226 protein-coding genes, 2 tRNA genes, 2 pseudogenes, 2 riboswitches and 1 other annotated feature (2 of these 233 cut by a window edge) are annotated in these 230,686 nt (G+C 48.1%); of the genes and pseudogenes, 188 read left to right on the forward strand and 42 right to left on the reverse strand.

Features of this window, described 5'->3' with window-relative positions:
* From kdpA to kdpC, 3 genes are all read left to right on the forward strand, one after another.
* Positions 1-292 carry the end of a potassium-transporting ATPase subunit KdpA gene (kdpA, locus tag MUG84_RS15485; RefSeq protein ID WP_280521348.1) on the forward strand. Its footprint begins 1,385 nt before the window's first position, so the window shows 292 of its 1,677 coding nt (coding positions 1,386-1,677); the start codon falls outside the window, past its left edge; it ends in the stop codon at positions 290-292.
* Between the two features lie 34 nt (positions 293-326).
* Complete coding sequence (gene kdpB / locus MUG84_RS15490) at positions 327-2,357, forward strand: potassium-transporting ATPase subunit KdpB (protein WP_244726202.1); 2,031 nt, start codon at positions 327-329, stop codon at positions 2,355-2,357.
* A gap of 66 nt (positions 2,358-2,423) precedes the next feature.
* A complete protein-coding gene (gene kdpC, locus MUG84_RS15495) occupies positions 2,424-3,032 on the forward strand; it encodes a potassium-transporting ATPase subunit KdpC (RefSeq protein ID WP_244726204.1) in 609 nt (202 codons plus the stop codon).
* Positions 3,033-3,104: 72 nt separating this feature from the next.
* Here kdpC and MUG84_RS15500 read toward each other — a convergent pair whose 3' ends face one another.
* Positions 3,105-4,454: an Nramp family divalent metal transporter gene (locus MUG84_RS15500; RefSeq protein WP_244726207.1), complete on the reverse strand. Its 1,350-nt coding sequence runs from the start codon at positions 4,452-4,454 to the stop codon at positions 3,105-3,107.
* 313 nt (positions 4,455-4,767) lie between these two features.
* Between MUG84_RS15500 and MUG84_RS15505 the strand changes: the two genes are divergently transcribed.
* The 12 genes from MUG84_RS15505 to MUG84_RS15560 all read left to right on the forward strand — a co-directional run bounded on the left by MUG84_RS15505 (position 4,768) and on the right by MUG84_RS15560 (position 16,585).
* A complete protein-coding gene (locus tag MUG84_RS15505; RefSeq protein WP_244726209.1) occupies positions 4,768-5,052 on the forward strand; it encodes a hypothetical protein in 285 nt (94 codons plus the stop codon).
* Between the two features lie 204 nt (positions 5,053-5,256).
* A complete protein-coding gene (locus MUG84_RS15510) occupies positions 5,257-5,670 on the forward strand; it encodes a thiol-disulfide oxidoreductase DCC family protein (protein ID WP_244726211.1) in 414 nt (137 codons plus the stop codon).
* A 166-nt stretch (positions 5,671-5,836) separates the two neighbouring features.
* Entirely contained in the window at positions 5,837-6,985 is a 1,149-nt protein-coding gene (locus tag MUG84_RS15515) for a P-loop NTPase family protein (RefSeq protein WP_244726213.1), read from the forward strand.
* A complete protein-coding gene (locus MUG84_RS15520; protein ID WP_244726215.1) occupies positions 6,978-8,225 on the forward strand; it encodes a TadA family conjugal transfer-associated ATPase in 1,248 nt (415 codons plus the stop codon). The genes MUG84_RS15515 and MUG84_RS15520 overlap by 8 nt, the downstream gene beginning before the upstream one ends.
* 125 nt (positions 8,226-8,350) lie before the next feature.
* Positions 8,351-9,097, forward strand: a complete 747-nt coding sequence (locus tag MUG84_RS15525; RefSeq protein ID WP_244726866.1) for a type II secretion system F family protein — start codon at positions 8,351-8,353, stop codon at positions 9,095-9,097.
* 13 nt (positions 9,098-9,110) lie between these two features.
* Positions 9,111-9,983 carry a type II secretion system F family protein gene (locus MUG84_RS15530; protein ID WP_244726217.1) on the forward strand — a complete coding sequence of 291 codons (873 nt, stop codon included), beginning with the start codon at positions 9,111-9,113 and terminating at the stop codon, positions 9,981-9,983.
* A 12-nt stretch (positions 9,984-9,995) separates the two neighbouring features.
* Positions 9,996-10,187 carry a Flp1 family type IVb pilin gene (locus MUG84_RS15535; RefSeq protein ID WP_244726219.1) on the forward strand — a complete coding sequence of 64 codons (192 nt, stop codon included), beginning with the start codon at positions 9,996-9,998 and terminating at the stop codon, positions 10,185-10,187.
* Positions 10,168-10,845: a TadE family protein gene (locus tag MUG84_RS15540; protein ID WP_244726868.1), complete on the forward strand. Its 678-nt coding sequence runs from the start codon at positions 10,168-10,170 to the stop codon at positions 10,843-10,845. The genes MUG84_RS15535 and MUG84_RS15540 overlap by 20 nt, the downstream gene beginning before the upstream one ends.
* 55 nt (positions 10,846-10,900) lie before the next feature.
* A complete protein-coding gene (locus tag MUG84_RS15545; protein WP_244726222.1) occupies positions 10,901-13,135 on the forward strand; it encodes a TadE/TadG family type IV pilus assembly protein in 2,235 nt (744 codons plus the stop codon).
* A 31-nt stretch (positions 13,136-13,166) separates the two neighbouring features.
* Positions 13,167-14,102, forward strand: coding sequence for a TadE/TadG family type IV pilus assembly protein (locus MUG84_RS15550; RefSeq protein WP_244726224.1), 936 nt, complete (start codon positions 13,167-13,169; stop codon positions 14,100-14,102).
* Positions 14,103-14,155: 53 nt separating this feature from the next.
* Positions 14,156-14,668 (forward strand): A24 family peptidase, encoded by a 513-nt coding sequence (locus MUG84_RS15555; protein ID WP_244726226.1) that lies wholly within the window; start codon positions 14,156-14,158, stop codon positions 14,666-14,668.
* Between the two features lie 12 nt (positions 14,669-14,680).
* Positions 14,681-16,585 carry a DUF6382 domain-containing protein gene (locus tag MUG84_RS15560; RefSeq protein ID WP_244726228.1) on the forward strand — a complete coding sequence of 635 codons (1,905 nt, stop codon included), beginning with the start codon at positions 14,681-14,683 and terminating at the stop codon, positions 16,583-16,585.
* Here MUG84_RS15560 and MUG84_RS15565 read toward each other — a convergent pair.
* Together MUG84_RS15565 and MUG84_RS15570 are read right to left on the reverse strand one after the other, a co-directional pair.
* Positions 16,564-17,475 (reverse strand): TIGR01777 family oxidoreductase, encoded by a 912-nt coding sequence (locus MUG84_RS15565; RefSeq protein WP_244726231.1) that lies wholly within the window; start codon positions 17,473-17,475, stop codon positions 16,564-16,566. The two genes, MUG84_RS15560 and MUG84_RS15565, sit on opposite strands and share 22 nt — an antisense overlap.
* Before the next feature lie 183 nt (positions 17,476-17,658).
* Positions 17,659-18,090: a DUF2621 family protein gene (locus MUG84_RS15570; protein ID WP_244726870.1), complete on the reverse strand. Its 432-nt coding sequence runs from the start codon at positions 18,088-18,090 to the stop codon at positions 17,659-17,661.
* A 160-nt stretch (positions 18,091-18,250) separates the two neighbouring features.
* On the opposite strand from MUG84_RS15570, the gene MUG84_RS15575 reads away from it, so the two are divergent.
* The 10 genes from MUG84_RS15575 to MUG84_RS15620 all read left to right on the forward strand — a co-directional run bounded on the left by MUG84_RS15575 (position 18,251) and on the right by MUG84_RS15620 (position 33,412).
* Complete coding sequence (locus MUG84_RS15575) at positions 18,251-19,372, forward strand: deoxyribonuclease IV (protein WP_244726233.1); 1,122 nt, start codon at positions 18,251-18,253, stop codon at positions 19,370-19,372.
* Between the two features lie 51 nt (positions 19,373-19,423).
* The gene (purU, locus tag MUG84_RS15580; protein ID WP_244726235.1) at positions 19,424-20,326 is read left to right on the forward strand and encodes a formyltetrahydrofolate deformylase; all 903 of its coding nucleotides are present in this window, start codon (positions 19,424-19,426) and stop codon (positions 20,324-20,326) included.
* A gap of 273 nt (positions 20,327-20,599) precedes the next feature.
* The gene (locus MUG84_RS15585; protein WP_244726237.1) at positions 20,600-22,999 is read left to right on the forward strand and encodes a DUF7408 domain-containing protein; all 2,400 of its coding nucleotides are present in this window, start codon (positions 20,600-20,602) and stop codon (positions 22,997-22,999) included.
* Positions 22,996-23,925 carry an ABC transporter ATP-binding protein gene (locus MUG84_RS15590; protein ID WP_244726239.1) on the forward strand — a complete coding sequence of 310 codons (930 nt, stop codon included), beginning with the start codon at positions 22,996-22,998 and terminating at the stop codon, positions 23,923-23,925. The genes MUG84_RS15585 and MUG84_RS15590 overlap by 4 nt, the downstream gene beginning before the upstream one ends.
* On the forward strand, positions 23,922-24,863 hold the full coding sequence (locus MUG84_RS15595) for an ABC transporter permease (RefSeq protein ID WP_244726242.1): 942 nt from the start codon (positions 23,922-23,924) through the stop codon (positions 24,861-24,863). The genes MUG84_RS15590 and MUG84_RS15595 overlap by 4 nt, the downstream gene beginning before the upstream one ends.
* 35 nt (positions 24,864-24,898) lie before the next feature.
* Entirely contained in the window at positions 24,899-26,551 is a 1,653-nt protein-coding gene (locus tag MUG84_RS15600; RefSeq protein ID WP_244726244.1) for a phage tail tape measure protein, read from the forward strand.
* Positions 26,552-26,575: 24 nt separating this feature from the next.
* Positions 26,576-27,565 (forward strand): AAA family ATPase, encoded by a 990-nt coding sequence (locus MUG84_RS15605; protein ID WP_244726246.1) that lies wholly within the window; start codon positions 26,576-26,578, stop codon positions 27,563-27,565.
* Positions 27,562-28,497 carry a DUF58 domain-containing protein gene (locus MUG84_RS15610; RefSeq protein ID WP_244726249.1) on the forward strand — a complete coding sequence of 312 codons (936 nt, stop codon included), beginning with the start codon at positions 27,562-27,564 and terminating at the stop codon, positions 28,495-28,497. Before MUG84_RS15605 ends, MUG84_RS15610 begins: the two co-directional genes overlap by 4 nt.
* A gap of 36 nt (positions 28,498-28,533) precedes the next feature.
* Positions 28,534-30,507, forward strand: coding sequence for a vWA domain-containing protein (locus MUG84_RS15615; protein ID WP_244726251.1), 1,974 nt, complete (start codon positions 28,534-28,536; stop codon positions 30,505-30,507).
* The gene (locus tag MUG84_RS15620) at positions 30,491-33,412 is read left to right on the forward strand and encodes a VWA domain-containing protein (protein WP_244726254.1); all 2,922 of its coding nucleotides are present in this window, start codon (positions 30,491-30,493) and stop codon (positions 33,410-33,412) included. Before MUG84_RS15615 ends, MUG84_RS15620 begins: the two co-directional genes overlap by 17 nt.
* 145 nt (positions 33,413-33,557) lie before the next feature.
* Here the strand turns inward: MUG84_RS15620 and MUG84_RS15625 are convergent, their stop codons facing one another.
* Positions 33,558-34,040 (reverse strand): hypothetical protein, encoded by a 483-nt coding sequence (locus MUG84_RS15625; protein ID WP_244726257.1) that lies wholly within the window; start codon positions 34,038-34,040, stop codon positions 33,558-33,560.
* A 375-nt stretch (positions 34,041-34,415) separates the two neighbouring features.
* Here MUG84_RS15625 and tkt point away from each other — a divergent pair, with 375 nt between their 5' ends.
* Complete coding sequence (tkt, locus tag MUG84_RS15630; RefSeq protein ID WP_244726259.1) at positions 34,416-36,434, forward strand: transketolase; 2,019 nt, start codon at positions 34,416-34,418, stop codon at positions 36,432-36,434.
* Between the two features lie 54 nt (positions 36,435-36,488).
* Positions 36,489-36,806 (forward strand): pyrimidine/purine nucleoside phosphorylase, encoded by a 318-nt coding sequence (gene ppnP, locus MUG84_RS15635; RefSeq protein WP_127606979.1) that lies wholly within the window; start codon positions 36,489-36,491, stop codon positions 36,804-36,806.
* An 87-nt stretch (positions 36,807-36,893) separates the two neighbouring features.
* On the opposite strand, the gene MUG84_RS15640 is transcribed toward ppnP, so the two are convergent.
* Positions 36,894-37,793: an NAD(P)-dependent oxidoreductase gene (locus MUG84_RS15640; protein WP_244726261.1), complete on the reverse strand. Its 900-nt coding sequence runs from the start codon at positions 37,791-37,793 to the stop codon at positions 36,894-36,896.
* 290 nt (positions 37,794-38,083) lie between these two features.
* On the opposite strand from MUG84_RS15640, the gene MUG84_RS15645 reads away from it, so the two are divergent.
* The 8 genes from MUG84_RS15645 to MUG84_RS15680 all read left to right on the forward strand — a co-directional run bounded on the left by MUG84_RS15645 (position 38,084) and on the right by MUG84_RS15680 (position 46,300).
* Positions 38,084-39,439 (forward strand): glucose-6-phosphate isomerase, encoded by a 1,356-nt coding sequence (locus tag MUG84_RS15645; RefSeq protein WP_244726263.1) that lies wholly within the window; start codon positions 38,084-38,086, stop codon positions 39,437-39,439.
* Positions 39,440-39,541: 102 nt separating this feature from the next.
* Positions 39,542-40,174 (forward strand): YigZ family protein, encoded by a 633-nt coding sequence (locus MUG84_RS15650; protein WP_244726265.1) that lies wholly within the window; start codon positions 39,542-39,544, stop codon positions 40,172-40,174.
* Between the two features lie 5 nt (positions 40,175-40,179).
* Entirely contained in the window at positions 40,180-40,764 is a 585-nt protein-coding gene (locus MUG84_RS15655; protein ID WP_244726268.1) for a TetR/AcrR family transcriptional regulator, read from the forward strand.
* 389 nt (positions 40,765-41,153) lie between these two features.
* Positions 41,154-41,969 carry a sulfate ABC transporter permease subunit CysT gene (cysT, locus tag MUG84_RS15660; protein WP_244726270.1) on the forward strand — a complete coding sequence of 272 codons (816 nt, stop codon included), beginning with the start codon at positions 41,154-41,156 and terminating at the stop codon, positions 41,967-41,969.
* Positions 41,966-42,763, forward strand: a complete 798-nt coding sequence (locus tag MUG84_RS15665) for a sulfate ABC transporter permease subunit (RefSeq protein ID WP_244726273.1) — start codon at positions 41,966-41,968, stop codon at positions 42,761-42,763. Before cysT ends, MUG84_RS15665 begins: the two co-directional genes overlap by 4 nt.
* Positions 42,764-42,765: 2 nt before the next feature.
* The gene (locus MUG84_RS15670) at positions 42,766-43,830 is read left to right on the forward strand and encodes a sulfate/molybdate ABC transporter ATP-binding protein (protein ID WP_244726275.1); all 1,065 of its coding nucleotides are present in this window, start codon (positions 42,766-42,768) and stop codon (positions 43,828-43,830) included.
* Between the two features lie 412 nt (positions 43,831-44,242).
* Positions 44,243-45,310 (forward strand): sulfate ABC transporter substrate-binding protein, encoded by a 1,068-nt coding sequence (locus MUG84_RS15675; protein ID WP_244726278.1) that lies wholly within the window; start codon positions 44,243-44,245, stop codon positions 45,308-45,310.
* Positions 45,311-45,526: 216 nt separating this feature from the next.
* On the forward strand, positions 45,527-46,300 hold the full coding sequence (locus MUG84_RS15680; protein ID WP_244726280.1) for an MBL fold metallo-hydrolase: 774 nt from the start codon (positions 45,527-45,529) through the stop codon (positions 46,298-46,300).
* 100 nt (positions 46,301-46,400) lie between these two features.
* On the opposite strand, the gene MUG84_RS15685 is transcribed toward MUG84_RS15680, so the two are convergent.
* Positions 46,401-47,195, reverse strand: a complete 795-nt coding sequence (locus MUG84_RS15685; protein ID WP_244726282.1) for a Cof-type HAD-IIB family hydrolase — start codon at positions 47,193-47,195, stop codon at positions 46,401-46,403.
* Positions 47,196-47,234: 39 nt separating this feature from the next.
* Positions 47,235-48,137: a DMT family transporter gene (locus tag MUG84_RS15690; protein WP_244726284.1), complete on the reverse strand. Its 903-nt coding sequence runs from the start codon at positions 48,135-48,137 to the stop codon at positions 47,235-47,237.
* Between the two features lie 163 nt (positions 48,138-48,300).
* Between MUG84_RS15690 and MUG84_RS15695 the strand changes: the two genes are divergently transcribed.
* Complete coding sequence (locus MUG84_RS15695; protein WP_244726287.1) at positions 48,301-48,561, forward strand: YqkE family protein; 261 nt, start codon at positions 48,301-48,303, stop codon at positions 48,559-48,561.
* Positions 48,562-48,758: 197 nt separating this feature from the next.
* On the opposite strand, the gene MUG84_RS15700 is transcribed toward MUG84_RS15695, so the two are convergent.
* The 3 genes from MUG84_RS15700 to lplA all read right to left on the reverse strand — a co-directional run bounded on the left by MUG84_RS15700 (position 48,759) and on the right by lplA (position 50,869).
* Positions 48,759-49,403, reverse strand: a complete 645-nt coding sequence (locus MUG84_RS15700) for a TolB-like translocation protein (RefSeq protein ID WP_244726289.1) — start codon at positions 49,401-49,403, stop codon at positions 48,759-48,761.
* Complete coding sequence (locus tag MUG84_RS15705; RefSeq protein WP_244726291.1) at positions 49,364-49,687, reverse strand: hypothetical protein; 324 nt, start codon at positions 49,685-49,687, stop codon at positions 49,364-49,366. Before MUG84_RS15705 ends, MUG84_RS15700 begins: the two co-directional genes overlap by 40 nt.
* A gap of 177 nt (positions 49,688-49,864) precedes the next feature.
* On the reverse strand, positions 49,865-50,869 hold the full coding sequence (gene lplA / locus MUG84_RS15710; protein ID WP_244726294.1) for a lipoate--protein ligase: 1,005 nt from the start codon (positions 50,867-50,869) through the stop codon (positions 49,865-49,867).
* 167 nt (positions 50,870-51,036) lie between these two features.
* Between lplA and MUG84_RS15715 the strand changes: the two genes are divergently transcribed.
* The 13 genes from MUG84_RS15715 to MUG84_RS15775 all read left to right on the forward strand — a co-directional run bounded on the left by MUG84_RS15715 (position 51,037) and on the right by MUG84_RS15775 (position 64,756).
* The gene (locus tag MUG84_RS15715) at positions 51,037-52,128 is read left to right on the forward strand and encodes a pyridoxal phosphate-dependent aminotransferase (protein WP_244726296.1); all 1,092 of its coding nucleotides are present in this window, start codon (positions 51,037-51,039) and stop codon (positions 52,126-52,128) included.
* A 70-nt stretch (positions 52,129-52,198) separates the two neighbouring features.
* Positions 52,199-52,921, forward strand: a complete 723-nt coding sequence (locus MUG84_RS15720; protein ID WP_244726298.1) for an adenosylcobinamide amidohydrolase — start codon at positions 52,199-52,201, stop codon at positions 52,919-52,921.
* On the forward strand, positions 52,918-53,883 hold the full coding sequence (cbiB, locus tag MUG84_RS15725; RefSeq protein ID WP_244726872.1) for an adenosylcobinamide-phosphate synthase CbiB: 966 nt from the start codon (positions 52,918-52,920) through the stop codon (positions 53,881-53,883). The genes MUG84_RS15720 and cbiB overlap by 4 nt, the downstream gene beginning before the upstream one ends.
* Positions 53,874-54,500 carry a histidine phosphatase family protein gene (locus MUG84_RS15730; protein ID WP_244726300.1) on the forward strand — a complete coding sequence of 209 codons (627 nt, stop codon included), beginning with the start codon at positions 53,874-53,876 and terminating at the stop codon, positions 54,498-54,500. Before cbiB ends, MUG84_RS15730 begins: the two co-directional genes overlap by 10 nt.
* Before the next feature lie 138 nt (positions 54,501-54,638).
* Positions 54,639-54,852: riboswitch (cobalamin riboswitch) on the forward strand.
* A gap of 303 nt (positions 54,853-55,155) precedes the next feature.
* Positions 55,156-56,163, forward strand: coding sequence for an ABC transporter substrate-binding protein (locus MUG84_RS15735; protein ID WP_244726302.1), 1,008 nt, complete (start codon positions 55,156-55,158; stop codon positions 56,161-56,163).
* A complete protein-coding gene (locus MUG84_RS15740) occupies positions 56,163-57,209 on the forward strand; it encodes a FecCD family ABC transporter permease (protein ID WP_244726304.1) in 1,047 nt (348 codons plus the stop codon). The genes MUG84_RS15735 and MUG84_RS15740 overlap by 1 nt, the downstream gene beginning before the upstream one ends.
* Positions 57,206-57,988, forward strand: coding sequence for an ABC transporter ATP-binding protein (locus MUG84_RS15745; RefSeq protein ID WP_244726306.1), 783 nt, complete (start codon positions 57,206-57,208; stop codon positions 57,986-57,988). The genes MUG84_RS15740 and MUG84_RS15745 overlap by 4 nt, the downstream gene beginning before the upstream one ends.
* A gap of 55 nt (positions 57,989-58,043) precedes the next feature.
* Positions 58,044-59,114, forward strand: a complete 1,071-nt coding sequence (gene cobT, locus MUG84_RS15750) for a nicotinate-nucleotide--dimethylbenzimidazole phosphoribosyltransferase (RefSeq protein WP_244726308.1) — start codon at positions 58,044-58,046, stop codon at positions 59,112-59,114.
* Positions 59,111-59,668 carry a bifunctional adenosylcobinamide kinase/adenosylcobinamide-phosphate guanylyltransferase gene (gene cobU / locus MUG84_RS15755; RefSeq protein WP_244726310.1) on the forward strand — a complete coding sequence of 186 codons (558 nt, stop codon included), beginning with the start codon at positions 59,111-59,113 and terminating at the stop codon, positions 59,666-59,668. Before cobT ends, cobU begins: the two co-directional genes overlap by 4 nt.
* The gene (gene cobS, locus MUG84_RS15760) at positions 59,665-60,471 is read left to right on the forward strand and encodes an adenosylcobinamide-GDP ribazoletransferase (RefSeq protein ID WP_244726313.1); all 807 of its coding nucleotides are present in this window, start codon (positions 59,665-59,667) and stop codon (positions 60,469-60,471) included. Before cobU ends, cobS begins: the two co-directional genes overlap by 4 nt.
* Positions 60,472-60,546: 75 nt before the next feature.
* Positions 60,547-62,136 carry a cobyric acid synthase gene (locus MUG84_RS15765; protein WP_244726315.1) on the forward strand — a complete coding sequence of 530 codons (1,590 nt, stop codon included), beginning with the start codon at positions 60,547-60,549 and terminating at the stop codon, positions 62,134-62,136.
* A gap of 290 nt (positions 62,137-62,426) precedes the next feature.
* Positions 62,427-63,821 carry an L-cystine transporter gene (locus MUG84_RS15770; RefSeq protein WP_244726318.1) on the forward strand — a complete coding sequence of 465 codons (1,395 nt, stop codon included), beginning with the start codon at positions 62,427-62,429 and terminating at the stop codon, positions 63,819-63,821.
* A gap of 239 nt (positions 63,822-64,060) precedes the next feature.
* Positions 64,061-64,756, forward strand: a complete 696-nt coding sequence (locus MUG84_RS15775) for a queuosine precursor transporter (protein ID WP_244726320.1) — start codon at positions 64,061-64,063, stop codon at positions 64,754-64,756.
* A 106-nt stretch (positions 64,757-64,862) separates the two neighbouring features.
* Here MUG84_RS15775 and MUG84_RS15780 read toward each other — a convergent pair whose 3' ends face one another.
* On the reverse strand, positions 64,863-65,954 hold the full coding sequence (locus MUG84_RS15780) for a M24 family metallopeptidase (RefSeq protein ID WP_244726323.1): 1,092 nt from the start codon (positions 65,952-65,954) through the stop codon (positions 64,863-64,865).
* Between the two features lie 197 nt (positions 65,955-66,151).
* Positions 66,152-66,583, reverse strand: coding sequence for a DUF2231 domain-containing protein (locus tag MUG84_RS15785; protein ID WP_244726325.1), 432 nt, complete (start codon positions 66,581-66,583; stop codon positions 66,152-66,154).
* A gap of 218 nt (positions 66,584-66,801) precedes the next feature.
* Between MUG84_RS15785 and MUG84_RS15790 the strand changes: the two genes are divergently transcribed.
* The 29 genes from MUG84_RS15790 to MUG84_RS15935 all read left to right on the forward strand — a co-directional run bounded on the left by MUG84_RS15790 (position 66,802) and on the right by MUG84_RS15935 (position 92,001).
* Positions 66,802-67,647: an SDR family oxidoreductase gene (locus MUG84_RS15790; protein WP_244726327.1), complete on the forward strand. Its 846-nt coding sequence runs from the start codon at positions 66,802-66,804 to the stop codon at positions 67,645-67,647.
* Between the two features lie 138 nt (positions 67,648-67,785).
* Positions 67,786-68,295, forward strand: a complete 510-nt coding sequence (locus MUG84_RS15795; protein WP_244726329.1) for a GNAT family N-acetyltransferase — start codon at positions 67,786-67,788, stop codon at positions 68,293-68,295.
* Between the two features lie 258 nt (positions 68,296-68,553).
* On the forward strand, positions 68,554-70,086 hold the full coding sequence (locus MUG84_RS15800) for a copper amine oxidase N-terminal domain-containing protein (protein ID WP_244726331.1): 1,533 nt from the start codon (positions 68,554-68,556) through the stop codon (positions 70,084-70,086).
* Positions 70,087-70,166: 80 nt separating this feature from the next.
* Positions 70,167-70,622, forward strand: coding sequence for a hypothetical protein (locus MUG84_RS15805; RefSeq protein ID WP_244726333.1), 456 nt, complete (start codon positions 70,167-70,169; stop codon positions 70,620-70,622).
* Positions 70,616-71,080 carry a tyrosine-type recombinase/integrase gene (locus MUG84_RS15810; RefSeq protein WP_342346123.1) on the forward strand — a complete coding sequence of 155 codons (465 nt, stop codon included), beginning with the start codon at positions 70,616-70,618 and terminating at the stop codon, positions 71,078-71,080. Before MUG84_RS15805 ends, MUG84_RS15810 begins: the two co-directional genes overlap by 7 nt.
* Positions 71,081-71,201: 121 nt before the next feature.
* Positions 71,202-71,513 (forward strand): hypothetical protein, encoded by a 312-nt coding sequence (locus tag MUG84_RS15815; protein ID WP_244726335.1) that lies wholly within the window; start codon positions 71,202-71,204, stop codon positions 71,511-71,513.
* Positions 71,514-71,524: 11 nt separating this feature from the next.
* Complete coding sequence (locus MUG84_RS15820; protein ID WP_244726338.1) at positions 71,525-71,788, forward strand: hypothetical protein; 264 nt, start codon at positions 71,525-71,527, stop codon at positions 71,786-71,788.
* A 218-nt stretch (positions 71,789-72,006) separates the two neighbouring features.
* Positions 72,007-72,531, forward strand: a complete 525-nt coding sequence (locus MUG84_RS15825; protein WP_244726340.1) for a hypothetical protein — start codon at positions 72,007-72,009, stop codon at positions 72,529-72,531.
* A gap of 877 nt (positions 72,532-73,408) precedes the next feature.
* Complete coding sequence (locus MUG84_RS15830; RefSeq protein WP_244726342.1) at positions 73,409-74,062, forward strand: lysozyme inhibitor LprI family protein; 654 nt, start codon at positions 73,409-73,411, stop codon at positions 74,060-74,062.
* Between the two features lie 461 nt (positions 74,063-74,523).
* Positions 74,524-74,670 (forward strand): hypothetical protein, encoded by a 147-nt coding sequence (locus MUG84_RS15835; protein WP_244726344.1) that lies wholly within the window; start codon positions 74,524-74,526, stop codon positions 74,668-74,670.
* A 265-nt stretch (positions 74,671-74,935) separates the two neighbouring features.
* Positions 74,936-75,418, forward strand: a complete 483-nt coding sequence (locus MUG84_RS15840) for a DinB family protein (protein ID WP_244726347.1) — start codon at positions 74,936-74,938, stop codon at positions 75,416-75,418.
* A 402-nt stretch (positions 75,419-75,820) separates the two neighbouring features.
* Positions 75,821-76,330, forward strand: a complete 510-nt coding sequence (locus tag MUG84_RS15845; RefSeq protein ID WP_244726349.1) for a DinB family protein — start codon at positions 75,821-75,823, stop codon at positions 76,328-76,330.
* 603 nt (positions 76,331-76,933) lie between these two features.
* The gene (locus MUG84_RS15850; RefSeq protein ID WP_244726351.1) at positions 76,934-77,542 is read left to right on the forward strand and encodes a chloramphenicol phosphotransferase CPT family protein; all 609 of its coding nucleotides are present in this window, start codon (positions 76,934-76,936) and stop codon (positions 77,540-77,542) included.
* Positions 77,543-77,776: 234 nt separating this feature from the next.
* A complete protein-coding gene (locus MUG84_RS15855; RefSeq protein ID WP_244726353.1) occupies positions 77,777-78,178 on the forward strand; it encodes an SRPBCC domain-containing protein in 402 nt (133 codons plus the stop codon).
* 322 nt (positions 78,179-78,500) lie between these two features.
* Positions 78,501-78,596: a competence inhibitor ComI gene (gene comI / locus MUG84_RS15860; protein ID WP_227011709.1), complete on the forward strand. Its 96-nt coding sequence runs from the start codon at positions 78,501-78,503 to the stop codon at positions 78,594-78,596.
* Positions 78,597-79,018: 422 nt separating this feature from the next.
* On the forward strand, positions 79,019-79,492 hold the full coding sequence (locus MUG84_RS15865) for a hypothetical protein (protein WP_244726356.1): 474 nt from the start codon (positions 79,019-79,021) through the stop codon (positions 79,490-79,492).
* Between the two features lie 707 nt (positions 79,493-80,199).
* The gene (locus MUG84_RS15870; protein WP_244726358.1) at positions 80,200-80,616 is read left to right on the forward strand and encodes a hypothetical protein; all 417 of its coding nucleotides are present in this window, start codon (positions 80,200-80,202) and stop codon (positions 80,614-80,616) included.
* A gap of 329 nt (positions 80,617-80,945) precedes the next feature.
* Complete coding sequence (locus tag MUG84_RS15875) at positions 80,946-81,602, forward strand: DUF4367 domain-containing protein (RefSeq protein WP_244726360.1); 657 nt, start codon at positions 80,946-80,948, stop codon at positions 81,600-81,602.
* A gap of 304 nt (positions 81,603-81,906) precedes the next feature.
* Positions 81,907-82,443: a P-loop nucleotide/nucleoside kinase family protein gene (locus MUG84_RS15880; RefSeq protein WP_244726362.1), complete on the forward strand. Its 537-nt coding sequence runs from the start codon at positions 81,907-81,909 to the stop codon at positions 82,441-82,443.
* Between the two features lie 231 nt (positions 82,444-82,674).
* Entirely contained in the window at positions 82,675-82,800 is a 126-nt protein-coding gene (locus MUG84_RS27665) for an Imm26 family immunity protein (protein ID WP_425313231.1), read from the forward strand.
* 386 nt (positions 82,801-83,186) lie between these two features.
* Positions 83,187-83,783, forward strand: a complete 597-nt coding sequence (locus MUG84_RS15885) for a methyltransferase domain-containing protein (RefSeq protein ID WP_244726364.1) — start codon at positions 83,187-83,189, stop codon at positions 83,781-83,783.
* A 229-nt stretch (positions 83,784-84,012) separates the two neighbouring features.
* Positions 84,013-84,570 (forward strand): AAA family ATPase, encoded by a 558-nt coding sequence (locus tag MUG84_RS15890; protein WP_244726366.1) that lies wholly within the window; start codon positions 84,013-84,015, stop codon positions 84,568-84,570.
* A gap of 1,336 nt (positions 84,571-85,906) precedes the next feature.
* Positions 85,907-86,563 carry a hypothetical protein gene (locus MUG84_RS15900; protein ID WP_244726368.1) on the forward strand — a complete coding sequence of 219 codons (657 nt, stop codon included), beginning with the start codon at positions 85,907-85,909 and terminating at the stop codon, positions 86,561-86,563.
* 164 nt (positions 86,564-86,727) lie between these two features.
* Positions 86,728-87,225, forward strand: coding sequence for a hypothetical protein (locus MUG84_RS15905; RefSeq protein ID WP_244726370.1), 498 nt, complete (start codon positions 86,728-86,730; stop codon positions 87,223-87,225).
* Between the two features lie 324 nt (positions 87,226-87,549).
* The gene (locus MUG84_RS15910; RefSeq protein ID WP_244726372.1) at positions 87,550-87,972 is read left to right on the forward strand and encodes a VOC family protein; all 423 of its coding nucleotides are present in this window, start codon (positions 87,550-87,552) and stop codon (positions 87,970-87,972) included.
* Positions 87,973-88,138: 166 nt separating this feature from the next.
* Positions 88,139-88,771 carry a pyridoxamine 5'-phosphate oxidase family protein gene (locus MUG84_RS15915; RefSeq protein ID WP_244726374.1) on the forward strand — a complete coding sequence of 211 codons (633 nt, stop codon included), beginning with the start codon at positions 88,139-88,141 and terminating at the stop codon, positions 88,769-88,771.
* Between the two features lie 607 nt (positions 88,772-89,378).
* Positions 89,379-90,368 carry a hypothetical protein gene (locus MUG84_RS15920; protein ID WP_244726376.1) on the forward strand — a complete coding sequence of 330 codons (990 nt, stop codon included), beginning with the start codon at positions 89,379-89,381 and terminating at the stop codon, positions 90,366-90,368.
* Positions 90,369-90,549: 181 nt separating this feature from the next.
* Positions 90,550-91,287, forward strand: a complete 738-nt coding sequence (locus MUG84_RS15925) for a hypothetical protein (RefSeq protein ID WP_244726378.1) — start codon at positions 90,550-90,552, stop codon at positions 91,285-91,287.
* A 339-nt stretch (positions 91,288-91,626) separates the two neighbouring features.
* Complete coding sequence (locus MUG84_RS15935; protein ID WP_244726380.1) at positions 91,627-92,001, forward strand: VOC family protein; 375 nt, start codon at positions 91,627-91,629, stop codon at positions 91,999-92,001.
* 638 nt (positions 92,002-92,639) lie between these two features.
* Here the strand turns inward: MUG84_RS15935 and MUG84_RS15940 are convergent.
* Positions 92,640-93,422, reverse strand: coding sequence for an alpha/beta hydrolase (locus tag MUG84_RS15940; RefSeq protein WP_244726382.1), 783 nt, complete (start codon positions 93,420-93,422; stop codon positions 92,640-92,642).
* Between the two features lie 147 nt (positions 93,423-93,569).
* On the opposite strand from MUG84_RS15940, the pseudogene MUG84_RS15945 reads away from it, so the two are divergent.
* The 3 genes and pseudogenes from MUG84_RS15945 to MUG84_RS15955 form a co-directional block, all read left to right on the forward strand.
* Positions 93,570-93,701, forward strand: a pseudogene (locus MUG84_RS15945) (DJ-1/PfpI family protein); the annotation flags it as partial.
* 27 nt (positions 93,702-93,728) lie between these two features.
* Complete coding sequence (locus MUG84_RS15950) at positions 93,729-94,469, forward strand: GNAT family N-acetyltransferase (protein ID WP_244726385.1); 741 nt, start codon at positions 93,729-93,731, stop codon at positions 94,467-94,469.
* Between the two features lie 972 nt (positions 94,470-95,441).
* Positions 95,442-95,918 carry a DUF3995 domain-containing protein gene (locus tag MUG84_RS15955; RefSeq protein WP_244726388.1) on the forward strand — a complete coding sequence of 159 codons (477 nt, stop codon included), beginning with the start codon at positions 95,442-95,444 and terminating at the stop codon, positions 95,916-95,918.
* Between the two features lie 129 nt (positions 95,919-96,047).
* Here MUG84_RS15955 and MUG84_RS15960 read toward each other — a convergent pair whose 3' ends face one another.
* Positions 96,048-98,228 (reverse strand): right-handed parallel beta-helix repeat-containing protein, encoded by a 2,181-nt coding sequence (locus MUG84_RS15960; protein ID WP_244726390.1) that lies wholly within the window; start codon positions 98,226-98,228, stop codon positions 96,048-96,050.
* 318 nt (positions 98,229-98,546) lie between these two features.
* On the opposite strand from MUG84_RS15960, the gene MUG84_RS15965 reads away from it, so the two are divergent.
* The 12 genes from MUG84_RS15965 to MUG84_RS16020 all read left to right on the forward strand — a co-directional run bounded on the left by MUG84_RS15965 (position 98,547) and on the right by MUG84_RS16020 (position 108,372).
* Positions 98,547-98,837 carry a hypothetical protein gene (locus MUG84_RS15965; protein ID WP_244726392.1) on the forward strand — a complete coding sequence of 97 codons (291 nt, stop codon included), beginning with the start codon at positions 98,547-98,549 and terminating at the stop codon, positions 98,835-98,837.
* A gap of 179 nt (positions 98,838-99,016) precedes the next feature.
* Positions 99,017-99,733 (forward strand): VIT1/CCC1 transporter family protein, encoded by a 717-nt coding sequence (locus MUG84_RS15970; protein WP_244726395.1) that lies wholly within the window; start codon positions 99,017-99,019, stop codon positions 99,731-99,733.
* A 146-nt stretch (positions 99,734-99,879) separates the two neighbouring features.
* Positions 99,880-100,002 (forward strand): YHYH domain-containing protein, encoded by a 123-nt coding sequence (locus MUG84_RS15975; RefSeq protein ID WP_244726879.1) that lies wholly within the window; start codon positions 99,880-99,882, stop codon positions 100,000-100,002.
* Positions 100,003-100,109: 107 nt separating this feature from the next.
* Positions 100,110-100,820 carry an FAD-dependent thymidylate synthase gene (gene thyX / locus MUG84_RS15980; RefSeq protein ID WP_244726397.1) on the forward strand — a complete coding sequence of 237 codons (711 nt, stop codon included), beginning with the start codon at positions 100,110-100,112 and terminating at the stop codon, positions 100,818-100,820.
* A gap of 61 nt (positions 100,821-100,881) precedes the next feature.
* A complete protein-coding gene (locus MUG84_RS15985; RefSeq protein WP_342346125.1) occupies positions 100,882-101,340 on the forward strand; it encodes a phosphoglycerate mutase family protein in 459 nt (152 codons plus the stop codon).
* 119 nt (positions 101,341-101,459) lie between these two features.
* Complete coding sequence (locus tag MUG84_RS15990; protein WP_244726401.1) at positions 101,460-102,233, forward strand: class I SAM-dependent methyltransferase; 774 nt, start codon at positions 101,460-101,462, stop codon at positions 102,231-102,233.
* Positions 102,234-102,482: 249 nt separating this feature from the next.
* Positions 102,483-103,127, forward strand: a complete 645-nt coding sequence (locus tag MUG84_RS15995) for a hypothetical protein (RefSeq protein WP_244726403.1) — start codon at positions 102,483-102,485, stop codon at positions 103,125-103,127.
* Between the two features lie 5 nt (positions 103,128-103,132).
* Positions 103,133-103,639 (forward strand): GNAT family N-acetyltransferase, encoded by a 507-nt coding sequence (locus tag MUG84_RS16000; RefSeq protein WP_244726406.1) that lies wholly within the window; start codon positions 103,133-103,135, stop codon positions 103,637-103,639.
* Positions 103,640-103,661: 22 nt separating this feature from the next.
* Complete coding sequence (locus MUG84_RS16005; RefSeq protein ID WP_244726408.1) at positions 103,662-104,468, forward strand: inositol monophosphatase family protein; 807 nt, start codon at positions 103,662-103,664, stop codon at positions 104,466-104,468.
* Positions 104,469-104,840: 372 nt separating this feature from the next.
* Positions 104,841-105,803: an ABC transporter permease gene (locus MUG84_RS16010; RefSeq protein ID WP_244726410.1), complete on the forward strand. Its 963-nt coding sequence runs from the start codon at positions 104,841-104,843 to the stop codon at positions 105,801-105,803.
* A gap of 15 nt (positions 105,804-105,818) precedes the next feature.
* A complete protein-coding gene (locus MUG84_RS16015; RefSeq protein ID WP_244726412.1) occupies positions 105,819-106,727 on the forward strand; it encodes a carbohydrate ABC transporter permease in 909 nt (302 codons plus the stop codon).
* Positions 106,728-106,761: 34 nt separating this feature from the next.
* Positions 106,762-108,372, forward strand: a complete 1,611-nt coding sequence (locus MUG84_RS16020; RefSeq protein WP_244726414.1) for a type 2 periplasmic-binding domain-containing protein — start codon at positions 106,762-106,764, stop codon at positions 108,370-108,372.
* Between the two features lie 254 nt (positions 108,373-108,626).
* On the opposite strand, the gene MUG84_RS16025 is transcribed toward MUG84_RS16020, so the two are convergent.
* Entirely contained in the window at positions 108,627-110,918 is a 2,292-nt protein-coding gene (locus MUG84_RS16025) for a helix-turn-helix domain-containing protein (RefSeq protein WP_244726416.1), read from the reverse strand.
* A gap of 157 nt (positions 110,919-111,075) precedes the next feature.
* On the opposite strand from MUG84_RS16025, the gene MUG84_RS16030 reads away from it, so the two are divergent.
* The 17 genes from MUG84_RS16030 to MUG84_RS16105 all read left to right on the forward strand — a co-directional run bounded on the left by MUG84_RS16030 (position 111,076) and on the right by MUG84_RS16105 (position 126,166).
* A complete protein-coding gene (locus MUG84_RS16030) occupies positions 111,076-112,461 on the forward strand; it encodes an alpha-L-fucosidase (protein ID WP_244726419.1) in 1,386 nt (461 codons plus the stop codon).
* 38 nt (positions 112,462-112,499) lie between these two features.
* The gene (locus tag MUG84_RS16035) at positions 112,500-113,786 is read left to right on the forward strand and encodes an alpha-L-fucosidase (RefSeq protein WP_244726421.1); all 1,287 of its coding nucleotides are present in this window, start codon (positions 112,500-112,502) and stop codon (positions 113,784-113,786) included.
* 40 nt (positions 113,787-113,826) lie between these two features.
* Positions 113,827-114,849 (forward strand): carbohydrate-binding family 9-like protein, encoded by a 1,023-nt coding sequence (locus MUG84_RS16040; RefSeq protein WP_244726423.1) that lies wholly within the window; start codon positions 113,827-113,829, stop codon positions 114,847-114,849.
* Positions 114,850-114,854: 5 nt separating this feature from the next.
* The gene (locus tag MUG84_RS16045) at positions 114,855-117,497 is read left to right on the forward strand and encodes a transglutaminase domain-containing protein (protein WP_244726425.1); all 2,643 of its coding nucleotides are present in this window, start codon (positions 114,855-114,857) and stop codon (positions 117,495-117,497) included.
* Positions 117,498-118,535 carry a glycoside hydrolase family 18 protein gene (locus MUG84_RS16050; protein WP_244726427.1) on the forward strand — a complete coding sequence of 346 codons (1,038 nt, stop codon included), beginning with the start codon at positions 117,498-117,500 and terminating at the stop codon, positions 118,533-118,535.
* 239 nt (positions 118,536-118,774) lie between these two features.
* Positions 118,775-119,437, forward strand: a complete 663-nt coding sequence (locus tag MUG84_RS16055; protein ID WP_244726429.1) for a GNAT family N-acetyltransferase — start codon at positions 118,775-118,777, stop codon at positions 119,435-119,437.
* A 343-nt stretch (positions 119,438-119,780) separates the two neighbouring features.
* A complete protein-coding gene (locus MUG84_RS16060; protein ID WP_244726431.1) occupies positions 119,781-120,248 on the forward strand; it encodes a DUF4362 domain-containing protein in 468 nt (155 codons plus the stop codon).
* 36 nt (positions 120,249-120,284) lie between these two features.
* Positions 120,285-120,800: a GNAT family N-acetyltransferase gene (locus MUG84_RS16065; protein WP_244726434.1), complete on the forward strand. Its 516-nt coding sequence runs from the start codon at positions 120,285-120,287 to the stop codon at positions 120,798-120,800.
* A 42-nt stretch (positions 120,801-120,842) separates the two neighbouring features.
* Positions 120,843-121,058, forward strand: a complete 216-nt coding sequence (locus MUG84_RS16070) for a helix-hairpin-helix domain-containing protein (RefSeq protein WP_244726436.1) — start codon at positions 120,843-120,845, stop codon at positions 121,056-121,058.
* Between the two features lie 58 nt (positions 121,059-121,116).
* A complete protein-coding gene (locus MUG84_RS16075; RefSeq protein ID WP_244726438.1) occupies positions 121,117-121,953 on the forward strand; it encodes an MBL fold metallo-hydrolase in 837 nt (278 codons plus the stop codon).
* Between the two features lie 2 nt (positions 121,954-121,955).
* Complete coding sequence (locus MUG84_RS16080; protein WP_244726440.1) at positions 121,956-122,462, forward strand: GNAT family N-acetyltransferase; 507 nt, start codon at positions 121,956-121,958, stop codon at positions 122,460-122,462.
* The gene (locus tag MUG84_RS16085) at positions 122,462-123,058 is read left to right on the forward strand and encodes an AAA family ATPase (RefSeq protein ID WP_244726881.1); all 597 of its coding nucleotides are present in this window, start codon (positions 122,462-122,464) and stop codon (positions 123,056-123,058) included. Before MUG84_RS16080 ends, MUG84_RS16085 begins: the two co-directional genes overlap by 1 nt.
* Positions 123,059-123,164: 106 nt before the next feature.
* A complete protein-coding gene (locus MUG84_RS16090) occupies positions 123,165-123,911 on the forward strand; it encodes a GNAT family N-acetyltransferase (protein ID WP_244726442.1) in 747 nt (248 codons plus the stop codon).
* Positions 123,912-123,944: 33 nt separating this feature from the next.
* On the forward strand, positions 123,945-124,469 hold the full coding sequence (locus MUG84_RS16095; RefSeq protein WP_244726445.1) for a sulfite exporter TauE/SafE family protein: 525 nt from the start codon (positions 123,945-123,947) through the stop codon (positions 124,467-124,469).
* A gap of 11 nt (positions 124,470-124,480) precedes the next feature.
* The gene (locus MUG84_RS27515; RefSeq protein WP_342346126.1) at positions 124,481-124,675 is read left to right on the forward strand and encodes a hypothetical protein; all 195 of its coding nucleotides are present in this window, start codon (positions 124,481-124,483) and stop codon (positions 124,673-124,675) included.
* Between the two features lie 16 nt (positions 124,676-124,691).
* Positions 124,692-125,252 (forward strand): DEAD/DEAH box helicase family protein, encoded by a 561-nt coding sequence (locus MUG84_RS16100; protein WP_244726447.1) that lies wholly within the window; start codon positions 124,692-124,694, stop codon positions 125,250-125,252.
* Between the two features lie 98 nt (positions 125,253-125,350).
* The gene (locus tag MUG84_RS16105) at positions 125,351-126,166 is read left to right on the forward strand and encodes a class I SAM-dependent methyltransferase (protein ID WP_244726449.1); all 816 of its coding nucleotides are present in this window, start codon (positions 125,351-125,353) and stop codon (positions 126,164-126,166) included.
* A 107-nt stretch (positions 126,167-126,273) separates the two neighbouring features.
* Here the strand turns inward: MUG84_RS16105 and MUG84_RS16110 are convergent, their stop codons facing one another.
* The gene (locus tag MUG84_RS16110; protein ID WP_244726451.1) at positions 126,274-126,576 is read right to left on the reverse strand and encodes a putative quinol monooxygenase; all 303 of its coding nucleotides are present in this window, start codon (positions 126,574-126,576) and stop codon (positions 126,274-126,276) included.
* An 83-nt stretch (positions 126,577-126,659) separates the two neighbouring features.
* Between MUG84_RS16110 and MUG84_RS16115 the strand changes: the two genes are divergently transcribed.
* From MUG84_RS16115 to MUG84_RS16140, 6 genes are all read left to right on the forward strand, one after another.
* Complete coding sequence (locus tag MUG84_RS16115; protein ID WP_244726453.1) at positions 126,660-127,229, forward strand: P-loop NTPase family protein; 570 nt, start codon at positions 126,660-126,662, stop codon at positions 127,227-127,229.
* A 38-nt stretch (positions 127,230-127,267) separates the two neighbouring features.
* Positions 127,268-127,891, forward strand: coding sequence for a hypothetical protein (locus MUG84_RS16120; RefSeq protein WP_244726455.1), 624 nt, complete (start codon positions 127,268-127,270; stop codon positions 127,889-127,891).
* Between the two features lie 76 nt (positions 127,892-127,967).
* Positions 127,968-128,324 carry a VOC family protein gene (locus MUG84_RS16125; RefSeq protein ID WP_244726457.1) on the forward strand — a complete coding sequence of 119 codons (357 nt, stop codon included), beginning with the start codon at positions 127,968-127,970 and terminating at the stop codon, positions 128,322-128,324.
* Positions 128,325-128,375: 51 nt separating this feature from the next.
* Positions 128,376-129,113 (forward strand): SDR family NAD(P)-dependent oxidoreductase, encoded by a 738-nt coding sequence (locus tag MUG84_RS16130; protein ID WP_244726460.1) that lies wholly within the window; start codon positions 128,376-128,378, stop codon positions 129,111-129,113.
* 28 nt (positions 129,114-129,141) lie between these two features.
* On the forward strand, positions 129,142-129,711 hold the full coding sequence (locus MUG84_RS16135; protein ID WP_244726462.1) for a GNAT family N-acetyltransferase: 570 nt from the start codon (positions 129,142-129,144) through the stop codon (positions 129,709-129,711).
* Between the two features lie 44 nt (positions 129,712-129,755).
* A complete protein-coding gene (locus MUG84_RS16140; RefSeq protein WP_244726465.1) occupies positions 129,756-130,664 on the forward strand; it encodes an aminoglycoside phosphotransferase family protein in 909 nt (302 codons plus the stop codon).
* Positions 130,665-130,735: 71 nt separating this feature from the next.
* Here MUG84_RS16140 and MUG84_RS16145 read toward each other — a convergent pair whose 3' ends face one another.
* Positions 130,736-131,605 (reverse strand): helix-turn-helix transcriptional regulator, encoded by an 870-nt coding sequence (locus MUG84_RS16145; protein ID WP_244726467.1) that lies wholly within the window; start codon positions 131,603-131,605, stop codon positions 130,736-130,738.
* 126 nt (positions 131,606-131,731) lie between these two features.
* Here MUG84_RS16145 and MUG84_RS16150 point away from each other — a divergent pair, with 126 nt between their 5' ends.
* The 13 genes from MUG84_RS16150 (at position 131,732) to MUG84_RS16210 (ending at position 141,757) form a co-directional block, all read left to right on the forward strand.
* Positions 131,732-133,240 carry a sulfatase family protein gene (locus MUG84_RS16150; RefSeq protein ID WP_244726469.1) on the forward strand — a complete coding sequence of 503 codons (1,509 nt, stop codon included), beginning with the start codon at positions 131,732-131,734 and terminating at the stop codon, positions 133,238-133,240.
* A gap of 314 nt (positions 133,241-133,554) precedes the next feature.
* Positions 133,555-133,968: a GNAT family N-acetyltransferase gene (locus MUG84_RS16155; protein ID WP_244726471.1), complete on the forward strand. Its 414-nt coding sequence runs from the start codon at positions 133,555-133,557 to the stop codon at positions 133,966-133,968.
* 64 nt (positions 133,969-134,032) lie between these two features.
* The gene (locus MUG84_RS16160; RefSeq protein WP_244726473.1) at positions 134,033-134,707 is read left to right on the forward strand and encodes an HD domain-containing protein; all 675 of its coding nucleotides are present in this window, start codon (positions 134,033-134,035) and stop codon (positions 134,705-134,707) included.
* 45 nt (positions 134,708-134,752) lie between these two features.
* Positions 134,753-135,190, forward strand: coding sequence for a VOC family protein (locus MUG84_RS16165; protein WP_244726475.1), 438 nt, complete (start codon positions 134,753-134,755; stop codon positions 135,188-135,190).
* A 54-nt stretch (positions 135,191-135,244) separates the two neighbouring features.
* Positions 135,245-135,682 (forward strand): hypothetical protein, encoded by a 438-nt coding sequence (locus tag MUG84_RS16170; RefSeq protein WP_244726478.1) that lies wholly within the window; start codon positions 135,245-135,247, stop codon positions 135,680-135,682.
* A gap of 36 nt (positions 135,683-135,718) precedes the next feature.
* Positions 135,719-136,606 (forward strand): TIGR01777 family oxidoreductase, encoded by an 888-nt coding sequence (locus tag MUG84_RS16175; protein ID WP_244726480.1) that lies wholly within the window; start codon positions 135,719-135,721, stop codon positions 136,604-136,606.
* Between the two features lie 100 nt (positions 136,607-136,706).
* Entirely contained in the window at positions 136,707-137,459 is a 753-nt protein-coding gene (locus MUG84_RS16180; RefSeq protein WP_244726482.1) for an enhanced serine sensitivity protein SseB C-terminal domain-containing protein, read from the forward strand.
* A 104-nt stretch (positions 137,460-137,563) separates the two neighbouring features.
* On the forward strand, positions 137,564-138,100 hold the full coding sequence (locus tag MUG84_RS16185) for a hypothetical protein (RefSeq protein ID WP_244726484.1): 537 nt from the start codon (positions 137,564-137,566) through the stop codon (positions 138,098-138,100).
* Between the two features lie 14 nt (positions 138,101-138,114).
* Positions 138,115-138,279 (forward strand): hypothetical protein, encoded by a 165-nt coding sequence (locus MUG84_RS16190; protein WP_244726486.1) that lies wholly within the window; start codon positions 138,115-138,117, stop codon positions 138,277-138,279.
* Positions 138,280-138,317: 38 nt separating this feature from the next.
* On the forward strand, positions 138,318-139,217 hold the full coding sequence (locus MUG84_RS16195; protein ID WP_244726488.1) for a sugar phosphate isomerase/epimerase: 900 nt from the start codon (positions 138,318-138,320) through the stop codon (positions 139,215-139,217).
* A gap of 163 nt (positions 139,218-139,380) precedes the next feature.
* Positions 139,381-140,082: a YjjG family noncanonical pyrimidine nucleotidase gene (locus MUG84_RS16200; RefSeq protein ID WP_244726491.1), complete on the forward strand. Its 702-nt coding sequence runs from the start codon at positions 139,381-139,383 to the stop codon at positions 140,080-140,082.
* 221 nt (positions 140,083-140,303) lie between these two features.
* Positions 140,304-140,828: a hypothetical protein gene (locus MUG84_RS16205; RefSeq protein ID WP_244726493.1), complete on the forward strand. Its 525-nt coding sequence runs from the start codon at positions 140,304-140,306 to the stop codon at positions 140,826-140,828.
* A 146-nt stretch (positions 140,829-140,974) separates the two neighbouring features.
* Entirely contained in the window at positions 140,975-141,757 is a 783-nt protein-coding gene (locus MUG84_RS16210) for a DUF817 domain-containing protein (RefSeq protein WP_244726883.1), read from the forward strand.
* 44 nt (positions 141,758-141,801) lie between these two features.
* Here MUG84_RS16210 and MUG84_RS16215 read toward each other — a convergent pair whose 3' ends face one another.
* The 3 genes and pseudogenes from MUG84_RS16215 to MUG84_RS16225 all read right to left on the reverse strand — a co-directional run bounded on the left by MUG84_RS16215 (position 141,802) and on the right by MUG84_RS16225 (position 144,118).
* Complete coding sequence (locus tag MUG84_RS16215) at positions 141,802-143,028, reverse strand: copper amine oxidase N-terminal domain-containing protein (RefSeq protein ID WP_244726495.1); 1,227 nt, start codon at positions 143,026-143,028, stop codon at positions 141,802-141,804.
* A gap of 246 nt (positions 143,029-143,274) precedes the next feature.
* Positions 143,275-143,394: pseudogene (locus tag MUG84_RS16220) on the reverse strand (cysteine synthase A); the annotation flags it as partial.
* Positions 143,390-144,118 (reverse strand): YwaF family protein, encoded by a 729-nt coding sequence (locus MUG84_RS16225; RefSeq protein ID WP_244726497.1) that lies wholly within the window; start codon positions 144,116-144,118, stop codon positions 143,390-143,392. The gene MUG84_RS16225 and the pseudogene MUG84_RS16220, both read right to left, overlap by 5 nt.
* Positions 144,119-144,304: 186 nt before the next feature.
* On the opposite strand from MUG84_RS16225, the gene MUG84_RS16230 reads away from it, so the two are divergent.
* The 5 genes from MUG84_RS16230 to MUG84_RS16250 all read left to right on the forward strand — a co-directional run bounded on the left by MUG84_RS16230 (position 144,305) and on the right by MUG84_RS16250 (position 151,019).
* Positions 144,305-145,204: a DUF72 domain-containing protein gene (locus MUG84_RS16230; RefSeq protein WP_244726885.1), complete on the forward strand. Its 900-nt coding sequence runs from the start codon at positions 144,305-144,307 to the stop codon at positions 145,202-145,204.
* A gap of 289 nt (positions 145,205-145,493) precedes the next feature.
* Complete coding sequence (locus tag MUG84_RS16235; protein ID WP_244726887.1) at positions 145,494-148,364, forward strand: 2-oxoglutarate dehydrogenase E1 component; 2,871 nt, start codon at positions 145,494-145,496, stop codon at positions 148,362-148,364.
* Between the two features lie 6 nt (positions 148,365-148,370).
* Positions 148,371-149,612, forward strand: a complete 1,242-nt coding sequence (gene odhB / locus MUG84_RS16240; RefSeq protein ID WP_244726499.1) for a 2-oxoglutarate dehydrogenase complex dihydrolipoyllysine-residue succinyltransferase — start codon at positions 148,371-148,373, stop codon at positions 149,610-149,612.
* 285 nt (positions 149,613-149,897) lie between these two features.
* The gene (locus tag MUG84_RS16245; protein WP_244726502.1) at positions 149,898-150,284 is read left to right on the forward strand and encodes a rhodanese-like domain-containing protein; all 387 of its coding nucleotides are present in this window, start codon (positions 149,898-149,900) and stop codon (positions 150,282-150,284) included.
* Between the two features lie 114 nt (positions 150,285-150,398).
* Positions 150,399-151,019, forward strand: a complete 621-nt coding sequence (locus tag MUG84_RS16250; protein ID WP_244726504.1) for an NUDIX hydrolase — start codon at positions 150,399-150,401, stop codon at positions 151,017-151,019.
* 199 nt (positions 151,020-151,218) lie between these two features.
* Here the strand turns inward: MUG84_RS16250 and MUG84_RS16255 are convergent, their stop codons facing one another.
* Together MUG84_RS16255 and MUG84_RS16260 are read right to left on the reverse strand one after the other, a co-directional pair.
* Positions 151,219-152,310 (reverse strand): FAD:protein FMN transferase, encoded by a 1,092-nt coding sequence (locus MUG84_RS16255; RefSeq protein WP_244726506.1) that lies wholly within the window; start codon positions 152,308-152,310, stop codon positions 151,219-151,221.
* Between the two features lie 240 nt (positions 152,311-152,550).
* Positions 152,551-152,814, reverse strand: a complete 264-nt coding sequence (locus MUG84_RS16260) for a PQ-loop domain-containing transporter (protein WP_244726508.1) — start codon at positions 152,812-152,814, stop codon at positions 152,551-152,553.
* Between the two features lie 137 nt (positions 152,815-152,951).
* On the opposite strand from MUG84_RS16260, the gene MUG84_RS16265 reads away from it, so the two are divergent.
* The 4 genes from MUG84_RS16265 (at position 152,952) to MUG84_RS16280 (ending at position 157,622) form a co-directional block, all read left to right on the forward strand.
* A complete protein-coding gene (locus MUG84_RS16265) occupies positions 152,952-153,248 on the forward strand; it encodes a DUF6509 family protein (protein ID WP_244726511.1) in 297 nt (98 codons plus the stop codon).
* Positions 153,245-153,781 (forward strand): hypothetical protein, encoded by a 537-nt coding sequence (locus MUG84_RS16270; RefSeq protein WP_244726513.1) that lies wholly within the window; start codon positions 153,245-153,247, stop codon positions 153,779-153,781. Before MUG84_RS16265 ends, MUG84_RS16270 begins: the two co-directional genes overlap by 4 nt.
* A 178-nt stretch (positions 153,782-153,959) precedes the next feature.
* A complete protein-coding gene (recQ, locus tag MUG84_RS16275; RefSeq protein WP_244726515.1) occupies positions 153,960-155,822 on the forward strand; it encodes a DNA helicase RecQ in 1,863 nt (620 codons plus the stop codon).
* An 18-nt stretch (positions 155,823-155,840) separates the two neighbouring features.
* Positions 155,841-157,622: a B12-binding domain-containing radical SAM protein gene (locus MUG84_RS16280; protein WP_244726518.1), complete on the forward strand. Its 1,782-nt coding sequence runs from the start codon at positions 155,841-155,843 to the stop codon at positions 157,620-157,622.
* Positions 157,623-157,737: 115 nt separating this feature from the next.
* Here the strand turns inward: MUG84_RS16280 and MUG84_RS16285 are convergent, their stop codons facing one another.
* The 4 genes from MUG84_RS16285 to mnmL all read right to left on the reverse strand — a co-directional run bounded on the left by MUG84_RS16285 (position 157,738) and on the right by mnmL (position 161,355).
* The gene (locus MUG84_RS16285) at positions 157,738-158,679 is read right to left on the reverse strand and encodes an alpha/beta hydrolase (protein WP_244726890.1); all 942 of its coding nucleotides are present in this window, start codon (positions 158,677-158,679) and stop codon (positions 157,738-157,740) included.
* 48 nt (positions 158,680-158,727) lie between these two features.
* The gene (locus MUG84_RS16290) at positions 158,728-159,699 is read right to left on the reverse strand and encodes a type I phosphomannose isomerase catalytic subunit (RefSeq protein ID WP_244726520.1); all 972 of its coding nucleotides are present in this window, start codon (positions 159,697-159,699) and stop codon (positions 158,728-158,730) included.
* A gap of 116 nt (positions 159,700-159,815) precedes the next feature.
* The gene (gene mnmM / locus MUG84_RS16295) at positions 159,816-160,400 is read right to left on the reverse strand and encodes a tRNA 5-(aminomethyl)-2-thiouridylate-methyltransferase MnmM (RefSeq protein ID WP_244726522.1); all 585 of its coding nucleotides are present in this window, start codon (positions 160,398-160,400) and stop codon (positions 159,816-159,818) included.
* A gap of 1 nt (position 160,401) precedes the next feature.
* The gene (gene mnmL, locus MUG84_RS16300) at positions 160,402-161,355 is read right to left on the reverse strand and encodes a tRNA modification radical SAM protein MnmL/YtqA (RefSeq protein WP_244726524.1); all 954 of its coding nucleotides are present in this window, start codon (positions 161,353-161,355) and stop codon (positions 160,402-160,404) included.
* Between the two features lie 271 nt (positions 161,356-161,626).
* On the opposite strand from mnmL, the gene MUG84_RS16305 reads away from it, so the two are divergent.
* Together MUG84_RS16305 and trmB are read left to right on the forward strand one after the other, a co-directional pair.
* The gene (locus MUG84_RS16305) at positions 161,627-161,815 is read left to right on the forward strand and encodes a hypothetical protein (RefSeq protein WP_244726892.1); all 189 of its coding nucleotides are present in this window, start codon (positions 161,627-161,629) and stop codon (positions 161,813-161,815) included.
* Between the two features lie 203 nt (positions 161,816-162,018).
* Positions 162,019-162,771, forward strand: a complete 753-nt coding sequence (gene trmB / locus MUG84_RS16310; RefSeq protein WP_244726527.1) for a tRNA (guanosine(46)-N7)-methyltransferase TrmB — start codon at positions 162,019-162,021, stop codon at positions 162,769-162,771.
* A 63-nt stretch (positions 162,772-162,834) separates the two neighbouring features.
* Here the strand turns inward: trmB and MUG84_RS16315 are convergent, their stop codons facing one another.
* Both MUG84_RS16315 and MUG84_RS16320 read right to left on the reverse strand, forming a co-directional pair.
* Positions 162,835-163,950, reverse strand: coding sequence for an MGDG synthase family glycosyltransferase (locus tag MUG84_RS16315; RefSeq protein WP_244726529.1), 1,116 nt, complete (start codon positions 163,948-163,950; stop codon positions 162,835-162,837).
* A 53-nt stretch (positions 163,951-164,003) separates the two neighbouring features.
* A complete protein-coding gene (locus tag MUG84_RS16320) occupies positions 164,004-164,531 on the reverse strand; it encodes a phosphatase PAP2 family protein (RefSeq protein ID WP_244726531.1) in 528 nt (175 codons plus the stop codon).
* 701 nt (positions 164,532-165,232) lie between these two features.
* Between MUG84_RS16320 and MUG84_RS16325 the strand changes: the two genes are divergently transcribed.
* The 9 genes from MUG84_RS16325 to MUG84_RS16365 all read left to right on the forward strand — a co-directional run bounded on the left by MUG84_RS16325 (position 165,233) and on the right by MUG84_RS16365 (position 173,654).
* Positions 165,233-166,471 (forward strand): glycosyltransferase family 2 protein, encoded by a 1,239-nt coding sequence (locus tag MUG84_RS16325; RefSeq protein WP_244726533.1) that lies wholly within the window; start codon positions 165,233-165,235, stop codon positions 166,469-166,471.
* A 270-nt stretch (positions 166,472-166,741) separates the two neighbouring features.
* Positions 166,742-167,239: a translation initiation factor IF-3 gene (infC, locus tag MUG84_RS16330; RefSeq protein ID WP_244726535.1), complete on the forward strand. Its 498-nt coding sequence runs from the start codon at positions 166,742-166,744 to the stop codon at positions 167,237-167,239.
* A gap of 18 nt (positions 167,240-167,257) precedes the next feature.
* Positions 167,258-167,458 (forward strand): 50S ribosomal protein L35, encoded by a 201-nt coding sequence (gene rpmI / locus MUG84_RS16335; RefSeq protein WP_076173245.1) that lies wholly within the window; start codon positions 167,258-167,260, stop codon positions 167,456-167,458.
* 31 nt (positions 167,459-167,489) lie between these two features.
* A complete protein-coding gene (rplT, locus tag MUG84_RS16340; RefSeq protein WP_244726537.1) occupies positions 167,490-167,849 on the forward strand; it encodes a 50S ribosomal protein L20 in 360 nt (119 codons plus the stop codon).
* A 425-nt stretch (positions 167,850-168,274) separates the two neighbouring features.
* On the forward strand, positions 168,275-169,309 hold the full coding sequence (locus MUG84_RS16345) for a BMP family ABC transporter substrate-binding protein (RefSeq protein ID WP_244726539.1): 1,035 nt from the start codon (positions 168,275-168,277) through the stop codon (positions 169,307-169,309).
* A 122-nt stretch (positions 169,310-169,431) separates the two neighbouring features.
* Positions 169,432-170,967 (forward strand): ABC transporter ATP-binding protein, encoded by a 1,536-nt coding sequence (locus MUG84_RS16350; protein WP_244726541.1) that lies wholly within the window; start codon positions 169,432-169,434, stop codon positions 170,965-170,967.
* On the forward strand, positions 170,967-172,046 hold the full coding sequence (locus tag MUG84_RS16355; RefSeq protein WP_244726544.1) for an ABC transporter permease: 1,080 nt from the start codon (positions 170,967-170,969) through the stop codon (positions 172,044-172,046). The genes MUG84_RS16350 and MUG84_RS16355 overlap by 1 nt, the downstream gene beginning before the upstream one ends.
* Entirely contained in the window at positions 172,047-173,009 is a 963-nt protein-coding gene (locus tag MUG84_RS16360) for an ABC transporter permease (RefSeq protein WP_244726546.1), read from the forward strand. It abuts the gene before it with no gap.
* 276 nt (positions 173,010-173,285) lie between these two features.
* A complete protein-coding gene (locus MUG84_RS16365; protein ID WP_244726548.1) occupies positions 173,286-173,654 on the forward strand; it encodes a hypothetical protein in 369 nt (122 codons plus the stop codon).
* Positions 173,655-173,714: 60 nt separating this feature from the next.
* On the opposite strand, the gene MUG84_RS16370 is transcribed toward MUG84_RS16365, so the two are convergent.
* Entirely contained in the window at positions 173,715-174,158 is a 444-nt protein-coding gene (locus tag MUG84_RS16370; RefSeq protein WP_244726550.1) for a GNAT family N-acetyltransferase, read from the reverse strand.
* Positions 174,159-174,728: 570 nt separating this feature from the next.
* Here MUG84_RS16370 and ilvB point away from each other — a divergent pair.
* The 4 genes from ilvB to MUG84_RS16390 all read left to right on the forward strand — a co-directional run bounded on the left by ilvB (position 174,729) and on the right by MUG84_RS16390 (position 179,852).
* Positions 174,729-176,474 (forward strand): biosynthetic-type acetolactate synthase large subunit, encoded by a 1,746-nt coding sequence (ilvB, locus tag MUG84_RS16375; RefSeq protein ID WP_244726552.1) that lies wholly within the window; start codon positions 174,729-174,731, stop codon positions 176,472-176,474.
* A gap of 2 nt (positions 176,475-176,476) precedes the next feature.
* Positions 176,477-176,962 (forward strand): acetolactate synthase small subunit, encoded by a 486-nt coding sequence (gene ilvN, locus MUG84_RS16380; RefSeq protein ID WP_244726554.1) that lies wholly within the window; start codon positions 176,477-176,479, stop codon positions 176,960-176,962.
* A 150-nt stretch (positions 176,963-177,112) separates the two neighbouring features.
* Entirely contained in the window at positions 177,113-178,105 is a 993-nt protein-coding gene (gene ilvC, locus MUG84_RS16385) for a ketol-acid reductoisomerase (RefSeq protein WP_244726556.1), read from the forward strand.
* Positions 178,106-178,310: 205 nt separating this feature from the next.
* Entirely contained in the window at positions 178,311-179,852 is a 1,542-nt protein-coding gene (locus MUG84_RS16390) for a 2-isopropylmalate synthase (RefSeq protein WP_244726558.1), read from the forward strand.
* Positions 179,853-179,976: 124 nt separating this feature from the next.
* Here MUG84_RS16390 and MUG84_RS16395 read toward each other — a convergent pair whose 3' ends face one another.
* A complete protein-coding gene (locus tag MUG84_RS16395) occupies positions 179,977-180,957 on the reverse strand; it encodes an aldo/keto reductase (protein ID WP_244726560.1) in 981 nt (326 codons plus the stop codon).
* Positions 180,958-181,199: 242 nt separating this feature from the next.
* Between MUG84_RS16395 and leuB the strand changes: the two genes are divergently transcribed.
* From leuB to MUG84_RS16420, 5 genes are all read left to right on the forward strand, one after another.
* Complete coding sequence (gene leuB / locus MUG84_RS16400) at positions 181,200-182,279, forward strand: 3-isopropylmalate dehydrogenase (RefSeq protein ID WP_244726562.1); 1,080 nt, start codon at positions 181,200-181,202, stop codon at positions 182,277-182,279.
* A gap of 355 nt (positions 182,280-182,634) precedes the next feature.
* Positions 182,635-183,180, forward strand: a complete 546-nt coding sequence (locus MUG84_RS16405; protein ID WP_244726564.1) for a peroxiredoxin — start codon at positions 182,635-182,637, stop codon at positions 183,178-183,180.
* A gap of 185 nt (positions 183,181-183,365) precedes the next feature.
* Positions 183,366-183,773, forward strand: coding sequence for a hypothetical protein (locus MUG84_RS16410; protein WP_244726566.1), 408 nt, complete (start codon positions 183,366-183,368; stop codon positions 183,771-183,773).
* 253 nt (positions 183,774-184,026) lie between these two features.
* Positions 184,027-185,139, forward strand: a complete 1,113-nt coding sequence (locus MUG84_RS16415) for an ATP-binding protein (protein ID WP_244726569.1) — start codon at positions 184,027-184,029, stop codon at positions 185,137-185,139.
* Positions 185,140-185,289: 150 nt separating this feature from the next.
* Positions 185,290-186,834, forward strand: coding sequence for a leucyl aminopeptidase (locus tag MUG84_RS16420; protein ID WP_244726571.1), 1,545 nt, complete (start codon positions 185,290-185,292; stop codon positions 186,832-186,834).
* A gap of 123 nt (positions 186,835-186,957) precedes the next feature.
* Here MUG84_RS16420 and MUG84_RS16425 read toward each other — a convergent pair whose 3' ends face one another.
* From MUG84_RS16425 to MUG84_RS16435, 3 genes are read right to left on the reverse strand one after another with little or no spacing between them, the layout of a single operon-like run.
* A complete protein-coding gene (locus tag MUG84_RS16425) occupies positions 186,958-187,152 on the reverse strand; it encodes a FeoB-associated Cys-rich membrane protein (RefSeq protein ID WP_280521353.1) in 195 nt (64 codons plus the stop codon).
* 39 nt (positions 187,153-187,191) lie between these two features.
* On the reverse strand, positions 187,192-189,201 hold the full coding sequence (gene feoB, locus MUG84_RS16430; protein WP_244726573.1) for a ferrous iron transport protein B: 2,010 nt from the start codon (positions 189,199-189,201) through the stop codon (positions 187,192-187,194).
* A complete protein-coding gene (locus tag MUG84_RS16435) occupies positions 189,198-189,437 on the reverse strand; it encodes a FeoA family protein (RefSeq protein WP_244726575.1) in 240 nt (79 codons plus the stop codon). The genes feoB and MUG84_RS16435 overlap by 4 nt, the downstream gene beginning before the upstream one ends.
* A gap of 211 nt (positions 189,438-189,648) precedes the next feature.
* On the opposite strand from MUG84_RS16435, the gene MUG84_RS16440 reads away from it, so the two are divergent.
* Positions 189,649-190,608, forward strand: a complete 960-nt coding sequence (locus tag MUG84_RS16440; protein WP_244726577.1) for an aldolase catalytic domain-containing protein — start codon at positions 189,649-189,651, stop codon at positions 190,606-190,608.
* Between the two features lie 95 nt (positions 190,609-190,703).
* Here MUG84_RS16440 and MUG84_RS16445 read toward each other — a convergent pair whose 3' ends face one another.
* Positions 190,704-190,955, reverse strand: a complete 252-nt coding sequence (locus tag MUG84_RS16445) for an HD family phosphohydrolase (protein ID WP_244726579.1) — start codon at positions 190,953-190,955, stop codon at positions 190,704-190,706.
* Positions 190,956-190,969: 14 nt separating this feature from the next.
* Entirely contained in the window at positions 190,970-191,293 is a 324-nt protein-coding gene (locus MUG84_RS16450) for a YbjQ family protein (protein ID WP_244726581.1), read from the reverse strand.
* Between the two features lie 206 nt (positions 191,294-191,499).
* Here MUG84_RS16450 and MUG84_RS16455 point away from each other — a divergent pair, with 206 nt between their 5' ends.
* The 4 genes from MUG84_RS16455 (at position 191,500) to MUG84_RS16470 (ending at position 194,925) form a co-directional block, all read left to right on the forward strand.
* On the forward strand, positions 191,500-193,602 hold the full coding sequence (locus MUG84_RS16455; RefSeq protein ID WP_244726583.1) for a putative bifunctional diguanylate cyclase/phosphodiesterase: 2,103 nt from the start codon (positions 191,500-191,502) through the stop codon (positions 193,600-193,602).
* Positions 193,603-193,714: 112 nt separating this feature from the next.
* A tRNA-Pro gene (locus MUG84_RS16460) sits at positions 193,715-193,788 on the forward strand.
* Positions 193,789-193,798: 10 nt separating this feature from the next.
* A tRNA-Gly gene (locus MUG84_RS16465) sits at positions 193,799-193,872 on the forward strand.
* Between the two features lie 591 nt (positions 193,873-194,463).
* Positions 194,464-194,925, forward strand: coding sequence for an exosporium protein C (locus MUG84_RS16470; RefSeq protein ID WP_244726585.1), 462 nt, complete (start codon positions 194,464-194,466; stop codon positions 194,923-194,925).
* Between the two features lie 183 nt (positions 194,926-195,108).
* On the opposite strand, the gene MUG84_RS16475 is transcribed toward MUG84_RS16470, so the two are convergent.
* Entirely contained in the window at positions 195,109-196,269 is a 1,161-nt protein-coding gene (locus tag MUG84_RS16475) for an ROK family transcriptional regulator (RefSeq protein WP_244726587.1), read from the reverse strand.
* A gap of 181 nt (positions 196,270-196,450) precedes the next feature.
* On the opposite strand from MUG84_RS16475, the gene xylA reads away from it, so the two are divergent.
* A complete protein-coding gene (gene xylA, locus MUG84_RS16480) occupies positions 196,451-197,767 on the forward strand; it encodes a xylose isomerase (protein ID WP_244726590.1) in 1,317 nt (438 codons plus the stop codon).
* A gap of 134 nt (positions 197,768-197,901) precedes the next feature.
* A complete protein-coding gene (xylB, locus tag MUG84_RS16485) occupies positions 197,902-199,398 on the forward strand; it encodes a xylulokinase (RefSeq protein WP_244726592.1) in 1,497 nt (498 codons plus the stop codon).
* Between the two features lie 19 nt (positions 199,399-199,417).
* Here the strand turns inward: xylB and MUG84_RS27330 are convergent, their stop codons facing one another.
* The gene (locus MUG84_RS27330; RefSeq protein ID WP_280521354.1) at positions 199,418-199,543 is read right to left on the reverse strand and encodes a hypothetical protein; all 126 of its coding nucleotides are present in this window, start codon (positions 199,541-199,543) and stop codon (positions 199,418-199,420) included.
* Between the two features lie 753 nt (positions 199,544-200,296).
* Here MUG84_RS27330 and abc-f point away from each other — a divergent pair.
* The 4 genes from abc-f (at position 200,297) to zapA (ending at position 208,832) form a co-directional block, all read left to right on the forward strand.
* A complete protein-coding gene (abc-f, locus tag MUG84_RS16490) occupies positions 200,297-202,138 on the forward strand; it encodes a ribosomal protection-like ABC-F family protein (RefSeq protein WP_244726595.1) in 1,842 nt (613 codons plus the stop codon).
* A gap of 114 nt (positions 202,139-202,252) precedes the next feature.
* Positions 202,253-202,519 (forward strand) — a binding site (T-box leader).
* 97 nt (positions 202,520-202,616) lie between these two features.
* Positions 202,617-203,651, forward strand: a complete 1,035-nt coding sequence (gene pheS, locus MUG84_RS16495) for a phenylalanine--tRNA ligase subunit alpha (RefSeq protein ID WP_244726597.1) — start codon at positions 202,617-202,619, stop codon at positions 203,649-203,651.
* Between the two features lie 48 nt (positions 203,652-203,699).
* Positions 203,700-206,150, forward strand: coding sequence for a phenylalanine--tRNA ligase subunit beta (gene pheT, locus MUG84_RS16500; RefSeq protein WP_244726599.1), 2,451 nt, complete (start codon positions 203,700-203,702; stop codon positions 206,148-206,150).
* Positions 206,151-206,261: 111 nt separating this feature from the next.
* Positions 206,262-208,832 carry a cell division protein ZapA gene (zapA, locus tag MUG84_RS16505; RefSeq protein ID WP_244726601.1) on the forward strand — a complete coding sequence of 857 codons (2,571 nt, stop codon included), beginning with the start codon at positions 206,262-206,264 and terminating at the stop codon, positions 208,830-208,832.
* Between the two features lie 115 nt (positions 208,833-208,947).
* Here the strand turns inward: zapA and MUG84_RS16510 are convergent, their stop codons facing one another.
* Positions 208,948-209,337, reverse strand: coding sequence for a cupredoxin domain-containing protein (locus MUG84_RS16510; RefSeq protein WP_244726603.1), 390 nt, complete (start codon positions 209,335-209,337; stop codon positions 208,948-208,950).
* Positions 209,338-209,677: 340 nt separating this feature from the next.
* Positions 209,678-210,037, reverse strand: coding sequence for a phage holin family protein (locus tag MUG84_RS16515; protein ID WP_244726605.1), 360 nt, complete (start codon positions 210,035-210,037; stop codon positions 209,678-209,680).
* A 224-nt stretch (positions 210,038-210,261) separates the two neighbouring features.
* Between MUG84_RS16515 and MUG84_RS16520 the strand changes: the two genes are divergently transcribed.
* The 4 genes from MUG84_RS16520 (at position 210,262) to MUG84_RS16535 (ending at position 215,091) form a co-directional block, all read left to right on the forward strand.
* Positions 210,262-212,628: an endonuclease MutS2 gene (locus MUG84_RS16520; protein ID WP_244726607.1), complete on the forward strand. Its 2,367-nt coding sequence runs from the start codon at positions 210,262-210,264 to the stop codon at positions 212,626-212,628.
* 41 nt (positions 212,629-212,669) lie between these two features.
* The gene (locus MUG84_RS16525) at positions 212,670-213,089 is read left to right on the forward strand and encodes a DUF350 domain-containing protein (protein WP_244726609.1); all 420 of its coding nucleotides are present in this window, start codon (positions 212,670-212,672) and stop codon (positions 213,087-213,089) included.
* A 125-nt stretch (positions 213,090-213,214) separates the two neighbouring features.
* Complete coding sequence (locus MUG84_RS16530; protein WP_244726611.1) at positions 213,215-213,769, forward strand: hypothetical protein; 555 nt, start codon at positions 213,215-213,217, stop codon at positions 213,767-213,769.
* Between the two features lie 101 nt (positions 213,770-213,870).
* The gene (locus MUG84_RS16535) at positions 213,871-215,091 is read left to right on the forward strand and encodes an MFS transporter (RefSeq protein ID WP_244726613.1); all 1,221 of its coding nucleotides are present in this window, start codon (positions 213,871-213,873) and stop codon (positions 215,089-215,091) included.
* Positions 215,092-215,159: 68 nt separating this feature from the next.
* Here the strand turns inward: MUG84_RS16535 and MUG84_RS16540 are convergent, their stop codons facing one another.
* Positions 215,160-216,203, reverse strand: coding sequence for an NAD(P)/FAD-dependent oxidoreductase (locus MUG84_RS16540; protein WP_244726615.1), 1,044 nt, complete (start codon positions 216,201-216,203; stop codon positions 215,160-215,162).
* A 157-nt stretch (positions 216,204-216,360) separates the two neighbouring features.
* Between MUG84_RS16540 and MUG84_RS16545 the strand changes: the two genes are divergently transcribed.
* The 11 genes from MUG84_RS16545 (at position 216,361) to MUG84_RS16595 (ending at position 224,129) form a co-directional block, all read left to right on the forward strand.
* Positions 216,361-216,597: a hypothetical protein gene (locus MUG84_RS16545; protein ID WP_244726617.1), complete on the forward strand. Its 237-nt coding sequence runs from the start codon at positions 216,361-216,363 to the stop codon at positions 216,595-216,597.
* A gap of 26 nt (positions 216,598-216,623) precedes the next feature.
* Complete coding sequence (locus MUG84_RS16550; RefSeq protein ID WP_244726619.1) at positions 216,624-217,058, forward strand: spore coat protein; 435 nt, start codon at positions 216,624-216,626, stop codon at positions 217,056-217,058.
* A gap of 163 nt (positions 217,059-217,221) precedes the next feature.
* On the forward strand, positions 217,222-217,722 hold the full coding sequence (locus tag MUG84_RS16555; RefSeq protein ID WP_244726621.1) for an Lrp/AsnC family transcriptional regulator: 501 nt from the start codon (positions 217,222-217,224) through the stop codon (positions 217,720-217,722).
* A gap of 13 nt (positions 217,723-217,735) precedes the next feature.
* Positions 217,736-218,947 (forward strand): aminotransferase class I/II-fold pyridoxal phosphate-dependent enzyme, encoded by a 1,212-nt coding sequence (locus MUG84_RS16560; RefSeq protein ID WP_280521356.1) that lies wholly within the window; start codon positions 217,736-217,738, stop codon positions 218,945-218,947.
* A 170-nt stretch (positions 218,948-219,117) separates the two neighbouring features.
* A complete protein-coding gene (locus MUG84_RS16565; protein ID WP_244726624.1) occupies positions 219,118-219,384 on the forward strand; it encodes an aspartyl-phosphate phosphatase Spo0E family protein in 267 nt (88 codons plus the stop codon).
* A gap of 110 nt (positions 219,385-219,494) precedes the next feature.
* Positions 219,495-220,034, forward strand: coding sequence for a hypothetical protein (locus tag MUG84_RS16570; RefSeq protein ID WP_244726626.1), 540 nt, complete (start codon positions 219,495-219,497; stop codon positions 220,032-220,034).
* Between the two features lie 34 nt (positions 220,035-220,068).
* The gene (locus MUG84_RS16575; RefSeq protein ID WP_244726628.1) at positions 220,069-220,638 is read left to right on the forward strand and encodes a cob(I)yrinic acid a,c-diamide adenosyltransferase; all 570 of its coding nucleotides are present in this window, start codon (positions 220,069-220,071) and stop codon (positions 220,636-220,638) included.
* On the forward strand, positions 220,635-221,669 hold the full coding sequence (locus tag MUG84_RS16580) for an RluA family pseudouridine synthase (protein WP_244726630.1): 1,035 nt from the start codon (positions 220,635-220,637) through the stop codon (positions 221,667-221,669). Before MUG84_RS16575 ends, MUG84_RS16580 begins: the two co-directional genes overlap by 4 nt.
* A gap of 5 nt (positions 221,670-221,674) precedes the next feature.
* Positions 221,675-222,034, forward strand: coding sequence for an arsenate reductase family protein (locus MUG84_RS16585; RefSeq protein WP_244726632.1), 360 nt, complete (start codon positions 221,675-221,677; stop codon positions 222,032-222,034).
* A gap of 129 nt (positions 222,035-222,163) precedes the next feature.
* Entirely contained in the window at positions 222,164-223,021 is an 858-nt protein-coding gene (locus MUG84_RS16590; protein WP_244726898.1) for a 5'-3' exonuclease, read from the forward strand.
* Positions 223,022-223,247: 226 nt separating this feature from the next.
* Positions 223,248-224,129, forward strand: a complete 882-nt coding sequence (locus MUG84_RS16595) for an ROK family protein (RefSeq protein ID WP_280521357.1) — start codon at positions 223,248-223,250, stop codon at positions 224,127-224,129.
* Between the two features lie 84 nt (positions 224,130-224,213).
* On the opposite strand, the gene MUG84_RS16600 is transcribed toward MUG84_RS16595, so the two are convergent.
* Positions 224,214-224,513: a DUF3055 domain-containing protein gene (locus tag MUG84_RS16600; protein WP_244726634.1), complete on the reverse strand. Its 300-nt coding sequence runs from the start codon at positions 224,511-224,513 to the stop codon at positions 224,214-224,216.
* Between the two features lie 196 nt (positions 224,514-224,709).
* On the opposite strand from MUG84_RS16600, the gene MUG84_RS16605 reads away from it, so the two are divergent.
* Positions 224,710-225,714, forward strand: a complete 1,005-nt coding sequence (locus MUG84_RS16605) for an HRDC domain-containing protein (protein WP_244726636.1) — start codon at positions 224,710-224,712, stop codon at positions 225,712-225,714.
* Positions 225,715-225,846: 132 nt separating this feature from the next.
* Here the strand turns inward: MUG84_RS16605 and corA are convergent, their stop codons facing one another.
* Positions 225,847-226,782 carry a magnesium/cobalt transporter CorA gene (gene corA, locus MUG84_RS16610; protein ID WP_244726638.1) on the reverse strand — a complete coding sequence of 312 codons (936 nt, stop codon included), beginning with the start codon at positions 226,780-226,782 and terminating at the stop codon, positions 225,847-225,849.
* Between the two features lie 461 nt (positions 226,783-227,243).
* Positions 227,244-227,366, forward strand: a riboswitch (SAM riboswitch).
* A gap of 138 nt (positions 227,367-227,504) precedes the next feature.
* Between corA and metA the strand changes: the two genes are divergently transcribed.
* The 3 genes in view from metA to MUG84_RS16625 are tightly spaced (at most 47 nt apart) and all read left to right on the forward strand, a layout consistent with a single transcriptional unit that may run on beyond the window.
* Positions 227,505-228,440 carry a homoserine O-acetyltransferase MetA gene (gene metA / locus MUG84_RS16615; RefSeq protein ID WP_244726640.1) on the forward strand — a complete coding sequence of 312 codons (936 nt, stop codon included), beginning with the start codon at positions 227,505-227,507 and terminating at the stop codon, positions 228,438-228,440.
* Positions 228,441-228,487: 47 nt separating this feature from the next.
* On the forward strand, positions 228,488-229,675 hold the full coding sequence (locus MUG84_RS16620; RefSeq protein ID WP_244726642.1) for a PLP-dependent transferase: 1,188 nt from the start codon (positions 228,488-228,490) through the stop codon (positions 229,673-229,675).
* Positions 229,668-230,686: the 5' portion of an aminotransferase class I/II-fold pyridoxal phosphate-dependent enzyme gene (locus MUG84_RS16625; RefSeq protein ID WP_244726644.1), read on the forward strand. It continues 157 nt past the right edge of the window; the window shows 1,019 of its 1,176 coding nt (coding positions 1-1,019); its start codon is at positions 229,668-229,670; its stop codon lies off the right edge, out of view. The genes MUG84_RS16620 and MUG84_RS16625 overlap by 8 nt, the downstream gene beginning before the upstream one ends.

Genomic DNA, 230,686 nt, shown 5'->3' on the forward strand with positions numbered 1-230,686 from the left:
TTCCGCAGCGAATAACGGTTCGGGCTTCGAGGGGCTTGGAGATAATACGGTATTCTGGAATGTCAGCACGGGGCTTGTCATGCTCCTCGGAAGATATGTTTCGATGATCGCTCTTCTGGGGGTAGCCGGTTCGCTGTCACGGAAAAGAACGGTTCCCGAAACGATCGGCACCTTCCATACGGATACCAAGCTATTTGCGGGAATTCTGGTCGGAACCGTACTTCTGATTGGGGCATTGACCTTCCTGCCGGTGCTTGTTTTGGGACCGATCGCGGAATTTCTTACGATGTAAGTCAGCTTAACTTAATAAATGAGGTGGAAAGATCATGGGCGGAAAACGCAAGAGCATGCTTACAGGCAGCATCATCAAGCATGCAATGAAAGACAGCATTCTCAAATTGAATCCGGTTGTAATGATGAAAAATCCGGTCATGTTCGTGGTGGAAATCGGCACGTTCGTCGTGTTGTTAATGGTTTTATTTCCAGCCTATTTCAATACAGGAGGGCGCCAGGGGTTTAATCTGACCGTATTTCTGATTCTCTTGTTCACGATCCTGTTCGCCAATTTCGCCGAGGCACTGGCCGAAGGCCGCGGCAAGGCACAGGCTGACTCCCTGAAAAAAACCAAAAAAGAGACAACGGCGAATAAAGTGGTCGGTCCAGATATCAAAGTCGTCAGTTCCACGGAACTGCGTAAGGGTGACATCGTGATCGTATCGCAGGGCGAGATGATTCCGGGAGACGGCGAAGTCATTGAAGGGCTTGCATCTGTGGATGAATCGGCCATTACCGGTGAGTCCGCTCCGGTCATTAAGGAAGCCGGGGGCGACTTCAGCTCCGTGACAGGGGGTACCCGGGTGGTCAGTGACCGGATCAAGGTGGCCATTACCAGCGATCCGGGTGAATCGTTTATCGATCGAATGATTTCGCTGGTTGAAGGCGCATCGCGCCAGAAGACACCGAATGAGATTGCGCTGAACACCCTGCTGACCACGCTGACGTTGATCTTTTTGATCGTCGTCGTCACGCTGGCTCCGATTGCCAAATATTTTGGTGTCCAGCTGGATATTCCGGTTCTGATCTCCTTGCTCGTATGTCTGATTCCGACGACCATCGGCGGTCTGCTGTCCGCGATCGGGATTGCCGGGATGGACCGCGTTACCCAGTTTAATGTGCTTGCGATGTCAGGGAAAGCGGTGGAAGCCTCCGGAGATATCAATACGATGATTTTGGATAAAACAGGGACGATCACGTACGGTAACCGGATGGCAAGCCAGTTTATTCCGACGGGGGATGCTTCTCTGCCTGAAACAGCCTATTGGGCGGCCGTGAGCTCGCTGAAGGACGAAACACCGGAAGGCCGTTCCGTGCTGGAGCTGATGAAGAAGCAGTCGCTAGACTATGACGAGACTATCGCGACAGGCGGCGAATTTATTGAGTTTAAAGCAGAGACCCGAATGAGCGGTATCGATTTGCAGGATGAGCGGCATGTCCGCAAAGGAGCCGTGGATGCAGTACGTCAGTGGGTGCTTTCCCAGGGCGGGAACGTACCGTCCGATCTTGCCGCAAAGTCGGATGCCATTGCGTCGGAAGGCGGAACGCCGCTTGCTGTAGCGGTTGACAGTAAAATTTACGGCCTGATTCATCTGAAGGATACGGTAAAGCCGGGCATGAAGGAACGTTTTGAACAGCTACGCCAGATGGGAATCAAGACGATCATGTGTACAGGGGATAACCCGCTGACAGCGGCTACGATTGCCCGTGAAGCCGGTGTTGATGAATATATTGCCGAGAGCAAGCCTGAGGATAAAATCGCGGTCATCCGCCGTGAACAAGCGGAAGGGAAGCTCGTAGCCATGACGGGCGACGGTACGAATGACGCACCTGCCCTGGCCCAGGCGGATGTCGGAATTGCGATGAACAGCGGTACGGTTGCCGCCAAGGAAGCGGCGAATATGGTCGATCTGGACTCCGATCCCTCCAAGATTATAGAAGTCGTAGCGATCGGCAAGCAGCTGCTGATGACCCGGGGGGCGCTAACCACGTTCAGTATCGCTAATGACGTCGCCAAATATTTTGCGATCATTCCGGCGATGTTCATGGCAGCCATTCCGCAGATGAAGGTGCTGAATATTATGGATCTCGGATCGCCGCTTTCGGCCATTTTGAGCGCATTGATATTTAACGCTGTCATCATTCCACTGCTGATTCCGCTGGCGATGAAAGGTGTTAAATATAAACCGATGAGCTCAGCACGGCTGCTTAGCAGGAACCTGATGATTTATGGACTGGGCGGGGTAATCGCACCGTTTGCGGGTATCAAGCTGATTGATATGTTCGTGCACTTGTGGATTTAGTGGCCTGGGCAATAGAGAGAAGGGGCTAGTATTCTCAAACAAGCTTAAGAAAAAGGATGATATACAATGAAGACGACGGCGAAGTTCGAAGAAGTGTCTCATGGTTCCATTTGGCTTATAGCACTGCGATCCAGCTTATTGTTTATCGTGATTTGCGGCATCGCTTATCCACTCGCAAGCACGGGGCTGGCCCAGCTGATTTTTCCGTATCAGGCGAACGGCAGCATGGTAAAGGACAGCACAGGACGGACGGTGGGCTCCGAGCTCATCGGACAGAGCTATACGGATCCTTCGTTTTTTCAAGGCCGGATTTCCAGCATCAACTACGATGCCGCCGGTTCGGGATCGAACAACTATGCTCCTTCGAATCCCGAGCTGCTGAAACGGGTCAAGGAGTCGATCACACAGTGGGAGAAAGAGAATCCGGAGGTGCCTGTCAGTGAGGTGCCCATCGATCTGATCACGAACTCCGGTTCTGGTCTGGATCCGCATATTACGCCAGCCGCTGCTGAGGTTCAGATTCCGCGGATCAGCGCCCTGCGCCATATTCAGGAGGATCAGCTGAAGCAGCTTGTAGAACAGAATACCGAGGGACGTGATCTGGGCGTATTCGGCGAGAAAAGAGTGAACGTGCTTAAGCTGAACCTTGCCCTTGAGGAGCTAAGTAGCAAGTAGGAAAGGAATAAACGAAAATGACCGCATGGCGTCTTCAGACGTTATGCGGTCATTTAGGTATAGGAGCTGATGTCAGCCCAGGATGGATTGATAAATAAGAAACAGATTCAGTACCACGATGAGGGCGGAAACGCTCCAAGCCAGAATTTTCACCCAGACCGGGTTGACGAATGTTCCCATTATTTTTTTGTCTCCCGTAAATTTGACCAAAGGAATGACAGCAAACGGGAGCTGAAGCGACAAAATAACCTGGCTGAGAATCAGCAGCTCTTCCGTTCCTTTTTCTCCGAAAATGATCGTTACGATGACGGCTGGGATGATGGCGATGAGCCTTGTAATCAATCTGCGGAGCCAAGGCGGAAGCTTGATGTTCAGGAAGCCTTCCATCACGATCTGCCCGGCCAGGGTGCCTGTCAGCGTAGAGTTTTGCCCGGAGGCCAGCAGCGCAACGGCAAACAATATACTTGCGAGCGTCGTACCCACCAGTGGGGCAAGTAAATAATACGCATCACTGATATCGGCGACTTCGGTCATTCCTGCTTTGTGGAATGTCGCTGCCGAGACGATCAGAATGGATGCATTAATGAACAGCGCAAGAGTCAGGGCTATCGTGGAATCCCAGGCGGAGAAGCGGATGGCTTGGCGTTTGCCTTTTTCTGAATTCTCGTATTGCCGTGTCTGAACAATGGACGAATGGAGATACAAGTTATGCGGCATCACCGTTGCACCCAAAATCGCGATCGCGAGATAGAGCTTTTGATGGTCGGTGATTAGGTCTGCTGTCGGAATGAATCCGGCAAAAATACTGCCCATATCCGGCTTGGACAGCCATAGATCGACACCAAAGCAAGCACCTATAGTTAAGACGAGTATGATTACCAGCGTTTCAATCGCCCGAAAACCTTTATGCTGCAAAAGCAAAATGAGCAGCACGTCTACTGCCGTAATCAGAACACCGTATAGCAACGGAATACCAAACAGAAGCTTAAGGGCAATAGCGGAGCCAATGACCTCGGCCAGATCGCAGGCGGCAATGGCGAGCTCGCACAGTATCCATAGTCCGATCGTGACTGGTTTGCTGTATTGGCTGCGGCAGGCTTGGGCCAGATCATGTCCGGTGACAATGCCCAACTTGCTCGCTAACGACTGAAGCAGTACGGCCATCAGGTTGGACAGCAGGATGACGGTAAGCAGCGAGTATCCGAACTGTGAGCCGCCGGCAATATCCGTTGCCCAGTTGCCCGGATCCATATATCCGACAGCGACAAGGTATCCGGGGCCAACGAACGCAAGAAATTTACGGAAGGTAGAACCCTTCGATGGGACCTTCATGGAATGATTCAGCTCTGACAGCGAGGATCGCTCCTTGGGCTCGGTCCAGTTTTTGGATTTCCTGGAGTCCGTATTTCCTGTGTCCTTCATCTATATCACACACCTTGCTTGCGGTATATTGTTTATTTTTAAATACGTTACTATTCATTGTACTCACTCAAATATGTTTGTATAGGGAAACTTTTATGTGGATATTCAATTCACAGGGCATATAGCATTTTCAATCATAGCTGGTACCGGATGGCATGAATCCATTTGGTTTTTTTGGTCTAAACTATAGAACGAAGGGCAATGCAATGTAACCTTTTATTGACATGAAGTTTAAAATTCTTTAATATGTCTAGGTACTTGATACTTGATTTTTTGTTTCAAGGCAAGAAACTTATATAGACGGGTGATGCATATGTCTTACAGACCAGTGATTGCGAACATGAAGGAAGCCAGCAGTAATGAACAAAGCGGATTGTACGAATTCATTGTCAATCTGGCTGACGGAACCGTGTGCCGAGTGTTCTATAGCCGTTTTCCGGAATGGAAAATGACAAACATCAGCCGGTTGCAAAAAACGCCTTGCCCGGTATGCCGCAAAGATTTTATTTGCAGATGCATCGAGAGCTACAAAGGCGAGCTGACACAGCAAATCGAAGAAAACCAATGGATCGATAAGGCTTTGGCTGCTGCCAAGTAATCTGTCGAACCAAAGATACAGGCGCGGGATATACCCGGGCTTTTTTCTTTTTGTCTGAATAAATTGAACTAAAGTTTAATGATCCATCTTCTTGATTCATGTTGTTAATCAAAAAGATAGGTACCTATTCTTTAGTTCAATTTATATAAATGGCTTGATTATTGGTACTGGGCATCGGATACTCAGTACAGGAGGTGCCTGCAGATGAAGGATCTACAAGGACCTGAAGGAATCGTGCTTGTGGACGGCGTATGCCATTTGTGCCAGGGACTGACGCGTTTTATTATTGAACGGGATCCGCATGCCAAGTTCCGATTCGCCTCCCTGCAATCCGATATTGGAGCTATACTTTTGGAAAAGGGCGAACTGCCTGCGGATAAGGTGGATACCTTGGTGCTGATTGAAAATGGGCAGTATTATGTCCGTTCGGCTGCTGTCCTGCGTATCGTTCGCCAATTGAAGATGCCGTGGCCACTACTTTATGTCTTTGCCTTGATTCCTCTGCCGCTCCGTGACAGGTTGTACCGTTATGTTGCCCGCAACCGTTACCGCTGGTTTGGGAAGGAAGAGCAGTGTATGCTTCCGACACCTGAGCTGCGAAAGCGGTTTTTGTCTTGAGGTTTTGTCGATAATTTACACAATTTGTATTGTTTTTCATTACAGGATATGATAAATTCCTAATTAAGTAAATCAAGCTGATAACGGAAGCACCGTTTCTTCAGCCGCATATGCGGCTTAGGAACGGTGCTTTTTTTCATGCTGTGAATGGGGGATGAATAGCCTCATGGTGACGTACAAAGTGGTGCTCGCCGTCAAAGAGCCGCAGTATTTGGAGGCGCTGCTTCATTACGTGCATACAAGTGAATTTGGCGGGAAATTACGATTTGTCGGATTTACACGCGCAGAATCATTTTTGGAGTACATGAACGGGAAGGAACGCCCGGATTTGGTTGTCGGAGACAGTGAGCTGCTGGAGCCTTGGCTGCGGGAAGAAAAAGCACCATGTCCGTGGAAGCGGCTTGGGACAGGAGCTGATCCGGATCAAGAGCTGGCAAAATATCAACCGCTTCCAGAACTGCTTGGAGCTATACTCCAAGTCTGTCAAAAGGGCGGTGGCCGTTCAAAAGCGGCTGTCCATGCGGGAACGGGTACGGTAACGATCGGCTTCATTTCCACGGTAGGAGGGAGCGGGAAAACAACGGCCGCAGTGAACATGGCCAAGCAGCTCGGCGGGATGGGGCTATCCGTGTTCTACCTGAATCTAGAGACGTTCAACAGCAGCGCCGTATTTCGAAGATCAAACCGTAAAGCCGAGGATGCCCACGGGCTTCCGAGACTGCTCTATGAAATGAAAGCACAGGTCGAAACGAAAAGTTCAGGGGCTATCCCTTTGGAATCCTTTGTAGTTAGTCATCCGGCGATGAAGTGCGAATGGTTTGAGCCGGTTCACAACCGGAATGAAATCATTCAAATGAGCAAATCGGATGTACGCTGTCTGCTTGACCTGATATCGCAGAGCGGTAGATATGATGTGGTCATCGCCGACACCGATTCCGGAATGAACCAGCGCACGGATGCGGTGATCGAAGGATGCGGGCATCTGATATGGATTCTGCTGGATGACCTGATCCATATGTTCAAGAACGCACAGCAGCTGTCCTATATGGAGAGGAGCGATTCGGAGAAGTTCTCTGAAATGGCCGCGAAGAGCCGGTTTATCGTTAACCGCTTTGTAGGTGAGTTTGCTAATCCGCTGCCTGAGGCGATTCCGGCAATCGACGGGGTTCTTCCTTACATCCCCTCTTGGAAGCAGAGCAGCAACGAGGAGCTACTGCTGAGCTCGCCTATTTATCAGCGCGATATTCTCAAGCTCTGCCGGGAACTGCTGAGCGAAGACTTGACTGAAGAAACCGGGGTGAGGGCGCATGGATGAGGAACTGTTCAGGCAGCTGCGCCAAGAAGTGAGATCCGGCCTGGATGTAACGTCCGCCCTCGACAATCATGAGCTGATGAAATATATCGAGCGTACCGTTTTCAGCAGGCGAGAGCTGCTGGAGCTGACGGCAACGGAGAAAAGAAAGCTTGTCCGGCGCATCTATGACTCATTCCGCGGGCTCGATATTTTGCAGCCGCTTGTGGACGATCCGTCCATAACAGAAATTATGATCAACGGCCACCGGGATATTTTTATCGAGCAAAACGGCGAAGTCTCAAGACTGACGCTGGAGTTTGAGTCCCGGACAAAGCTGGAGGACATTATCCAAACCATTGTGTCAGGCGTGAACCGAGTGGTGAATGAGTCATCGCCAATTGTAGATGCGCGGCTGAAGGATGGCTCCCGCGTCAATATTGTTCTTCCTCCGATTACACTCAAGGGGCCGACAATGACGATCCGAAAGTTCCCCGAGAAGCCGATGACTATGGAGGATTTGGTGCGCCGGGGAGCACTTGGCGAGGACGCCTCCTTGTTTTTGCAGAAGCTGGTGGCCGGCAAGTACAACATTTTTATCAGCGGCGGCACCGGTTCCGGTAAAACAACGTTTTTGAATGCTTTATCCCAATATATCCCGGCGGATGAGCGGGTGATTACGATTGAGGATTCCGCGGAACTGCAGATCGTAACGGTGCCGAACCTCGTATCCATGGAGACGCGCAATGCCAATACGGAGGGAAAGGGAGAGATAGCGATCCGGGATCTGATCCGCTCTTCGCTGCGGATGCGCCCGAACCGGATTGTGGTTGGCGAGGTGCGCGGCAGTGAAGCGCTCGACATGCTGCAGGCGATGAATACCGGCCATGATGGGAGCTTATCCACCGGGCACGCGAACAGCACCCGTGACATGATCAGCCGCTTGGAGACGATGGTGCTCAGCGGGGCGGATTTGCCGATCGCCGTTGTCCGGCAGCAAATCGCTTCGGCGATCGATATTTTCGTCCATTTAACAAGACTCAGGGATAGATCGAGGCGGGTGGTCGAGATCAGTGAAGTAGTCGGTATGGAGAATGGGGAGGTCATTTTGAATCCGCTCTACAAGTTTAAGGAAACAGGGGAAAAGGACGGCAGAATTGCCGGACAGCTGGAGCTGCAAGGACTGCTGCAGAAGCAGGAAAAGCTTAGGATGGCTGGCATCACGTATGATGCGCCTGGTCTGGCTAAGGAGGCGGTCGTATGAAAGTGGGACAATCCGCGCTGGAAAGGAAGGGGGCCGGCCCCGGTATTCAGGGGGCTGCGCTCCGTAGTCGCAGAACAACATCACCGAGAAGCCGTCCCGGAAAAAAGGCAAAGCCTGATGGGAACATGCAGCTGCCCGACTATAGTGTATACGTGCTGAGTCCATTCCAGCGGCTAATGTGCATTATTACCGGGGCGGTGCTCTTTTTCGGAATCGGCTATCTCTTTTATCATCAGTGGATTATAGCGCTTCTCTTATCCTTTGGAGGACTGCTTGTCCCCCGTTTCTGGAGAAAGCATATGCTGCAGCGGAGACGTACGGCGCTGAACCTCCATTTCAAGCAGGCGCTGTTCTCGTTATCATCCTCCTTGTCTGCCGGACGTTCCGTGGAGAACGGCTTCCGGGAAGCGATTCAGGATTTGCGCATGCTCGATCCGGATGCGGAGAACGATTTGATAACGGAGCTTTCCATTATTAGTGCACGGATGGAGTACGGTGAACCGATTGAAGACGCACTACATGATTTCAGCCGCCGGGCCTGCATGGAGGATATAACGAATTTCGCGGATGTATTTACCACCTGTAAGAGGACTGGCGGAGATTTGGTAGAGGTGATCCGGAGAACCTCATCCATTATCGGTGAGAAGCTCGACATCCAGCAGGAGATTGCCGTTCTCATTGCACAGAAGAAATTCGAATCGAAGGCGATTTTGGCGGCTCCGATTTTGATGCTGGTGTTCATGAACCTGACATCAGCTGATTATATGGAGCCGATGTTCAGCGGCATGGGCATGATTATTTCGACCTTTGCCTTACTAGGGCTGGCAGGCTGTATGTTCTGGATTATCAAAATCATGGACATCAAAATTTGAGCGGGGTGAGGATATGAAGCTGCTCTCTGTCGTGGTACTGGTTCTGCTGGTGGGAGGTTGGGTGGTGCTGAACCAGGTCGGCGGTGCAAAATACCGGAGCATTGCCAAGCTCCAAATGGAAGAGCTGAGGCTCAAGCCGTTGGTTCCTCCGATGCTGTATATTCTGGAGCATTTGAAGATCATGTCGAAGTTTCCGCTGTTCTTCTTTAAGATTCAGCGCTCGGTGCAGAAGCTTAACGGGCAGCGCCACAGCGCTGAAAAGACGCTGCTATATGTCGGCGAAATGATGTGCTACAGCTGGCTTCTGCTCGTGATGGGATGTCTGCTGACATTGGCCATGGGCGAGGCCACCGGGCTTGGAATTGGAATAGTTTTGGGGTTGCTGCTGCCCGCTGCGATGATCAAGGATCTACATAGCAAGGTGCAGAAGCGGGATCAGGATATTCTCATGGAACTGCCAGAGCTGCTGAACAAGATCGTTCTATTGGTTGGAGCGGGAGAAACGGTTCAGAAGGCGATTAGTCATTGCGTGGAACAAAAGAAACAGGAAAACAATCATCCATTGTACCGCGAGCTGATCAAGATGACGGATGATCTGGAAGGCGGATATTCCTTTCAGCAATCCTTTGAGAATTTCAGCAAGCGCTGTGCGGTACAGGAGGTATCAATCTTTACGACGACCGTGCTGCTGAATTTCAGACGGGGCGGCAACGACTTTGAGATGGCTTTAACGGATTTATCCCGCGTTCTGTGGGAGAAACGAAAGGCAGTGACGCGTATACGGGGAGAGCAGGCATCTTCCAAGCTGATCTTTCCGATGGTTGTCATCTTTGTCATTGTCATTGTGCTTGTAGGAACACCCGCTTTTATGATGATGAATATGTAGGAGGATGAAGATATGTTGACATTGGCATGGAGTAAGGCAAAGGCTTTTTGGAAGCAGGAAGACGGGCTGGGAATGTTGGAAATGATTTTGATTATTGCGGTTATTATTATCATTGCTTTGTTGTTCAGAAAAGAGCTTCTTCGAATCGTGCAAAGACTATTAAATAAAGTGGATCAAAAGAGTGATGAAGTTTTTACGGGTTAATAACTCACTAAAAAATACCGAGGGAAGCTTCACCGTTGAAGCTTCCCTCGTACTTCCCATCGTCCTGTTCGTCACGATGATTCTTATATTTTTTTGCTTATATGTCTACCAGATGAGCTTCCTCCATCAGACGGCTTCCGCTGTGGCGGAGCGTTCGGCATACAGTTGGGACAACAGCCATAAAGAGGCAGCTACCGGAGAGGTAGCGAAAGGCCAATATGATTCCTTATACTGGCGGTTGAGCGATGACGGGATACTCGGCACGTTGTTTGGCTGGAGCGGATTGGCAGATAAAAAGCAGACAGCGGCTCTTCCGGGAAATGAAGGCGGGGGCGGAGCGCTTCCTGTCCTTAAATTGAATAAATCCGGCGGTATGGTTCCTTCCTGGATGAAGGGCGAGATTAGCTATCAGAATTCGATTCTGCAGCGGAAGGTTGCAGTGGATCTAACGCGCATGCTTTCTTTTCCGCCGCTGGATATCATGCTGGAGGGCGGCTCGAATGTTAACACCTATGCTAATTCCGTCGTGGTAGAGCCTGTGGAATTTATCCGGACGGTGGATCTGATGAGATATTACGGCTCGAAGTTCAAGGGCTCAGATGAGAATGGTAAAACAGATCAGGGCAGCGCCAAGCAGGTATTGGATAAATTCAAGTAACTCAAGTCTTCAGACAAGTAGTGTAATGTAGCGGGAATCATAAGGGGGGACGAGGGTGTTCGCTAAAAGGCGATCGGAGAATGGATCGGTTTCCGTGTTTTTGATTATGATTTTAGCCTTCATATTTGCTTTTGTGGCCCTGTTTATCGACTATGGCCGCATCGCCGCTATGAAGGTTCAAAGCGAGCGGCTGGTGCATGCGGCGGTTCGTTCTGTGATGTCCTCCTACGATCCCGAGCTCCAGGAACGGTATGGATTATTCGCTTATGGGGAGCAAAGCGGCGACCAGATCATGGCGGGTGTTCTGAACAGCAGCATGGAAAAGGGAGTGCGAAGCGACAAGTTTGATATCCTGCCGATGGAGCTGGACAGCTCGGGCCTTAAAATGGACAGGATGCTGGGCGAATATGATATTTTTAACCGCGAAATCGGTGAAGAGATGAAATACAAGGCGCCCGTAGATTTTACATTGGAAATTCTGAGTAAGTTTAAGCCCTTATCTTCTTCGATGAAGGAGGCTTCCAACACGGTCGATGTGCTTAGGAAGCTGCAAAAGCTGTATGACAAACGGGAAGCGGCGCTCGATCAGATGCTGGCGAAGCAGAAGAAGGCCGCACAAGGCGCTAATGGCATCCCCGGTATTCTAATGGGGCTCTATTCAACCTCCATATCCAATGAATCTCTCGGCTCTTCGCGTGTAACCACTGCTGCAGGAGTCGCATCCCAGTACGATGATTACGTCAGCAAAGCTAATGAGGATGCAAACCGGGATGAGGATGAAGATCCACAATACAGCGAAGAGATCGAGGATTATTTGAAAGACTCGGCAGACGTTGTGTCCCGGCTCGGAAGCAAGCAGGGTTCGGCTGCGGCAAGCCATACCAAGCTGCTCCAGGAAGCTCAACAGGCTTGGAAGGAAGCCTTTGATCAAAATGAGCGTATGAAGGAAGTCATAGCTGCTTCTGAAAGCCGGACGGAAAGCGCAGGCTATGATGAGGTCTCCGGCGGCAGCATCCCAGGGACAACGCCGGGAACTAACGGGGATGATTCGGATACGATCCGCGGTCTGCGCGGACAAACGGAGAAACTGCTGCTGTCTGAAAGCCTGCTTAATGAATTAAAAAATGAAATTGACCGTCAGCGGGATGAATTCAGTACGGCAGATCGTAACATATCAGCGGCTATGTCCGCTCTTGGGGGTGCCTCGGGCCAAAGCGGCAGTTCCAGCCAGATGAAAAGTACGGTGATATCGGCACGAAGCGCTATAGATTCATATTTGCGTGCTTACGCCGAATCGGGCTCGTCCAACAAGCTGGATCAGGAAGCAGCCCGGCTTAATCAGCATCGCGCCTCCGACAAGGAGCGAAAGGAAAAAGAAAAGCAGGGCAAAGCCAAGCTGAGGGATGCGGCTAATATCCTGGAGCGGATCAACGAGCTTGATCAAAAGGCAAAGGGATATATGGAGGAATATAGAACACTGCAGACCTATTATGACGAAAGCATGGAGTTCAACAAGCAGCTTGCCGCTGGGGACTATCATGGGGCTGATTTGGACAATGATCCCTATGATGCGGGTAAATCCGCAATGAATGACATGGATGGTCTGTATGGGGCGATGGCAGGAATGATGTCGGGAGTGACGGATGAATTGCTTCAAAATGAGTATGCCGCACTTTATTTTAAGCATTTTGACATTAGCAGTCTGAAAGACGCGGCCAAAGACCCGCAAGCTAAATTGGGAGATGCCGTAGTTGACCAGTTAAGCGTCAAAAATCAGGAGCTTGAATACATACTGTACGGGTTCCATAATCCGGTAGGAAATATCTCTGCAGCTTATGCAGAGATATTCGCATCCAGACTTGCGATCCGTACGATGGAGGGCCTCGTCAAGAACAGCGGCCTCGGTCATCCGCTGCTAGTGCTGGCTGCCGCACTACTCTATGGCATCGAAATGGCCATTGCCGATATGATCACGCTTTGCGAGACAGGATCGGTGGAGCTGTCCAGCTATATTAGAGTCAAAGTAACTTATCGGGATTACCTGCGGCTCTTTCTGCTTATTCATAGCAATAATCAGAAAAAAATGTCCCGTATGCTGGCGCTAATCCGTTTCAACACGGGGATTAATCCGGCGCAGCGACCAACGTATGTTTCGGCAGAAGTTAAGGTTGGCATGAAGCTGTGGTTTTTGCCTGGGGTGATGAAAATGGTCGGATATGCCGGAGGAAGTCCAGACGAGGTGGAAGGAAACCGATATTATGCGGTCAAACAAGCGGATTACTCTTATTAGTGGGAGGCTGAAGGGATTCCCCAGAATAAGGATGTTTCGAAATGGCGACAGCCTGCAGGGAAGCATGGTGGTGGAAGCTTCGATCGTGATGCCGATGTTCATCTTTTTTGTTATTTTTCTTATTTATATGGTGCAAATGACTCTGATCTCTACTGCCTTGCAGAGCACAGTATCCGATACCGTCAAAATGGTGTCGACGCACATGTATCCGGTAGCATTGGCGATTGAACAGAAGGCACCTGAAAAGGATGAAAACGGCAAGGAGCCTGCGGGCAGCTGGAGCATTCCTAAGCTTTCGCTCAGCGATTGGGCCGCGCAATACACCGATACATTGCCTGCACCTTTGAATGAATGGATGGCTGGTGCAATAGCCAAGGCAGATGAGCCGCTTCAGGATTTGAAAAATCAGGTTGCCGAGGCTGCTCTTGATCCAGTAGTGAAGCCTATTTTGAAGCCGTACATGGAAAGCAGGCTGCTGGATTATGATCGTATCCATGTATCCAATATTCAAATCCCTAACCTCAAGACACGTACAGATCCATATTTCGGTATCGAGGTAAGCTATGAGCTGCCTATGAAGGTGCCATTTTTGAATAAAAAAATCGTGCTCCAGGCCAAGGCACAGGAACGTCTGTGGATCGGTGAGACGGAGCCAAAAAGCGCAGAAGAGACAGATCCGGGTGCTCAAAATGTGGAGGTATTAGAAAAGCCGGATCCGGCTTATGTCGGAAAAAAGGCAAAGGTTCGGGTGAAGATTTCGCCTGGGGAGACAGCCAATCTGTCCGTCTTTTATAAAAGCGGTCAAAGCACAGCCAAATACCTGGGTGAGAAGCAGGCGGATGCGGAGGGCTATATTGAATGGGAATGGTCTGTGGGGCCCAATACGACCCCGGGTACCTGGCCTTTTGTGGTGACCACAGGAAATGGTGAGAGAACCGAAGTCATGTTCACTGTCGTCAAAGGGTAACAGGGACACGGTATGGCAATTATGAAAAGAAATAAAGGGGGAGCTTCACGCATATGGAGGTTTCAATCTGGGGATGTGCACTCATCGTCATCGCAGCTTTTGTCACGGATATTCGAACCATGAAAGTTCCCAACTGGCTGACAGTGACGGCAATGATTAGTGGTTTTTGTTTTCATATGGTAACAGAGGGGCTGCATGGGCTGGCATTTTCCGCCAAAGGCTTTGCTGCAGGGTTTGGGCTGCTGCTTCTGATGCATATGATCGGTGCTGTTGGGGCCGGTGATGTCAAACTGTTTGGAGGGATTGGAGCCTGGCTCGGGACGCTGCTCACGGTTCAATGTCTGGTTTATTCCGTTTTTTGTGCCGGCTTCATAGGAGTCATTATTCTTTTGTGGCGAAGAGAAACGCTGAAAAGGCTTCGAATGGTCGTGAGCAGCTTGGCCGGCGTCTTTATTTTAAGGAGTCTTCAATCTCTAAATGTGGGAAAGGAGCAGCAGCTTCGTTTTCCGTTTATGCTGGCGGTGGTTCCCGGTTATATTTTCGCATGCATCTATACACTCAGCTAGGGGTGAATCCATTTGTTAGGTTTAACAAGAGATTTTGTACAGCAGGGCGGGACGTTTATGGTCCTTGCTGGCAGCAGCGGAATCCATTCCGATGAACTGAGCAAGGTAGAGGCAGCGATGATCACAGCGGCAAGAATCCCACGTTTTTTGCCCCTTCATGTTCAGGAAATAGATCTGCAGGTAACCTTAAGATATGACATTACCGAAAAGAAGATGCTGTCACACATGCTTAAGGGTGAGAAAATCAACATGACCGAATACTACAGTCTTCTGCTGCAGATCGCAGATACGCTGGAGGAAAGCGTCATGTACATGCTGCAGCCAGGAAAGTACATATTGGATGAAGACTATATTTTTGTGGATGGTTCACTTCAGGAAGGCACACTTTACCTGGCCTATATTCCTCTTGAACGAACGGAATGCTTAAGGCTCGTAAAGGACAGCCTAAAGGATCTTGTTACCCGGTTCATGGCCTCTGTAACGGAGCTGAGCGGCGGGGGCGTTCAGCAGCTGCTGCAGTACACCTCTTCCGAGGAATTTACTGTGAATGGATTTAAAAAGCGACTTCTTGACCTGCTGACCTGTGAAGATGAGCCGCGGAAATCAGCAACAACCGATTCTAAGCAGGTCCGATTCCCAGTTTCATATGATGAACAAGATCAAAAAGAGCGTTACAGCACGGGATTGCATGGTGGCGCGAATCATGCTGCTTCGGCAGCGTCGCGGGCGGAAGTGATTCCTTATCCTTCAAGAGGGAGAACGGAATTGCCTGCCTCAAGTGCTGGTAGAGAAATTCCAGCTGAGCCGTTTCTAAAACGAGATCGAAACTCAGCACCGGCCGGTGAGCTTCCAAAACTTGGGACAAACCGCGATGATCAGAAACCCGAACCGGAAGTGCCTGATTTTCTTAAAAGCTGGAGTGGTTATGGCTCAAGTTCGGAGGAAGAAGCGTCGCCTGCTGAAGCTGAAGAAGAACAGAAAGCTGCTTCATCCCGGAAAACTTTCATCGCTCTTGGCTGCTTGCTGGCTGCGGCCCTGGTATGGAGAATGATATACATGTCAGCTCCAAGCAGTGGAAAGTTGATCTTATGCGTCCTTCTGACCGTTATTCTCGCTGTAATTGCAATCATGGGCTGGAGCGGCAGGCTTTTCGCTTCAAAAAAGGAAGCAGCAGCTTCTGGTGCTTTTGAAGAGCTGCCTGATTTCGGTTCAGTTGAGCTTTCGGCCGAGTCCCGGCGAAGCAAAAGCCGTTCCCGTTTTGAGATCGAACAACTGACGGGCTTTTTTAGAGGCAGCGCGAAAAAGGACAAAGGGGACTGGGACTCTTCGGACAGGGACATGCCTGATCCGGAGCCGGATTGGAAATGGTCGTTCCCTGAATCACAGCCCGATCAGAGAAAGAGAACACCTATCCCGTCGCATAACCAGCGAATGTGGAATCATGCCGGCGTTGCGCTTGACGGAGATCACGTGGACAAGAGCGAAAGGGATTACTATAGTCAGCTGGTCCCAAAGACAGAAATATTGAATTCAGGTAAAGGCAGTGCAACTGTACTGCTGAGTGGAGTGGTTGCTGATGAAATGAAGACTGCGGCTTCAGAGCCAACATCGATGTGTTATTTGCTGAGAGAAGGAGACGGTGGGGAGAGGGCCGAACGCATCGACCTGAGGCAGCAGCATTTTGTCATTGGACGTTCCGAAGAGGTATCGCAGTATGTTGAAGTCTCCGTAGGAGCCTCGCGCGCGCATGTAGAGCTGAGCCGGACCGAAGATGGAGGATATCTAATCAAGGATCTCGGCTCCAAGAATGGTACCCGTCTAAAGGGGGAAACAATGGTGCCTTATAAGGAGTATCCGCTTCATGACGGGGACAAGTTTATTATCGCCAAGGGAGCTTACACATTCCGATCTGCCTGATGTTCTTTCAGATCTCGAAGAGCCTGCTCAAGTGTCGGATAGTCAAAATGGAAGCCATGCTTCAGCACCTTGTCTGGCATGATGCGCTGCCCTTCCAATATGATGAGAGAAAGCTCACCCAGAACCGTTTTCATCATAAAAGAGGGAACCGGAAACCAGTGCGGTCTATGATAGACGCGACCAACGGTCTGACCGAACTGATTGTTCGTTACAGGCTCTGGCGCGGATGCATTGACAGGTCCGCTGACATCGGATTGGGTAATACAGAATTCGATCAGCCGGACCATATCCTGCAGATGAATCCAGGACACCCACTGCTGGCCGCTGCCAATTCTCCCGCCGAAGCCGAGCAAGTACGGCAGCTTCATCAGCGGGAAAGCCCCTTCCTTTGTCCCGAGAACGACACTGGTCCGGAGCTTGATCAGGCGGACCTCTTGAATGAGATCAGCGGTATCCTCCCACTTCTTAACGACTGAAGAGGGAAAGTCGGCGACATGAGCCGGGCTGTCTTCACTAAAGGTATCGGTGAGTGACGTGCCATATATGGCTATGGCTGAAGCTTGAACGACGACCTCGGGCTTTTGATGAAGGGCCTGAACTAGTTTGGCTACGGCCTGCACGGTAGTCATCCGGGATTCGATGATGCTTTTTTTGGCTGTGGGTGTCCAGCGCTGGTTCAGAGAGGAGCCGGCCAGATTGATGAGCGCTTCCGTCCCTTCCAGAAGTTCAGGGTAGGCATCGATTTGCTCCCAAGTAAGGTACTTCACAACCGTTTGGTCAAGTTCAGGAATTTTGCGGGTAATGATGGTTACTTCATGTCCTTGCTGCAGAAGATGATCGGAGAGGGCCTTCCCAATAAAGCCGGTTCCACCGCAAATCGTGATTTTCATAAACGGATACACCACACCCCTCTAGTATTGTGTAAAACATTCATAATGAAGTTGATCCAGAATTGTTCAATACATAAAAGTTTGTATGCAAAAACCCCCAGGTACGGGATCAGACTGACGAAATGATACATTTCTTCAATTTGATGCTCCTGCCAGGGGGCTTGTCAGTTACAGGCTATAGGTCTACTTTTGCATCAGATGCTCATAAGGCTTGTAGTCGATCTGGTTTTTGTTAAGGAAAGCGATGAGGAACTTATTGTCCCTTTTTGGCGTAGCAGATATGTAACCTTTAATACAGTGATCTCGTGTGACCTCCGGCGCCTTGTCTTCTAGTGCGATTCTGCCGATTTCAGCCGCAATCGAATGCTTGGCGATATCACGGAACGGTCCGGGTACCGGCTTAACCAGTTTGTCTAAAAATACCTTGGATTCATCCGTCCACAGATGGCGGCTTGCTTCCACCCAGTGGTTTTGCCAGTCCAGCTTAGATCTGCCGTCTGTCTTTGGCAGTACCTTCAGGAATTTACGGATCATAAAATATCCGCCAATCGTCATACAGATCAGCAGGATCACCGCCCATACCATGACGGAATCCATAAAGATATTTGAGGGCATGGAAGAGGACAGGAGCTTCGTGCCCAATGAACTATGCATGTGGTTCACCTCTAGGATTATCTTCAATTCACTAAACCTTTTTCTGAATTATAACGCATTCCTAGATTTATTTCAGCATTCACGCTAAAATAAGGGATAATTCGATTGAGGAGGATGGATTATGCTAAAAATCGGTTCTCATGTGTCCTTTTCGGACAAGGGCCTGTTAAGTGCAACTACCGAAGCCAACAGCTATGGATCGAACACGTTTATGATATATACTGGCGCTCCGCAGAATACGCGCCGCAAGCCGATTGAATCAATGTATCTTGAAGAAGGCAAGCAATTAATGAAGGAAAGCAGCTTTGAGGAAATTGTCGTGCACGCGCCTTACATTATCAACCTGGGATCTTACAAGTCAAATACGTTCGAGCTTGCAGTCAGCTTTCTTCAGGAGGAAATTCGCCGCACGCATGCCATTGGCGTGAAAAATATTGTGCTTCATCCGGGGGCATATACCGACAAGGATCCTGAATACGGCATCGATCGGATTGCCGAGGGACTTAATGAAGTGCTAAACGGAACGGATGAAACCGAGGTTCATATCGCGCTGGAGACGATGGCAGGCAAAGGAACGGAAATGGGCCGTACCTTTGAGGAAATCGCTCGTATGATCGAAAAGGTGAAGCACAATGAACGCCTGACAATCTGTATGGATACATGTCATATTCATGACGCTGGCTACGACATTGTAAGCGATCTTGACGGAGTGCTTGAAGAGTTTGACCGCATTATCGGCCTCGACCGCATTGGCGTCGTTCATATCAATGACAGCAAAAATCCGCGTGGAGCCGGTAAAGACCGTCACACCCCGATCGGATCCGGCTGGATTGGCTTTGATACGATCAACAACGTCGTACATCATGAAAAACTTGCAGGCAGACCATTTATTCTGGAGACGCCTTGGATCGGCAAGGAAGCCAAAACGCAGCGGCCGATGTACGAGATCGAAATCGCGCTTCTGCGCGGCAGCGTATCAGAACGTTTTGGTGCGGACTTTATGAATCAAGTGGAAGACCTGCATACATTTTTTGCGAAGCAGGACATTGATCCCCGTCAATATGTGCTCGATGTCTGGACGCTGCTGAAAAATGACGCCAAAGCGAAGAAAGCAGATTCCCGCGAACCGCTGGAGCGTTTGTACGACTTGATCGCCGAAGCGAGTTTGTTCCCTGATCTGAGCGAGGAACAGGTCAACCAGCGGCTGATTGCCTGTCTGGCAGGCAAAGGAGCCTTGAAATAACGAAATCTTTAATTAGATATAGAGAGAGTATGAGGGAGGAGCAGGAGTCTCATGGAACTACATGTCAAAAATAATGCATCATCTGCTTCACAAGCACATCAAAACCGCGCACGCATGCTTATTTCTTGTCCGGATGGACCGGGAATCGTAGCGGCTGTATCGCATTTTCTGCACGAGCATGGGGCTAATATCGTTCAATCTGACCAATACACGATGGATCCGGAGGGCGGGATGTTCTTTATGCGGGTTGAGTTTGATCTGCCCGATTTGGAGCAGAGATTGCCCGCATTGAAGGAACAGTTTGCGGCAGCAGGATCGAGATTCAGTATGCAGTGGAAGATTTATAGCGTCAGCCGCAAGAAAAGACTGGCTATTTTCGTATCCAAAGAGGATCATTGTCTGGTCGAGCTGCTGTGGCAGTGGCAGGCGGGAGATCTGGACGCCGAAATTGCGATGGTGGTCAGCAACCACCCGGATATGAAGGAGTATGTGGAATCGTTTGGCATACCATATCATCATATTCCGGTGACAGCCGACACGAAAAAGGAAGCCGAGCAGCGCCAGCTTGAAGTGGTGAGCAGCGACATTGATGTCATTATTTTGGCACGGTACATGCAGATTATCTCTCCAACCTTTATCGAGCATTACCGGAACCGGATTATCAATATCCACCATTCGTTCCTTCCGGCCTTCGTCGGCGGCAAGCCTTATGCCCAAGCCTACGATCGCGGGGTGAAAATTATCGGAGCAACCGCCCACTATGTTACAGAAGTGCTGGACGGAGGCCCGATCATCGAGCAGGACGTGCAGCGCGTCAGCCACCGCGATGATGTCAGCGAACTGAAGCGGATCGGACGAACCATTGAGCGCGTCGTCCTGGCGAGAGCTGTCAAATGGCATATCGAGGACCGGATTCTGGTTCATGAAAATAAAACCGTTGTGTTTAACGGCTAATTTACTTTCTTTTCCGGTGAGCTGCATTATTTCAAGTGTTATTCATCTCACATAGTATCTGACCGACAAAAGCCTGCTTCGCGTGAAGCAGGCTTTTTTAGATCGTAACGGCAAAAAATGACTTACATATACAATGTTCTACCATTTGTAAAGATGTTTTAACAAAATTTTCTTTAGAAAAATTTCAAAAATATTGAAGTGAATTTAAGAAAAGAAACGTCTTTAATATCGTATGATGAAATCAAGCAACGATTAGAGTAGAGAGGGGTAGAAATGTTGTCTTTGATGATGAGGGATAAAAAGAGGACAGGGCTTCCGATATGGCTCTTGGCGCTATTCATAGTTTTCCAGCTTGGAATTGGAAACGGTATCGTCCATGCCGATGACAAGCCTTCCATTGCGATGAAAACCGAAGTAGGCTACAACGGGATGATGAAAGAAGGAGCCTGGAATCCGCTGAAGCTAACATTAACCAGCAATCAAGATCTATCGGGAGACATCGTTTTCCAGGTGATGGAGGATCGGCATGGGAACAGCCCAACCTCGTATGTTCAGCATGTGGAGCTGCCGAAGGATACGGCTAAGGAGGTTATCCTGACCATTCCGGGGCAGCAGTATTCTAAAAACAACAATGCTGTTTTTTTCTATGAAGGTTCTGTTGAAAAAGGCAAGCTGGTTCCGTTTTCGTCTGGCGACGGCTATATCAAAGGCTATACCATTAATTCCACGAATGTAGGCGTGCTAGCGGATGACCCCGACGCGATGAACTTTCTTTCGATGCTGCAAAGCGGCAGTTCGAAAATCAGCGTCATGCATATGAAGCAAAAGGACATTCCCGACGATCCGATGCTTCTCGATGGAATCGATATTCTCGTGTTCAACCGCTTTGCATCTGACACGCTGACTCCGGCACAAGTGCAATCTATTGAGCAGTGGGTCAAAACCGGAGGCCATCTAATCCTGGGTGGCGGCGCGGCTTATCCGAAAACGGCAGCTCCTTTCTCGGACATATCGCCGGTTAAGTATACAGGAACATTCAGTGTTTCATCCTTGCCAGAGCTGGAAAAGCTGGGCGGTACTAAAAGTGGCGCGGCAAAGCTGAACCTGGGCGGCGAAATCACGTTATCGGACGCCGAACCGGTAAAAGAAGCGAAGCTGCTCTATACGACAGGCGGCAAGCCGCTGTTTGCAAGCCGTCCGGTCGAGAAGGGTAGGGTGCTTTACGCCGCTTATGACGTTGCTCAGGAGCCGATTGCTTCCTGGCCCGGGCATCCTTCCGTCTGGTCTTCGCTGCTCGGCAGCGATTTGCAAAAGAGCAATTGGAATGCCATGAACGGCAATTACGACCCGATGATGAATCTAAGTTATATCCTTAACTTTTTTCCTGCGCTGAAAATGCCTTCATTCCAGGTGCTGGCCTGGCTGATTATTATTTATGCCATTGTTGTCGCACCGCTACTTTATTTTCTTTTGAAAAAGGTAGACAAACGCGAATGGGCTTGGTGGATGATTCCCATAATCGCCGTCATTGCCAGTGGTACGGTCTATTTTATCGGAGCATCAGACAAAACCAAGGAACTGGCCCATACACTGAATGTGATTGAGCTGGACGGAAGCGGACAAGGAAAAGTGAAAAGCGCAACGGCCTTTTTCTCGCCGGGAAGCGGAAACTATCATCTGGAGCTTCCTGCCAACTCTTACGTATCTATTCAGAGGGACGGCGGATCTTTTTCAGGTTCGAATAACAGCCAGAGTCTGGTCGAGGTCGGATCCAAAGAGACAGACGTAAGACTTCTGGACATGCCGCAGTGGTCCTTAGCGAAACTTTGGGTAGAGCAGCGCGCCAAAAATGAAGGACTGGGCCAATTTAACGTAAGCTTGTTCATTAACGACAAAGGAGCCATTGACGGGAAAGTGGTTAATGCGACATCCAAAAGCATGAATCATGCGGCTCTAATCGTAGGGGGGAAAGTGTATCCGCTAGGAGATCTGGAGAAGGGGGAATCCATCTCACTGGCATCGGTCCAAAACCCGCAATCTTTCGTTAATGGCAATTTATCTTATGTCATGTTCCAGGGGAATCCGGCGGGGGGAAAAGATCCCTATATCCGCGAGAGAGGCATGATCGACAATTACCTTCAACCGTCGGCCTGGTCTGCGAAGGACGCATACATATTGGCATTCAGCAGCGACCAGCTCTTCAGCTACCGTAATGACGGCCGGGACATCGAAAACGATCAGCTGAATTTATGGCTTCAGCCTGTAAACATCAGTTGGACTCAAAACGGTAAGCTGAACATTCCGTTCGGATTCGTCACACCGATCGTCAATCAAGTATTTTCTCCGAACTGGTATGAGCAGCCGAACGGCGTCAGTCATATCGAGCAGGGGGAAATCACCTTCGATTACGACGTCCCCGACATGAAAAAGATGACGGGAGGAACGCTGAAGCTTCAGAGCAAAACTCCGGGCATGAAAACGGAATATTATATTTTTAATTATCAAAAGCAGGATTGGGACCTCATCAAATGGGATGCATCCAAGCAGTGGAGTACAGCCAATCCGAATGATCAGTATGCATCGCAGGGACGTATCCGCGTCAAGCTGACAGCCAAAGAAGCAACGGAGCTGAGACTGCCCGAGCTTGCAGTAGAGGGGGTACTGAAGCCATGATAGACATTCAGCATTTAAGCAAAAGATATGGTAATTTCGATGCACTGAAGGATATTAATCTGTTTATTCCGGAAGGGACCGTGTTTGGATTTGTTGGGCCGAACGGTGCCGGCAAGTCCACGACCATGTCGATTCTAGCCACGCTGATGCTGCCGACATCGGGCGTTGCCAAGGTAGACGGCTTCGACGTGACGCAGCATCCGAAAGAGGTGCGCAAAAGAATCGGTTATATGCCGGATTTCTTCGGTGTATATGATCAGCTGAAAACGACGGAATATCTCCATTTCTACGGGGCGAGCTACAACATTCCACGCAGCGAACGGGAACAGCTGATTCCGCAGCTGCTAGAGCTGGTCAATCTGAGCGACAAAAGTGACGTATATGTGGATGGCCTCTCCCGGGGGATGAAGCAGCGCCTTTGCCTGGCACGGTGCCTGATTCACGATCCGAAGGTGCTCATTCTGGATGAACCGGCCTCGGGCCTTGATCCAAGGGCAAGAATCGAGATGCGCGAAATATTAAAAGAACTGAAGCAAATGGGCAAGACCATCATTATTTCCTCTCATATTTTGCCTGAGCTGGCGGAAATGGTAGATGAGATCGGCGTCATCGAGCATGGGGAAATGGTGGCGCAGGGCAGAGTCTCTGATATTCAGGCCCGGCTCCGTGTCAAGAAAGTGCTTCATATCCGCGTGATGGATCGTGAAGAAGAGCTGGCTGCACGCCTGCAGGATGAAGCGATGGTATCAGCTGTACTTTCCGATAATACGGGCATCCATGTTCATTTCAGCGGGGGAGATGTGGAGCAGGTGCAGCTCCTTCAGAACATCATTTCATGGGGATATGCCGTGATATCCTACCATGAAGCACAAACCAATCTGGAGGATGTATTCCTCGAAATCACCAAAGGAGGAGCTGCCGTATGAACTGGAGCCGCAAATGGATCAATCCGGTGCTGGACAAGGAATTTCGGCTTCGGATGAGAACACCACGCTCGGCCTTTTCACTGCTAGCCTACATTTTGGTGCTTGGACTGATTGCGCTGGGTTTCATCTATATTACGCTGTACCTGGGGAATCAGGGGAATCAACCTTTTAATTCCAGCGCAGGCCGTATGATGTTCTACGTGCTCAGCTTTGCGCAGCTGATTCTGATTGCGTTTATGGCCCCGGCTTTGACAGCCGGCGTCATCAGCGGGGAACGGGAAAAGCAGACGTTAAGCATGCTGCTGACGACGCAGCAAAGCTCGGCGACGATCATTTTAAGCAAACTGTTCTCTTCTTTAAGCTTTATGACGCTCATTATTGTGGCGACCTTGCCAATCTACAGCATCGTTTTCCTCTATGGGGGGATTTCCCTTAAACAGATGATTTTTATCTTTTTATTTTATCTGTTTGTCATGCTGCTGCTGGGAGCGCTCGGTGTACTGTTCTCGACACTTTTTAAACGGACGATGATTTCGGTCATAGTGACCTATGGTGTGGGCCTGTGCATTTTCCTGCTGACCGGAATTCTGTATTTATTCGCCATGAGCATTGTACAGCGGAGTTATTACTCCGGACCGCCAACAACAGGCACCACCTATTCGTGGGTTGGCTATATTCTCGGATTGAACCCGGCGGGAGCGCTGATCAGTCTGTTTGAACCGAGCTTTTCTAAGCAGGCGTTTCTGCTGCAGAACGGCAACCTGAGCTCGGATGCGCCGATTCAGCTCTGGCAGGAGTTTGTGCTGGTATACAGTGTGGTGATTATTGCGGCCTTATGGATCAGCATCCGCCGTATTCGTCCGGTAGCAAGACGCAAACACAGCCACCCTGAAAACGGGCTTCCGGGAGTGAAAACAAGTACAGGAGCGCATTCGTAAACGTACGATCATAGAAGACTAAAGGAGGACAGCTCATGGACGGCATTCGGAAAGCGGTTCTGAAAGCGAGGTTACGGCTGCAGCAGTTTCGGTTGACCCGCTTTTCCCTATACGGAGCTGCTGCCGGACTTGGCGGAGCCATTCTGCTGCTGCTCGCGGCTCGTCTGTGGCCCATTCCAGCCTACCGTTATCTGGCCCTGGCAGTGGCATTGACCGGTTTATTAGCCGGTGCCCTCTGGGGTGCATTGTATCGCGTGAAGGAGCACGAGGCTGCGCAAGCCATGGATGCGGCAACAGGCGGAGCCGAGCGAAGCGACATGATGGTGACGGCGCTCTCTTTTGCCGGGCAGGACAGCCCTGCTGCCCAGTGGCAGCGGAAGCAGGCGGAGATGTATGGAAGCAGCTTCACAGCGCAATTAAAGCGTAGGCTTCCATTTCCAAGTTACAAAAAGATAGCGCTTGCTAGCTCTATTCTTCTTGCGGTAGCGGGCGTGCTTTCAATATTGCCCAATAAGATGGATACGAAGATCGCTGAGGCTGCACGTCAGAAAGAGTGGGTGCAGGATCAGAAGAAGCAGACGGAGCAGCTGGTCCGGCAGCTGCAGACGCAAAAGCTGGATCCGGCCGTCAAGAAACCACTGGAGGATTCACTTAAATCGCTCCAAAAAAGGCTGGCAGCCGAGAAGGATCCGGAAATAGCGCTTGCTGAGCTAGAGAAAACAATGAAAGAAATGGAGAAAACGGCAGCGAAGCAGCAATCGGCAGTTCAGAACTTGACCGAATTGGGGAAGAAAATGCAGAATGCTCCAAGCATGTCATCCCTGGGAAAAAGCCTGGCTGAGGGAAAGCCGGAAGACCTGAAAAAGTCGATGGAAAAGTTCAAGCAGCAGGTGAAGCAGCTGTCTCCGGAGCAAAAGCAGCAGCTGCGTGAAGCTTTGAATAAGCTTGCGGATGAGGCAGCCAAAAACCCGGAGACTCAGGCGTTGAAGGATGCCTTGAAAAAGACCGAGAAAGCGTTGGCGGAAGGAGCAACCGATAAAGAAAAAGACGAGGCTCTGAGTGATCTGGAAGCAGCGCTTGCCAAAGCGCTTGCTGCGCGTGCAGCCGCCTCAAGCCAATCCGCAGCAGCTTCCAGTATGAGCTCCAAGCTGGCCTCGCAGGGACTTGGTCTGGCTTCGCAGATGACCGCATCCAGCATGCAGGTGTCGGATGCCTGGAGCAGCGGAGGCAGCGCAGAAGAGATGGCCTGGGCTGAAGAGACCAGCGGGACGGAGCCGGAAGACGGTGATTCTACTTCGCCGGGACAGGGCAGCAGAGCGGGTCAAAGCGGCTCCGGTAACGGCAGTGGTAGCGGTTCGGGCAGCGGAAGCGGCTCCGGCAGCGGCCAAGGAGCCGGCCAGGGGCCGGGAGCTGGCGTGGGTGCCGGCAGCAGAGACATGGTGATGACCCCACGCAAATTTGAAGGCAGCGGCAATAAGCAGAATGATAAAGGGCCGCTGAAGGGGCAGGGAGGCACGATCCAGAAAGGCGGAGTATCTCCGGCCGTGGATGGCGCTAGCCGCCCGTATGAGGAAGTGTACAAAGAGTACGAGGCCGAGGCCAAAAAATCGCTGGGACGGCAGGAGCTGCCACAGCAGATGCAGAGCCTGGTCGAAAGCTATTTTACAGAGATTAACCCTAATCCGTAATGGGAACCAGGAGGACCGTATAAGATGCAGGAAACCCAAATCCAGCCTGAGGCCTGGAAAGAAACGATATCGCGCGTGCGCAGTCAGATCGGCGAAATCATCGTCGGCCAGCAGGAGGTTGTCGAGCAAATGCTGTGGTGCATTTTTGCCGGAGGACATGCGCTGCTGGAAGGCATTCCGGGACTCGGGAAGACGATGCTCGTCCGCACGATTGCAGACACGCTTGACCTGTCTTTTTCACGTATTCAGTTTACACCTGACCTGATGCCGAGCGACATCACGGGGACACAGATTTTGTCGTTCGGAAGACAGGGCGAGACGGGAATGACGTTTCAAAGCGGACCTCTGTTCAGCAGCATCGTGCTGGCAGATGAGATCAACCGCGCTACACCGAAGACCCAGAGTGCGCTGCTTGAGGCCATGCAGGAGAAGACCGTGACGGTTGGGAATGAGACGCACCGTTTGCCTAGCCCATTTTTCGTATTGGCGACGCAGAACCCGCTCGAAAACGAGGGAACCTATCCGCTGCCTGAAGCACAGCTGGACCGTTTCCTCCTTAAAATTCTTGTGCCGTATCCGAATAGCGATGAGCTCAAAGAAATCGTGAAGAGAACGACATCCAATCATGTGCCTACCATTGTGAAGCAGGCGGGGCCGGAAGAACTTTTGGAAATCCAGCATGGAGCAAGAGAAGTTCTGGTTGCCGATGAGGTATTGGATTATGCGGCAACGCTGCTGATGATGTCCCATCCAGAAGAGGCATCAGCTCCGGAAGGCGTGAAAAAATACGTTCGTTTCGGGTCTGGACCGCGTGGCATTCAGTCGATCATCCAGGCGGGCAAGGTACGCGCGGTGTGCCAAGGGAGAATGCATCTGGCGCAAAGTGACATTAACGCCGTAGCCATTCCGGCATTGCGCCACCGGATCTTTTTGAATTTTGAAGGACAGGCCATGGGCGTGACCACCGATCAAGTCATTAAAGAAATGCTGCAGGCGCTTGGAGGACGGTCATGAATCCAGTCCATCTCCTGCCGCCGGACTGGATGGCACGGCTGGAAAGGCTTGCGCTCGGTTCAGGCAGAAGGGTTGCAGGCACGCTTCAAGGCAAGCGGCGTTCCAGCAGACTTGGATCCTCTCTTGAGTTCGCCGATTACCGTTCTTATGCACCGGGAGATGATATCCGCCGTTTTGACTGGGGGGTGTATTCCCGGACAGGAAAGCCCTTTGTCCGCCAGTTTATGGACGAGCAGGAGCTGATGGTAAGTCTATATGTAGACTGCTCAGCCTCCATGGACTTTGGCGGGTCGCCGTTATCCGAGGGGAAGCCGAAAGGTAAGAGCGGGGAAAACAAGCTGCTTTTCGCCAAAAGGCTTGCTGCGAGCATTGGTTATATTGCTCTATGTTCCTATGAACGGTTGGGAGCTTATTGCTACAGCAATCGGCTGGACGGTCGTTTACCGGTACTTCGGGGCCGGGGGTCCGCGATGAGATTATTTCAATTCTTGCAGGATATGCCTCCTGGAGCGGAAGGAAGCTTGTCATTTGCTCTTGGAGAGCCTGGGGCTGTGCCCCGCCTGTCCGGAATAACTTGGATCTTTTCTGATTTCTGGCTGGATGAAGGCGAGTCATCGATCGGAAGCGTTCTATCCCGTCTGGCGGGTGCTGGTCAGGAGGTTGTCCTTGTGCAGGTTTTGTCGCCGGAAGAAATTCATCCGGAACTGAGTGGTGACCTGCGCCTTGTAGACAGCGAGCTGAACACCGGCAAAGAGGTAGCCATCACGGGACGGGTGCTGCAGCGCTACCGCAAGGAATTGGAGCATTACCAGAACGAACTCCGGAAAATAGCATCGGAGCGCGGCATATCGTATGTCACTCTTTCAAGCGATATGTCACTGCAGGAGGCCGTGTTTGGCGTATTTGCGGGGGCGGGTCTTGTACGTGTCTGACCGATTCGAGTACGTAGGGAGGAAGGAGGGATCTGAGTGGGAATCGGTTCATGGCTCGGGCTTTGGTTCGGACTGAGTATACCGGTGATTTTGGCTATGTATCTGCTGAAACGTAAATTTCTTGACACCAAAGTGCCGAGCCATCTGCTATGGCAGAGGGTACTGAAGAATCAGGAGGCCAACCGTCCGTGGCAGAAGCTGCAAAACAGGCTCCTCCTGTGGCTTCAGCTGCTTGCCGCTGCTCTTCTTGTGTTTGCATTGATGCAACCCTTCTTGTGGACTTCCGGCGGCGGAAAGGAGCATGTCGTTCTGGTGGCGGATACATCCGGAAGCATGAGTGCAGTCACAAATGCGGCATCTGGACAGGCCTCCAAGGAGAGGCTCGAGCAGATGAAGCAGGAGATGAAAGACTATATCAAACGGGAAGCGAAAAACAGCGAAATCACACTGCTCAGCATGAATGTGGAACCGAATGTGATCATTTCCCGGGAGAAGGACCACAGCCGTGCTGCCGAGGCAATAGATTCGCTTCAAGCTTATTTTGGCAAGGCTTCTTATGATGAAACGCTATCGCTGGCTTCGGCTTTAACCCGTGAAGAAACGGATGCGGAGGTTGTTGTATTTACCGATGGCCAATGGAAAGGGAATCCTTCATCTATTCCGTTTCAGGCTCCAGTGAGAGTCATGAAGGTGGATTCCGAAAAGGGCTTTAATCTCACCTTGCAGCAATTTGGCGTGAAGGACGAGCTGGGCGGAGCCACAGCCGTTGCGGTTGTGAAAAATAACAGCGAGGCCGCTAAGTCTACGGAGTTAAACATATATGGGGACGGTAAGCTGCTGAAAACGGCATCTACTGAGATCAAGCCGGGGGCATCTGCGACGTTAACGTTTCAGGCTTTACCAGGAGCAGAGGTGTATAAGGCAGAACTGGAGGGCAATGACGATTATGCAGCGGATAATGAGGCCTACGCATTTTCGCAATCCACCAATACTCCCCGGATCCTTCTGATCACCCCAGGCAATCTGTTTCTGGAAAAGGGACTTCAGCTGACAGGCGCCGAGGTGGTTAAAATGACCCTGCCTGAGGTAGGCGAAAATAAGTCTCCTGACCAGTCCGGCGAGACAGCCGTACCGGAGAAGAAGCCGGATTTAGTCGTTATCGATGGAGCAGCTCCGTCCTTTATGTCCCAAGGAGAATGGAAAAAGCTTCTCGACCGTACGCCGGTGTGGACGCTTGGAGGCGGAGGAAGCGAAATTGCCGTAAACGGCGCTCAGCCCAAGCTCGTCAGCCATCCGGTAAACCGTTATGTGAGCTATAGCGGCGTATATATCGGCAGTGTACTGGAGCAGAAGCTTCCGGATTGGGCCGTGCCGATTGTCAACATTGACAATCACCCGGCGATCATTGCGGGTACCGAAAACGGTGAGCCGCGGTTATCCTTCCTGTTTAACTTGCAGGAAACGGATTTTCCACTGTCATCGGAATTTCCGATTGTGGTTCATGAAGCGGTATCCTGGCTGACGGAAAGCGGCGGGAAAAGCCTCGGACGGTTTACGGCGGGATCGCGAATCGAAATTCCGGTCGCTGCGGATACCGTTTCGGCTCGCTGGGTTGCTAAAGACGGCATGGCCAAAGCGATGAAGGTACAAAATCTGGAGGCGGAAACCGGGGAGAAGGGAATTAGCGCTTTGCAGCAGGTTCCGACAATTCCGGGCCTGTATGCTTTTGAACAGGTGAACAGTGAGGGGAAAAGAATGGAGTATCTCACCGAATCCGCAGCCGATCCGTATGAAGCGCAGTGGGACAAAGTAAACACGAATCTGGATGCCATAGGAAAAAATGCAGGCGATGGAGAAACGACTGTAGCTTCAGCTTCCGAAACGGCTTCAGTCAAAAGCAACCCCGGCGGAGATCAAAGCAAGATACCGCTGACGCTGCTGCTTGCCGGGTTAGTGCTGCTCATTATTTTAGTGGAGTGGGGGGTGTATCAGCGTGGGCGTTCAATTTAGTCACCCCTGGCTGCTGCTTCTGCTCATTCCGCTGGCAGCGCTTATGTTTTACGCGTACAGGTCCGATTTTCGGCTATCCGGGGCGCGGAAAACCGTAGCAATCATCCTCCGCTCTGCCATAATGCTGCTGTTGGTACTCGCCATTTCAGGTTTAGAGTCTTATACCGTTCTTGAGCAGAAAAAGGTTGTCTATGTGGTAGACAGGTCCGCAAGCATGCCGGAGAAGGAGCATTCAGAGGAATGGATACTTCAATCCGCAGCCGCAAAAAAAGAGAAGGACTCCGTTGGGATCGTATCCTCTTCGCTGCAGGCTTCCTACGAACAGAAGCTGCTGGACCATTTGCCGCAAAGCTTGCATCTGAATGCGGCGCAGAACCCTGATTTCAGTAACCTGGAATCTGGACTCATGTTGGCGGGTAATCTTCTTGACGGACGATCCGATTCCCGGATTGTGCTGATCAGCGACGGCAAGGAAAATGTCGGCAGCATGCTGGCAGCCGGCCGGATGCTGAAGGATCAGGGGATCCCTGTCGATGTGCTGCAGTCGCCTTCGAAGCAGCTGCAGGATGTGTCGGTAGATGAAGTGAGCGTGCCCCAGAAGCTCTATCAGGCAGAATCCTTTTCCATCGAAGTGCTCGTGCAGAGTACTTATAAAGGGCGGGGAGAACTGAGGCTTTATGAGGACAGCCGTGAAATCGGCAGACAAACGGTGGATATTGCGGCAGGCGAGAACCGCTACGCCGTTAAGGCATTGGCTAAAGCCACGGGGCTGCACCGATACCGTGCCGAAATTTTCATGGAAGGCGATCAGCAGTCAGCTAACAATGCCGGCTATGCGTTTACTCGGGTTGACGGCCCACCGAAAGTGCTGATCGTCGAAGGCAAGAAAGGGACGTCTGCGAATATTACCTCCGCCCTTTCGTCCGGACTGGTGCAGTATGAAGTGATGCCGAGCCCGGAGCTGCTGCCGAATGAAATGGCTAAATATGCCGCATATGACTCGATTATTTTCAACAACGTATCAGGCGATCAGGTTGGCGAGCGCCGCATGGAAATGATTGAACAGGCCGTGAAAAGCTACGGCATCGGCTTTATGATGGTCGGCGGCGAGGACAGCTACGGCATGGGCGGATATTTTAAGACGCCGATCGAGAGAGCTTTGCCGGTCTCCATAGAGCTGGAGGGAAAAAGACAAATTCCTTCGCTGGGGCTGATTCTTGTGATCGACCGTTCCGGCAGTATGTCCGGAGACAAGATGGAGATGGCCAAGGAAGCCGCCATCCGTACCGTAGAAATGCTGCGCCCCAAGGATACCGTGGGGGTTCTTGCTTTCGATTCTACCAACTGGTGGGTTGTGCCGCCGTTGAAGCTCGATAATAAAAAGCAAGAGGTCATTGAACAGATCCGATCCATCCAAAGTGATGGCGGGACGGATATCTATCCGGCGGCAGCTGCGGCGGTCGAGGAGATGCTCAAGGTTCAGGCTCAGCGCAAGCATATTATCCTGATGACAGACGGCCAGTCTGCCGGAAATAATGGATACGGGGATTTGCTTACGCAGATGGTGGACGAAAAAATCACGATGTCCACCGTGGCCGTGGGCACAGATGCGGACGTGAATCTGCTGCAGAGCCTTGCCGAGGGAGCCAAAGGCCGGTTTTATATGGCCCAGGATGAGTCGACGATTCCTGCTATTTTCAGCCGCGAAGCCGCCATGATCTCGAAATCCTATATTGTCGATAAGCCGTTTACTCCGGCCCTGCAGGATGCAGGCGACTGGGGAAAACTATTCGATAACGGTGTGCCGCAAATCTACGGCTACGTCGCTACAACGGCAAAACCGGGTGCCCAGACGGTGCTTTCGAGTCCAGAGCCGGACCCGCTGCTGGCCCGCTGGCAGTACGGATCTGGCCGGACGGTGGCCTGGACGAGCGATATGATGGGAAAATGGTCCAAGGATTGGGTGTCTTGGCCTGCCTTTTCGAACGTGCTGACGCAGATGGTGAAATGGACCTTTCCGCAGTTTACCGCTTCGCCTTATGAAGTGAAAACGCAGGTGGAAGGCAATAAGGTCCGGTTTGAAGTGAGTGCGGCCGCAGGAAACGGACCGGAGCAGCTGCAGGCCGTAGTGACCGGAGATCAGCTGCAGCCAACCACCGTGGATTTGGTGCAGGAATCGCCGGGAAGCTACAGCGGCGAGATCACGGTGGACCAGCCAGGCTCCTTCCTGATGTCGCTTCAGGACAGCACGGGCAAAAGCGTAGCCATGCCAAGCGGGCTGATCGTCCCTTATTCTCCGGAATATCGGATTGAATCGGGGGACGCGAAGCAGGAGCTGGAACGTCTCGCTGCGATGACTGGCGGACGCGTCCTATCTTGGGATAAGCCGGAGCAACTGTTCGCTGCGCCTCCGCGCCCTACCCGCGAGCAGCATGATCTCAGCTACGCGCTGCTAGCGGCGGCCCTGATTCTCTGGGTCGCCGATATCGCGGTGCGCCGACTGGCCCTCCCATGGGGCCAGATCGGCACACGCCTGGCCGCCCTGCTTCGCAGGCGGCCGCAGTCGGCCGGCGGGGCGCTGGCCCCGGACGCCGGCCTCGGCAGGCTTGCCGCGCGCAAGGAACGCGCGGCGGCCTTCTACGGCGGCGGCTCCGCAGCGCCGCCGGCATCATCGGCGCAGCCGCAGGCACGCGCCGATACCAGGGAGGAAGCCGGAGCGAAGCGTCCGGCTTCGAGCCGCCCGGCGGCGCCAAGCGCAAGCGCGCCGCGCGGGACGCAGGCAGCCCGGCCGTCGGTGGCGGAGCCGGGCAAGAAAGCGGCGGCTGTGCCTAAGCCGCCGCAGGAAGAGCAGCGGTCCGCAGCGATGGACCGCCTGCTGGCCGCCCGCAAGCGCAACTCGCGCTAGCCGGGTGAAGCTTCAATGCTCACAGCACTTATACTTCAACAATATAGAAAGGCGCGCGATGCTATAATGATCGCGCGCCTTTCTGTATCTACGGTCCTTTTTACACAACCCGTCTGTCTCTATCATTGCGGTTAAGGAATAAGGACTATGCTCTTTTGGATTGGGCCATTCTATATAGCGGATTCAGCATTTGGTCCACACCGAATAACGTGAATCCGAACAGCAAGTGTCCAGTGAGCCACCAGGCAAAAGCCGTCATATCACTAGGCGAAGGCACACGGTCAGATAAGTCTGCCAGCGGAAAATACAGCAGCGAGGATAGCAGACCGAGAATCAGGCCACTCAGCAGCGGGCGCGGCTTGATGCTGGACATCACCCAGCTGGAATACAGCAGACCAATAATCAGAGACACAACCATATGCAGGGCAAACTCAATCCATTCAGGCATATGCGGCGGCAGAAAGCTTATAAAGTCTACATTCAGCAGCAGCCGGTATACCTGATGTCCGGTATTTTGCTCAACCAGCCTCAGAAAAAGACCGAGGATGAAACCACCGGCCAAACCGCAGATCAGTCCTCTAAGCCAAAAGCCAGGAAATGAGGCGAGGCGTTTGATGCGTTTACCCAAGAGACACCTCCCATGTAATATTCGGTGCGTCACAAAAAAATTTGACAAATGATGTGGGGAACCCACGGGAAATTGCTCGGAATGTGACCGCTTTACACAGCGGCTGATTACGTTTTTTTGTTCTGCTGGACCCTGTCAATCCATGCCGAATAATGACGTTCGCGGCAGGGAATGGTGATAAAGGATATGGAAAAGAAGAGAGCCAAGTGTTACAATAAGTCAAAATGAAACATTCAAGCGGAGCTTCTTCATAATCCGCAAGCGGGAGAAGGCTTTAGGGCGTTCTTTTGGTTTCATTGTAGTTGATTTCATCAGGAAGATGAAGCAGCATCGCTGCCGCATTTTAAATTCCCAGAATGACTGAGGAGGATAAACATGACTGACAAAAATCAGACAATCGATAATCTATCGATTGCAACCATCCGTACGTTGGCGATCGACGCCATCGAAAAGGCGAAATCCGGACATCCCGGCATGCCAATGGGCTCTGCGCCAATGGGATACCAATTGTTCGCCAAAACGATGAACCACAATCCGGAAAATCCGACTTGGATCAACCGTGATCGGTTCGTATTGTCCGCAGGACACGGCTCCATGCTTCTGTACAGCTTGCTGCACTTGAGCGGCTATGATCTGCCAATGGAAGAGTTGAAACAGTTCCGTCAATGGGGCAGCTTGACTCCAGGTCACCCTGAATTCGGACATACTGCCGGCGTTGACGCAACAACCGGACCTCTCGGTCAAGGCATCGCTATGGCTGTAGGTATGGCGATGGCTGAAACTCAGCTGGCTGGAACTTACAACAAAGATCAATTTAAAGTTGTTGATCACTACACATACGCTATTTGCGGCGACGGTGACCTGATGGAAGGCATTTCTTCCGAAGCAGCTTCCCTGGCTGGTCATCTGAAGCTCGGCAAATTGATTGCTCTTTATGATTCTAACGACATTTCCCTGGATGGCGAGCTGAACCTCTCTTTCTCCGAAAATGTTCAAAAACGATTTGAAGCTTACGGCTGGCAAGTGCTGCGCGTAGAAGACGGAAACGATCTTCCGGCTATCGAAAAAGCGATCGCTGAGGCGCAAGCGGAAACCGAAAAACCAACCCTGATCGAAGTCAAAACCATCATCGGTTACGGCAGTCCGAACAAACAGGGTAAAGGCGGCCATGGCGGTACACACGGATCTCCGCTGGGTGCTGAAGAAGCCAAACTGACCAAAGCATTCTACAACTGGGTGTACGAAGAAGACTTCTACGTTCCGGATGAAGTGCGTGCGCATTTCGCGAAAGTCAAAGAGCATGGCATTAAAGTGAACAAGGAATGGAACGAGCAGTACGCAGCTTATCAAAAAGCTTATCCTGAACTTGCAGCACAATTTGATAAAGCCGTTGCCGGAGATCTTGCTGAAGGCTGGGACGCTGACCTTCCAAAATATGCTGTAGAAGACAAAGCCGTATCCACACGCGTAGCATCCGGTAACGCTCTGAACGGACTTGTAAACAATGTGCCACAGCTGATGGGCGGATCTGCCGACCTTGAAAGCTCCACTATGACTCACCTGAACGGCGTTAGCAACTTTACACCGCAAAGCCGTGAAGGCCGCAACATCTACTTCGGCGTTCGCGAATTCGGTATGGCTGCAGCCATGAACGGTATGATGCTGCATGGCGGCGTGAAAGTATTCGGCGGCACATTCTTCGTGTTTACCGACTATCTGCGTCCAGCGGTACGTCTGGCTTCCATCATGAAACTGCCTGTTACTTATGTGCTGACACATGACAGTATCGCAGTAGGTGAAGACGGACCAACCCATGAACCAATCGAACAGCTTGCTTCCCTGCGTATCATTCCAGGTCTGACTGTGATTCGTCCGGCTGACGGCAATGAAACTTCTGCAGCATGGGCTTATGCCGTAGAGAACAAGGAAAACCCTGTAGCTTTGGTACTCACTCGTCAAAACCTGCCGATCTTGGCTGGAACGGTTGACGGTGCAAGAGAAGGCATCAAACGCGGTGCATACGTGGTAGCCGATGCGAAAAACGGCAAGCCAGTTGCCCAAATCATCGCAACAGGCTCCGAGGTGCAGCTGGCTGTCAAAGCTCAGGAAGCACTCGCCAATGAAGGCATCGAGGTGCGCGTCATCAGTATGCCAAGCTGGGATCTGTTCGAGAAGCAGGATCAAGCCTACAAGGATTCCGTTCTTCTCCCTGACGTGAAAGCCCGTCTGGCTATCGAAATGGCACAAACCTTTGGTTGGGAACGTTACGTCGGCGACAAAGGCGACATTCTCGGCATTACAACATTCGGTGCATCCGCTCCTGGCGACACTGTTATTAAAGAATTCGGATTTACGGTGGAAAACGTTGTTAGCCGCGTCAAAGCGCTGCTCTAAGACGTTAATTCCTGCATAGATCAAGTTCCAGAAGATGAGGAGCCGTGAGAATTCATGTCGCAATTGAAGAATGCAACCATTGTCAAAGCAGCGAATATTTATTATGACGGTCAGGTTACCAGCCGGACCGTCATCCAGGAAGATGGAAGCAAGGTCACGCTTGGCATTATGCTTCCCGGCACTTATGAATTCGGTACGGACGGTCCGGAAATCATGGAGATACTTTCCGGTCAGCTTAAAGTGCTCCTGCCAGGTGAGGACACCTGGCAGGAAATTAACGGATCGGCGACTTTTCATGTGCCTGCCCGTTCCAAGTTCGCTCTGGAAGTGTTCAGCGTAACAGATTATTGTTGCTCCTATCCGGCGGAATAAAGGAATTCTCAAAAAATGTATACATGAAAAAGGGTAAGACTGCCGCTTCGGCAATCTTACCCTTCTTATCATCCATAATGGTCACACTTATTGCAGCGGCTTGCCGCCGATGGTTTGTCCGATCCAGGCTTCATAGCATTTGACTACGGCCGACAGATCCTCATCGCCATAACCTTGGGTTTGACCTGCCTGGAACAGGCTTTTGGCCAGATTCAGCATCGGAGAAGGGATGCTGGCTCCGTCGGTCAAGGAGGAGGCAAGCTTCAGGTCCTTCAGCATCAGCGCCAGCGAAAACTGGTTGCTGAAATCCGCTTCAATGATTTTGCGGCCTTTTAGATCAGCAGCCTTGCTTCCTGCAGATCCGAGCTGCACCAGCTCGAGGAAGTTGTCTGCCGGAATGCCGGATTTAGCGGCAATGGCGAAGCCTTCTGCCAAAGCCAGGTTGTTGATGCCTACCATGGTATTATGAGCTAGCTTGGCTACGGAACCGCTGCCGTTTTGACCCATATGGATGACCTTTTTACCAAGGGTATCAAAAATATCGGACACGCTTTCCAGTATGGAAGCTTCGCCTCCGACCATAAATACGAGCGTCCCGTCTATAGCCGCAGGCTTGCTGCCGGTGACCGGTGCGTCAAGGAAATCGGCGCCCTTCTTCTGAATGGAGACGGCAAGCTCTTTGACGAGCCCAGGTGAAATGGTACTGGAATCAATGACAATCATGCCTTTTTCGAGGGAATTCAAGATGCCGTCTGCTCCGTAGTACACTTCGCGAATGGAGTCGTCATTGCTGACCATCGTGATGACAACATCGCGGCCTGCGGCAGCTTCACGCGGAGTTGCAGCCGGTGTTGCGCCTTCGGCAACGAGCGGTTCGCATTTGGAGGCCGTGCGGTTGTATACGGTGACTTCGTAGCCCTTTTGAAGCAGTAAGGACGCCATAGGAGCTCCCATGGTTCCCAGTCCGATAAAACCTATCTTTTTCATGTGATCACCTTTCTGTAAATAGTGAGGATCACGCACAGCTTCAAAAAAGAGTATGTGTGGATCCAATAGATCAGATGTTTCGTCTATTTTAAAGATATCAGAAAGTGTAACCTCTTGGAAATGCATCCTGATATCTCAAGAAAAAATCGGCTATACGGGGCCTACTCCGTTGAATGAACGCCGATAGACTTTTTTCCAACGTGCTTGCTACCAGCAAAAAATTACAGTATCCTATTCTAAAGCTATTTTTTGGAGTGTAGAGTAGAGATGAAACCAGGAGGTACAGACAAATGTCAAACCCATTGAAATTTGATTACAGCAAAGCCCTCGAATTCATCAACCAGCATGAAGTGGACTATTTTGCGGAACCGATCAAGCTGGCTCACGAGCAGCTACATAACAAAACCGGCGCAGGTTCCGACTATCTCGGATGGATCGACCTGCCGACTGCATATGATAAAGAAGAGTTCGCACGGATTCAAAAAGCTGCGGCTAAAATTCAAAGCGACTCTGATGTTCTGATCGTCATCGGAATCGGCGGTTCCTACCTTGGCGCACGCGCAGCCATCGAAGCACTGTCGCATTCCTTCTATAACTACCTGCCGAAGGACAAGCGTAAAACGCCTGAAATTTATTTTGCCGGCAACAACATCAGCTCGACATATGTTACTCATTTGCTTGATCTGGTGGAAGGCAAGGACTTCTCCGTTAACGTTATTTCCAAATCCGGCACAACTACAGAGCCAGCGATTGCATTCCGTATTTTCCGCGCAGCTTTGGAGAAGAAATACGGTAAAGAAGAAGCGAAAAAACGCATTTACGCAACGACTGACCAAGCAAAAGGCGCACTCAAAAAGCTTGCAACGGAAGAAGGCTACGAGTCCTTTGTTATCCCTGATGACGTGGGCGGACGTTATTCCGTACTGACTGCAGTTGGTCTTCTGCCAATTGCAACAGCAGGCATTAACATCGAAGACATGATGAAAGGCGCGGCTGATGCGGCCCAGGAATTCAGTAGCCCGAACGTTGCCGAAAACCAGGCGTATCAATATGCTGCTGTTCGTAATGCGCTGTACCGCAAAGGCAAAGCCATTGAAATCCTCGTCAACTATGAGCCTTCCCTGCACTATGTATCGGAATGGTGGAAACAGCTTTTCGGCGAAAGCGAAGGCAAAGACTACAAAGGTATCTATCCGGCTTCCGTTGATTTCTCTACGGATCTGCACTCCATGGGACAATTCATCCAGGAAGGCAGCCGGAACATTTTCGAAACCGTCATTCAGGTGGACAAGGTTCCTCATGAAATTACGATCGAAAGCGATCCGGACGATCTGGACGGTCTGAATTTCCTGGCTGGCCAAACGATGGACTTTGTCAACAAAAAAGCATTCCAAGGAACGATGCTGGCACATACCGATGGACAGGTTCCGAACCTGATCGTAACCGTGCCTGATCTGACACCTTATTCTTTCGGATATCTGGTTTATTTCTTTGAAAAAGCTTGCGGCATCAGCGGTTATCTGTCGGGCGTGAACCCATTCGACCAGCCAGGCGTTGAAGCTTACAAGAAAAATATGTTCGCATTGCTTGGCAAACCAGGCTATGAAAAAGAAAAGGCGGATCTGGAAGCCAGACTTTCTGAATAACAAGACTTCTTAGAATTGACATAAGACAGAAGGAAGCAGTTCACCGGTTGCAGGATCATACGGGGGGACTGCTTTCTTTCCAATCAGGGAAAGGGTTAAGAGATGATAGAACGCTACCGTACCGTTCGTAAGAGCGGGGAAAAAGAAATCGTAATCAAGAAGTCGCGCTTTATCGGACATATTATGCCTGTAGAGAGCGAGGAAGATGCAAACGCTTTTATTGAGGACATCCGGAAAAAACACTGGAATGCGACACATAACTGCTTTGCTTATATGATCGGCGAGCGGGATGAGATCCAGAAGCAATCGGATGATGGAGAGCCCAGCGGAACTGCGGGCAAGCCGATTCTTGAGGTTATTCGAAACCAGGGACTGAAGAATGTGGCGGTCGTGGTTACGCGATATTTTGGAGGAATTATGCTTGGGGCTGGCGGACTGATCCGTGCCTATACGGATGGGGCTGTAGTAGCAATTGAGGCAGGTGAAGCGATTACACGTGTACTTCATCGGCAGATTTTTGTAGAATTAGATTACACATGGCTAGGCAAGGTCGAAAATGAGCTTCGTAGCCGAGAGGTACGTATGGGGGAGACACGTTTTACAGACAAAGTAACGCTGGAATGCTTGCCGCTCGATGCGGAGAAGGAGGCGTTCGTGTCGTGGATGGTGGATCTGACGCAAGGACAGTCCCTGATTACGGAGGGTGAGCAGCTTTATTTTATTGAAGGGGAATAAAGTCTATGGCAAGAAGAGCGGTGGAACAGGAGTTATCCAGGGAGAGGATTCTGGAAGCAGCCAGACATTTGTTCGTCACAAAGGGCTACCGGGCCATCTCTATGCGCAGTATAGGTCAGCATTTAGGTTATAGTCATGGTTCCTTGTACTATCATTTTAAGGAAAAGGCGGAGCTGTTTTACGCCATTGTCGTGGAGGATTTCAATAATCTAGCGGTCCGGCTGAACAAGGTCATCAAGGCTTCTTCTGTTCAGGATTTAACCAAGGTGGAGCAGCTGATGATCGAGTTTATCCGCTTCGGTCTGGATCATCCGTACCAGTATGAGATTATGTTCATGATCCGGGATGAGGAGCTGTTGTCCTACTGCCGGACGGAGCAGGGGCGCTGTCTGGAATTGTTCGCGTCCATCGTGCGCCGTTATATGAACGAGGAAACACATGGTAAGGAGTTCTGCCGGAATCTTCCGCTCACGCTGTTTTTGTCTATGCACGGCTTCATCTCTTATTACATACAAGACAGAGTCACTTTTGAGGAAATCAAACCCGCAGCGATGACGCATGTGAAAATATGCTGTGAAGGCTTGCGGTAGCAGTTTGTAAACAAGTAAGGGTGCGGCATTCATCGTTTCTTTGTGTTAAATATGTACTTTATAGCGTTGAATTGATATTGTGTAAAAGCATTGCTTAGATGGTGTAGGGGATAGGCAGGTTTGCCTGAACCCCAACGCCTTTTTTGTTGTATGCAGCTTAACACGACCCGCCGTGTCCAGTTCTATCCCCAATTGAACCTCAGTATCGAAATTTTTCTTCTTCCCAACTTATATATTGACGATGTCAGACAGTTTTTGGTAAAGTATCTCTTAAGTAAAAACCAAGTATTCAAATAGGAATTTGCAAGATTGTCGGATGGTATTTTTTTTTGTCAATGAAAGAAAATCGGCGTGTGACCGGACTTATGAAAAAGCGGGGGGAGAATCACATGAATACATTGCTTCGACATAAAGGCTGGACATGGGGGTTCCGCAGCACGCTGCTTCTTTATTTTCTGCTGCTGGTAATCCTCCCCTTGCTCGGTGTGTACTATCATTCCTTCTCCGAAGGCTGGCGGCTATTTGTGGACAGCATCACGGATCCCATCGCCTGGAAGGCGGTTTCTCTGACCGTACGCTTAGCGCTTACGGCTGCTATCGTGAATATGCTGCTCGGTACCATGATCGGGTGGGTGCTGGTACGCTGCCGTTTTCCCGGAAGATCGCTGCTGAACAGTCTGGTGGATTTGCCTTTCGCACTGCCTACCGCGGTAGGAGGACTTATGATCCTGCTGCTGCTGGGACCCGCAAGCTGGGTCGGTAAAGCCGCCGGAGCCTTGGGATTCGAAATTGTATTTCATTCACCGGCCATGATTATCGCGATGGTGTTCGTAACCTTTCCGTTCGTGATCCGCGCGGTTCAGCCGCTGCTGGAGGAAATTGATCCGTCCGAGGAGGAGGCGGCAAAAACGCTTGGCGCTTCAGGCGTAAGGGTCTTCTTCCAGGTGGTTCTCCCTTCGATGCTGCCTGGTATTTTAAGCGGAGGGATGCTGGCTTTCTCCAGGGCGCTCGCCGAATTTGGGGCGGTCGTGCTGGTTGCTGGGAATATTCCGGGACGGACTCTGGTCGCTTCGGTTTATATTTACGGCGAGGTTGAAAGTGATAATACGGCGGGAGCGGCTGCGGTATCCGTGCTTTTGCTGACGCTATCCTTTGTCATTCTTTGGGTTGTGAACTGGGTACAGACACGGGGGAAAAGCCAATGAACAAGCTATGGATCACTCTCACTTATGCGGTGTTTACCTTGCTCCTGATCATTCCACTCGGCAAAATGACGGTGGCCGCCTTCAGCGGTGGACTTGGCGAGCTTGGCGCGGCATTGTCCCGTCCGGAGGCATTGCATGCTTTTATGATGACGGCGCTTGTCGTCGTAACGGTAACGCTGCTGAATACGCTGCTCGGCATGATGACGGCGGTCTATCTGGTGCGCGGCACCTGGATGAGCCGGGGGGTAAGGCGACTGCTCAACAGCATCGTTGACCTGCCATATGCGGTGTCACCTATCATTGGCGGGCTGATGATTGTACTGCTGCTGGGTCCGGGAAGTACGGCAGGGGTATTTTTCGAACAAATCGGATTCAAAATCGTATATGCGTTTCCGGGCATGGTCATTGCGACGCTGTTCGTGACTTTTCCGCTGATGGTGCGCGAAGTGATGCCTGTGCTGCAGGAAATCGGCACTCAGCAGGAGGAAGCGGCTTCAACGCTCGGAGCTTACAGCTGGACAACGTTCTGGAAGGTCACCTGGCCTTCGATCCGCTGGGCGGTCATTTATGGTGTGGTGCTGACGATTGCTCGGGCGCTCGGTGAGTTCGGTGCGGTGCTGGTGGTCTCCGGCAACATTATCAACCGCACCCAGACCGCAACGACGCTGATCTATCAGGATGTTGAGAATTTTAACGTAACCTCGGCCAACGGAGCGGCATTGGTACTTGCTGCGTTTTCGATCGGACTCATGCTGATGATGGAATGGGCGAAAAAGAGAAGGGGAGTGCACTGACAATGCATATTGAGGTTCGCGGTTTAAACAAGCATTTTGGCGATTTTCATGCCGTCAAGGATGTCAGCTTTGAGATTGCGAAAGGCCACCTGATCGGGCTTTTGGGTCCTAGCGGGGGCGGCAAAACCTCTGTCCTGCGGATGCTTGCGGGCCTTGAGCAACCGGACGCCGGCGAGATCCTCTTCCATGGCGAGCTGGTTAACCAGCTGCTGCCGCAGGAGCGGGGCATCGGCTTCGTTTTTCAAAACTATGCTCTGTTCAAGCATATGACGGTGTATGACAACATCGCGTTCGGGCTCAAAGTGAAAAAGGTTGCGAAGCCGGCGCTGAAGGAACGCGTCATGGAGCTGGTGGAGCTGACCGGCCTATCGGGTTTTGAGAAGCGTTATCCTCATCAGCTGTCCGGTGGTCAGCGCCAGCGCGTCGCTTTTGCACGGGCGCTGGCCCCTGAGCCCCAGCTGCTGCTGCTGGATGAGCCGTTCGCTGCGATCGACGCCAAGATCAGGCAGGAGTTGCGCTCCTGGCTCCGCGAGCTGATTGAGCGTGTGGGTATCACCTCCATTTTCGTGACCCACGACCAGGATGAAGCGATTGAGGTTGCCGATGAAATCATGATTATGAACCAGGGGCGCCTCGAGCAAAAAGGAACGCCTTGGGATATTTACAAGGAGCCGAAAACGCCTTTTGTCGCTTCGTTTATCGGTGAATCCACGATGATTGACGACGTCTCCCAGTTGAAGGGCTTTGAGGAGGCAGGAGTCGGGGAAGGTACGCGTGCGCTGATCCGGCCGGAGTATATCGAAGTGGGAGATGCGCGTGAATTCAGCATGCCATCCGTTACGGAGGAAGGAATCGTGCACCGCCTGCATTTCCGCGGAAGCGAGTGGATGGTGGAGGTGGAGGTCGGCAGCCATAAGCTGATGACCTACCGTTCGCTGGAGAAGCCTGCGCTGACGCCGGGCCAGCAGGTGAAAGTGTTGGTGCACCGGGCATATCTGTTCAATCATGAGCGGAGCTGGATGGAGGAGAACCGGCTGAAGGTCGATCCGATGCCTGTCATTATTTAAAAAATGAGCTGTGTAGATGCTGCGTGTGCGGATCGCTTTTCCGAGCGCTACCCGCCTCCAATTGAACTACTTTTATGGCTCAATACTGAAATTAGTTCTTAACATTGTGCAAGGTGGCCGCTGCGGTTACGGATCGTTCTTCCGATCGCTGTTGTCTCCAAATTTCCTGATTATATTCCCTTGAGGTAGAAATTCGGAGACAAAGGCGACCGCTGGCGCTTCTTCAGATCGATTCCGTCCCCTCCGCTACTTCGCTTATTGTTAAGCCATTTCCTAAGTGAAAATCTTGGGACATTCAGTACTTCCGAAGCAGCAGTTCCTGAAAGAACTTAAGGCAACCGCTCCGCATCTTCAGAGCAGTCCGCCCTCTCCGCTAAGTTACGATCATTTTTTAAATAAGGGGGAAGCGCATATGAAACGATCCTTTAGCCGGTTGATGGTGTATATATTAGGTATGCTCAGCTTCCTTCTGGTGTTTGCCGGCATCCTATCCGGATGCAGTCAGGAGCCTGTTAAGAAGGCTGATGCCGCTGCGGTAAACGGTACAGAGGTCACGCTGGTCATCGGAGCGTACAGCATCGCCAAGGACGCGCTCGCGGATATTTTGCCGAAGTTTCAGCAGCAATGGAAGGCGAAAACCGGGCAAACGGTCAAGTTCCAGCAGTCCTATGAGGCATCCGGAACCCAGGCGCGGGCGATCATCGGCGGCTTTGAAGCGGACGTGACGCTGCTCGCGATGGAAGGGGATGTCGACAAGCTGGTTAAGGCGGGACTCGTCGGCAAGCAATGGCGGAATGCTCCTGATCAAGGCATGATCACGCGCTCCATTGTCGTGCTGGGGACTCGGGAGGGCAACCCGCTCGGCATCCATGACTTCGCGGATTTGACCAAACCAGGCGTCAAGGTGCTGTACCCGAATCCACAAACATCAGGCGGTGCCCAATGGGATATCAATGCGATCTATGGAGCAGGGCTTAAATTGTCGGAGAAGCAGGGGACGAAGGACCCGGCATATGCCAAAGCTTTTCTGGAAAAGGTGCATCGGAACGTCGAGTCGCTGGACAAGAGCGGAAGAGCATCGATGGCAGCTTTTGAATATGGTGTCGGTGACGTGGTGGTTACCTATGAAAACGAACTGCTGGCCCGTATCAAGCAGGGCAAGAAGTATGACGTGGTCATTCCCGAATATACGATCAAGATTGAAAATCCCGCAGTGGTAGTGGATAAGTACGCGGATCAGCATGGCACCCGCAAGGTCGCAGAGGCTTTTGTTGAATTTCTCCGGGGAAAGGAAGCGCAGACGGTGTTTGCCGATTACGGCTTCCGGCCCGTGAATGATGAGGTTTTTCAGGCGAATGCAAGTCGCTTCGAGGTTCCTTCAGGTCAGTTCGATATATCCTATCTGGGCGGCTGGGACGAGGTGCGTAAAACCCTGTATTCCAAGAAAGGAGTATGGTACCAGGTGCTTGCGGGATTGTAACCAGGGTGTATACAGACTATATGCAGACGGAAATGGCATGGATAGTCGAATGTGCGGAGTCCGAGCTGCGGACATGAAAAAAGAGATCTTAAGGATTTGTCTGACAAGGCAGATCCTTTTTTTGCTGCGCGCCTAAGGCAGGGAAGACAGGCACTCGTTATCGCTGCGTGATACAATAAATCATAAGAATGTTCAAGTTTGGAAGGAGAAACCGTTATGGATACACTTGTTTTCTTGGGAACCGGCGATGCGATGGGAGTGCCGCGGGTTTACTGTGATTGTACAGTATGCATGGAAACCAGACTGAACGGAAGCAATCGCCGCTTGCGTTCGCTGGTGATGATTCAGGGGCAGGACGGGGATTTTCTGATTGATTGCGGACCGGATTGGCGCAGCCAGATGGAGATGCAGGGCATACGTTTTGCCGAAAAGATACTGGTCACTCATGCTCACTTCGACCATATCGGCGGCCTTCCCGAGTGGGCCGATGCCTGCCGCTGGCTGGGGCGGAAAGGTGAACTCTACGCGCCGCAGGAAGTCATTGATACGATCCTGAAGCAGTTCCCGTGGCTCGAAAAGCATATGAAAATGACAGCGGTGGATGATGGAATCGTGCTGGGCGGCTGGGAAATCTCCGGCTGGAGGGTCTGCCACGGTGCGAATGGCTACGCCTATGCCTACCGTTTGGAGAAAAACGGATACCGCTGGGTGTACTGCTCCGATTCGATCGGTTTGAACGAGGAAGAGAAAAAGCCGCTGCATGATCTGGATCTGCTGGTGCTTGGCACAAGCTTTTATCATGAAACGGCCGAATACTCGAAGCGCTCGGTGTATGACATGCGGGAAGCGGCGGAGCTGCTGAATGAGGTACAGCCGGTAAAAGCCATCTATACGCATATGTCCCATGATGTTGACCTTAATGCGGGGTACTCGCTTCCGACCCAAGTGACGCTGGCACGTACGGGAATGAAAGTGGAATTAGGGTATTAGGTTAGGATTTCATGCAAAAAGACACCCGGACAAGTTCAGGTAAACCTGCGCTTCGGATGTCTTTTTAAGTTAAAACAGAGTTTTCAAGCGGCTGTAGATTCTATGAGAGCACAAACTTCTCGATCGCGGCCTTCACGCCGTCCTCATTATTGCTAAGCGTCACGTAGTCCGCAATGTCCTTCAGTGCCTGAATAGCGTTGCCCATGGCTACACCGAGTCCTGCAGCTTCCAGCATCTCATGGTCGTTCCAGGAGTCGCCAAGTGCCATCGTTTCTGACATATCCACGTCAAAATGCTTCGCAAGGAAGGTCAGGGCATGTCCTTTGGTGCCTTCGCTGTGCATGATCTCTAGGAAGTGAGGTTTGGACTTAGTAATATGCACTTCGCTGCCAAGCAGCTCACGGAAGACAGGAATCAGCTTGTCCAAATATTCCGGATCGTCGATGATCAGCATTTTAGGTGTTTTTTGTTCAATCAGCTTCTGAAAATCCGGTTCGACATAATAAGGCGTCCGGTTCAGCTCGCAGTAATCGATGAGCTTCTGATTTTCCTCACGTGCATACAGCTTATCATCGATATACACCTGCAGGTGCAGGTCATGCTCGATGCAGTATTCGAATATTTTATGAGCGGCATGCTTAGGCACATAGCGCTCGTAGAGCACTTTTTCGTCCATCAGATTCTTGATCAAAGCGCCCTGGTACGTAATAATTGGCACGTTCAGACCGGTTTGGCGGGCAATGGCCTGGGCTGATGCGTACGCACGTCCGGTGGCCAGCGTTACGACTACGTCTTTAGCTACCGCTTGCTCAAGAGCCTGCTGCGTGGCAGGTGTTACTTCCTTGTCGTCGTTGATCAGCGTATCATCGATGTCGATGGCAATCAGTTTGTACATGGTTGTCTCTCTCCCTTTTCTCTCTAATGTTTAGTTACTCTATTGTACCGTACGCGACGCAGATTTCAATTCGGCCAGGATCATTCCTGTAAAAATACATAAGCAGCCGATGCCAGCCTCTATTCCGAGGGTTTCCCCGCCGAACCAAACGCCGGTCAGCGCAGCGAAAACGGGTTCCATCGCAAAAATGACGGCCACACGGGATGGGCTGGTGTACTTTTGGCAGACGGTCTGAATCCAGAATGCGAATGCGCTGGTGGGTCCGATCGATACGAGAAGCGCCCATAGAACCTCCGGTTGCGCCAGCCGATCCATCGTTTGAGCGATGGGACCTACATCTTCGAACAGCATTGAGCCGAGGCAGCTGAGAATGCCGACTACGGCCATTTGCAGCGCAGCCAGCGGCAGTGCGGGATATTGCGGCGCGAAAATGCCGGTATAAGCGATATGTAGTGCAAAAGCGATCGCGCACAGGAAGACGAGGAAATCCCCTTTGTTAAACACAAGCGTCGAACCTGCAAAAGTTAGCAGATATAATCCGAAGGCTGCCAGAACCGCGCTCAGCCAGGTGAAACGTGAGATCGGATGCTTCAGCAGGATGAGGGCGAGAAAAGGTACCAGAACCACCGATAGTCCTGTGATAAAGCCGGTGTTGGAGGTGGTGGTGTACAGCAGGCCTACTGTTTGAAAAGCATAGCCCATAAACAAAAAAAGGCCCAGCAGGCAGGAATGCAGCAGCATCCGGCGATTGATGGTCCGCCACTGGCCGCGGTAAAAAACGGTGATGATCAAAGCCAGCAAAATGGCCGCGCCTATGAAGCGGATGCCGTTAAAAGCAAGCGGAGGCAGCACTCTGACCGCATTCTGTACGATTAGAAAGGTGCATCCCCACATTAGGGCGACAAGGAGCAGACTGAGATCGGCGAGACGAGAGCGATTCAATGAGGTCATTCCTTTCATGATAAGCGAGAATATTGCACTGTTCTTGAAGCAAGTGACCAAATTGTATCGCAAATCCGGAGAGCGGACAAGGAAATATTGCTGCTGGTATACCTGACGCCATACGTTAAACCTGCTATAATATGGGGGAAACGGAGTTGATCATATGGCCAAGAAAAGAAGACAGGAAGCGGCCGTGAAGCCGCAGGCGGCGGACAAGCCGGCCACCCTGAAGGATCTTCTGAGCAGCGATGTTCTGAATAAGCTGAAGCAGCAGTCGGAAGAGCTGAAAGCGGAGGAGCAGCAGAAGAAGGAAGCGCAGCTGAAAAAAGCGGAGGAAGAGCGCAAAGCCGAGCAAAAACGACGCGACAACGACTTCGAATATCTGCTGGAGAACAGCGGCATGGACTGGAAAAAATATAAATAACATTGGGGACGTTATGATCCCATATAGAATGTAAAGTATTATACAAGCAAAAAAGCTGCCTTGAAGGCAGCCTCAGAGTATCGAAAACCCCTGGCCTTTTATTAAGGAGCAGGGGTTTTCGCATTTTAAGGTATGCATGAATTTAAGAAAAAGGGCCCCCATATTTTTAAGCTGGCTGGGATGGATGAGTCATGGTTCTACTGCTGGCTGCCGAGAATATAAGGGCTGAATTTCTGAAACTTATCAAGCTCCGCGCGGCTTAGATCCTTCATCCTCATAACAGATCGATCAACGGGATTGTAACGGTACATTTTCATATGATCCGAAGGATACTCACTGATGTAGCTTACGCTTTGGCCATCGTTGCTCCACATGATGCAGGCCATACTGATATAGCCGTTAAAATCCCTGTCTGTGGGGACACGGGAGAACTTCTCCTGGTCTATATCATAGGTGCACAGCCACAGGCTGGCATCCTTGCCACAGCTGAAAGTCAGCTTGTTTCCTTCTGGCGACCATGCGAAGGTAGTCGTTATGTCGGCTTGCTCAACGTTACTTTTCTTCAACCGATCCACAAGGGAAATCAATGTTCCGTCTTTAAGATCGACAACAAAAGTCAGGGGAATTCCTAGGTGATAGGAGGCTTCAATGGCGAGATAGGACTCATCCGCAGAAAGGGCAATGGCAGTAATGCCGCTTGGCCTAGGTTCCAGCTTCAGATCGAAGTGCTGGTTTCCTTTGTCGATGGACACAGAACTGACAGCCGCCGATACTTCCGATTCTCCAAGACTGGCTTTTAGAGTTACGCTGCTCTGCTGCCATAAAATATGGCTTTTATCCACTTCTTTAGCAACAGGTTTGCACTCAGGTAGTATTGAGAAAGATCCATAGGGTCGGTTATCTTTTTACCACTGTTGGTTTCATTGTTCTTGTTGCTGGCTACTGTTTCTTCATTCTTATTGCTATTTGTTGATGGTTCGATGTTATCTGAATTCGTACCTTGTTCTAAATTGGTCTTCGACGACGAGTTCGGCGGTTGATCTTCAGCTGATTTATCTCCGCCTCCGCATGCGGACAGCGATAGCATCATGGCGAGCAGGACCGAAATGCTGATTATTCTCTTCATCAAATGGCTCCTCTGTTTGATTTTTTATCTAATGCTTAGACGACAGGGAAGCCGGAGAAGTTACTGCGGAGAGAAGCGGTTTTTACTAAAAATGGATTTTGGAATAAAAAAATCATCAAAAAGAGAGGTCCATGCAGTCATGGCCTCTCTGTGCAGTTGGGTGCTTGAAGAAGAATACTATTCTTCCAAAAATACCAGCCCGATAAAATCATCCATCTCGATGTTGCCGAAATAATGCTTGATATCCACATCCGCCAAAGCCTCGCGAACCTCGGACTCCTCATAGCGCTTGCCGCGGAGCTTGTCCTCAATATCCGCCACATCGCCTACGCCGAAGAAGTCGCCGTAAATTTTAATGTCCTGAATGCGCGCTTCCTTGATGTCCATCCGGATATCGATAATGCCCACAGGGAAACGCTTGGTATGCTTGACGTTGGATTCAGGCGATTGCCCGTAGTTCCATTCCCAGTTCTGATAGCGTTCCTTGGAAATTTCATTGATTTTATCCCAATCGGCTTCTGTCAGATGATACTGCGGCACTTCCTTTGGATCCATGTTGAAAATGGCACGGAGCAGCTCGGAGCGGAATTCCTCAATCGTCATGCTGCCTTCCATCAGGTCGCTAATATTGGCAACCCGGCTGCGTACGGACTTGGTGCTCTTGGATTTGAATTTCTCCGGATTGACATTCAGAGAAGCCTGTACATCATCCAGATTCAGGTTGAACATCAGCGTGCCGTGACTGAACATCCGGCCACGGGTTGAGAACTGGGCGTTTCCGGAGATTTTTTGCTCGCCGACCTGCAGGTCATTACGTCCGCTGAGCTCAGCATTCACGCCCATGCTGCGCAGTGCATCGATCACCGGCTGGGTAAATTTCAGAAAGTTATGGAACGACTGACCGTCATCTTTCGTAATAAAGCTGAAGTTCAGGTTGCCGAGGTCATGATAGACCGCCCCGCCACCAGAAAGACGTCGTACGACTTTTATATTGTGATCCTTTACATACTCCTGGTTGATCTCTTCGATGGTGTTCTGATGCTTGCCGATAATGATGGAAGGACGGTTGATGTAGAACAGCAGATAGCTGTCTTCCTCCATTGGCAGATGCTTCAGCGTGAACTCCTCGATAGCCAGATTAATGGCCGGATCCGTGATTCCTTGATTATCAATAAACAGCATAGCTTGATTCCTCCGTTTAAAGGCCTGTTTAATAGTTCCTTTTAAATCCATTGTAAACCAATCGGTTGCAAGAAACAAAAAAGATTTTGCATTGACGGGGCCAAAAAGTTGGAGTAATAATGGATTCGATCATGACTGAATGTCAAAAGACTGGGGGAATCGTACTCATGCTAGAAAGATACGGACATGGCGGCGATTTGGAGAGTGCTGCTGAGACTTATGGCCGAAGCGGATTTTTGGATTTCAGCGCCAATATCAATCCGCTTGGACCTCCTCCTGGCGTCATGAAACAGCTGGAGCACGCATTATCATCTATCATTCGGTATCCGGACCCTGGACATCGTGCTTTAAAAGAACTTCTTGGCTCAAGATTGTCTCTTCGTGCGGATCAGCTGTGCATAGGCAACGGGGCGGCGGAATGCATGGCTTTAATATTGCTTGGGCTTCAGCCCCGAAGAGTCGGGATCGTGGAGCCTTGCTTTTCGGAATATACGCAGCTGTCAGAACAGTTTGGTGCACAGGTTCAGTCTGTGTTCGGAACTCGTGAAAACGGCTGGCGGGCAGATGTGGCAGAGATCGAAGGGCTTTTCAGGTCGGTGGATCTGCTGTTCATTGGACAGCCCAATAACCCGAACGGGATTCAATACGAACTGGATCTGATGCGTCATCTGGCGGGTGAAGCGGAGCGATGCGGTACATATTTGGTGGTGGATGAGGCTTTTATCGATTTCATTCCAGAGGCGAAAAGACAGACGCTGCTGCCAGAGCTTGAACGATATCCTCATACCATTCTGGTTCGTTCGATGACGAAGTTTTACGCGATTCCGGGATTGCGCCTTGGGTATGCGGCAGCCCACCCGGATTTGGTACAGGCTATGACGAATAAGCAAGTGACCTGGAGCGTCAACGGGCTTGCTCTTCTAGCAGGTGAAGCCTGTCTGAACTGCGGCGATAGCTATGAGCGGGACACGATTGGACTGATCACCGAGCAGAGGCGGCTGCTGACTGTGGGTCTGCGGAAGCTGGGCTGTGAGGTCAGCGAGGGCGAAGCCAATTTCCTGCTGGCGGGTCTTCCGGTCCCGTGGACGGCGGAGCGTATGCAAACCGAAATGGGCAAGAGAGGTGTACTGATCCGCAGCTGCGCGATGTATCCCGGACTTGGAGAAGAATATATTCGGGTCGCAGTGAAAGCGCAGGAGGACAACAAGCAGCTTCTGAAGGTTATGGCAGAGGTGCTAGGTATCGAAGTGGATTTATGAACAGGATGGGTTCTCGAAAAACAAACAGGAGACCATCTTCTTCAGTGGATATGAAAAGGGGGAAAATAAAGTGGCAACACCATTTTTGGACGGAGTAACAACGGAATATGCATCGGAGGTATGGCCGGGACTTACGCTGAAGCAGGGGGAACGGCATGTGCTGCTGCAGCTGCCTTCCATGGTTGAAACGATGGGCAGCGCGGTTCATGGCGGGGGCGTTACACGGCTTCGGAGAATCGCCAATATTTATGTGGACCGCTCTTACGACTGTTCGGATCCGGTACGAGATGTGATGGAATGGCTGCGGGAATGGAGATATCCAATCGATACGACAGCCGGTCTGCTGACAGCCGTACAGCTGCGGTATGCGTCGGTGATGGAGGCGAAAAATGCGGAGGCAGCAGTCTTCTGCTGTGCAACCTCCGGTACCTCCAATGCGGCGAGAGCGGGCTCCGAGCGTACGACTTTTCCGGCATACATTCCGGGAACCGTGAACATTATGCTGATGATTGATGCCAAGCTGACCCAGGCGGCAATGATCAATGCGGTGATGACGGCGGTGGAGGCCAAAGCGGCTGCTCTTGCCGATCTGAATGTACGCGATTCGGAGAACGGACTGGTGGCAACGGGCACAACCTCAGACGCGATTATTCTTGGAGTAAGCCAAAGCGGAGCCTATCCGGTCGAACATCAATATGCGGGAACGGCCACGGATCTGGGCGACATGATTGGGCGTACCGTGTACAGCGCAGTAAAAGAGGGGTTGCTTACGGCATGGGCGGAGCGCAGTTGACAGCCATCCTCATTCTCGCGGGGGCATTTGTTCTGGATCTGCTGATCGGAGATCCGCGCTGGATTCCGCATCCGGTCATTGGCATGGGAAAAGCGATCAAAAGACTGGAAGCTTGGATTCGCAGCCGCTTTTCTCCTACTAACTTGAAAAAAGCTGGTATTCTGCTGCCGCTTCTGGTGGTGGGAGGTTCATTTGTCATCACCTGGGTGCTGCTGAAGCTGCTCAGCTGGGTTCATCCCTGGCTTGCCTGGGCTGCCGAAGCGGTGCTGATCGCTACGACAATTGCGGTCAAGGGGCTGAAGGACGCGGGGATGGAGGTGTACCGGCATCTGCAAAAAGGCGATCTGCCGGCAGCACGCACCAGTCTCAGCATGATTGTCGGCCGTGAAACCTCGCATCTGGATGAGCCGGAGATTGTACGTGGGACGGTGGAAACCGTTGCCGAGAATATCGTGGATGCGGTCATCTCCCCGTTGCTGTATGCGCTTATCGGCGGGGCTCCTCTTGCCATGGCATACCGCGCGGTCAACACGCTGGATTCGATGGTCGGCTACAAAAACGATAAATACATTCATCTCGGCTGGGCCTCGGCCCGGCTTGACGATATCGCCAACTGGATTCCAGCCCGGCTGACGGCACTTCTGCTTACGGTATCCGCATTGATTCTGGGGATGGACTATAAAAGAGCATTCCGCACGGTACAACGTGATGCGAGAAGGCATCCGAGTCCCAACAGCGGTTTTCCGGAATCGGCGGTGGCCGGTGCGCTGGGGATCCGACTTGGCGGAACGAACGTGTACCATGGCGTTACCTCGTTCAGGGCTTACATGGGTGATGCGATAAGACCGATGGAAGCCCGGGATATTCTGCTTACGAATCGGCTATTACTGACAACCTCGGTGATGTTCTTGGTCCTTGCACTGCTTGAGATATTGGGAGCGGGAGGTACATTATGGACATGAAGCGGCTGAATCTCGTGCTTATGAGGCATGGCTCTACGGTGTGGAATGAACAGAAGCGCTACTTGGGTCATACGGATCTCAGCCTCAGCAGTAAAGGCCGTGAGGAATTGATTTCTACCCGTGACAAATTGAAAGAAATGGTCTTTGACGGCATCTACTGCAGCGATCTTGTGCGCTGCCGCGAAAGCCTGAATTTGGTACGTCCAGACCTGTCCAACGAAGCTGTATATGACAGCCGTTTGCGGGAAATGGATTTTGGGGATTGGGAAGGACATACCTATGATCAGCTTAAGGATATTCCCCTGTACCGGCAGTGGTTGGACGACCCGCGGCATATTGCTCCTCCGCAGGGCGAGTCTTGGGAAGCATTTGAACACAGGATTACGGAGTTTCTAGAATCCATGCTGCGGATCGCAGAGGATGTACAAGTTTTCGATTCTCCTCTGGTATCATCAGTACTTCTGGTGGCTCATGGAGGCGTGATTCGGCAGATTGTACATCATCTTCATCAGGATATAGCCTTTTGGGATATAAGAATTGAACCGGGAGATTTGCTCGTTCTGAAGCTGGAACACAATGAAATTGGCTGGTCGGGCGGTGGCCTTCATATCATTTGAAATGAGTCTAAAATGAGTTCCCTGTGGGCAGCCGCATACAGGTCAAACTACGCTGTGATTGTGATATATGTCATTGTAAGGTTGTAAGATATCACCTATAATCAAGTATTAGAGATGCATTGCCTGGAAATGAAAGTGAATAATGATAGCTTACGAGGTCCTGGAAAAAGCAGCTGCCGCTGCTTGTTTCATCCGGGTGAAAAGGGAAGCCGGTGCAAATCCGGCACGGTCCCGCCACTGTAAAACAGGAATATCCCGATATGCCACTGCTTCCGCTGAAAAGGAATGGGAAGGCCGGGATGATACTACCAAGCCTGTAAGTCAGGAGACCTGCCTCATAAGAGTAATGACGGTCCTTCGAGGAAAGGATTACGTTCTAGCGCCTTTTTGCGCACTGCTGATTTTAACTTTAGATCAATGGTGCCGGCCGAGCACGGCTGCAGCAGCAAAGGTCCGAGCAGACGTAAACCCTGATTCTTCTAAGAATCAGGGTTTTTTGTTGGGAAAAGCGTGGGCAGTCCTCCGGCGCATAGCCGCCTGACTGCATCGTTTGTTTTTCCGTGATGTACTCCGTCAAGCAGTATTCATGATCGTCATATCGCCAGGCCTCTTATGTGTCAACCCAAACGAACCATAAAGAGGAGAGAACTTGTATATGAATTTGAAATCGTCAATGAAAAGATGGTCAACCGGAATGGCGGCACTGCTGCTCGCGTTATCGCTTACGGCCTGCGGCAATGAAACGAAGGACAGCCAGACAGCACAACAGCCGGAACCGGCGAAAAAGGAAACAACCGAGCCGGCACAAACAGACAGTCTGAAGACGACATATCCATTAACCTTGCAGGATGCAACCGGACAATCCTTTACATTCAAAGAAGCGCCGAAGCATATCGTTTCCGTGTCACCGGCAGAGACTGAGGCGCTGTTTGCAATCGGATTGAATGATGAAATTGTAGGCGTTTCCGACTACGACGACTATCCGGAACAGGCAAAGTCCAAGCCTAAAATGGGCGGCATCATGAAACCGAATGAGGAAGCCATCATCGCAGCCCAGCCGGATGTTGTATTCACGGGCGTTTCCATGAGTGAGGAAGCAGTGAAAAAGATGCGCGAGATGAACATTCCGATTTTTAAAACAAATCCAAAGACCGTGGATGACGTCATGAAGAATATCGAGACATACGGACTCATTACAGATCATCAAGCTGAAGCGCAAAAGGTCGTTGACCAGATGAAAGAGGAAGAGAGCAAGGTTATGGAGGCTGTAAAATCTCTGAGTGACGATCAGAAGAAAAAAGTATATATCGAGTTCTCCCCTGGCTGGACCGTAGGTAAAGGCGAGTTCATGGATGAACTCATCACTCTTGCCGGCGGCATCAACGTGGCTTCCGATACGCAAGGCTGGAACCAGATTAGCGAAGAGAAGATAATAAAGGATAATCCTGACGTCATTTTATACGCGAATAGCGTTATCGACGATAAAACCAATAAAGGCCTCGGAGACATCATTAAAGGCCGCAGTGGCTGGGACCAGATTACAGCCGTGAAGAACGGAGCCGTGATCGGACTGGATGATAATCTCCTCAGTCGCCCGGGTCCGCGTGTAACGCAAGGTCTTCAAGAAGTAGCTAAAGCCATCTATCCGGAGCTGTTTCAATAATGAGTAAAAAACTGGCAGGTTACGGAGGGATAGGCATCGTGCTGCTGGTGCTGACCCTGCTGATCTGTCTGGGGATCGGCTCGGTCGCACTTCCAGTCAAGGACATTGTTCTGATCGTGTTACACCGGCTGCCTTGGATCGGGGATGCGATTCAACCGACGTGGAATCCTTCTTTTGAGCAAATCATCATCAATGTTCGGCTGCCCCGCGTGCTGCTTGGCATGCTTGTCGGAGCTGCCCTTGCGGTAGCAGGCTCCGGATTTCAAGGTGTGCTTCGCAATCCGCTGGCGGACCCGTTCACGCTCGGGGTATCCTCCGGCTCAGCGGTCGGCGCGTCGATCCTGATTTATTTTGGCATGCAGTACTCCGTGCTCGGCGCATGGACGCTGCCTGTAGTGGCCTTTGTCACCGGATCACTGACGCTGTTTGGCGTCATGGCTCTGGCTCGCGAGGGAGGGAGAATCCCCACGAACAGCCTGATCCTTTCAGGCGTGGTGATGTCGTCCTTTCTCGGGGCGGTCGTTTCTTTCCTGACCGCGATGTCCAAGCAGACGGTCAATGAGATTTTATTTTGGACAATGGGTAGCTTAAGCATGCGAGGATGGTCGTATACGGCCATCCTGCTGCCTTATTTTCTGGTTGGATTCGTATTCATTTGGAGCCGGGCCCGTTCACTTAATCTGCTGTCTCTCGGGGAACGGCAGGCAGCACATTTGGGCGTGAATGTGGAAGGCCTCAAGATTTCGGTGCTTCTCGTCAGCACGCTGCTGACGGCGGCGGCCGTATCCATGGCTGGTGTCATTGGCTTCGTAGGACTTGTCATTCCCCATGTGATTCGGCTGATCGTAGGTCCTGATTACCGGTTTATCATTCCACTCTCCGCTATCGGCGGGGGTATATTTCTGGTATGGGCAGATACGCTTGCACGATCCGTCCTGGCTCCAACGGAAATCCCGCTTGGCGTAGTGACTGCGTTCGTGGGTGCGCCGTTCTTCGGCTATCTGCTGTACCGCAGTAAGAAGCAGCGAAGGGGGCGAAGCTCTTGATCGAGGTGCTCGGCGTAGGCAAGCAGTTTGGCGGCATCACTGCCTTGAATCCCCTAGATTGGACCATTGGGAAAGGTGAATGGTGGGGGATCATCGGCCCGAACGGAAGCGGCAAGTCAACGCTGATGCGTCTGCTTTCGGGAGTGGAACGGGTAAGCTCAGGTGTCGTCAACATCAACGGCAAAAATGTTACAGATTACAGCCGGAAGCAGCTGTCGCGAATGATGGCTGTGCTCCAGCAGGAGGGAATTGCGCCCATTCATTACCCTGTGAGGGAAGTGATTGAAATGGGACGTTATCCTTATATGGATTGGCTCGGGCGCGACTCCTCAGAGAATGTCGATTCGTTGATTGAAGGGATCATGGATAAGCTGAAGCTGCACGAGCTCGCAGAACGACCGCTCGATGAGCTGAGCGGCGGCCAGCGGCAGCGCGTGGCTTTGGGACAGGTGATGGCGCAGGAGCCCAGCATTTTACTGCTGGATGAGCCGACAAGTTTTCTGGATATCCACTATCAGCAGCAGTTTATGGAGCTAGTGGCGAACTGGAGGAAGGAAACGGGAATCACAGTCATCGCCGTACTGCATGACCTCAATCTGGCGGCTCAATATTGTGACAAGCTGCTCGTGCTTCGTGACGGAAAGGCGGTTGGCATGGGTACGCCGCAGGAAATGCTGACGGCAGAAAACATTCGGGTCGTATATGAAGTGGAGCCTGTTGTTGTGGCTCATCCGGCCAGCGGTGTACCGCAGGTGCTGTTATCCAGGCAAACCATGTAGCTATGTAAACGGTTAGACTTTGTATAGAAAATGATCGAACTTAGGAGGAAACATCATGAACTCATTTTTAGAACAATATGTTGAACGAATTACAGGCCTTGACATTGAAGCCTCCCGTGCAGAAGCTGCACATATCGGTAATCTGACGGTTCCTCCTGGCGCTCTTGGGAAGCTGGAGTCGCTCGCTATACAGCTAGCCGGTATTACCGGACAGATCAAGCCTTCTTTTGACAAAAGGGAAGTTATCGTTATGGCTGCAGACCACGGCGTATGCGAGGAAGGCGTCAGCGCATTTCCGCAGGAAGTCACTTCGCAGATGATCTTCAACTTCCTGTCCGGCGGCGCGGCGGTTAACGTGCTGTCAAGACAGGCCGGGGCCGAAGTGGTCTGCGTGGATATCGGTGTCAATAACGATATTTCGCATCCGAATCTGGTCTCGCGCAAGGTCCGTTTCGGCACGGCCAATATGGCCAAGGGACCAGCTATGACACGCGAAGAAGCGGAACAATCCATTGAAACGGGTATCCGGATCGTGGAGGAAGCGGTGCAGCGTGGCGTGAGTGTTTTTGTAACTGGGGAAATGGGTATCGGTAATACAACCGCAAGCGCGGCTGTGATGTGCGCATTGACCAACACGAAGCCCCATGAAGCAGCAGGAAGAGGTACGGGTCTCGATGATGAGCGCCTGAAGCATAAAATTGCCGTCATTGAAAAGGTTCTAAACGTGAATGTGCCGGATGCGGCAGACCCGATCGACGTGCTTGCTAAAGTCGGTGGGCTTGAAATCGGCGGCCTGACAGGCGTTATCCTGGGTGCGGCTGCGAACCGCTGCCCTGTCGTTATTGACGGGTTTATTTCGAGTGCGGCGGCGCTACTGGCGCGGGCGATTTGTCCGGAATCGGCGGAGTTTATGGTCGCATCCCATGCTTCTCATGAGCAGGGACACCGGCTGCTGCTGCAAGCGCTGGATCTACGCCCGGGATTGGACCTGGATATGCGCATCGGTGAAGGCACAGGCGGGGTACTCCAATTGATGCTGATTGATTCTGCATGCCGGATTGTCAGCGAGATGGCAACTTTTGAGAGCGCGGGTATATCAGGCAGCGAAGGACCCGAGCAATCATGAGTATTCTGGTGACAGGAGGAGCAAGAAGCGGAAAGAGCTCCTTTGCGGAGCGCTGGATGATGGCGAATACGGACCACGCGGTTTACGTGGCCACAGCCCAAGCCTTTGATCAGGAGATGAAGGATCGGATTGCACTGCATCAACAGCAGCGGAATCAAGCGGAATTTTCCTGGCGAACCGTGGAGGAACCGCTGCGTCTGCCGGAGCTGCTGCAGTCCTGGCAATCGGAAACGAAAGCGCCAGCGGTCCTGGTGGATTGTCTGACGTTGTGGCTGTCCAATGTCATTTTGGCGGTAGAAGGACAGAAAGATATGGAGCTTCGTATTCGTGAAGCCATTGATAAGCTGGTGGCAAGCATCAAGGCTTATCCTGGCACGCTTGTCCTCGTGACTAATGAAGTCGGAGACGGGATTGTACCGGAGTATGCTCTCGGCAGGATTTTCCGAGATTACGCAGGCATCCTGAATCAGTCTGTAGCGCGTGTATGCAGCCAGGTATTTCTTGTGACTGTCGGCATACCGATTGAGCTGAAGAGCAGGGAGTATCGGTTATGAATCAAGGAATGCAGGCGGTTGCCGCCGCTTTTCAATTTTTATCCCGGTTTCCGGTGAAAGCACAGCTTGATTATACGCCAGAGCTGTTCCGGAAGAGCACACGCTATTATCCGCTGGTGGGTGCAGCTATTGGCGCGGTTGTCTGGTGCGGTGCGGTTGCTGCTTCCTATCTGTTGCCGCCGCTGCCTGCAGCGGTGCTCATTCTTGCGCTATGGGTCGCTTTAACCGGCGGGCTTCATCTGGACGGATGGATGGATACCGCTGATGGTCTGCTGAGCTACAGATCACGGGAACGGATGCTGGAGATTATGAAAGACAGCCGTGTCGGCGCGATGGGGGTGCTGGCTTGCGTCTTGATCCTGCTGCTTAAGACATCGCTGATCTATTCTCTGCTCACCGGCGGCTGGCCGCCATTGGTGTTACTGCTGCCACCGGTCTGGAGCCGCTGGTTTATGGTCCATGCGATGGCATCCTGGCCTATGGCGAGGGGCAAAGAAGGCCTGGCGGGAAAGAATTTTAACGACATGGAGAAACGTCACAGTCTGGCGGCGGTGCCTGGCGCGGTTATTCTAACCGGAGTGGCTGCTGCAATGTTTCCGCTGCTTGGCATCGGGGACTTCACGCTGCTGCAGGCCGGTCTGGCATGGCTGCTGCTGCCGATTGCGGCATGGGCGGTTGGAACCTGGGCGGCGCAGCGGATGACCCGGAAGCTCGGCGGCCTGACCGGCGATACCTATGGTGCATTGAATGAGGGGCTTGAAACCGTAATGCTGCTTGTTCTTGTGATCATTCAGTACCGCTAGAAAATGATTCGTAGATAGATCTTCAGTCGTGATGGAAACACTGAAGATCTTTTATTTTGAGGAGGGACAGCCATCATGAACAAGACAGGACAGGGGAACGCCGGAAGCACGGCTGTATTGATGCTTCAGGGAACGGCCTCGGATGTAGGCAAGAGCGTCATTACAGCCGCGTTTTGCCGGATCTTCATGCAGGACGGCTTCCGGACAGCTCCCTTCAAATCGCAAAATATGGCGCTGAATTCCTATGTGACGGCGGACGGCAAAGAGATCGGGCGGGCTCAGGGCATGCAGGCGGAAGCCTGCGGCATTGAAGCGACAACGGATATGAATCCCATCCTGCTCAAGCCTACACATGATATGCATTCCCAGATTGTCGTCCACGGACGTCCTCTATCGAATATGAGTGCGGCGGATTACCGCAGCAATTATCTCCCAAGAGCCAAGGATACAGTGATGGAAGCGCTCGGTCGGCTGCGCTCCGAATATGACATTGTCGTGATGGAGGGCGCGGGAAGCCCTGCCGAGATCAACCTGAAGGATCGGGATATCGTAAATATGAATTTGGCCGGCTGGGCGGATGCGCCGGTGTTGCTCGTTGCGGATATCGACCGCGGCGGCGTTTTTGCGTTTCTGGTCGGTACCCTGGAGCTGCTGGAACCGCATGAACGTGAGCGTGTGAAGGGCTTTATCATCAATAAATTCCGGGGCGACCTATCACTGCTGCAGCCGGGTCTGGATTGGCTTGAGGAGCGGACAGGTATTCCTGTTCTCGGCGTATTGCCTTATATTCACGATCTTCGCTTGGAGGCGGAAGACTCCGTTGTTTTGGAGAAAAGGATAGGGGCAGGACATCCGGCAGAATCAGCTGAAATCGATATCGCCGTGATCCGCAGTCCGTTCATCTCCAACTTCACTGACGTCGATCCGCTGATAGAGGAGCCCGGCGTTTCGGTTCGTTTTGTTAGCAGAGCTTCCGAGCTGGGAAATCCTGATGTGATCATCCTGCCGGGAACGAAAAATACAATCGGAGATCTGGAACATATCAGAGACCAGGGCTTCGAGGCAGCAATCGCCCGGGCCATGAAGTGGGGCAGAATCCAGCTGATCGGCATTTGCGGCGGTTACCAGATGCTCGGTAGTATGCTCAGTGACCCGCAGGGGGTGGAGAGTCAGCAGGCGAAGGAAGTGAAGGGGCTGGGGTATCTGCCGCTTGCCACGATTTTCGCTGAGGAGAAAAGAACCGTCCGCGTCAGCGGAACGCTGTCTCCAGAATGTCCAGTGCAGCTTGCTAGCTCGGGTCAATCCGCCTCTGTTACGATCGAGGGCTATGAAATACATATGGGAAGCACGGAAGTGCTTGCCGGTTCGGATGGAGATGTTATGCCTCTGTTTCAAATTCAGGATAATGGAGGAGAGCTGAAAGCTGAGGGCTGCGGCTCGGTAAACAGCCGGGTGTGGGGAACCTACCTGCATGGGATTTTTCATAACGATGAGTTCCGCCGGAGCTGGCTTAATGGGATTCGGGAAGCAAAAGGAATGCCGCAGGTTGACAGCACTTTCTCCGTTAAAGAGTTCAAAGAGAAGGAATTCGATCGCGTAGCGGCATCCGTGCGGCAGAACCTGCGAATGGACGAGATTTATAAGATCATCGGCATTACTGTTTAACCAGGATGTTGATGATGTTTCACAAGTTATAAATATAAAAAAATAGGTAAAAATTGAGAAGAAGTCATCCAAAAGAGGTTTAATGGATGGCTTCTTTTTTCAATTGTAGGAATGCATTTTATCTAAAAAAATCCCAAAAAAATATTTTTTAAAATTAATCCTATCCAAATACTATGGATTATGCTAATATGAAAAAAACAATTTCGGAGCCGGTATGTGAAGCTTGACTTTTTGTATGATTAAACTCACGTCCGGCAACATAAATAAGGATAAAGGGGTGCAAAAAGTAGATGAACACACTATGGGTTATTGTCAATGTGATCGTCATGCTGGCTCTCATCGGCCTGCTGGTCTGGATGCAGAAAAAGCATATCTCATTCACGAAACGCGTATTTACCGGACTTGGGCTGGGCATCGTGTTCGGTGTTGCCTTGCAGTTGATTTTCGGGATTGATTCGAGCGTCATCACCAAGTCAACGGATTGGTTCAACCTGGTGGGCTACGGTTATGTTGGCCTGCTGCAAATGGTCGTTATTCCACTGATTATGGTTTCGATTATCTCTGCGATCATGAATTTGAAGGGCAGACAGAATCTCGGCAAAATGAGCGGATCCATTATCGGTGTGCTGATGATCACCGTAGCGATCGCAGCTGCTGTCGGTATCGCGTCCAGCTTGAGCTTTAATCTGAAAGCCATCGATATTCAAGCGGGTGACCGTGAAAATGCGCAAGGACAAAAGCTGGAGCAGAAGCTCGGAGATGTACAAGATAAGACGATTCCGCAGCAGATTCTTGAATTTATACCAACCAATCCTTTTGCTGATATGACGGGCGCACGCCGCTCCTCTACACTAGCGGTTGTTATTTTCTCCGCATTCATCGGGGTAGCAGCACTTGGTATTGATCGCAAAAAGCCGGAGGAGGCCGCAACCTTCCGGAAAATGGTCGGAGCCGTCTACGCCGTCGTGCTGAGGATTGTCACAATCGTACTGAGGCTGACACCATATGGTATCCTGGCATTGATAACAAAAACGGTGGCGACGACCAATGTCCATGAAATTCTGAAGCTGATCAATTTTGTGGTTGCATCCTACGTGGCATTGATCGTCATGTTTATCATTCACCTGATCATCATTACACTGTTTGGATTCAATCCGATCCAGTATGTGAAAAAGGTTCTGCCGACACTCACTTTCGCCTTCACATCCCGTTCGAGCGCAGCGACGATTCCGCTCAATATTGAGACGCAAACGAAGAAGCTGGGAGTTTCCGAAGGGATTGCCAATCTGTCCGCAACCTTTGGCGCAACGATTGGCCAGAACGGCTGCGCGGGTATTTATCCGGCCATGCTCGCCTGCATGATCGCACCAACGGTTGGCATCGATCCGACGAGCTGGAGCTTTATTCTGAAGCTGATCCTGGTCGTAGTTATCAGTTCCTTCGGTGTTGCTGGTGTTGGCGGCGGTGCGACCTTTGCTTCCCTGATCGTGCTGTCCACGATGAACCTTCCGGTTGCTCTTGCCGGTCTCCTGATCTCGGTTGAACCGCTGATCGATATGGGCCGTACGGCGCTGAACGTCAACGACTCGATCGTGGCAGGTCTTGTATCCAGTAAGGTGTTAAAAGAAAACGATCATGACGTCTTTAAAAACGAAGTGGATCTGGATAACGCTATTCAAGTGTAAGGTGGTAAATAACCAGACAGGAAGCTGTCTTTTATAGCAAGATAAGCAGAGCCCCGGCATGATGCTGGGGTTCTTTTTCTGCATGTCTGCATGCTAGTAAAATATGGTGTTTATCAAAAAATCGTAGCCAAGGGGAGTAGATTATGTTACATTAGAACATGTTTTTTGGCCAGGCAGGCCCTGGCCCGAAAACCGCGGTTCGTAACCATCCCGCGTAATCAAAACTAGGAGGAAGCACCATGTTCAATCTACTATGGGGTATTTTTTACGTACTCGTCAATTTCTCGCTTTACTTATTGTGTTACCGTCTGTTCGGCAAAAAAGGCTTATATGCCTGGATCGGTGTTGCGACCGTTGTGGCTAACATTCAGGTGACCAAAACCATCGATGTTTTCGGCATCGCCATGACGCTTGGTAATACGATGTACGTCAGCTTGTATATGACAAGCGACCTGCTGAATGAGAAATACGGCAGGAAGGAAGCGCAAAAGGCAGTCTGGTTCGGATTTTTCACTTTGATCATGACCACCGTGCTAATGCAGATGGCTTTGCGCTTCGCGCCGCTAGGCGGAAGTGAAGACGAAATCCAGCAAGCATTGGAGAAAATCTTCGGCTTGATGCCGCGGCTTGCGCTGGGAAGTTTGACCGCATACTTTGTAAGCCAGTTCCTTGATGTGAAGCTGTATACCTGGATCCGCAAGTTTTACGGCAAACGCAATCAGTTCTGGATTCGCAATAACGGCAGCTCCATGATCAGTTCACTTGTAGATACGCTGGTCTTTTGCGTCATTGCTTTTGCGGGAAGAGAAGGCTTTACCTGGTCGGTCTGGCTGGAAGTGTTCCTGACGACGTATATTATCAAATTCGTATTGACCGCCGTAGGCACACCGTTCCTGTATATTGCGCGCGACTTCAAATTCGCAGATGAGGAATAGAGTCTGAATCGATTGTAATCGTAGGATTACGATGAGAAAAACAAACCGGATGCAGCATCCCAAGAGGATGAAGCATCCGGTTTTTCTATGCTGTATAAGATAAAAATCAGCCTTCGAGCGTAATCAGTTCTTTAGGATAGGTGGTCAGAACGCTAACACCGTTTTCCGTTACGAAAATATCGTCCTCGATCCGTACCCCGCCAAGGCCTGCCACGTAAATGCCTGGCTCGACGGTGAACACCATGCCCGGCTGCACCAGATCGGTGTTGTTGCCGTGAACGGAAGGATATTCATGCACGTCCATACCCAGGCCATGACCCAGACGATGCATGAAATAAGGGCCGTAGCCTGCTTTTTCGATCGCATCCCGCGCCGCTTTGTCTACCGATGCTAAGCTGACGCCCGGCTTGATGGCCTGAATGCCTTGGAGATTGGCTTCCAGCACTGCGTTGTAGATGGTCTTCAGCTCAGGAGCTATCTCTCCAACCGCAAAAGTACGGGTAATATCGGATGCATATCCGTCCGCATATACCCCCATATCGAACATCAGGAGGTCTCCATGCTGGATTTTGCGGTCACCCGGCGTTCCGTGAGGCAATGCGGTTTTCGGTCCGGACAGCACCATCGTATCGAAAGATGGACCCTGTGCACCGAGTTTCTTCATTAAATACTCGAGCTCAGCGACGATTTCAATCTCAGTTACGCCTGTTTTGACCTTTTTTAGTCCTTGACGCAGCACTTCCTCGATGAGCTCCATCGCATTCTTCATGCGCTTGATCTCTTCCGGGGATTTGTTGACACGCATGCTGCGAAGGAGCGGACCGATATCGGAGTACTGCTTCGCCGAAACGGATGCCGACAGCTCTTCGTAACGCGCTACGGTCAGCTGCTCCTTCTCAATGCCGAGGGTTCCGATGCTGCCCTTAAACTGCTGCTGCAGCAGTTGGTATGGATTGTCGGTATCGCTGTGCGTTATGATTTTTTTTACGCTGGAAGCTGCACTTGCTGCCTCGGCGTCCAAAGCGGGCACGATCAGCAGCGGCTCCTCTCCACGGACCAACAGGAGGCCGAGAAAACGTTCATGCGGATCGCTTGCAAACCCGGTCAGATAATACACATGCTTGGGATCCGTGATCAGCAGGCTGTCCAGTCCCTTTTCATTCATGGATTGTTCCAATTGTTCAATACGGCTGCTCATATTCAGGTTTTCCTTCCTTTCTAAGGCAAAGGTTTTTCGTTCTAACATAACCCCTTCATTATAACACTCTTGCTCTATGAGGCCGAAAGGTTTTCTTGCGTTTTCTTTCCTATTATAATGCTGAAGGCTTAGAAATAAAAAAAGCACCTGCTCCGTATGAAAGTACGGGTAAGTGCTTGAGTAACCATGTGAAATCGTTAATTGTGATACACGATTTGTCCGCCGTAGTGACCGGTAAAATAAATGAGTACTAGCCCGGCCAAAGAAATGATCATCAGCAGCGGTGTAATCCAGCGTAACCCTTTCGCAAAATGTTCCTTTATCCAAGGCAACCGAATCAGCACTTTTAAAGCAATCAGGACTCCAAAGACCAAGAGGGTAAAAAAGGCGACATTTTCGTGCTTGTGAATCATGGCTCCGGTTGCACCGAATACGTTCTTGGCATATTCTACTCCGGCATCACCAGTCATATAAGCCAAGATTCCGCTGATAAATCCCAGTCCCAGAAGGGCGTTTGCTGGCCAGTCGAACATCTTCGGACGCCAAAGGGCAAGGATCTGCACGATCGCCGCAAGGAACAATAACGCGATGGGAAAATGGACTATCAAAGGATGAAGAGGCGTATTCATAGGATTTCCTCCTAATATTAATAGGTTAGTCAATGTCTTCATCATAATAGGATTAGATTAAAATTCACTGAGAAAACATGTCTGTAATTAGAAATAAATGGATTGATTTCTTGACTCTGAAGTGTTTTATTACAAATAAGAACGTCTATGGACCGCATCATGATCATAAGAAAGCCTGCATAACCTATACGGAATTTGGGATGGGAGGAACAATAGCGATGAGGAAGATGATGGTAGTGACCGGAGCCAATTCCGGCATGGGGATGGCTTCCACAGTTGCGCTCGCTAAGCAGGGTGCCGAAGTGGTGATGGTGTGTCGCAATGAACAGCGGGGGCAGGCAGCTCTGGCGGAGGCGATCCGGCTAAGCGGCTCAGATAAAATCCATCTGATGCTTTGCGATTTAGGCAGCCTGTCCAGTATTCGGGGGTTTGCAAAGGCTTTTGCAGCGCGCTACAACAAGCTGGATGTACTTCTCAACAATGCGGGCGTGGTCATGATCAAACGTCAGGAAACAACCAACGGCTTCGAAATGGATATGGGAGTCAACCACCTGGGACATTTTCTGATGACCAATCTACTGCTAGATCCGCTGCTGGCATCGAGTCAAGGAAGAATCGTAACGGTAGCCTCCGGTGCCTATAAAGTTGGAAAAATCCATTTTGATGATCCATTTCTAATGCGCGGATTCAATCCGGCCAAAGCATACGCCCAGTCGAAGCTGGCGAACATCCTGTTTACGAAGGAGCTTGCCTCCCGCCTGGTAGGCACACATGTTACCGCCAACTGCGTTCATCCCGGGGCTGTGGGGACTCAGATCGGCGTTAACCGGGATACGGGCTTTGGTAAAACGGTGCTGGCGATGGTGAAGCCATTCTTTTTGACCCCAGAAAAGGGCGCGGAGACGGCGGTGTATCTGGCTTCTGCTCCGGAAGTGGAGAAGGTCACAGGGCAGTATTTTTACAAGAACAAACCGCAGCAGCTATCGGCCAAAGCCGAGAGCATGGAGGATGCCAAGCGTCTATGGGAATGGAGCTGCAGGCAGGTGGGGATCGAGGATAGATAATGGAAGGGAGAGAGTGATGAATCCATCAGCATCCTGACATTGACGCCTCTAAAATCTGCCGTATAGCGCTCCCGCGATTGTTCCTATACAATAGAAAACAAAATCTATCGGACTATCGCGAGGAGGACTGCATTCAGCATGACATGGGAGAACTACACGATTGAAGACGCACAGGCGGAGGATCTGCCCGCGATTGTAACGATTTATAACTCAACGATTGCGGGACGAAAAGTAACCGCGGATTTGGAGCCCGTAACAGTAGAAAGCCGCCAGCAGTGGTTCGATGAGCATAACAGCCATCACCGTCCGCTATGGGTCATGAAGTCGGAGGGAGAGACGGTGGCATGGCTGAGCTTTCAATCCTTTTACGGTCGTGCAGCTTACAATGCGACGGTGGAGATCAGCATCTATGTGTCGGAAGCTTGCCGCGGCAAGGGGGTGGGAGGTATTTTACTGGAAAAGGCGTTTGATGCATGCCCAAGACTCGGAATTAAACGGCTCGTCGGCTTTGTGTTCGGCCATAATGATCCAAGCCTGAAGCTGCTGCGGAAATACGGCTTTGAGGATTGGGGGTTCCTGCCGGGAGTGGCCGAGCTGGATGGTATCGAACGGGATCTGGTGATTGTCGGCAAAAAGATAGAGGCATAAGTATCAGAAATCATAATATAAAGCCATACCCTAGTGATTTATTCGAATAGGTAACATTAGAAGGAAACGAGCTCCAGGTGAACGGCAGCAGCCAGCACTGGAGTTTTTTTTGCGGGCATCATGACCAATTGAAGAAGAAGATTCCGAATTCACAAAAAATTGTATTTACATGAACGGACATGCACTGGCATACTATATTCAATCGGGTATTTCCGAGAAATTTTGGTAAAAGAAAAAGGGTATAGTAGGAGGAACATTATGATGAAGCGTTTTAAACTGGGACTGGCTGCAATGCTGTCACTGCTGCTGGTACTTCTCGCGGGCTGTCAGGCAGTCGGCGGCGTGGATGTGAGCAAGGCTGTTCTTAGCACACTGGATGTCAAATCGTCCATGTCCAAGCAGACCTTGTCCCTGCAGTTGGTTCCGACAGACGGTAAGTTGAGTGAAGATGACCGTAAGGTTATCGAGATGCTGAATTCTTTTTCCGTGACGATTGATCAGGCCATTATGCAGGATACTAATCATGCGTCAATGGAAGGATCCGTTCAGCTTCAGGGCAAAAAGCTTCCTTTCCATCTGGCAATGGATAAAAAGGCGTTGACGCTATCGGTTGAAGGCATGACACAGCCTGTATCTATTCCGCTCGAGCTTGAAGATATGGATCTGGGAGTTATGGGTCCGAATATGAACAACGAAAGTCTGATTCAAACGTACAAGGATGTTCTCGGATTTCTGCTGAAGCATGCGCCGAATCCATCCTCCATTTCAGTAACGCCAGTGAACGAGAAAGTGAACGGCGAGTCGCTGTCCCTGCAAAAGCTGCATATCGATATTCGCGGGGATGAGCTTGTGGGCTTGGCCAAAGGATTCCTGACCAGTGTGTCCAAGGATAAGGAAGGCGTGAAGCAGCTGATCAGCCGCTTGTACGACACGTATTATCCGATTCTAGAAGCATATGCAGGAGCTCCGGAAGAGACGGCAGCACCAAGCGATGCAGAGAAAGAAAAGAATATCAATGAAGCCGTTGATGAACTGATGGGGGCGCTGAATGAGCTGCTTCCTGATTATGACAAGAATGTAGCTGAGCTGTTTAAGGAAGCACCGGAGCTGAGTGAGATTTTGGGCAAAAATACCGTGCTTTCACTCGATTTCATGCTCGACAGCAAGCTTAACATCCGCAAGCAAAACATGGACCTGACCGTACAAATCCCTGCTATTGAGGAATTGCCGGTGAAGCAGGTTAAGGTTCATTCCGAAGCAGAAACATGGAAAGTGAACGAGCCTGTCACTATTCATGCGGTAGACACCTCCAAAGGAATCTGGAATGTGAATCCGGGCGAAGCGACTCCAGGCGAGATGCTGCGTCATGTGGACCGTCAGTCCGATCTGTACCGTTTCCTGAAGGATGACATGAATATTACCCACAAATCCTTCATGATGTATACGGAGGAAGATCCGTCTGAGCTGTATGACTCAGGATACGAGCCGGTGGTTATCAAAAATACGATGATGGTGCCGCTCAAATATGTTGCGGATGAGCTCGATGCGAAGGTCGAATGGAACAATGCAACCAAGCAAATCACATTGACCGAAGACCTGACAGGCTCCAAAATCGTTCTGAAAATGGGCTCGAAGCAGGCTTCGATCAACGGCGTGAGCGAAACACTCGCCCTGCCTGTACAAAATATCGATGGTTATTCCTACGTACCGATGCGTTTCATCACGAAAGCACTGGGTGCGCAAGGAAACTGGGATAAGCAAGAACAAATTGTGACGATTGAAAGAAAATAATATAGAGCTGCATATTCCGAAAGAATTGGAGACGGTTGAGAAACCGTCTCCTTTTTTTGTCCCGTGGGAGGGGAGAACTTATGAGTGGAAATCACATTCAAATTCATCATGCTTTTGAAGGCAGATTGTGGGTAATACTGCCGCCTGAGAAGGAATGGATTCGCCGTATTCGCAGCGTTCATGGACGAAAATGGCATCCGGAAATCAAGCAGTGGAGCATACCGGGGGGAGATGAATCTGTTGCTGTGTTTGTAGAATTGTTCTCTAACTGCCCGGTTCTTACGGATGAGTCGATGCGTGATCTGTTTCCGCAGTTGCGCAGGTTATCTCCCCATGGAGAACGCTGGCGTGTTATATACACTGAGGCTTTGAAGATGAAGGGGTATAGCACGAATACGGAGAAGGCTGGCGAACCGATTTTCCAAAAGAGTGGGCAAGACCAAAGAAGGAGAAGAAACTGCCTGCTGTTCTTTCAGCTGCAGAAGTATCTGTACTTCTCAAAGGCATTACGAACATCAAGCACCGCGCTGTGTTAACGTTGATCTATTCGGCAGGTCTGCGTATCAGCGAGGCTGTGCACCTGAGGGTACCAGATCTGGATGCAGAGCGTGGCACCATCCATGTACGCCAAGCCAAGGGAAGGAAGGATCGGTATACATTGTTGTCGCAAACGGCATATAAGCTCATGGAGCAATATATCAGGATAGAAAGACCTGAAAACTGGCTGTTTCCGGGTGGTACGGATGGCAGGCCGATTACCGTGAGAACGATCCAGCATGTTTTCGAAAAAGCCAAGCAAAAGGCAGGAATTCAAAAGCAAGCGACGGTACATACACTGAGGCATTCTTTTGCAACGCATCTCTTGGAAGCGGGGACGGATATCCGATATATCCAGGAGCTGCTCGGACATGAAAGTTCCAAAACCACCGAAATCTACACGCATGTGAGCATCAGAGATATCCGCCGAATTCAAAGCCCGTTGGATCGAATGTAAGAGATGAAAGAGATTGAATAAAATGGAATATTCGCATAACATACTCTATAAGAGGAAAAAACGAATGTCGCATTTTCTCTGGCTAGGGAGGGAATTACGACATTCGTAGAATGGGAGTTATATGGAATCTTCGAGAACATTATATAAAAAACCAAAGGGAACAATACACATGAGCTATACTTTGTATCATTATTTTGATAAGGATATAGGGCCATTTAGAAATCTTTCTAGCCTCTCAATTGATGAGGCTTTTGATGTTTCACGACAAATCAAACAGGACGGAAAGATGTTTGCAAGCCAGAGATCAGATGATTATATGCTAATTAGAAGAGATCTCGAGAGGATAGCCAGGGGACAATTCATGGCCAAGGGTGGAAAACCAAAGAAATTTTTTCCGCACTATATGACACTAGGATATCCTGTGATTGGTTAAAGACATGGTATATGAACCCTAGTTGGATAGCAATTAACATAGATGAGTTTGAAGAGAGTGCAATTAGTTTTACATATGGTGATCTTTTTCCAACGATGAGGTATCAAGATAATAAGCCATATCGTAGACAAGTATATACCAAGCAAGAGATAATTAAAGTAATTGAAGAATTTGAAATGCCGCAAGAATGGAATAGGAATGGAGATAAAGGGCCTGAAAGATATATTGAAGTACAGGTCTGGGATGATGCAGTGATACAGAGATATTTACCGTAAGCTGGACTGAGGGTCGAAGACTCCATCTAACACCGTATCTACGCTGCGGGCTTTGCCCTTGGTTCGCAAGATGGGGTAAGCAGTGGAGCGGATTCAGCTCACAACCCTGCGAGGCTAAGTCCGTCGGACCCGGCGCGCGCCTTAAGCCTCTCGGGTTCGTAGATACAAGAACGTTATGTGAAATATGAGGTTTTAAAGAAAGGATTAAATAAAATAAAATGAGCGACATAGAAATTTTCTGTGATCATCAAGAATTAAATAGACGAATGAAGTTCTCTGAGTATGACTATAAAGAATTAAGTAAGTCCCTAGATGCTTGGAAAGTAAAAGCAGAAGACTTATTTTATTGCGCAAATATATTAGAACTTCAATTAAAGAATGAAATTACATCCATTTCAATGGATTCTAGATTATCAGTTAGTATAGACAAAATAAGTTCGACATATATGCTTTTGGTAGGTTATTCGTTTGAATTGCTTATCAAGACTATATACATATCTAGAGACTTAGAACCTATATTTGATCATAATCTTTTATCACAAATTAATAGATTAGATATCGTAATTAATGATGCTGAAAAACATATATTGGGGAGATTAACTGATGTAATCTATTGGGAAGGCAGATACCCAACTCCAAAAAAACAAGAATACTTTAAAGATAAACGAAATGTAATTGTATTAAATCATGATTTGAAGATAGTTCATGATCTGTATGAGAAGTTAAAAATACAGATAAATTGAATGATTATTCAGAGAAGGCTCATACCTCACATAACATCATATCTACGCTGCGGGCCGTTCGGCCCTTGGTTCGCCAGATGAGATTGGCAGAGAAGCGGATTCAGCGAACAACCCTGCGAGGCTAAGTCCGTCGGACCCGATCGCTGGTGCTCCCTTAAGCCTCTCGGGTTCGTAGATACAACAACGTTATGTGAAACTCCCTAAGAGCTTTAAAAGACAATGAATCGAGGTGATACCTCATTCCCAGAAGAATTTATAACTATTTTAAAATACGACGGTTAAAGTATGAATTGAATCTAGTAAAACCTATCTTTGAGATACTGAATGATCAGAGAGAAATATTTGATAACCATTGGCAGTCAAGATCGGAAACCTATGATTTATTAAGTGAGGAAGATATAAAGGATATTCTAAAATATACAAAAAAGAAACTCATTGAATTAAAGAATTACATTAGTACGGTTAAGGTAAATAGGAAAACAAAGAAGAGTCTGTACTTCTATAAAGATTATGTAGAACTTTTATTGAAATACCACCGGAAAAAGTTTGACAGATACCCTGGGACTTATATGTATTTATACAGTGAATTGCTGCTCGGAGCGCAAAGATATCTGAATATTAAGAACGAATTAAGGCAACTTGATTGCAATATCGAGGAAGCCGGGAGCATCACATAACACCGTATCTACGCTGCGGGCTTTGCCCTTGGTTCGCGAGATGTAGGAAGCATAGAAGTGGAATCTGCTCACAACCCTGCGAGGCTAAGTCCGTCGGACCCGGTCGCGTGGGCTCCCTTAAGCCTCTCGGGCTCGTAGATACAAGAACGTTATGCGCCATTACCGGTAAATATTAAAGATAATATTTAAGGAGATAATTTATGAAAGGTAAGATACTCTCATTATTTTTTATAACGATAGTGTTTTCAGCTTGTCAAAATATTAGTCAGTCGACTACCTTGAACAGCGAAACTAAATCAATAATGAATTCTGAACTGCCTCCTGATGTAGTGAGTACAGGTAATGGAACAGAATCGAAAGAAATAACTGAAGGTCAATCAGATCCTTCTAATAATGAAGTGTTATCCATGAGCATTGGGACCTATGATTTGAGTGGGGAATTTTATGATGAAATGCTTCGAAATCCTATAGATCATGATTATGAACTGGAATTTAATGAATTTCAAAATTCCAAAGAGATTATTACAACATTGGGATGGGGGGCGTTGGAAAGCAAATATACAGAGATTTGGGATAAAGAGTTGAATCAAATATATAAAAAGCTTCTTTCTAAGTTGGATAGAGAACCAAGAGAAGCACTAATTGAATCGCAGAAAGAATGGTTACAGTATCACTTAAGGGAAACAAAATTTGTAGAGAAGACATTTATTAATAATGGTTACCTTGGATCACAAGGATCAGTAAGCCTAGGCACGGTTATACGGGAGAGAATTAGGGAAAGAACAATGCAATTATTTGAATATCGATATTTGCTAGATGGTGAAGTTCAGTTTTTATACCAAAGTAAAAAATAGAGTTGGAATCTGGCGCATAACACCATATTCACGCTTCGGGACATTCGGCCCTCGGTCCGGCAGGGGCATTTCGGGGAAGCGTGAACAGCCGGACAACCCTGCACTGGCTAAGTCCGTCGGACCCGCGCTTGCGCGCTTAAGCCAGTGAGGATTCGTGAATACAAAGACGTTATTCGAAACCTCCGTAAAATCTAATAAAAGAGAGTTGACAATGATGAATTGAAGCAAACAATCATTATATATTGTTATTTGGATTTTCTTATTGATAGTTGAACTTTTTTCTCTTCATGGACTTATACATAGTGTACATGATCAAGATGATGTTATATTTCAAGTATTATTAGTCGTTGTTACAATTGCTGTTGGAGCAGTATTAATATTAACTTCAAATAACTCCAAAAAGTAAAAAGAATTTTTGTCCAATTGAGAATAAAACGCTTCATTACAAGGAGTAAATCACTATGGGAGTAGTAATAATAGTCATTTTAGTAATGCTATTATTTGGACAAGGAAGTATCTATGTCATTCACAAAAAGCAACTTGAAAATCAGGAAAGAATTATTTCTAGATTAGATCTATTGTTGAAGGAAATAAACCAGCGGGAATAACACTGAAGGTTAATTCAGGAAGACGGAGGCATCGGATAACAATATGTTCACGCTTCGGGGCATTCGCCCCTCGGTCCGGCTGGAGTTAGATGAGAATTCAGTGATGTAATTGGCAGCTACATGGAAGTATATTCAGCCGGACACATCCGCACCGACTAAGCGCGTCGCGCCCGGCGACTTCGTCGCCTTAAGTCGGTGGGACGTCGTGAACACGGGATCGTTATCCGAAATAACCGAAAGATTAATCGAAAAGTGAGGTACAAGGATGAGTTATAAATCTATTCTCATAGACCAATTAAACGCCTGTTATAACGATAAGAGTTGGTTCATTCCGCTCCATGAAATTTTAAAAGATTTAAATGCTACACAAGCTGCATGGGAGAATGAAAGTAAACAATCAATTTGGTCGATCGTGAATCATCTCATTTTTTGGAATGAGAAGTGGCTTGAGAGATATAAGGTCGAACAATTTGAATTAGAAAGTTCAATAAACAATGATGATACTTTTTACGTGAATCCACATACAATAAATGATTTTGAGTGGAAGAAGACCTTACAGAGACTCGAAACAGTCTTTAATAGTTGGAATAGGGCACTTGAGGAAAGCGAAGATCTCAAACTTATTAAAGAAATCCCTTCATATTTCAATGCTCCTTGGTGGGGAGTAGTATCAAATTTATGTATTCATAATGCATATCATATTGGTCAGATAATGCTGCTTAAAAAACAATTGATAAGTATAGGTTAAAAAAACGATTGTAGGTATTTCAGAGGAGTCGGTTACTTCGGATAACACAGCATTCCTACTTCGGGCATTCGCCCTTGATCACCAAGAAGAATCTCTAAGAAGTGGAATCAGGCGATACATTCAACCAGCTAAGTCTGACGACCCGTTCCCTGCGATCACTTAAGCTGCTTGAACGTCAGGAATGCCAAACGTTAACTGAAATCTCTGAGAACGGTAGAGCATTGAAAAGAGCATCTTATTTATGATATTAAAGATCAAAAGCGCTAAGAAGTTACATTTTGTGGAATGAATCATAATATTGCCGTTTTGGCAGGCTAATGCTTTAATTTCATGGCAACAATTGCTTCAAAAGTTATGAATAGTGCTATAATTTTCTATATCTTCATAGAAAGGTGATTACGCATGAACCAAAGACCGTCAGAAGAAGAATACGCCGGGGACGCCGGCGAGTATATCCGGTTGGTGCCGGAAGGCAACATCATCGACATTCTGCTCGCCCAGGAAAAGCAAATGACCGAGCTGCTGGCATCGTTGACCGAAAGCCAGAGCGCCTATCGGTATGCGGAAGGAAAATGGACGCTGAAAGAAGTCGTGGGCCACATCGCAGACAGTGAACGCATCATGACCTACCGCCTGCTCCGATTTGCAAGAGGGGATCAGACGCATCTGCCCGGTTTCGACCAGGAATTGTTCATTCCTCCTTTCGGAAGCTGGACAACCGCGCAATTGGCCGAAGACTACCGGGCCGTACGGCAATCGACGATCACACTGCTGCGCGGGTTACCGACGGAGGCGTGGTCCCGCAAGGGCACAGCCAACAACGTAAGCATTACGGCGCGCGCCCTCGCGTACGGAATCGCAGGACACGAACTTCATCACATGGGGGTTATCCGAAATCGGTACTTGAGTTAGTCGTCCGCAAGATCGGGACGGAAACCGTGCGGATAAAGCGGCTTCCGTCTTTACTTTATGGCACGCCTTCCCGCCCCCTTCATAGACTGATAGGAAGAGAGGACAAGACGAAAGGCTTCCGGATAAGTTTAAGGATCCAATAAACCAATTAAGAAATAAATTTCTAGAATTAATACTTTCAAACTGTTTTAGTAAACATAGTTATACTCGAGAGAGTCCGAGCAGATGGTTAACCCCGTTCTTTATCGCGGCTCTTTTTCATTTATAAAAACAAAATTCATAAAGGTAGAAATAGAAGTGCTGGGTTATAATATCATAAAGATCTATAGGAAGAACATTTGGGTTGGGTTTGCTCAAGAAGTCAGAGACTTCAGATAACACTATATTCACGCTTCGGGCCATGCGGCCCTGGGTCCGACCGAAGCCTGAAGAGTTTCGAAGAGGCATTTCAGCTGCAGGGAGAATATTCAGTCGGACACATCCGCACCGACTAACCGCATCGCGGCCGGCTCCTGAAGGAGCCTTAAGTCGGTGGGACGTCGTGAATACAAGAACGTTAGCTGAAAGATACGCAAAAATAAAAATTATGAAAGGCGGATTCTATTGAAGCCAGGGATTATAGTTCTTCTTAATGGAACTTCAAGTTCTGGAAAGACAAGCATATCTAATGAACTATTAACACAAATGGCTATCCCATTTCAACATTTATCAATTGATAATTTTTGTAATGGGATATTTCATAGTTATACTGATTACATTAACAGTACATATCCGAGTATTGAAACAAATGGTGCAGAGGATGGACAATTTGTAAATCAAATTCTTCTAAATCCGTTGATTTCATTATACTACTCGACAATAAAACTATTTTCAGCGATGGGAAACAACGTAGTTGTAGATTCTGTTATAGGTAATGACAAATGGTTCAATGCCTGTATTGAATTATTTTCGGATCACCCTGTCATATTCGTAGAAGTTAAATGTTCAAAGGAAGAACTTGCTAGAAGAGAAAAACTTAGAGGAGACAGGATGGTTGGTTTAGCGAATTCACAATACGATAACGTGTATTGCTTTAATGAATATGATCTTGAATTCAATACTGAAATAATGAGATCGAATGAGTGTGCCAATGAGATATTAAACTTTATAAGATCTAATAAAGAATACACTGCTTTTAAGAAGTTGATTAAGGGAAAAAGTGTAAGTAAGTAGTTCAAGGAAGGCGTATCCATCAGCTAACACCATATTCACGCATCGGGCCATTCGGCCCTCGGTCCGGCAGGGGAATTTCGGGGAAGCGTGGGCAGCCGGACAACCCTGCACTGGCTAAGTCCGTCGGACCCGGGGCATACGCCCCTTAAGCCAGTGAGGGTTCGTGAATACGGGAACGTTATCTGAAAGACACGCAACAAATCATAAAACCATAAATTCTTGAGGTGATTCGAATTGGAAGTAGGGAAGACAAAATCTGTAGGCTATCAGGTAGGAGTAAGAAGAACATTTCCAATCAGGTTAGAAGATGCATGGCAAATGGTAATGTCACGCAGTGGAATGGAAATCTGGCTAGGAGAATTATCTTCTTATGATTTAAATGTGGGAAATAAATATATTACAAGTAGTGGAATCTCTGGAGAGATAAGAGTAGTAAATGAAAACCAGAATATCAGATTGACGTGGAAGAAAGAACATTGGGAAAGAGCTTCAACTTTACAGATTAGGACAATAGAACAAAAGAATGATAAGTGCACGATAAGTTTTCATCAAGAGAATTTGTCTAGTTTAATGGACCGGGAAGAAATGAAAACAAGATGGGAAGAAGTGTTGGGAAAATTAAAGAACATTGTTTAGTGGTTTCAAGGAAGGCTTGTCCATCAGATAACAATGCATTCACGCGGCGGGCCTTGCGGCCCTTGGTCGCCAGAGGCATTTCGAGGGAGCGGTTTCAGGCGACAACCCTGCGAACCTAACCGCGTCGCGGCCGCCCCCATTGGGGGCTTAAGCCTCTCGGGTTCGTAGATACAGAAACGTTATATGACAGGGATGCAGGATAAAGACTGTAAAACAAATAAAAATAAATGTGAGAATTGTACGCAGATGTAAATAAAGGTAAAATATAACTACAATTGAATCTTGGGTGGGCATTGGTTTCCCTTCGAAAGGAGGTGAAGCCATGGAAGTTAAGGATGCATTAACGATTATGTTCCTATTTGGATCATTCATTCTTGCTCTTTTAACTTACATTAATAATAACAACAAGAGAAAGTAAAAACCCACCCCAAGGTTACGAGCCGAAGGTGGGTTTTCGTTCTTAACTGACTAAGAAGGGAATACCTATCCAAGCCAATTGTACTGACCAAGTGTTCGCCGCACTTGGTCTTTATTAACTATATAATAACACATGTAAAAACATGTATCAAAACAATATTGAAAAACGATATAAATGATTTATTTAAGTAAATCAAGGAAGGCATCCCCATCATATAACACAGTATCTACGCCGCGTCGCTTTTGCTCCTTGATCTGCCGAGGAATTTCGAGGAAGCGGACTCAGCAGACAACCCTGCAAGGCTAAGTGGCAAAGCCACCCAGTCGGTCTCGCTCCTTTAAGCCTTTCGGGTTCAGGAACACAAGAACGTTATATGAAATGGGGGAAGAGATATTAATAACAAATTAATGAGCACGAGAACAATGATAATCGTCATCTTATTAGTTGGATTAGTATTTTTTATTTTTCAATATAACGGGAGTGGATGGACGAACAACTCAAACCTGAACAAAAAGATACTTATAGAACAAATTTCCAGTACACAAATGTCGAAGGTAGTTTATTCCCATGAAACGATCCCGAATATTAAGTTTATTGAAGTTGAATTGACAGAAGAACAAATAAGGAATATTACTGATTGGATCAATGCTGTACCTACTTCAACAATTAAAGAATTGAATCATATACCATCTAATATTAGTGCAGGAATAGTATTTCGATTAAAGTCAGAAAAAGAAATCCGGATTCAATACAACCTTGAAAGTATATTCATTACAAGAACCGATATAAAGAGTACGCAAGTGATGTATTCTATTTACCAAGAGAACTTAAAATGTTTTTTGGATGAACAACTTAAAGGCTTCTATTTCGGACAAGACAGAGTAAACAATTCCTGAAGGTATTTCATGAAGTCCCCCACATCATATAACACCGTTTTTCTGCTGCGTCGCGTCCGCTCCTTGGTCTGCCCGAGGCATTTCTAGGAAGTGATATCAGGCAGACAACCCTGCAAGGCTAAGTGGCACAGCCACCCAGTCGCTCTCGCTCCTTTAAGCCTTTCGGGTTCAGGAACACAAGAACTTTAACTGAAATCTCCGGATATAAGAGCATTTAAAGGTCGTTAACAAGAATGTTCCAGATGCAAAGGGTTACTTAGATAGAACAAGCGATTGAAATAAAGTAATGCTCCTGGTCGAAAGGAATGGACCAGGATATTTTATGTTTAAAAGAAGTAGTGAAATAAGAAATAGAATGGGATACAATTCCAAATAAGGACTTTGATAAGGGCGAATATTGTAAGCAACTCGAGAAGTCAGAGACATAAGTTAACACTATATTCACGCTCCAGGCCTGTCGGCCCTCGGCACGCGAGAAGCAATTGGCAGGGGAGTATTTTCAGCGGACACATCCGCACCGACTAACTGCGCTAGCGCAGTTAGTCGGTGAGACGTCGTGAATACAAGAACGTTATCTGAAATCTCCGAGCACGAAAGTCTTTTAAAAAGAACGATTGATTAGAGGCTAATCCGCAACCCAAAAAAGGAAAAGACCCTGAAGTTTCGGTTGGCTTAGAATTGGATTAAAGATGAAGGTGGAATATAATATGAAAAAATATTTTTATGTAGGAATTGTTTGCATTGTTGCTTTACTAATTTTTGTTTTTGTAGTTAGAGAAAAGAGCATTATATCTATTAAGCCTAATGAAGTAGCTAACGTTGAAATATATAATTCAGCTACTAATAACAGTGAAGTTCAAGTAATGAATATAATTAAACAACAAGATGTTGCTGAATTATTAAACAGTTTAAGACGTATTAAACCAAACGATAATGCAAAGCCATTAGACGGAAATTATTCAATCATATTTAATAAAACAGATGGTACTAGACTAATATATGTCTATGACAATGGGATGGTTAAAACTTCAACCGGATTTAAGGGCAGAGTAAAAAGTGACAACATTATCAATAGGTTATGGGCAAAGCTTGAGTATCCTGTTCAAAATGTAACTAGACAATAATTCCCATCTTTAGATTGAGTTGTGTAAGTAAAGACCAAAGAACTAATGAAGATCAAAGACATCTGAAAAATATAAGTTAACTCGAATGTAAATCAGGAAGCCGTAGACTACAGTTAACACAGCATTCCTGCTGCGGGCATTCGCCCTTGATCGCTTAGAAGGTTTTCAAGGAGATTAATCAGGCGATACATTCAATCAGCTAAGTCTAACGACCCGTTCCCTACGGTCACTTAAGCTGTTTGGACGTCAGGAATGCCAAACGTTATCGGAAATCAATGCAATGGATATTTATCAAAAAAGTTAATCATAGACGCAAAGGAGCGAATGATATGGAAATCAAAAATAAAAGCGGAAATGTGATTGGAAAGATTCAAATTCAATCCCTTCAAGATGAGAATATTCTCGACAATATAATACATGAATTAAGACCAGGCGATGGAAAAGGGATCTACATTGCTGACGCAGTAGATAACAAGTTTACTCAACAGACAAATTACGCCGCAATTGAATGGGATAAAGGCTATGAAATGTTAAGAGATAAATTGATTCCGTGGAAACCAAGATTTCCAATTCATTCTGTAGTTAATGATATTCATGTATATTATGGATTTGATAATTTAAACAAGCATGAAATAGATGAAATGATCGAAGAAAGTAACAGGACAGGAAAAAATGTTGTGGTACGAGACCTCAAGCCTAACAATACACTTGTAGGCGTCAGTATCACTTATCTAACAGATAACGGTACATATAAATTAAGCATATTTGGGACAACAAAAAGTCGGATTCAAATGCCTGATAACAAAAATTCTAAAGTTAATCAATTAGAGATACGAGGAGTCGAGGTATTTTATATCTCAAATATCGAAACTGAGCAATTGATCTGGATCGAAGAAGATGAGAATGGGAAGGCCTTGCAATATGAACTTATAGGAAGGAATATTTCTCAAGACTTTCTGATAATGATAGCAGAATCAATGAGTTAAAACACTATATGTTATTTCAAAGAAGGCATTGACATCCGATAACAACATATTCACTCGACGGGTCGGCTGAATCCGCCTCTTGGTCCGCCCGAGGCATTTTCAAGGAAGTTGAGTCAGGCGGACAACCCTGCGAACCTAACCGCATCGCGGACGCCCCGTTGGGGCTTAAGGTTCTCGGGTTCGTGAATACGAGAGACGTTATAGGAAATCAGCGCAAATAAATCATATGCAAAATTCTATTAAGAGATATTATGGAGATTCTTTAGATTATTAACCTGACTCAAGGATGAAAGGAGAATTTTAGGTGTTAGAAAATCTTGAAATAGATGATTTTATCAATCAAGCAGATGTTTCCATTCCATTAGCAGTAATGATGTGTGGTGTGGCTGGATCAGGAAAAACAACATTTGCTCAACGATTAGAGCAGAGGGGCTTTGTACGTCTCTCCATTGATGAAGAAATATGGGCTACAAATGGTCGATACGGAATTGATTATCCAATCGAAGTGTATGAGCAACTTAAAGTTGAAGCCGAGTTAAAGCTGTGTAATGAACTAGTAAATCTTTTGAATGAAAAGCGCAATGTGGTTATTGATTTTAGTTTCTGGCAACGGAAGAGACGAAATCAATATAAAAAGCTTATTGAAGATGGAGGAGGAGAGTGGAAACTAATTTATTTAAAAGTTCATCCTAATGATTTGCGTGAGCGACTTCGAATTCGGAGCCAGCGATTCGATGCTAATGCTGCATTTACAATAACAGAAGAAATATTATCTTCATTCCTCAATGGATTTGAAGTACCTTCTGGAGAAGGGGAAATTATCATAGAAGCAAAAGAATAATCAAAGTGAAATATTCGTGTTGGAGCTTCAATGAAGGCGCTGACATCCTATAACACTATATTCACGCTTCGGGGCATTCGCCCCTCGGTCCGGCAGAGGGATTTCTTGGAAGTAAATCAGCCGGAAAACCGCTGCGAACCTAAGTCTGGCGACCCGTTCACTTCGTTCACTTATTTTTGAGGCATGAAAGTAATTAAAGGATATAATGAATAAAAAAACATGGTGATAAAAATGACAAAAAGAAAAATTAGAAGAAGAAAACTCGGGGATGTGTATGCTATTCCATTACCTAATGGAAAGTATGCCTTTGGAAGATTATATATAATGATGCATCAATTGCAATATATACACATATAGCTAACACTCATGAAGAACTTCCTCCTCAAACAGATGATTATCAATTTACTGTCGGTATCTATAATCATGCATTGAAAAGAGACGATTGGGTAGTTGTTGATAATCGGCCATTTGAGAATGAAGAGGATTCCTGCCACCGCCAACTTGTATAATTGATTCTATATCTGGAGGTTATTCTATATATCACAAGGGTGAGATTAGGTCATCAAATAAAGAAGAATGTGAGGAACTAGAAATCACCGCAGTGTGGGATTCAAATCATATAATCGATAGAATTATGGGGATTGATATATGGCACAAATAATATAAAATACAACATAAATAAAGACTTTTGTTAGTTGATACCGGAAACGATGAAAACATACTAAACAAAGCAGGCGATGTATATGAGTGATCAAAAACTTCTACAATATTATTTGAATATGCGGGAACCGGAAGCTTATCAGTGGAATATATCACCGAGAAGTTTGTATCTTGATTTCGAAACACGAGACTTCTTAATAAGGAATTTTGAAGTATTTGTAGGTATGAAAGCTTGCAATATTGGTATTGGTGTTGGCGAATGGGATGACTTTTTAGGATATTTTTTGAAAGATTACGGCCAATTAACAAGCATTGATATTGATCAGGAGATCTGTGAGATTTTCGAGTTCAGGCAACAGAGAGAAGGTCACACGAATTCATCTGTTGTAATATGTGGGGATTTTTTAACTTGTATGCTTCCCTCAATGGAATATGATTTAGTTACAATGATTGGATCTGCACTTAATGAGATTGGAGAATACCGAAAAACATTTGAGAAGATTAGTGATATTATGAAACCGAATGGACAATTGATGTATATGGATTTTAACAATTATCACAAGAAAGAAGAGCTATTAAGCGTATTACATGATTTGAATATGGAATTAGAACGATTAGAAGAATACGATCGGTATCCGAGTATCACTTTTTATTGTATGAAAATTAGAAGAACAGATTAGTATATTGTAGGTTATTCGAAGATGCAGCATGCGTCGTATAACATAGTGTTCCAGCTTCACGGCTGACGCCGCTCGGTCCGCCTGAGGGATTTCAAGGACGTAATTCAGGCAGATACATCGATTCCCCTAAGATAAGAGCTATCTAAGGGGAATCGACATCAGGAACACATGAACGTTATCGGAAATCAGTGCATGTATATCAAAGTCAAAGTGAAAGTGGTGACGTAATATGTTAAATCAACATCCTAAGATCATTTTAATCACAGGCATTATGGCAAGTGGAAAATCGACAGTGGCGCAAATACTTGCCGAACGTCTTGAGAACTCAGTTCATTTACGAGGGGATATCTTTCGTAAAATGATTGTTAATAACCGAAGAGAGATAAACCCGGATACAGAAGAGGTCGAGTTGGAGCAATTGAAACTTCGATATAGAATCGCAGCACAAACCGCAGATCTCTATTTTGAAGCAGGTTTTTCTGTAATAGTTCAAGATGTTGTAATTGGTCCAATGTTAGAAGACTTCATATCATACGTCCGTAACCGTCCTTTGTATGTAGTCGTTCTTTGTCCAAGTACGCACACTGTAACACTTAGAGAAGCTACTAGATCGAAGAAAGGATATGGTGTTTGGACAGTTGAAGCATTGAATAGTGTATTACTAAATGAAACACCTCGAATTGGAATGTGGATTGATTCATCAAACATGACACCTGAAGAAACAGTTTTTGAAATATTGACAAGATTAGATAATGAAGCAGTGTTAATAACAAATGAGAACAGTTAATAGGCTATTTCAAGGAAGGCACTGACATCCGATAACACTGCATTCACACATCGAAGCCTTTCGGCTGCTCAGTCGCTAAGAGGCATTTCGAAGAAGTGGATTCAGGCTGGTTAATGAATTAGAGCCATTGTGTTGATTAAATAGAGCCACCGTGTAAATGACGAAAGCCATCAAGTAAATGATGGCACCAATTCAATTATCGTTCTCCGTTAACGCAACAAAAAGTGACGGCATCAACGGGAGTTCAATATTTGATTTACATTCCGATAAACATATTTCTACTGAAGGGACCCCAGTTTGCTCCCCCGTAACCCGATCTTCCCTCCAAGTTAACAAAACAAGGAAGCACAACGTATAGGACGCCCGTCATTGCGTTTACTCTAAAAGTCATGACAAATCTCGTTTTCGAATTGTCGACAGGCGTAATCATTCCCATTTCAGGACGTATTAGGTTAGCAGGCGAAATTGCTTCGCCCATCCCAACGCTTGCAATTCCAACGGGCCCCGCATTGCTTCTAATCCAGTAATTAGAGATATTTGTTGCCGACGCTAAATCAGTTCGCTGATCGTACATAAGCAATATTTGATTTGGAGCAGTTTGTCTAGCCTCCAGAAGTATGGGATGAGGGATCATCTGTCGGTCGTCCGTAACCGTCGGTAACCCCCAATAAGGTTCGCCAGTATAAGCATATTGGGACATGAGTGAGTTGCTCATAAATCATCCTCCGTTTCAATTGAGATAGTCAATTGTCATGGATTAATATATGTTGCCCAATGGATCTTTGTTAAAAAATTTGTTTGACTGACTTTTGAATGGATGGATGGTGTTATGCGTCATCGTAACACGGAGTTACATCTTCGCAAAGCTTCTCTATGTCAAGCTTCAATCAAGTTGTGCCTTCCGTTAGTCTAGTGACCACTCGCATTAATTTTTTTACAGCCTAAATCTAAAGTGGCTCTACATCATTAACATCATGGCTCTATATTATGAACAACGTGGCTCTAACTCCATTAATCAAGCGACTTTGCCGAACCGAAATATTCATCTGATTTTGAAGATCTGATTTATAGCCAGATTTTATACCGGATCTAACATTTGATTTAAAGGCTGATAAGGGCTGATTCGTAGGAGTCTCAAAGAAGTCGGGGACATCCGATAACAAAGTATTCACGCTCCAGGGCTATCGCCCCTCGGTTGTCAGATGTATAATCATGGAAGAGGATCAGACAACAAACGCCCCAGCCTAAGATAAGAGCTATCTAAGGCTGGGGCGTTTCGTGAATACAAAAACGTTAGGTGAAACCGCGTTAAAAAACGAAGAACCTGAGGTGTAAGATGTTCACAAGAAGTGAATTAGAAAATATTATTGTGCAAGGATATCCTCATATATCGGACCTTATTCCAAAACTATTTGAAGCGCTTGATGAGTATGTTTGGAGATGTGAACCTGAGGCTAACTTGCTTGCTGATTTTTTATTCTCAATAGGAAAACCACTAATACCTTTTATGAAAGAGGCATTAATTTCTCAAAAATTATTTGATGTAAGACATTATCTCTTCAGTAGATTTATTTTTGAATGGCCTTTCGAATTTATTTTAGAGTTAGAAGAAGAGTTAAACACAATCTCTATTAGTAATGATTATTGGAATCAATATGACTTAGATGCTATTAAAGCACTTGTAGTTAATAGTGTAGGAAATCAAATAGAGTTATTAAATTTGTTGAAAAATAAAAAGAAAGATGCAAAATTAGAACTTTTGAAATACGTTGAAATTGAGCCTCAAATCCTGGATTATTTTAAATTTATTGATAATTCGAATGGACCAGTTAGTATTAATGATTTCTACCACTATTTTTATAAAGACATTGATTCAACCAGTGAAGAGTTTTTACAACGTACTTCTTTAATAGCAAGTGCCGATTCCTATAATGACTATGCTAAATACATCAAACATATTGAGCATTTACTGGAAGAACGCGGCATCACCTAACACCGTTTCCCCGCTGAGGGGCTACGCCCCTTGGTCCGTCCGAAGCAGAAGAAGCGAAATCACAACGGTGATCATTCAGCATACAGTAAGCATAATCAGACGAACAACCCTGCACCACCTAACCGCATCGCGGCCGCCCTATAGGTTTAAGGTGGTGAGGGTTCGTGAATACAAGAACGTTAGGTGAAATTAATAGAAAGGAATATAGAATGAAAAATAATAAGTGGCTCTATGTACTCGGCTTATTGATATTAGTTTTATCATTGTTTGGCTGTATGTCACAAAATTCAAATAGCTATTTACCAAATAAAGTGACACCAATTAACGTAAGAGAAGAGTTTTACATAAAGTCTGTTGAAGTCTTAAATTTTTATATTAAGAAAGTAGAAACAGAATCTATGTATACCGAAGCAGACAATGAATACTTATTGGGTTATTATCGCTCAATGCCTTCACAGAGTGACGAAGAAATTAATATAAAAACATCACTGACATATTTAGATTTGGCTTATAAGGGATTTGATGAGAACTTGAAAGCAAAAAAGGAAGAAGATATTCAACAAAGTATTAACGAATTCAACAAATACAAAGAAGAAGTATCAAAACAATTAGAATTAATATCAAAGTTAGGATTATGGGGGAATATTCAACGTAGCCATTAACTCCCCCTAACATAAATTAACTCATGAAATGACTAATATCATTACTAAAGGTATTGATGTCAAAAAGTATTTTGGATTTTTAAGGAGTTTAATAGAATTATTTAGTTAAATAAATAATTGGTGGAATATTAATTTTGAATTGGCATTAGATACTGAAATTGATTTAATGATTATAAAGAATAGTTTGCTAAGTGAATTTTAGATAGCTCATAGATAGCACAATCCATCTCAACATTGTACTCACGCCGCGGGTTCGTGAATACAGAGACGTTATCGGAAATACTTGCGAATTATTGATATAAGAAGAATCGGAGGAGAATAGAGATGATTCAATCAATAGTCCATATCGCTCTTGTTGTTAAGGATTATGATGAGGCCATAGATTTTTATACTAAGAAACTTCATTTTACATTAGTAGAGGATTCTTATCAGCCCGAACAAGATAAGCGATGGGTTGTAGTTGCTCCACCGGGCTCAGTAGGTACAACAATTTTACTGGCGAGAGCGTCGAAACCAGAACAAGAATCATTTATAGGTAATCAATCCGGCGGGAGAGTCTTCTTGTTTCTAAACACTGATAATTTCTGGAGAGATTATAACGATATGATTTCTAAAGGTATAGAATTTGTAAGAGAACCTAAAGAACAGTCATATGGGATAGTTGCTGTATTTAAAGATCTTTATGGGAACCGGTGGGATTTATTGCAGTTAAACGAAGACCATCCTATTATGAAACGAATGAAATAGAAATATAAAAGCATAATAGTGTATGAATCACAAAGAAGGCAAGTACTTCCGATAAACATCGTATTCACGCATCGTAGCCTTTCGACTGCTCGGTTCGCCTGAGGCATTTCGAGGAAGAGGAATCAGGCGGACAACCCTGCCAAAATAAGAAGAATAGAGGAACTATATGAAAAGTCCTTTTCAAGAAATCTTGTCATCAGAAGAAGAGATTAGAGATCTTTTGGGTTATCCAAGTGAGCTTGTTAAGAAGAAAACAGTACATTACTTAGATATTCATTGTCGAAATTTTATCTCTATTTCACCATTATTATTCTTATCTACCTCAGATAATCAAGGGTTTTGTGATGTATCTCCACGAGGAGATGCTCCTGGATCAGTTTTACTTTTAGATGAAAAACATTTAGTTATTCCAGAAAGGCCAGGTAATCGTAGGATAGATTCATTAAGGAATATATTATTGAATCCTAGAGTAGGTATGATATTTATTATTCCTGGGCTGGAAGAAACGCTTAGGATTAATGGTAAAGCCTATGTAATTAAAGATGAAAAAATTCTAGAACAGATGAAAGCTAAAGATACAAAACCGATATTAGGAATTGGGGTAGAAGTTGAGGAATGCTTCATTCATTGTGCTAAGGCTTTTAAGCGGTCCAGGGTATGGGATAACAAGTCATGGGTGGAAGCTGATACTCTGCCATCGATCCCAACAATATTATCGGATCATGTTAATTCATCTGAATATACTGAAGAAGTAATCAAGAAAGGGTTACAAGAAAGCTACGAAAAGAGATTATATTAATGAATATCTTGTTTGTGATTTCGAAGAAGGCACCGGCATCTTATAACACCAATTCACGTTACAGGGCTATCGCCCCTTGGTTGCCAGTATGTATAATCATGGAAGAAGCTCAGACAACAAATGACCCAGCCTAAGATAAGAGCTATCTAAGGCTGGGTCGTTTCGTGAATACAAGTACGTTATCTGAAATTAATGCGGAGAAGTGTAAGAGGGATTCGAAGTTGGAGGTGGTTTTTTGCACGCAATTTTTGATGATTAGGTTTTAGAGGTCTGTATTTCACAAGTGATAAGTAAGCTTATATTTATAACTTTTTAATACATAATGGGCATCAAAAGACAGCAGAGCATTGTAGAAAGGAAGGAGAAACGGCAGGGGGAAATGCGAAACGTTTCGAAGCTAGAGTATATGATGAAGAGCTTGCTGGTTACCTTCATGATATTAGTGCTGTATTTCCAAACGAAGTAAGAATTGAAGTTTCAAGAAGTTTTGGGATTAATGTTCTATTCGAGGACAGATACCACGGAATTCTTCCGGGAAGATCAATTACGCTCGCTTTGGGTTTTAGTTAGATAAAAATCATCGTTCAAGTGAGGTGGAGTGAAAATTATGAATACAGATCAAAATCAGCCAATTCCCTATGCGGTTTTCGAGAATGATATTCAATTTCCGATACTGGATATTACTCATCCCCTTTTCAACGCAAGTATTGATGAACAGGCGTATCATTTGAGCTGTCTCAAGTCAGCCCGGAGCATTGAGTCATTAAAGAAGATGCCTGGCTTTATCCAGAACATCTTTGTTAAAATGTCGAATGTTGACGATTTCTATCTTAGCGGCATGCGTACCTTACTGTACAAACTTGGCCCCGACTTAAGCCGGGGAATTAAATTAGGTTTCCGGGACAAGTGGGCGGTGAAGCAAACCTCTTTCATGGGACTTCGGATCAGGCTGAGGGATCTTTGCCGGCGCCAGTCGAAACTTTTACAGACCCAGCTCAAACAATTCCCTGAACGGAACCTTTGTTTCTTCAATATCGCTGGGGGGGCCGCCACTGACAGTATCAACACCCTGATTCTAATTCAGGAATCGGACTCGGAATTACTCAAGGGACGGAAGATTGAGATCAACATTTTAGATATCGATACCTACGGACCCAATTTCGCAAAACGGTGCATCGATGTTTTGAAGCAGCCGGGAGAACGCTTCCATGGCCTGGACATTACCCTCAATATCATTCATTATAACTGGAGCCAACCGGAGGCATTACTAAAGATGAGTTTGGAACGATCCGGCTGGATTCAGCTCTGTTCATCGGAGGGCGGGCTTTTTGAGTACGGTTCGGATTCAGATATCATTGAAAATTTAAACCATTTCTTTACCAACTCCCCGGCGGACGCCCGGGTCACGGGTTCCTTAATTTTCGATCGGGCGAATGTAAATCCGGGATACCTGGGATTTACAGAGTTTATTGGGGTGCAAATCCGATATCTTGGGCCAGAGGGATTGCAGCGAATTGTAACCCAAACCTCGTGGGTTTTGGAAGAATTCCATGAAATTGATACGATCTATATTCTGTTTTCATTGAAGAAAGCGTGACTTAAGTCACCGTGGTTGAAAGAAGCATATTTTCAAATTGAAAGAATAAGTGGTTTGCTGTATCAAAGACGACATTAACGTATCCGATAACACCGAATTCACGCTATATGGACACATCCGTACCGACTAGCCCCATCGTGGCCGGCTCCTGACGGAGCCTTAAGTCGGTGAGACGTCGTGAATGGAACAACGTTATAAGAAACTGGCGAAAGTAGTGATCAGAATAAAAAAGATATTTGGTTTAATAGTTTTAGTTATTACACTAATAATAGTGATTCACCTTGCCTTTTATTGGGTAGCCCGACAACAAGCAGTAGGTTTCCTCGAAAAGAAATATTATGATATGGATATGAGAATTGGTTGGCCCAGTCAGAGTATTTTTAGTAATATCTCAGATGGCTGGTATAAAGTTCCGGTATATACCCAAAATAAAAAACAAAAAATTAAGTTCTATGTTGATCTAAACATGTTTAATGGTTTAAGGGATGATGACTTTTTGTTTTGGGCATTACAGGCTGATGCAGAAGATCAATTTAATGATAAGGTTCGAGAAATTATTCCTACAGCTAAAGTCGATATTATTCATCAATCAATTGATGAAGATGCCTATTATAAAGATTTTGGCAAAGGAAATATTCAATATGTTCACAATAGTAGCGGAGATCTGGTACTGGTTGTTCATATTGGTTGGGAAGGGAAAAGAAAATTATCAACGGAAGAATTTTCTGAAAAGTGTTCTGAAGCTGGTGCACATTTTCTATCTACCTATCCAGTTTATGAATTGCAATTTTCATATACTTATCAGGACAATGAAAAAATGTATACAACCACTCAAAATAATAATGATAATCTTGAACAAATCTTAAAAGATCATCTTTATCAAGAACTTTATACAAATGTACATATATACAAGTTTTGAAATGAAGTTTACAAGTGTTTCAAGAAGTCACCATATTCTTATAAACACCGTATTCACGCTGCGTCGCTGACGCTTCTTGGTCCGGCCGAAGTTGAGAAGCAAGGAAATAGAATCAGCCGGACAACCCTCCGAGCCTAAGTGATAAAATCTGGCTTTATTATTGAGGGTACAATACGAGAAAGCGTTCTAAGAGATGGTCAGAAATTAGATAGGATTTATATGGGTTTATTAAGAGATGAATGGAAGTCCAAGAACTCATAATAAGACAAGTTAATGCAAATTATCTGAAACCAGTGCAATATTATATTATAAAACCAAAAAAAAGGAGAGGTAATATATATGTCGAACATTGTATTGTCAGGACCGACAATGGTATTGCTGGTAAGAGATTTACAAAGGTCAATTGACTACTATAAACATCTTGGTTTTCATTATGAACTTGTTGGTGGACCCATGGTTCAACATGTACATATGACACGAGATTCTGTAGTCTTTATATTACATCCTGCATCGAATCCAGATGATGTTAGGCCATTTTCAACGGTTAAAGGAGGGTTATACTTTGATGCTTTCTGTTATTGTAATGTACGAGAATTTTTAGAAGAATTTACTGAAAAGGGGATAGAAATCGTCAGAGGTCCTGATCTAAATGACTTTTTTAGTGAATTTACAATTCAAGATCCTGATGGATATCGGATTGCATTTGGTGGATAGAAAGGAAAAAACCAAATATAACATTAAGGAGAAATCTTTTTGTCACATGTTCTTAATTTCTTTCCAAAACAATCATCTGCACTTGTCTGTGCGATTTTTTCAATTTTTGGAATGTTAATGGGTGGAGTTGTAGTACATAAGAATAGAAAGGTCAGTGGATTGTAGTTTATTCCAGGTGGGAGTATCTATAGCATGAAAAAAATAATTAAAATTTTTACTAGCATTATGATTGGAATTTTCTCAGTATTTAATTTGTGGATTTTCTTTTATATTTTAGCTGACAATTACTCTTTTTATTTATCAACAACAAATATAAAGTATGCGTCAGCTGAAGCGGTAGTTCAAATGTTTAAGATCAGTATATTTGTGAGTCTAATTTTATCTTTAATGATTACTGCAATATATCTAACAATATATTTCATACAAAAGAAATCCTTTTTGATATTCAATACCATTTATTTAGCTATTCAATTGTTGGCGTTAATTTACATAATAAATACAGATAATTACATTCCCTTTATTAGGAGCACAATCTAGAACAATTGCAGATAATTCATGAAAGCGCGTCGCGGCCGGCCTTACGGGCCTTAAGGTTCTCGGGTTCGTAAGGCAAAAGAAAAAACCGCTCGCACGGTTAATTAAATAAAAGCTATCGATTTTAAGTATTCCTCAATCTTTAGTTTAGTTTCGTGGAAAGGCCTATTCTCGTGTCTTCCATAAAGGAAAAAGCCATGTTCCATACCATCATAGGTGACAAAGGTGATATCATTGCCTTCCGCTACCATGTGATCAACGAAGTCTTTATTTTGTTCGAGGAGATCATCTGCTGTTCCGCACATCCATAACGTGGGAGGCAGGCATTTTTTTACGTTGTGGTAAGGTGACATTTCTCGCGCTTGATCAAGTAGCTCGGGATAACGTCTCGTCATAATGTCAACAGCATCCATCCCCGCGGCGAAAATGATCAATGCATTTGGAATATGGTTTGTGCTTTGATTATCACCGTCATTATTCAGATGGTCGAACATAATGGAGGATACAGCGATGTACCCGCCAGCAGACGAACCGCATACAACAATTTTATTTGGATCCACACCCAGATCAGATGCATTCTCCCGCAACCACCGAACAGCGGATTTGACGTCGCATATAGCTTGAATTGGAGTAAATCCTTCGTCATAGCCAGTTCGATAATCAACGCAGATCGCAACGGCACCTTTTGATGAAAAGTATTTTGCTTGATGCTGGAAATCCGCAGGCGTTCGAGGTCCCTTGCCGAAACTGCCACCGATGAAAAACAATATAGCGCTCCTGTCATTTGGTGGGGATTCAGGCTCGAAAATGTAAAACTTCAGTTTGCGCTCACCTATAACTTTATAAGTTTCTTCTTTTACTGGAAAATCGAATGTAAACACTCGCATACCAATTCTCCTCTCAAATAATATTAGAAGGATTATACCATAATAACCCAATTAAGGTAGAATTAGAATGATAGCTTGGTTCAAATTGCAAATCCGGAAAAGATTAGAAGGGAGATGGTTCTATGAAGATAGCATTAGTTTTGTTCAGTTGAATATAAGGTATCTGTATGTACGGGTTCATTGTTGTGTGGAGCTGCTGGATTTTTGAAGGATAAGAAAGCTACAACCCATCCCAATGTGTATGATTGGCTAGAACCTTACTGTTTGGAGGTAATAAAGGACTCGTACCGGAAAGGACGTATAACAATGATGACACAAAAAGAAATGATACACATCGTACAATCACAGCTTGCAATTGACCTGAATTGTACAATTGACGACTTGAACAGAGAAAAAGACAGTGTTATTTTTGTAGACGCAAAAGAAAATCCCGGACGAAGGCCGTATCCGAGAAAAGAGCGTTATTTTGAAATTTTGTCCATGGGCAAATCAATTGTGGTATCGGCCACGCCGAAACGACTGGCTATTGCCAAAACGCAGATGCAAGGAAAAGACAGGGATACTATTTTTTCCTTGCCATTTATTAGAGGACTATACTTGCACTTTCTTCCCGATTTAGAAAAAATAAAGCCAATGTCACCACAAGACAATTTCTCGTATGAAGTGGTTGAGAAGGATGAGGTTCCTAAGTTATTGGGGCTTGAAGGATTTGACAATGCAATTATTTCTGATATGAATCATCCCTATCAAACTGTATTGGTCGCACTTGCCAAGAAAAATGGTAATATTGTTGGCATGGCAGGAGCCTGTAATGTATGTGCAAAGATGTGGCAAATTGGTATAGAAATACTCCCTGAATACCGTCATTTGGGATTGGCAACTTATCTTGTAAGCAGCTTAACTTTTGAAGTATTAAAACGTGGTTATGTACCACTTTACGATGTTATCTCAAGTAATATTGCCTCCCAAAGAGTGGCTTATCGGGTAGGATATTATCCGGCGTTTGTGACTGATTGGCGGTGTAATTTTAAGGATTTTGAAAATTAAGTATCGAAGGTGTTATATCTTATGAAGCCTTGTCCAGTTTGCCAAAGTTCAGATGTAAAAGAAACAAGTTCGACAATAACAAGACTATTTTTATGTACCTATATTTTATTAGCCTTTTATTTTTTTACGGGTGAGATTAATTCTGGGTATTTACTAGTATTAATTCTTCTCTTTGCCCCTTACATGAAAATATGTTCTGATTGTAAGAAGTCTTTCTATAGTTTCATACCTAATTGGAGCACTGCTAATTTATTTAGATGTGGAAACGAACTTAATAGATATCTGTTAGCAATGTTACCTTCGGTACTTACTATTACAATCTTAATAATTAATTTCCCTTATACAGGTCTAGGAAGAATTATTTATTTACCGACTATATTTTTAGTAAACAGTACAATAATCTTTTTTTATCTAAGAAGTCGTAGGTACTTAAATAAAATCATATACCATTTTTCGGGTGCAATTATCATCATAATAACAATAGTATTGTCAGGATTGATGTACCCACAAGATAGCGGGAAAAGCATATTTGAATTGATTTTTTCTCGGGCACCGTGAATACTGAAACGTTAGTTGATACCGTCCGAATAATAATCAAAAAAAATCTTTTCACTAAGGTGTGGCATATTATGATTCTTATGTTCATAATCGGATTGATAACTCTATATCTTATATTATTAAATTTCAAAAGGCTGAATAGGTTTAATTCTAAATTCAAAGTACTTATTATTTTATTTGTTGTTATTATGTACCTCTATGGACTAGTAAAGTATGTACAGAATTTTAGTATTGAAAAATTTAAAGAAGATTCAGCAGTTGTACTTATTGTAGCAGTAATCTTTATATTCATAGATGTTGTTGTCAGATTTAAAAGAAAAAAATAATTAAGCTTACACAGTAAGTATCGTCGCGGACACGGAATGCCACCTAAAATACATACAATATTCAAAATCCAGTACGGAGGTCTATAGAATGAGATTACATAAAAATCTGGCTATCTACCTTGGAGTAACTTGGTCGCTATTATTCGCTGTAATGAGTTTTTATTGGGCTGCTGGCGGTATGATCGGAGTCGAATCCCTGGGTGGAGAAATCTACAAAAAAGCAATGGAACGGGATCCTGCGTTTATTTCGGTAGTTTGGGTGACAGGGGTTGTCAAACTAGGAGGAGCTATTCTATTACTATTACTTTTAAAGACAAGTATCAATAAGAAAATAAGAAAAATGCTGTCATTGTTTTGCATTGTAGCAGGAGTATTTATGATTCTGTACGGATTGGGGAATTTTACAACCATTTCTTTGGCAGGATTAAATGTATTGCATTTTGATATGAGTGCTTACGCGATAAAATGGCGATTGATTATTTGGGAACCCTTCTGGATGATAGGGGGTATCTTATATGTCTTGGCTGGAAGAAGGGGATATCAATTCATCCAAAATTCATTCTAGCTGCAGTAAAAACCCTTGCTCCTGCGTTACTGCAGAAGCAAGGGTTTTTCGTTTGCAGCTTCACAGCTAAATCAACATAAACAATCGGTAATGCCGGTTGTTGAAGCTTGATTATTAGCTCAGATTCCGTTACTGCTTCAAATCCTCCATCAGTTTGACAAGTGAATGGTTGTTATTGCTTACCACGTTCTTGCGGTATTTATCCGTATACAGTCCAGCTTTGCCGTCTCCAAAGACTTGAACCGTTTCGGAGAACGAGCTGCCGGCATTCCCCGGTAATTTTTGTCCATTTTGGATAAAGTAGTTGTTCTCAATCTTGCCGTATGTCGATACCGTCGGCGCGATCTCCATATCTTTGCTTGTATTGTAAATGAGGTTGTTCGTGATTTCATTATATTTTGGAGCCGCAGGCCAATCCTCCAAAATGTTGACCAAATTCGGGTAAGTTGTACTCCATGGTGGTGTGCTGTAAGGAATCTGAGCTAGTTTTACCCTAAGAGTCCCGCCTGGCTCGGCATGATAGGCAGCCCAGTTCAAGCCGCGTTCATCCGCAAAAATGGAACGTACCGAGTTTAGCATAATATTGTGATCGATGACATTGTTTCTTCCGCCTCCGACAAGGACGGGCCGATATACGTCATCGAACAGGTTGGCGTATACGGTCGTCCCGCTCGCCATGTCATCCAAATAGACCCCGATTTGGTCATTGGCCGAGCTGTTTCGCAGCTTATGCAAATAATTGTAGCGGATCACATTTCCTTGCTCAGTCCAATCGCGTCCCATATAAATAGCCCCGGCGTCCCCTGTCTCGGTAAGAACGTTGTAAATTTCATTTTTTTCGATCAGGTGATTATTGCCGTGAATAAAAATGGCCATGTGGGGAGCGTCATGAATGTAGTTGTTTGCGACCTTGTTGCCGACTCCGAATAATTCTACTGCTGGACTGTACGTTTTTTTGAGGCGGCTAAAACGAGAGATTTCGTTGTTTACGGCATAGTTGTTCCCAGGAGTCAAGCTGACCCGGTCGCCACCAGCCAGGTAAATCCCGCCGATACCGGTATCGACAATCGTGGAACTGATAACTCCGTTATTGGTGCCGCCTTGGGTTCCGGTTTTCCGGTCGCCAATGACAACGGCAAAGCCGCCGGTTTGAACAATCGTGCAGCCTGAGATCAGATTATCCGTACCGTCTACGATTTCGATGGCCGAGCCGCGTGTATAGCCCAGATCCAATTTCTCAAAATTGATGAATGATGCACCCTGCAGCTTGATTAATGGTTCATCCATCAGGGATAGAACGATCTTGGCCTGACTGATATCTGATGGCGGGTAGAGATACAGCATTCCCGTTGACCGGTCCAAATACCATTCGCCTGGCTGATCGATTTCTTCTAAAATATTGTAGTAATAATAGCGTTGTCCGGAGCGAATGCCGTAATAGCTCGCCGTTTTCGTGGAGATGGTATTATTCGTTTTGTCGATAGAGGAGACATTCAGGTTACCATCTGCCCAATCCCAGTAAAAATAGCCAGAAAGCCAAATATCGCCGGTATCCACCCAGTTATTCGGACGCGGATCGTTGTAAACGAACGTATGCCCTTTAAGGAATTCTTCCTGAACTTTGGCATCGCTACCGCCTGGTGTATCAGGCGCATTGTTACGCGGGTTTCCGCCTAGTACAGTTACTTTGCCGATTTTGACGTAGTCGGAGTTAGGGTATCTCGAAAGCTGCAGCGATTGCTCGTTAAAGAACAGTTCGGGATTGGCGATGTTATCGAACGGTCCGAAACCGCCCTGGCGGATTTGTCCGTAATCAGTTATCCCGAGATCCGGCAAATGCAGCTGGACAATCGCATCTCGTGAATCGGCCGGCAATCGCTCCCGTATTCCTTCATCCGTTACCGGAGCAAACATATTAGCCGGAAGGCTTGCGCCGCCGATGAACTGTACTCGTTCACCCGGAAAAGCAGCATACACGATCGGTTTTCCAGGCTCTCCGCTATCCTGCTGTTCAAGTAAAAACGTATTGTCGAAACGGTACTCGCCGCCACGAATAAAAACTTTGACGCCTCCCTTAGGCAATCCGGAACTGCTTTTGAGTTGACGGATGGCGTCTCTTGCCGCCTCTAATGTTTGGAAAGGGGCATTTTTCGTTCCAGGGTTCGCATCGTTCCCGTTAGTAGCGACAAAAAAAGTCGTTTCCGCTCCCTTCACATTCTCGTCTGCAAATACACTGGGGGCAAGGGTAAAGAGATAAGTCGCAATACAAACCATACAGATCATGATTTTTCCGATCTTTCTGTTCATCATTATTCCTCCTAGCGCCTTGGTTTCAAAATAAATCCGTATTCGAGCGATTGAAAACGCTACCAGCATTATCATTGGCCGAACCGTACTGATATTACCTCCTTCTGTCAGAATATTTATAAGGTAGCATGTATGTAGAAATTGGTGTACTGTAAACATACGAAAAAACTGTACAAAATGCGTTTTTATTACAGAACTGACAGTTGATTAGACGATAAAGAAGGACATGAAGTACAAGAAATAGAACTTTTGGAAGATCAGAATTTCTTGAACGCTAGATGTTATACGAGATGGGTTTGATCCATTTTTAGGAGGCTTTTTATGAAAGGAAGATATAGGATTATTTTCACTATCATAATTATTCTTCTTGGCGTAGGTCTTATCTATCAAACTTATAAAATTGGCCAATTAAGATCTCAGATTGAAATGGTTAATCCTACGTTATCATCAAAAACAATACAATATGGCTTAGTGAAACTCGAAAGTGAAATAAGCTATCAAAAACAGCATGACTGGAAATCAGCAGAGCAATTAATAGTTAGAACACAAGATGTAATGGAAGGGATCAGAGTGACTAGGATTAAATATTGGGTTTTCCTCAGTTTGGAATGATTTCATGAAGAGAACAAATGATTTTTTGAGTTATTCGAAGTAGCTTTTTTCCGTAAGAGGTCATTCATATAAAAGATTGTGAGCTGCGGCATGGAATTTTTGGCGGCATAGTGTTAGATTTTGGACTGGTAATGGTTATCCTACAAAAGAGATAAACAAATACGAAGGAGGTCAGCAGTATGTCAGCGGATAAAGATGTCGTGCAGCAGCAAAATCATGAGGAGAAGCATTTTATGGCTTCGGACCTGATTCGGGATATCGTCATCGGTATGGCGGATGGATTAACCGTGCCTTTTGCTCTTGCAGCCGGATTATCGGGGTCCGTGTCCAATACAAGTCTGGTCGTTATTGCTGGAGTTGCGGAAATTGCCGCGGGATCAATTGCCATGGGTTTAGGAGGCTACTTGGCTGCACGTACGGACCGAGAGCATTACATTTCAGAGCTTGCGCGCGAGAAGCGGGAAGTGATTGAAATGCCTGAACGGGAACGGGAGGAAGTCGCAGATATTTTGCGCGGGTGGAGTATTCCTGAGGATGCTGTTGCAACTGCGGTCGATGCGATAGCTAAGGATGAAGATCGCTGGGTCGAATTCATGATGAAATACGAACTGGGGCTTGAGGAACCTGAACCGAAGCGAGCACTCAACAGTTCATTAACGATAGGGCTTTCCTATATTGTCGGGGGCATCATACCGTTAGCGCCATACATTTTCATTTCAAATGCGGATATGGCGTTGGCAGTTTCTGTCACAGTCACATTAATTGCTCTTTTTATTTTTGGTTATATCAAAGGAAAATTTACCGGTTCCAGACCGTTTAAAAGTGCATGGCAAACCGCACTCGTTGGCGGGCTGGCTGCTGGCATCGCTTTTATGATCGCGAGATTCATATCTTAATTTCCTTAACAAAAATGTATATCCTGAATATGGGTTTTATAGTAGAATGATGTAGATTCGATTACGCCCTAAAGCATAGGGTATGTAAAGGTGAGAAAATGAAAAAGTTTGTAGTATCGGTTATGGCTTTTATCGTTTTGCTCGGAATGACATCTTCTGCTTACGCTCACTCGGGAAGAACGGATAAAAATGGCGGGCATAATTGCTCGGCCAAGTCGAAGCAAAAAGGCCTTTGCACAGGATATCATTATCACAACAAGAGGAAATAAGTGGTGTACAACATCATTATGGAACCCAGCCAGAAGGCTGGGTTTTGTATTATTGTGAGAGGAATTCATAATTAAATGAAGATTCGAACAATATGAAGGAGGAAATCATGTCATTCATCAACGTTTTGGATCAAGGCTATGTTAGGCTCGTCAACCATATGGGATCGGATTTAACGGTTGTTAACGCGGCCCGCGTATCGTTTGCTAAGGAATCTCAGGAGCTTTCGGAAAAAGATATTCGGCTCATCAAGTTTCTGGCCAGGGAAGGCCATACTTCGCCGTTTAGACATGTGATTGTACAGTATGAAATTTACGCTCCCCTCATGGTTGCCAGACAATGGTGGAAGTATGTTATCGGTTCTTCGCACGCAGAGGGAACAGGGGACAGCATGGAGGCGTGGAACGAATCCAGCCGCAGATACATTACGGAAGAACCGGTATTTTATGTTCCGGGGTCGGAAGAATGGAGGAGCAAACCGGAAAATTCCAAACAAGGCAGCGGGGAAGTACTCGGGACTGAGAAAGGTGAAAAGTTAACAAGCGAGCTGCTGGAATACATAGAACTAGGCGTCCAGAAATATGAAGCGGCAATTCAAAATGGAGTGTGTGCAGAACAGGCAAGGCTTTTTTTACCTGCTTATGGCATGTACGTCAGATGGTACTGGACGGCATCGCTGCAGTCGGTGTGCCACTTTTTACATCAAAGACTTGAACATGATGCGCAAAAAGAAATACAAGATTACGCCAAGGCGATTCTGGAGCTGAGCAGGCCGTTATATCCTTCTTCGATTGAAGAACTGATCGGGAAGAGTGAATAGTTAGGACAGGCGAATAGCTTTTACCGAAAAAAAAGGGGGATGGATCATCGAATTAATTTTTATACGCCATGGTCAGGGGGAGCATAACTTGGATGTACCAGGGCGGTTTGATATCATGCATCCCCATTTGACGAACAAAGGCAAAATACAGGCAGAACAATTGAAAGCTTTGTTTGATTTGTGTAACGATGATCTTTCTATCGCAAGTCCAACGGTGAGAACTATAGAAACGTTAGGCATATTAACCGAAGATCTTACATACTCCAAGAAATATATCACTCCCTTAGTGGGCCCGAGAATGTTTCCGCAGAACCCCGAGTGGACGACCTTGATATGTGATTTCCTGCTTTCTATTGAATCCGTCGAACAGCATTATCCGAATCTCATACTCAGGATCGAGTCAATCAGGTCCTCTGGGAGAAAGGCATTAACGAAATCGATGGAAGACATTTTGAAAAGCTGGGCCACGGGCTGCTGGATTGGATCAAGAATCAGGGTCATCGCCGAGCGTTTCTCATAACACATGACGGTACGATCAACAGCTATCGGCAGCTTTTAGGTCAGCAGGATTTAACGAGATCTGATTTTTTAGGTGAAGCCGGGTATTATATTTCCTTTTTGAAAAGTGAGGGATACTGAATGGAGAAGAATACCAGCTTGGATTTTTATGATGAGCTTTCGGAAAACTACCATTTGATTTTTCACGACTGGTACCAAGCGGTTCAGTGGCAGGGGAACTTTTTTAATGGCTTCATTCGCTCTCATTATCCGCGGAAGGACGAGGAAGAGATCAAGCTTCTGGATGCTTCTTGCGGTATCGGTACGCAGTCTTTGGGCTTGGCACAACACGAGTTTGAGGTAACAGCAACAGATTTGAGCCCACGATCGATAGAAAGGGCCAAGCGGGAAGCCGAGAAGCTAGGGGTTCAAATCTCGTTTGGTACGGCGGACTTTCGGACTTTGGACGTAGATGTTCCTGGGCAGTTTGAGGTGTTCTTATCTGCGGATAATGCGGTTCCCCATTTGCTAACCGATGCAGATCTGGAGAAGGCATGCCGGAATTTCTATGACAAATTGGAAAGTGACGGACTGCTAGTGATCTCCATAAGGGACTATGACCACGAAATTCTAAAAAAGCAGCGGGCGACGTTACCCAGGGTCATGGATGGCGGCAAACGGATCGCTTTTCAGGTGTGGGATTGGGCCGAAGGCACAAACGCATATATAACGAATCAATTCATTATGCAGGAGATCGACGGGGAGTGGCAGACCAAAGTAAACAAGACAACCTACAGGGCGTTATTAAGAGAGGAATTGAGCGAGGCTTTAAGAAGCGCAAGGTTTCAAGATATCCGTTGGCACATGCCTGCGGAGTCTGGGTATTACCAACCGATCGTTACGGCCAGAAAATGAAAGTTTGAAATACCCGCATTGGCGGGGATCAATTGAGGGTTGAAGGAACGAAGGTTCCATCAGCCCTCATGTTTTATTTCTCACACGCAATCAAATCTTTGCCATGGTCCAATCAATACAACACTCATGCCCATGAGCAAAGCTTTCTTTAACATCTTAAAATCACCACTTCCTATATTATGTAATTATAGTAAACTATGATTATCTCTATAGACAATAGCCGATATTTTGAATGAACGGAGGTTATTTATGCCTTGGCCCATGGTTCATTTTGCAGTAGCGGAAAAAATATCTCTATCGAATCCTTCACCCGAACTATTAATTGGCAGCATTTCGCCGGATGCGATCCATGCGCGGGATCCTGTGACGAGAGCGGAGAAGGGGCTTACCCATTTGGTGAGTGAGGGCCGGTTTGCAAGCATTGAGACGCTTAAAATGAACTATATTGCTTATTTAAATAAGCACGCGGATGCTGAGTGGAAAGAGTTCGTGAAGGGGTATTTTGCCCATATCTATACGGATATGCGTTGGACTGAAGCCTTGTATGCCGATTTTTCGAAAGCGTATGACGAAGAATCAAGCAAGATCAGGGATACATATAATCAAGAAGTCAGCCAAGTCGAGTTTGTTTTGATGCGATCTGCCGAGTGGGCGGATGGGGCAATCGCCAAATTGCGGCAGGCGCAGGTGTATGCCATGGAGCCCTTCGTAACCAAGGATGAAGTCAGCAAGTACAGGGATATCAAACTCGCATGGCTGCTGGATCCGTCGAACGAGCCGGGAATCGAAACCAAGTATTTTATTGAAGATGCGGTGATGCGTTTTATCGAGAATACAGCGAACGAGCTTATCGACTTATTCCGCGAATGGAATTTGGAGGCTGAAAGGAGTTAATAAATATGATGCATATCCAAAATATTCAACGCGAGCAGGCAGATGATTTTTGGAGGCTAAGGCTTGAAGCGCTTAAATCGAATCCAGAGGCATTTGGCTCTTCCTATGTCGATCAAGTGCACACCCCGATGGAAGAGGTTCAACTGAAGATCAACAACATGTCCGATAACTATATTCTGGGGGCTTTTTCAGAAGATAATGTTCTGATGGGAATGGCCGGATTCCGGCGAGAGCAGGGCATGAAGGTCTGTCATAAAGGAATGATCTGGGGCGTATATGTGTCTCCTGAACACCGGGGTCAGGGAATCGCGAGAAAGCTCATGCAGGAAATCCTGCACCGAGGAAAAGAAATCGAAGGGCTGCGGCAAATCCAGCTGACGGTCGTGACTGCTAATCATACGGCAGCGGAGCTGTATAAAAGGCTGGGCTTTGTTACTTATGGAATCGAGAAGGATGCATTGATCTATCAAGGTCAGGCGTTTGACGGAGAGTTGATGGCTTATTTTATCTAAAATGAATTTATAGAGGTGAAGCATGGATCAACAAGTTCTCCAAATTGCAAAAGCTCTGGCTACCCGCATCATACGTCAAGCCGGACAAATCGCCAAAGATAAGTTTGATGACATTGCCGATGTGCAGTTCAAAGACGAATTCGGGGATGTCGTCACAGAAGTAGACCACCTCGCTGAGGGGTTGATCCTGGGGCAGATTCAAGATGTTTTCCCTGAGCATCAAATCCACAGTGAAGAAGCAGGATGGGTTGGATCAGACAGTGATTGGCTGTGGCTGATCGATCCGCTGGACGGGACGAATAATTTTGCGATCGGGCTGCCGGTATTTTCGGTATCCATCACGCTCATGTACCAACAGCAGCCTGTTCTTGGAGTCGTGTACGAGCCGATGACGGATCGTTTATTTGTCTCTGCGAGAGGAGAGGGGACGTATTGCAACGATAAGCCGGTTCATGTGAAAAGAAGCCCCAACTTCCTGAAAGGAAATATAGGCTGGATTCAAGGCCATAAAGTTCAAAATGATCCAACAGCGGTTCAGCTGCGGCACTTCATAGATGTCAGATGTAAAAGAATGATGCGCCTGTGGGCGCCAACCTTACAGTGGTGCATGCTCGCCAAGGGGGATTTGGATGGCATTGTTTTGTACAATTCGGAGGGAGACGATTTATACTCCGGGATCTTGATGGTTAAGGAAGCAGGCGGCGCGGTCATTGATTTTGACGGTAACCCGTTTAACGGTATGAGCACGGAACCTTATATGATTGCTTGTCATCCGGACCATCAGCAGCAACTGCTGCAGCTGGTAAGAGAGGGCCTAGGGGCAAGGTAAGAAAAATAAACAAATCGTGAGCTATTTATCGAAGTAATGAATAAGGCCGGGGCAAAGCCCTGGTCTTTTTTTATGCGAAAAAACGGCACTATAACTTGAAATGTTTGCTAGTTTACACAAGTTGGTCAAAATTGATATTTAAAATGTAAGCCCCTACTTACAGCAAAAATGACACATTGTCGCGTTGTCATTGTATATTGTCAATCGCTTTTCAGTATTGATGTACAGCGCTTTCATGGATGACGAAAAATGACATATTTACTCAGATTCTGCTGGTCCTCTATTGTTAGACATGTAAGCGCTAGCAAACATTGCATACGGTGAAAGGTGAGCTAGAGCAGAGACAATCTACGAACAGGAAGGGGTGATCCTATGCAGGATATTAAGGTAGCCGCCACAGGTCATGCGCGACTGAATTCGCGAAGAGCAAGCAAAGGGATATGGAAGAGAATCGTTCAGAACTGGGAACTGTATATCTTCATTGCACCGGCTTTTTTCTACTTTCTTATTTTTTCTTATGGACCGATGTACGGCATCCAAATCGCATTTAAAAACTTCATTCCAACAAAAGGGATTACGGGAAGCCCATGGGTCGGTTTCGACCACTTTGAACGCTTCTTTCATTCCTACTACTTTTGGGACTTGCTGTGGAACACGCTAAGCATCAGCTTATACGAACTGGCGATTGGATTTCCGATCCCGATTCTTCTGGCACTTGCCTTTAATGAGGTGAGGACGGGCTTCTTCAAAAAGATGGTCCAGACGGTCACATACGCGCCGCACTTTATTTCCGTTGTGGTCATGGCCGGGATGATCATTACGTTCCTGTCCCCGTCGACAGGGATCGTTGTTCATATCATTGAGGGTCTTGGCTTTAACGCTCCAGACTTTCTGACCGATCCGAGATGGTTTAAGTCGATGTACGTATTCTCGGGGGTATGGCAGAGTGCGGGCTGGGGGACGATCATTTATTTGGCCGCGCTGTCGGGCGTGGATCCGGGTCTGCATGAAGCAGCGATCATCGACGGAGCATCGCGATTCCAGCGTATTCGTCATATCAACATTCCAACGCTCATTCCGACGATGACCATTTTGCTCATTTTGAATATGGGAAGTCTGTTTGGAGTAGGATTCGAAAAGATCCTGCTGCTGCAGAATCCACTGAATATGGAATCATCTGATGTCATCTCCACATTCGTGTACCGTTCAGGGCTTGTGGACGCCCAGTACAGCTTCTCGACAGCGGTTGGCCTGTTTAATTCCGTGATCAACGCGGTGCTGCTGGTTGTCGTGAATCAGGTTGTCCGCAGGACGAGCGAGAATAGTTTGTGGTAGAGAGGAGGGACACGTATGCTGTCAGGTGTGAAAGAAACCAAACGAGACAAATTGTTTCTGGTTTGCAATTATATTTTTGTCTCACTAGCTCTACTGATTGTTTTATATCCGCTGGTGTATATGATCAGTGCGTCGATCAGCGATCCGAAGTATGTCGGCTCCGGGGAGATGTGGCTGTGGCCGAAAGGGATTACCTTTGACGGATACAAAAGAGTGTTTGAGAATTCGAGCATTTGGACCGGCTACAGAAACACCATTGTGTACACGGTGGTCGGGACGGCGATCAATCTGGTCGTTACGCTGCCGGCAGCTTATGCGCTGAGCCGCAAGGATTTTGTGGGACGCAACTTTTTTACAGCTATGTTCATGTTCACGATGTTTTTCGGGGGTGGCCTGGTGCCAACCTATTTGCTCATCAAACAGTTGGGCATGATCAATACGATTTGGGCTATTGTCATTCCGTCAGCCGCATCGATCTGGAACATCATCGTATCCCGTACGTTCTTCCAGAGCTCTATTCCGAGAGAGCTTCAGGAGGCTGCTCAGATTGACGGTTGTACCAATATGAGATTGTTCATCAAGATCATCCTGCCGCTGTCGATGCCGATCATCGCCGTTATGGCTTTGTTCTATGGGGTAGGGAACTGGAACAGCTATTTCTCGGCTCTCATTTATTTGAACGATACCGCCAAATATCCGCTTCAGCTGGTGTTGCGCCAAATCCTAGTCCTGCAGCAAATGTCTGCGCAGGGAGGCGGAGCCATTGACGCTTCGACTGCAGCAGCTATGAACAGTAAGGCAGAGATTGCGGAGCTTGTCAAATACGCGGTTATCATTGTAGCGACGGTACCAGTGATTGTGATTTATCCTTTTCTTCAGCGTTATTTCGTTCAGGGTGTTATGATTGGTTCCGTAAAAGGTTGATCTTTGCATACAACATAAAGGGGAGATGTTCATAATGAAAAATCTACGCAAGGCATCATCTATTTTACTCTGTCTGACGCTATCTGCGACCATGCTAGCCGCATGTGGTTCCAAAAACGATGGCGGTTCTTCCTCTGTCTCTTCCGGTTCTGCCAGCGCGGAAAGCGTGAAGAAAGAAGGCTTTCCGATCGTAGACAAACCGATTACGTTGACGATGATGTCGCAGGATGCCGGTGTGGCGGATTGGAACCAAATGCCTGTACTTCAGGAGATGGAGAAGCTGTCCGGAATCAAGTTCACGTATCAGCTCGCGCCGATTGACAGTTTTGCTACCAAGAAGAATCTGGTTTTTGCCAGCGGAGACCTGCCTGATGTATTTTACGCTGCAGATCTGAAGCCGGCCGAACAAGTAACCTACGGTTCGCAGGGTGTTTTGATACCCTTGGATAAATACATCGATGAAGGCTACGCCCCGAACATTAAGAAAATATTTGACGAGCATCCGGACATCCGCAAATCGTTTACGACGCCTGACGGACATATCTATGCGCTTCCGAATATCGATTTGTCAGCTGTATGGTACCGCGGTCCAATGTGGTATAACGGTAAATTCTTGAAAGCGCTCAATGTGACGGAGCCGAAGACGACGGACGAGCTGTATACTTTCCTGAAACGAGTAAGGGATGAGGATCCGAACGGCAACGGTAAGAAAGACGAAATTCCGCTGACTTCTGTGAAGCTGGATGATTTGCGTATGTATTTCCTCGGCTTCTGGGGTATTTACGATGAGAAAGTCTACGCTGATAAGGATGGAAAGGTTCACTATACGCCTCAGGAAGAAGGCTACAAAGGATATCTAACCTTCATGAACCGTCTGTGGAAGGAAAATCTGCTGGATCATGAAACCTTCTCGCAAACGCCTGAACAAAAGAAAGCTAAAGGGCAAAACAATCAAATTGCGTTATTCAGTGACTACTTCCCATACTTTACACTGGGCGGAGAGCCAAGCACAGACAATCCGCTGATGACGCCGGTGAAGAGTGAGGTGCCAGGTTCTCCGGTCTACGGTAAGCATCCGGGTATTTCCGCGAATGGAACCTTTGCCATCACTAGCCATAACCCGGCTCCGGAAGCGACGATGCGCTGGATCGATTACCAATTCAGTTATGATGGCGCAACGCTGTTTACGCAAGGACCTGAGAATCTGCTGTGGAAATACAAAAATAAAGAAACCCATGAGAAAGAGTGGCTGCCTGTTCAAGGAGGAAAGGACCGGGAGGAAGTCCGAGGTACGATTACACCAAACTATGGCATTCAAACTCCGGGAATGAGCTCAAGCGAATTGACCAAGGGGCTGAAGAGCGATTTTGATGCCTGGATCGATAAAGAAAATACAGAGAAGCTTGTACCGATCGGCAAGGCTCCTTACCCTAACGTCTATCTGACGAATGAGGAGCAAAGCGAAGCGTCGTCCCTTTTCTCTGACCTGGATACGTACGTGCAGCAAATGGAAGCGAAATTCATAACAGGCCAAGAGCCGCTATCCAATTGGGACAAGTATGTGGCGCAAATCAAAAAAATGGGCGGGGATCGCATCGTCGAGCTGTATCAAGGCGCATACGACCGCTGGAACACGGGGAAATAAGCCTGCTTACGCATAAGAAAAACGTCTATCGACGTACCTTCACAGAAGACAGACCGCGTTTAGATGTCGTTTTTCTTGCGATATAAGGATGTTGACTCTTCGAAGATTATTCTTTCTTAAATCTTAGCAAAAATGAAGCCAACATGTCCCGGTCCCAGATGCCCGGGTGTTGGCTTTCATATTAATTTCCGGGACCCCCACAAAGTACCTGAATCAGCTTTGAAGCAAAGTCTCCACTTTGTGGGGTTATCTTGTTATTCGTCATCCAAATCGTTTACGGATGCGCCGCCTTCCGTGAACATTTTACGGTATTGTCCTGGTGTATAACCGGTTTCCTTCTTGAATTTACGGATGAAGTTAGGTGTATCTAGATAGCCGACCTTCAGGATAATGTCTTTAAGTGGGTCGTTCGTCATTTTCAGCTGATGCATGACTTCTTCCATTCTTTTTTGCCATATATATTGAATGAAATTGAGGCCCATTTTGTCCTTGAACGAACGGCTGACATGGGATGGCGAGATGCCGAATTCAAAGGCCACCGTCTCCAGACTTAAAGTGTTATCCGTATAATGACCGTCGATATAAGCAACGATTTGATCGATGATCGACTGCTCTTCCTTCTGATTGTCCTGCTCTACCTGGTTGCAAATCTCGGATGCGAGATTCAGCAGGCTGCGCTCCAGTTCATCTAAGGAATTACTGTAAATCATGTTCGGTGCGACTTGCTGCATCATGCCGTGGTTACCAAGCTCGGATGCGGTCTTGAGTATCGTATTCAAAAGATCAAAGCAGATGCACCGGGTAAGCAGAGCAGACAGCTCGGACGTTCGCAGGCTTTGGATGGCTGAATGGATCATTTGTGCCGCCACATCGTAGCTGCCCTGCTTGAGACTCTGCGAGAGTTTCAGCAGCGTATTGTTCGGAATCCAGAATGCATGATCCGGTGTGTACGACAGCTTCTCGAAGTAGGATACAGATCCATGGTCGGTAGATACGCGCATCTCGAACGCCGAGCAGGCTTCAATAAAGGACTGGTTCAGCTGATCTAGATTTACATAGCATGTGCCTACTCCGATCATAGGGATCATGTCGAACGATTCGAGCATATGGCTTCGCACAGCTTCGACAATCTGCTGCATATGCCAGATTTCGTCCATTGTGCTGCTGAGATTGAAGCTGATGATGAGGCCGAGCTGATCCAACTGCGACAGTTCCACGCCATATCCGTGGGCAGCGAGCTCCGGGAATTCGATCTGGGTAAGCAGTTCCAACAGATCTTGGCGTTCCTGCTGGCCATTCTGTTCATTTTCGTCCCAGCCGATCACCATCACGAAATGATGGGAACGGTCGAAATGAAGATCAAAGGCTTCCTTCAGTTCAGGCGTAAGGCTCTGTGCACTGCCGTACTTGAGCATCATGGACAAAAAATGATTACGGGCGAAAGGTTCTTGAAGGTCGATTCGCGAACTATATTCCTGTAGGGCAGACCGGATCCGGTCAAGTTCATTTAGGGTCAGCTTGGAACCGCTTTCGGAAGCCTTCGCACCGGATTTGGAATCTGCGAATTCGACCAGCATGGAGATCGGCTGGTACTGCATTCTGGCCAGCACGAGTGCGATCGCGGCACCGACAAGCACGACGATGAAGAACAGCATGATGATGAAGCTGCGCACATGCAGGACGCTGCTGAAGAATTGGGCACTTGGCATGATGGTTACGTAGGTCCAGCCATTATTTTCCGATTTTACGGATACAATGGAGTGCTCCTGCCCGTTCAGGTTCCGGTTCTGAATCCCTGGAGACAGGTTATCGAATAATGACTTTGCATCAGCGCTCGATAATGCTTCGCCATGGCGATTGTCCACCAGAACATGACCTTCATTATCCAGAATGTAAGTCAAACCCTGATATTTTCCGAGAATGGAGTCAATCAGGCTCGTAAGCTCGGATTCCTTGATGAGATACATGACCGTTCCATGCGGATTCGAACTGTTCGGCGTAATAGGAATCAGATAAGCCAGCATCGTTTCCTCGCGCCCGGATGGTTTGCTTACGATATCGGCCGGACGCATCGTCGGATATTTTACGGTATTCAGGTTTTGAAGCAGGACATCGCCTTTCCAATTTTGAAAACTTACATTGCTGGTGAACACATCAAGATTGTTCAGGCCTTTACTGGAGTAAATTTTGTCATCCTTATGAAAATACAAATAGATCTCGTCAATAATGGAGCTGGTGGATTTGTATTGATCCAGCGCCTGAATGGCTTCTCCGCTGTAAATCGGGTCATGAACATGGTAGGGTGTCAGCCTTTTGTCGTAGGAGATGCGGGAGGCGATTTCGCTTAGCTCTTTCATCCGCGCGTCAATGATGACCTTGGTTTGCGTTAATTGGGCGAGCCGGGATTGTTCGATTTCGGAACGTAAATTCGAGACTGCATTTTGATAGATAAATATGGTCATCAGCACTAATGGGATTAGCAGAATGAACAAATAGGACCAGATATATTTCATGAATAGCTTGGATTTAAAGTAGTTCGGTTTCAATGATTCTGCCTCCTGTTCACTCAAGATGATTTTAATATAGCAACAAAACCACCTTTTGGACATAGACATCAAGATGGAGATTATTAAATCTTGAGGCTGAAAGTAACAGGAGAGGAACAAATGATAGATCAAATGATAGATCAAATGGAGGGATAACATGAGTGAAAATAAGCTGTTAGAAGAAGAGATAGTCGCCCAGGAAGGGGTCCATAATTATAGCAGCGAAGAACAATGGGTAAAGCCTGAAGATCCGCTGCTGCTTGAGCGGCTGGAATGGTTTAAGGATCAGAAACTGGGACTCATGATGCATTGGGGTCCGTATTCACAGCTCGGTGTCGTAGAATCATGGGCCTTAAGCGACGCGGATGGGGAATGGTCCCGTAATGGGATTGACTGGAATGTTGATGCGGAAGAATTAAAGCGGCAGTATTTTAACCTCAACAAGACCTTCAATCCGCTCCGCTTCCAACCTGAGCTGTGGGCTGATCTTGCTGCGGAGAACGGCTTCAAATATTTGAACTTTACGACCAAACATCATGACGGCTTCTGCATGTGGGATACTCATACGACCGACTACCGCATTACGGGGCCGGATTGCCCATTCCATACGCATAAATATGCCGACATCGTGAAACAGCTGTTCAATGCATTCCGCGCAAAAGGCCTCGGCATTTCCGCTTATTTCTCCAAAGCCGATTGGCATACGCCATACTACTGGGCACCGGGGATGAAGCCAGGAACCTCAATGTGGCGGGGACCGTCCTACGATCCAAAGGAATATCCTTGGCTGTGGGAGCAGTTCGTCCGGTTCACCCATGAGCAGATTATGGAGCTGATAACGAATTACGGCCGGATCGACGTGCTCTGGCTTGATGCAGGATGGGTCAATGACTATCGCGATCAGAACATCAGACTGGGTGAAGTGGTGGAGAAGGCCCGCCAAATCCAGCCTTGGCTGCTTTCGGCAGACCGCACGGTGGGTGGACCTTACGAGAATCTGATCACACCTGAGCAAACGCTGCCCGAACATGCGCTGCATGTGCCGTGGGAGAGCTGCATTACGATGGGCACGTCTTTCTCCTTCCGCTACGAGGACAACTATAAATCGGTACGCCAACTCATTCATCTGCTCGTGGAAATTGTGGCTAAAGGCGGCAACCTCGCACTTAATGTCGGACCTCAGCCCGATGGTAGACTTTCTGAAACCGCCATTTCCCGGATTCAGGGGATGGGAGCATGGCTGAAGGTTTATGGAGAGGCGATTTACGGAACTCGGATTTGTGAACCTTGCTCGGTTGGCCAGGTTAAATTTACCCGAAAAGACGACACCACCTACGCCTTCCACTTGTATAAGGATGAACATGAGACGGTTCAAGAGGAGCTGCATTTGCCGCTTACAGCCGATTTTAGCCGGATTGATCTGGTTGGAGGGCAGGACAATCTTGAATACCGCCGCACGGACAAAGGTGTCGTAGTCCGTCTTCCGGATACGGAGCGTCAGGCCGGGGCACCAATCGCGCATGTATTCCGAATCAACCAATAAATAACTTCAATATCGTATAAGAAGGGTGCTGACCTGATATGCAAAAATGGTTTGAGGAAGCGAAATTGGGCATTTTCATTCATTATGGCATTTATGCAGTCGACGGGGTTGCCGAATCATGGTCTTTTTATAACGGGCGGATTCCGTATGAACAATACATGAAACAGTTGGATGGCTTTACCGCGTCTAAATTTAATGCGGACTACTGGGCCGATCTGATTGAGAAATCAGGAGCGAAGTACGCCGTACTTACGACCAAGCATCACGATGGCGTCGCGCTGTGGGACACGCAGTACAGTGATTTGAACGTCGTGAAAAAAACGCCGGCCAAGCGGGATTTGATCAAGGAGTACGCTGAAGCGGTCACGAAAAGGGGTATCCACCTCGGTATGTACTTTTCGCTGATCGATTGGTCGCATCCGGATTATCCAAGCGTGTATGCAAACGGCATGGTTCCGGAGGATTTGAGCCAGGTCAATAAATATTCGAATCCAGTCGACGGTGTGCAGGACGAAGAGAAGTGGCAGAAGTTTTTGAAGTTTAATAATGATCAGCTGAAGGAAATTTTATCGAACTACGGCAAGGTGGATCTGTTATGGTTCGATGGTGATTGGGAGCGGAGCGCCGAGCAGTGGAATCTGCCGGAGTTCAAGCATTACCTGAAATCATTCAATCCAGACCTCATCATCAACTCAAGGCTTCAAGGACACGGAGACTATAAGACGCCGGAGCAGGGACTTCCGATTACCAGACCTGAAGGTCCGTGGGAATTCTGTACGACGATTAATACCTCCTGGGGCTATGTACCGACAGACGACAAGTATAAATCGCTTAATCAGATCATCCGTATGTTCTGCGATTGCATCTCTCTGGGAGGCAACATGCTGCTAGATATCGGTCCAAGGGAAGACGGGACGATTGATCAGCGGCAGGAGGATATTTTGCTGGGTCTTGGCGAATGGATACGTACGCACGAAGAGGCGGTCTTTGGAACAGAGGAAGGGATCATGACACGCTATTACCTGGGAGGCAGCACGATTTCCAAAGACCGGAAGACACTGTACCTTTTTGTCTACGACGATCCGAAGGAGAATGTATGCCTCAAGGGATTATGCAATAAGATCCGTAAAATCACGGTGCTCCACTCGGGCAAAGAGCTTACGCATGAGATTCATGGCGGCGTCCCATGGTTCAACATTCCGGGAACGACATGGATTCATATGACCGCCGAGGACTCGCATGATCAGGTTACGGTGCTGAAGCTGGAGTTCGACGAGGAAGTGGAAATGTACGGAGGCTCCGGCACGGTCGTAACGCATAATTAAAAGGGAACCCCAAAATTCAAAGATATCCGGAGGGAACGACATGAACCGAAGCGGAGTACCTGAGCCTAAGATCGAATATGCTCCCAAGCATTACATATGCCGGCGCGCAGCAGAGCCCCTTGTGTTAGACGGGCAGCTCGATAAGCCGTTCTGGCAGACTGCGGATTGGACGGATGATTTCGTGGATATTGAAGGCGACCTGCGCCCAAGACCTGCCAAGCAGACACGCGTCAAAATGTTGTGGGACAACGAATATTTCTACTTTGGGGCGGAGCTTATTGAGGACCAGATTTGGGCGACGCTTACGGAGCGGGACTCGGTCATCTTTTACGATAATGATTTTGAGATCTTCATTGATCCGGATGGGGATACCCATCAGTATTACGAGTTCGAGATCAACGCGCTGAATACGGTGTGGGATCTGCTCTTGGTGAAGCCCTACCGTGACGGCGGCCCGCCGGTAAACGGCTGGGACATCAGCGGGCTAAAGACGGCGGTACATATCGACGGCGAGCTTAACCGTCCGGAAGCCGCGAACCGGAAATGGAGCGTGGAAGTGGCGATTCCATGGAAGAGCTTGAGAGAATGCGCGGTAGAAACCCGCCCGCCGATGAAAGGTGAATTTTGGCGCGTGAATTTCTCCCGTGTTGAATGGCAAACCGAGGTACAGGACGGGGAATACCGTAAGCTATTGAATCCGGAAACCGGTAAGCCTTTTCCAGAAGACAACTGGGTATGGTCACCGATGGGCATTATCAATATGCATTATCCGGAGCTGTGGGGTTATGTCGTATTCGCAGACGGCGAAGGTCCGAATACGTTCGAGCTGCCGCAGGATGAACGCATCAAGTGGGAGCTGCGGAAGCTTTACTACCGCGAGCGCAATTATTACGAAGCAGAAGGGAAATTCACCGAAGAGGCGAAGCTCCTGATGGGCGATGATTCATGGAGCATTGTACCGGAGATCGAAACGACTCGGAGTCTGTTCCAGATTACGGCTTCTTCATCGGACGGGACCGCAGTGTACTGTATCCGCGAAGACGGAAAGCTATGGAAGGAGTGAATGGAATGACCATGCAGACCTCTGTATTTTCATTGGATCCAAAAACCATGGAGCAAATCGACTGCAAGTTCCATGAGAAACGACAGTTGGCACAGGCTAGAGCACATGAGCTGTTTGGTGTTTTTCAAGAAGAGCTGACCGAAGAGGAGACCTGGGCTCTTAAATACCTGTTCGCCTATATGCCGGTCAATGATATGGCTGATTACGATGGGGCCTTATTCCTCAGTCATGTACGGCAGACGCTTGAAATCCGTAAGCAAATGCCTTGGGGTGAACGGGTGCCGGACCATTTGTTCCTGCATTTTGTGCTTCCTTACCGGGTTAATACAGAAAATATCGAGGATTCCCGCGGTATGTTGTATGAAGCATTGGCAGACCGCACGAAGTCATTATCCATGGCCGATGCGATTCTGGAGACGAACTACTGGTGTCATGAGAAGGCAACCTACATCGGCAGCGATCTGAGAACGATCTCGCCGCTGACCATGATCCGGAATGCGCGCGGACGCTGCGGTGAAGAGTCTACCCTTGCCGTAGCTGCCTTGCGCAGTATCGGCATTCCTGCCCGCCAGGTCTATACGCCGCGCTGGGCACACTGCGATGATAACCACGCCTGGGTGGAGGCATGGGCCGATGGCACCTGGTATTACATTGGCGCTTGCGAGCCTGAAGCCCGTCTGAACCAGGGCTGGTTCAGTCCGCCTGCACGCCGGGCAATGCTGATCAACACGCGGATTTATGCGGATTATCCAGGACCGGAAGACATTACGCTTGCCGATGAATGGTTCACGGAAATCAATTTGCTGGAAAACTATGCGCCGACGCGGACGATTACCGTGCTTGCGAAGGATGAGCAGGGGAATCCGGTCAGTGGTGCCGATGTTTATTTCGAGCTGTACAATATGGCGGAATTCTACCCCATTGCTGTGATTCCAACGAACGCACAGGGAGAAGCGTCGTTTAAGACGGGGCTAGGCGATTTGCTCATTCGCGTTGTCCATGCCGGCAAATGGGGAGTACTGAAGATTACGGTAACGGACAAGGATTATTATGAGATCGTCCTTGACCAAACGCAGCAGCCGGTCGGAACGATGGATTTGGACATGGTGCCTCCTCCGGAACGCGAGGGCGATGCCACCGAGCCGCTTTCTGAAGACAAGATTCAAAAACATAACAAACGAATTGAAGAAGGCACGAAAATCCGGACGGGATATGAAGATACGTTCCTAACTGAAGCGGAGGCTGCAGAGCTTGCCGGAGAAACCAGTCTTCCGGCAGAGCGGGTATGGGACGTGTTACGTAAAGCACGCGGAAACAGCTGCGAAATTGCCGCCTTCCTGCGGGAGCGTTCGGGCGAGTATGGGGAGTGGCCGTTGCGGCTGCTGGAGAGCTTGAATGAGAAAGATCTGGTGGACACGTTCCACGAAACGCTGGATGATCATCTGATTGGTTCTTTGTCTCAGCGACGGGATTTTCCGGAGGACATCTTCGTGCAGTACGTGCTTTGTCCACGTGTGTTGTACGAGATGATCGTGCCTTACAAGCAGTTTTTCCAAGAGGCGTTCACGGAGTCTGAAGCTGAAGCATTCAGAGCCAATCCGTCAGAGCTTGCGCTTAAACTGGATGAAGGTTACGGCATATGGGAAGACCTTCCGAACCTGAAGGGGAAAGGGAATCCGGTCGGTACGTACAAGCTGATGAGAGGGGACCGTGTCTCGCTGGATATTCTCTTCGTAGCTATCTGCCGCAGTTTGGGCATTCCGGCCCGGCTTCATCCAAGCGAGCTGAAGCCGCAATATATGGCCAGCGGCAGTAGTTGGGTGGATGCGGTATTCCTGCGAACTTCGCCGAAGGTTGAGGAAGCGAAAGAATGGGGTTCACTCCGCCTGCTGCAGGATACCGAAGCCGCACCGGAAACGCCTGCCGCTTCTTATGCTGAGAATTTTACATTTGCGCGTCTCGAGAATGGGATTTATAAGACGCTGTTATATCCGGATGGCAAAAAAGACGTGTATGACGAGCAGTTCGAAGTGGAACCTGGCTCCTATCGATTAACATCGGGTGTGCGACTAAAGGATGGCACGGTGAGAGCAAGATTCACTTATTTCGAGGTACGTGCCGGAGAACAAGCCGATGTGGTGCTGACGTACAGATCGGCTGAGCAGGAGATACCTGTTCTGGGAACCGTGGACAGAACAATCACGATGACGGCGCTGGATGGAACAAGCGTGAGCCTAGGAGATTTACTGGGCGTAAATGGCACGATTGCAGCCTGGATCGAGCCGGAGCGGGAACCAACGAAGCATCTTTTCCGCGAAATCGGCGAGCTGGCCGAGCCGTTTGCGGAGCTAGGGGCTCCGGTTGTTCTCATCATCGGCGACGCGCAGTGGACGGCATCGTTTGATCCGGCCAATTATCCGAAGCTGCCGCCGCGTACTATTTTTGTCCGGGATACCACATATGCAGGATTACCGGACTTGATTGCGAATTCGCCAGCTCATGAGGCAGGCTTCCCGCATCTTTTCGTGCTGGATGGTCAGGATCAAATCCGCTATACAGCCTCGGGATACAAAATCGGAACCGGGAAGGAAGCTTTGCAGGTATTGTCCGGTGTATGGAAGCAAACTACGGATCGGAGTGAAGGATAAATGACAAAGACGAACTACATTGTCGCGGGTTATGCCGGCGACGCCAAGCTTCCCCATATTACGCGGGAAGATCTAATGAAACTGACCCATCTAAATGTGGCCTTCGGCCATGTACGGAGTCATCAAATCTCGACGGATCATCTCCAAAATTTGGGGCATCTCCATGACATCAAGCGCGAGCATCCGGAGCTGTGCATCTTGCTGTCCGTAGGCGGCTGGAGCGCAGGCGGCTTCTCGGAAGCTGCTGCCACGGAAGAGGGAAGACGCAGCATGGCGGAGTCGGCGGTCCGCGTGCTGGCAGAGCATCCGTTTGACGGAATCGATCTCGATTGGGAGTATCCGAGCTACGGTGAGGCTGAAATTGCGTCCAGTCCGGATGACAAAACGAATTTCACGCTCCTGCTTAAGACCATTCGGGAAGCTTTGGACCGTAAAGGGGAGCAGGATGGACGCCATTACCTACTGACCATCGCAGCGGGGGCAGACCAATATTATGTGGACGGCACCGAAATGGATCAGGCGCAAAAGCATCTGGATTTTGTCCAGCTGATGACCTATGACATGCGCGGCGGATTTCAGGTTCTGACCGGACATCATACGAACTTGTATACACCGACAGGGGATTTGTTCCGCATCAGCACGGATGCATCCGTGAACATATTCATCCGTGCCGGCGTACCAAAGGAAAAAATCGTCATCGGAGCGGCCTTTTACTCCCGCGTGTGGAATCAGGTGCCGGACCGGAATCAGGGGCTTCACCAAATGGCCGGCACCACTGGCGGATACGGACCGAATTATACGACGCTTTCAGCAGACTACATTAACAAAAATGGCTATGTTCGATATTGGGATTCAGAGGCCTGCGCGCCGTATCTGTTTAATGGGTCCAGCCTGATTTCCTATGATGATGAAGAATCGATCGGGCATAAATGCGAGTATGTCAAGAATAGTGGCTTAGCCGGAATCATGTTCTGGGAATACAGCTGCGACGAAACACATCAATTGCTTGACGCGATGTACCGCGGGCTTAGATTATAGATTGTAAGATACGAAGAATAGAATCAGAGAAGCAAACTGAGGCCAAGAAGGCTGAAGACTGGCAGTGCGATGAATGAGGTGTGAGCCTGTATCATCATTCCTTATGGAAGCATGCGGAGTCTTCGGCCTTCTTTTTACATACGCGTTGTCCAAGTGAATGATATGGCAGTATTGCAGATTTCATATTTTAAATTTTAATAGAGGGCGTGACAACCATAACTCTTTCAGATTATGAACTCATGAAAATCCAAGTGGAAACGTTATATGTACTGGATGACCGGGAGCGGATCGCTGCCATTAATGAACCTTTGGATATGCAGCCTCCAGCCGTTTTTATCGGAAAAACGAAAGAAGGGCTGGTCATTCGCTTCAGGCGGGATCTGCCTCAAAAGTTGATAGAGGAGATCTTGAGCTGTACGGAAGCGTCCCTGGATGTAGTTCAACTCTGCCGGGTGATTGAATCCTATAAAAAGGTGACGGACATCTGGATGGGCCCGGCTTATGTTTTCCGATGGGATGATGTCCCTCCTGTAGCAGAGCCAAACATCCTCTTGATCGGCGAATCCAATCGGCATCTGTTGAAGAAAAACTTCAGCATCCTGCATGAAGAGCTGTCCGAGCATTTACCTGCTGCAGGTTATGTTGCGGATGGGGAAGTGGTCTCCATATGCTGCAGCGCGCGTATATCCGGCAGGGCTGCCGAAGCTAGCTTGAAAACCGTAGAGGCCTTCAGGGGACAGGGGCTTGCCCCGCTGGTGGTTCAATCCTGGTGCAGGCAAGTCAGCAGACAGGGACTTATCCCGCTGTACAGCACTTCATGGGATAACCTGAGCTCACAGGCCGTAGCGCGGAAACTGGGCTTGCACCAATATGGCATGGATCTAAGCATCAGTACGGGATAGAAGTTTGAAAACACATTCTCATTTAATTAGCCCCAGATCAGATGGTTGGCAGGATCCCTGTTGCTTGCATCCGAACCCCTTCGAACCCCTCTATCCACGAGATATTAAATCTTTGAATCCTTCCTTCGATAGGCCCAAACTTGTGAATTCTCTTAAGATTATGATCTTTCATAGTATTTTGGCACAAATTAAATAGCAGCAATATGTGACGCTTATGATCGGTTAGTTCTCAACATGTATAACCTGTGGTACACTTTGAATAATCATTTTCCAATATATGTATTGTTATAATACGATATGGACTCCTTTCAATAGAGCACTCTTAGGGGGGGCGTGAGAGATTTTGATAAAAACAGCAGTGGGATTACTGGCGGCACTTCTGTTTTTATCCGGCTGCGGCAGTACGTACACGTATAAAGACGCGGAAAAAGACGGCTACGTTGTAGCAGGTGCAGGGCCAGGTCAACAAGCGAACATAGAGAAGCTGGAGCAGTTTTATGCTGATTTTCAAAATAAAGTCCCTTCCAAGGTCCGGATCGTTCATTTTACAGATGAAGGCGACCCCGTTTATCTGGATCTAAACAGTAACGGCCAAGACATTCAATTTACTAGAGATAACTCAAAGGATCAATTCGGCGGACAGGACAGGGGCAAAAAATCTACCGTATGCAAGCAGATCATCAAACGCGACGAGATGAGTGGCGATGCTTCAGGCGTGGAATATGATCTGAAAGACTGCACAGATGACATTGGATACAGCGATGCGGAGAGTAAGGAGTATTTTCTATTATTTTTGGAAGATAAGAAGTAGGCAGAAATTTCCGTAAAAATGAAGCGAGGTGCTGAAATGGATAAGAACATCATGTTGAAACAGCTGTCCGATCCGTCGGAAGCCGTGATGCTGGATAAGGCATTTTCAAGCCATTTTGAGTGGTACAGGCAGGGAGATTATTACGAGAGATGTCTGAGGGAGAATCGGGAAGGAAGCCGGATCACATTGATGGCCTTTTATGGGGATATTTTGGCGGGATGCTGCCATCTACTGCACCGTTCCAAGTATCCATATTTTCTTGAGCATAACATTCCGGAGATCAATGACCTGAACGTGTTCCCGAAATTTCGCCGCAATCATATCGCGAGCAGATTATTTGATGAATTCGAAAGCATTGCTGCCCAAACCTATTCGCATATAGGCCTGGGCGTTGGACTTTACGAGGACTACGGGAACGCTCAGCGGATGTATACATCACGCGGATATATTTTGGATGGACAAGGGATGACCTACAAAAATCAGAAGGTTATCCCAGGCCAGCCCGTTATGGTCGATGATGATCTGATCCTTTATTTGATCAAAAAGCTGTAGAGCGAATCTAGCATATCTTTATAGAAGGAGGCATGCATCTGAATGGTACAAAAACAGACTCCCCCCGAACATGAACTGCCTGCGGGATTGGCGAAACCAGCGCAGCGCGCTCTGATCGGAGCTGGACTCGTGAACCTGGAGCACATTGCCAAGGTCAGTGAGGACGAGCTGAAGCAGCTGCACGGAATCGGACCGAACGCACTGAAAATCATCCGGCAGGTGCTGGAGGAGAAGGGGCTTTCTTTTGCAGAGAAATGAGATTGAAAGACCGGGAATATAAATGAACGATATTAAGGAGAAAGAAGAAGGTGACATCATGATTCAATTTTCAAACGGCAAGGTCACGGTATTTCAAAGCGTTTTGTTTCAGACCACTTCGACCGTCATTCAGCTGGATGATTTCATCCTCGTCGTGGACCCTAATTGGCTCCCAGGCGAGATTCAGGAGATCAAGGCCCACGTGGATGCAGTACAAGGGGATAAACCGTGTTATTTGTTGTTTACGCACGCGGACTACGACCATATCATCGGGTACAAAGCCTTTCCGGGGGCAAAAACTATCGGGAGCGCCGGACTTGCGAATTATCCGAAAAAAGACCATAAGCTGAAGTTGATTCGGGATTTTGACGCCACCTATTATGTGTCACGCGACTATCCAGTGGAATTTCCGGAGCTGGATATCGTCATCGGTGCGGACGGCCAGCAGATTACGATCGGTTCCACCACGTTGACCTTTTACCTGGCTCCGGGTCATACGGAAGACGGCTTGTTCACGGTGATTGATGCGGAAGGTGTTTTTGTCGCTGGTGATTATTTATCAGACTTCGAGCTTCCTTTTATTTATTACAGCGCTCAGGCGTACGAGGAGACGATTCGTAAGGCTAAGCAGATTTTGCATGGTCATCCGGTACGGCTTCTCGTTCCTGGTCATGGTCAGCATACCAAAAGCCGCGCTGAGATGGACCGGAGAGTGGGCGTGGCGCTGGACCATTTGAAGCGATTGAAGCAGGCGGTTCTTGCCGGTGACGAGCAGGTTTTGGAGCAGCTGAAGCTTGAGCATGGTTTTCTATCCGAAACGACGATGGAGTGCCATAAGGATAACGTGAGGATTATGAGGCATGAGCTTCTGGGAGAAACGGCAGAGGAGGAATGATGATGAATTATACCATCCGTCTGATTACGGAGCAGGATGTTCCTTTTATGTGGGAGATGCTCTATGAATCGATGTATGTACCCGAAGGCCAGGAGCCGTTCAACAGGGATATTCTACGGGACCCTTCGATCGCCAAGTATGCCGAGAATTGGGGCCGGGCGGGAGATATCGGACTAATCGCCGTGACGGATGAGGGAGAGCCTCTGGGCACCATTACAACGCGATTTTTTCAGGAAGACAACCAAGGATATGGATATGTCGGGGCTGACGTACCAGAGTTGGGCATGGCTCTATCGCAGACGCATCGGGGACAGGGGATTGGAACGGCACTGATGCAGGCATTGTTTGAAGAGCTGCACAAGAACGGGATTGCCCGGGTTTCGCTAAGCGTAGATCCAAACAACACGGCCGCGGTGAAGCTGTATCAGCGCTTTGGATTTGAAAAAGTGGGCATGGCAGGCACGTCCATAACGATGGTTACCGATGTGCGGCAGTCAGGTGTTGAATGATGATCATCTGGGTGAACGGCGCATTTGGAGCGGGAAAAACGCAAACGGCGCATGAGCTTCAGCGGCGGATACCGCATTCCTATATTTATGATCCGGAGAATGCCGGTTATTTTATCCGCAAAAATATCCCCGCCAGTATGGCCAAAAGCGATTTTCAGGATCATAAGGTGTGGCGCGAAACGAATTACAGCATGATCAAGTACATTCATGACGAATATGACGGAACCCTGATCATTCCGATGACGATCGTAGATCCGCAATATTTTGACGATATCGTTGGCAGGCTGAGACGGGACGGGGTTGTTATTCACCATTTTGCGCTGTGCGCTACGAGAGAGACTCTTCTGAAAAGACTGCGGAGTCGCGGCGAAAATGATCGCTCATGGGCGGCGCAGCAAATCGACAGATGCATTGATGGGCTCTCCCTTCCCGTGTTTGAACGGCATCTGCAGACGGATGCGATGACGATTTCTGATGTGGTGGAGGCCATTGCGGCGGTGTTAGACATCACACTCATGCCCGACCAACACGGGAAACTGCGCAAACAATACGACAAAATTATGACGCAGATCAGGCATATTCGTTTTTTTCAATAAGGATTCTATTGTATCGGCACAGGACATGGCTGCTGTATGGCTCAGCTGATATATATTAGTAAGTACTATTAATACCAATCATTTTATATAAGAGTGGGTGGTAGCTTTGCATCAACAAATCGAGGAGTATGCTTTGAATGCCTGGCCTGCATTGCAGACGCTCGTTCATGACGGATGGCTGCTGCGTTTTGCGGACGGTTATACCAAACGATCCAATTCCGTGAATGCCCTCTTCAATGCAGGGGAAGATCATCTGGAGCAGAAAATTTCCCGGTGTGAGGCCTTGTACCACCGAGCCGGTCTGAACGCCGTCTTCAAGGTAACGCCATTCGTGCCTGGATCGCTGGATCGTACGCTGGAAGCCTGTGGCTATAAGCTTTGCGATCCATCTTCTGTCATGATCTTGGAGGATCTGGCTGCTGCGGCGGAACCGAAGCTGACGGATATTGAATGTTCGCCGTCGTTAACGCCTGAGTGGACGGACACCTTCGCTTCAATGAACCATGGGCTATCCGCACGGAACAAAGCGGCCATGCAGAAAATGCTGTCACAAACGGTGCTGCAAACGGGATATTTTACCTTGTATCAGGAGTCTGTTCCGGTAGCTTGCGGTCTCGGGGTGATCGAGGACAAGTTCGTCGGGTTGTTTGATATTATTACGTCGGAGGATCACCGGAACTGGGGATACGGAGAACAGCTGATCCTGAACATATTGAAATGGGCAAAAGAAAACGGGGCGGCGCACAGCTATCTTCAGGTACTTCAGGATAATCTGCCTGCCAATTGGCTGTACGAGAAGCTGGGCTACCGTCAAATCTATTCCTATTGGTACCGAAGCAAAGCCTTGCTGTAAGGCGATATTTCAGACACCGGAAAAGAGGACTTTATGGAATCAACTGCGTTTCTAGTCATATGTATTTTCGTTGTGGTAGGGGCCGGTTTTATTCAGGGGCTGACGAGCTTCGGATTTGCCCTGATTGCCATGCCTTTTCTGGCAAGGGTCATTCCGCTTCAGCAGGCGGTTCCCGCTGTCGTTATTTTGGGTCTATGCACCAATCTTATAGTGATCGTAGATGCGAGGCGCCACGTAGATTTGAAGAAAATCTGGATTCTCATCCTGTCTAGCTTACTGGCCGCACCAATTGGAACCTATCTTCTTCTTCTGCTGGATGAGCGGCTTCTGAAATTGTTTACGGGAGTGTTCATTATCCTGATCGCTGTTCTCTTGCTACTTGGAAAGTCTTTTCCAGTTAAAAACGAGAAACTTGCCTTTGTGCCGGTGGGCATCATCAGTGGGCTGCTGAACGGAAGCATATCGATGAGCGGACCGCCAGTGGCTCTTTTTCTATCAAATCAACAACAGGCAAGGAAACCTTTCGGGCCAATATTACGGCGTATGCCATCATTTTAAATGTCATTACGATCTGTACCTTTGCTTACAGCGGCATACTGACCAAGCAGGTATTTACTTATTCCTTATGGCTCATTCCCAGCATGTTAGTCGGCGTATTTATTGGCATTAAAGCGATCAGGAAGCTGAACGATCAGTGGTTCAGAAGGTTGGCGCTGTGGGTGATTATCCTGTCCGGTACGTGGACGGTGATCAGCACATTTTAGAAAAAGAGGTGTACGCATGAAATTCATCATCCTTTTTGGTCCCCAGGCTGTCGGGAAAATGACGGTAGGGCAGGAGCTTGAGAAAATCACGGATTTAAAGCTGTTTCACAACCATATGACCATCGAGCTGGTTACTCCGTTTTTTAGCTACGGCTCACCTGCTGGCAATCGTCTGGTCCATTTATTTCGGCAGGAGATTTTTGAGGAAGTGGCCAAAAGCGATCTGGCCGGACTCATCTTCACGTTTGTGTGGGCGTTTGATCTGCAGAGTGATTGGGATTATGTGGAGGAAATCAGCCGTATTTTCGAATCCCAGGGCGGCACGGTGTATTATGTGGAACTGGAAGCAGATATGGACGAGCGGCTGGAACGCAACAAGAGCCCGCACCGACTAAGCCACAAACCGACCAAAAGAAATCTGGAATTCTCCGAAAGAAATCTGAGGAAGACGATGGAGAACCACCGGCTTAATTCCATGGAGGGGGAAATCAAGAATTCCCATTATTTGAGAATTAACAACACCCGTCTGAGTCCGGAGGACGTCGCTCAGATGATTAAGGATAAATTTGGGCTGTGAACCGATAGTCGGAAGAGGAGAACAAGAAGCAGGCGGATTCCTCCATTGCGAGAGTCGTGGCACGGGTGAAATAAGTTTCTACGAAGGAGTGGGTACATATGAACAACAAAGTCATTACATACTACAATGCCTTCGACGAATGGGGACGGCTCGACCGGGAGCCTATTGAATTCATCATTAATATGCATCATATTCAAAGCCTGCTTCCGCCGCAGGGACATATTTTGGATAACGGCGCCGGGCCGGGAAAATATTCAATTGAGCTTGCCAAGCTGGGCTATCGGATGACGCTGACAGATTTAACACCGAAGTCGGTTGATATAGCGAAGATAAAAGCCGAAGAATATCAGATTGAAGATCAGTTCGACGGGTTTTACGCGGCAGATGCCAGAGACTTGAGCCTGTTTCCGGATGACCGCTATGATGCCGCCCTGATGCTGGGACCGCTGTATCATCTGCAGACTGAAGAGGGCCGTGTACAAGCTGTTCAGGAGCTGCATCGGGTGACGAAGCCGGGCGGGCTTGTATTTGTGGCGATGATGTCTAGAACCCGGTTCTTGACGACGTCGCTCATGCATCCTGAGATGTGGAAGCCGAACCATACGGTTCAGGGTATTACAGATTTCCTGCGGACGGGAACGTTTGACCATGCGGATGAAGGAAGATTCACAGGGGCGTACTATTTTAACATTGATGAGATCAACCCGTTTATGGAGTCGCATGGATTCGAAACGGTCAAATTGGTCGGATCGAGCAGTATTGCGGGCGCAATGCAGCCGGAGCAGTGGGATTACTGGGAGCAGCAAGGCGATGAGGCATTCCGGCAGATCATGGACATGGTTCTGAAAAATTCCGAGAATCCGTATATGTTGGGCTCTGCATCGCATTTGCTTTATATCGGCAGGAAAAAGTAGAGCGAATGAACGTCATAACTTTTAAAAAATGAAGAGAGCCGGAAGAGCTCTCTTTTTTAATGTTCGACTGGGTTTGGTGGGCGTGTTTGCTTTCTTCGTAGGATTTCTTACAGTCCTTTGCCGCCTAAAAGATTCAGAGGTATCGCTTCTACACCGGCTATCAGCGGCATGGCCCGCGCAATGGAATCCCGGGTTTCAGGCTGATCCAGTGATGCTTTATGCGCATCAGCGCTGCTCCACACTTCAGTCACCCAAACGGCGTCGGGTTCCTTTTCCGACAGGTTGATCAAATAGAGCTCGCATTCTTTTACGGTCTGAGCCGCATTTGCTGCCTCCATCAGAATGTTTGTAAGCTTGTCCCGCTCTCCGGCTTTTGCCGTAAATTTCACGTATGCCGCATATTTGTCCATGCTCTGTACTCTCCTTTTGTCGCCCGTATTTAATCTCTATTTTCTATGAAACCGTATACGATTACAACCAAGATAGATTAAAATTGGAATTAAAGTTATTTTTTTTCGAAACCATGCTGCACCGGAAGGGGGAGATACCCATTAGAATCCGTATTATTGGCGCTTGCGGCAGTGGAAAATCATATATTGCGCGCGAGTGCTCCCGCCGGCTGGGAATCCCTCACTACGAAACCGATAATTTTGTGTGGGAACGTGGTCTAGAACAACGCAAATTTCCGATTGAGACAAGAGATAGGCTTTTAAGGGAAGCGGTCCGTACCGAGGCTTGGATCATTGAAGGCGTACACCATAAATGGGGAAAAGAGAGCTTTGAGCACGCCGATGTTATTTTCATCATCTCGCCGAATAAATTCATTCGGGACTTCCGGATCTTGCGGAGGTTCGTCCGGGCGAGACTTGGACTGGAACGGGCCAACTACAAGCAGTCTTTCAAAAATTTGCTAGTGATGACGTTTGTGTGGAACAAAGGCTTCGACCAGAAGAACATGAACGAAATTTTGGAGCTTACGCAGCCTTATGAAGGCAGAAGAATCATCGTGAAATCAAACAAGGAGATTTTGGAGTACATACAAGGCGCGGGGTACGGCGGATGAAAAAGAGATAACATAAAAGAGAAGGCGGGAATAAGAAAATGAAAATCGTGATCGGACAGCCCAAACTGGAATCGGAGCTGAACCAACTGGAGCTGACATTAACAGCTTACCCGGAGGCGGATGTGGTCATTTTTCCTGAGGGATACATCAATGCGAATTTGGAACAGGCGCGCAAGCTGGCTCGTATGCACCATACCGCAATCATCTCGGGCTACAAGAATCCCAAGGATTGGTCCGTCGTCATCGATGCTTCGGGAGATCTTCTACTGAACCGGGCCAAATATGAGGCTGGCGGCGCAGCAGAGGTGAACGGACAACGGATCGCGCATTTGTTATGCGATGAACTGGTACTGCAGGGGCTTAAAGAGCAGGCAGAACCTGTGGATATGATCGCGCATCCCATCGGTGTGGGAATGTTCAGCGAGGAGCAATTTGAGGAATGGATTACGGTTGCCAAAAATATCGCAAAGCAGCATCATGCGCTCATCATCGGAACCAGCCATGCCGACGGATCATACCGTGATTCCGCAGTTTCGATTCCTATTGCCTACTGTATTGACCCGGATGGGAGGGAGGTTTTTATACGCAAAAATGATACGCGTACTGTTCTGTTGGACACAGAAACGATGCAGTACATAGTAAGCGAGGCAGTCTACAGGTAATACAGCAGCCATGAGATTGGCGAACCCAATCATGCACTCGAAAAGGAAAAATCAAGATAAAAGGAGCGAACATGTTATGAGCAGCCCCATACAGAACCAAATTCAGACGGTATTCATACCAGTAAGCAGCATTGAAGCGGCGCGGGATTGGTATTGCGATATTTTGGGCGTCCCTGCGGATGGAGAAATACTGCATGGCCATCTGTTCATTCTCCCAATGAAGGGATCTGCGGGCATCATTCTGGACAGCCGGATTTATGCACCAGACCATGTGTTTCGCATTCCTGCCGTACAGCTGCTTACGGATGACATTGAGAAATCTTATGTGTATATGAAGGAGAGAAACGTCGAGCTTGTTACGGAAATTCAATATAATCAATGGTTTAATTTTAAAGACCCTGACGGAAACATGCTCATGATCTGCAAATGCTGATGGAGAAGGAGCAGTAGTATGTCTACAGCTGATACTTGGGAGGGATTCACTATGCCAAAGCGTTGTTTTATCATCACGGGAACATCAAAAGGGATGGGCGAGGCCCTCAGCCGAACCATGCTCGATCGAGGAGATACTGTATACGGTATTTCGAGAAGCGAAGCAGCCGAAACACTGGCTCAGCGACCCGGTTATATCCATACCCGCTTTGATCTGATGCAGACCGCTCATATCGATAGGATGTTGTGCTCCATTCTGCAGCAGATCGATCCGGATGAATATGAGATGATATGCCTAGTGAACAACGCGGCGATGCTTGAGCCTTTAAAGCTTGTGGAAGACATGCTGCCTGAGGAAGTGACCGCGAATATCCAGATCAGCCTGATTGCCCCGATGATACTGACATCCGTGTTTATCCGCGACACCAGAGGGTGGGAAATCCGGAAAAAGGTTGTCCAGATTACATCAGGCTCAGGCTCTGCTGCCAATCCGGCCATGAGTGTTTATTCTACTGCCAAAGCAGGCCTGAACATGTTCACCCGATGTGCCGGAACTGAGCTTTCGGATCGCGTGGAGGTGATTGCAGTGGATCCCGGAATGGTGGATACGCCGATGCAGGCGATTGCTAGGAACAAGAATGCTGAGGATTTTGCCTTGTCCGTATACTTTGAGCAGGCGTATCAAGCGGGACAGCTGAAAAAACCCGATGAGCTCGCAGAACATCTGGCACGGATCATAGACGCCAGACTGGAATCCGGAAGAGTGCTGACTTACTTAGAAAACGAGTAATAATTTAAACGAAAGAGGCATTAAAAAGATGAATCATAGTGCAGAGAATCATATTTTCACGATCGAGTGCAAGGACATCATCCTGCGTGAATACCTGGTTGACGATGTAGAAGCGTTGTGTGCATTAACCCGTCAGCCCGAGATCAAGGAATTTTTGCCGGATTGGGACGTGCCACTCGCACAGAGAGTGGAGTGGATCACCCATTATGAAACCGTAGATAACCAGCGTTTTCTGCAAGCTGCCGCGAAGGATGGAAAGGTGGGCGGTATTCCGCTTCGGTTGGGAATCATTTTGAAGGAGAGCGGGGAATTTATTGGCTGGTGCAACACCCTGATGAAGGAAGAGATGCCGAAACCGAACCGTGAGATTATGTACGCTATTTCCAATCAGCACACGAAAAAAGGCTACACGACCCAGGCTGTGCAGTCACTGGCAAAGTACTTGTTTTCTCATACGGATGTAATGATGCTGAACGCGATAGCATTAACCCACAATATTGCCTCCAACAAGGTAATTCGGAAAAGCGGTTTTGAATACGTGGATCTAATTGAGATAGAAGGTAAGACCTACAACCATTACAAGCTTTACAAAGCTTAACTTTATGCAAGAACTACCGGAAGAAATCGATGAAGGGGGAGAGAATGAACATACCTAATGAGTTTTACATTAAGGTCAAACAGATATATGGTGAGGTCGGTGAAGATTGGCTAGCACGTTTGCCAGACATTATCGATAGGTGTAGCGGTAAATGGGGTCTTAGCGAACTTGTTTTGTTAGACAATTACACAAACGCAGTACTGTATGGAACCAGCAGATTCTTTGGGGATGTCGTATTGAAAATTGGTATGGATATCACCTCTGAGATCAAAGCGATGTCTCGATTTAACGAGCTGGCTATTTGTCATTGCTACGTTGCAGATGAGCCTCTAGGTGCACTTCTCTTGGAACGTGTTATGCCAGGAAATGATCTAACAACGATTTCTTCTGAAGAGGAACGAATTAACATAGCCGCTAACCTTATGTTACATTTGAGCGTATTTTCCGATACTGAAGTTGAGTTTCCTACATACCACCAATGGATAGAGAATGATTTTAATCGTATCCGCCGGGAAAGAACAGTGAATGAGTCAATGATTCGTTATATGGAGTTAGCTGAAAAGTTCTTTCAAGAAATGCAGTCACTCGGACGAATTCCGAAGCTGCTGCACGGCGATTTGCACCATGAAAACATACTTCAAGACAGAAGTGGTCATTGGAAGGCAATCGATCCTAAAGGTGTCATTGGTACACCGTGTCTGGAGAGTGCTCGATTCATCGTCAATCAGGTAGGACGGGTCCCAGAAAATGAAAAATCTCATTCTCTAGCAACTATGGCTAATAAGTTTAGTGGAATATTTAAGGAATCTCCTCGAATAATTACATATGGCGCATTCATCGATTTAGTGCTAATTCTTTGTTGTATGTATGAGAATAACGATGATCCGCGAGATATTTTACAGTCTCAGGCTGAATGCCAAATTTATCTCGATTTTATTGAATCTTGCTCATGAAGCTCGAAATTACTTTGCGCACTTGAATGTTGCAAACCAGGAAAGTTCAATTGAATTCAGCAGTGTATGGTTCAGTTTAATTCTTTCTCAGACAGACGCCGATAATCACTGGGAGAGCACCCATGATAACGCTTGAACGCCCTCGAAAAAGTATAGAGGTCCGGATATCCCACTGACGATGCAATTTCACCAATTTGCAGGGACACATCCATGAGCAGTTCACCAGCCCGAGTCAGGCGGAGCCGCTGCACATACTGCTGGGGGGAGACGCCAACCTTTTGCGCAAAAACATGCGAGAAATGAGAGCGATGAAGCCCGAACATCCCTGCGACCGTTTCCACTCGGAGCGTTTCGGTATAATGCAGCTGAAAAAAGCGCAAAGCTTCGTCCACCCAATGCTCTTCAGAGGGTGCTGCGCCAAGAGTACCCGCCGCAGGTTCGTGTTCGAGTTCCTCAAACAAATGATAGGCCGCAGACATCAGCTTCATGACGGACAGCCGGTATAATGGATCATGCCATATGACTTCTTCCATCATCCGCAATCGCTCCCGGCATTCGGGGGTTATGGCCCCATACCGAAAGGGCTGCTTCGCAATGAGTCCGATCCTTTGCATCAGCTCCCGCATTTGCGGCCCCTCCATCGTCAGCCATATCATCTGGAGAGAATCTGTGGATTGAATCCAATATTCGTACGTCAGATGGGGAAACAGGCAGAACATATCATTAGCTCCCAGTTTCACTTCGTTGTTTCCATAGCGGAGCACCAGTTCCCCGCTCAAAACAAAATGAAGTCCATAGCTCTCAATTTGCTTTGGACCGACATGGTAATGGGGACTCGCGATATTGCGTCCCGCCCTCACAAACCAGAATCCGCCTGTGCGCTCATATCCGGAAGGCATATGATGCCACAGGTCCGCCAACTCTTCCGCATATTCCTTCAATGTTATCCCACCTAACATTTTGTTAAATACATTATGGCATTCCTTTCATTTTGAGAACAAGATAAACTTCAATACATAAAAGGAAGAAAATCTAGCATATTCAGCAAATGGAAGGGAGAGTCCGTATTGAAACGTCCAAACATTCTGCTCATCACCAGCGATCAGCAGCACTGGAACACGATCGGTGCCCTAGGAAGCGAAGTACATACACCCAATCTGGATCGTCTGGTTAGGGAAGGAACAGCCTTTACTCGCGCTTATTGCCCGAATCCGACCTGTACGCCATCACGGGCCTCGATGATCACCGGCATGTACCCGAGCCAGCATGGAGCCTGGAGTCTCGGCACCAAGCTGCTTGAGGACCGCCGGACCGTCGGGGAGGATTTGGCGGAGGCAGGCTATCGGACATCTCTGATCGGCAAGGCGCATTTCCAGCCCCTGCGGAGAACGGAGGAATATCCGTCGCTTGAATCGTATCCTCTTATTCAGGATCTCGAATTCTGGAAGTCGTTTCATGGGCCGTTTTATGGCTTCGATCATGTGGAGCTTGCCCGCAACCACACCAATGAAGCACATGTGGGGCAGCATTACGTCCTCTGGATGGAAGAGAAGGGTTATGACAACTGGAGGGATTATTTTCTTGCACCTACAGGTACAATGGACCCGGCGATTACGCACACGTGGCCGATCCCAGAAGAAATTCATTATGATGCATGGATTGCGGAGCGGACGAATGCGATGCTGGAACAGTATCAGCAGGAGGAAGAACCGTTCTTTTTATGGTCGAGCTTCTTCGATCCGCATCCCGATTACTTGGTGCCTGAGCCTTGGGACCGAATGTATGATCCGGAAAAACTGACGATTCCGAGTGTGGTGTCCGGTGAGCATGAGACCAATCCACCGCATTTTGGTATGACGCAGGAGAAGGAGCCGGATTTCAACCATCTGAGGGAGACGGGAATCGGGATTCACGGCTATCATTCCCACCTGTTACCCGAAGACGAATGCAAACAGCTTGTAGGCACTTATTACGGCATGATCAGCTTGATGGACAAATATATAGGCAAAATCCTGGATAAGCTCGATGAGCTTGGACTCTCCGATAACACGGTCGTGGTGTTTACAACGGATCACGGTCACTTTTTCGGACAGCACGGGCTTCAGTACAAAGGCGGTTTCCATTACGAGGATCTGATCAAGCTGCCTTTCCTTGTGCGGTATCCGGGACATGTGCCTGCCGGCAGAACGTCTGCTGCTATTCAATCTTTGGTGGATCTGGCCCCGACCTTCCTCTCATTAACCGGCATTCCGATTCCGGCGATCATGACAGGGGTGGATCAGAGCGAAGTATGGACAGGAACCCTGGAACAGGCGCGCGATCACGCGATCTGCGAGTTCCGGCATGAGCCAACGACCATTCACCAGAAAACGTATATTGATGAACGTCACAAAATTACAATCTATTACCGCCAAATTTACGGAGAGATTTTTGATCTTGAAAATGATCCCGAAGAGCTCCATAATCTATGGGATGATCCGGCTTACGGAAAGCTTAAAAGCGAGCTGCTTCTGAAATATGCCTGGGCAGAGCTCGGCAAAGAACCGATGCCAATGCCGCGAATTTGGGGTGCGTAAGATAGCAAGCCGCCTGCCGTTAAGGGAGGTGGTTTTTTTTCTTAAGATTATAGAATTTAAGTTTTCAGCAAAGCTGAACAATTCTATAATCGCAAGAAAAACTACATCTAAACGCGGTCTGTCATCTGTGAAAGTACGTCGATAGACGTTTTTTCTTATTGGCCAAGGGCTTTTTCCTAAAGGTGCTCCTGTTGTATAATTATAGAAACAAACCTGAACGGACAACTCTAAGGACCCGGCTTGAGATATTTATGATCTTGACCGGGTCTCGTTGTCTTTTACGAGGAATCATAGATTTAAATGGAGGGCTGAGTGTGCAGATACGATTCGGAGAACCCGTGGACCTTCCCGCCGTGTGCAGCTGGGATACGCATTTTGAACCGGATTTTTTAGAGTGGAAGCTGACAAGGCAGGAAGTCATACTGGCTGAAGCTAACGGCCAAATCATCGGTTATTTGCGTCTGGAGTATATCTGGTCCACTGTGCCATATATCGGACTTATTCTTGTTTCGGAGCAAAGCCGCAGGCAGGGGATCGGCAAAGAACTAATCGCATTTACGGAGGAGCACTTGAAGAATCGGGGGCACCTGTACCTATACAGTTCTTCTCAGGCGAATGAAGCAGAACCTCAAAGCTGGCACAGGCATGTCGGATTCGAAGAAACCGGAATCATCTCAGGCATCAATGAAGGAGGCATAGGCGAAGTGTTTTTCAGAAAGCGGATATAAGGATTCTTAAGGCAGCAATTAAGTATTGAATACGACTCGCGCAGCGGGAGAAAAAGAGGACATCATGGGAGAGATAGAACAAGTGGAAATGATTAAGCTGGCAGAACGATTTGTAAAGGAGGAGCTATCCGGTGAGGCGAGCGGTCATGACTGGTGGCATATCGAGCGGGTCCGGAATACGGCCCTCGACATCGCCGAGAAGGAACATGCGGATGCGATTGTGTGCGAGCTGGCGGCGCTTCTGCATGATGTGGCCGATGAAAAGCTGAACGAGAGCAAAGAAGCCGGCCTGGATAAGGTTCACAGCTGGCTGCAGGAGCATACGTCAGATAGGGGCCTAATTGAACAGGTGATGGATATTATATCGACCATGTCCTTTAACGGCGGCCAAAACCCGCCAATGAAAACCCTTGAAGGTCAGGTCGTTCAGGACGCGGACCGCTTGGACGCGCTTGGCGCGATCGGTATTGCCAGAACCTTCGTATACTCGGGAGCAAAGGGCCGCATCATTCACGATCCGGGACTGAGCCACGAGGTGCTTGCTCAGGAGGATTATCGGTCCAGCAATAAAACGGCCATCTATCATTTTTATGAGAAGCTACTGAAGCTGAAAGATTTGATGAATACCCCGTACGCTAGAGAGCTGGCTGAGCAGCGGCATGCTTTTATGGAGCTGTATTTGCAGCAGTTTTACAGTGAATGGAAGGTTCGGGAGGATCAAGATGCTCAAGCTGAATGAAATGTAGTTTTTATTCCGAGGAAAATAACTTTAGGAGGCTATGTTATGACTCAACCCTTTTCTTTTTTGCGTATCGGTTATGTCTATGTGCCGACATGTCGGATCGAAGAATCTATTACTTGGTACACCGAGCATCTGGATTTTAAGCTGATGGACAAATTTGAAGACCGCGGCTCGCAGATCGGCGTGCTTCATCATCCGCACCTGAACTCCATTGCCCTCCTCCTGATCGAAACCCGTGACCGGCAGACTCTGGAAATTTCGAGGAACGGCAAGCCTTTTCCCATCATGGCTCTAAACTGTGCGGACATCGAGTATACATACAATAAGCTGAAGTGTGCGGGCATCGAAGTGGAAGAGCTCTGTACGCTTGGCGACGGCGAAGCCAAATATTTTTATTTCAGGGATCCCGAGGGGAATCTGCTAGAGGCGGCCTGGTCGAAGTGGGACTCGCAGGATGAGATCAAGGAGAACTTCAAGTGATAGGAACTCCCAATTTGGGATCGAGACTGGAAGCAGTCCGGGATGGAGGAGGATATGAAAAAGATATCGATACTCTTTTTTGTTTTCTTCATGCTCGTTCACGCGGAAGTCATGGCGAGCTGGGCTTATCCATTTGTGGTTTATAACAAAGGTATTTACGAAGCGACGCTGGAGCAGGTGAGTCCGGATCTAATTGGGGATTCGATTGGAAAAGTAACCCTCTCCTCCGACCGCGAAGGGACATATCGGGGGAACTTCTCGAATTACCATCCGAAGGGAACCGTCTATTATGCCATCATCGGCACCAGCCCTGCTCAGGAGATTGCCGTTCAAGCCGAAGATGGATTGTATATAAAAGCTGTATTTAAAGGACCGTATACGGTAGCTGAATCAGCGAACAGCAGTTATATATGGATTTGCATGGTGATTGCGGCAGTATTGGTGCTTGTTGTTTTCGTGATATACCACCGCCTTCACCGCAGAACGTCCTAATTCTACCTCGATGCCAGGAGAAAGGAGTGAATAAGAATGAAACGAAAAGTTGTCATTGCAGGTGGAACGGGTTTTATCGGAACCTATTTAGAGGAACAATTCAAACGGCTTGAGTATGAGGTGCTCATCATTTCCAGAAAGGCAGGCCATATCGCTTGGGATGATACGGACGGGATTCGTGAGTCGCTGGAGCATGCGGAGATGCTGATCAATCTGGCGGGCAAATCCGTAAACTGCCGGTATCATGCGAAGAACAAAGCCGAAATTATGAACTCCAGAACGGAAACGACCGATATTCTTGGCCAAGCTGCTTTGGCCTGTGAGCATCCACCTGGACTTTGGATCAACTCGAGCACAGCGACCATCTACCGGCATGCCGAGGATCGTCCGATGACGGAAGCACATGGCGAGATTGGCTCCGGCTTTTCGGTGGAAGTGGCCAAGGCGTGGGAACGATCCTTCTTTTCGTTCTCTCTTCCACATACCCGGCAAATTGCTTTAAGAATTGCGATCGTGCTGGGCCGCGGCGGTGGTGTGATGATACCTTATCGGAATCTGGTCCGGTTTGGTCTCGGCGGCATACAAGGGCCGGGAAGCCAAAAGTTCAGCTGGATTCATCTGGACGACATTTTGGGCATCATTCTTTTTCTGAGAGATCACCCCGAGCTGAGTGGCGTGTTTAATGTATCGTCTCCCAATCCGGTGGACAACCGGGAGCTGATGCAGCAGCTTCGAGAGGTTATGAAGATGCCTTTTGGGCTGCCGTCTCCGGCATGGATGCTTGAATTAGGGGCAAGAGTCATCCAAACCGAGACCGAACTTATTCTCAAAAGCCGCTGGGTTATTCCTGAGAGATTGGAACAGGCGGGGTACCGTTTTAAATATCCGACACTCCGGAAAGCGCTCTGCGATATCATATCCTGATATATATTGTGAGATTAGGGCTTTAGTAAATCGCCAAAGCAAGGTACACTACTTATATTGGTCCTATATCCGATACTTTCCTGAAGGGAGCATCACAACGATGTCTGTTGAAGCTGCAAATACGCTGGAAGAGAAACTGGCTAAAGCCATGAACGAGCCCTCTGCCAGACCTGATTTTTATAACGAACTCCGGAATTCGGAGATTTACGCAATTCAAGGCGGGACAAGTCCTATGCAAGAACAAACAGAGCTGAGTGCAGGACAATCTGTACAGCTCATAAGCGTTGAAATGAACGGGAAGAGATACCTTCCCATTTTCTCTTCGCGCGCCCGTATGCAGGACTTTATCAAAGAGCCGGTTCAATACCTGTCGATCAATGCGGTGCATTTTTTCCAGCTGACCAAAGGGGCGGATCTGCTGCTTAATCCGGGATCTCCTTTTGGCAAAGAATTCAGCGCGCGAGAAATCGAATCCATACTAGACGGTTCGGTGTTTAACGCTCAGGAAGCCTACGTGGTGGAAAAGAACACCCAAACCATGATCGGTCCGCCTGAGGAGCCGCCAACAGAGCTTCTGAATGAACTCAGCGTCGTGTTTGAACGGTTGAAAAACGTGATTTGCGCTTATAACGCTCAGGTGTTTAACCCGCGCACCGACAGAGCTCCGCGTACCCTGATTGCTGTCAGCTATATTGGCAAAGGAGATAACATCATCGCAGAAGCCGGCAAGGTCGCTGAGAACATAGCAGTACAATTCCCGCCTGTCGAGTTCATTGAGCTGAACGGAAGTTCCGGGCTGGAGGGTTATTTTGAGAGCAACTGCAAACCTTTTTATTTAAAAGAAACTTTCTAAAGATTGCTGCGGCCACAAGTTTTCACATCCGCGTTCAGACAAACCTGGCTGAGTAAATTGCCGGGTTTTTTGTATTCAAGTAAAACGGACTTAAGGAGTAGGTAATGACTTCTAGAAAATGGTGCATTGTACTCGTCGCAGTTTTATTGGTGACTAATGGTGTAACTCTCGGACTGCTGATCCAGAGCAGCCACAGTAACGATAAGTTACTCGAAAGCGGAAAAGCATGGGAAGCCTTTACGTTGAACGGGATGGGCCAAAATTGGCAGGTGAATGATTATAAGATGATTAGAACCGCTTCTTCCATCTATCGCGGAAACGGGAGCCTAACCTATCTCGGAGATCCACAAAATATCGAAAAATCAACCTATTTCAGTTATACGTTTTATGAGAAGCAAGCTGGAAAACCGCGTCCTGTGCTAAGCCATACCGAATCTTCGGTGAACGGGCCGGTAGCTATTTTAGAGAATGTTAAGCATTTAGGATCTATTCAAGGTGCGCCATCGGATTGGGAACTTGAAGAAACATCGCAGGACTTAGGTAACTCTTATGTGGAAATAAAATGGAAAGATAATCTTAGCAAACTACATATGGAAAACATTCCTCTTTCGGTAACGGAAGAGTACTCTAGTATGGAATAAAGGAGGAGTTACAAATGTCCGTTGCTACCGGGGTTGTCGCGCTGTTTCCGTTAATTGTATTTATCGGTTTTGGGGGATTGGGTATTGCCTGCATGATTCTGTTCATCCGTTTCGCCGTAAGAGCAATCAAAGCGCTGGATATTTATCTCGCCGAGAAATCTCGTAATAAATTATACTGAAGAAGAGGCTTTAATAATGTGTGGGTGAAAATATGAACATGAAAAGATTTTTGATTGGACAATACGGCGCATTTGATCAGCATAAGTTCGAACGGGATTTCCGGGAGGATTTCTTCGGGATTGAAGCCTGCCTGCTGCAGACCGATGAAGATATGATGGCGCTGCGACAGGCTGCGAGGGAGCATTCTTTTCAGGTGGGCATTCATTTTCCGCTTCGCGACAGAGGGCTTGTCATCCGTGATGCGCTATTTCTCTCTCCGGATCCGGACGAAAGACGAGATGCTTACCGCCTCATCCAAGAGGAACTGGATGAAATTGCGCAACTGCAGCTGAATCCGGCCTATATTCTGTTTCATTATCCGAAGCCGATTATATTGGATGATCGGGTGAACTGGAGCACATGGCATTTCAGTGACCGCAGAGAATATGTCTTTGAGAGTGAATACTCATTTGAAGAGTTTAAGCAGCGGACGGAAGAGTTGTTTCATTGGCTGACGGGGCAAAGTGAACGATACGGCTTTGTGCCTGTGCTCGAATTTGATGCGCTGAACCAATATGTTTATGATTCCGGTGTTTTGGAGGAGTTACTTCAAAAATACCGTTCCATCCGGCTATGTCTGGATACCGGAAGACTGTACCTGCAGGAGAGAAGAGATCCGTCGTTCCAGTCCGTCCGGCTTGTGCGGAAATACGCCAAATATGCGGAAGTCATCCACTTGTGGAACTTACAGTACGGCGACGGCTTTGTAAAGCTTCGTTATCCGGTGCTGCCGGAGCAGCTGCCGAGTGAGGGCTGGGCGCCAATCGCCGAATATCTTCATATCATCAGAGAAGAGAATCCGGACGTGAAAATTCAGTTCGAACACCGTTCCGATCTGGTCAGCGATGAGGATCTGGAGCGGTGCTACCGCTGGGTGTCGGACATGCTTACGAGTTGAACATGACGAAAAGCGCATCGTCTCCAGATATTTTTCGGCGGCCGTGTGCTTTTTTGCTATTGGTAGACATGCGTCCTGGATAAAAGGGGTTGTTTCACTTACACTTATTAGGATAGAAGGCAGCAGAAAGCTTGTACATTAAAATAGAAGGAAGGCCAATAAATTGTCTTACGAATGGATTTTACTCGATGCAGACGAAACTTTGTATGACTTTAAAATGTCCGAAACCCGCGCATTATCCAGCGTACTCGCCAGCATGAACCTGGATCCGGAGGATACCGCAATCACGGATTGCTATAGCCGTATTAATAAAGGACTGTGGCAGGAGCTGGAGCAGGGACGGATTAATTCGACGGACCTTCGTGTGGAGCGTTTCCGGAGATTTTGCCTGGAGCAAGGGCTGGAAGAAGATGCGGTAGTCATCAGCGACCGTTATATAGGAGTATTATCAGAGCAGGCATTTATTTTGGCGGGAGCGCTGGATCTTTGCCTCTATTTGAAGGAAAACGGCTACCGTATGGCGATTATCACCAATGGGATTAAGCAGGTTCAATTCGGACGGATTAACCGCTCGGAGCTGAAGGATTTTTTCGAGCAGGTCATCGTTTCCGAGGATACGGGCTACCAAAAGCCGCAGGCGGGTATTTTTGAGCATGCCTTTTCCAAAATTGGAAGCTCAGCGAAGGAAAAAATGCTGATGGTCGGCGATTCTCTAACCTCTGATATTCAGGGTGGCAATAATGTAGGGATCGACACCTGCTGGTATAACCCGAACCGCCTTCCAAACGAAACGGGAATTGTTCCGACCTATGAAATCCATGATCTGGCGGAACTAAAAGAGATTCTAGAGCGCAGCCGGTCTTAAAGTGGCTTGAAAGCGCATTGATCATGACAACAATTTGACGTGGTTGTAACCTTATTGTGACGATTTGGCGTGAGGAATGATTTATAGTAAATCTATAAGATCACCGCGCCCGAACATGAGGTTTTCAGGGATTTTTGCAGGAATCTCGTTTGAAAATCACTCAGCAGGGTAATGGATGATATGGAAATGAAATACATTGTCCACTAAAGGAGATATTTTCAATGAAAAAAATCACGCTGCTTACTACCCTCATGATCGTCGCCCTGCTGAGCTTTATGACATCGGCTAGTGCTATCGGAACGGATAAGGAATACACGCCGGTTCCTCCGAGCGAGGACACAGTGACAGCTTTGATTTCTTCGATACAGAATGACAACGGGCATGTGAGCATTCAGGCTGACCCGATTGAATGGTATGAAGGCGCCGCAGCTGACCAGAAGTTTATGGAACGGGAAAAGGATGCCGCAGAGGAACTGGGCGGAGCACCTGACGGCTATTATATTGTAAATGACGACCAAACGCTTCGCACATATGAAGTTGCACCAGATGCGCAGGTGCTGATGCAGATTTACGACCATGATGGAACCTACGAAGGTATGGATATTAAATGGAATGAAGCTGTGTCGCTCGATAAATACCTTGCCATCATGAACAACGACAAGCTGATGGACATGAAAAGCTTTCCGTATCACCTGACCATTCAGGACGGCAAAGTAGTTAAAATTGTGCAGCAGTATATTCCTTAAGTTACAAACGAAAGAATCCGTCATTCTTTAGGATGGCGGATTTTATTTTGTGCTAACGGATGTTAAAATATTGAAAAAATTCCTAAAATGCAGGTGATAGTTTGGAACAGAATGCAATCAAAAGGGTTAGCCCCTTATATCGATTCATCATATTTGGCTTGCAGCAGGCCCGTTCATGCATCTTTCCGGCAGTCATTTTTTTGACACTCGCAGCCTCAAAGCTGGTTCATATTCCCGGATTGTCACGGTATGATTTTATACTGCTGGTTTGCGTTCTTGCGCAAGTGCTGATGCTGCTCTTCAAGCTGGAGACCTGGGATGAGTTCAAGGTTATTTGCATGTTTCACATCATCGGCCTGCTGCTCGAATTATACAAGGTACATATGGGGTCCTGGTCGTATCCGGAGGACGGATGGAGCAAGGTCGGCGGCGTGCCTTTATACAGCGGTTTTATGTATGCGAGCGTAGCCAGCTATATCTGCCAGGCTTGGCGGAATCTGAATTTGCGGATCCGGAACTGGCCGCATGCTTTTTGGACGGTGGGCATCAGCATATTGATCTATCTGAACTTTTTCACTCATCATTTTATATGGGATTTGCGCTGGTGGCTTACAGTGCTGCTTTTTATCATCTTTTTCAAAACGTTTGTGTATTTTGACGTCGCAGGTAAAACCTACCGGATGCCGATGGTGCTGTCCTTTGTGCTAATCGGTTTCTTCATCTGGGTGGCAGAGAACATATCGACCTTCTTCGGTGCATGGCAGTATCCGGATCAGGAACACGCATGGAGAATCGTGCACATCGGTAAGATCAGCTCGTGGTTCCTGCTTGTGGTGATCAGCGTCATTATCGTTGCACAGTTGAAAAAAGTAAAGGAAACCGAGGCAGTGGAACAGAACACGAGTGTGCTGCAGCAGCATATCAAGTGAAAACCAACCCAGCACCGATTGTGGTACTGGGTTGTTGTCTTTTCTTATTTTATGTCCTGCCAGCTTTTGAACTCGTGAATAGCGAAGCCGGCATAGCTTGCGTAGCGCGTCAATTGATTATGGGCGGACTGCAGCTCTTTTTCCATCCCCTCGCTGCTCATGGAATAGAATGAAACCTGCGGCCCCTCTGTGCTTTTGGCTGTTTCTACAGCAACAACAACTTGCTTCTTCAGCGTAGAGGCTTCTCTCAGTATGGCTTGCGCATTTTCTATAATTCCATCGTTGCCTAACGCATGATTCCGATAATTCATGATGACGAGGCAATCGAACTTCTCCAGCAGCCATGCGCTCATGCTGTAATCCTTCCCCGGTACCTTAATCTTATTCAGCCAAAACGGAACGTCCATCGTAATTTTCAAGCCGCTTCCATTGGTTTCTTTCTCGATCAGTCTCACATTGTCCATCCAGCTTGCAAGAATCGTCTTATTGTCCTTCGTCCATTCACTTAGCGCATAAGGCTCAATATCGAAATGCAGTCCCGTAAATCTTGCTTCTGGGCCAACAGAGGAATTATAGGTTTTAACCCACGCTATGAATTTTTGAATATCCTTCTGCATAGACTTATAGGCCCATTCGGGACGCCCCTCAAGTGCCTCCACCTGAATTCCTTCGCTTTTCGCTTTCCGAATAAAGCTCTCATATATTGTTGGATCTATATCTGTATCAACCTGAAGGTAAACAGATGTCACACCTTTCATTCTTGCGAAGTTAATAATTTTATCTTGATCCTGTTTCAAGATGTAACTGTCCCATATCCATGTTCCTTTCGGAACACTGGCCACTGAAGTCGTGATGCTCACCAGATTGCGCGCGGGCTGCCAATCGACAATTGCATGCAAGGTTTCACTAATAAAGCGCAGCGGAACCATCGTGCGACCGTTTTTGAGCACTGCCGCCCCCTCAAAGTCTACTCTTTTTCCATTCACCAGTGCATGATTATCGCCAATCACCAAAATAATGGTGTCACGATTATGCGAGATCGTGATTTGTTTTAATTTTCCATCCCATTTTGTAGTGGCTCCGAGCTTGCCCGATACAAAAGTAAGTGGAACCATCGTATGGTTGGATCTCTGATCGACATATGGTTGCTCGTCTGGGAATTGTACATCACGACCGTTCACGGATACTCGGATTTCAGAAGCGTAGGCAGCGGGGGTAAACGCAGCTAAACTCAACATTATAGCTAACATGCATAATACCAATTTTCTCATGTGGGACTACCTCATCTTTTTGAATTTGTTCTTTTCCTTACTGTGCACTGTCACATAATGAGATTATAATATATGTAATAATTGGTAACAAGATCCACGGATTCATGAACATCCAACGTTTGACGCTAGCTATATCGATCATTGCGATATTATTCGACCCCCAGCCTGATCGTAAGTACCTTATTTGCCGCCTCTGTGTAGGTGTATCGTTTCGCTGAGGCGTTAGGGTAGCTTAGAAAATCCCCATGCTAAGATAACGTTCGTCGTTTCAATCGCATTTTCATCGTTTACCTGGAAAATCTCGTCATAAATTTCGGTGTTAAGGATCGACGGAATGCACCCTGGGCTTGTGCCTGCTTCTTTATATTGCTGAATGGCTGCGGGATTTACCTGCTCGGAATATTTTTCCGGGAAGAACGAAGAACAGGATCTGCATGATGATGAAAATCAACAAGGCGATGCCTTCTTCAGCGAGCAGATAAACTGGGTAGGGGCCGAGAAAGTCCAGTATGGATGCGGTTGAAGGCTTATGCATCAAAAACATATAGTTGGCTCCCAAATAATGATCCGTGATACCGACCAAAAGCGCGGCCAGATTCAAAAATATCATGGTAATTCCGATGGATCTCCACGTTGGTTTGTAATTTTCAATCCAGGTCATGTATAGAGATGCAAGAATGATCAGAATATGTGCCGTAAAAAATTGATAGAACCGGATGTGAGGAAATGCATATCCGAGATTGGGCGTGATCAGAGCCTGAAAAGCACCGCCGATTCCGGCGAAGAACAGGATACCGTAAAGCAGGCGGTTTTTAGTCAGAAGCATGATGATTGAGAGCAGCAGCGTCAGACTGCAGAGTTCAAGCGGAAGTGTGTATTTCGGGCTCCAGGCTCCTTCAATTATATTCCAAATATCAAGCACAGCTTCAGATGTGGCGAGCAGACCGGCTAAGGTATAGCGGACAATCGATCTTCCCAGGGGACGATGCCGAAGAGAGTGTCTGAATACATAGAGCAATAGTGAGGCAACGACAAGCAGCAGGAGTGCGAGGAGATGAGAAGTCGAGAACAGGACAAACGGTTCGTTCATGGCCATACCTCCTGTAAGATATGTATATTACCATGATATCCATATCATGGAATAACGCAAGCAGAGTTCTCATTTTGCAGTGGGAAATCATGATCCTGTTTGTGAAAAACGGTATACTTCACCTGAATAGTATCTTCGAATCATGAATTGTTTTTGGAAGAAAATAGTTGGCCATACTAAGACATGATGGAGACGATTACCTTGAAACACGCAGATGTGGAAAAACGTATTCAAATTGGCCTTTCCGGCTGGGGAGACCATGACGATATATATCCTAAAGGAACTAAGACGGCAGACAAGCTGAAGGGATACAGCAGCCGCTTCCCAATCGTGGAGCTCGACACCTCCTTTTATGCTATTCCTTCTCCGGACAGGATGGGGAAATGGAGCGAGCAAACGCCAGGCTCCTTCGGATTTATCGTCAAAGCGTACCAGGGAATGACGGGGCACGCCCGCGGCAAAACTCCTTTTCCGGATACCAAATCGATGTTTCAGGCTTTCCGGGAGTCGGCGGTGGAGCTGCAGAAAGCGGGGAAGCTGAAGGCTGTGTTATTTCAGTACCCGCCGTGGTTTGGCTGCGAGCGGAAGCATGTCGAAATACTGCGTAGAACCCGGGAATGGATGGACGGATTTCCGCTTGCGCTCGAATTTCGGCATCAAAGCTGGTTTGATGGAGATATGAAGGACAAGACGCTTGCTTTTATGCGGGAAGAAGGCTGGATTCATTCCATATGTGATGAACCGCAGTCCGGGGAAGGATCTGTTCCAACCATTCTTGAACCTACAAGAGAAGACTTTACACTTGTCCGTCTGCACGGCCGTAATGCCTCCGGCTGGTATTCCAGCGGTCAGCCCAATTGGCGGGAAGTCAGATACCTGTATCGCTATAATGAACAGGAACTTTTGGAGTGGAAAGAAAATATCATCAAATTGCTCGAATCGACGCAAAACTGCTGGATTGTCTTTAATAATAATTCCGGTGGCGATGCGGCTGATAATGCCCTGCAACTGATGGAAATACTCGGAATGAAATTGCCGGAGATGCCAGAGCTGCCACCGGATCAATTATCGCTTTTTGAAGATTAGAACAGGAGTTGTAAGCATTTACATATGTAAAGGGACCACAAATAGATTGTTAAATGCATTTTTGTCCTGATTGATCTGTTTTTTAGATCATAACTATATTAAATGGTTATTTCAGGTATGGAGAGGATTTGTTTATAATAGAAATTGAGCCGCTTACATTTTGATGTAATGGCTTACAAGAATCATTTTTTCAGATTTCCGTCCAACGCATAGAAGAATGGTTCGAAGGATAACTCATTCTATATGACTATTAAAAAATCAAGGCGGAGGTATCACTTTAGCGATGATAATCAATAAGAAAGACACGCAAACGCAGGGAGCCTGGGAATCTTACTACGGTCCTAACCTGGGATACGTTCAGGAGCAATACGAACGGTACGTGAAAGATCCGGAGTCTGTGGATGAAACGTTCCGCAAGGTGTTTCAGCTGTGGGGCGCGCCTCCGATGGCGCCAGCGCAGTTGACACCTGTGAACACCGCATCCGCCGCTGTTCAGATCGACGGCAATATGCTGAAGAAGGCCGTGAACGCCGGCAAGCTGGTCATGAATATCCGTGCATACGGCCATCTGGCTGCAGACATCGATCCGCTGGGCATCATTCCGAAGCCCGACACACGCGTGCTCGAACTTGAACAATACGGACTGACCCAGTCTGATCTTTCGGCTGTTCCCGCATCTCTTATTTGGGACGGGGCACCTGAGGACGTAAGAACCAGTTGGGAAGCCATCCAGAAGCTGCGTCAAACATATACAGGAACGATTGCTTACGAATTCAGCCACGTGCATGATACGGAGGAGCGTGTATGGCTGAACCTTCATGTCGAAAGTGGCAAATTCCCGGCTCCTTTGAGCGAAACGGAAAAAGTGAACTTGCTGGAGCGGCTCATTGAAGTTGAACAGTTCGAAGAATTCCTGCACCGTACCTTCGTGGGACAAAAACGCTTCTCTATCGAAGGTAACGACGTGCTCGTTCCAATGCTCGACGAACTGGTACGCAACATGTCCGACGAAGGCGCAGAGCATATCCTGATGGGTATGGCACACCGCGGCCGCTTGAACGTACTGGCTCATGTGCTCGGTAAGCCTTATGATAAAGTTTTCTCTGAATTCCATCATTCGCCGAACAAGAAGCTGTTCCCTTCGGAAGGTTCCATGGGCATCAACTTCGGCTGGACCGGCGACGTGAAATACCACTTGGGTGCCAAGCGGGTTCTCAAAGACGGCAGTGTCGTACAGACTCGGATTACGCTTGCGAATAACCCGTCTCACCTTGAGTTCGTCAATCCGGTGGTTGAAGGCTTTGCACGTGCGGCCCAGGAAGACCGATCGCAGCCTGGCTATCCGCAGCAGAATGTGAACAAGGCTGCAACTGTACTGATTCACGGGGATTCCGCATTCCCGGGCGAAGGCATCGTTGCGGAAACATTGAACTTCAACAAGCTTCCGGGATTCCAAAATGGCGGTACGATTCATATCATCGCCAACAACAACATCGGTTTTACGACCGAAAGCCGGGATTCCCGTTCTACCCATTATGCCAGTGATCTGGCGAAGGGCTATGAAATTCCAATTGTCCATGTCAACGCAGATGATCCGGAGGCATGTATCGCAGCCATTCGTTTGGCGAGCGAATACCGCAATAAATTCAAGAAGGACTTCCTGATCGATCTGGTTGGCTACCGCCGTTACGGTCATAATGAAACGGATGATCCGGATACAACCCAACCGCTCATTTACGATAAAGTGAGAAACCATCCGCGTGTTGCCAGCATTTATGCAGATGTATTGAATCAAAAAGGTATGGTCAACAAAGACCAGGCCAATAAGCTGATTCAAGAAGTGCAGAACCGTATGAAGGCAGCTTACGACAAGATCAAGGATAAGGAGCAGGAGCCAGCGAATACGCATCAGCAATCACCTGCCGAAGACCGGATCAAGGCGATTAAGACCGGCGTACCGTTGAATGTACTGCGCGGTATCAACTCTGACCTGCTGAAACGCCCGGCTGACTTTAATGTTTATCCGAAGCTTCAGCGCATTCTGGAACGTCGTGAATCGGCGCTGAATGATGGAGAAAAGGTAGACTGGAGCCTTGCGGAAACGCTGGCCTTCGCAAGCATTGTTGCAGACGGCAAGCCAATCCGTATCACAGGTCAGGATGCTGAACGTGCGACATTTGCACACCGAAACCTGGTGCTTCATGATACGAAGAACGGTTCGACATTCTGCCCGCTGCATGAGCTGCCGCAGGCAAAGGCATCTTTTGCAATCTACAACAGCCCGTTGTCCGAGGCTTCCGTACTCGGATTTGAATACGGCTATAATGTATATTCCCCAGAAACACTGGTTATCTGGGAAGCGCAATTCGGCGACTTTTCTAACTGTGCACAGGTCATCACCGACCAGTTCATTTCGGCAGGACGTTCGAAATGGGGGCAAAAATCGAGTCTCGTCATGCTCCTTCCTCATGGTTATGAAGGACAGGGACCAGAGCACTCCAGTGCTCGTCTGGAACGTTTCCTCCAGCTTGGCGGCGAAGAGAACTTTACTGTTGTCAATCTGACGAGCGCAGCCCAGTATTTCCATTTGCTTCGCCGTCAGGCAGCACTCACCGAAAGCGAAGATGCGCGTCCGCTGATCGTGATGTCGCCGAAGAGCCTCATCCGCAATGCGCGTGTGGCATCGAGCGGCCAAGAGCTCAGCGAAGGACGATTCAAACGGGTGCTGGAACAGCCTGGACTCGGTGAGCATCCTGAACGCGTGGAACGTTTGGTACTCTGCTCCGGCAAAATTGCAGTGGAGCTTGAGGAAGCACTGGATAAAGAAGAAGGATCGAAGGATTGGCTGCATATCATCCGCGTAGAGCAACTGTATCCATTCCCTGAGCAAGAAGTTCGCGAGATTATTGCGCGCTATACGAATGCAAAAGAAATTCTGTGGGTACAGGAAGAACCGGAAAATATGGGCGCATGGCGTTACATCGAGCATCATCTTCGTATAGCTGCGCCACAAGGTATGCCTGTCAATTACAACGGCCGTCCTGAACGTTCGAGTACTGCAAGCGGCTTCCAACAGGTACACAGCTTTGAACAACAACAAATCGTATCTACAGCATTGAACCAAAAATCTATTAAGCATAATATCGCACTGGGGAGGTAGCAAGCAGTGAGCGAAATTACAGTACCGGCAATGGGTGAATCCATCACAGAGGGAACTATTTTTAAATGGCATGTCAAAGAAGGGGACGCAGTAAACCAGGGGGACGTCCTCCTGGAGCTGGAAACGGATAAAGTCAACCTTGAAATCAGTGCCGAAGAATCCGGCGTCGTTGAGAAAATCCTGAGAAGCGACGGCGACACCGTACAAATTGGCGAAGTGATCGGAAGACTTACTGCCGGCGGCGAGGCTGCTCCAAGTGCACCGGCTAAGGAAGAACCGAAAGCAGAGGAGAAAGCAGCACCAGCTCCGGCTGCTCCGAGCACTCCTGCGCCGGCTGAACCTGCAAAGGATGGGGAAACATACCTTGCAGCGTCGCCTGCGGCACGCAAGCTGGCACGCGAACATGGTATCGACCTGGAACAAGTGAATCGTGATCCTAAAGGCCGTATCTACCAGGACAATGTGAAGAACCATACGGAAGCACCTGCTCCACGTCCATCGGCTCCTGCTCCTGCAGCAGCACTGGCCGAAGTAAGCCAGCCTGGAAAACCGGCTGAACGTACACGCATGTCCCGTCGCCGGGCTACCATTGCGAAGCGTTTGGTTGAAGCACAGCATACGGCTGCCATGCTGACTACCTTTAACGAGGTGGATATGACGGCGATCATGGATGTCCGCAAACGCCGCAAAGATGCTTTCAAAGAAAAGCATGATATCGGTCTGGGCTTCATGTCCTTCTTCACTAAAGCTGTTGTAGGTGCTCTCAAGAAATTCCCGCATCTGAATGCGGAAATTGACGGCGAAGATATCATCGTGAAGAAATATTATGATATTGGTATTGCAGTATCCGCGAAGGAAGGCTTGGTCGTTCCTGTTGTCCGTGATGCAGACCGTTTGAGCTTTGCCGATATCGAGAAGGAAATCGCCTCGCTGGCTACCAAAGCACGCAGCAACTCTCTGGCGCTGTCCGAGCTTCAAGGTGGTACCTTCACGATTACAAACGGCGGTACATTCGGTTCGCTGATGTCCACGCCAATCCTAAACGCTCCGCAAGTAGGTATTCTCGGCATGCACAAAATCCAGCTTCGTCCGGTTGCCATTGACGCAGAACGTTCGGAGAACCGTCCGATGATGTACATCGCCTTATCCTATGACCACCGGATCGTGGATGGTAGTGAAGCAGTACGCTTCCTCGTCACTGTGAAGGAACTTCTGGAAGATCCGGAGTCCTTGCTGCTTGAAGGCTAATCATTCCAATAGTTTCTTATAGTAATAGCCGAACCGTATTTTGCGGTTCGGCTATTTTTGTAAAGATATAAGAAAGTATAAACTTCGAGGATCTCACATCCTTATATCGCAAGAAAAACTACAACTAAACGCGGTCTGTCATCTATGAAAGTACGTCGATAGACGTTTTTCTTTTGTAAAGCATCCGTTGACTTTTCCTTTATACTGCATTAAGTTTTATATATACCCTATTGGGTATTATAAAGGTTTATACTTCGGCTTAGAATCAGAAAAGGGGATTATAGAATGAACTCATCAACTATTTTCTATATTGTACTGGCGCTATTCGTGGTATGGATGCTGTACCGCATGTTCGCACCAGTGAAGGGGCTGGTACAGCTGCGAGACGAGTCGTTTCGTCAAAAAATGGAACAGTCCAAGCATAAACGGCTGATCGACGTCCGGGAGGTTCATGAATTCAAATCCGGACATATTCCGGGTGCGGTGAACATTCCACTCTCCCAGTTCGGAAGCCGTACCTCTGAGATCTCCAAGGATGACGATGTGTTCCTGTACTGCCAAAGCGGCATGCGCAGCAAGCAGGCAGCCAAAATTCTGCTCAAAAACGGCTTTCCTGAAGTGAATAACCTGATGGGGGGCATATCCTCCTGGACCGGAAAGCGCGTACGGTAAAGTACATTGATAGACGTTTTCTTCTTAATATAAATGCAGTTTAGCCTTTTCAAATGAGCTGTAAATGGATTATATATGAAATTAAGAGATGTATTGGAGAGGAAGATGCATACGATGGATGCACCTTTAAAGTGGCTGAATTGGGCCAAGCAGATCCAGGGTATCGCACAGACAGGCCTCGCTTATACCAAGGATGTTTATGACAAGGAACGGTACGAGCAGCTGCGGGCGCTGAGTCTGGAGATTATGGAGCAGTACACGGATGTGGAGAGCAGTAAGCTGGTAGAACTTTTTGCCGGCGAATCCGGTTATGCCACACCCAAAGTGGATATCCGCGGCGTTGTGATTCAGGATGGACGTGTTCTTCTGGTCAGAGAGAAGGGGGATGGCGAGTGGTCTCTGCCTGGAGGTTGGGCGGACTTGCTGCTGTCCCCTTCAGAAATCGCGGTGAAGGAGATCAGGGAGGAGTCAGGCTTCGAGGCGAAGGTGCTGCGTCTGCTCGCTGTGATGGACAATCAGAAGCATAATCCGCCTGCCCCGTACCATGTTTACAAAATGTTTATTCACTGTGAAATTACCGGAGGAAGGGCGCAGGAGGGAGTCGAAACGAGCGGTGTCCGGTTTTTTGGAGAGAATGAATTGCCGCAGCTGTCCAGAAGCAGAAATACGGAAGAGCAGGTGAAGCTTATGTTTGATCTGCTTAAGAATCCGGAGCGTGTTCCAGTTATCGATTAAAGAATTGCTTTGGGACGGACTGCTGCATTTAGCAGCAGTTTTTCTTTTGCCACAGGATGCTGCAAGCTCCTCGTCTATAAGTGAAGCAGCCCGCCCACATTTTCCATGAAGCAGGCTGCCTTGTCCAATTTCAAGCTACCATCAGTTTATACTGCCCTATCATGATCGGATGGCTTTCAAGCTTTGCATAAGGACACTACTATTCAATAAGTTTATATTCGGGATTCGTAAAATGGATAGTGTTTTTCAGCCCAGAGGATTGGTAGATCTGGTTGTCATCGGTGATGAAAAACGCGTCAATACCCGGTTGTTTCTCTATATATTTCATTCCTTCATCAAGTCCCATAATAAACACGGCGGTGGAAAGCGCATCGGCATCGGTTGCCGAATCGGAGATGATCGTTACGCTTTTGAGCCCGCTTTGGCTCGGATAGCCTGTCCGAGGATCCAGGATATGATGGTATCTGACGCCGTTTTCCACGAAAAAGCGTTCATATACGCCGGACGAATCGATCGTTTTGTTAATGATCTGGACATTTCCGAGGGAAGTGCCGCGACTTTGGTCGGGATCCTGTAGACCGATATTCCAGCTTTGTCCCCCAGGCTTGCTCCCCATGGCGATAATGCTGCTTCCTCCAAGATTGATCATGGCGCTGTCTACTTGCTGCGTCTTCAGATAAGCGGCAACCCGGTCGGCAGCATATCCTTTGCCTATTCCCCCTAGATCAAGTGCCATGCTGGGGCGTGCCAACTTGATGGTGCACTCTTTCGGATTCATGATAACGTCCTTATACCCTATCAACCCTTTTGCCTTATCGAGCTCGGCCTTAGATGGAACATGAGCTCCTTCATTGCCGATATTCCACAGGCTGACAAGCGGCCCGATGGTCGGATCGTACAGGCCGCCAGTTTGGACGGCATAATCCAGCGCTTTTTGTAGCACATCAAATGTATCCTGCGATACTTGGACGGCTTCTTTTCCTGCCGCTTGATTGATCCGGTACACCTCGCTGCCTTCAAGCGTTCGGCTTAGCTCATTATTGATCGTTTCCAGCATTTGTTTGATCTCTTCAAGCTGCTGCGGCTTGGCATGCTCTCCATATAACTTTACGTTTACGACGGTATCGAAAATAATATAGGTCTCTGAAATGGGCTCCGCCGGTTGGGCAGCAGAACTGTCCTGCTTGCCGCCTTCGGATCGAAGAGAAAAGCCATCCCAGGCAAAAACGGCTGCACCCCCGGCCGCGATAAGCAGTAAAGCGAGTATTCCCGCTATCCATTTTCGTTTCATGATGATCCCCCCAACGTCTTTCTATTCTAATACCATCATAAATGCAGATGGGGGAAATTCGCTGTGTCATTCCTCATGCAAAGGATTTTAGATAAAAAATAAGATTACTTCGATAGACGTTTTTTTTTAGATTATAGAATTAATAAATTTCAGCGAAGCAGAAGCCATTCTATAATCGCAAGAAAAACTACATCTAAATGCGGTCTGTCTTCTGTGAAAGTACTTCGATAGACGTTTTTCTTACCGGTATCTGAGGATGCATCCGAGAATCATAAGCATAATAAGAAGCGATATAGAGTTAGTAATCAGAAAAGCGTAACCCACGCCGCCAAGTGCGATATGGATCGCGTATACCTCCATCAGGGTTATGCCGGTCACGAGGAACAGAAATGTTTTAATATTGAGATCTTTCACGGATTTGGTGCGCAGAATTTGAATGATTTGCGGGATCCAGCCTACCGCCATAATCAGTCCGCCAATCAGCTGCATGATTGCATATATCATCAAAAGCTCTCCCGCCCGAGTCTTTTTGGGTTAATATATGCGTAAGACGCCCAGAAACGTGAATGTTAAGCCCAATCTCTGTTAGAATAAGGGTAATGACACCATATAGATGATAAGAATTTGGAAAGGATGACAGCATGCTGACGATCACGGAGTTTCAGGTGGAGCATATTAAAGACCCGTTCCGTATTTTGGCGGGCAAGCGTTACGAATACAAATTGGACATTGAAGTACCGGAAGATGATGAGCTTTACTCCGAGAATGGACTGTATGTCCGGGCGATATACAATGAACAGGAAGAGGGCGGGAATCTGGTAAAATACGACTTGTATGAAAAGACGACCGACCGCTATCTGGATTTTGATCTGGAAGACGATGAGGTACAGGTTATTGAGGCATTCTGCCGTGAACATCTGGGAGATGCAGAGGAATGAAGCGTACATTGACAAACGTACCTTTTGGCTACGAGCCGCCTGAAGAGAAATACAGAGGCACGCTTGTTTATTACGATACCTTTGAGGATGCGACCGAGCTGGAGCTGGATCAGGCGGAAAAGACGGCGGAAGACCGCAGCTTCTTGCACTTCGTGCTGTACCCGCTGCATGAAGAAACGGTAAGACGCATGCTGAAGCAGCCGGTTCGAGCTTTATACAAGCGCGAGCGGCAGCTGGAAGACTGGAAGCAGGACCGCGGATCTGCAGCTGTCATCGAGGGCTTCGAGGCTAAACGGAAAAAATACACCCCGATGGATACGGCCCTGCGCCATTTGACCGATAAGTTTCCTACACCGCATTTTCTGTATCTGACGCCGGAGATGGCAAACTTATTTGCCTCTTATTCATCGTTTGCCGAATGGATCGTTAAGCTGCGGCTTATCCTGTCGGACGAGCCGGAGTATCTGCATCCTCAGCTGGAGAAATACCGGAACCGGTGGGATGTAGCGGGAGAGGTGAAGGAAGACGCATAAAAAGCTTTCTATCCGGAAAAGAAGCCGGCAGTGATCTGCCGGCTTCTTTTCGTTTCATATCCCGTTTTCCAAAAAATGTACATGCGGTTGCTCATTCCCGTAAAGCCCGTTAAACTTAAAGTATTGGCTTTCTTTTAATTAAATTTTTTCAATAGATTTCGTTAGGAGTTCTATATCCATGAGTGTAGAAATGATGACGCTGGAACAGGCGCAGCAGCTGCTGCAAACCTATTATGGCTACCCGGATTTCCGGGAGGGCCAGAAGAGAATCGTCCTCAGTCTGCTGGAAGGAAACGACACGCTGGGAATCATGCCGACGGGCGGGGGCAAGTCGATCTGCTACCAGATTCCCGCACTGATGCTGCCGGGATTGACGCTGGTTGTGTCTCCCTTGATCTCGCTGATGAAGGACCAGGTGGACGCGCTGACGGCCATGGGCATTTCGGCTGCGTACATCAACAGCACGCTAAGCGGTAAAGAAGTGAACGAGCGGATCCGCGCGGCGAAGCGTGGAGATCTGAAGCTTCTGTATGTTGCGCCTGAACGGCTGGAGGTAGACTGGTTCCGCGACGAAATGAATGCCTTGTCCATTTCTTGCGTAGCCGTCGATGAAGCGCACTGTGTGTCACAGTGGGGACATGATTTCCGGACAAGCTATCTGTCGGTGGCGCCTTTCGTAGAGCATCTTCCGCAGCGTCCGATCGTCGCGGCTTTTACCGCGACAGCTACTCCAGAGGTCACGGAGGACATGATCCGATTGCTGCGGCTGGAACAGCCGGAAGTATTCGTGACCGGACTTAGCCGCGATAACCTTGCGATGTCGGTGCTGCGTGGAGAGAACAAGCGTGAATTTACCATAAAATACGCCGCCGGGCACTCGAATCAGCCGGGGATCATATATGCCGCGACCCGCAAAGACGTGGATGATTTATATGAGCGTCTGAGAAGCGCAGGAATTTCGGCAGGCAGATATCACGCAGGCATGACCGATGATGAGCGGGCTGCAAGCCAGGAAGCCTTTTTGTACGATGATATCCGGGTGATGGTCGCGACCAATGCCTTCGGGATGGGGATCGACAAATCCAATGTACGGTACGTAATCCATTTCAGCATGCCGAAGAACATGGAGGCGTATATCCAGGAAGCCGGACGTGCGGGCCGCGACGGCGAACCGAGCCAATGCATCCTGCTCTTCAGTGCCCAGGACATCATGACGCAGAAGTTCCTGATCGAGCAGAACCCGCAGGATGCGGACCGTAAGCACAACGACTACCGCAAGCTAAAGCAGATGGTGGATTACTGCTATACGACAAGGTGCTTACGCAGTGCCATGCTGGACTATTTCGGAGAAGAGCATCAGGATAAGTCATGCGGCATATGCAGCTCCTGCACGGATGATCGCGAGCTGGTGGACATGACCATTGATGCGCAAAAAATCTTTTCCTGCATCCACCGCATGCGCGAACGCTTCGGCGTTTCCATGGTGGCGTCGGTTCTCAAAGGCTCGCGTAACAAGAAGGTGCTTCAGTATGGTTTCGATGATCTGTCAACCTACGGGGCCATGTCGGACCGGACGGAAAAGGAGATCTCTGAAATCATTAACGTGATGGCCTCGGAGGGCTATCTGATGTTATCCGAAGGACAGTATCCGGTACTGAAGCTTCAGCCGGCGGCTGCAGAGGTGTTGAAGGGACAGAGCAAGGTGATGCAGCGTATGCCGGCCAAGGGAGCAGCAGAGGCTGCAAGTGGACGTTCTGGCGGATCCCGCAGGCATGACCATTCGCCATCGGCAGTCAATGAGACGGTGTTCGAGCAGCTCCGTCTAATCCGGCGCGAGCTTGCAGGCAAGGAGCATGTGCCGTCCTATATTATTTTCAACGATGCGACGCTGCGGGAGATGAGCGTGGTATGTCCGCAGTCTGAAGAAGAAATGCTGAATGTAAAAGGTGTCGGCGAAGTAAAATTCCGCAAATATGGCAAGCCGTTCCTTGATTTCTTTAGGGAGCAGGGCTTTGACCATAACGACAGCGATTATGAATAACAGAAAGAATGTGAATCCATGAAAGTCATATTAACAACCTTGAACGCCAAATTCATTCATACCTCGCTGGCGATCCGCCTGCTGAAGGCTTACAGCGAGCATGAGTTTGATATCGAACTGACCGAATACACGATTAAGGACCCTGTGATGAATATCGTCTCGGATCTGTTTCAGCGGAAGCCCGATGTGATCGGATTTTCCTGCTATATCTGGAACATCGAGGAGACGCTCCGAGTGATCGATATCGTGAGAAAGGTCATGCCTGAGGTGAAAATTATACTTGGCGGTCCTGAAGTGTCCTATGATACGGGCTACTGGATGGAACGTGCTCAGGGCGTTGATTTTATCGTGATGGGGGAAGGCGAAGAGACGCTGCATCATCTGCTGCAGGTGATGGAAGGCGACCAGAAATATCATTTTGTGTACGGAATCGCCTACCGGAAGGGAGAAGAGATCATTATCAATCCTCCCCGTCCGAAAAGCGAGCTGGATTCTCTCCCGTCACCGCACCGCTTCCAGGATGATATTCCGAACCTTGGCAAGCGCATTGTTTATTTTGAAACCAGCCGGGGCTGTCCGTTCCAGTGCCAGTTCTGTTTGTCGAGCATCGAAAACGGTGTGCGCTACTATGATATCGAGCGGGTGAAGGCAGATATCACGTATTTGATTGACAACGGGGCAAAAGTCATTAAATTTTTGGACCGCACCTTTAATATCAATCACACCTACGCTATGGAGATGTTCAAATTCCTGATTGAAAATAATCGCGGCTGCATCTTCCAGTTCGAGATTACGGCGGACATCATGCGTCCGGAGGTGCTGCAGTTTCTGGCGGACAACGCTCCTCCAGGCATTTTCCGCTTCGAGATCGGGGTGCAGTCCACGAACGATCCGACGAACGTGCTGGTCAAACGACGGCAGAACTTCGAGAAGCTGTCCCGTACTGTCAACATCATCAAGAACAGCAGCAGAATCGCCCAGCACCTGGACCTGATTGCCGGCCTGCCTGAGGAAGATTATGATACGTTCCGTAAAACGTTTAATGACGTGTTCGCGCTCAGACCGGAAGAGCTGCAGCTCGGATTCCTGAAAATGCTGCGCGGAACCGGCCTTAGACGGGACGCTGAAAAATATGACTACACCTATATGGATCAGGCTCCTTATGAAATCCTTGGCAGCCATAAGCTTCCTTTTGCGGACATCGTGCGGTTGAAGCGCCTTGAGGATGTGCTGGAGAAATATTGGAATGCGCATCGTATGGATCATACGCTGAACTATCTGATGAAGCATGAGTTTGAGTCGCCGTTTGATTTCTTCCAGGAGTTCGGGGATTACTGGGAAGGACAGGGCTGGCAAAAGATCGGCCATCAACTGGAGGATCTGTTTACCCGTCTGGCGGCCTTCCTGGCGCAGCGTGGAGTGAAACGGATGGAGGTAGTACAGGGCCTGATGAAGCTGGACTACTTCCTGAACCATAAATATAAGCCTCGCAAAATCTGGTGGGATGCACCGATCACCAAAGACGAGTGGAGCCTGTTCATGCGGACAGTATTGGAACATCCAGAAGCTGTTTCCGGCAGCTTCGGTGAGCTTCAGATCAGTGAACGCGAACTGCAGAAGCATGCCGTGCTGGAGGTGCTGCCGTTCTCGCTGAAGGATGTGCTGGAAGGCGGTACAGGCGATCTAGTCGAAGGGGAGAGCCGTGAGCAGCAGCTGCTGATCGTTCTGTACCAGCAGGATGATAGTGAGCAGCCGGTGTATCACACCATGAAGCTGATAGAAACTGGCTCGGTCAAGTAATAAGAACAGCCGATTCATGATATGAAAAAAACGCTCTTGACCTAGGGAGAATTCTCTCTCTGAGTCCAAGAGCGTTTTTTTTTGTTTGGATCCGATATAGGAATGATGGCTGCGTCTACGCTTTAGTCGATACATGGCGCTCGAGCCAATCCAGTACGTCGGCTGTCACCTCATCGCGGTTAGTTTCGTTGAGCATTTCATGCCGGCCTTCCGGATACAGACGGTATTCCACATCCGTGACGCCCACTTTCCGGTAGATGGCAACCAGCCGCTCTACACCTTTGCCGTTCAGCCCGACAGGATCCTGCTCGCCGCTGAAAAGGTAAATAGGCTTATGCTTGGGAATGCCTGCATATCCCACAGGCTGTTGGATATCCTGCAGCAGTCCGAAGAAACCCCGGAAAAAGGATGTCGTGCAAATCGCTCCGCAAAAAGGATCCTCAATATAACGGTCGACTTCATCCGGATCCCGTGACAGCCAGTCAAAAGGTGTGCGGGGCGGTGAGAAAGCGCGGTTGAAGCCGCCGAAGACAATGGTATTCATCATCAGGCTGCGGTGAGTGCTTCCTTGAATCGAGCGCTGGATCGAAGCCAAAACTCTTCCGGCCTGCAGCATACCGCGTGGTCCGTTAGAGCCAGATAGGATAAAACCATCGAAGTCTTCAGATTGCGTCATGATTACTTTTTGCACCAGGAAGGATCCCATGCTGTGTCCCATCAGAAACAGGGGAATCCCCGGATGAGAGCCCTTGAGGCTTTTTCCCAGCTGCACAAGATCTTGGACCATCAGCTGAAAGCCGTTCTCTCCAACATCTCCGAGATGCTCCACCGAGCCTGCTGTCATTCCATGGCCGCGCTGATCCGGAGCGTACACGGCATAACCCTCACCTGTCAGGGCTGAGGCAAAGCGTGCATATCGCTCTGCAGTTTCGCACATCCCGTGTGCGATCAGCAGCACGGCTTTGACAGTCGTACCTTGTTCAGGAAGCCACTCATACACATGTATTTTCGTTCCGTACGGGTCAGTCATCGTAAAGGTTTGCTCAAGCAACACCATCACTCCCTCAGCATCCATTAGGAACCCAGATACGATAGTATATGCTTATTATTCCGGCAAATAAGAACGAAGTACCGTGGATTGTCCTTCCAGGGAGTACGAGCCGAGATTGGCTGGAAGCAGGAAGCATTGTCCGGCTTTATATTCCAAAGAACCGTTATTCCAGCTCAGCGTACCGCTGCCATCGCAAATCACAAGAATCGTGAAGCTTTCAGGTGTGGTTTCAAGTGACCAGCTGCCATTTACGATTCCTTTTTCAACGATGAAATAAGGGGACTTGGCTAGCTGCAGCCATTCACCTGCGGCCAGGCTGTCCGTTTTCATGGTGGTCGCTCCGGAGCCTTCAAATGCGGTCACGTTCAGAGAGTCCTCGATGTGAAGCTCGCGCGGCTTGCCATCAAGTCCAGGACGGTCGTAGTCATAAATGCGGTATGTCGTATCCGAGTTTTGCTGGATTTCCGCAACAACTACTCCGGCACAGAGTGCATGAACCGTTCCAGCTGGAATGTAAAAGGTGTCGCCGGCTTCAACGGAGACTTCGCGCAGCGTATCCATCACCGTTCCATTTTCCAGAGCTTCCTTCATGCTTTCGCGGGTAACGCCGTCTTTCAGACCATAGATGATTTTGGCGTCCGGCTTTGCGTCCAGCACATACCACATTTCGGTTTTGCCAAGCTCGCCCTTAGGAAGCCCCTCGTAGTCATCCGTTGGATGTACTTGTACAGACAGGTTATCGTTGCAGTCCAGCAGCTTGATCAGGAGCGGGAAACGTCCGTTTTTCTCGGAAAAGCCCTTGCTGCCAAACCATTCTTTGCCCAGCTGTTCGCGGATTTGGTCAAGTCCTTGTCCCGCCAGCTCGCCGTTAACGACGGAAGTTGTGCCGTTCGGATGATCGGCAATCATCCAGCCTTCTCCGATATGTCCTTTGGGAGGAGTCAGCCCAAACTGCTCAAGGGCGCGGCCGCCCCATACACGTTCCTTGAATTCGGGTTGAAATTGCAGTGGATACGGTTGTGTCATTGATACATCTTCCTTTCATAGTCAATAATCTGATGGATGAATCAAAACCGCCTGTTTAGGATTATGCAAAATCCTTATCTATATTGAAGTGCACATGATGAATGTGTCACTGCGGTTTACCGCTTTTTTTCAATGGCGATGACGTAAGGAGAATCACTGCGCTGAAGCTGCCTGTACATAACGGTCTGGCACAGCTCCTGCGGCAGGCCGGAGGCCCATGCTGTGACAGCCGCGGCTTCGGCATCTCCACCGGTATGGCCGGGATAAAGCACGATGGTAATAATCCCCTTCGGCCGAAGCAGCGACAGCGCTGCCTGAAGTGCCCGGAGCGTGCTGCTGGTCTCGGTAATAATGTTCTTGTCTGCCTCCTGGGAAGGTAGATAACCGAGATTAAACATGACGGCGCCGATGCAGCCCTCCGCCTCTGAAGGAACGTAATCCATCATCAGGTCGTGGCTGGCAAGGAACAGGGAAACAGGAGCCAGGCTGTCAGCCGGCTCCCGGGAGAAGCGTTCTTTGGCAAGCTCAAGCGCCCGTTCCTGGATATCAAAGCCGTAGATGTGGCCCCTCAGTCCGGCTAATTTAGCAAGGATGACCGTATCGGCCCCCGTACCCACCGTGGCGTCTATAGCGATGTCACCGGGCTGCAAGCGTCCTTCAATCTGCTTGTGCGCGAAGCTGAGCACCGATAGAAAGCCCATGTTATACGTTCCTCCAATATTTGCCCTGCCATGAATTCCGCGCTTTAAGCTCGGCATCGATGGCATTCAGCACTTCCCATTTTTTTAGACTCCACATCGGTCCGATGAGCAGCTTGCGCGGAGCATCACCAGTAAGGCGGTGAACGATCATCTCCGGCGGCAGCATCTCTAGCGTATCGACGATCAGCTTGATGTATTCGTCCTGCTCCAGGAAGCGCAGGAGTCCGGCTTCATACTGGCGTACCATCGGCGTTCCCTTCATGAGATGCAGCAGATGTATTTTAATTCCCTGTACATCCATCTGGGATACGGCGCGACCGGTTTCAAGCATCATTTCATGGGTTTCCTGAGGCAGACCATAAATGATATGGGCACACACCCGGATACCCCGTTTGCGGAGCTTCTCGACTGCGTCGATGAAGCACTCCGTGTCATGCGCACGGTTAATCAGCTCGGATGTGGAGTCATGGACCGTCTGCAGCCCCATTTCCACCCATAGGTATGTCCGCTGGTTCAGCTCGGCCAGGTATTCGATAACATCGTCCGGCAGGCAGTCAGGACGGGTCGCGATCGACAAGCCGACAACGCCGGGCTGCTGCAGGATCACCTCATAGTATTCCCGCAGTGTTTCCACAGGAGCATACGTGTTGGTATAGGCCTGAAAATAACCGATGTATTTGGCGTTCGGCCATTTCAAATGCTGCTTGTCCCGGATATCGTTGAACTGGGTCACCAGGTCATCCCGGCGTTTGCCGGCAAAATCACCGGATCCTCTGGCGCTGCAGAACGTGCATCCGCCTCTGGCAATCGTACCGTCACGGTTTGGGCAGGTAAAGCCTGCATCGAGCATGACTTTAAAGACTTTTTCGTCAAACTCGCGGCGCATTTCGTAATTCCAAGTATGAAATCTTTTATCTCCCCACAGAAGCGGAGAGTCAGTAGTTGGTATATTCATTAAAGGTACTCCTTTTTTGCATATCAGCAAGGTTGAAACCTGAAGAGTTTTTTGTACTTGCTCTATTGTAGCAAAAAAAATCAATGAAGGGTATGAGGGCGCAAAGAAGCAGTCATTTTAAGCGAAAACAAGGCATATGCTTTATTGTAAAAACTCACATGAAATGTTATATTTAATTTAGCATCAACAGCTCTCATCTTAGGCAAATTGCATGACAGAATTCATAAAAGTATGACGTCTCGGCAACTATATGATCCGTGAGGTGATAATGATGTATTCTTTAACTGCAGAAGCTTCAGAGAAGAATAAAATCGCCGTGGAACTGACCCCGGAAGAAGCGCTTGCGCTGACAGGCGTTGCGTTTAACGGGAATCCGGAGATAAAGGCGGAGGCAAGACGCAAAATTCGCAGAGCGTTCGAAAAGACATTTGATTTTCAGTATCAAGATAGGTTAGACTAACAGCAATGAATTCGTTGGACCCCAATTCCAAATAGATTTGAAAAAGAATTCTGTGCCCCTTGCATGCAAGGAGGCCAGAATTCTTTTTCTTTTTCTCTTTACATTTGGCCGCATCTTCGGCACAATATTGCAGTAGCTGTCCGCAGCAGGCTTACCTTGCGCGGATATCAGGGCAGAAAAGTAATGAAAGCGGAGGTAAAACCATGCGTTTACGCGGCAGAAAAGGAATCCGGGAGAATCTGGAGGAGCAGAAAGGCTTCGTTATTCTCGATCCCCGGTCGTATAAAGGAAAATGGCATACGTTGTTCGGCAATGATCATCCGATCTATGTGGAGCTTGGAATGGGCAAAGGCCAGTTTATCAGCCAAATGAGCTTCCGAAATCCGGACATTAATTTCATAGGCATTGATATGTATGATGAATTGCTTCGCCGGGCCAGTGAAAAGGCGCGCCTCGCTTGGTCCGAGCGGGATGTCGAAGTTCCGCCGAATTTGCGTCTGGCTTTGGCGAATGTCGAGTTTTTGGATGAAGTGTTTGAGGAAGGGGAAATTGAACGGATTTTCCTGAATTTCAGCGATCCTTGGCCTAAAGGCAAGCATGCGCGCCGTCGTTTAACGCATCCGCGGTTTTTGGAGAAGTACCGCACTTTGCTGAACGTAAACGGAGAAATTCATCTAAAGACGGATTCGCAGACATTGTTCGAATTTTCGCTTAATGCTTTTGCCGATTACGGCCTTCAAATGACGAACATTTCGCTGAACCTTCACCGGGATGGCGCGAATGAGGCGCATGTCATGACGGAATATGAGTCGAAATTTCATGGGCAGGGCGTCAATATCCACCGCTGTGAGGCGATTGTAGGGGGAGAGGCGTTGAAGCGCTACCAGGAGCACCGTCTCGACAATTACCGCATGCAGGACAAGCCGCAGACGGAGTCCCAGCAAGATCAAGAATAATATCTGATTAGCATACGTCTTTTTCAAAAAAAAGAAGGTGTCTTCCTACGAAGGCACCTTCTTTTATTCCAGCATTTCGATAATACTTTGCGCACTTTCCATCGGATGGTAACGGGCAATGCCCTGTAGATGCTCATTTCTGCGCTGGCGGATCGTGTCAAGCTCATTCGTCAGACTGTTCATCCATTTGACGATAACTTCCAGTGAAGTAATAGGCTCACCCAATCCTTGGGCAGTGAAATAATGACAATTTTCTTCTTCCTGACCCGGCAGTGGATGATGGAAGAGCATGGGAATCCCCTTGGCAAGTCCTTCGGTGCAGGTCATTCCGCCCGGCTTGGTAACAAGCAGATCGGATACTTCCATCAGCTTGTCAACTTCCTGAGTGAAGCCGCTAAGACGGATATTGGGATGATTATAACGGGGATCCTGCTTCAGCTTCTTTAGTGCTTTTTCATTGTTGCCAAGACAAAAAAGAATCTGGACATCATCCCTCCAGTGGGTCAAAAAATTGTTAATAACCTCATCGCTCATGATGCCCCAGCCTCCGCCCATCACCATCACAGTAGGCATATCCTTTAATTGGAATTTTCCGCGGATATCTTCTTTCTCCGGATGCTCCCAAAAATTAGGATGTACCGGAATACCGGTCACCTTGATCTTTGCGGCAGGCACTCCCTGGTTGATCATCTTATTTCGTACTTCCTGGGTGGAAACAAGATACCTGTCCACTTCCGGACTGATCCAGGTTCCATGAGCATCATAGTCGGTAATGACGGTGCACAGCAGAATCTTTTCACCAAGACGCTTCAGACGCGATATGATGGCACTCGGGATCGGGTGCGTGCAAACGACAATATCCGGCCTGAGCTGATTGACGACATTTTTCGTGTGTGTATAAAAAATGCGGTGCAGCGCAAGTGTCGTAAACCGGTTAAGAGATTTATGATATTGATGGCGGTACATCATGCCGACCAGCCTTGGTTGGGTGATTACGGTTTTTTTATATGCTGTAATGATTAAAGGAGCTACCTTTGGGTTCAAAAAACTTCCAAGTTCAAGAACTTTGGTCTGAATATTCGGTGAGAGCTTGCGCAGACTGCTTGAGAGTGCGTACGCAGCTCGAGTATGCCCGGCACCGAAGCCTTCAGATAATAACAATACTCTCTTTTTTATCACTCTTTAGTTCACCTGTTCCTGCTTGTTTTTCCTTATATCCAACATTATCGACTTTAAGGCCACAATGCAACTGTAGCTGCGGCTACAGATGTACCAATAACAGCTCCGGCGAACACATCGGAAGGATAATGAAGGCCCAGATAGATCCGGGATACCCCTACTAAAAGGCTCAGCGGAAGAAAAAGACATATCCATTCCGGATGTCCCAGAATCAAAGGAATGGCCAGCGAAAAAGCGGCCGTCGTATGTCCGGATGGAAAAGAATGATCCTTCAGTGGATTACGGAAGGTCCGTGTCCCAGGAAGGGCAAGGTAAGGGCGCAACCTTGGATACAATTTCTTGGCGGCGGCGACAGGGATGTGGCTGACAGCCAGGGATACGGCGGCCAGCGCACCGGACTTGCTCCAAGTAGATGAGCCGAAATACCAGATCAGGACGCTGGAGGCTATTGTAAAGGTGGCTCCTCCCAAGTAAGTAAGATAATAAAAAAAGAAATTGAAGAAACGGTTATGAAGACATCCATTTATATATTGAAACAGCTTTCTGTCGATCTGTGTTAATTTCATGAACAAACGACTCATTCCATTCCCCCGTTTAATGCCTTGATCAGGCTGTAGTTTGAAACTGGCGGCGGACCCGAATAGCTTCCCCTTTAAATCCATCATATTTTCTATTCGTTTCTTTTTCAAGGCGAAAGTACCGTCTTCCAGAGTGGAGGGGAAGATTTTGACTTCACTTTACAGAACCTTTACAATGATTCAAACAGCGGATTGGAAGAAAGCAAATTTTAACTTGGTCCATTTTGAAGCCGCCGAGTTCGGTATTTTACTGAGAAAATAATCCTGAATAGACGTTTTTCTTTTACACTATTGAAGTTTATCTCCGACTTTTCGTGGACTTATTTCGTTTATAAATATGGAATAAGGTTATGATTTGTATTGATAATTGAATTGATGATTAAAAAAAGGGGGGACTTTAGAAATAAAAAACCGGAAAATAGCTGAAAATAAGAACTAACGGGAATGAATATAAGCTTGAAGTACCTCAGGCGGCCAAGATAACGCTTCACATCCGCTTTTTAGGAACCAGAGCAGTTATTGAGCTTTTGACAAAAAGCTGAAAACCGTGGAAAATCGATATGTCGTTCGAAGACATACCGAAATTAGAAATTCGAATGTCAAAGGTCTATAGGGTCATAGAAAAAAAGAACCGTAAATGAATCGTAATCTACAGAGAGAAAAATCGATTATGAGGGGTAAAAAAAAGGGGGGTTCTGAGAAACATGATAGACGCCATATTTATCGGGCTACAGATTATTCTGGCCGCGATCGGTGTGTACCAGTTTGCATTCTCAATTTTGGGTCTGTACAGGAAAAAGAAAAAACATCATTATCCGGCAACAAAGTCCTTCGCAGTGCTAGTAGCCGCTCACAATGAGGAGCAGGTCGTAGGAGCCCTGATGGAGAACCTGAAGCAGCTTGATTATCCGAAGGAACTGTATGACGTTTTCGTCATTTGCGACAACTGTACGGACAATACGGCGAAGATCGTCCGGGAGCATGGCATGAACGCCTGCGTCCGCACGAACAACAATCTTCGCGGCAAAGGCTATGCCATCGAATGGATGCTTAAAGAGCTGTGGGCTATGCCGCGTCAATATGACGCTGTCGTTATGTTCGATGCCGACAACCTGGCCGATGTAAACTTCTTGAAGGAAATGAACGACGATCTGTGCGCTGGTGCACGCGTAATCCAAGGATATATCGACACCAAGAATCCGGAGGATTCCTGGATTACAGCCGCTTACGGTATTTCGTACTGGTACATCAACCGTCTGTGGCAGCTTTCGCGCCATAACATGAATATGGCCAACTTCCTTGGTGGTACAGGGATGTGCTTTGAGAACAATTTGCTGAAGGAAATCGGCTGGGGAGCAACCAGTCTGGTCGAAGACCTTGAATTTACGATGCGCAGCGTCAAACGCGGTGTATATCCGAAATTCAATTACGATGCCAAAGTATTCGACGAAAAGCCACTGACATTCAAAGCTTCGGCGAGACAGCGTCTGCGCTGGATGCAGGGCCACTTTACGGTAGCACGCCGGTATTTCTTCCCGCTGCTATGGGCGAGCATCAAGGAACGCAGTATCGTTAAGCTGGACCTTGCTTTGTACGGAGCCAACGTATACATCGTGCTTCTGACTTTCCTGATGACTGCGGTAATGTTTGTGGACAACGCGTTCTTCAACGGTCCGCATATTGCGAATCTATATGGGCACCTGCCGGTATGGCTCTCCTTTATAGCCATTGCAGCGAACGTGTTCACATTCCTGGCAGCCATGTTCCTGGAAAAGGTTACTTACAAGAAGGTGTATCTGTATCTGGTACTCTTTCCGATCTATCTGATTTCCTGGTTCCCAATTACGTTTTATGCGTTTTTCACGCAAAACAACAAGCAGTGGAGCCATACCGAGCATACGCGTGTGGTTCGTCTGGAGGAAGTTCAGAGCAAGCAGGGTTAAACTTTAGATACAAGGTTGACAACTGCTGTGCTCGTGTGGTACATTACTCAAGTACGTTAAAACAAAATGGATTTTCAAGCAGAAGCACCAGCTTCTCACCTGACTGACGAAGGTTAGCGGGTCATGATCCGATGATTTATGAATGTGAACTTTCATGAAGAATTGATCATAGGGATGCTGGTAGTTGACACCAGCATCCCTTTTAATTTTGCTTTTACTTGAGAATTACCTAGATGAATATGGAGGTGGACGGTTATTAGTAAGGATCATATGATTAATGACGAAATTCGGGCGAAAGAAGTACGTTTGGTCGGCGCGGAAGGTGAACAGATCGGTATCAAACCGATTCGGGAAGCACTTCAAATGGCGATGGACCTGAATCTTGACTTGGTGAATGTGGCGCCTCAGGCGAAACCACCTGTATGCCGCATCATGGATTACGGCAAGTTCCGTTATGAGCAGCAGAAAAAAGAAAAAGAAGCCCGTAAGAATCAGAAAATCGTTGACATTAAAGAAGTGTGGTTCCGTGCCAACATTGAGGAGCATGATTATCAAACCAAGCTTCGCAATGTGGTTAAATTTTTGAAAGACGGCGATAAAGTGAAATGCTCTGTCCGTTTCCGCGGACGTGAGATCACTCACGCTAATATTGGCCAAAAGATTTTGGAACGCGTCAAAACGGAGGTTGCCGAAATTTCCGCCGTTGAACGCCAACCGAAGCTGGAAGGCCGCAGTATGATTATGATTCTGGCTCCTAAAGCCCAATAGTCCTAAGGAGGAAGTACAATGCCTAAAATGAAAACACACAGCAGCCTGAAAGGCCGCTTCAAAGTAACTGGTTCCGGTAAAGTAACTCGTTACAAAGCTTACAGAAACCACTTGCTGTCCCACAAGTCCAAGCGCGCTAAACGCGTACTCGCTGGTAACCCAGAAATGGCTCCAGGGGATGTAAGACGTTTGAAACAAGGCTTGGCTAACTTGAAATAGTTAACAACACATTTTTGGGAGGTTTATTATTATGGCAAGAGTAAAGGGCGGATTCGTTGTTCGTCGTAGACATAAGAAAGTATTGAAACTTGCAAAAGGTTATTTCGGTTCCAAACACCGCATTTTTAAAACAGCTAACGAACAAGTGATGAAGTCTTTGGTATATGCATACCGTGACCGTCGTACAACCAAACGTAACATGCGCAGATTGTGGATCGTTCGTATCAATGCGGCTGCACGCATGAACGGATTGTCTTACAACAAATTGATGCATGGTTTGAAACTGGCTGGAGTGGACATCAACCGCAAAATGCTGGCTGATCTCGCTGTGAATGACATCAACGCATTCAACTCTATTGCTACAGTGGCTAAAGAAAAAATCAACGTGTAGTATAGCGTATTTATAGAGATAACCGCCTTAATCGGCGGTTTTTTTGTGGAGTAAAACAAAGGTTTATAAAAAGGAATGAAAGCTTACATAAGATAGGTGGAAAAGAAGCAAAAAACAGGTTGTGCACTAGAATGCTGTAGTAATCCATTAATGCATTAACGTGTATTGTTATATAACATAACATTTAGTTAACCTTTTTTGTTAGTTTTCCCTTAAAATAAAGCGCTTTCCTTAAAATTACATTAAAAAACTTTTCAAATGTGAGATAAATATGCTGGATTTTAACGATTCGAGAATGTATAATCTGAATGTAAAATGACCAACATTCATACGGCCGTTTTCTTGCAATTAATTGACCATAGATCAATTGCTGATCAGGCTGGAAGAATGTGAGGAAAGAATTCATTGTAGGGGGACAAGAATCAATGAAAAAGATGTTCAAGTTGTCGCTGATTATGCTGCTCGCGTTTTCAGTTGTACTAGCTGGTTGCGGTAAAAAGAAAGAAGACACAAGCGCAACTGGCGGCGATTCCGCAGGAACGGCAAAGTCCAGTGTTAAAGTAGGTCTCGTAACTGACGTGGGCGGGGTTAATGATAAATCCTTTAACCAATCCGCTTGGGAAGCGCTTGAAGGATTGCAAAAAGACAAAGGCATTACAGCTCAATATTTGCAAAGTAAGTCCAAGGAAGACTATGTTACCAACTTGAACAAATACGTTAAAGGCAAATACGACCTCACTTGGGGGATCGGTTTTGACCTCGGCGCAGATATGAAAACCGTTGCAGACCAAAATCCGGATGCTAATCTGGCGATCATCGACGCTACGGTAGACGCTCCTAACGTGCGTTCCATTACTTTTGCTGAGAACGAAGGCTCCTTCCTGGTTGGCGTTGTTGCCGGTAAAATGACTAAAACAGGAAAAGTCGGCTTCGTCGGCGGTGCTGAAATTCCAGTTATCAAACGTTTTGAAGCAGGCTTCAAGGCTGGCGTGAAAGCTGCCAATCCAAACGCTGACATCAAAATCAACTACACAGGCGCATTTGATAAGCCTGACCAAGGTAAAGCAGCTGCAGCTACGATGTACAATGACGGCGTAGACATCATCTTCCACGCTTCCGGTGCTACAGGTACTGGCGTATTTAACGAAGCAATCGCTCGTAACAAAGCAGGCGGCAATAAAGTTTGGGTTATCGGTGTTGACAAAGACCAATCCTTGGAATTCGGCGATGACGTAACTCTGACTTCGATGGTTAAAGGCGTATCCACTGCAGTTGACAAAGTTACAAGAGAAGTGATCGACGGTACGTTTAAAGGTGGATCCGAAACTCTGGGTCTGAAAGAAAACGGCGTAGGTCTGGCTGATACTTCCAGCAAAAACGTCCCTGCAGACGTGCTCAAAGAAGTTGACCAATACAAAGAAAAAATCATCAGCGGAGAAATCAAAGTTCCTACAGAGTAATACTTTCCGCTCTCTGATTTTCTAAGAATTTAATGCGAGTTTTAAACGGCAAGGCTGGTTGATACAACTAGCCTTGTCTTACTTTTCGACAGAAGCCAAAATAATGATATAAGGGTGATCTCATGGATGCAGCGACCCCTGTCGTTGAGTTGAAGCAAATAACTAAACGCTTTCCTGGCATCGTCGCCAACGACTCCATCAGCTTGAAGCTGCAAAAGGGCGAAATCCACGCACTGCTCGGCGAGAATGGTGCAGGAAAATCAACCTTGATGAATATTGTTTTCGGATTGTACCAGCCGGATGAAGGAAGCATTGAATTGAATGGCAAACCTGTAATGATCGACAGCCCGAATAAGGCGATTGAGCTTGGAATCGGGATGGTGCATCAGCATTTTAAGTTGGTCAAGCCGTTTACTGTTACTGAAAATATCGTGCTCGGTATGGAGCCTAAGAAAATGGGGATCCAGCTCGATTACAAAACTTCGGTTGCCAAGATTAAGAAGCTTTCCGACCAGTACGGTCTCAAAGTAGATCCGAATGCTAGAATACAGGATATTTCTGTCGGCATGCAGCAGCGTGTCGAAATTTTAAAAACGCTTTATCGCGGCGCGAACATCCTTATCTTTGACGAGCCGACAGCTGTGCTTACGCCGCAGGAAATCAGCGAGTTGATGGCGATCATGAAACGTCTCGTTGAAGAAGGCAAGTCGATTATCCTGATTACACACAAGCTGAAAGAAATCATGCAAATTTCAGATACGGTTACCATCATCCGCCGCGGCAAGGTCATCGATACCGTGAAAACCGCCGAGACCAATCCGAATGAATTAGCGGAGAAAATGGTCGGACGCAACGTGTCCTTTAAAGTGGACAAGAAGCCTGCTGAACCAAAAGGAACCGTGCTTGAAGTCAAAGACCTGACATTGAAAAACAAGGATGGTATTGGGGTACTGAACGGTCTGAATTTGAAGGTCCGTGCAGGTGAAATTTTGGGGATTGCTGGTGTCGACGGCAACGGTCAAAGCGAGCTGATCGAGGCATTGACGGGTCTTGGCCATGTGGATAGCGGTAATATCGAACTGAACGGCAAGGACATTACAAACAAGAGTCCGCGTCAAATCACGGAAAGCGGTGTCTCCCATATACCGGAAGACCGTCATAAGCATGGACTTGTTCTTGATTTCTCAATGAGTGAAAACATGGTGCTCGAAACTTATTATCAAGCGCCTTACAATAAAGGCGGCTTCCTGAACAAGGGTGCGATTGACAAACAGGCCACCCGTCTGATTGAGCAGTTTGACGTAAGAACACCTAGCATTGAGACGAAAGCCCGTTCTCTGTCTGGCGGTAACCAGCAGAAGGCTATTATAGCCCGGGAAATAGATAAAAAACCTGATCTGCTTATCGCGGCTCAGCCGACACGCGGTCTGGATGTCGGTGCCATTGAGTTTGTTCAAAAGCAGCTGGTGGCACAGCGCGACCAAGGCAAGGCGGTACTGCTAATATCGTTCGAACTGGATGAAATCATCAATGTTTCCGACCGCATTGCTGTAATCTATGAGGGACAAATCGTTGGTGAGGTTCTTCCAGAACAGACCAATGACCAGGAGCTCGGCTTGATGATGGCGGGCAGCAAGGTTGCAGGAGGTAAAGCATAATGAGCAAATTATTTAAGATTTTTAACGTTAACAGCCTCCTGGTGCCGCTGGTATCCATTATCTTGGGTCTCATTGTAGGTGCTATCGTTATGCTGGTCGGTGGTTATGATCCGCTGCTTGCGTACAGTTCTCTTTTTACTACCGTTTTTGGCAATGTGTATGATTTCGGGGAAGCCATCCGCGAAATTACGCCGCTCATTATGACAGGTCTCGCGGTTGCATTTGCATTCCGTGCGGGCTTGTTTAACATCGGTGCTGAAGGACAGTATATCGTTGGAATGACAGCTGCTACAGCGGTAGGTATTAAAATAACAGGTCTTCCAATCGTTGTGCATGCACTCGTAGCCATTATTGCAGGTGGACTTGCCGGTGGGATCTGGGCCGGTATTACCGGCTACCTGAAAGCCAAACGGGGCGTGAATGAGGTTATTATCTCGATTATGTTGAACTGGACTGCCCTGTATTTCAGTAATTACATCGTGAGTACTTTCTTACTTGAGAAGGGTCAGCAAAGATCTCAGGAAATTCAAGATACTGCTTCAATTTCCATGGCTTGGCTGTCTTCTGCATTTGATAATGCGCGAATGCACTGGGGAACTCTTATTGCTATTTTGGCAGCTGTCTTTTTCTATATATACATGTGGAAGAGTAAACAGGGTTATGAACTTCGAGCTGTAGGACACAATGGTGATGCGGCCCGATATGCCGGGATGAATGTCAAGAAGAATATCGTTAAAGCGATGTTCATCAGTGGTGTCTTTGCCGGTTTGGGCGGTGCGTTCCAGGTACTGGGCGTATTCCATTATCAAGCGATCTTTACAGGCTCGCCAGGTGTGGGCTTTGACGGCATCGCGGTTGCGCTGATCGGTATGAACCATCCGTTCGGAATTTTGTTGTCCGCTTCGCTGTTCGGCGTGCTGACTTACGGTTCTGCAGGTATGAGCTTTGGTGCTGATGTACCACCTGAAATTACACGTATCGTTATCGGTTCGATCATATTCTTCATTGCTGCACAAGGCATTGTACGCTGGGTTCTTAAGCCCTTTTATCTTAAGCGCAAGAAAGAGAAGGTGTTGTAAATGGATTGGATGACAACAATCGGCCAGCTGATTAATACGACGCTTGTATTTTCAACGGCGCTCATCTTTGCTGCCTTAGGCGGCATCTTCTCTGAACGTTCGGGTGTAATCAATATTGGTATTGAAGGTTTAATGACTTTCGGTGCGTTTGCCGCAGGTGTAGCAACCTTTTATGCGGAGAATGCAGGGATGGGCGCGGCCTCTCCGTATATCGGTTTGCTGGCTGCTGTGGTCATGGGGATCATCGCATCCCTGATTCATGCCGTCGCTTCCATCACGTTTAAGGCAGATCAGGTTGTTAGTGGCGTTGTTATTAACTTTTTGGCGGCAGGAAGCACGCTGTACATGGTTAAACTGTTGTTTGACGGTGCAGGTGAAACGCCGCTGCTGAAGGAAGGTCTGGACAAATGGGCCGTCCCGCTGCTGTCGAAAATTCCGATTATCGGCGAAGGTCTTTTTAATAACTATCCGACAACCTATTTGGCAATTATTTTAGTGCTGGTATCCTTTTATGTGCTCTACAAGACTTCGTTTGGTCTTCGTCTCCGTGCGGTCGGCGAACATCCGAGTGCTGCGGACACGGTAGGTGTTAAAGTACAGCGGATGCGTTACATCGGCGTTATCGTGAGCGGTGCGCTGGCTGCGCTTGGAGGTGCAACCATTACGCTGACTACGACCAGCACGTTCTCGCATAATACGATTTCAGGTCAAGGCTTTATCGCTATTGCTGCGATGATTTTCGGTAAGTGGAATCCGCTTGGAGCATTCGGAGCAGCCGTATTTTTCGGCTTTTCCCAGGCGATCGGCAACTACTTCCAGTTGTTTTCGTGGTCCAAAGATATTCCTCAGGAATTTATCTACATGCTGCCTTATGTACTTACGGTTGTTGTACTCGTGGCTGCCGTCGGGAAATCATCCGCACCTGCCGCACTGGGGGAACCGTACGATCCGGGCAAGCGTTAATCAAAAAACGAATCAAGTCATGGCAAAGAGGCTGCATTCCATCATTTTGGGATGCGGCCTTTTTTGTATCTATAAAATCTATATATTTTCGGGGTCCCCGCAAAGTACCTGAATCGGCTGCGAAGCCAGGCCCCACTTTGTGGGGGTATTTTCTAAATACACTTTTCCGGGCGTAAAGAGTGGGCCCCAAACTTAATGGTACATCGGGCTATGGAACAAGCGCTTTAGTGATTTGCGGAATAGACTGCTATTGAACACATTTGGAGGAGGGATTTCATGCAACAGTCTGTTACCCGTAAACAAGCACAAAAGCTGATAGGTCAACATATAGTGGCTGTCAAAAAAGACGGCAGCCTCGTTACCGGCAAACTTGTTCGCATATCTGGCAACCGCTTGATTCTTCAGCGCACCAAGGGAAAAAACGTACAAACCAAGGCGATAATTCCTCTCGTCTTGTTCGATCTTTTGGCTATCGGCACAGCTCCATTTGCAGGCGGCTTCGGCTCCGGATTTGGCTACGGCCCTGGACTTGGCTTCGGCGCCCCCGGAATTGGCATCGCCCCCGGAATTGGCTACGGTCCCGGCCCCGTTCCGTACGGCTATGGAGGTTTTCCAAAACACCCGGGAGGACATGGATTTTATTAAGATAATTTCCCGTTAAAAACGTCCTGTCAACTGTAAAATGACATCGTCATTTTTGAACGGTTAAAGCGTTTTTTCCAGCTCATGACATTGATTTTGAGTGTGGTATCGTAATGCAACATAACCCAGCTTTTTGTAAAAAGATAAGCCGCCGGCGTTACCGGCATCAACCATGACTTTGGACCGCTTGCACCCGCGTGACGCCGCGAATTTTTCAGCTTGAACCATCAACGTATTGCCCCATTTTTTGCGTTGCGATTCGGGTGCGACGGCCAACATATCGATATAGAGCAGCTCGCCATGCATGAAAAAATGCACAAAACCAATCGGATTATCCTCGTAACGTTGGCAGGCGATCAAGGTGATGCCACGGCCCAGTCTTTTGGGGATTTCCTTGCGTACGGCTTCGATCTGAACAGGGTTTAAATGTGAGAGTGGGACAAGTTGAGAATCAATATACCGCATAATGAACTCGTCGTCTTGTTTGGGCCTCCGATACCTGATCATCACGTCTGTCCTCCCTTCAAGATGGACTTCATCAAAAGTGAATTTATGCCATCATATGAGGGAAGTATGAAGTCTGTGTTTAGACGGAAGTCGGGAATGATTTCCTGCTTTTAAAAATATGGGTATTGACTTTTAAGTTCGATGGATCATATAATGTGTCTAAACATTTTAACGAATATATCGTGATCGGCAATGAAGAGGACGAAGTTTAAAGGGCCCTTTTGCTCAGAGAGTGTGAGGAGTTGCTGCAACCTCCACCAAAATCCCTTTTATACGAGCTCACCTCGGAGCTGTTCTCCTGAAACGCGTTAAAGCGCCTATTAGGGAGAATCGTCAAGTCCACGTTACGGGCTTAGGGTATGGGGAAACGGCTGACTCTCTGAAGAGTATCGATCCTTATTTTCTATACCTGATGAGGCCTAGTATCGTGAGATGCATGGCAAATATGGGTGGTACCACGGAAGCACAACCTTTCGTCCCTCACGCAGAATCATTCTGTGTGAAGGACGGAAGGTTTTTTGTTTTTATTGCATGTTACATGTATGTAAATTATGAGGAGGAGGATGACTGATGAGCGCGCAAATTCCTGAAGTGCGGTCTACAGAACAACTACGTGAGAAATGGATGAAGCCGGAAGTCATTACCGGTTCGGAGATATTGCTTCGCAGCCTTTTACTCGAAGGCGTTGAGTGTGTTTTCGGATATCCAGGCGGGGCAGTACTTTATATTTACGATGCGATGTATGGATTTGAGGATTTCAATCATGTGCTGACTCGTCATGAGCAGGGAGCAATTCATGCGGCAGACGGTTATGCAAGAGCCAGCGGCAAAGTCGGCGTATGTATTGCAACGTCGGGACCAGGGGCGACAAATCTGGTCACAGGAATTGCTACAGCTTACATGGATTCCGTTCCTCTGGTTGTTATTACCGGCAACGTGGCCACAACCCTGATCGGAACCGATGCTTTCCAGGAAGCGGATATTACCGGCATCACGATGCCGATTACGAAGCACAGCTACCTGGTCAGAGACGTAAAGGAGCTGCCGCGAATCATTCATGAAGCATTCCATATCGCTTCGACCGGTCGGAAAGGTCCGGTACTGATCGACATTCCGAAGGATGTTTCAGCAGCTTTGACTTTGTTTGAGCCCAGCAGCGACGCGGTAAACCTCCGGGGTTACAACCCGCGGATGGTGCCTAATAAGCTCCAGCTCGACAAATTAGTGCAGGCAATCGAGGACGCTGAACGTCCGATGATCCTGGCAGGCGGAGGGGTTATCTACTCTGGAGGCCATGAAGCTCTGTATGAATTTGTGAAACGGACAGAAATTCCAATCACGACGACGCTTCTTGGACTTGGCGCCTTCCCGAGCGGTCATGAGTTGTGGACGGGAATGCCGGGAATGCACGGAACATACACGTCGAACATGGCTATTCAGAAGTCGGATCTTCTGATCAACATCGGCGCTCGTTTCGATGACCGGGTAACAGGGAAGCTGAACGGATTTGCTCCTCATGCCAAGATTGTGCATATCGACATCGATCCGGCAGAAATCGGCAAGAACGTTCCGACCGACATCCCGATTGTCGGCGATGTGAAGACGGTACTGGAAATGCTTAATCCGGAAGTGAAACGTGCAGCCAAAGCGGATGCCTGGAGAACCTGGATTCAGCAGATGAAAATGGAGCAGCCATACCGTTATCAGGATTCCGATTCCGTGCTCAAGCCTCAGTGGATCATCGAAATGCTCAACGATACGACAAACGGCGAAGCGATCGTGACGACAGACGTTGGCCAGCATCAAATGTGGGCCGCGCAGTATTACAAATTCAACCAGCCGCGCTCATGGATCACATCCGGTGGCCTCGGAACGATGGGCTTTGGATTGCCTTCCGCTATTGGTGCTCAGATGGCACATCCGGAACGGCTCGTTATCTCCGTAAATGGTGACGGCGGAATGCAGATGTGCTCGCAGGAGCTCGCCATCTGCGCAATCAATAACATTCCGGTCAAAGTTGTGATTATCAACAATCAGGTGCTTGGCATGGTTCGTCAGTGGCAGGAGCTGATTTACGATAACCGTTACAGCCATATTGATCTGGCAGGCAGCCCTGATTTCGTGAAATTGGCGGAGGCCTACGGTGTCAAAGGACTGCGTGCGACGAACAAGGAAGAAGCACGTAAAGCTTGGGCGGAAGCGCTTGAAACGCCCGGACCAGTCGTTGTCGACTTCGTGGTAAGTAAGGATGAAAACGTGTACCCGATGGTAACTCAAGGCTCGACCATTGATCAAATGTTGTTGGGAGATGCATAAATATGAGTACGAGACATACCATTGCCATTCTAGTAAATGACCAGCCGGGCGTTTTGCAAAGAGTATCAGGCCTGTTTGGAAGACGTGGATACAATATTGAAAGTATCACCGTAGGACAATCGGAGGAGGCGGGGCTCTCGCGGATGGTTATCGTAACCACCGGTGATGAGCAGACATTGGAACAAATTGAGAAGCAGCTCTACAAGCTGATCGATGTTATCAAAGTCATCAACCTCAGCGTAAGCCCTATGGTAGCTCGGGAGCTAGCGCTCATTAAAGTCAACGCAGAGCCTGCGGAGCGTCCCGAAATTATGGGTGTCGTGGAAACCTTCCGAGCTTCGGTGGTAGACATTGGCAGCCATAACCTGATGGTACAGGTGGTAGGAGATACCACCAAAATCGATGCGATGATTGAACTTCTTAAGCCTTATGGCATCCGTGAGCTATCCCGTACAGGCGTGACCGCAATGATTCGTGGAAATGTATAAACATGCAATAGAATTATTTTAAATAAAATGCCCGCCGAAGAGCGGGGGTTTGAAGGGATCGGCAAATTCATAGTTACACATCCGCAAGATCTCTTGAAACACCCGCTCTTCATAAGGGTTCTTTTTAAAAATAAAGGAGGATTTATAACAATGGCAGTTATAACTTATTATGAACAGGATGCAGAACTTAGCGTATTGAAAGGTAAAACAGTAGCCGTAATCGGGTACGGAAGCCAAGGGCATGCCCAAGCACAAAACCTGCGTGACAGCGGTGTGAAAGTCATTATCGGCCTTCGTGAAGGCAAATCCTTTGATAAAGCGAAAAATGACGGCTTTGAGGTTCTGTCTGTTGCTGAAGCAACAAGCAAAGCAGACATCGTACAAATCCTGATGCCAGACGAAACTCAAGCTTCTGTGTATAAAAACGATATCGAACCGAACCTGAAAAAAGGCGCGGCTCTGATGTTCTCCCACGGGTTCAACGTTCATTTCGGTCAAATCGTAGCTCCTAAGGATGCAGACGTGCTGCTGGTAGCTCCTAAATCCCCAGGTCACATGGTTCGCCGTACTTACGTTGAAGGCTTCGGCGTTCCTGGCCTTATCGCGATCGAGCAGGATGCAACTGGACAAGCCAAACAAATCGGCCTGGCTTATGCCAAAGGTATTGGCTGTACCCGTGCAGGGGTAATCGAAACTTCCTTCCGTGAAGAAACCGAAACGGATCTGTTCGGTGAGCAGGCTGTACTTTGCGGCGGTGTAACTGCCCTGATCAAAGCCGGTTTCGAAACTTTGGTTGAAGCAGGTTATGCTCCTGAAATGGCATACTTCGAGTGCTTGCATGAAATGAAGCTGATCGTCGACATGATCTATGAAGGCGGTATGGCTAACATGCGTGACTCCATCTCCAACACTGCGGAGTACGGTGATTATGTAACAGGTCCTCGCGTGGTAACGGAAGAAACGAAGAAAGCAATGAAAGAAGTGCTGTCCGATATCCAGCAAGGCAAATTTGCACGTGACTTTATCCTTGAAAACCAATCCAACCGTGCATTCCTGAATGCGACTCGCCGCAACGAAGCAAACCACCCAATCGAGGTTGTAGGTGCTCAGCTGCGTGAAATGATGCATTGGATCAAGAAATAATCATATTTATACGATAATGAGCCTTTTCCCGCTGGGAAAAAGAGATCTCTTTTCGATGCGGCCGTGCACATGCGTGAGCCGCATCGAAAGTTTATAAGACTATTTTTCGGGAGCCCCGGAGCGTATTTGGAAGGCCTCGAAGCAGAAGCTCCACTTTGTGAAGTTATTTTGAGAGGTTTATGAATGATAAGGAGGTGCCTTGGACTTGCGGAAAATTTATGTATTTGACACAACATTGCGCGACGGGGAGCAGTCTCCAGGCGTGAACCTGAATACCCGTGAGAAGCTCGAAATTGCATATCAGTTGGAGAAACTGGGCATTGACCGGATGGAAGCGGGTTTTCCTGCAGCATCTCCTGGGGATCTGGCGGCTGTAAACGCAGTAGCCAAAGCGGTGAAAAACGTGACGGTAATCGGATTATCCCGCTCCAGAGAGCATGACATTGATGCTGTACGTGAAGCATTGATCGGAGCCCAGGATCCTTGTATTCATATTTTCCTGGCGACATCGCCGATCCACCGGAAGCATAAGCTTCGGATGGAGAAGCACCAGGTGCTGGAAACGGCGCAATCGGCTTTGCGTTATGCGAAGAAATATTTTTCCAAGATCGAATTTTCCCTAGAGGATGCCGGACGTACGGAGCTAGACTTCATGGTGGAGATGGTGTCCATGGCCGTGAATGAAGGCGTGAAGGTCGTGAATATTCCGGATACGGTAGGTTACTTGAACCCGTCGGAATACGGTGCAATCTTCAAACACCTGAAAGAAAATGTTCCGGATATCGAAAAGGTACAGCTCAGCGCACATTGTCACAATGACCTGGGAATGGCGACAGCCAATACGCTTGCCGCGATTCAAAACGGTGCTGATCAGATTGAAGGTACGATTAACGGCATTGGTGAACGCGCAGGCAACACAGCGATTGAGGAAATCGCGATGGCTTTGGAGACCCGTCAGGAGTTCTTCGGCGCCAAGACTTCGCTCAATCTGTCCGAAATTTCCCGAACGAGCCGCTTGGTCAGCAAGCTGACAGGCATGGTCGTTCCAGGCAATAAAGCGATTGTCGGAGCGAATGCTTTTGCCCATGAATCTGGTATCCACCAGGACGGCATGCTGAAAGAGAAAACGACGTACGAGATCATGACTCCAGAGACCATCGGACTGAAGGAAAGCAAGCTGGTACTAGGCAAGCATTCCGGACGCCATGCTTTCCGCGAAAAGTTGCAGGATATGGGCTATGAGCTGGATGAGCAGCAGCTGAATCAGGCCTTCAGCAGATTCAAGGAGCTTGCGGACAAGAAGAAGGAGGTCTCCGATGACGACATTATGGCTCTCGTCGAAGAGAAGCTGATCGACACTCCGGAGGTCTACAAACTGGAAACGATCTATGTCACCTATGGGAACCGTTCGGTGCCTACAGCCAAGGTGCGTATAATCAAGGACCAGGAGCAGGAACTGGAAGAGGAAGCAGAAGGCAATGGTTCGGTAGATGCCATCTACAATGCTGTCGATAAAGCGACAGGAGAAGAAGTAACCTTGTCTGACTACTCGATCAAATCCGTTTCTCGCGGTAAGGATGCCCAAGGTGAAGTGCATGTCGTTCTCACTCAGAACGATGTTTCTGCGCAAGGCCGCGGACTCAGTACGGATATTTTGGAAGCAAGCGCCCGTGCTTACGTGGATGCGCTGAACCAGCTGATCGAAAAACGCAAAACATTCAGCAGAAGAGAACGCGCAAGCTTGTAAGAGTTCTGGAGAAAACCTTGTAAGCAGATATACCTAAAGGCAGATCGCTAAAAATTATAGCGGTCTGCCTTTGTTCTTTTTGGGAGGATTTCATGACGTCCTGCATTGCAATGGATAAATAGGATTACCAGGCATAGGCTTCCGGAGCTTCACCGCCGGGTCCCGGGAAGATCTCATCCAGCCGTTTCAGTACGGATTCGTCCAGCGTGATGTCTGTTACGCGCAAAGAGCTTTCCAGCTGTTCCAGCGTACGTGGACCGATAATCGGTGCCGTAACGGCAGGGTGCATCAGCAGCCAGGCGAGTGCTACACTGTCCTGAGGTTCGCCAAGTTCGTTGCATAGCTCCGCGAAGGCTTCCAGCTGTACACGGTGTTTTTCAATCTTTTTCGGGTTATTGCCACTGCGGGTTCCTTCCAGCTTTTTCAGTGCATTACGTCCCAGCATGCCGCCGTCAAGCGGACTCCAAGGGATGACACCGAGCCCCATTTCTTTGGCGGCAGGCAGAACCTCAAGCTCAGGCAAGCGGCAGCTCAAGTTGTATTTATGCTGTTCTGCAACAAGGCCGAGGAAATGACGATTTTGTGCTTTGCACTGTGCCTGCGCAATCTGCCAGCCGGCAAAGTTGCTGGAACCGACATAGCCGATTTTTCCTTGAGAAACAGCAAGCTCAAAAGCTCCCCACAGTTCGTCCCAGGATACGCTCCGGTCAACATGATGCATCTGGTACAGCTCGATGTGGTCTGTTTGCAGACGTTTCAGCGAGCCTTCGAGGTGGCGGCGGATTTTGTAGGAGGACAAGCCTTCCGGGCCGTTCGGGCCATCAGCTAGATCATGCATATCTCCATGGACCTTGGTTGCAAGCACAACCTTTTCACGCCGACTTCCGCCTTGAGCGAACCAGCGGCCGATAATGGTTTCCGTCAGACCGGCGTTTTGTCCCCAACCGTAAATGTTGGCGGTGTCAAAAAACTGGATTCCTGCGTCTAGGGCAGCATCCATAATTCGGAAAGCTTCCTTTTCATCCGTTGCGGGGCCAAAATTCATGGTTCCCAGGCATAAGCGGCTGACTTTCAGACCTGATTTACCGAGATAGGTGTATTGCAAAATCATTCACTCCTTCGGCGAATTTTTTGACTATCTCCTGTCATTTTAACTGGAGTAATCAGGAGCGGGCAACAAGTGATTTGGCAGGATTTGCTGGTATCTGAAGGAGGGAGCTGGTTTATAGGGAAAAACTATAAAGGTGATAGATTCTATATCTTGGTCAACTGCCTTGAGGATATGATACAACAATAGATAGATGATTTGATCAGTGAGAGAAGTAACCATAAGGAGTGACGGAAAACATGCCAGAAGTGAAGAAAATTGCCGTGATCAGCGGAGACGGAATAGGACCTGAAGTCGTAGCGGAAGCCGAGAGAGTGCTCAAGCGTACGGAAGAGCTGTTTGGATATTCATTCGAAACGGAACATGCTCTCTTCGGCGGTATTGCCATTGACGAGAAGGGTACTCCACTTCCGGAAGAGACGCTGTCCGTTTGTAAAAATGCCGATGCTGTGCTTCTGGGCGCTGTAGGCGGCCCGAAATGGGACAGCAATCCCAAGGAGCTGCGTCCGGAAACCGGGCTCCTGGGCATTCGCAAAGCACTTGGATTATTCTCAAATCTGCGTCCGGCCGTCGTATTTGATTGCCTGAAGGATGCTTCGACACTGAAACCGGAAGTGCTTGAAGGAACGGATTTGATGGTTGTTCGTGAATTAACCGGCGGGATTTACTTTGGAGACAAGTTCAGACGCCAAGGCGAGCATGGGGAAGAAGCGGTTGATACCTGCGTATACAACGTAGCTGAAGTAGAACGCATTGTGCGTCAGGCTTTCGAGATTGCCCAAAAGCGCCGTAAGAAGCTTGCTTCCGTCGACAAAGCCAACGTGCTTGAAACCTCCCGCTTGTGGCGTGAAGTGGTCATTTCGGTAGCAGCGGATTACCCGGATGTGGAGCTCGAGCATGTGCTCGTGGATAATTGCGCAATGCAGCTGCTGCGCCGCCCGGCAAGCTTCGATGTCATCGTAACGGAGAACATGTTCGGAGACATTCTGAGCGATGAAGCGGCGATGTTGACCGGATCGATCGGCATGCTGGCATCGGCTTCGATGGGCGAGGGAGCATTCGGATTATATGAGCCGGTACACGGCTCGGCGCCGGATATTGCCGGACAGAATCTGGCGAATCCGATCGCAACGATCCTGTCGCTTGCCATGATGCTTCGCTTGACATTCGGCTATGCGGATGCGGCGGATGCCATTGAGGCAGCTGTGGCCCAGGTTCTGAACGAGGGGCATCGCACCAGTGATATCGCCGTAGATAAGAGCAAAGCGGTTGGTACCCGTGAGATGGGTAATCTGATCGTAGCAGCGATCAAAAAGTAATACAGGTAGCTTATCTGACAAATACAAGCGGGTATCACTTCCTACAAAGTGATGCCCGCTTGTTGTATGTTTCGTTCATTAAGAGTACATACTTAATATCGGATTGCGTAAGAGCTGCCTATTTAATAGGAAGCTTTTGTTCACGAAATTGCTTTAATTATAATTATTATAAATAAATAACCGATATAATCTTGACTTTGAATTGGGCGAATGATACCATTTTATATGTAGATTCCAACGGGATCACGTATACTCTGAAACAAGAAAAACTTATGTTTTTCTTTCATATAGAATGGACTGAAGTGTTATGCGTTTCAGCTCATTCTATACATATCTTAAAGGAGGATTTATAAACATGGCAGAACGTTTAGTAGGTAAACAAGCTCCGGATTTTACAATGGAAACCGTATTGGGTAACGGTTCCGACTTCAGTAAAGCAAGCCTGTCCGACTACCGCGGCAAATGGCTCGTATTCTTCTTCTATCCACTCGACTTCACATTCGTGTGCCCGACTGAAATTACAGCGCTCAGCGAAGCTGCTGACCAATTCAAAGCACTCGACGCTGAAATCCTGGGCGTAAGCACGGACTCGATCCACAGCCACAAAGCTTGGATCAACACTCCAAGAGACGCGAATGGTCTTGGACAAATCAACTTCCCGCTGGCTTCGGATATTACCAGAACTGTTGCTAAAGACTACGGCATATACATCGAAGAAGAAGGCGTGGCACTGCGCGGCCTCTTCATCATCAACCCAGAAGGCGAGCTGAAATATCAAGTGGTTAACCACAACGATATCGGCCGCAGCGTTGAAGAAACGCTCCGCGTATTGCAAGCTTTGCAATCCGGCGGACTGTGCGCTATGAACTGGAAACCAGGCGACAAAAACCTGCTTGTGTAGCATTTAATATGGACAAGCCCCCTTTGCCAGGAGTAAGGATGCCCTCCTCACCTGCAACGGGGGCTTTTTATAACAGAGCCTGCAGAAATTTATTCGGAACCATCAATCCGAAAAAGGAATTGCCATAGAATAAAGCGAATACATTTATGAATAATACGGTGGAATCTAGAGGAGGGTGAACCGGCATGAGTTATTGCTGCGGAGCGAGTATGGTTGGAACCAAGGGAACATTAAAACATTATCGCACTCAGGTCCACAATGTTCCCCTGCTGTTCTGTCCCGTGTGCCACCGGGTTGAAGTTCATTATAAGGTAGAGAACGAATATGAAATTTTAGCTGAATATGCGCATGGTGACGGAGCTGGGGAGATCGACTTCCAGGATTATGTCGTGGAGGATGAAGAGGCCATTTTCGAGAATGTCGTCAATTGCGAAAAGGAGGATCCCAAGGACATCGTACAAAGCCAAATTGATATGGCGCTGGACTTGTTGACCATAGCCAAGCAAATGCAGGACGAGAAATGGGAGAGTGAATTAAAGAAAAGATTGGCTGTGATGAGCCAGCGACGGATACGCTTGCAGCATAGGGCATAATCACTATACCGAATGTTATGTTTAAAGAGATGAAATACCCAATATAGCAATGATATGAAAGCATCAGTACATGTGGATTCATGTATTTGGTGCTTTTGTTTTAGTTGTTTTGTTTATTGGTTAATTTAACCATATTTTTGTTTTTTCGACAGTTTCTCTGATTGTGTTTTGCTGCTACCTTGTCTATGATTAAACTATCATTTCTAATATCTGATGGAATGAGTCTTTCATTCTCTTGAAAAGGAGGAGTATCGTGATGGGCGATATCCAAGAGACGCTTTTACAGTCCCTTGAAGCTTTTCAATCCACGCAGCTGGTAAAGAACAAGTACGAAAATATTCTGGAGCACTTGGATAGCGGCGTTATGTTGTTTGACAGTGCAGGTGTACTAACTTTTATCAATGTCCAAATGGCAAGGCTGCTGGAAATTTCCCGTAAATCCTTAACAGGTTGTACGATCGTGCAAATTTTACACCATCCGCAGCTCAACCGGTTCAAGAGAAAGAAGATCCTCCGGATTTGCCGTGAAACGCTTATTCATCGTAAAAAATATCACGAACTGACAGACGAGTCCGGCAGACAGTGGTTGTTAACGGTTACAGATAGCGACCAAATGGATGGAGACTATTTATTTAGCGTTAAGGACGTGTCGGATTTTAAGCAAATTGAACAAACCGCTTACCGCAATGATAAGCTTGCCATGCTCGGTAAAATTTCTGCATCCATAGCCCATGAAATTCGCAACCCGCTCACTGCCATCCGCGGCTTCATACAACTACTGCGTCCCCATCTAATTCATCTTGGAAAAGACGAATATGCCCGTATCATTCTTACGGAAATCGACAGGGCTAATGATATCATATATGAGTTTTTGAATTCCTCGAAGCCTTCCGCGCCACAGACGACCATGATTCCGGTTTCTTCCTTATTGAAGGAAGTCGTGCTTCTGACTGAAAGCGAGGCGCTGATGAAAGGCTGCCAGGTGCTTCTGCATGATAATGTAACGCCTCTGCATATCTCTGTGGATGTGAAGCAAATCAAGCAAGTGATTTTAAACATGATTAAAAATGCGCTGGATGCAATTGATCACATAACCGGAGAAAATGGCGGACTGATTGAGATAAAGACACATCGCGACAACAAGAACGTACATATTTGCATTTCGGACAACGGTAAGGGAATGGATCATAATACGCTTTCCCATCTGTTTGATCCGTTCTTTACAACCAAGGAGAGCGGGACAGGCCTGGGGCTGTCTGTCAGTTACCGGATTATTAAGAACCATATGGGTTATATCGCTGTGAACAGCACGGTGGGCAAAGGGACGGAATTCGTGATTTCCCTACCGGTTGTGGAAGCCGTATAGGATGCAGAAGGGAAAGCTTGTTCCTCAAGGTTATGGGGAGCAGGCTTTTTCTTTGCAAAAGATGCTGTTTTTGGAGTTGCTTTGGACAAACGTGGAATAATATATATGATTAAACGTCCGAAAACTTCAAGACAAAAAGGAAGATGACCCATGAAAGGACAATCCGGTTCCGGATCTATACAGGTTTCAATTGATTGGGAAGAAAAACTCGACGTGGCGCAGTATGATGTTGACGCGTTTATCGTATTAGTATCACCCCAGGGCATTCAGGAGGGGAGCATGCGTCAGATCTGGACCTCGCTGCTTCTGCCGCTGATGGAAAGCCACTTGTTTCAGGCTGCGCCCTTTCAGACATATGCCGTTCCGCTACAAGGCCGGGGAGAGTACCGGACGGTGATCTTCGTAGGAGCTGGGGAGCGTCCTCTGACATCGGAGGAACTTAGGATTGCCTCTGCACAGGCAGCCAGAATGGCGCTAAAAATGAGAGCCACAAAGCTCGCTTGGGAGCTTAGCTCTCCACTGGTCACTTTCACAGTCGAGCAAAATGCGAGGGTTGCCGCTCAGGCATTGACGGAGGGAATGATTTTAGGTTCTTACCGTCACAAGCAGTACAAGATGAACAATTCCGCCTACAAGGGCGTGGAGCAGATAACATTTCTGCGAAAAGGCAAGGTTTTGGCTGCTGAATTATCAGACTGGAAGGAAGGCATCACACGTGGACGGGCGTTTGCCGAATCCACTTGTATAGCCAGAGATTTAACCAATTTGCCTGGAAATTTTCTGGTGCCGGATGATTTGGCCAGAGCCGCGGTAAAGGTGGCTGATAAACATGGACTCGCGTCAACGGTTCTGGATGAAAAGCAGCTCGCGGCGCTGGGAATGGGCGGACTGATCGCTGTCGGACAGGGAAGTGTACATCCACCACGTATGATTATGATCAAGTACCAAGGCAAAGACGAGTGGGAAGACGTCATCGGGCTTGTCGGCAAAGGTATCACTTTTGATACGGGAGGTATCTCACTCAAGAGACGGCTTGGCATGGAGGAGATGATCAGCGATATGGGGGGAGCTGCGGCTGTTCTTGGAGTCATGAATGCGCTGGGAACGCTCCGTCCTGCCGTGAATGTCGTGATGGTCATCCCTACGGCAGAGAATATGCCAGGAGGCAATGCCTTTAAGCCAGGGGATATTATCAAAAGCCTCAGCGGGAGAACCATTGAGGTTCTGAACACCGACGCGGAAGGCCGAGTGGTACTTGCGGACGGAATGACTTATGCGAGGGAGCAAGGGGCTGACAAACTCATTGATGTCGCAACGCTCACGGGAGCAGTACTGTCGGCTCTGGGAGACGTAGCCACTGGAGCTGTAACCAATGACGACACGATGCTCGAGGAGTTCATTCTGGCCTCCAAACGCACCGGAGAGAAGGTATGGCCGCTTCCTGCATACAAGGAGTTCTGGGATATGCTGAAAAGCGATGTGGCTGATCTCAGCAACAGTACGGGCTCTAGGGGTGCTGCGATTACAGCCGGTTTGTTTATCGGAACCTTTGCGGAAGGGCTGCCCTGGATTCATCTTGACATTGCAGGGACGGCTTTTTTGAACAAAGAGCGGGGCGTCAATCCGAAAGGGGCAACAGGGGTGATGGTCCGTACCCTGACCGAATGGATTCTTGCGCAGGAAGCACCGGGATAACAGCAAAAAAGCAGATCCCTGGTTTCGTATGAACCCTGGGAACTGCTTTTGGTATGTCTGTCTTCTGTGAAACTACATCTAAATGCGGTCTGTCTTCTGTGAAAGTACGTCGATAGACGTTTTTTATGGCTGAACCTTGGAACTGCCACTTGTAGTCTTGACGCGGTGTATGGCTGTTTCCGCTGTGGAGCAGGCGGACTGACAGGATTTATTTAGGGAGCAGGAGGCACAGGCACCTTTTTTGCTCTTTTTCACATAACGGAAAAGCGTCCATGCAGCATAGGCAAAAATAACGCCGATAATCAGAAAATCTATCAAGGAAATGCACCTCGTTTCGTATAGTAGGGTGGCTTTCACTTATGAGAAGCCCAGCAAGCGTCCACCCTGATAGATAATCAGGGAAATGAGATAAGCGAGAATCAAGGCGTAACCGATGGAAAATACCGTCCACCGCCAGGAGGAGGTTTCCTTGCGGATTACACCCACCGTAGCCAGGCAAGGCGTATACAGCAGGACAAATGCCATAAAGCTGTATGCCTGCAGCGGTGTGAAGCTGAGCGCAATCTGTCCTTGCAGGCCCTCCATGTTAGGAACGTGATAGATGATGTTCATGGTCGATACAACGATTTCCTTGGCCAGAAATCCGGTCAGCAGTGATGCGCCCGCCTGCCAGGTTCCAAAGCCCAGCGGTGCCAGCAGAGTAGCCAACAAACCGCCAATTTTGGCTAAAAAGCTATCGTCCATCTCAACGCCGAATCCCCCCGGTCCGGTGTAAGAAAGAAACCAGATCAACACCGAGCCGCCCAGAATGAGCGTACCGGCTTTTCGCAGGAAGCCTTTACCCTTCTCCCAGGTTCCCCGCATCAGGCTGCGTCCCTGCGGCAGACGATAAGGAGGGAGCTCCACGATAAACACATTGGCTTCATTCTTCAGCAGGTAGGACGAGAATAACTTGCAGAGCAGCAGCGCCATCGCAATGCCCAGCACATACATGGACAGGACGACAAGCGCCTGATGGCTCTGGAAGAAAACGCCCGCGAACAGCGCATATACAGGCAGTCTTGCCGAGCAGGACATGAGCGGAATAAGCAGCGTTGTCAGCAGCCGGTCTTTTGGCTGTTCGATGCTGCGTGCTGACATGACGGCAGGAACATTACAGCCGAATCCGATAATAAAAGGAATGAACGCTTTTCCGTTCAAGCCCACGGCTTCCATGAGACTGTCCATCAAGAGGCTGACACGGGCCATATACCCCGAATCCTCAACAAAGGAAATAATGAAAAATAGTACAAAGATTTGCGGAATAAAAACGAGTACTCCGCCGACACCAGCCACGATACCGTCGACAATCAAAGCATGGGTGAAGGATGAAGCTCCCACCGCATCCAGCGCATTATTGATTCCATCGCTAACCGGTCCTGATATAAAGCCGTCCAGCAAATCCGAAAGAGGATTGCCGATCCAGTCGAAAGTCACTTTAAAGAGCAAGAACATAAATACGAGAAAAATCGGTATGCCAAGATATCGATGGGTCAAAATCGCATCAAGCCGTTCCGTCAGATTGTGAGGCTTTTGAGTGGAACGGTCGAGGACTGTATGACACAGCTTTTCAATAAATCCGGCACGGACGGAACGTATCCATTCCGGCAGGGAGGATATGTATCCTGCCTGCAGTAGCTTAGCTTCACATCTGTTGCTAATTGCATCCACTTCAGCCATATCTATTTGAGAGGACAAGGCCTGAAGGATGACCGGATTTTGCGCAAGCAGTTGAAGCGCTACCCAGCGGTGATTCGGCAAGTTTGGAATGGATGTGAGCATTTTTTCGATGTCGGTAATGGCCTCTTCTGCCGCCCCGTAGTCCAGTGTCAGCACCGGCGAGTCTACGGCCCCAAAATCCTTCAAAGTGCTGAGTATCTCCGAGCTGCCCTTGCCTGTACGAGCGATGAGCGGGATGACGGGAACGCCGAGCTGCTCCTGCAGCTTCTGGATATCGACATGTATGCCTCGTGATTTAGCGACGTCCATCATGTTCAGCCCGAGTATGATCGGCCGCCCATATTCCAGCAGCTGAATGCTTAGGGCCAAATTTCGTTCGAGCTGGGAGGCATCGACGATGTTAATCAGAGCTGAAGGAGTTTCCTCTATTAAATACTGCGTAGCGACACGCTCGTCTTTGGAGAGTGGATGCAGGGAATAAATACCCGGCAGATCGACCAGCTGGCCGCCGCCCTCCTTTAAGTCTCCGATCTTTTTTTCCACCGTGACTCCGGCCCAATTGCCGACATATTCATAGGAAGTAGTCAATGTATTAAAAAGTGATGTTTTGCCGGTATTGGGATTGCCCACCAGAGCGAAGGAACTCAACAGACGGACACCTCAATTCCTCTGGCCTCTTTCACACGGATTCCGAGCAACTGGCCATTACATTCTAAGGTGACAGGCCCGCCAAATGGACCACGCTGCTTCATTGAAACAACAGAGCCCTCATGTACGCCCAAATCATACAAGCGGCGGCGAAGTATTGGATTCATATCATGGATTGCGTATATAGATCCCGTTGCACCGGGCTGTAAGCTCAATAACGGAGTTGATTGGTTCATAATCGTATTCCTCCAAAAGAGAGTGATAATCAATCTCAATGCGTTTATATGTAATATAGCACGTGGGCTCGGAAGCTTCAATACATATCATTCTTCGAATGTGTTTATATTTTGAATTTGTTCACAAAAGGATGAATAAATGCATCTTTACTTTAGCACTGTGAATCAAGTATGATGTAATAATAAATTTTAATACGGAAGGAGAATTTTTTTGAAGACAAATCCCTGCAAGATTGTAGATTGTACAATTCGTGACGGTGGACTGGTGAACAACTGGGATTTCAGCGTGGAATTTGTACAAAACCTATATGCCGGACTGAATGAGGCTGGCGTTGATTATATGGAAATTGGCTACAAAAATTCTCCGAAGCTGCTCAAGGGAGCTGATCAGGCGGGGCCATGGCGTTTTCTGAATGATGATTTCCTGCGTGAGGTTATTCCCCAGAAAGGTAAAACCAAATTATCCGCTTTGGTGGATATCGGACGTGTGGACGTTGATGATATTTTGCCGCGTACGGAGAGCATGCTCGATCTGATCCGCGTTGCCTGCTACATTAAAGATGTGGACAAAGGGCTTGAACTGATTCAAACGTTCCATGACCGTGGCTACGAGACCACTCTGAATATTATGGCTTTGTCCAATGTCATGGATAATGAGCTGATTGAGGCTTTTGAAATGATCAAGGACAGCGTAGTCGATGTTGTTTACATCGTGGATTCCTACGGAAGCCTGGATCACAAGGATGTGGAGTATCTAGTCGAGAAGTTTAAGAAGTATCTGCCAAATAAACGTCTGGGTGTACATACGCACAACAATATGCAGCTCGCCTTCTCCAATACGCTGACAGCAGCTGAGCATGGGGTGGAACTGCTGGATGCTTCCGTGTATGGTATGGGACGTGCTGCAGGCAACTGCCCGACCGAGCTCCTGGTAACACATCTGAAAAATACGCATTACAACCTGCGTCCGGTTCTGGATATTATTGAGCGTTATATGATTCCGCTTCGTGAAAAGGAAGAGTGGGGCTACCTGATTCCTTATATGATTACAGGCACGCTGGATGAGCATCCGCGTTCAGCTATGGCTCAGCGTGCATCGAAAGATAAAGATAAATATGTGGATTTTTTCGATAAGCTGACAACACCGGAAGTTAATTTCAACAATAAATAAACAGAGGGAATGTGACCTTCTCGAAGTTATACTTATATCTTGAAAAAAGCTTGACCGCATGAATGCGGCCAAGCTTTTTCTTCTAGAAATAGGAACTATTCGATTCGAACGTATTCCCGTTCCCCTGTATCCTTATTATAGTACACCTGGTACTTGAGACCGTCCCGAGGGTCCACGAATATTTCGGAAGTGGGTGTAAACCTCCCGCTCAAGAGATCTCTGTGGCTTGCTTCCTCATCTTTGCGACGGTATCGGCGGTCGAAGTAGCGCCAGCTGAGCCAAAGAAGAAGCAAAAATGCAATAAGCTCTAATGCATAAATCAAGACGACAGTCACAATCGCTCCCATGTGAACGTACCCGCCTAACCGATAGGTCTTGTTCTGACAACGGTTCCGTATGCAACGATCTCGCTCATGTTGTTGCCGATATCGCCGCTGTCGAAGCGCATCATCACAATGGCATCTCCGCCCATAGCATGTGCATTTTGCACCATACGGTCCATCGCCTGCCGGCGGGCATCCTCGATCATCTGCGTGTACTGCTTGACTTCACCGCCGACGAGTCCTTTTAAAGAAGCCATAATGTCTCCGCCGATTCCCCGTGCCCGGACAACCACACCAAATGTCGTTCCCAGTACTTCAACTACTTCTTGATTATGTATGTTTTCAGTTGTTGTTACGATCATCTATATTCACCCCTTTAGCATGATACCATATTTTACGGTTAAATCTAAAAAATGATTCAAATATTTCTTCATCATACCATCTGTCGAAGGCTGGCGTGTCCGTAAAATTATTGTCTGATCCTAGCAGGAAAAAGTGCGGAAACGTGGAATTATTTAGCATGAAACCATCTTCATATTTTAGGATAACCCGGGGGTCAGATGGCTTTATGCACACAAGAGTTGAGGAGAAACGAACGATCAAAGCAGCCCTATGGGGAATAATATTATTTACAGCAGTACAATTGGTAGAAAACGTTTTTAAGCTTCAAGTAATGGATAAAGATACATTTAGGACAGTGTATATTCTTCTTTGCAACTGCTGTGTGGCAGCAAGCTTTGCGATCTTTTCACAGGGCTGGCTTTTGTTTTCGCACAAGCTTTCACGTTACAGGCTGTATACGGCAGCATTGTTTTTATGCATCGCTGTGTTTGATCTGCTGCAGACCATGAGCCTGATGGGAGTTACTCTTTTTGGGTATTCAATGACCGAGAATGATACCTTATGGCTGCTCGTAGTATCGAAGCTGTTCTTTGCAGCCGGAATTTTAATCATTTACAGCTTGAAGGATTCGATGGTCTCACTTACATATAAAACCATGGTTTTCACAGTGACTATCATGTTCCTGCTATTGTGCATCGCAGTGTATGCTGTCTGGCAGCCTGTTTTACCTATACTCATAAGCCATGGAAGCTTAAATGTTCTCATGAAGCTGATTAGCCTGGGGTTTGCGGTCGTTTGTCTGAGCGGCATGGCCTCCATTGTATACCACGGACGGAAGGAAAGAGCCCCGTCGTTGTTCATTATTATTCGTGCCTTGATTTATATTGCTATTGGTCAAGGATTAATCATAAGTTCCGATCATACATACGATATTAATTATTTGCTGGGAGCCCTATGCGGCAGTGTGTCATATTATGTGATGCTCAAGGGTGTTTACCGGTTGACCATTGAGGATCCTTTCCGTGAGCAGCAGCGCATCGAGGCCAAGATGAACTATTTGGCATTTCATGATGATCTGACAGGGCTGCCGAACAAACGCCGATTGACTGAGCGTCTGGGCAAGCTGATGCAGGGGCAGGAGAACGGCAAGTCAGGGATCGTTGTATTTAATATTAATCGCTTCAAAAATATTAATGATTCACTGGGTCATCAGGCGGGAGATCGGATGCTGCAGCTGGTGGGAGACCGGTTAAAGCGCAATTCACTTCCGAAGGAAGAGGTTTTCGGCATGGGAGGGGATAAGTTTGCTCTCATTATTCCTGCTCTTGTCAGTGAGGAGTCTACCTTGAACCGGATCAGGGATTTGCTGACACTGTTCGAAAAGCCCATTACCATTGATGATTGTGACTATCATATTTCGCTGTGCGCTGGCATGGCGGTGTATCCTGAGGACGGAGATACGGCAGAGCAGTTGATTCAACATGCGGATACTGCAGTCCATCATGCGAAGGATTACGGTATAGACGTACGCCATTTTGTGCCTTCCATGCAGCGGAAAGCAAAGGAAAGATTTAAGCTGGAGAATGATCTGCGCAAGGCGTTGGAACGAGGCGAATTTTACCTGGAGTATCAGCCGCTGGTTCATCTGGAAACGACAGAAATCGTTGGGATGGAGGCATTACTCCGGTGGAAGCACCCCAAACGCGGCAATGTTTCTCCGCTGGAATTCATTCCACTGGCGGAGGAGAGCGGCTTGATTGTGCCACTCGGTGAGTGGGTGATACGCACAGCCTGCCGGCAGAATAAACAATGGCAGAAGTCGGGGTATAAGCCGATATGTGTTTCCATCAACCTGTCCATGCGTCAATTCCTTCAGCCGCAGCTGGCAGATCAGATTGGTCAAATTCTGCAAGAAATTGGCCTCGAGCCGAAGTATGTTGAGCTTGAAATTACGGAAAGCATGACGTTTGATAAAGAAAGGGCATTCGATCAGCTGCGCCGACTTAAAGAGCTTGGGGTTTTCATTAGCATTGATGACTTTGGTACAGGCTACAGCTCCCTGCACTACCTTAAGAACATGCCGATCGACAGGCTCAAGATTGACCGTTCGTTCGTGCATGAGGTCATGAGTGATCACAACGATGCCGCCATCGTATCCACAATCACTTCTATGGCCCATCACCTTCAACTGAAAGTGACAGCTGAAGGGGTGGAGAACGAGGAACAGCTTCATTTTTTAAGAGAGCAGCGCTGTCATGAGGGCCAAGGTTACTATTTCAGCAAGCCTGTTCTGCCGAAAGAATTTGAGAAGATATTTCTACTACATTAGTGATGAAAGGGATGTCCAGGCTGAAACACCAAGCTGAAAAAACAGTTGCAAATCCCGCTTATTCATGATATATTATTTCTTGTCTTCACTACCATGAAGACGTGAGTAAGAACGGGACGTAGCTCAGCTTGGTAGAGCACCTGGTTTGGGACCAGGGGGTCGCATGTTCAAATCGTGTCGTCCCGATTTTCATATTGCGGGTGTAGTTCAATGGTAGAACTTCAGCCTTCCAAGCTGATAGCGTGGGTTCGATTCCCATCACCCGCTCCATACATAAAACATAACGCCGATAAGGCGTTTTTTTGTTGGGCGGAAGTGTGGGAAGAGAACCCACGCGCGTGGGTGCGACCGTCCGAGCCCGCTTCGTGGATTAATCCTTCCGAGGACGCGCGTCAACATCTACCTCTATTTGTGAGCCGAAGGCTCGCATTTCAATCGAGATGTTGAGTATTCCCATCACCCGCTCCATACATAAAACATAACGCCGATAAGGCGTTTTTTTGTTGGGCGGAAGTGTGGGAAGAGAACCCACGTGCGTGGGTGCGACCGTCCGAGCTCGCTTCGTGGATTAATCCTTCCGAGGACGCGCGTCAACATCTACCTCTACTCGCGAGCCGAAGGCTCGCATTTCAATCGAGATGTTGAGTATTCCCATCACCCGCTCCATACATAAAACATAACGCCGATAAGGCGTTTTTTTGTTGGGCGGAAGTGTGGGAAGAGAACCCACGCGCGTGGGTGCGACCGTCGGTCGTATACCGAACGGTACGTAAGGTGGTTGAGTGCTATGGGGGTTAGCCGCCCAAACATTCTCTTTACCCCATACATATCTTGAAGTATCAAAAAAGAGGAGCTGATATTTTGGCGCGTATCCTTGATAAAGCGGCCGTCCAGTCCCTTAGTAGCTTCAATCCGGCCAAATCGTTTACTATTCGACGTTCTCCACAAAAATCTGGCATAGCATCCATCCCAATACGGATTCCAGTGAATTCTCAACCGAATCGGGTAGATTTAGTGGCATCTGTTGGTGTCAGAGGAGTAAAAGGAATTGGGCAAATTCGCTTTAGAGTCTTCCGCGGTGGAACAGAAATTTTCAACACACAGCAAGGTATCGAATCTAGTGGTTCTGAGCAAAATTATGTAGTTACCTTCCAAGCTGAAGATTTTAATGTAAAAGCAGGTACTCATGCTTATACAGTCACAGCCGAAAACCTTGCTGCAAATACAAGAGTAGATGTTGTAGGCCCCATAACGTTTAGTGGCTTAGCTGTTAAAGTCAGACCTCTAAACCTAAAGAAAAAAAGGCTTACTAAACATTCTTGAGGTAATTGGTTCTCGTACAGCTGAATGGTGGTCGGCAGCGCCTTTGTCCGAAATGTGAGCCAGCAGCTGTTATTATCACTGCGCGTAACTTTACACCCCATATGAAGATAAGCAGCGACCGTTCGCGCATCGAAAAAAGGCCGATGGATTATAACGAATCCATCGGCCTTTTTTCATCTTGCGTTATACCATCACTCGTGTATGACCCAGAAAATGCATGGCTGCCGAAAAGCCGGCACCAATCATGGTTGCGCGGCTGCCCAGCGTGGAAAATGCGATTTCGAGCTGCTGCTTGTGATAGGGCAGCGTCCGCCTAGCGACCACTTGCTGCATCTGTTCCTCAAGCCATGTTCTGGCTTCGGAAAGCGGTCCTCCGATGACGATCAGCTCAGGGTTGAAGCCGTTAATTAAATTCGTGAGTCCAATGCCGAGATAGGTGCCCATAACTGCAAATTGCTGCCTTGCAGCGGCATTGCCTTCGGCAGCGAAGCGGATGAGCTCTGGCGTTTGATAGGCAGGCAGCTCTACAGCGGCCAGATCGTATGCCTTCTCAGAAGCGTACAGCTCCCAGCAGCCCCGGCTGCCGCAGCTGCAGGGCGTACCTTCCGCTTCGATGCACATATGTCCGGTCTCACCGGCGTATCCCCGTGAACCCTTATAGAGCTCCCCGCCGATGATAATGCCAGAGCCAATCCCTGACCCTGCACTGACATACAGAAGATGCCGGACATCTTCGCCCCGCCCGAAATTCAGCTCGCCGAGAGCGCCGCTGTTGGCTTCGTTGTCGATAATAACGGGAATCGAAAAGCTCTCCTCGAGCAGCTTTCGAAGCTCCACCTTTTCCCAGGCTAGGTTGGGTGCAAACAGCACAACTCCATCCTCATCGACCATGCCGGGAACCCCGACACCGATGCCAACAACCCCGTAATGTGTCGGTGGCGCCTTGGCAATCAAACCGGATATCATCGTCTTCATGTTCTCAAGTACGTAAGGAAGATCATGCTGTTGAAGAGGCGCTTCGGCTTCATGCAGGACCTTTCCATTCAAATCACATAACACCGCGGTTAGCTGTTTGACGCGAAGCTCCATGCCAATGACACAGCCGGCCATCGCATGGAAGTGCAGGATGAGAGGCTTGCGCCCACCGCTGGATTCACCGGTTCCAACTTCTAGCACAAGCTGTTCCTCTTGAAGCTCGGCAACCAGATTGGATACGGTTGCTTTATTTAAACCTGTCATTTCGGATATTCTGGCACGGGATAGTTCGGGATGCTTGCGAATGGTATGCAGGATTAAAGACTTGTTAATTTTTTTGACGAGTGCCTGGTCTCCGGTGACTTTCACGTACAACACATCCTTCAGGAACGTTTCGGATTTTACATATGCCCCCTAGTCTAGTGTCTTCTTCCGAAAATTGCAATATAGAAAAAAACTTTGTTTAACCAATATACAAAGTCGAAACATTGTGTTAGGATGTTGTTGTAAACGTTTGCGTTCAAGGAACTTTTTAAGGAGGAGCATACACATGGCATATTTTGAAAACGTCGGCAAAATCAATTACGAGGGAAGCCGCTCAACCAACCCATTTGCATTCAAACACTATAACCCGGAGGAAAAGGTAGCCGGTAAAACGATGGAAGAGTATCTGCGCTTTGCAATGGCTTATTGGCACACATTGACTGCAGGCGGCACCGATCCTTTCGGAACGGAAACGGCTGTACGCGGCTGGGATCATCTCAGCGGCATGGACAAAGCGAAAGCGCGTGTAGAAGCTGCATTTGAATTTATGGATAAAATGAATCTGCAGTATTTCTGCTTCCATGATGTCGATATCGCGCCAGAAGGTAGCAGTCTGAAGGAATTCTACAGCAATATCGATACCATTGTGGATTTGATTGAGCAGGGCATGAAGTCTTCGGGCAAAAAGCTGCTGTGGAATACAGCGAACATGTTCACGAATCCGCGATATATGCATGGTGCCGGTTCGACCTGCAATGCCGATGTGTATGCGCATGCCGCGGCACAAATCAAGAAAGGCCTTGAAGTCGGCAAACGGCTTGGTGCGGAAAACTATGTGTTCTGGGGCGGCCGCGAGGGATATGAAACGCTCCTGAATACCGATTTGAAACTGGAAATGGACAATATGGCGCGTCTGTTCTCCATGGCGGTGGATTATGCGAAGGAAATCGGCTTTGACGCCCAGTTCCTGATCGAGCCGAAACCGAAAGAGCCAACGAAACACCAATATGATTTTGATGCGGCTACGACCATCTCGTTCCTGCAAAAATACAATCTGGACCAGCATTTCAAGCTGAACCTGGAAGCTAACCATGCGACCTTGGCAGGCCATACCTTCGAGCACGAGCTGCGTGTAGCCCGTATTAACGGTATGCTCGGCTCCCTGGATGCGAACCAAGGGGATATGCTGCTCGGCTGGGATACGGACGAATTCCCGGTGAACATCTATGATGCAACCCTGACGCTCTATGAAGTACTGAAAAACGACGGTCTTGGCAAAGGCGGAATCAACTTCGACGCGAAAGTTCGCCGTCAATCCTTCGAGCCGGAAGATCTGTTCCACGCTCACATTGCCGGAATGGATACGTACGCCAAAGGACTGAAGGTAGCTGCCAAACTGATTGAAGACCGCGTATTCGACGACTTTGTTGAGAAGCGTTACAGCAGCTTTAATGAAGGCATCGGCGCCGAGATCGTATCTGGCAAAGCGACGCTTGCGTCCCTGGCTGAATATGCATTGAACAATGAACAGCCTCGCAAAAATGAGTCCGGACGCCAGGAAATGCTGAAGGCTCTCTTGAACCAATACATTTTGGCTGAATAAACCATTAAACGAAAAAAGCATGCAGCGGAGGTTGCTTGAAGACAGCGTTCTTCGGGCAGCCTTTGCTTGTTCCTAGCGGATCTTTATAAGTCGAACTGTATATCACAAGATTATGAGTTTAAGGGAGGCAGACTATGAAATATGTAATCGGAATTGATCTCGGAACCAGTGCGGTAAAATCAGTGCTGGTTTCCGCTGAAGGAAGTGTTGTTTGTGAGCATTCCGAGAGTTATCCACTTCACAACCCTAAGCCGGGCTGGAGCGAACAGAATCCTGAAGACTGGGCAGAGCGTACCATTGCGAGTCTGCGCAAGCTGATGGAGAAATCCGCGGTAGATCCGTCGGAAGTGGAGGGTTTAAGCTTCTCTGGTCAAATGCATGGACTCGTACTCGTTAGCGCCGAGGGGAAGGTTCTGCGTCCGGCTATTTTGTGGAATGACACCAGGACGACGCTGCAGTGCCGTAGGATTGAAAAGACCATGGGCAGCAAGCTGCTCGATATCGCGCGGAACCGAGCACTGGAAGGATTTACGCTTCCGAAACTGCTGTGGGTACAAGAGCATGAACCTGAAATTTTGTCACAGGCCGACGTGTTCTTGCTGCCAAAGGACTATGTGAGATACCGCTTGACGGGCAGCTTTGCGATGGATTATTCGGATGCGGCCGGCACCTTGCTGCTCGATGTTGCGGGCAAAGCCTGGAGTCCCGAAATTGCTGAAGCCTTTGATCTCCCGTTGTCCCTCTGTCCGAAGCTGGTGGAGTCCTCTGAACTGACAGGTACGCTGCTGCCAGACGTAGCTGAGGCTGCTGGACTACTGGCATCGACCAAGGTATTTGCAGGCGGAGCGGATAATGCATGTGGCGCAATCGGAGCCGGAATCCTGGGAGAAGGCAAAACGATGTGCAGCATCGGCACTTCTGGTGTTGTGCTCTCCTACGAAAGCCGCAAGGATATCAATCCACAGGGGAAAATGCATTTCTTTAATCATGGGGAAGAGGATGCCTTTTATGTCATGGGCGTAACGCTGGCAGCGGGGCACAGCCTCTCCTGGTTTAAGGATACTTTCGCCAAGGATTTGAGCTTTGACAGTCTGCTTGCAGGCATTGAAAAGGTTCCGGCTGGCAGCGGCGGCTTGCTGTTTACGCCTTATATCTCGGGCGAACGCACTCCTCATCCGGATGCCGATATCCGTGGTAGCTTCATCGGAATGGATTCGGGCCACACCCTGAAGCATTTTGCACGATCGGTGATGGAGGGGATTACCTTTTCGCTGCTCGAGTCTATCGATATCATCCGTCAGTCCGGCAAGGAAATTACAGAGGTGACGGCTATTGGCGGTGGTGCCCAGAATGAAACCTGGCTGCAAATGCAGGCGGATATTTTGGGCGCCAATATCGTCAAGCTAGAAAGCGAGCAGGGACCTGCGATGGGAGCTGCAATGCTGGCAGCTTACGGCTGTGGTTGGTTCACTTCTCTCGCGGAGTGCGCTGAGCGGTTCATCCGTCCAGCCAAGACCTATGTTCCTGATAAGGATCAGGTAGAGACATATTCTGGCCTGTTCAGCATTTACCAGGATGTATATGGGCAAACCCAAGGTTTGAACGAAAGACTTGCGGCTTACCGCAAATAGGATACAAAGCTCGAGAGATCTAAAGTGACAATGTCGGTGAGGTTGCACTTTTCTGGCTATAAGCCGCCGGAAGCATTTTGACGCTAATTAGACGAATAAAGACCATTCCTGCTTGTTCAGGGATGGTCTTTTGCTCGTTCATCATTTACCACCTCATAATTATTTTGTAATAAGTACAGAATAGCAGTGGAGTGACGGCTCGAATCCTTCCTGATACTGATTTTCTTACGGCTTTATACATCCGGAGATGTACGCTGGCCTTTATTCGGGCTTTCCATCTGGTGGAAAATTTGTTAAAATGGCATCAAGCATTACATCCTAATGAAAAAGAGGTAACCACACATCCAATGGATACACATGACTGTTCTCTCTAATCTGCACTCCAACATCACAATGTTGTAATCAGGCAGTCTCTGCGCCAAGCGTAGGGAAGAGGAATAGGATTGCTATGTCTATTTTGGGGGACTCGTGGGCCTTGATCATGGATGCGGAAATGCTTTTTTTCTGCGTTTTTTTCAAGTGTTTGTTAGCGGAAGTAGTCTTGAGCTTTGGCGTTCAAGGCAGCAGATTCCGCCTGTCCTTATTTCATCATAGGCATCATCTCATTTCGAACCCCTACCGTAGGCCGTCTGCCTGCGGTTTTTTTAGATATAAGGAAGTATAAACTTCGAAGAGATCACATCCTTATATCGCAAGAAAAACTTCCGCTATACGCGGTCTGTCTTCTGTGAACGTACGTCGATAGATGTTTTTCTTAAGATTATAGAATCTACAAAATTTCAGCGGAGCTGAACCATTCTATAATCGCAAGAAAAACTACATTCAAAAGCGGTCTGTCTTCTGTGAACGTACGTCGATAGATGTTTTTCTTAATTCTGCTCAAAAGGGTGATGCGTATATGATGAACATTGTAAAAACGAAGAATGTTGCCAAAGAATTTAAAGGGAAAACCATCTTTGAAAAGGTGGATTTTGAAATATTTGAAGGAGAAAGGCTTGCTCTGTTCGGTGTGAACGGGGCGGGAAAAACGACACTGCTGAAGGTGCTGACCGGACAGCTGGCGCCCGACCAAGGAACTGTGGAGCGCGGCTTGCCGCTTGCACAGTGGGGAATGATGGAGCAGAGCTCTGAGTCATTGCTGTCCCTGACGACGCTTGCTGCGGCCGGCTTCGACAGCGGGGAACTGTGGGAATTGAAGCAGAGAATTAGCAGGCTGGAAAAAGAGCTCGCGGATCCTGCCGCTTCAGAGAATGGTCGGCTGCTCGAGGCGTATGGCCAAACGATGGAGCGTTATGAACAGCTGGATGGCTTCCAGTGGGAGGTTGAGGTTGAGAAGGTGCTTACCATGCTGAACATCGGGGAGGAATTATGGCAGGTTCCTTTTGCCGATTTAAGCGGCGGGCAGAAGACGAGAGTCAGACTTGCGGCCCTACTCGTTAAGCGTCCGGCATTTCTGCTGCTGGATGAGCCGACAAATCATCTGGACGAGGACAGTATGAACTGGCTAGAACAATGGCTGAATCGTTACGAAGGCACCGTGCTGTTCGTGTCTCATGACCGGACCTTCCTGGACCATGTCGCGACGGGGATCTGTGAATTGTCCAGTACCGGCGTCAAGAAATACAAAGGCAGCTACACGGATTACAAGCGGGAGAAAGAGCGGGAGCTGCGGGAGCAGGAGACGCTCTACAAAAAGCAAAAACAGGCGAAGGAAGCGTTGGAGGAATCGATCCGGCGTTATCAGGAATGGTTTATCCGCGCCGATGGCTCTGCCCATAAAAACACGGAGACCAAAGCTGCCACTCCTTTTTATAAAGCGAAGGCGAAGAAAAACATATCCAGATACCATGCCAAGCAGAAGGAACTGGAGCGGCTAGAGCAGGAAAGCGTGCAGAAGCCGCGCGAGGCCGCCAAAATTAGCATGCAGCTGGGAGATGGAGGTTTTGCGGCCCGAGTCCTCCTGCGTCTGGAACAAATATCGTTCGCTTATGAAGAGATGGAGCTGTTCGAGGGACTCGATTTATTGTTATCCCGGGGAGACCGGATGGCGCTTAGAGGACCTAACGGAAGCGGCAAATCAACGCTGCTGAAGCTGGTTCTCGGCGAACTTGAGCCGGACCAAGGCAGGATTTGGGTTCATCCGGGCGTAAGCACGGGGTACTTTTCACAGGAGCTTGAAGGCTTAAGGGAGGATGAGACGCTGCTGGACAGCCTGCTTCGCCTGCCTGATATGACAGAGACGAATGCGCGCACGATCCTGGGCTGCTTCCTTTTTTCCAGAGAGGATGTGTTTAAGCGCATCGGCGATCTCAGCATGGGCGAGAAATGCCGGGCAGCGTTCGTGCAGCTCTATTTCAGTGGTGCCAATCTGCTGGTACTGGATGAGCCGACGAACTATCTCGATATTTCGACCCGCGAGGTCGTGGAGGAAGCGCTAGCTGCATATCCAGGGGCTCTGATGGTGGTTTCTCATGACCGCATGCTCGTCCGCAAGCTGGCCAACCGGCTCCTGACGCTTTCCCCGGAGAAAGAGCCGGAGGTGTTTGAAGGCACGGTGGAGGAAGAAGAGGAACGTTTGGCGAGGCATGGCGGCGTAATCAAGGAGGAAACGGACCGGGAGAACCGGAGGCTTGCGATGGAATGGGAAGTGGCAAGGCTGCTCGGCATCGAGGATCCGGAAGGTAGCGAGGAGCGCATTCGGGAAATTCGGCTGCTTCGCAAAGAATTGGAGAGCCTGTAAACATCCGGCAAACAAACCATGGATGACTTGCCAGAGCCGCCTTTTTTACTTATAATAGTTGACTATAGTGTGCAACATGAATATAACGTCATATGATGTGCTTCAATCAACAATTCAAATGCCATGATGGAGACAAGTAAGCAGTGCCACTTTACAGGGAGGAGACGCCGTAGATTGAGAGCGTTTCTACAGTAACAGGCTGCCGAAATTCCCTCCGGAGCAGTTCCCTGAACCTTTTGTCCGAACGATCGGCAGGTGGCAGTAGGGGATACCGGTCTTCGTACCGTTACAACGATCAAAGTGAGAGCAGGCTTCGTTTGCCCGGCACCGGGCGGCATGCTGTTCTAACAAGGGTGGTACCACGGTCTTTTCGTCCCTTTCCGGGAGAAAAGGCCTTTTTTGTTTTTCATTGGATCGCTTCCAACAGCCGGGGAGACGATTATGGGTACGTTTTATTTTGAGAAGGAGGCAGGAAGAGATGAAGGAAAAACTCGAAGCGCTGCGGCAGGAGGCACTAGATCAGCTGCAGGGAGTAGAGGATGTGCAGCAGCTGAACGATCTGCGCGTCAAATATTTGGGCAAAAAGGGTGCGCTGACTGAAATTTTGCGGGGCATGGGCGCATTGAGCGCAGAAGAACGTCCGGTCATCGGTCAGGTTGCCAATGAGGTGCGCGGTGCCATCGAAGAGGTGATCGAATCCAAGCAGGAAGCATTCCAGAAGGCCGAAACCGAGAAGCGCCTGCAGGCGGAAAAAATCGACGTGACGCTGCCAGGACGCAAAATGACGCAAGGCGGCATTCATCCGCTGAACAAGGTCATTGAGGAGATCGAAGAAATTTTCATCGGAATGGGCTATCATATTGCCGAAGGTCCCGAAGTGGAAACGGATTATTACAACTTCGAAGCGCTGAATTTGCCGAAGAACCATCCGGCTCGCGATATGCAGGATACCTTCTATATCACGGAAGAGCTGCTCATGCGTACGCAGACTTCCCCGGTGCAAATCCGCACGATGGAAAAAATGCAGGGCGAAGTGCCTGTTAAAATCATCTGCCCGGGCAAAGTATACCGCCGTGATGATGATGATGCCACGCATTCTTTCCAGTTCAACCAGATTGAAGGCCTCGTCATCGGCGAAAATATCCGCATGAGCGATCTGAAAGGCACGCTGCTGCAATTCGTTCAGGAAATGTTCGGTCCGAGCACCCAAATTCGTCTCCGTCCAAGCTTCTTCCCGTTCACGGAGCCAAGTGCGGAAGTAGATGTAACCTGTGTAAAATGCGGTGGCAGCGGCTGCCGGATGTGCAAGCATACCGGATGGCTGGAAATCTTAGGCTGCGGCATGGTGCATCCGAAGGTACTCGAAATGGGCGGCTATGATCCGGAAAAATACAGCGGCTTTGCATTCGGCATGGGCGTGGAGCGGATCGCGATTTTGAAATACGGCATTGATGATATTCGTCATTTCTATAACAGTGATATGGCATTCTTGAAGCAGTTTGCCCGCAAGTAAACGGATCGGAAGCGCTAAGCGAATAAGGAAAGAAGGAAGGGACCCGGGATGAAAGTATCAACAGAATGGTTAGCGGACTATGTGTCGCTTGAAAATGTGGCAGCCGAGGAACTGGCTGAGCAAATTACGCGTGCGGGAATCGAAATCGACGAGATTGAAAACCGCAACAAAGGAATTACCAAAGTCGTTGTCGGCTATGTGAAAAGTAAAGAAAAGCATCCGGATGCGGATAAGCTTAACATTTGCATCGTGGACGCCGGTCAGGAAGAAGAGCTTCAAATTGTCTGTGGCGCCAAAAACGTAGATGCAGGCCAGAAGGTGCCTGTGGCATTGGTGGGAGCGAAGCTTCCTGGTGGTCTGGATATTAAAAAAGCCAAGCTGCGTGGTGTGCTATCACAAGGCATGATCTGTTCAGCTAAAGAGCTGGGCATGAATGATAAGCTGCTGCCGAAGGAACAGCAGGAAGGCATTCTGGTACTGCCGGAATCGACGCAGATCGGTATGCCGATCACGCAGGTGCTGGGTTTGGATGATGAGGTACTGGAATTCGATCTCACTCCGAACCGTTCCGACTGTCTGAGCATGATTGGAGCGGCCTATGAGGTTGGAGCCATTCTCGGCCGCGACGTGAAGCTGCCGGTTCCTGAGAAGGAGCTTGTGGAAGTTAGCGATGCGGCTGCCGACCATATTTCAGTAAAAGTCAGCTCTCCAGAGCATTGCAGCCATTATGCCGCCAGATATATTACTGGCGTCAAAATCGGCCCATCTCCGCTGTGGATGCAAAATCGTTTGATGGCTGCAGGCGTGCGTCCAATCAACAATATCGTCGATATTACCAACTATGTGATGCTGGAATACGGTCAGCCGCTGCATGCGTTTGACGCAGATCAGCTGACGAACGGAGCTATTGACGTCCGTCTTGCCAAGGAAGGCGAAACCTTGGTAACGCTGGACGGCCAGGAACGCAAGCTGGAGCCTCACATGCTTCTGATCACCGATGGTGTGAAGCCTGTCGGCCTTGCCGGCGTGATGGGCGGACTCAGCTCCGAAGTGACGGACAGCACAGTGAACATCCTGCTGGAATCGGCCAAATTTGATGGCGGCACTGTCCGCAAAACCTCCAGACAGCTTGGACTTCGCTCAGAAGCAAGCCTGCGTTTTGAGAAGGAAGTAGATCCAAGCGCGATCATTCCGGCTCTGAATCGTGCGGCTGGGCTAATCGCCCGCTATGCAGCTGGAGCCGTCCACAAAGGCATTGTGGAATCCGGTACTGCTGCTGTGGAAGACAAGGTGATCGTGCTTTCCTTCGACAAGCTGAACCGCTTCCTCGGCACAGATCTGTCGATGCTTGAAGTGAAAACCATCTTCAGCCGTCTGCACTTCAGCTGTGCTGATACCGCGCAGGGGGTTCTGGAAGTTAAGGTTCCTACGCGCCGCGGCGATATTACGAGTGACGTGGATCTGATTGAAGAGATCGCCCGCTTGTACGGATATGACAACATTCCGACGACGGCGATCGAGGGACCGACGACTCCGGGCGCGTATACGAAGCCGCAGGCTATGCGCCGCGATGTACGGAAATTGTTTACGCATGGCGGATGGCAGGAAGTGATTAGCTACTCCTTCACGCATCCGGATCTGACAGCCCTGTTCCCGGCTCTTACTGAAGGAAGCCATGCCATCAAGCTGGCTATGCCTATGAGCGAGGAGCGCAGCGTGCTTCGCACCAGCATCATTCCGCAACTTCTGGATGTAGCGGCATACAATGCGAACCGCAAGCAGCATGACCTTGCATTGTTCGAGATAGGCAATGTATTCTATAGTAAAGAGGAGCAGTTGACGGCTCAGCCTAAAGAGATTCCGGTATTATCACTTCTGCTATGCGGTAACCGAGGGCAGAAGCAGTGGAATCAAACGCCGGAAGTAGTGGATTTCTTCGATCTGAAAGGTGCCCTGGAAACCTTAATTGAGTATCTTGGACTTCAGGATTCAGTGAACTATGTGGCCAACCAGCCGCAGGGATACCATCCTGGCCGTTCGGCATCCATATACTTGACCAAGGGCGGCGGCGAACAGCTGTTGATCGGCACGCTGGGTCAGGTTCATCCGCAACTGCAACAGGACCGCGGCATCGGTGATGTGTATACAGCGGAAATTCTGCTTCAGCCGCTTTATGATCATGCAGGCGAAGATATCCGTTACCGCGAGCTTCCTCGCTTCCCGGCTTCCGAGCGTGATATCGCTGTGGTCGTTGACGAGAGCGTCGAGGCGGGAGCGATGCTGTCCATCATTCGTGAAGCAGCCGGTGAATTGCTGCAGTCCGTCCAAGTATTCGATGTGTTCACAGGCAGCAAGCTAGGTGAAGGCAAGAAGAGCGTTGCCATTTCCACGGTGTACCGCCATAACGAGCGTACGTTGACGGATGAAGAGGTTTCATCCGCGCATGCAGCCGTTGTCAGCCAGCTTGAGCAAACTTTTCATGCGGAATTGAGAAAATAGCAGGAATTGAATGAAGTCACATCGAATCCATGTACATAATGATTCGATGTGGCTTTTTTGCGAAAATAACAGACATCTCAGAGTCAACAACATATGAAGGAGGGCACAACTGTGACTACACCTGATCGTACACGTGTCACCGTGGAAATCTACGGTACTACTTATAAACTGGTAGGCAGCAGTGCCGACTATATGAAAAAGGTTGCCACTTATGTCGATGAGCGAATGAATTTAATATCCAAAAGCCATTCCCGGCTGGATACGCCTAAGTTGGCCGTATTGGCTGCCGTACATATGGCTGAAGAAGCGATCCAGATGCAGGTTATCCAGAGCGAAGTCAAGATGCTGACCGGGGAGCGAAGCGAACTGCGGAGTGAGCTGGCGGCGCTTCAGGCATCCCGGGCCGAGCAGCAGGAGCTGTATGCGAAGCTGCAGGAAGAACATGCATCGGGCATGAGGGAGAAGGAAGAGCTTAGTAAGCAGTGGGGGGCGGAGAAGGCAGCCCTTTTGAAGCAGCTCGAAGATACGAAGGCTTCACTGTCGGGAGAGCTGCAGAAGACGCGGACGACTTTGGGGAAGGAACTCGAAGATACCCGTGCTTCGCTGAAAAAGGAAACGGAAATGAAGGAGTCCCTGCAACGTAAGGAGAAGCAGGTCGCCGAGCAGCAGCAGCGGGACAAGCAGTCGCTCGAGGCACGGCATAAAGCAGCGATTCAGGAGCTTGAACGCGGGCACGCTGCCGCGCTTCAGTCGGCGCAGCAGAAGCACCAGGAAGTCTTGAAGAATACGGAAGCGAAACATCAGACCGTACTTAAGGAATCGCAGCAGAAATATGAAGCTTCCCAGCAGGACGCTGAGAAGAAGCATCAGGCAGCACTTGCCGGACTGAACAAGCAGCTGGATGAACTCCGGGGAGGAAGCTCCCAGCTGCAAGGCAAGCTCCGTAGTCTTCAAGAGGAGCTGCAGCAGGCTAAGAATGCATACGCCAAGCTGCAGGAACAGCATCAGGCAGCTCTGAAGAAGGAGGAAGTCTCCCAGACAGAACTGAAGACGCTAAGGGAGCAGCAGGTCCGCCTGAACGGACAGATCAGCCGTCTGAAGGAAGAAGCTGCCCATTCGGAAGAGGAACAGCGCCGGATGCAGAAGCTGCTTGAGGAATACAGCGCTTCTTCTGCCAAGCAGAAGTCAGAGCTTGAGAAGCTTACGGCTGAGTCAGCTTCCTGGCGCAGCCAGGTGGATAAGCATAAGGAAGAGATCGGTGAGCTCGAGATGCGCGTGCTTGAAGCGGGAGAACAGAATGATACGCTTGAAGCCGGCATGAAGACGCTCCATGATGAGCTCAGCGTTTTGAAGGATCAAGCAGAAGCAGAGACGACGAGAGCCGCTGCCGCGGAGCAAAAATCTGTGGAGCTGCAGCAAAAGTTCGAAGAACAGCAGCAGCTGATTGATTCGCAGAGCAAGAAGCTTGAAGATCTGGATGAGACGCTGCAGCTGCAGGAGCTTTCGATTGAAGAACAGAAGGAACTTCTCGTCGAGAAGGAAAAGCAGCTGCGGGAGTATGAGGCCGCACTCGAGTCGAATGAGGCGACGGTACAGCAGCTACAGCAGTCCTTGAAGGAGAAGGGGAACCGTCAACGACAGCTTGAGCAGGCATTAGAGGCAAGTGGAGTACAACATCTCGAGTTGCAGCAGACGCTAGAGGCAAGCGAATTGAAATCTCTGGAGCTTCAGCAGACGTTAGACGCAGCCGAATCCCAGTATCAGGAGCTTCAGCAGGCAGCAGAGCAGAAAGAATCGCATCTCCTGAATCTTCAGAAGTCTATGGAAGAGAAAGAAGAGCTGTACCGGAAGCTGCAGCGGCAGCATGGTGAGATCCTGCAGCAGCATGAGGTGCTGAAAGATCAATATGACTTGCATATGCTGGAGCATGAAGAACTGCAGGGCAGCATCGCGGAAAGCAGCCGGAAATACGAACAGCTGAGCGCGGAGCTTGCGGAGCGTGAATCGGCTTATCAGGAAGCCAAACGCCAGTTCAAGGAATCCGAACAAAAATATTCCGATATGGACCGGCTCTATCAAGAGCAGGTAAAACAATACGAACACTTGAAAGAGCAGTATCATGGTCTGCAAAAGCAGTATGATGAGCTTCAGCAGAAGGGCAGCGATATGAAACGTCAGCAGGAGGACGCTGAACTTGAGTACCTGATGGTACTGGAGGAGAAGGAGCATGCACTGCGGAAGGTGAATGAACTGGCCCGGATGCTGGATGAAGCTGCAGGCCGAGAGAATGAACAGCGTGAGCTGTTGCGCGAAAGCGAGCTTTCGATGCAGACCTACCAGGAAAAGCTGGAGGAAATGATGAACCGCCAGGACAACTGGAGCAGCAGGGAGCAGCAGCTTCATGACGAGCTGGAGGAATGGAGACGCCAAATTGCTGCAGGTGAGGACCAGCTGGGCAAGCTGCAAAGCGAGAAGGAGCAAGCGGCTGCTGAGCTTCGCGAGGTCGGCGAGAATTTCGAGCTGATAGCGCATCAATACCGATTGCTGCAGGCGGAGCTTGAGATCCAGCAGGAGAAGACGGATAAGCTGCAGGAAGAACACAGCCAGCTCCAAGATGAGTATTCCAAGCTTCAAACGGAGTACAACGAATGGATCGAATTGATTGAACAGGATCAAAGCTGATCGTTGTCTCAGGACAGATTTTAAAAAATCCCCTCATAGACCAAAAGGTAGGAACAGATCGGTCGTTCCTTCTTGACGGTCTATGAGGGGATTTGTTGTCTGCCGCGCAGGTGGACTATTCGTCTACGATCACTTTGGCGAGCATGGCCGTATGTCCCGTACCGCAGTAAACGGAGCAGGTCATATCAAAGGTACCGGCTTTCTCCGGAGTTACCACTTTAGATTTATGTTTACTGTCTAGCTGCAAATCAAGAGCAGGAATCAATACACCATGAGTACCTGCTTCATTTACGAACGTAATTTTGACGGGAACACCTTTTTTAAGATGATATTCTTGTTTATCAAAAGCATAGTTGGTCGCTTTAATGACCAGCTCTTCACTGGGGGCAACACCTGTGTCGCTGACACCGCTGCTTGCAGTCGAAGCGTCTTCCTTTTCTCCTCCACAAGCGGACAGCACCAGGAGAAGCATACAGGAAAGAGCAAAAGCAATGGTCTTTTTCATCGTGACCCTCCTCAAAACATTAATTTTTTGTGACAATTCTAGTAGTCATCATACCCTAAAAATGGAACTCCGGAACATTCCTGTTTTGAATAATTAGTGAATTAGTGAATTGATCGCACGTCGATACGCCATTACATATATGAGGCGGGGATTATTTTCAAAATATTTACATATAATAGGTGTGTTTGTCTTTTCTTTAAGATATAATGATAATCATATTCCATCTGATCCACGACAGGCTGCGAATGAAACACCCCCTGTTCCATGGGAACAGGGGGTGTTTTTTTGAGAGTATGCCACCACTTAGCGGTATAGCTTGTCCGTTATGTTTGGCAGGTTTTTAGGTTCTGGTTGTATCTTTACCTGCACTGAACGGCGTGACTGGAACAAATAGGTCGACGATCCCGATGACGAGCGCGGCAAGAACGGCACCAAGGATTGTGATATGAACGCCTCCAACAATGAACTGGGCGACGTATATCACCAGTGCACTAACTACAAAGCCGATAATGCCTCGACCAAACGGCGATATTCCTTTGCCGAAGATTCCTTCAACAGCCCAGCCAAGCAGAGCAATAACCAGAGCCAGCAGGAGCGCGCTCCAGAATCCGCCAACAGAGAATTGCGGAATGATCCAGCCGACCACCATAAGTACAATCGCCGAAACGATAAATCGTACAACATGACCTAAAAAATTCATGCATTTGGCCTCCTTTTGCTTAGAAGATACTTTGATAAATCATTTCATAATGCGTCTGCCTCATTCATTATGAAATGAATTCTATATGCAACGTTTATTGTATTCAATTCGTGAAATCTTATGTATCCGGGTTGACGATTTTTAGCGGAATTGTAACGCAAATGGCGAAGGCGCGGCGGTTTCGTATATAATAAAGGCATTGTATGAGAGGAGTAGTGAAATTCTTGGACGATAAAATTTTGCACACACTGGAATACCGCAAGATTTTAAATAAATGCTCCAGTTATACCCAGACCTCCATGGGGAAGCAAATAACGGAAAACTTGAAACCGGATACGGATCTTGAAGCCGTCAAACGGCTGCTTCAGGCGACTGATGAGGCTTATACGGTGGAGCGGCTGAAGGGTACGCCTTCTTTTGGTGGGATCAGTGATATTTCCGGTGCATTGAAACGGGCAAAAATCGGAGGGACTTTAAGCCCCCATGAATTGCTCTCGATTGGCAACACGACGTATGGTTCCAGACGGATCAAACGTTTTATCACGCAAATGAACGAAGATGAGCCGTTAAAGCTTTTGCCCAGTATCAGCGAAAATATATCGGAGCAAAAACCGCTTGAGGATACCATCAAAGCTTGCATATCGGAAGAAGCCGATGTACTGGATTCGGCAAGCTCAGAGCTTGCCCAAATCCGGCGTGAGCTCCGCTCCGGCGAAGCGAGAATTCGTGAAAAGCTGGATAACATGATCCGCTCTTCGTCCGTAGCCAAGATGCTGCAGGATCAGCTGGTTACCATTCGCGGCGACCGGTTTGTTATTCCTGTCAAGGCAGAATACCGTTCTTATTTCGGTGGTATTGTACATGACCAGTCCGGCTCCGGTGCGACTTTGTTCATTGAGCCTGAATCCATTGTGGCCATGAATAACAAGCTGCGCGAGACTCGGATGAAGGAAGAACGCGAAATCGAAGTTATTTTGCAAAAGCTGACGGCGTTGGTTGGTGATCAGGCTGACCTGCTGCTGTTCGATCTGGATTTGATTGGCCAGCTTGACTTCATTTTTGCCAAAGCTAGATTGGCCCACGTCATGAAAGCGACTTTGCCAAAAATGAATGACCGGGGATATTTAAAACTCCGCAAGGGACGTCATCCCCTGATCGCAATGGACAAGGTGGTTCCGATCGATGTCGAGCTTGGCAATTCGTATACGTCCATTATCGTTACAGGTCCGAATACGGGTGGTAAAACGGTAACGCTGAAGACGATCGGTCTCCTTAGCCTCATGGCGATGTCGGGTCTGTTTGTACCGGCGGAGGAAGGCAGCCAGCTGTGCGTATTTGATGCCATTTTTGCGGATATCGGCGATGAGCAAAGCATTGAGCAGAGCCTCAGTACCTTCTCAAGCCATATGACCAACATTATTCGCATTTTGAAAAATATGACACCCAAAAGCCTTGTACTTCTGGATGAAGTCGGTGCGGGTACTGATCCGGCCGAAGGCTCGGCGCTTGCGATTTCGATTCTGGAGCATATACATCAGACGGGCTGCCGCATGGTCGCGACGACTCACTACAGTGAGCTGAAGGCGTATGCTTATGAACGGAAAGCGGTCATTAATGCAAGTATGGAGTTTGATGTCAATACCCTAAGTCCGACTTACCGGCTGCTTGTCGGGGTGCCAGGCCGAAGCAACGCGTTTGCGATTGCCGAACGTCTCGGACTTCCGAATCAAATTCTGGATTTTGCCCGCGGGGAAGTAAATGAAGAAGATCAGCGCGTCGAGCATATGATCGCCTCCCTCGAGGAAAACCGTCTGGGCGCTGAAGTGGAACGAGAGCATGCGGAAAAGCTCCGCCAGGAAATGGAGCAGCTGCGCACCAAACACCAGCAGGAGCTGGAGAAGCTCGAGGAGCAGCGTGACCGTCTGATTGATAAGGCGAAGGCAGAGGCGAAAGAGGTTATTGCCAAAGCCAAGCGAGAAGCGGAGGAAATCATCAGCGATTTGCGACAGCTCGCTAAAGAAGAAGGTGCTTCTGTCAAAGAGCATAAACTTATTGCCGCTCGCAAAATGTTGGATGAAGCCGAACCGCAGCAGCGAAAGAAAACTCCGTCACGGAACAAGGCAAAAACTCCACGCAAGATTGAAGCAGGCGACGAGGTTATGGTCTACAGCCTCAACCAGAAGGGCAGCGTGGTTGAGCTGGCAGGCTCGAAGGAAGCGGTCGTGCAGCTCGGCATTATGAAGATGAAAGTCAGTCTGGATGATCTGGAGCTGGTTCAAACCCATGAAGCGGTAGCCAAACAGGCTCAGCGCCAAGCAACGACGGTGAAGCGGACGCGTGACGATAACATTCGGAGCGAGCTGGATTTACGGGGAGCGAATCTTGAGGAAGCTTTGATTGAAGTTGACCGGTTTATTGACGAAGCCTTCCTGGGCAATCTGGGACAAATCTATCTGATCCATGGTAAAGGTACAGGCATACTTCGAAGTGGTATTACGGAATACCTTCGGAAGCATAAGCATATCAAAAGTTTCCGTCTGGGCAACTACGGTGAAGGCGGTACAGGTGTAACCGTAGCAGAACTGAAATAAAAGAGCATACATCTCAGTCATAAATGAAGGAGGTCAGAGATATGAAAAGTTGGGTTGATCATCTGCTGGCCCATCCGCTGGGAATGTTAATTGGTTATTTCTCGGTGGCGATCTTGGGTTTGATTATATTTTTGTATCTGTTTGAGCTGGTCGCCAGGTATAACAGCTGGAAGGAGATCCAAAGCGGCAATGTTTCAGTCTCTCTAGCAACAGGCGGTAAAATATTTGCCATTTGCAATGTGATGAGATACAGCATTGAAGGGAAAACCAATATTTACGATACAATGAAGTGGGCGTTTTTCGGCTATATTTTGCTGTTTGCGGCTTACCTGCTGTTTGAGTTTTTAACTCCCCTCTTTTCTGTTGATGAGGAAATACGTAAGGATAACCGGGCGGTAGGGATCCTCTCGATGCTCATTTCCGTTTCGCTGTCATATGTGATCGGGGCCTGCATTTTTTGACTTATGATAAGGTTTTTTCTGGGAGGAAGGCATGAAAAATCTGTCGAGAGTTTTATTTGTTGCGGCTGTAATCTTTTTTACAGTCGGCATTCTTTATTTAAAGAAACATTGAGGAGATGATGGCAATGGATACCACTGTGTGCCCATGGTGCCAGACCGAGATTGTCTGGGATGAAGAGATTGGACCTGAAGAGAATTGCCCTTACTGTATGAATGAACTAAAGGGATACCGTACCTTAAACATACAAATCGGCGATGAAGAAGAGAATAACGAAGAGCAACCGGACTGGGTAGAAGATGGAGAAGAAGGGGATGACACGTCATTCTGGGCGCAAGAGGATATGCAGCATCATCTTCCGCCATCCATACGGACCTTGGATAAATTCGAGGAAAGCCATGATCTGATGAATTACGAGGAAAACGTTGAAAAGATTCTGGATGAACAGGAAGAAGTACCGGAATGTCCAAAATGCCGCGACTACATGATCCTGGCTGGGACGCAGGAAATCACGGATCAGGGTTTTGTTCCAACGCAATTTAGCGCCCTTAAGGCTCCGGTCATCAAGCCCCCTTTCCGGTTAAATATGTATATCTGCACAGGCTGCTTCCACGTTGAAAGCAATCTGACTGAGGAAGATCGTCTGCGGATGGTCGATCATTTGAGCCGCGAGAAGGCCTAACACTTATAAACAGAAAATGAGGCTGCCATTTTTTAAAAATGATATCCCTTTCTTTGGGGCATGTTAAGACGGAGCATGTCCGGCTATCCGAGGGGGGAATTATGAAAACGACGGCACATTTAGACCGCCAATCGCTGCTTTTACTGGCCGTTGATGGGTTGATCGTTCTGGCGGCAGCCCTTTCCGGCACCTTTTTGAATGTATACTTATGGAAAAGCAAGCAGGATTACACCATGATAGGCTGGTTTACCGTAGCCCAGCAGATTGCCGTAGGCCTTACTTTCTGGGTGGGCGGCAAATGGGTTAAGGAATACAATAAGATGAACGCCCTGCGCGTGGGAATTGTCCTATCAGGTGTGTTTTATCTTCTGGTGCTATGGGTCGGTTCGGATATCATACACTGGATTTGGCCGCTGGGGCTTTTGCTTGGCATCTCGACGGGGCTTTTCTGGCTTTCATTTAATGTGGTTTATTTCGAAGTGACAAACCGTGAGAATCGGGATTTGTTTAATGGCTGGGTCGGACTGCTGGGCTCGATTACTGGAATTATTGGGCCTTGGTTTTCAGGGCTTCTGATCACGTGGCTGAAGGGTGACAGGGGATACCGGCTCATATTTACCATCTCAATGGTAATTTACGCCTTATGTGTAGTGCTCAGCTTTTTCCTCAAAAAGAGGAAGAACGGCAGCAATTATCACTGGATGGAACCCATTACTCAGCTGAGGAGCAAAGGCAGCCCATGGCGTCTAATGGCTCCGGCGCTTGTTGCGCAAGGGGTCCGTGAAGGTGTGTTCGCTTTTCTGATCGGTTTGCTGGTGTACGTAGCTACGAAGCAGGAGGCTAAATTAGGACAATTCACGTTAATTACGTCCGCTATATCTCTTCTGACATACTGGCTTGCCGGAAAATGGTATAAGCCTCAATACAGAAGTCCGGGGATGCTTGTCGGAGCGCTTTTATTGTGGATTGTCATTTTGCCTCTTCTTTGGAAAACGAGCTATGGGACTCTTCTGATTCTTGGCATCGGGTCTTCGATTTTTATGCCGCTGTATCTTCTGCCGATGATCTCATCGGGCTTTGACCTCATGGGGACCAGCAACGAAACGGTGGAAAAACGGGTTGAGCTTGTCGTACTACGTGAGCTCAGCCTAATGGTCGGCCGGCTTTTGGGGACCTTTATTTTTATCGCCGTGTTGATGATAAGCAAAGCGCCGATGACGATTACGGTACTGATGCTGATTCTTGGCTCATCACCGATTGTCGGCTGGATTTTCGTACGAAAGCTGCTGAAGGCGGAAAAGTCGGCCATAACAAACAAATAGCATGATAAGATTGACTTGAAATACGAAAAGCAGGCGATGTCAGCGGATGACGTTGCCTGCTTTTATTTTTAGTGAATCGTTAAAGAGTTAGACGGGGAGGGTTTGCTACTCCGCTGAAGAGAGAACATGTTCAATTCCGGCCGCGGCCGGCCCCTCAGCTCATCCGTCAGCAAATTAGCAGCGACCATGCAGCAGACGGTGCCGTTGCCGCCGTAAGCCTCGATAAAATAACAATTCGGATAGCCCGGATGCGTGCCGATCATCGGCATTCCGTCATGAGTCGTGCCGAAGATCGAAGCCCACGCGTAATCGGTCTCGAGTCGGCTGTACCTTGGAAAGAGCTTGCGGATTTCGTTCAGCAAAACTTCGCTCTGATGAAGGATGCGGCCTTCGCGTTTTTCGGCAGGTGGGGGAGCCTCGTCCAGCCCGCCCGCTATGATGCGGTTGTCCGGCGTCGTTCGCATATAGAGGTAAGGCCTCGCCGTTTCCCAGATTAGACAACGCTCATGCCAATCCAAGAAATCTTCGACGGGGTTGGTCAATATCGCATAAGAAATGTTGATCACGGCGTTTCTGTCTTTTTTCATATCCTGGGTTTCATAGCCCATCGTAAATACCACTTTTTTCGCGATCGTGGCCTGGTTCCAGTAATCCACCTTGAAACCGTATTTTCTAAGCGTTTGATACTCCTTTTGGAGCATCTCTGCGTCGTTCTCGTTGCTGGCAAAGTAAAGGCTGCTGCGTGGAATGAACTCTGGGCTCGCCGAAAGCTTGCTGCAAAGTTCCTTAAGCTGATAAACGCTTTGCTCGCAATATTGGTAGAAGGTGACGGCAATATCCTCGCCGAAGGTATGGATCATGGAAGTCAGCGTTTTGTCGTTTGAATATTGAAGCAAGCCGGTATTGGCAGCCGAGCTTCCGCCTCCGATTTTTCTTTTGTCGATGAGTATCGTATCGATTCTCTGTTCCGTGAGTTTATACGCTAGTATAGCACCGCTCATTCCTCCCCCTACGACGAGGCAATCGCATTCCAGGGCTTGATCCAGCGCAGGATATTCAGGTACAGGTTTTAGTGTGTGAGGCCATGCCGGATTTCCGCTGTTCAAAATCATCGTATTTTGCTCCTTTCCCTCATCCAGCCTCATTTGCCCTCAAATGCTCTCATTTCAGTATTTGTCAATCAAAAGCCGTTTATCGGTGTACACATAGAAAAAAAAGCACGGGACATAATATGCATGAGTTAAACATCCCCAGAGGAGGCAAAAACAGATGCAATCCGGTCAAATGCAAGCCGTTACGGCCAAAGAGCTCGAGTATATTGTCGATTCAATTTCCAACGAAGATTTGCTGATCAAGCAGTGTGCGGCAACTGCTGCTACCAGCCAAAATCCAACGATTCAGAATGCCTGCCAGCAGTACATCCGTTCTATGGATCATCATTTGGAGATGCTGGTCCAAGCTCTGCAGCAGCACCAGTCGCTGGCACCTAACCAGCCCCAACAATAATTTCATTATGGGAGGTACGCCGAAACATGAACATGAACTATCAAAACCAAAACCAGAATCAAACCCAAAATCAAAGTAACTCAGCATTCATGCAGGATGAGGACCTGCTCTATACCATCCTCTCGGATTTGAAAAGAACGGTGAGAGAATATACAACAGCGACGACCGAGGCTTCCTGTCCAACGGTGCGTCAGATGTTTACACAGATGACCAACGACACGCTCCGGATGCAAGGCGACCTGTACAATCTGATGAAGCAGATGAACATGTACTCGACTTCTTCCCCAGCGCTCCGTCAGGACGTGGACAAGCAGATCCAGGATGCCCGCAATACGCAGCAAAAATGCCGTCAATTCGTTCAGCAAAAAACAAGCGGCATGGGACAATCCGCGCAGGCTTCGCAAATGCAGGCTTCGCAAATGCAGCCTCAGCAAAACGCTCAAAATCCTTATTTCATGTAAAAAATAAAGCATGGCACATTTTTACCGTCTCAAATTCGGCCCACGCCGGGGAGACGGTTTTTCTTTGCATGCTTCATAAAGTATTGTAATATTAGTATTAATCTCTTTCCCGGGTATGACATGTTCTGTAAGGAACCCGTGAAATGAATGCTGGAGGATGCTGATGAGTGAACTGACTGAATTGAAACTAAAAGTCCTCGATCTATTGAATGAGGACGCGAGACGTTCTCCCCTACTTCTCTCTACACTGCTCGGTGTGGAGGAGGAAGCGGTGAAAGAGGCGATTGCCGAGCTTGAAGCGGACCATGTCATTGTAAAATATGCGGCCGTGGTAAACTGGAGCAAAATTGAAGAAGAAACGGTTACAGCGCTTATTGAGGTACAGATTACCCCTGAACGCGGACGCGGTTTTGAAGGGATTGCGGAGCGTATTTATTTGTATCCGCAGGTCAAATCCGTTTATTTGATGTCCGGAGCCTATGATTTGCTCGTCGAAGTGGAAGGCCGCAACTTAAGAGAAGTGGCGAATTTCGTATCCGAGAAGCTATCGCCGATCGATTCGGTATTGTCTACGAAAACCAACTTTATTTTGAAAAAATATAAACAAGACGGAATTATTTTTGAAGACCGAGAAGAAGATAATCGTCTTATAGTCTCACCGTAAAGGAAGATGTGTGATGATCGTGAACGAAGATACCAAACAGCAGCAAGTCAAATCAATGGAATCTTACTTATCCCCACTGGTCCGAAATATGCCGCCTTCCGGAATCCGCAAGTTTTTTGATCTGGCGAACGGAAGCAAGGATATCATCACGCTCGGCGTAGGCGAACCTGATTTCACGACTCCCTGGCATGTCCGGGAGGCTTGTGTTTATTCCCTGGAGCGCGGAGTGACAGCATATACTTCCAATGCGGGAATGATCGAACTGCGTGAAGCGATTTCGGATTATTTGCATGATAGCTTTCATGTGGCTTACGATCCGAAGGACCAGATCATCGTTACGGTTGGCGGCAGCGAAGCCATCGATCTGGCCTTGCGTGCACTTATTGTTCCAGGAGACGAAATTCTGATTCCGGAGCCTTGTTATGTACCCTATTCCCCAATCACCTCGATCAGCGGCGGCGTGCCTGTAGGTATCGAAACTTTTGCCAAGGATGATTTCAAGCTAACAGCGGAATCGCTGGAAGCGAAAATCACACCGAAATCGAAGGTATTAATTCTGTGCTATCCAAGTAATCCGACCGGGTCCATCATGACCTACGAAGATTGGCTTCCGATTGCGAAAGTCGTGGAAAAGCATGATCTCATCGTCATTTCCGATGAAATCTATGCCGAACTGACCTATGATCAAAAGCATGTCAGCTTTGCATCGATCCCGGGGATGAAGGATCGTACGATTCTCGCCAGTGGTTTTTCCAAGGCCTTCGCGATGACAGGTTGGCGAATGGGATATGTCTGCGCTCACCCAGAAATTATTTCGGCTATGCTTAAAATCCATCAATATACGATCATGTGCGCTCCGGTGATGGGCCAGGTTGCTGCCCTTGAAGCGCTCAGAAACGGTATGGAAGAGAAAGACCGGATGATCGAATCGTACAACCAACGCCGGCGGTTGATCGTTCAAGGCTTTCATGATATTGGGCTTGAGTGCCATGAACCTAAAGGCGCATTTTACGCCTTCCCAAGCATTGCCTCTACTGGGCTCAGCTCCGACGAGTTCGCTCAAAGGCTGCTGCTCGAAGCAAGAGTCGCTGCTGTTCCTGGTACGGCATTCGGTAACGGCGGCGAAGGATTTCTCCGGTGCTCCTATGCAACTTCCGTTGCCCAATTAACCGAGGCGCTGGACCGGATTGGCAAGTTTCTTCACAAGCTTACACAGGAGTCATAAATGAATCATAATTACAGGATGAACTGGGGCAATGGAGCTTCAGTTCATTCTTTTTAGAGGTTTATTCTGTTTTTAGAATAAATTAACAAAAATTTCACTTTCTTTTATAAACTTGTATGTTATAATTTTACTTCGGGAGAAACAAAAGACTTGCCAGGGAGGGATTACCTTTGTTTTGTGCTGAATATGATCTGCCATCGTATCGCGGTGACTACATTGCCGAAGGTAATGAGAGCGGTGATTGGTTAACCAAAACGACGGATTCTTTGAAGGATCTATCCTTGGAAGATGAAATTTTGATGCTCCGCATGAAGATGGAACAGATATTTTTACAGGAACAGTCGTTCACTTCAGAAATCGTTATCGAAATCAGCAGTCTGCTGGATTTGAAGATTAACGAATATATGAAATTAAGTCCTAAGAAAAATAAAGCCTAAGTACATAAAGAAGCTTACCCCCTCGGCTAAAAGACCGCAGGGGGTTGTTTATTTGTCTCTCTTATGTATGATATATTGAACCTATTGGGCGAATAGAGGAGGAGCATAGATTGAAGGCATACGGTAAACTGATGTTGGTTATATTTGCTGTTTTTATGCTTGCAGGTTGTGGGGAAGGCGAGAAACCCGATGTGTCTGTTTTTATGATTGACCAACATTCTGATCCGTCAGAAGTAGTAGAGCCGCTCAAGAAAACGCTTCAGGACAAGCTTGGTCAAGGTGTGAAGCTCGAAGTATTTGCAAGTCCCTTGTATAATCCGCAGAAGCTGATGGTCGAATATGCTGCGGGCGATCATGATATTATGATTTTGCCTGAAGAGGATATGAAGAACTACGGCAAGCTTGGCGGAAATCTGGCGCTGGATAATTATTTCGATCCGAAAGCGTATCCAGACGGCGTCTTTGCGAGCAAGGAAGAGAAGGAAGATAAAACGATTGATAATACAGAGCATCTGTACGGTATACCAGTGAAGCAGTTGAAGGTTTTCAAGGATCTGAAATACACGCCGGATAAACTGTTTGTGACCATTCCAGTCACTTCGAAACATGTGGACAATGCGGTGAAAGCGATTAAGGCGATGACAGAGTAACGAGGTAACTACAAAGGGAGGTTCAATCCAAACAATGAAAGTATATACAAGAACGGGCGATGAGGGCCTGACATCCGTCATCGGAGGACGAGTATCTAAGGACGATCTGCAAGTGGAAGCTTACGGTACCATCGATGAGCTAAACAGCTACGTCGGGCAGGCTGTCAGCCTTATGGAAGGTGAAGCTTTTGAAGATTTGCGGCAGAATCTGCTGGAAATCCAGCATGAGCTGTTTGACTGCGGAGGGGATCTTGCCTTTGTCAAACTAAGTGAGAGCAGATATAAAGTGACTGCCGAAATGGTGGAGCGGCTGGAGCGCTGGATGGATGCTTATGAGGAAGAAAATCCGAAGCTTGAGCGTTTTATCTTACCGGGAGGGACTCTGCTGTCGGCCACCCTGCATGTGTGCAGAACCGTATGCCGCCGGGCGGAACGCAGAGTGGTTACCCTGGGACAAACCAAGGAGATTAATCCGGATGTCCGCCGTTATCTGAACCGTTTGTCGGATTATTTCTTTGTGATTGCCCGCACGGCTAATGCCCGCAGCAGCGTTCCGGATATAGAGTACATCCGCAGCCAAAAGGTGTTCGGCAACAAGAAATGACATCCTATTATCCACCTATTACGTATATCATTCCCGAAGCAGAGGACAGCTGGCTGCTCAAGACCATCCTGGCCCGGCGCATGCATGTATCAAGGAAACTGCAGTCCAGGCTGAAGCTGACGGAACAAGGCATCATGCTAAACGGGCAGAGAGTATACATCAGTGTAAAGGTCAGAACCGGCGATGTGGTGGAAATCCGAATGGAGAAGGAGACTTCTGACGATATTTTGCCGCAGCCGATCCCTTTTGAAATCCTTTACGAAGACGAGCATATCCTGATTGTGAATAAAGAAGCGGGGATGATCGTCCATCCCACACATGGCCACTACACAGGCACACTGGCAAACGGGGTTGTGTATTATTGGCTTCAAAAAGGGGAAGCGTACCGCTTCCGCGCTGTGCACCGTCTGGATCAGGAAACGACCGGCGTGCTTGCTATCGCCAAAAATCCATATGTGCACCAGCATATTTCCGAACAGATGATCCATAACCATGTAGACAAGAAATATTTGGCGATGGTCCATGGAATGCCAAATCCGCAGCAGGGAGAGATCAACGGACCGATCGACAGGGACCCTGAGGAACCTCACCGCCGGATTGTTACGCCAGACGGGTATCCGTCGCTAACGAAATATAAGGTGCTGCAAAGCTGGGAACAGGGATCACTAGTCGAGCTTAAGCTGGAAACGGGGAGAACGCATCAAATCCGTGTACATATGACAAGCATCGGCTGCCCACTGATCGGCGATAAGCTGTATCGGCATCCGATTTATCATGAGCTGGCGGAGACAATTAGTTCGGTCCAAGCGAAAGAAGATCTACAAGACCTTTTGCCGGAAAATGCATGGCAAATCGTACTTCTGGACGATTCTATTCCGCGCCAGGCGCTGCATGCTTTTGAGCTGTCCTTTGAGCATCCGGTGACGCATGAAAAGATGACTTTTGAGGCGCCGCTGCCAGAGGATATGGCAAAGCTGCAGCATCAATTGGAATCTGGAAGCTTGACATCTAAATACAACAAAGAGAGTTGACTGCAATGAGCAAACTTCAAGTGTATCAATATCCTAAATGCGGTACCTGCCGCAGCGCTGTCAAATGGCTTCAGGCTCATGGGCATGAACTGGAGCTTCATCATATTATGGAAGAGCCTCCCAAGCCCGAGGTGTTAGCAAATTTGGTTAAGCTGAGCGGGCTTCCGCTCAAGAAGTTTTTTAATACTAGCGGAGAGGTTTATAAGGAACTAGGCCTGAAAGACAAGCTTTCTTCCATAGATGAGGAGGAGCAAATCAAGCTGCTGTCATCCAATGGCAAACTGATTAAACGTCCGCTTGTAACAGATGGAAGCAAAGTGACAGTTGGTTTTAAAGAGGACCTGTATGAATCCGCTTGGGGATAACAGGAAAGAGCCCAAAAGCTCCCCGGAGTTGTGATATACTAGAGGCGTAAATGGCCGACCCTGAAAAGGGAATAGGGCAGACAAGGGGAGAAACGAAGATTGATACCTAATGATAAACGCCAATCCGTTATGCTGGTTGATGGAATGGCATTATTATTCAGAGCATATTATGCGACCGCTACAAGCGGATATATTCGCCGTACGAAGTCAGGAATTCCGACCAATGCGATTTACGGGTTTATACGTTATTTCTGGGATGCCGTTCAAAAATTTGACCCAAGCCATGTGATCTGCTGTTGGGACCTCGGAGGCTCAACCTTCCGCGGACAGCAGTTCTCCGCATATAAAGGAAATCGTCCGGAAGCTCCCGACGATCTGGTGCCGCAGTTTTCCATTATCCTAGATGTGATGGACAGCATGGGTGTACCGAATATCAGCGCCGAAGGGTACGAAGCCGATGATTGCATCGGCACGCTGGCGACGCAGTTCAGCAAGGATATGGACGTTATGATTTTATCCGGCGATCATGATCTACTGCAGCTGGTGAGTGATCGCACAACGGTCATTATTATGAAAAAAGGCCATGGCAATTATAAAGTTTATACTCCGCAGTCCTTGTATGAAGAGAAGCAGCTTCATCCGCGTCAGATTATCGACGTGAAAGCCTTGATGGGTGATGCGAGCGACAATTATCCGGGAGTTCGCGGCATCGGTGAGAAGACGGCCCACAAGCTGGTTCAGGAATATGGATCGGTTGAGGGTATTCTGGATCATCTGGATCAGCTGTCGAAAAGCGTTCGTACCAAAATCGAGACGGACCTGGATATGCTGCATCTGTCCCGCAAGTTGGCGGAAATCCACTGCTCCGTGCCTGTAGCGTGTGGACTGGAAATCTGCGAGCTGTCGCTTGACGAGAAAACGGTGGCAGATAAATTCGAAGAGCTCGAGATGAAGAGTCTGTGTAACTTGCTTGGAGTCGTAGTCTAAGTTTTGAAAATGAAGAATAATTGATCATCGCCGGAGATGCTGGCATCACGCTGGCATTTCTTTATTTATATGCCATTTCGAGGGCGATTGAATCCGGTGAATATGCGCATCCGAATTGACTTTTTTTGAAGAACTGGGCTATAATGCCCGTGGCTAAGGATAGAATTCATACTTGATACCTCATGAGAACAAACACAATGAGAAGGTGCAGGAGGGTTTACAAACGATGAGTATTCTGGGAGCAATTGAAGCCGGAGGAACAAAATTTGTATGCGGAATCGGTAAGGAAGACGGAACCGTGCTTGAGCGGACCAGCTTTCCGACCACAACTCCGGAAGAAACGATGGCGCAGGTCGTAGCTTTTTTCCAAAATAAAGGCGTGGAAGCCATTGGTATCGGCTCTTTCGGACCGATTGATCCGGTCAAAGGAAGCCCTACATACGGACGAATTACGACAACGCCAAAGCCTTATTGGAGCAATTTCGATTTCGTCGGACATATGAGTTCGCATTTTCAGGTACCGATTGAATTTGATACGGACGTGAATGGAGCAGCACTTGGCGAATATACGTGGGGCGCGGCCCAAGGCTTGGACAGCTGTCTGTATATTACGGTAGGTACAGGCATCGGAGCCGGTGCCGTCGTAGGCGGCGAACTGATCCATGGATTGTCTCATCCGGAAATGGGACATATTCTGGTCCGCCGTCATCCGGATGACAAATTCGAAGGCTTCTGTCCTTACCATGGCGACTGCCTTGAAGGTGTAGCTGCAGGACCTTCGCTGTCGAAGAGATGGGGAGTTCCGGGAGCAGACCTTACTCCGGATCATCCGGCATGGGAAATGGAAGCGTACTATCTCGCGCAGGCACTGATGAATTATATTCTGATTCTTTCCCCGCAAAAGATCGTTATGGGCGGCGGAGTGATGAAGCAGCAGCAGCTGTTCCCGCTGATTCATACTAAGCTTCAGGAGCTATTAAGCGGCTATGTGCAGCTTCCTGCCATCAGCGAACATATCGCCGACTACATTGTTTCTCCACAGCTTGGAGACAATGCGGGCTTGTGCGGCGCACTGGCACTGGCCAAGAAGGCGCTAGCAGCAGTATAATCTCGCGTCTGAATTGCCTATTTATAAACCAAAACCAGTCAGCACTTTTTAGTGTTGAACTGGTTTTTTTGGTCCAGAAGGTTTCTAATCCGTAAAATATGGCATACCGACGACCAGACGCAGAAACTCCCGAAGTTCCTCTGCCTCGACTTCGCCCAGCTTAAAGGCAAACTCCAGATACCCTGGTTCTTCCACATCATCGGCACCTATGACCGCACTGATCCCCTGCTGCAGATCTGCCACAAGGCTTTTACCATAAAATAATGCGGTAGAGGTTACGGCCAGATCGAACCGCTTCAGGGAAGGGCCTATGAAGGTAACGAATCGGGTGGACGTTTGCTCCGTGCTGTCCGCTAAAAAATCCAGTTCTTCATGATGAGGCATGTTGTCCAATCACTCCTTGAATCTCGGTCTTTTTATTTTGCTATTATAAAACAAAAAGCAAAGATTATCATTGACCATTTAATATGATGTGGTATGATCATGAATAACAGCATAATAAGATATCGGGGAAGCACCTCTCTTGTTTTTCAAGAGGGGTGCTTTTTTGTTGTGCTGATTTTATGGCGGAGGTAGACAAATGCAAATTGTATTTATGAATCGTCTTGTCAAAGAACATGAAAGCGTTGAAAGATTGGCTGAGGTATGGATTAGTGAAGCCGAGGGTGTATGGCAGCTGGGATGGAGAGATGTGTCCGGAAACAGAGGGGAGCAAGAGAGCATCTGGTATGAAGGAGGTTCTTGGAATGAGATGCTCCATATTTACCGCCATCAGCTCGCGGTCAAACTGGGTGAAGGCTTCAGGCCGCTGATTGATGGCATTTGGCATGAAGAGGAAGAGCAGAAGGGCCGCAGTCAGTCAGTTCAGAAGCTCTACTGCTACAGTGAACTGAACTACAACGAGGAGCTTTATCAAGAACTATGCGCCTGGAGACGGAAAAGAGCAGCAGCTGAACGGAAAGCCCCTTATTTTATCGCAACTAACAGACTTCTGCGGCTCATCAGCACTTTTGTGCCTGTGACCGTGGACGAGCTGCTTCAGCTTCCCGGCGTGGGAGAAAATAAAGCTGCTGATTACGGCGCAGATGTGCTGGAAATTACCGCCGGGCGGGATCGGAATCACAGCTATCCGCTGGATTGGGTTCAGGAACGCCTGGATGAGCAGACCTATGAGTCGTGGGTATACAAGCAGAAAGAGCTGAAATATAAGCAGGATTTGGAAAAATATCGAACCAAGCAAATGCTGCTCAGAGGCATCTCTGATGGAAAACGTCTGGAACAAATGGAACAGGAGAGCAGCCTAAGCAGACGTGAGCTAGTGGAATCGTTGGAACAGCTCGAGAAGGAAGGATATGATGCGGAGCTTCTGATTGCAGCCGAGCTACTGGAGATGCCGAAGGCCGAGCAGGAGGAGGTTTGGAACGCTTTTATGGAGCTCGGTGATGCGCAATTGAAGCCGGTCCTGCAGCGGGTTTACGGTCAGGAAGCGGCAGCAGGCCCAGTTATGGAACTGCGGTATGAACGTCTACGCCTCATCCGGATGCGTTTCCGTAGAGAAGCCGAGAGTAGAAGAAACGCGGGATAGTGGACCAAAATCTTTCGGGAACGGGAACGAAAAACGTTTAGGGAAGGGATAACACCAAAAAGGACGAAGCGTGCTGCCTGCCGTAAAATCAAACCCACACCTTCGTCCATTATATTCAAAACTATGTTCCTTTCAGATCCAGTCCTTTTTCCGGAAAATAATCAGCATACTGATGATCAGCGTAATCATGATGCCAATGACGCCGAAGTAGCCATATTTCCAGTGGAGCTCAGGTATATTATCAAAGTTCATCCCGTAAATACCGGTAATCACGGTCAGTGGCATGAATATCGTCGTTATAGCGGTAAAAACGCGCATGATTTCGTTGGCACGGTTGGCGATACTGGATTGATAAGCTTCTCGAAGGTTGCCCATCAGATCGCGGAACGTGTCAAAGGTTTCGGAAATTTTAACGGTATTTTCATATATGTCGCTGAAGTATTTTTGCAGCTGATCGTCGATCAGCCGGAGATCTCTTTTGTTCAGCGTATTGATCAGTTCCTTTTGCGGTCCGAGCACCTTTTTCAACCACAAAATCTCACTACGCAGACCGATGATTTCATTTAGATGGGATTTCTTAGTATGCACCAGAATGTCTTCTTCGAGCTTTTCGATCTTGGCCTCAATCCGGTCGCCTACGGTAAAGTAGTTGTCTACAACCAGGTCGATTAGCAGATACAAAAAGCGGTCTGGGGTACTGACCTCTTGCTCCCATAATATCGGCTTCAAGGAGCGCAGCTCATTGATTCTTTGCTTGGTCACCGTAATGATAAAATGCCGGCCCAAAAAGACGTTTAGCGCACGGAGGAAAATTTCCTCGTCATCAAAACGGATGGAGTTTACAACGATAAAGTAGTGGCTTTCGTAAATTTCGAGCTTGGGACGTTGTTCTTCCTCACTAAGGCAGTCTTCCACCGCCAGATCGTGCAGGGAAAATAAAGGCTGCAAAAGCTCAAGGTCGTCAACATCCGCATCGATCCAATAGAATCCTGCAGTTGGGGCAGTCAGTGTGGTTTCAATGTCGTCGATCGGGGTGAAAATGCCGTCGCTCACCAACCGGATTTTCATATGATTTCACTCCTTCATCCCTTCATGCCAAGCATGGTCAGGGAAATGCTTTATTAAGAGCACAGGAAAGAGATCAGCTTCACCGGTCAAAATCAGGGGTTAAAAGGGAGAATTAGAAGACAAAAGTAACGAAAACTTCCCTGTGCCGGCAAGCTGATTTCAGTTCTATGCAGTTGTGTTCATTTGCACGCAGCTTCGGGCTCGGGTCGCCTTCCATCTTTCATGTCACCTCTGTCATATTAGGTCTAAACACTTGTCTAGTATAACGCCGGGTTATGCACCTTTCAAGAAAAAAATGGCGCCTTTCGATACCCTCTTATAGCGTATGACAGAGGCTGGAAATACGTGGGGAAATTTTTTTTTTTTTGTCTGCCCTTAAGCTTATTGACGAAGGATAGGTTAATGCTTTAAAGTAATGAGCAAGATATTATTTGTTTAACCTAAAAACGGAATATAGCGAAATCTTATCAAGAGCAGGTGGAGGGACTAGCCCGATGAAACCCGGCAACCGGCGTATGTTACGCACGGTGCTAATTCTTGCAGGAGCAAGCTGCGATATGCGGCCGTTTCCTGACAGATGAGAGAGGCGTGTGAAATAACAGGATGACCTTTCTCTATGCAATGAGGGGGTCATTTTTTGTTATATGCACCTTACTCCCCGAATGATTTTCGCACTTTAAGAAAAACGTCATTGACGATATCTAAAAAAGGAGTGTTGAATCATGCCGATTAAAATTCCAGATACCTTGCCGGCCAATGAAATCCTGAGCGGAGAAAATATATTCGTAATGGATGACAGCAGAGCGTATCATCAGGACATCCGTCCGCTCCGCATCGCGATTCTGAATATCATGCCGACGAAGGAAACCACCGAAACCCAACTGCTGCGCCTCCTTGGCAACTCGCCGCTGCAGGTCGATATCACACTGCTTCACCCGAGTTCGCATACATCCAAGAATACTTCGCAAGAGCATCTTGAGGCGTTTTACAAAACGTTTGATGAGGTGCGCCACAACCGTTTTGACGGCATGATTATTACCGGAGCTCCCGTGGAACAGATGGATTTTGAAGAAGTCAACTATTGGGATGAGCTGCAAGAAATTATGGATTGGTCCAAAACCAATGTAACGTCGACGCTTCATATCTGTTGGGCCTCGCAGGCAGGGCTGTACCATCATTTCGGCGTTCCAAAATGGGATATGACGAAAAAATGCTTCGGTGTCTTCCCGCATACGCTGAACCGGAAAAACGTCAAGCTGCTGCGTGGTTTCGATGAAGTGTACTATGTACCTCATTCCCGTCATACGGAGGTCCGCCGTGAAGATATCGAGCCTATAGATGAGCTTGAAATTCTGTCCGAGTCTGAGGAAGCCGGCATTTACCTGGTGGCTACCAAAGACGGCAGACAAATTTTCGTGACAGGCCATTCCGAGTATGATCCGTACTCTCTAAAGTGGGAATATGAACGAGATATCGCCAAGGGTATGGAGATGGAGATTCCAAAGCATTATTATCCCAATGATGATCCTAACCGGATACCTCCGGCTGTATGGCGTGCTCACGCAAACTTATTATTCTCTAATTGGCTGAATTACTATGTATATCAGGAAACACCTTATGACATCGGTGAGGTCGTCGAAGTGTGGCCGCAGATTTAATGATTTAATCGAGCATTCGTCTAAAGGAGAAAATGGGGGAGACCTTTATGGAGAAGAAACCACTCAACATTGAAAGCAGACTGGCACAGATTGGCTCACTCGAAGATCCCGTGACAGGCGCAGTGAATTTTCCGATTTATCAGGCGACAGCGTTCCGTCATCCGAAGCTCGGCCAAAGCACTGGCTTTGATTATGCGCGGACGAAAAGCCCAACCCGCAAGGTTCTGGAGGAAGCAGCCACTCAGCTGGAGTCGGGGGATGCTGGATTTGCGTGCAGCTCCGGTATGGCGGCGCTTCAAACGATTTTTTCACTATTCGCCCAGGGTGATCATCTGATCGTATCACTGGATCTGTACGGCGGTACATACCGTCTGCTTGAAAGAATTCTTTCGAAATTCGGCGTTAGTGCAACGTACATAGATACCAACAACCTGGACGAGCTGGAAAAATCGAGACGTCCGGAAACGAAAGCCGTCTTTATAGAAACGCCAACCAATCCGCTGATGATGATTACGGATATTGAGAAGGTGGCCGCGTGGGCGAAACGCCATCAGCTGCTCACCATTGTGGACAATACGCTGCTGACGCCATTCTTCCAGCGTCCGATCGAGCTTGGCGCCGACATCGTCATTCACAGTGCGACAAAGTATCTGGGCGGACATAACGACGTGCTGGCAGGCCTGATTGTGACGAAAGGCAAGGAGCTGTCCGAGGAGATGGCCTTCCTGCATAATTCCATTGGCGCTGTGCTTGGAGCAAGCGATTCTTACCAGCTGATGAGGGGAATGAAGACCCTCGCACTGCGGATGGAGCGCCATGAGAGCAACGCTATCGCCGTCGCCGAATTTCTGAAGACGCATTCTGCCATCGCTGAAGTGTTCCATCCGGCCTTCCCGGACCATCCGGGACATGACATTCAAAATAAGCAGTCCAGCGGGAATACGGGGATCTTCTCCTTTAAGGTCAAGGATGCCCGTTATGTAGAGCCGATCCTCCGTCACATCCAGCTCATTGCTTTCGCCGAAAGTCTTGGAGGCGTGGAATCCCTGATGACGTATCCAGCAGTTCAGACGCATGCGGATATTCCGGAAGAAATCCGTCAGGCGGTGGGCGTTGACGACAGATTGCTCCGTTTCTCGGTTGGCATCGAGCACATCGATGATCTGATTGCCGATCTCGGAGGAGCACTGGATGCAGCCATAGCGGAAATAGAAGGGGGAAGACATCATGGGTAACAACAAAGAACTAAACGACCGGGAAGAAAAATTGAAGTTCGCTACGAAGCTGCTGCATTTCGGGTCAGAAATTGACAGCACCACAGGGGCGTCAAGCGTTCCGATCTATCAAGCTTCAACCTTTCATCATGAGGATGTATTCAATCCTCCGGTTCACGATTACAGCCGTTCGGGCAATCCGACGCGCCAGGCGCTGGAAGATTACATTGCGCTGCTCGAAGGCGGAGTCCGCGGTTTCGCTTATTCCTCCGGCATGGCGGCCATCTCCAGCACCTTTATGATGTTGTCCGCAGGCGACCATATGATCGTGACGGAGGATGTATATGGCGGTACATACCGCTTGCTCACTAGCATATTAAACCGTCTTGGGATTGAAAGCACTTTTGTGGACATGACGGACCTTGAGCAGGTCAAAGCAGCGCTGAAGCCGAATACGAAGGCTGTGTATATGGAAACGCCGTCGAACCCTACGCTTAAAATTACCGATATCGCGGCAGTAACCTCCTGGGCGCAGGAAAATGAACTCCTGACGATGCTGGATAATACGTTTATGACGCCATATTACCAGCGTCCGATTGAGCTTGGCGTAGACATTGTACTGCACAGCGCCACCAAGTTTTTGGGCGGACACAGTGATGTGTTGGCAGGATTAGCTGTAGCCCGCACGCCATCTATTGGCAAACAGCTTAAGCAGCTGCAAAACGGACTGGGAACGGTGCTCGGCGTTCAGGATTCCTGGCTACTGATGCGGGGAATGAAAACCTTGCAGGCGCGGATGAACCACAGTGAACAAAGCGCAGCAGTACTGGCCGCATGGCTTCAAGGACGTTCGGACATCGATCATGTATACTATCCTGGTCTGCTGGATCATCCGGGTAGAGAAATTCATGAAAAGCAATCCACAGGATACGGAGCGGTCGTGTCTTTTGACGTTGGTTCGGGAGAACGCGCCAAACAAGTTTTGAATAAGGTGAAAATCCCGCTCGTGGCCGTGAGCTTGGGGGCGGTGGA

Source organism: Paenibacillus mangrovi (genome assembly GCF_022898935.1).
In the GTDB taxonomy this organism is placed as follows: domain Bacteria; phylum Bacillota; class Bacilli; order Paenibacillales; family Paenibacillaceae; genus Paenibacillus_AQ; species Paenibacillus_AQ mangrovi.

Bases quoted from the DNA above. Each gene is read 5' to 3' on its own strand.
- kdpB (WP_244726202.1), top strand. From the start codon at position 327: ATGGGCGGAAAACGCAAGAGCATGCTTACAGGCAGCATCATCAAGCAT.
- kdpC (WP_244726204.1), top strand. From the start codon at position 2,424: ATGAAGACGACGGCGAAGTTCGAAGAAGTGTCTCATGGTTCCATTTGG.
- MUG84_RS15500 (WP_244726207.1), bottom strand. From the start codon at position 4,454: ATGAAGGACACAGGAAATACGGACTCCAGGAAATCCAAAAACTGGACC.
- MUG84_RS15505 (WP_244726209.1), top strand. From the start codon at position 4,768: ATGTCTTACAGACCAGTGATTGCGAACATGAAGGAAGCCAGCAGTAAT.
- MUG84_RS15510 (WP_244726211.1), top strand. From the start codon at position 5,257: ATGAAGGATCTACAAGGACCTGAAGGAATCGTGCTTGTGGACGGCGTA.
- MUG84_RS15515 (WP_244726213.1), top strand. From the start codon at position 5,837: ATGGTGACGTACAAAGTGGTGCTCGCCGTCAAAGAGCCGCAGTATTTG.
- MUG84_RS15520 (WP_244726215.1), top strand. From the start codon at position 6,978: ATGGATGAGGAACTGTTCAGGCAGCTGCGCCAAGAAGTGAGATCCGGC.
- MUG84_RS15525 (WP_244726866.1), top strand. From the start codon at position 8,351: ATGCAGCTGCCCGACTATAGTGTATACGTGCTGAGTCCATTCCAGCGG.
- MUG84_RS15530 (WP_244726217.1), top strand. From the start codon at position 9,111: ATGAAGCTGCTCTCTGTCGTGGTACTGGTTCTGCTGGTGGGAGGTTGG.
- MUG84_RS15535 (WP_244726219.1), top strand. From the start codon at position 9,996: ATGTTGACATTGGCATGGAGTAAGGCAAAGGCTTTTTGGAAGCAGGAA.
- MUG84_RS15540 (WP_244726868.1), top strand. From the start codon at position 10,168: ATGAAGTTTTTACGGGTTAATAACTCACTAAAAAATACCGAGGGAAGC.
- MUG84_RS15550 (WP_244726224.1), top strand. From the start codon at position 13,167: ATGTTTCGAAATGGCGACAGCCTGCAGGGAAGCATGGTGGTGGAAGCT.
- MUG84_RS15555 (WP_244726226.1), top strand. From the start codon at position 14,156: ATGGAGGTTTCAATCTGGGGATGTGCACTCATCGTCATCGCAGCTTTT.
- MUG84_RS15565 (WP_244726231.1), bottom strand. From the start codon at position 17,475: ATGAAAATCACGATTTGCGGTGGAACCGGCTTTATTGGGAAGGCCCTC.
- MUG84_RS15570 (WP_244726870.1), bottom strand. From the start codon at position 18,090: ATGCCCTCAAATATCTTTATGGATTCCGTCATGGTATGGGCGGTGATC.
- MUG84_RS15575 (WP_244726233.1), top strand. From the start codon at position 18,251: ATGCTAAAAATCGGTTCTCATGTGTCCTTTTCGGACAAGGGCCTGTTA.
- purU (WP_244726235.1), top strand. From the start codon at position 19,424: ATGGAACTACATGTCAAAAATAATGCATCATCTGCTTCACAAGCACAT.
- MUG84_RS15585 (WP_244726237.1), top strand. From the start codon at position 20,600: ATGTTGTCTTTGATGATGAGGGATAAAAAGAGGACAGGGCTTCCGATA.
- MUG84_RS15590 (WP_244726239.1), top strand. From the start codon at position 22,996: ATGATAGACATTCAGCATTTAAGCAAAAGATATGGTAATTTCGATGCA.
- MUG84_RS15595 (WP_244726242.1), top strand. From the start codon at position 23,922: ATGAACTGGAGCCGCAAATGGATCAATCCGGTGCTGGACAAGGAATTT.
- MUG84_RS15600 (WP_244726244.1), top strand. From the start codon at position 24,899: ATGGACGGCATTCGGAAAGCGGTTCTGAAAGCGAGGTTACGGCTGCAG.
- MUG84_RS15605 (WP_244726246.1), top strand. From the start codon at position 26,576: ATGCAGGAAACCCAAATCCAGCCTGAGGCCTGGAAAGAAACGATATCG.
- MUG84_RS15610 (WP_244726249.1), top strand. From the start codon at position 27,562: ATGAATCCAGTCCATCTCCTGCCGCCGGACTGGATGGCACGGCTGGAA.
- tkt (WP_244726259.1), top strand. From the start codon at position 34,416: ATGACTGACAAAAATCAGACAATCGATAATCTATCGATTGCAACCATC.
- ppnP (WP_127606979.1), top strand. From the start codon at position 36,489: ATGTCGCAATTGAAGAATGCAACCATTGTCAAAGCAGCGAATATTTAT.
- MUG84_RS15640 (WP_244726261.1), bottom strand. From the start codon at position 37,793: ATGAAAAAGATAGGTTTTATCGGACTGGGAACCATGGGAGCTCCTATG.
- MUG84_RS15645 (WP_244726263.1), top strand. From the start codon at position 38,084: ATGTCAAACCCATTGAAATTTGATTACAGCAAAGCCCTCGAATTCATC.
- MUG84_RS15650 (WP_244726265.1), top strand. From the start codon at position 39,542: ATGATAGAACGCTACCGTACCGTTCGTAAGAGCGGGGAAAAAGAAATC.
- MUG84_RS15655 (WP_244726268.1), top strand. From the start codon at position 40,180: ATGGCAAGAAGAGCGGTGGAACAGGAGTTATCCAGGGAGAGGATTCTG.
- cysT (WP_244726270.1), top strand. From the start codon at position 41,154: ATGAATACATTGCTTCGACATAAAGGCTGGACATGGGGGTTCCGCAGC.
- MUG84_RS15665 (WP_244726273.1), top strand. From the start codon at position 41,966: ATGAACAAGCTATGGATCACTCTCACTTATGCGGTGTTTACCTTGCTC.
- MUG84_RS15670 (WP_244726275.1), top strand. From the start codon at position 42,766: ATGCATATTGAGGTTCGCGGTTTAAACAAGCATTTTGGCGATTTTCAT.
- MUG84_RS15675 (WP_244726278.1), top strand. From the start codon at position 44,243: ATGAAACGATCCTTTAGCCGGTTGATGGTGTATATATTAGGTATGCTC.
- MUG84_RS15680 (WP_244726280.1), top strand. From the start codon at position 45,527: ATGGATACACTTGTTTTCTTGGGAACCGGCGATGCGATGGGAGTGCCG.
- MUG84_RS15685 (WP_244726282.1), bottom strand. From the start codon at position 47,195: ATGTACAAACTGATTGCCATCGACATCGATGATACGCTGATCAACGAC.
- MUG84_RS15695 (WP_244726287.1), top strand. From the start codon at position 48,301: ATGGCCAAGAAAAGAAGACAGGAAGCGGCCGTGAAGCCGCAGGCGGCG.
- MUG84_RS15705 (WP_244726291.1), bottom strand. From the start codon at position 49,687: ATGAAGAGAATAATCAGCATTTCGGTCCTGCTCGCCATGATGCTATCG.
- lplA (WP_244726294.1), bottom strand. From the start codon at position 50,869: ATGCTGTTTATTGATAATCAAGGAATCACGGATCCGGCCATTAATCTG.
- MUG84_RS15715 (WP_244726296.1), top strand. From the start codon at position 51,037: ATGCTAGAAAGATACGGACATGGCGGCGATTTGGAGAGTGCTGCTGAG.
- MUG84_RS15730 (WP_244726300.1), top strand. From the start codon at position 53,874: ATGGACATGAAGCGGCTGAATCTCGTGCTTATGAGGCATGGCTCTACG.
- MUG84_RS15735 (WP_244726302.1), top strand. From the start codon at position 55,156: ATGAATTTGAAATCGTCAATGAAAAGATGGTCAACCGGAATGGCGGCA.
- MUG84_RS15740 (WP_244726304.1), top strand. From the start codon at position 56,163: ATGAGTAAAAAACTGGCAGGTTACGGAGGGATAGGCATCGTGCTGCTG.
- cobT (WP_244726308.1), top strand. From the start codon at position 58,044: ATGAACTCATTTTTAGAACAATATGTTGAACGAATTACAGGCCTTGAC.
- cobU (WP_244726310.1), top strand. From the start codon at position 59,111: ATGAGTATTCTGGTGACAGGAGGAGCAAGAAGCGGAAAGAGCTCCTTT.
- cobS (WP_244726313.1), top strand. From the start codon at position 59,665: ATGAATCAAGGAATGCAGGCGGTTGCCGCCGCTTTTCAATTTTTATCC.
- MUG84_RS15765 (WP_244726315.1), top strand. From the start codon at position 60,547: ATGAACAAGACAGGACAGGGGAACGCCGGAAGCACGGCTGTATTGATG.
- MUG84_RS15770 (WP_244726318.1), top strand. From the start codon at position 62,427: ATGAACACACTATGGGTTATTGTCAATGTGATCGTCATGCTGGCTCTC.
- MUG84_RS15775 (WP_244726320.1), top strand. From the start codon at position 64,061: ATGTTCAATCTACTATGGGGTATTTTTTACGTACTCGTCAATTTCTCG.
- MUG84_RS15780 (WP_244726323.1), bottom strand. From the start codon at position 65,954: ATGAGCAGCCGTATTGAACAATTGGAACAATCCATGAATGAAAAGGGA.
- MUG84_RS15785 (WP_244726325.1), bottom strand. From the start codon at position 66,583: ATGAATACGCCTCTTCATCCTTTGATAGTCCATTTTCCCATCGCGTTA.
- MUG84_RS15790 (WP_244726327.1), top strand. From the start codon at position 66,802: ATGAGGAAGATGATGGTAGTGACCGGAGCCAATTCCGGCATGGGGATG.
- MUG84_RS15795 (WP_244726329.1), top strand. From the start codon at position 67,786: ATGACATGGGAGAACTACACGATTGAAGACGCACAGGCGGAGGATCTG.
- MUG84_RS15800 (WP_244726331.1), top strand. From the start codon at position 68,554: ATGATGAAGCGTTTTAAACTGGGACTGGCTGCAATGCTGTCACTGCTG.
- MUG84_RS15805 (WP_244726333.1), top strand. From the start codon at position 70,167: ATGAGTGGAAATCACATTCAAATTCATCATGCTTTTGAAGGCAGATTG.
- MUG84_RS15815 (WP_244726335.1), top strand. From the start codon at position 71,202: ATGGAATCTTCGAGAACATTATATAAAAAACCAAAGGGAACAATACAC.
- MUG84_RS15820 (WP_244726338.1), top strand. From the start codon at position 71,525: ATGAACCCTAGTTGGATAGCAATTAACATAGATGAGTTTGAAGAGAGT.
- MUG84_RS15825 (WP_244726340.1), top strand. From the start codon at position 72,007: ATGAGCGACATAGAAATTTTCTGTGATCATCAAGAATTAAATAGACGA.
- MUG84_RS15830 (WP_244726342.1), top strand. From the start codon at position 73,409: ATGAAAGGTAAGATACTCTCATTATTTTTTATAACGATAGTGTTTTCA.
- MUG84_RS15835 (WP_244726344.1), top strand. From the start codon at position 74,524: ATGGGAGTAGTAATAATAGTCATTTTAGTAATGCTATTATTTGGACAA.
- MUG84_RS15840 (WP_244726347.1), top strand. From the start codon at position 74,936: ATGAGTTATAAATCTATTCTCATAGACCAATTAAACGCCTGTTATAAC.
- MUG84_RS15845 (WP_244726349.1), top strand. From the start codon at position 75,821: ATGAACCAAAGACCGTCAGAAGAAGAATACGCCGGGGACGCCGGCGAG.
- comI (WP_227011709.1), top strand. From the start codon at position 78,501: ATGGAAGTTAAGGATGCATTAACGATTATGTTCCTATTTGGATCATTC.
- MUG84_RS15865 (WP_244726356.1), top strand. From the start codon at position 79,019: ATGATAATCGTCATCTTATTAGTTGGATTAGTATTTTTTATTTTTCAA.
- MUG84_RS15870 (WP_244726358.1), top strand. From the start codon at position 80,200: ATGAAAAAATATTTTTATGTAGGAATTGTTTGCATTGTTGCTTTACTA.
- MUG84_RS15875 (WP_244726360.1), top strand. From the start codon at position 80,946: ATGGAAATCAAAAATAAAAGCGGAAATGTGATTGGAAAGATTCAAATT.
- MUG84_RS27665 (WP_425313231.1), top strand. From the start codon at position 82,675: ATGACAAAAAGAAAAATTAGAAGAAGAAAACTCGGGGATGTGTATGCT.
- MUG84_RS15885 (WP_244726364.1), top strand. From the start codon at position 83,187: ATGAGTGATCAAAAACTTCTACAATATTATTTGAATATGCGGGAACCG.
- MUG84_RS15890 (WP_244726366.1), top strand. From the start codon at position 84,013: ATGTTAAATCAACATCCTAAGATCATTTTAATCACAGGCATTATGGCA.
- MUG84_RS15900 (WP_244726368.1), top strand. From the start codon at position 85,907: ATGTTCACAAGAAGTGAATTAGAAAATATTATTGTGCAAGGATATCCT.
- MUG84_RS15910 (WP_244726372.1), top strand. From the start codon at position 87,550: ATGATTCAATCAATAGTCCATATCGCTCTTGTTGTTAAGGATTATGAT.
- MUG84_RS15915 (WP_244726374.1), top strand. From the start codon at position 88,139: ATGAAAAGTCCTTTTCAAGAAATCTTGTCATCAGAAGAAGAGATTAGA.
- MUG84_RS15920 (WP_244726376.1), top strand. From the start codon at position 89,379: ATGAATACAGATCAAAATCAGCCAATTCCCTATGCGGTTTTCGAGAAT.
- MUG84_RS15925 (WP_244726378.1), top strand. From the start codon at position 90,550: ATGGAACAACGTTATAAGAAACTGGCGAAAGTAGTGATCAGAATAAAA.
- MUG84_RS15935 (WP_244726380.1), top strand. From the start codon at position 91,627: ATGTCGAACATTGTATTGTCAGGACCGACAATGGTATTGCTGGTAAGA.
- MUG84_RS15940 (WP_244726382.1), bottom strand. From the start codon at position 93,422: ATGCGAGTGTTTACATTCGATTTTCCAGTAAAAGAAGAAACTTATAAA.
- MUG84_RS15950 (WP_244726385.1), top strand. From the start codon at position 93,729: ATGATGACACAAAAAGAAATGATACACATCGTACAATCACAGCTTGCA.
- MUG84_RS15955 (WP_244726388.1), top strand. From the start codon at position 95,442: ATGAGATTACATAAAAATCTGGCTATCTACCTTGGAGTAACTTGGTCG.
- MUG84_RS15960 (WP_244726390.1), bottom strand. From the start codon at position 98,228: ATGATGAACAGAAAGATCGGAAAAATCATGATCTGTATGGTTTGTATT.
- MUG84_RS15965 (WP_244726392.1), top strand. From the start codon at position 98,547: ATGAAAGGAAGATATAGGATTATTTTCACTATCATAATTATTCTTCTT.
- MUG84_RS15970 (WP_244726395.1), top strand. From the start codon at position 99,017: ATGTCAGCGGATAAAGATGTCGTGCAGCAGCAAAATCATGAGGAGAAG.
- MUG84_RS15975 (WP_244726879.1), top strand. From the start codon at position 99,880: ATGACATCTTCTGCTTACGCTCACTCGGGAAGAACGGATAAAAATGGC.
- thyX (WP_244726397.1), top strand. From the start codon at position 100,110: ATGTCATTCATCAACGTTTTGGATCAAGGCTATGTTAGGCTCGTCAAC.
- MUG84_RS15990 (WP_244726401.1), top strand. From the start codon at position 101,460: ATGGAGAAGAATACCAGCTTGGATTTTTATGATGAGCTTTCGGAAAAC.
- MUG84_RS15995 (WP_244726403.1), top strand. From the start codon at position 102,483: ATGCCTTGGCCCATGGTTCATTTTGCAGTAGCGGAAAAAATATCTCTA.
- MUG84_RS16000 (WP_244726406.1), top strand. From the start codon at position 103,133: ATGATGCATATCCAAAATATTCAACGCGAGCAGGCAGATGATTTTTGG.
- MUG84_RS16005 (WP_244726408.1), top strand. From the start codon at position 103,662: ATGGATCAACAAGTTCTCCAAATTGCAAAAGCTCTGGCTACCCGCATC.
- MUG84_RS16010 (WP_244726410.1), top strand. From the start codon at position 104,841: ATGCAGGATATTAAGGTAGCCGCCACAGGTCATGCGCGACTGAATTCG.
- MUG84_RS16015 (WP_244726412.1), top strand. From the start codon at position 105,819: ATGCTGTCAGGTGTGAAAGAAACCAAACGAGACAAATTGTTTCTGGTT.
- MUG84_RS16020 (WP_244726414.1), top strand. From the start codon at position 106,762: ATGAAAAATCTACGCAAGGCATCATCTATTTTACTCTGTCTGACGCTA.
- MUG84_RS16030 (WP_244726419.1), top strand. From the start codon at position 111,076: ATGAGTGAAAATAAGCTGTTAGAAGAAGAGATAGTCGCCCAGGAAGGG.
- MUG84_RS16035 (WP_244726421.1), top strand. From the start codon at position 112,500: ATGCAAAAATGGTTTGAGGAAGCGAAATTGGGCATTTTCATTCATTAT.
- MUG84_RS16040 (WP_244726423.1), top strand. From the start codon at position 113,827: ATGAACCGAAGCGGAGTACCTGAGCCTAAGATCGAATATGCTCCCAAG.
- MUG84_RS16045 (WP_244726425.1), top strand. From the start codon at position 114,855: ATGACCATGCAGACCTCTGTATTTTCATTGGATCCAAAAACCATGGAG.
- MUG84_RS16050 (WP_244726427.1), top strand. From the start codon at position 117,498: ATGACAAAGACGAACTACATTGTCGCGGGTTATGCCGGCGACGCCAAG.
- MUG84_RS16055 (WP_244726429.1), top strand. From the start codon at position 118,775: ATGAAAATCCAAGTGGAAACGTTATATGTACTGGATGACCGGGAGCGG.
- MUG84_RS16065 (WP_244726434.1), top strand. From the start codon at position 120,285: ATGGATAAGAACATCATGTTGAAACAGCTGTCCGATCCGTCGGAAGCC.
- MUG84_RS16070 (WP_244726436.1), top strand. From the start codon at position 120,843: ATGGTACAAAAACAGACTCCCCCCGAACATGAACTGCCTGCGGGATTG.
- MUG84_RS16075 (WP_244726438.1), top strand. From the start codon at position 121,117: ATGATTCAATTTTCAAACGGCAAGGTCACGGTATTTCAAAGCGTTTTG.
- MUG84_RS16080 (WP_244726440.1), top strand. From the start codon at position 121,956: ATGAATTATACCATCCGTCTGATTACGGAGCAGGATGTTCCTTTTATG.
- MUG84_RS16085 (WP_244726881.1), top strand. From the start codon at position 122,462: ATGATCATCTGGGTGAACGGCGCATTTGGAGCGGGAAAAACGCAAACG.
- MUG84_RS16095 (WP_244726445.1), top strand. From the start codon at position 123,945: ATGGAATCAACTGCGTTTCTAGTCATATGTATTTTCGTTGTGGTAGGG.
- MUG84_RS16100 (WP_244726447.1), top strand. From the start codon at position 124,692: ATGAAATTCATCATCCTTTTTGGTCCCCAGGCTGTCGGGAAAATGACG.
- MUG84_RS16105 (WP_244726449.1), top strand. From the start codon at position 125,351: ATGAACAACAAAGTCATTACATACTACAATGCCTTCGACGAATGGGGA.
- MUG84_RS16110 (WP_244726451.1), bottom strand. From the start codon at position 126,576: ATGGACAAATATGCGGCATACGTGAAATTTACGGCAAAAGCCGGAGAG.
- MUG84_RS16120 (WP_244726455.1), top strand. From the start codon at position 127,268: ATGAAAATCGTGATCGGACAGCCCAAACTGGAATCGGAGCTGAACCAA.
- MUG84_RS16125 (WP_244726457.1), top strand. From the start codon at position 127,968: ATGAGCAGCCCCATACAGAACCAAATTCAGACGGTATTCATACCAGTA.
- MUG84_RS16130 (WP_244726460.1), top strand. From the start codon at position 128,376: ATGCCAAAGCGTTGTTTTATCATCACGGGAACATCAAAAGGGATGGGC.
- MUG84_RS16135 (WP_244726462.1), top strand. From the start codon at position 129,142: ATGAATCATAGTGCAGAGAATCATATTTTCACGATCGAGTGCAAGGAC.
- MUG84_RS16140 (WP_244726465.1), top strand. From the start codon at position 129,756: ATGAACATACCTAATGAGTTTTACATTAAGGTCAAACAGATATATGGT.
- MUG84_RS16160 (WP_244726473.1), top strand. From the start codon at position 134,033: ATGGGAGAGATAGAACAAGTGGAAATGATTAAGCTGGCAGAACGATTT.
- MUG84_RS16165 (WP_244726475.1), top strand. From the start codon at position 134,753: ATGACTCAACCCTTTTCTTTTTTGCGTATCGGTTATGTCTATGTGCCG.
- MUG84_RS16170 (WP_244726478.1), top strand. From the start codon at position 135,245: ATGAAAAAGATATCGATACTCTTTTTTGTTTTCTTCATGCTCGTTCAC.
- MUG84_RS16175 (WP_244726480.1), top strand. From the start codon at position 135,719: ATGAAACGAAAAGTTGTCATTGCAGGTGGAACGGGTTTTATCGGAACC.
- MUG84_RS16180 (WP_244726482.1), top strand. From the start codon at position 136,707: ATGTCTGTTGAAGCTGCAAATACGCTGGAAGAGAAACTGGCTAAAGCC.
- MUG84_RS16185 (WP_244726484.1), top strand. From the start codon at position 137,564: ATGACTTCTAGAAAATGGTGCATTGTACTCGTCGCAGTTTTATTGGTG.
- MUG84_RS16190 (WP_244726486.1), top strand. From the start codon at position 138,115: ATGTCCGTTGCTACCGGGGTTGTCGCGCTGTTTCCGTTAATTGTATTT.
- MUG84_RS16195 (WP_244726488.1), top strand. From the start codon at position 138,318: ATGAAAAGATTTTTGATTGGACAATACGGCGCATTTGATCAGCATAAG.
- MUG84_RS16205 (WP_244726493.1), top strand. From the start codon at position 140,304: ATGAAAAAAATCACGCTGCTTACTACCCTCATGATCGTCGCCCTGCTG.
- MUG84_RS16215 (WP_244726495.1), bottom strand. From the start codon at position 143,028: ATGAGAAAATTGGTATTATGCATGTTAGCTATAATGTTGAGTTTAGCT.
- MUG84_RS16225 (WP_244726497.1), bottom strand. From the start codon at position 144,118: ATGAACGAACCGTTTGTCCTGTTCTCGACTTCTCATCTCCTCGCACTC.
- MUG84_RS16230 (WP_244726885.1), top strand. From the start codon at position 144,305: ATGGAGACGATTACCTTGAAACACGCAGATGTGGAAAAACGTATTCAA.
- MUG84_RS16245 (WP_244726502.1), top strand. From the start codon at position 149,898: ATGAACTCATCAACTATTTTCTATATTGTACTGGCGCTATTCGTGGTA.
- MUG84_RS16250 (WP_244726504.1), top strand. From the start codon at position 150,399: ATGGATGCACCTTTAAAGTGGCTGAATTGGGCCAAGCAGATCCAGGGT.
- MUG84_RS16255 (WP_244726506.1), bottom strand. From the start codon at position 152,310: ATGAAACGAAAATGGATAGCGGGAATACTCGCTTTACTGCTTATCGCG.
- MUG84_RS16260 (WP_244726508.1), bottom strand. From the start codon at position 152,814: ATGATATATGCAATCATGCAGCTGATTGGCGGACTGATTATGGCGGTA.
- MUG84_RS16265 (WP_244726511.1), top strand. From the start codon at position 152,952: ATGCTGACGATCACGGAGTTTCAGGTGGAGCATATTAAAGACCCGTTC.
- MUG84_RS16270 (WP_244726513.1), top strand. From the start codon at position 153,245: ATGAAGCGTACATTGACAAACGTACCTTTTGGCTACGAGCCGCCTGAA.
- recQ (WP_244726515.1), top strand. From the start codon at position 153,960: ATGAGTGTAGAAATGATGACGCTGGAACAGGCGCAGCAGCTGCTGCAA.
- MUG84_RS16280 (WP_244726518.1), top strand. From the start codon at position 155,841: ATGAAAGTCATATTAACAACCTTGAACGCCAAATTCATTCATACCTCG.
- MUG84_RS16285 (WP_244726890.1), bottom strand. From the start codon at position 158,679: ATGGTGTTGCTTGAGCAAACCTTTACGATGACTGACCCGTACGGAACG.
- MUG84_RS16290 (WP_244726520.1), bottom strand. From the start codon at position 159,699: ATGACACAACCGTATCCACTGCAATTTCAACCCGAATTCAAGGAACGT.
- mnmM (WP_244726522.1), bottom strand. From the start codon at position 160,400: ATGGGCTTTCTATCGGTGCTCAGCTTCGCGCACAAGCAGATTGAAGGA.
- mnmL (WP_244726524.1), bottom strand. From the start codon at position 161,355: ATGAATATACCAACTACTGACTCTCCGCTTCTGTGGGGAGATAAAAGA.
- MUG84_RS16305 (WP_244726892.1), top strand. From the start codon at position 161,627: ATGTATTCTTTAACTGCAGAAGCTTCAGAGAAGAATAAAATCGCCGTG.
- trmB (WP_244726527.1), top strand. From the start codon at position 162,019: ATGCGTTTACGCGGCAGAAAAGGAATCCGGGAGAATCTGGAGGAGCAG.
- MUG84_RS16320 (WP_244726531.1), bottom strand. From the start codon at position 164,531: ATGAGTCGTTTGTTCATGAAATTAACACAGATCGACAGAAAGCTGTTT.
- MUG84_RS16325 (WP_244726533.1), top strand. From the start codon at position 165,233: ATGATAGACGCCATATTTATCGGGCTACAGATTATTCTGGCCGCGATC.
- infC (WP_244726535.1), top strand. From the start codon at position 166,742: ATGATTAATGACGAAATTCGGGCGAAAGAAGTACGTTTGGTCGGCGCG.
- rpmI (WP_076173245.1), top strand. From the start codon at position 167,258: ATGCCTAAAATGAAAACACACAGCAGCCTGAAAGGCCGCTTCAAAGTA.
- rplT (WP_244726537.1), top strand. From the start codon at position 167,490: ATGGCAAGAGTAAAGGGCGGATTCGTTGTTCGTCGTAGACATAAGAAA.
- MUG84_RS16345 (WP_244726539.1), top strand. From the start codon at position 168,275: ATGAAAAAGATGTTCAAGTTGTCGCTGATTATGCTGCTCGCGTTTTCA.
- MUG84_RS16350 (WP_244726541.1), top strand. From the start codon at position 169,432: ATGGATGCAGCGACCCCTGTCGTTGAGTTGAAGCAAATAACTAAACGC.
- MUG84_RS16355 (WP_244726544.1), top strand. From the start codon at position 170,967: ATGAGCAAATTATTTAAGATTTTTAACGTTAACAGCCTCCTGGTGCCG.
- MUG84_RS16360 (WP_244726546.1), top strand. From the start codon at position 172,047: ATGGATTGGATGACAACAATCGGCCAGCTGATTAATACGACGCTTGTA.
- MUG84_RS16365 (WP_244726548.1), top strand. From the start codon at position 173,286: ATGCAACAGTCTGTTACCCGTAAACAAGCACAAAAGCTGATAGGTCAA.
- MUG84_RS16370 (WP_244726550.1), bottom strand. From the start codon at position 174,158: ATGATCAGGTATCGGAGGCCCAAACAAGACGACGAGTTCATTATGCGG.
- ilvB (WP_244726552.1), top strand. From the start codon at position 174,729: ATGAGCGCGCAAATTCCTGAAGTGCGGTCTACAGAACAACTACGTGAG.
- ilvN (WP_244726554.1), top strand. From the start codon at position 176,477: ATGAGTACGAGACATACCATTGCCATTCTAGTAAATGACCAGCCGGGC.
- ilvC (WP_244726556.1), top strand. From the start codon at position 177,113: ATGGCAGTTATAACTTATTATGAACAGGATGCAGAACTTAGCGTATTG.
- leuB (WP_244726562.1), top strand. From the start codon at position 181,200: ATGCCAGAAGTGAAGAAAATTGCCGTGATCAGCGGAGACGGAATAGGA.
- MUG84_RS16405 (WP_244726564.1), top strand. From the start codon at position 182,635: ATGGCAGAACGTTTAGTAGGTAAACAAGCTCCGGATTTTACAATGGAA.
- MUG84_RS16410 (WP_244726566.1), top strand. From the start codon at position 183,366: ATGAGTTATTGCTGCGGAGCGAGTATGGTTGGAACCAAGGGAACATTA.
- MUG84_RS16420 (WP_244726571.1), top strand. From the start codon at position 185,290: ATGAAAGGACAATCCGGTTCCGGATCTATACAGGTTTCAATTGATTGG.
- MUG84_RS16435 (WP_244726575.1), bottom strand. From the start codon at position 189,437: ATGAACCAATCAACTCCGTTATTGAGCTTACAGCCCGGTGCAACGGGA.
- MUG84_RS16445 (WP_244726579.1), bottom strand. From the start codon at position 190,955: ATGGGAGCGATTGTGACTGTCGTCTTGATTTATGCATTAGAGCTTATT.
- MUG84_RS16450 (WP_244726581.1), bottom strand. From the start codon at position 191,293: ATGATCGTAACAACAACTGAAAACATACATAATCAAGAAGTAGTTGAA.
- MUG84_RS16455 (WP_244726583.1), top strand. From the start codon at position 191,500: ATGCACACAAGAGTTGAGGAGAAACGAACGATCAAAGCAGCCCTATGG.
- xylA (WP_244726590.1), top strand. From the start codon at position 196,451: ATGGCATATTTTGAAAACGTCGGCAAAATCAATTACGAGGGAAGCCGC.
- xylB (WP_244726592.1), top strand. From the start codon at position 197,902: ATGAAATATGTAATCGGAATTGATCTCGGAACCAGTGCGGTAAAATCA.
- MUG84_RS27330 (WP_280521354.1), bottom strand. From the start codon at position 199,543: ATGATGAACGAGCAAAAGACCATCCCTGAACAAGCAGGAATGGTCTTT.
- abc-f (WP_244726595.1), top strand. From the start codon at position 200,297: ATGATGAACATTGTAAAAACGAAGAATGTTGCCAAAGAATTTAAAGGG.
- pheS (WP_244726597.1), top strand. From the start codon at position 202,617: ATGAAGGAAAAACTCGAAGCGCTGCGGCAGGAGGCACTAGATCAGCTG.
- pheT (WP_244726599.1), top strand. From the start codon at position 203,700: ATGAAAGTATCAACAGAATGGTTAGCGGACTATGTGTCGCTTGAAAAT.
- MUG84_RS16510 (WP_244726603.1), bottom strand. From the start codon at position 209,337: ATGAAAAAGACCATTGCTTTTGCTCTTTCCTGTATGCTTCTCCTGGTG.
- MUG84_RS16515 (WP_244726605.1), bottom strand. From the start codon at position 210,037: ATGAATTTTTTAGGTCATGTTGTACGATTTATCGTTTCGGCGATTGTA.
- MUG84_RS16525 (WP_244726609.1), top strand. From the start codon at position 212,670: ATGAAAAGTTGGGTTGATCATCTGCTGGCCCATCCGCTGGGAATGTTA.
- MUG84_RS16530 (WP_244726611.1), top strand. From the start codon at position 213,215: ATGGATACCACTGTGTGCCCATGGTGCCAGACCGAGATTGTCTGGGAT.
- MUG84_RS16535 (WP_244726613.1), top strand. From the start codon at position 213,871: ATGAAAACGACGGCACATTTAGACCGCCAATCGCTGCTTTTACTGGCC.
- MUG84_RS16540 (WP_244726615.1), bottom strand. From the start codon at position 216,203: ATGATTTTGAACAGCGGAAATCCGGCATGGCCTCACACACTAAAACCT.
- MUG84_RS16545 (WP_244726617.1), top strand. From the start codon at position 216,361: ATGCAATCCGGTCAAATGCAAGCCGTTACGGCCAAAGAGCTCGAGTAT.
- MUG84_RS16550 (WP_244726619.1), top strand. From the start codon at position 216,624: ATGAACATGAACTATCAAAACCAAAACCAGAATCAAACCCAAAATCAA.
- MUG84_RS16555 (WP_244726621.1), top strand. From the start codon at position 217,222: ATGAGTGAACTGACTGAATTGAAACTAAAAGTCCTCGATCTATTGAAT.
- MUG84_RS16560 (WP_280521356.1), top strand. From the start codon at position 217,736: ATGATCGTGAACGAAGATACCAAACAGCAGCAAGTCAAATCAATGGAA.
- MUG84_RS16575 (WP_244726628.1), top strand. From the start codon at position 220,069: ATGAAAGTATATACAAGAACGGGCGATGAGGGCCTGACATCCGTCATC.
- MUG84_RS16580 (WP_244726630.1), top strand. From the start codon at position 220,635: ATGACATCCTATTATCCACCTATTACGTATATCATTCCCGAAGCAGAG.
- MUG84_RS16585 (WP_244726632.1), top strand. From the start codon at position 221,675: ATGAGCAAACTTCAAGTGTATCAATATCCTAAATGCGGTACCTGCCGC.
- MUG84_RS16590 (WP_244726898.1), top strand. From the start codon at position 222,164: ATGCTGGTTGATGGAATGGCATTATTATTCAGAGCATATTATGCGACC.
- MUG84_RS16595 (WP_280521357.1), top strand. From the start codon at position 223,248: ATGAGTATTCTGGGAGCAATTGAAGCCGGAGGAACAAAATTTGTATGC.
- MUG84_RS16600 (WP_244726634.1), bottom strand. From the start codon at position 224,513: ATGCCTCATCATGAAGAACTGGATTTTTTAGCGGACAGCACGGAGCAA.
- MUG84_RS16605 (WP_244726636.1), top strand. From the start codon at position 224,710: ATGCAAATTGTATTTATGAATCGTCTTGTCAAAGAACATGAAAGCGTT.
- corA (WP_244726638.1), bottom strand. From the start codon at position 226,782: ATGAAAATCCGGTTGGTGAGCGACGGCATTTTCACCCCGATCGACGAC.
- metA (WP_244726640.1), top strand. From the start codon at position 227,505: ATGCCGATTAAAATTCCAGATACCTTGCCGGCCAATGAAATCCTGAGC.
- MUG84_RS16620 (WP_244726642.1), top strand. From the start codon at position 228,488: ATGGAGAAGAAACCACTCAACATTGAAAGCAGACTGGCACAGATTGGC.